Source organism: Halorhabdus sp. SVX81, from assembly GCF_029207715.1.
GTDB lineage: Archaea > Halobacteriota > Halobacteria > Halobacteriales > Haloarculaceae > Halorhabdus.
On sequence record NZ_CP104322.1, the window covers coordinates 2,252,501 to 2,473,962 of the forward strand.

232 protein-coding genes, 5 tRNA genes, 1 other RNA gene and 2 pseudogenes (1 of these 240 cut by a window edge) are annotated in these 221,462 nt (G+C 63.7%); 115 read left to right on the top strand and 125 right to left on the bottom strand.

The features are described from left to right. Positions 1-1,568, top strand: partial view of a ribonucleoside-diphosphate reductase subunit alpha gene (locus SVXhr_RS11210; RefSeq protein ID WP_275737283.1) — the 3' portion only. It extends 880 nt beyond the left edge of the window; only the last 1,568 of its 2,448 coding nucleotides appear in the window; the start codon falls outside the window, past its left edge; the stop codon is at positions 1,566-1,568. A gap of 36 nt (positions 1,569-1,604) precedes the next feature. Further along, the gene (locus SVXhr_RS11215) at positions 1,605-2,597 is read left to right on the top strand and encodes a ribonucleotide-diphosphate reductase subunit beta (RefSeq protein ID WP_275737284.1); all 993 of its coding nucleotides are present in this window, start codon (positions 1,605-1,607) and stop codon (positions 2,595-2,597) included. 89 nt (positions 2,598-2,686) lie between these two features. Here the strand turns inward: SVXhr_RS11215 and hypB are convergent, their stop codons facing one another. From hypB to SVXhr_RS11240, 5 genes are read right to left on the bottom strand one after another with little or no spacing between them, the layout of a single operon-like run. Beyond that, positions 2,687-3,541 (bottom strand): hydrogenase nickel incorporation protein HypB, encoded by an 855-nt coding sequence (gene hypB, locus SVXhr_RS11220; protein WP_275737285.1) that lies wholly within the window; start codon positions 3,539-3,541, stop codon positions 2,687-2,689. 21 nt (positions 3,542-3,562) lie between these two features. Then, a complete protein-coding gene (locus SVXhr_RS11225; RefSeq protein WP_275737286.1) occupies positions 3,563-3,985 on the bottom strand; it encodes a hydrogenase maturation nickel metallochaperone HypA in 423 nt (140 codons plus the stop codon). A gap of 1 nt (position 3,986) precedes the next feature. After that, positions 3,987-5,057, bottom strand: a complete 1,071-nt coding sequence (gene hypE, locus SVXhr_RS11230) for a hydrogenase expression/formation protein HypE (protein WP_275737287.1) — start codon at positions 5,055-5,057, stop codon at positions 3,987-3,989. Positions 5,058-5,066: 9 nt separating this feature from the next. Next, the gene (gene hypD, locus SVXhr_RS11235) at positions 5,067-6,188 is read right to left on the bottom strand and encodes a hydrogenase formation protein HypD (RefSeq protein ID WP_275737288.1); all 1,122 of its coding nucleotides are present in this window, start codon (positions 6,186-6,188) and stop codon (positions 5,067-5,069) included. Continuing rightward, on the bottom strand, positions 6,189-6,473 hold the full coding sequence (locus SVXhr_RS11240) for a HypC/HybG/HupF family hydrogenase formation chaperone (protein WP_275737289.1): 285 nt from the start codon (positions 6,471-6,473) through the stop codon (positions 6,189-6,191). Between the two features lie 304 nt (positions 6,474-6,777). Between SVXhr_RS11240 and SVXhr_RS11245 the strand changes: the two genes are divergently transcribed. Beyond that, the gene (locus SVXhr_RS11245) at positions 6,778-6,972 is read left to right on the top strand and encodes an HVO_2922 family protein (protein ID WP_275737290.1); all 195 of its coding nucleotides are present in this window, start codon (positions 6,778-6,780) and stop codon (positions 6,970-6,972) included. Positions 6,973-7,316: 344 nt separating this feature from the next. Beyond that, entirely contained in the window at positions 7,317-10,022 is a 2,706-nt protein-coding gene (locus tag SVXhr_RS11250) for a cation-transporting P-type ATPase (RefSeq protein ID WP_275737291.1), read from the top strand. Positions 10,023-10,179: 157 nt separating this feature from the next. Here the strand turns inward: SVXhr_RS11250 and SVXhr_RS11255 are convergent, their stop codons facing one another. Next, complete coding sequence (locus SVXhr_RS11255) at positions 10,180-11,355, bottom strand: inorganic phosphate transporter (RefSeq protein WP_275737292.1); 1,176 nt, start codon at positions 11,353-11,355, stop codon at positions 10,180-10,182. Positions 11,356-11,450: 95 nt separating this feature from the next. On the opposite strand from SVXhr_RS11255, the gene SVXhr_RS11260 reads away from it, so the two are divergent. Next, on the top strand, positions 11,451-11,870 hold the full coding sequence (locus tag SVXhr_RS11260; RefSeq protein WP_275737293.1) for a universal stress protein: 420 nt from the start codon (positions 11,451-11,453) through the stop codon (positions 11,868-11,870). Between the two features lie 87 nt (positions 11,871-11,957). On the opposite strand, the gene SVXhr_RS11265 is transcribed toward SVXhr_RS11260, so the two are convergent. Beyond that, positions 11,958-13,043: a hypothetical protein gene (locus SVXhr_RS11265; protein WP_275737294.1), complete on the bottom strand. Its 1,086-nt coding sequence runs from the start codon at positions 13,041-13,043 to the stop codon at positions 11,958-11,960. A 435-nt stretch (positions 13,044-13,478) separates the two neighbouring features. Next, positions 13,479-13,625, bottom strand: coding sequence for a hypothetical protein (locus tag SVXhr_RS11270; protein WP_275737295.1), 147 nt, complete (start codon positions 13,623-13,625; stop codon positions 13,479-13,481). A gap of 194 nt (positions 13,626-13,819) precedes the next feature. Between SVXhr_RS11270 and SVXhr_RS11275 the strand changes: the two genes are divergently transcribed. Then, a complete protein-coding gene (locus SVXhr_RS11275; RefSeq protein ID WP_275737296.1) occupies positions 13,820-13,972 on the top strand; it encodes a hypothetical protein in 153 nt (50 codons plus the stop codon). 391 nt (positions 13,973-14,363) lie between these two features. Here SVXhr_RS11275 and SVXhr_RS11280 read toward each other — a convergent pair whose 3' ends face one another. Next, positions 14,364-14,780 (bottom strand): type IV pilin, encoded by a 417-nt coding sequence (locus tag SVXhr_RS11280; RefSeq protein WP_275737297.1) that lies wholly within the window; start codon positions 14,778-14,780, stop codon positions 14,364-14,366. Positions 14,781-15,230: 450 nt separating this feature from the next. Continuing rightward, positions 15,231-15,446 carry a hypothetical protein gene (locus tag SVXhr_RS11285; protein WP_275737298.1) on the bottom strand — a complete coding sequence of 72 codons (216 nt, stop codon included), beginning with the start codon at positions 15,444-15,446 and terminating at the stop codon, positions 15,231-15,233. 449 nt (positions 15,447-15,895) lie between these two features. On the opposite strand from SVXhr_RS11285, the gene SVXhr_RS11290 reads away from it, so the two are divergent. Next, positions 15,896-16,756 (top strand): LuxR C-terminal-related transcriptional regulator, encoded by an 861-nt coding sequence (locus tag SVXhr_RS11290; RefSeq protein WP_275737299.1) that lies wholly within the window; start codon positions 15,896-15,898, stop codon positions 16,754-16,756. A gap of 30 nt (positions 16,757-16,786) precedes the next feature. Here SVXhr_RS11290 and SVXhr_RS11295 read toward each other — a convergent pair whose 3' ends face one another. The 7 genes from SVXhr_RS11295 to SVXhr_RS11325 all read right to left on the bottom strand — a co-directional run bounded on the left by SVXhr_RS11295 (position 16,787) and on the right by SVXhr_RS11325 (position 23,091). Then, positions 16,787-17,221, bottom strand: a complete 435-nt coding sequence (locus tag SVXhr_RS11295; RefSeq protein ID WP_275737300.1) for a hypothetical protein — start codon at positions 17,219-17,221, stop codon at positions 16,787-16,789. Between the two features lie 535 nt (positions 17,222-17,756). Continuing rightward, positions 17,757-17,827, bottom strand: a tRNA-Pro gene (locus SVXhr_RS11300). A gap of 52 nt (positions 17,828-17,879) precedes the next feature. Further along, complete coding sequence (locus SVXhr_RS11305; RefSeq protein ID WP_275737301.1) at positions 17,880-18,767, bottom strand: RNA-guided pseudouridylation complex pseudouridine synthase subunit Cbf5; 888 nt, start codon at positions 18,765-18,767, stop codon at positions 17,880-17,882. A gap of 1 nt (position 18,768) precedes the next feature. Then, positions 18,769-19,347 carry a (d)CMP kinase gene (gene cmk, locus SVXhr_RS11310; protein WP_275737302.1) on the bottom strand — a complete coding sequence of 193 codons (579 nt, stop codon included), beginning with the start codon at positions 19,345-19,347 and terminating at the stop codon, positions 18,769-18,771. An 80-nt stretch (positions 19,348-19,427) separates the two neighbouring features. Further along, positions 19,428-20,315, bottom strand: coding sequence for a DUF106 domain-containing protein (locus tag SVXhr_RS11315; protein ID WP_275737303.1), 888 nt, complete (start codon positions 20,313-20,315; stop codon positions 19,428-19,430). Positions 20,316-20,343: 28 nt separating this feature from the next. Beyond that, positions 20,344-20,997 (bottom strand): adenylate kinase, encoded by a 654-nt coding sequence (locus SVXhr_RS11320; protein WP_275737304.1) that lies wholly within the window; start codon positions 20,995-20,997, stop codon positions 20,344-20,346. 72 nt (positions 20,998-21,069) lie between these two features. Continuing rightward, positions 21,070-23,091 (bottom strand): ATP-binding protein, encoded by a 2,022-nt coding sequence (locus SVXhr_RS11325; protein WP_275737305.1) that lies wholly within the window; start codon positions 23,089-23,091, stop codon positions 21,070-21,072. A 180-nt stretch (positions 23,092-23,271) separates the two neighbouring features. On the opposite strand from SVXhr_RS11325, the gene hemE reads away from it, so the two are divergent. Then, complete coding sequence (gene hemE, locus SVXhr_RS11330; protein ID WP_275737306.1) at positions 23,272-24,279, top strand: uroporphyrinogen decarboxylase; 1,008 nt, start codon at positions 23,272-23,274, stop codon at positions 24,277-24,279. Between the two features lie 36 nt (positions 24,280-24,315). On the opposite strand, the gene SVXhr_RS11335 is transcribed toward hemE, so the two are convergent. Further along, complete coding sequence (locus SVXhr_RS11335; RefSeq protein WP_275737307.1) at positions 24,316-25,056, bottom strand: hypothetical protein; 741 nt, start codon at positions 25,054-25,056, stop codon at positions 24,316-24,318. 122 nt (positions 25,057-25,178) lie between these two features. On the opposite strand from SVXhr_RS11335, the gene SVXhr_RS11340 reads away from it, so the two are divergent. Next, positions 25,179-26,297 (top strand): hypothetical protein, encoded by a 1,119-nt coding sequence (locus SVXhr_RS11340; RefSeq protein ID WP_275737308.1) that lies wholly within the window; start codon positions 25,179-25,181, stop codon positions 26,295-26,297. A gap of 18 nt (positions 26,298-26,315) precedes the next feature. Here the strand turns inward: SVXhr_RS11340 and hemH are convergent, their stop codons facing one another. The 26 genes from hemH to SVXhr_RS11470 form a co-directional block, all read right to left on the bottom strand. Continuing rightward, positions 26,316-27,362: a ferrochelatase gene (gene hemH, locus SVXhr_RS11345; protein ID WP_275737309.1), complete on the bottom strand. Its 1,047-nt coding sequence runs from the start codon at positions 27,360-27,362 to the stop codon at positions 26,316-26,318. A 141-nt stretch (positions 27,363-27,503) separates the two neighbouring features. Then, complete coding sequence (secY, locus tag SVXhr_RS11350; protein ID WP_275737310.1) at positions 27,504-28,982, bottom strand: preprotein translocase subunit SecY; 1,479 nt, start codon at positions 28,980-28,982, stop codon at positions 27,504-27,506. Between the two features lie 3 nt (positions 28,983-28,985). Further along, a complete protein-coding gene (locus SVXhr_RS11355; RefSeq protein ID WP_275737311.1) occupies positions 28,986-29,471 on the bottom strand; it encodes an uL15m family ribosomal protein in 486 nt (161 codons plus the stop codon). Continuing rightward, positions 29,471-29,935, bottom strand: a complete 465-nt coding sequence (locus tag SVXhr_RS11360) for a 50S ribosomal protein L30 (protein ID WP_275737312.1) — start codon at positions 29,933-29,935, stop codon at positions 29,471-29,473. The genes SVXhr_RS11355 and SVXhr_RS11360 overlap by 1 nt, the downstream gene beginning before the upstream one ends. After that, the gene (locus SVXhr_RS11365) at positions 29,935-30,567 is read right to left on the bottom strand and encodes a 30S ribosomal protein S5 (RefSeq protein ID WP_275737313.1); all 633 of its coding nucleotides are present in this window, start codon (positions 30,565-30,567) and stop codon (positions 29,935-29,937) included. The genes SVXhr_RS11360 and SVXhr_RS11365 overlap by 1 nt, the downstream gene beginning before the upstream one ends. After that, positions 30,564-31,127: a 50S ribosomal protein L18 gene (locus SVXhr_RS11370; RefSeq protein ID WP_275737314.1), complete on the bottom strand. Its 564-nt coding sequence runs from the start codon at positions 31,125-31,127 to the stop codon at positions 30,564-30,566. The genes SVXhr_RS11365 and SVXhr_RS11370 overlap by 4 nt, the downstream gene beginning before the upstream one ends. After that, positions 31,128-31,577, bottom strand: a complete 450-nt coding sequence (locus SVXhr_RS11375; protein WP_275737315.1) for a 50S ribosomal protein L19e — start codon at positions 31,575-31,577, stop codon at positions 31,128-31,130. It lies immediately after the preceding gene. Then, positions 31,570-32,565, bottom strand: a complete 996-nt coding sequence (locus SVXhr_RS11380) for a 50S ribosomal protein L32e (RefSeq protein ID WP_275737316.1) — start codon at positions 32,563-32,565, stop codon at positions 31,570-31,572. The genes SVXhr_RS11375 and SVXhr_RS11380 overlap by 8 nt, the downstream gene beginning before the upstream one ends. Next, positions 32,565-33,101 (bottom strand): 50S ribosomal protein L6, encoded by a 537-nt coding sequence (locus tag SVXhr_RS11385; protein ID WP_275737317.1) that lies wholly within the window; start codon positions 33,099-33,101, stop codon positions 32,565-32,567. The genes SVXhr_RS11380 and SVXhr_RS11385 overlap by 1 nt, the downstream gene beginning before the upstream one ends. Before the next feature lie 2 nt (positions 33,102-33,103). After that, positions 33,104-33,496 carry a 30S ribosomal protein S8 gene (locus SVXhr_RS11390; protein WP_015790041.1) on the bottom strand — a complete coding sequence of 131 codons (393 nt, stop codon included), beginning with the start codon at positions 33,494-33,496 and terminating at the stop codon, positions 33,104-33,106. A 1-nt stretch (position 33,497) separates the two neighbouring features. Beyond that, entirely contained in the window at positions 33,498-33,692 is a 195-nt protein-coding gene (locus SVXhr_RS11395) for a 30S ribosomal protein S14 (RefSeq protein ID WP_275737318.1), read from the bottom strand. Then, on the bottom strand, positions 33,689-34,219 hold the full coding sequence (locus SVXhr_RS11400; protein ID WP_275737319.1) for a 50S ribosomal protein L5: 531 nt from the start codon (positions 34,217-34,219) through the stop codon (positions 33,689-33,691). Before SVXhr_RS11400 ends, SVXhr_RS11395 begins: the two co-directional genes overlap by 4 nt. Further along, the gene (locus SVXhr_RS11405) at positions 34,216-35,058 is read right to left on the bottom strand and encodes a 30S ribosomal protein S4e (protein WP_275737320.1); all 843 of its coding nucleotides are present in this window, start codon (positions 35,056-35,058) and stop codon (positions 34,216-34,218) included. The genes SVXhr_RS11400 and SVXhr_RS11405 overlap by 4 nt, the downstream gene beginning before the upstream one ends. Further along, entirely contained in the window at positions 35,055-35,414 is a 360-nt protein-coding gene (rplX, locus tag SVXhr_RS11410; protein WP_275737321.1) for a 50S ribosomal protein L24, read from the bottom strand. Before rplX ends, SVXhr_RS11405 begins: the two co-directional genes overlap by 4 nt. A 2-nt stretch (positions 35,415-35,416) precedes the next feature. Beyond that, positions 35,417-35,815: a 50S ribosomal protein L14 gene (locus SVXhr_RS11415; RefSeq protein ID WP_008526511.1), complete on the bottom strand. Its 399-nt coding sequence runs from the start codon at positions 35,813-35,815 to the stop codon at positions 35,417-35,419. Further along, entirely contained in the window at positions 35,815-36,141 is a 327-nt protein-coding gene (locus tag SVXhr_RS11420; RefSeq protein ID WP_275737322.1) for a 30S ribosomal protein S17, read from the bottom strand. Before SVXhr_RS11420 ends, SVXhr_RS11415 begins: the two co-directional genes overlap by 1 nt. Next, a complete protein-coding gene (locus SVXhr_RS11425; protein WP_275737323.1) occupies positions 36,132-36,443 on the bottom strand; it encodes a ribonuclease P protein component 1 in 312 nt (103 codons plus the stop codon). Before SVXhr_RS11425 ends, SVXhr_RS11420 begins: the two co-directional genes overlap by 10 nt. 2 nt (positions 36,444-36,445) lie before the next feature. Beyond that, positions 36,446-36,652: a 50S ribosomal protein L29 gene (rpmC, locus tag SVXhr_RS11430; RefSeq protein WP_275737324.1), complete on the bottom strand. Its 207-nt coding sequence runs from the start codon at positions 36,650-36,652 to the stop codon at positions 36,446-36,448. After that, positions 36,649-37,605 carry a 30S ribosomal protein S3 gene (locus SVXhr_RS11435; protein WP_275737325.1) on the bottom strand — a complete coding sequence of 319 codons (957 nt, stop codon included), beginning with the start codon at positions 37,603-37,605 and terminating at the stop codon, positions 36,649-36,651. The genes rpmC and SVXhr_RS11435 overlap by 4 nt, the downstream gene beginning before the upstream one ends. Further along, positions 37,605-38,111 carry a 50S ribosomal protein L22 gene (locus SVXhr_RS11440; RefSeq protein WP_275737326.1) on the bottom strand — a complete coding sequence of 169 codons (507 nt, stop codon included), beginning with the start codon at positions 38,109-38,111 and terminating at the stop codon, positions 37,605-37,607. Before SVXhr_RS11440 ends, SVXhr_RS11435 begins: the two co-directional genes overlap by 1 nt. A 3-nt stretch (positions 38,112-38,114) precedes the next feature. Beyond that, positions 38,115-38,540 carry a 30S ribosomal protein S19 gene (locus SVXhr_RS11445; RefSeq protein ID WP_275737327.1) on the bottom strand — a complete coding sequence of 142 codons (426 nt, stop codon included), beginning with the start codon at positions 38,538-38,540 and terminating at the stop codon, positions 38,115-38,117. Further along, a complete protein-coding gene (locus SVXhr_RS11450) occupies positions 38,537-39,265 on the bottom strand; it encodes a 50S ribosomal protein L2 (protein ID WP_275737328.1) in 729 nt (242 codons plus the stop codon). The genes SVXhr_RS11445 and SVXhr_RS11450 overlap by 4 nt, the downstream gene beginning before the upstream one ends. 2 nt (positions 39,266-39,267) lie before the next feature. After that, the gene (locus tag SVXhr_RS11455; protein WP_275737329.1) at positions 39,268-39,531 is read right to left on the bottom strand and encodes a 50S ribosomal protein L23; all 264 of its coding nucleotides are present in this window, start codon (positions 39,529-39,531) and stop codon (positions 39,268-39,270) included. Continuing rightward, positions 39,528-40,271 carry a 50S ribosomal protein L4 gene (rpl4p, locus tag SVXhr_RS11460; protein WP_275737330.1) on the bottom strand — a complete coding sequence of 248 codons (744 nt, stop codon included), beginning with the start codon at positions 40,269-40,271 and terminating at the stop codon, positions 39,528-39,530. Before rpl4p ends, SVXhr_RS11455 begins: the two co-directional genes overlap by 4 nt. A gap of 5 nt (positions 40,272-40,276) precedes the next feature. Continuing rightward, positions 40,277-41,293 carry a 50S ribosomal protein L3 gene (locus SVXhr_RS11465; RefSeq protein WP_275737331.1) on the bottom strand — a complete coding sequence of 339 codons (1,017 nt, stop codon included), beginning with the start codon at positions 41,291-41,293 and terminating at the stop codon, positions 40,277-40,279. 7 nt (positions 41,294-41,300) lie between these two features. After that, complete coding sequence (locus SVXhr_RS11470) at positions 41,301-42,206, bottom strand: RNA methyltransferase (protein ID WP_275737332.1); 906 nt, start codon at positions 42,204-42,206, stop codon at positions 41,301-41,303. A 202-nt stretch (positions 42,207-42,408) separates the two neighbouring features. Here SVXhr_RS11470 and SVXhr_RS11475 point away from each other — a divergent pair. Further along, positions 42,409-42,479 (top strand) — tRNA-Gly (locus tag SVXhr_RS11475). Positions 42,480-43,262: 783 nt separating this feature from the next. Here the strand turns inward: SVXhr_RS11475 and SVXhr_RS11480 are convergent. Continuing rightward, positions 43,263-43,712 carry a hypothetical protein gene (locus SVXhr_RS11480; RefSeq protein ID WP_275737333.1) on the bottom strand — a complete coding sequence of 150 codons (450 nt, stop codon included), beginning with the start codon at positions 43,710-43,712 and terminating at the stop codon, positions 43,263-43,265. A 630-nt stretch (positions 43,713-44,342) separates the two neighbouring features. Here SVXhr_RS11480 and SVXhr_RS11485 point away from each other — a divergent pair. The 4 genes from SVXhr_RS11485 (at position 44,343) to SVXhr_RS11500 (ending at position 46,680) form a co-directional block, all read left to right on the top strand. After that, complete coding sequence (locus tag SVXhr_RS11485; RefSeq protein WP_275737334.1) at positions 44,343-44,816, top strand: hypothetical protein; 474 nt, start codon at positions 44,343-44,345, stop codon at positions 44,814-44,816. Then, the gene (locus SVXhr_RS11490) at positions 44,813-45,181 is read left to right on the top strand and encodes a hypothetical protein (protein WP_275737335.1); all 369 of its coding nucleotides are present in this window, start codon (positions 44,813-44,815) and stop codon (positions 45,179-45,181) included. Before SVXhr_RS11485 ends, SVXhr_RS11490 begins: the two co-directional genes overlap by 4 nt. Positions 45,182-45,301: 120 nt before the next feature. Further along, positions 45,302-45,634 (top strand): hypothetical protein, encoded by a 333-nt coding sequence (locus SVXhr_RS11495; RefSeq protein ID WP_275737336.1) that lies wholly within the window; start codon positions 45,302-45,304, stop codon positions 45,632-45,634. 572 nt (positions 45,635-46,206) lie between these two features. Continuing rightward, positions 46,207-46,680: a peptidylprolyl isomerase gene (locus tag SVXhr_RS11500; RefSeq protein WP_275737337.1), complete on the top strand. Its 474-nt coding sequence runs from the start codon at positions 46,207-46,209 to the stop codon at positions 46,678-46,680. A 14-nt stretch (positions 46,681-46,694) separates the two neighbouring features. Here the strand turns inward: SVXhr_RS11500 and SVXhr_RS11505 are convergent, their stop codons facing one another. Beyond that, positions 46,695-46,973, bottom strand: a complete 279-nt coding sequence (locus tag SVXhr_RS11505) for a hypothetical protein (RefSeq protein WP_275737338.1) — start codon at positions 46,971-46,973, stop codon at positions 46,695-46,697. 181 nt (positions 46,974-47,154) lie between these two features. Next, positions 47,155-48,393, bottom strand: coding sequence for a mandelate racemase/muconate lactonizing enzyme family protein (locus SVXhr_RS11510; RefSeq protein ID WP_275737339.1), 1,239 nt, complete (start codon positions 48,391-48,393; stop codon positions 47,155-47,157). A 667-nt stretch (positions 48,394-49,060) separates the two neighbouring features. On the opposite strand from SVXhr_RS11510, the gene SVXhr_RS11515 reads away from it, so the two are divergent. Then, positions 49,061-50,164: a trypsin-like peptidase domain-containing protein gene (locus SVXhr_RS11515; RefSeq protein ID WP_275737340.1), complete on the top strand. Its 1,104-nt coding sequence runs from the start codon at positions 49,061-49,063 to the stop codon at positions 50,162-50,164. 26 nt (positions 50,165-50,190) lie between these two features. On the opposite strand, the gene kdgK1 is transcribed toward SVXhr_RS11515, so the two are convergent. Further along, positions 50,191-51,156 carry a bifunctional 2-dehydro-3-deoxygluconokinase/2-dehydro-3-deoxygalactonokinase gene (gene kdgK1, locus SVXhr_RS11520; RefSeq protein WP_275737341.1) on the bottom strand — a complete coding sequence of 322 codons (966 nt, stop codon included), beginning with the start codon at positions 51,154-51,156 and terminating at the stop codon, positions 50,191-50,193. A gap of 111 nt (positions 51,157-51,267) precedes the next feature. After that, complete coding sequence (locus SVXhr_RS11525) at positions 51,268-51,900, bottom strand: hypothetical protein (protein WP_275737342.1); 633 nt, start codon at positions 51,898-51,900, stop codon at positions 51,268-51,270. Between the two features lie 248 nt (positions 51,901-52,148). On the opposite strand from SVXhr_RS11525, the gene SVXhr_RS11530 reads away from it, so the two are divergent. The 3 genes from SVXhr_RS11530 (at position 52,149) to SVXhr_RS11540 (ending at position 53,428) form a co-directional block, all read left to right on the top strand. Continuing rightward, on the top strand, positions 52,149-52,532 hold the full coding sequence (locus tag SVXhr_RS11530; protein WP_275737343.1) for a hypothetical protein: 384 nt from the start codon (positions 52,149-52,151) through the stop codon (positions 52,530-52,532). 201 nt (positions 52,533-52,733) lie between these two features. Continuing rightward, positions 52,734-53,099 (top strand): helix-turn-helix domain-containing protein, encoded by a 366-nt coding sequence (locus SVXhr_RS11535; RefSeq protein ID WP_275737344.1) that lies wholly within the window; start codon positions 52,734-52,736, stop codon positions 53,097-53,099. A 71-nt stretch (positions 53,100-53,170) separates the two neighbouring features. After that, positions 53,171-53,428: a hypothetical protein gene (locus SVXhr_RS11540; RefSeq protein WP_275737345.1), complete on the top strand. Its 258-nt coding sequence runs from the start codon at positions 53,171-53,173 to the stop codon at positions 53,426-53,428. Between the two features lie 119 nt (positions 53,429-53,547). Here SVXhr_RS11540 and SVXhr_RS11545 read toward each other — a convergent pair whose 3' ends face one another. The 4 genes from SVXhr_RS11545 to SVXhr_RS11560 all read right to left on the bottom strand — a co-directional run bounded on the left by SVXhr_RS11545 (position 53,548) and on the right by SVXhr_RS11560 (position 58,952). Next, complete coding sequence (locus SVXhr_RS11545) at positions 53,548-54,426, bottom strand: hypothetical protein (protein ID WP_275737346.1); 879 nt, start codon at positions 54,424-54,426, stop codon at positions 53,548-53,550. Between the two features lie 101 nt (positions 54,427-54,527). Next, the gene (locus SVXhr_RS11550) at positions 54,528-55,448 is read right to left on the bottom strand and encodes a dihydrodipicolinate synthase family protein (protein ID WP_275737347.1); all 921 of its coding nucleotides are present in this window, start codon (positions 55,446-55,448) and stop codon (positions 54,528-54,530) included. A gap of 246 nt (positions 55,449-55,694) precedes the next feature. After that, the gene (locus SVXhr_RS11555) at positions 55,695-56,762 is read right to left on the bottom strand and encodes a phosphotransacetylase family protein (protein WP_275737348.1); all 1,068 of its coding nucleotides are present in this window, start codon (positions 56,760-56,762) and stop codon (positions 55,695-55,697) included. 96 nt (positions 56,763-56,858) lie between these two features. Then, on the bottom strand, positions 56,859-58,952 hold the full coding sequence (locus SVXhr_RS11560; RefSeq protein ID WP_275737349.1) for an acetate--CoA ligase family protein: 2,094 nt from the start codon (positions 58,950-58,952) through the stop codon (positions 56,859-56,861). Positions 58,953-59,199: 247 nt separating this feature from the next. Here SVXhr_RS11560 and SVXhr_RS11565 point away from each other — a divergent pair, with 247 nt between their 5' ends. The 6 genes from SVXhr_RS11565 to SVXhr_RS11590 all read left to right on the top strand — a co-directional run bounded on the left by SVXhr_RS11565 (position 59,200) and on the right by SVXhr_RS11590 (position 65,756). Next, entirely contained in the window at positions 59,200-59,745 is a 546-nt protein-coding gene (locus SVXhr_RS11565; protein WP_275737350.1) for a hypothetical protein, read from the top strand. A gap of 193 nt (positions 59,746-59,938) precedes the next feature. Continuing rightward, the gene (locus SVXhr_RS11570; RefSeq protein ID WP_275737351.1) at positions 59,939-61,120 is read left to right on the top strand and encodes a redox-regulated ATPase YchF; all 1,182 of its coding nucleotides are present in this window, start codon (positions 59,939-59,941) and stop codon (positions 61,118-61,120) included. Positions 61,121-61,132: 12 nt separating this feature from the next. After that, positions 61,133-61,531 (top strand): hypothetical protein, encoded by a 399-nt coding sequence (locus tag SVXhr_RS11575; RefSeq protein ID WP_275737352.1) that lies wholly within the window; start codon positions 61,133-61,135, stop codon positions 61,529-61,531. Between the two features lie 488 nt (positions 61,532-62,019). Beyond that, positions 62,020-63,099, top strand: coding sequence for a D-xylose 1-dehydrogenase Gfo6 (gene gfo6, locus SVXhr_RS11580; RefSeq protein ID WP_275737353.1), 1,080 nt, complete (start codon positions 62,020-62,022; stop codon positions 63,097-63,099). Positions 63,100-63,230: 131 nt separating this feature from the next. Next, positions 63,231-65,558, top strand: a complete 2,328-nt coding sequence (locus SVXhr_RS11585; RefSeq protein WP_275737354.1) for a DEAD/DEAH box helicase — start codon at positions 63,231-63,233, stop codon at positions 65,556-65,558. A 33-nt stretch (positions 65,559-65,591) separates the two neighbouring features. Then, entirely contained in the window at positions 65,592-65,756 is a 165-nt protein-coding gene (locus SVXhr_RS11590; RefSeq protein WP_275737355.1) for a hypothetical protein, read from the top strand. A gap of 336 nt (positions 65,757-66,092) precedes the next feature. On the opposite strand, the gene SVXhr_RS11595 is transcribed toward SVXhr_RS11590, so the two are convergent. Then, entirely contained in the window at positions 66,093-66,746 is a 654-nt protein-coding gene (locus SVXhr_RS11595) for a helix-turn-helix domain-containing protein (RefSeq protein ID WP_275737356.1), read from the bottom strand. Positions 66,747-66,992: 246 nt separating this feature from the next. Here SVXhr_RS11595 and SVXhr_RS11600 point away from each other — a divergent pair, with 246 nt between their 5' ends. The 6 genes from SVXhr_RS11600 (at position 66,993) to SVXhr_RS11625 (ending at position 75,099) form a co-directional block, all read left to right on the top strand. Continuing rightward, positions 66,993-67,184: a hypothetical protein gene (locus SVXhr_RS11600; protein ID WP_015790003.1), complete on the top strand. Its 192-nt coding sequence runs from the start codon at positions 66,993-66,995 to the stop codon at positions 67,182-67,184. A 125-nt stretch (positions 67,185-67,309) separates the two neighbouring features. Beyond that, positions 67,310-68,443 (top strand): PAS domain-containing sensor histidine kinase, encoded by a 1,134-nt coding sequence (locus SVXhr_RS11605; protein WP_275737357.1) that lies wholly within the window; start codon positions 67,310-67,312, stop codon positions 68,441-68,443. 63 nt (positions 68,444-68,506) lie between these two features. Next, on the top strand, positions 68,507-69,328 hold the full coding sequence (locus SVXhr_RS11610; RefSeq protein ID WP_275737358.1) for an SDR family oxidoreductase: 822 nt from the start codon (positions 68,507-68,509) through the stop codon (positions 69,326-69,328). A 386-nt stretch (positions 69,329-69,714) separates the two neighbouring features. Further along, complete coding sequence (locus tag SVXhr_RS11615) at positions 69,715-73,881, top strand: TaqI-like C-terminal specificity domain-containing protein (RefSeq protein ID WP_275737359.1); 4,167 nt, start codon at positions 69,715-69,717, stop codon at positions 73,879-73,881. Between the two features lie 194 nt (positions 73,882-74,075). Beyond that, positions 74,076-74,201, top strand: coding sequence for a hypothetical protein (locus SVXhr_RS11620; RefSeq protein ID WP_275737360.1), 126 nt, complete (start codon positions 74,076-74,078; stop codon positions 74,199-74,201). Positions 74,202-74,652: 451 nt separating this feature from the next. Next, positions 74,653-75,099: an SHOCT domain-containing protein gene (locus SVXhr_RS11625; RefSeq protein WP_275737361.1), complete on the top strand. Its 447-nt coding sequence runs from the start codon at positions 74,653-74,655 to the stop codon at positions 75,097-75,099. A 109-nt stretch (positions 75,100-75,208) separates the two neighbouring features. Here SVXhr_RS11625 and SVXhr_RS11630 read toward each other — a convergent pair. From SVXhr_RS11630 to SVXhr_RS11655, 6 genes and pseudogenes are all read right to left on the bottom strand, one after another. Then, positions 75,209-76,466, bottom strand: a pseudogene (locus SVXhr_RS11630) (transposase). Between the two features lie 296 nt (positions 76,467-76,762). Then, a tRNA-Ile gene (locus SVXhr_RS11635) sits at positions 76,763-76,836 on the bottom strand. Positions 76,837-76,916: 80 nt separating this feature from the next. Beyond that, positions 76,917-77,498, bottom strand: a complete 582-nt coding sequence (locus tag SVXhr_RS11640; protein WP_275737363.1) for an FxsA family protein — start codon at positions 77,496-77,498, stop codon at positions 76,917-76,919. Between the two features lie 57 nt (positions 77,499-77,555). Further along, positions 77,556-78,554 carry a GTP cyclohydrolase MptA gene (gene mptA / locus SVXhr_RS11645; protein WP_275737364.1) on the bottom strand — a complete coding sequence of 333 codons (999 nt, stop codon included), beginning with the start codon at positions 78,552-78,554 and terminating at the stop codon, positions 77,556-77,558. A 103-nt stretch (positions 78,555-78,657) separates the two neighbouring features. Further along, positions 78,658-79,674 carry an NAD(P)-dependent alcohol dehydrogenase gene (locus SVXhr_RS11650; RefSeq protein WP_275737365.1) on the bottom strand — a complete coding sequence of 339 codons (1,017 nt, stop codon included), beginning with the start codon at positions 79,672-79,674 and terminating at the stop codon, positions 78,658-78,660. A gap of 49 nt (positions 79,675-79,723) precedes the next feature. After that, positions 79,724-80,404 carry a class I SAM-dependent methyltransferase gene (locus SVXhr_RS11655; RefSeq protein ID WP_275737366.1) on the bottom strand — a complete coding sequence of 227 codons (681 nt, stop codon included), beginning with the start codon at positions 80,402-80,404 and terminating at the stop codon, positions 79,724-79,726. 138 nt (positions 80,405-80,542) lie between these two features. Between SVXhr_RS11655 and SVXhr_RS11660 the strand changes: the two genes are divergently transcribed. Together SVXhr_RS11660 and SVXhr_RS11665 are read left to right on the top strand one after the other, a co-directional pair. Beyond that, positions 80,543-81,598, top strand: coding sequence for an ATP-binding cassette domain-containing protein (locus SVXhr_RS11660; RefSeq protein ID WP_275737367.1), 1,056 nt, complete (start codon positions 80,543-80,545; stop codon positions 81,596-81,598). Continuing rightward, complete coding sequence (locus SVXhr_RS11665; RefSeq protein ID WP_275737368.1) at positions 81,595-82,365, top strand: ABC transporter permease; 771 nt, start codon at positions 81,595-81,597, stop codon at positions 82,363-82,365. Before SVXhr_RS11660 ends, SVXhr_RS11665 begins: the two co-directional genes overlap by 4 nt. On the opposite strand, the gene SVXhr_RS11670 is transcribed toward SVXhr_RS11665, so the two are convergent. From SVXhr_RS11670 to larB, 3 genes are all read right to left on the bottom strand, one after another. Then, a complete protein-coding gene (locus SVXhr_RS11670) occupies positions 82,357-82,629 on the bottom strand; it encodes a GIY-YIG nuclease family protein (RefSeq protein ID WP_275737369.1) in 273 nt (90 codons plus the stop codon). The two genes, SVXhr_RS11665 and SVXhr_RS11670, sit on opposite strands and share 9 nt — an antisense overlap. A 12-nt stretch (positions 82,630-82,641) precedes the next feature. After that, on the bottom strand, positions 82,642-82,791 hold the full coding sequence (locus SVXhr_RS11675; protein ID WP_275737370.1) for a hypothetical protein: 150 nt from the start codon (positions 82,789-82,791) through the stop codon (positions 82,642-82,644). Between the two features lie 66 nt (positions 82,792-82,857). Continuing rightward, the gene (gene larB / locus SVXhr_RS11680; protein WP_275737371.1) at positions 82,858-83,631 is read right to left on the bottom strand and encodes a nickel pincer cofactor biosynthesis protein LarB; all 774 of its coding nucleotides are present in this window, start codon (positions 83,629-83,631) and stop codon (positions 82,858-82,860) included. 193 nt (positions 83,632-83,824) lie between these two features. Here larB and SVXhr_RS11685 point away from each other — a divergent pair, with 193 nt between their 5' ends. Both SVXhr_RS11685 and glmM read left to right on the top strand, forming a co-directional pair. Next, complete coding sequence (locus tag SVXhr_RS11685) at positions 83,825-83,992, top strand: DNA-binding protein (RefSeq protein ID WP_008528199.1); 168 nt, start codon at positions 83,825-83,827, stop codon at positions 83,990-83,992. 110 nt (positions 83,993-84,102) lie between these two features. Further along, positions 84,103-85,407, top strand: a complete 1,305-nt coding sequence (glmM, locus tag SVXhr_RS11690; protein WP_275737372.1) for a phosphoglucosamine mutase — start codon at positions 84,103-84,105, stop codon at positions 85,405-85,407. Positions 85,408-85,711: 304 nt separating this feature from the next. Here glmM and SVXhr_RS11695 read toward each other — a convergent pair whose 3' ends face one another. The 3 genes from SVXhr_RS11695 to SVXhr_RS11705 all read right to left on the bottom strand — a co-directional run bounded on the left by SVXhr_RS11695 (position 85,712) and on the right by SVXhr_RS11705 (position 87,306). Next, positions 85,712-86,290, bottom strand: coding sequence for a hypothetical protein (locus SVXhr_RS11695; protein WP_275737373.1), 579 nt, complete (start codon positions 86,288-86,290; stop codon positions 85,712-85,714). Positions 86,291-86,341: 51 nt separating this feature from the next. Next, on the bottom strand, positions 86,342-86,764 hold the full coding sequence (locus tag SVXhr_RS11700) for a DUF2391 domain-containing protein (protein WP_275737374.1): 423 nt from the start codon (positions 86,762-86,764) through the stop codon (positions 86,342-86,344). A gap of 469 nt (positions 86,765-87,233) precedes the next feature. Further along, positions 87,234-87,306 (bottom strand) — tRNA-Asn (locus tag SVXhr_RS11705). 114 nt (positions 87,307-87,420) lie between these two features. Here SVXhr_RS11705 and cca point away from each other — a divergent pair. Next, positions 87,421-88,773 (top strand): CCA tRNA nucleotidyltransferase, encoded by a 1,353-nt coding sequence (gene cca / locus SVXhr_RS11710; RefSeq protein ID WP_275737375.1) that lies wholly within the window; start codon positions 87,421-87,423, stop codon positions 88,771-88,773. On the opposite strand, the gene SVXhr_RS11715 is transcribed toward cca, so the two are convergent. From SVXhr_RS11715 to SVXhr_RS11730, 4 genes are all read right to left on the bottom strand, one after another. Continuing rightward, the gene (locus tag SVXhr_RS11715; protein ID WP_275737376.1) at positions 88,752-89,762 is read right to left on the bottom strand and encodes a histone deacetylase; all 1,011 of its coding nucleotides are present in this window, start codon (positions 89,760-89,762) and stop codon (positions 88,752-88,754) included. The two genes, cca and SVXhr_RS11715, sit on opposite strands and share 22 nt — an antisense overlap. Continuing rightward, positions 89,759-90,199 carry a histone gene (locus SVXhr_RS11720; RefSeq protein ID WP_275737377.1) on the bottom strand — a complete coding sequence of 147 codons (441 nt, stop codon included), beginning with the start codon at positions 90,197-90,199 and terminating at the stop codon, positions 89,759-89,761. The genes SVXhr_RS11715 and SVXhr_RS11720 overlap by 4 nt, the downstream gene beginning before the upstream one ends. A gap of 54 nt (positions 90,200-90,253) precedes the next feature. Beyond that, on the bottom strand, positions 90,254-91,726 hold the full coding sequence (locus SVXhr_RS11725) for a single-stranded DNA binding protein (protein WP_275737378.1): 1,473 nt from the start codon (positions 91,724-91,726) through the stop codon (positions 90,254-90,256). 165 nt (positions 91,727-91,891) lie between these two features. Then, positions 91,892-92,617 (bottom strand): hypothetical protein, encoded by a 726-nt coding sequence (locus SVXhr_RS11730; RefSeq protein ID WP_275737379.1) that lies wholly within the window; start codon positions 92,615-92,617, stop codon positions 91,892-91,894. Between the two features lie 123 nt (positions 92,618-92,740). Between SVXhr_RS11730 and SVXhr_RS11735 the strand changes: the two genes are divergently transcribed. From SVXhr_RS11735 to SVXhr_RS11755, 5 genes are all read left to right on the top strand, one after another. Then, positions 92,741-92,813, top strand: a tRNA-Arg gene (locus tag SVXhr_RS11735). 648 nt (positions 92,814-93,461) lie between these two features. Further along, positions 93,462-93,896 carry a hypothetical protein gene (locus SVXhr_RS11740; protein ID WP_275737380.1) on the top strand — a complete coding sequence of 145 codons (435 nt, stop codon included), beginning with the start codon at positions 93,462-93,464 and terminating at the stop codon, positions 93,894-93,896. A 62-nt stretch (positions 93,897-93,958) separates the two neighbouring features. Continuing rightward, positions 93,959-94,453 carry a hypothetical protein gene (locus SVXhr_RS11745; RefSeq protein ID WP_275737381.1) on the top strand — a complete coding sequence of 165 codons (495 nt, stop codon included), beginning with the start codon at positions 93,959-93,961 and terminating at the stop codon, positions 94,451-94,453. 398 nt (positions 94,454-94,851) lie between these two features. Continuing rightward, positions 94,852-95,802 (top strand): glycoside hydrolase family 16 protein, encoded by a 951-nt coding sequence (locus SVXhr_RS11750; protein WP_275737382.1) that lies wholly within the window; start codon positions 94,852-94,854, stop codon positions 95,800-95,802. 421 nt (positions 95,803-96,223) lie between these two features. Beyond that, positions 96,224-96,865, top strand: coding sequence for a hypothetical protein (locus SVXhr_RS11755; RefSeq protein ID WP_275737383.1), 642 nt, complete (start codon positions 96,224-96,226; stop codon positions 96,863-96,865). 240 nt (positions 96,866-97,105) lie between these two features. On the opposite strand, the gene SVXhr_RS11760 is transcribed toward SVXhr_RS11755, so the two are convergent. The 3 genes from SVXhr_RS11760 to SVXhr_RS11770 all read right to left on the bottom strand — a co-directional run bounded on the left by SVXhr_RS11760 (position 97,106) and on the right by SVXhr_RS11770 (position 100,642). Beyond that, positions 97,106-97,651 carry a hypothetical protein gene (locus SVXhr_RS11760; RefSeq protein ID WP_275737384.1) on the bottom strand — a complete coding sequence of 182 codons (546 nt, stop codon included), beginning with the start codon at positions 97,649-97,651 and terminating at the stop codon, positions 97,106-97,108. Beyond that, a complete protein-coding gene (locus SVXhr_RS11765) occupies positions 97,648-98,991 on the bottom strand; it encodes a divalent metal cation transporter (RefSeq protein WP_275737385.1) in 1,344 nt (447 codons plus the stop codon). The genes SVXhr_RS11760 and SVXhr_RS11765 overlap by 4 nt, the downstream gene beginning before the upstream one ends. Before the next feature lie 97 nt (positions 98,992-99,088). Then, a complete protein-coding gene (locus SVXhr_RS11770; RefSeq protein WP_275737386.1) occupies positions 99,089-100,642 on the bottom strand; it encodes an alkaline phosphatase family protein in 1,554 nt (517 codons plus the stop codon). A 131-nt stretch (positions 100,643-100,773) separates the two neighbouring features. Here SVXhr_RS11770 and SVXhr_RS11775 point away from each other — a divergent pair, with 131 nt between their 5' ends. Genes SVXhr_RS11775 through SVXhr_RS11790 form a run of 4 tightly spaced genes read left to right on the top strand, consistent with a single transcriptional unit; the run spans position 100,774 to position 103,687 of the window. Then, on the top strand, positions 100,774-101,454 hold the full coding sequence (locus tag SVXhr_RS11775; protein ID WP_275737387.1) for a glycosyltransferase family 2 protein: 681 nt from the start codon (positions 100,774-100,776) through the stop codon (positions 101,452-101,454). Beyond that, positions 101,451-101,801 carry a DUF2304 domain-containing protein gene (locus tag SVXhr_RS11780; protein WP_275737388.1) on the top strand — a complete coding sequence of 117 codons (351 nt, stop codon included), beginning with the start codon at positions 101,451-101,453 and terminating at the stop codon, positions 101,799-101,801. Before SVXhr_RS11775 ends, SVXhr_RS11780 begins: the two co-directional genes overlap by 4 nt. Further along, entirely contained in the window at positions 101,794-102,651 is an 858-nt protein-coding gene (locus tag SVXhr_RS11785) for a polysaccharide deacetylase family protein (protein WP_275737389.1), read from the top strand. Before SVXhr_RS11780 ends, SVXhr_RS11785 begins: the two co-directional genes overlap by 8 nt. Before the next feature lies 1 nt (position 102,652). After that, complete coding sequence (locus tag SVXhr_RS11790) at positions 102,653-103,687, top strand: lysylphosphatidylglycerol synthase transmembrane domain-containing protein (protein ID WP_275737390.1); 1,035 nt, start codon at positions 102,653-102,655, stop codon at positions 103,685-103,687. Positions 103,688-103,706: 19 nt separating this feature from the next. Here the strand turns inward: SVXhr_RS11790 and SVXhr_RS11795 are convergent, their stop codons facing one another. Then, on the bottom strand, positions 103,707-105,467 hold the full coding sequence (locus SVXhr_RS11795) for a glycosyltransferase family 39 protein (protein ID WP_275737391.1): 1,761 nt from the start codon (positions 105,465-105,467) through the stop codon (positions 103,707-103,709). Between the two features lie 124 nt (positions 105,468-105,591). Here SVXhr_RS11795 and SVXhr_RS11800 point away from each other — a divergent pair, with 124 nt between their 5' ends. Beyond that, on the top strand, positions 105,592-106,206 hold the full coding sequence (locus SVXhr_RS11800; protein WP_275737392.1) for a DUF309 domain-containing protein: 615 nt from the start codon (positions 105,592-105,594) through the stop codon (positions 106,204-106,206). Positions 106,207-106,250: 44 nt separating this feature from the next. Here the strand turns inward: SVXhr_RS11800 and SVXhr_RS11805 are convergent, their stop codons facing one another. The 3 genes from SVXhr_RS11805 to purS all read right to left on the bottom strand — a co-directional run bounded on the left by SVXhr_RS11805 (position 106,251) and on the right by purS (position 107,717). Then, positions 106,251-106,670: a CBS domain-containing protein gene (locus tag SVXhr_RS11805; RefSeq protein ID WP_275737393.1), complete on the bottom strand. Its 420-nt coding sequence runs from the start codon at positions 106,668-106,670 to the stop codon at positions 106,251-106,253. A gap of 124 nt (positions 106,671-106,794) precedes the next feature. Further along, positions 106,795-107,469: a phosphoribosylformylglycinamidine synthase I gene (gene purQ / locus SVXhr_RS11810; protein ID WP_275737394.1), complete on the bottom strand. Its 675-nt coding sequence runs from the start codon at positions 107,467-107,469 to the stop codon at positions 106,795-106,797. Then, the gene (gene purS, locus SVXhr_RS11815) at positions 107,466-107,717 is read right to left on the bottom strand and encodes a phosphoribosylformylglycinamidine synthase subunit PurS (protein ID WP_275737395.1); all 252 of its coding nucleotides are present in this window, start codon (positions 107,715-107,717) and stop codon (positions 107,466-107,468) included. Before purS ends, purQ begins: the two co-directional genes overlap by 4 nt. A 269-nt stretch (positions 107,718-107,986) precedes the next feature. Here purS and SVXhr_RS11820 point away from each other — a divergent pair, with 269 nt between their 5' ends. Genes SVXhr_RS11820 through SVXhr_RS11845 form a run of 6 tightly spaced genes read left to right on the top strand, consistent with a single transcriptional unit; the run spans position 107,987 to position 111,889 of the window. After that, complete coding sequence (locus tag SVXhr_RS11820; protein WP_275737396.1) at positions 107,987-108,262, top strand: hypothetical protein; 276 nt, start codon at positions 107,987-107,989, stop codon at positions 108,260-108,262. Between the two features lie 5 nt (positions 108,263-108,267). Continuing rightward, on the top strand, positions 108,268-108,843 hold the full coding sequence (locus tag SVXhr_RS11825; protein WP_275737397.1) for an NADH-quinone oxidoreductase subunit B family protein: 576 nt from the start codon (positions 108,268-108,270) through the stop codon (positions 108,841-108,843). Next, complete coding sequence (locus tag SVXhr_RS11830) at positions 108,818-109,291, top strand: NADH-quinone oxidoreductase subunit C (RefSeq protein WP_275737398.1); 474 nt, start codon at positions 108,818-108,820, stop codon at positions 109,289-109,291. Before SVXhr_RS11825 ends, SVXhr_RS11830 begins: the two co-directional genes overlap by 26 nt. Then, on the top strand, positions 109,291-110,550 hold the full coding sequence (locus SVXhr_RS11835; protein ID WP_275737399.1) for a nickel-dependent hydrogenase large subunit: 1,260 nt from the start codon (positions 109,291-109,293) through the stop codon (positions 110,548-110,550). Before SVXhr_RS11830 ends, SVXhr_RS11835 begins: the two co-directional genes overlap by 1 nt. After that, positions 110,547-111,533 carry a complex I subunit 1 family protein gene (locus SVXhr_RS11840; protein WP_275737400.1) on the top strand — a complete coding sequence of 329 codons (987 nt, stop codon included), beginning with the start codon at positions 110,547-110,549 and terminating at the stop codon, positions 111,531-111,533. Before SVXhr_RS11835 ends, SVXhr_RS11840 begins: the two co-directional genes overlap by 4 nt. Then, complete coding sequence (locus SVXhr_RS11845) at positions 111,530-111,889, top strand: 4Fe-4S dicluster domain-containing protein (RefSeq protein ID WP_275737401.1); 360 nt, start codon at positions 111,530-111,532, stop codon at positions 111,887-111,889. The genes SVXhr_RS11840 and SVXhr_RS11845 overlap by 4 nt, the downstream gene beginning before the upstream one ends. 14 nt (positions 111,890-111,903) lie before the next feature. Here SVXhr_RS11845 and SVXhr_RS11850 read toward each other — a convergent pair whose 3' ends face one another. After that, positions 111,904-112,377 (bottom strand): hydrogenase maturation protease, encoded by a 474-nt coding sequence (locus tag SVXhr_RS11850; protein WP_275737402.1) that lies wholly within the window; start codon positions 112,375-112,377, stop codon positions 111,904-111,906. 269 nt (positions 112,378-112,646) lie between these two features. Here SVXhr_RS11850 and SVXhr_RS11855 point away from each other — a divergent pair, with 269 nt between their 5' ends. From SVXhr_RS11855 to SVXhr_RS11870, 4 genes are read left to right on the top strand one after another with little or no spacing between them, the layout of a single operon-like run. Continuing rightward, complete coding sequence (locus SVXhr_RS11855) at positions 112,647-114,137, top strand: proton-conducting transporter membrane subunit (protein ID WP_275737403.1); 1,491 nt, start codon at positions 112,647-112,649, stop codon at positions 114,135-114,137. Then, on the top strand, positions 114,134-114,682 hold the full coding sequence (locus SVXhr_RS11860) for an NADH-quinone oxidoreductase subunit J (protein ID WP_275737404.1): 549 nt from the start codon (positions 114,134-114,136) through the stop codon (positions 114,680-114,682). The genes SVXhr_RS11855 and SVXhr_RS11860 overlap by 4 nt, the downstream gene beginning before the upstream one ends. Continuing rightward, positions 114,679-114,963, top strand: coding sequence for an NADH-quinone oxidoreductase subunit K (locus SVXhr_RS11865; protein ID WP_275737405.1), 285 nt, complete (start codon positions 114,679-114,681; stop codon positions 114,961-114,963). Before SVXhr_RS11860 ends, SVXhr_RS11865 begins: the two co-directional genes overlap by 4 nt. After that, positions 114,957-116,837 (top strand): NADH-quinone oxidoreductase subunit L, encoded by a 1,881-nt coding sequence (locus tag SVXhr_RS11870; protein WP_275737406.1) that lies wholly within the window; start codon positions 114,957-114,959, stop codon positions 116,835-116,837. The genes SVXhr_RS11865 and SVXhr_RS11870 overlap by 7 nt, the downstream gene beginning before the upstream one ends. Positions 116,838-116,897: 60 nt before the next feature. Here the strand turns inward: SVXhr_RS11870 and SVXhr_RS11875 are convergent, their stop codons facing one another. Next, positions 116,898-118,427, bottom strand: coding sequence for a TerB family tellurite resistance protein (locus SVXhr_RS11875; RefSeq protein WP_275737407.1), 1,530 nt, complete (start codon positions 118,425-118,427; stop codon positions 116,898-116,900). Between the two features lie 229 nt (positions 118,428-118,656). On the opposite strand from SVXhr_RS11875, the gene SVXhr_RS11880 reads away from it, so the two are divergent. Further along, positions 118,657-119,622, top strand: a complete 966-nt coding sequence (locus SVXhr_RS11880) for a formyltetrahydrofolate deformylase (RefSeq protein WP_275737408.1) — start codon at positions 118,657-118,659, stop codon at positions 119,620-119,622. A 239-nt stretch (positions 119,623-119,861) separates the two neighbouring features. On the opposite strand, the gene SVXhr_RS11885 is transcribed toward SVXhr_RS11880, so the two are convergent. Together SVXhr_RS11885 and SVXhr_RS11890 are read right to left on the bottom strand one after the other, a co-directional pair. Next, positions 119,862-120,083, bottom strand: coding sequence for a hypothetical protein (locus tag SVXhr_RS11885; RefSeq protein WP_015789955.1), 222 nt, complete (start codon positions 120,081-120,083; stop codon positions 119,862-119,864). Between the two features lie 353 nt (positions 120,084-120,436). Beyond that, positions 120,437-121,465 (bottom strand): phosphoribosylaminoimidazolesuccinocarboxamide synthase, encoded by a 1,029-nt coding sequence (locus SVXhr_RS11890; RefSeq protein WP_275737409.1) that lies wholly within the window; start codon positions 121,463-121,465, stop codon positions 120,437-120,439. A gap of 126 nt (positions 121,466-121,591) precedes the next feature. On the opposite strand from SVXhr_RS11890, the gene SVXhr_RS11895 reads away from it, so the two are divergent. Then, positions 121,592-122,941, top strand: coding sequence for an ATP-binding protein (locus tag SVXhr_RS11895; protein ID WP_275737410.1), 1,350 nt, complete (start codon positions 121,592-121,594; stop codon positions 122,939-122,941). A 37-nt stretch (positions 122,942-122,978) separates the two neighbouring features. On the opposite strand, the gene SVXhr_RS11900 is transcribed toward SVXhr_RS11895, so the two are convergent. After that, a complete protein-coding gene (locus tag SVXhr_RS11900) occupies positions 122,979-123,785 on the bottom strand; it encodes an aldo/keto reductase (RefSeq protein WP_275737411.1) in 807 nt (268 codons plus the stop codon). Positions 123,786-123,919: 134 nt separating this feature from the next. On the opposite strand from SVXhr_RS11900, the gene SVXhr_RS11905 reads away from it, so the two are divergent. Both SVXhr_RS11905 and SVXhr_RS11910 read left to right on the top strand, forming a co-directional pair. Continuing rightward, entirely contained in the window at positions 123,920-124,798 is an 879-nt protein-coding gene (locus SVXhr_RS11905) for an MBL fold metallo-hydrolase (protein WP_275737412.1), read from the top strand. A 52-nt stretch (positions 124,799-124,850) separates the two neighbouring features. Beyond that, positions 124,851-125,063 (top strand): hypothetical protein, encoded by a 213-nt coding sequence (locus tag SVXhr_RS11910; RefSeq protein ID WP_275737413.1) that lies wholly within the window; start codon positions 124,851-124,853, stop codon positions 125,061-125,063. 15 nt (positions 125,064-125,078) lie between these two features. Here SVXhr_RS11910 and SVXhr_RS11915 read toward each other — a convergent pair whose 3' ends face one another. Next, the gene (locus SVXhr_RS11915) at positions 125,079-126,047 is read right to left on the bottom strand and encodes a DUF5787 family protein (RefSeq protein WP_275737414.1); all 969 of its coding nucleotides are present in this window, start codon (positions 126,045-126,047) and stop codon (positions 125,079-125,081) included. A 127-nt stretch (positions 126,048-126,174) separates the two neighbouring features. Here SVXhr_RS11915 and SVXhr_RS11920 point away from each other — a divergent pair, with 127 nt between their 5' ends. The 6 genes from SVXhr_RS11920 to SVXhr_RS11945 all read left to right on the top strand — a co-directional run bounded on the left by SVXhr_RS11920 (position 126,175) and on the right by SVXhr_RS11945 (position 129,846). Next, a complete protein-coding gene (locus tag SVXhr_RS11920; RefSeq protein ID WP_275737415.1) occupies positions 126,175-126,726 on the top strand; it encodes a mechanosensitive ion channel domain-containing protein in 552 nt (183 codons plus the stop codon). A gap of 130 nt (positions 126,727-126,856) precedes the next feature. After that, positions 126,857-128,092: a translation initiation factor IF-2 subunit gamma gene (locus SVXhr_RS11925; RefSeq protein WP_275737416.1), complete on the top strand. Its 1,236-nt coding sequence runs from the start codon at positions 126,857-126,859 to the stop codon at positions 128,090-128,092. Continuing rightward, positions 128,089-128,463, top strand: coding sequence for a PIN domain-containing protein (locus tag SVXhr_RS11930; protein ID WP_275737417.1), 375 nt, complete (start codon positions 128,089-128,091; stop codon positions 128,461-128,463). Before SVXhr_RS11925 ends, SVXhr_RS11930 begins: the two co-directional genes overlap by 4 nt. Before the next feature lies 1 nt (position 128,464). Continuing rightward, positions 128,465-129,034: a DNA-directed RNA polymerase gene (locus SVXhr_RS11935; protein WP_275737418.1), complete on the top strand. Its 570-nt coding sequence runs from the start codon at positions 128,465-128,467 to the stop codon at positions 129,032-129,034. Then, on the top strand, positions 129,031-129,231 hold the full coding sequence (spt4, locus tag SVXhr_RS11940) for a transcription elongation factor subunit Spt4 (protein WP_345799513.1): 201 nt from the start codon (positions 129,031-129,033) through the stop codon (positions 129,229-129,231). The genes SVXhr_RS11935 and spt4 overlap by 4 nt, the downstream gene beginning before the upstream one ends. A 3-nt stretch (positions 129,232-129,234) precedes the next feature. Continuing rightward, positions 129,235-129,846, top strand: a complete 612-nt coding sequence (locus tag SVXhr_RS11945; protein WP_275737420.1) for a GTP-dependent dephospho-CoA kinase family protein — start codon at positions 129,235-129,237, stop codon at positions 129,844-129,846. A 21-nt stretch (positions 129,847-129,867) separates the two neighbouring features. Here the strand turns inward: SVXhr_RS11945 and SVXhr_RS11950 are convergent, their stop codons facing one another. Beyond that, the gene (locus SVXhr_RS11950; protein WP_275737421.1) at positions 129,868-131,274 is read right to left on the bottom strand and encodes a PAS domain-containing sensor histidine kinase; all 1,407 of its coding nucleotides are present in this window, start codon (positions 131,272-131,274) and stop codon (positions 129,868-129,870) included. Between the two features lie 380 nt (positions 131,275-131,654). Between SVXhr_RS11950 and SVXhr_RS11955 the strand changes: the two genes are divergently transcribed. The 4 genes from SVXhr_RS11955 (at position 131,655) to SVXhr_RS11970 (ending at position 135,209) form a co-directional block, all read left to right on the top strand. Continuing rightward, positions 131,655-132,434 carry an electron transfer flavoprotein subunit beta/FixA family protein gene (locus SVXhr_RS11955; RefSeq protein ID WP_275737422.1) on the top strand — a complete coding sequence of 260 codons (780 nt, stop codon included), beginning with the start codon at positions 131,655-131,657 and terminating at the stop codon, positions 132,432-132,434. Continuing rightward, the gene (locus tag SVXhr_RS11960; RefSeq protein ID WP_275737423.1) at positions 132,435-133,478 is read left to right on the top strand and encodes an electron transfer flavoprotein subunit alpha/FixB family protein; all 1,044 of its coding nucleotides are present in this window, start codon (positions 132,435-132,437) and stop codon (positions 133,476-133,478) included. 68 nt (positions 133,479-133,546) lie between these two features. Further along, complete coding sequence (locus SVXhr_RS11965; protein WP_345799514.1) at positions 133,547-134,887, top strand: FAD-dependent oxidoreductase; 1,341 nt, start codon at positions 133,547-133,549, stop codon at positions 134,885-134,887. A gap of 4 nt (positions 134,888-134,891) precedes the next feature. Beyond that, positions 134,892-135,209: a 4Fe-4S dicluster domain-containing protein gene (locus SVXhr_RS11970; RefSeq protein ID WP_275737425.1), complete on the top strand. Its 318-nt coding sequence runs from the start codon at positions 134,892-134,894 to the stop codon at positions 135,207-135,209. 52 nt (positions 135,210-135,261) lie between these two features. On the opposite strand, the gene SVXhr_RS11975 is transcribed toward SVXhr_RS11970, so the two are convergent. Continuing rightward, positions 135,262-135,888, bottom strand: coding sequence for a hypothetical protein (locus tag SVXhr_RS11975; RefSeq protein WP_275737426.1), 627 nt, complete (start codon positions 135,886-135,888; stop codon positions 135,262-135,264). Positions 135,889-136,154: 266 nt separating this feature from the next. Between SVXhr_RS11975 and SVXhr_RS11980 the strand changes: the two genes are divergently transcribed. Continuing rightward, on the top strand, positions 136,155-137,012 hold the full coding sequence (locus tag SVXhr_RS11980) for a DUF6159 family protein (protein ID WP_275737427.1): 858 nt from the start codon (positions 136,155-136,157) through the stop codon (positions 137,010-137,012). A 41-nt stretch (positions 137,013-137,053) separates the two neighbouring features. Here SVXhr_RS11980 and SVXhr_RS11985 read toward each other — a convergent pair whose 3' ends face one another. From SVXhr_RS11985 to SVXhr_RS12010, 6 genes are all read right to left on the bottom strand, one after another. Continuing rightward, a complete protein-coding gene (locus tag SVXhr_RS11985; protein WP_275737428.1) occupies positions 137,054-137,911 on the bottom strand; it encodes a ZIP family metal transporter in 858 nt (285 codons plus the stop codon). A 124-nt stretch (positions 137,912-138,035) separates the two neighbouring features. Further along, entirely contained in the window at positions 138,036-138,962 is a 927-nt protein-coding gene (locus SVXhr_RS11990) for an ABC transporter ATP-binding protein (protein ID WP_275737429.1), read from the bottom strand. Beyond that, positions 138,962-140,116, bottom strand: a complete 1,155-nt coding sequence (locus tag SVXhr_RS11995; protein ID WP_275737430.1) for an iron ABC transporter permease — start codon at positions 140,114-140,116, stop codon at positions 138,962-138,964. The genes SVXhr_RS11990 and SVXhr_RS11995 overlap by 1 nt, the downstream gene beginning before the upstream one ends. A 2-nt stretch (positions 140,117-140,118) precedes the next feature. Then, positions 140,119-141,138, bottom strand: coding sequence for an NAD(P)/FAD-dependent oxidoreductase (locus tag SVXhr_RS12000; protein ID WP_275737431.1), 1,020 nt, complete (start codon positions 141,136-141,138; stop codon positions 140,119-140,121). 2 nt (positions 141,139-141,140) lie between these two features. Continuing rightward, positions 141,141-142,457 carry an ABC transporter substrate-binding protein gene (locus SVXhr_RS12005; protein WP_275737432.1) on the bottom strand — a complete coding sequence of 439 codons (1,317 nt, stop codon included), beginning with the start codon at positions 142,455-142,457 and terminating at the stop codon, positions 141,141-141,143. Position 142,458: 1 nt separating this feature from the next. Next, on the bottom strand, positions 142,459-143,676 hold the full coding sequence (locus SVXhr_RS12010; RefSeq protein ID WP_275737433.1) for an ABC transporter substrate-binding protein: 1,218 nt from the start codon (positions 143,674-143,676) through the stop codon (positions 142,459-142,461). Between the two features lie 266 nt (positions 143,677-143,942). Between SVXhr_RS12010 and SVXhr_RS12015 the strand changes: the two genes are divergently transcribed. Beyond that, the gene (locus SVXhr_RS12015; RefSeq protein WP_345799489.1) at positions 143,943-144,992 is read left to right on the top strand and encodes a zinc-binding dehydrogenase; all 1,050 of its coding nucleotides are present in this window, start codon (positions 143,943-143,945) and stop codon (positions 144,990-144,992) included. A 70-nt stretch (positions 144,993-145,062) separates the two neighbouring features. On the opposite strand, the gene SVXhr_RS12020 is transcribed toward SVXhr_RS12015, so the two are convergent. Together SVXhr_RS12020 and SVXhr_RS12025 are read right to left on the bottom strand one after the other, a co-directional pair. After that, the gene (locus tag SVXhr_RS12020) at positions 145,063-146,208 is read right to left on the bottom strand and encodes a PAS domain-containing sensor histidine kinase (RefSeq protein WP_275737435.1); all 1,146 of its coding nucleotides are present in this window, start codon (positions 146,206-146,208) and stop codon (positions 145,063-145,065) included. After that, positions 146,205-147,812: a methyl-accepting chemotaxis protein gene (locus SVXhr_RS12025; RefSeq protein ID WP_275737436.1), complete on the bottom strand. Its 1,608-nt coding sequence runs from the start codon at positions 147,810-147,812 to the stop codon at positions 146,205-146,207. Before SVXhr_RS12025 ends, SVXhr_RS12020 begins: the two co-directional genes overlap by 4 nt. A 230-nt stretch (positions 147,813-148,042) precedes the next feature. Between SVXhr_RS12025 and rnz the strand changes: the two genes are divergently transcribed. The 12 genes from rnz (at position 148,043) to SVXhr_RS12085 (ending at position 159,273) form a co-directional block, all read left to right on the top strand. Further along, a complete protein-coding gene (gene rnz, locus SVXhr_RS12030; protein ID WP_275737437.1) occupies positions 148,043-148,975 on the top strand; it encodes a ribonuclease Z in 933 nt (310 codons plus the stop codon). Positions 148,976-149,068: 93 nt separating this feature from the next. Then, the gene (locus SVXhr_RS12035) at positions 149,069-150,220 is read left to right on the top strand and encodes a HAMP domain-containing sensor histidine kinase (RefSeq protein WP_275737438.1); all 1,152 of its coding nucleotides are present in this window, start codon (positions 149,069-149,071) and stop codon (positions 150,218-150,220) included. A gap of 102 nt (positions 150,221-150,322) precedes the next feature. Further along, positions 150,323-150,712 (top strand): VOC family protein, encoded by a 390-nt coding sequence (locus tag SVXhr_RS12040; RefSeq protein WP_275737439.1) that lies wholly within the window; start codon positions 150,323-150,325, stop codon positions 150,710-150,712. Continuing rightward, on the top strand, positions 150,709-151,572 hold the full coding sequence (locus SVXhr_RS12045; protein ID WP_275737440.1) for a polysaccharide deacetylase family protein: 864 nt from the start codon (positions 150,709-150,711) through the stop codon (positions 151,570-151,572). The genes SVXhr_RS12040 and SVXhr_RS12045 overlap by 4 nt, the downstream gene beginning before the upstream one ends. A gap of 62 nt (positions 151,573-151,634) precedes the next feature. After that, positions 151,635-151,925: a DUF433 domain-containing protein gene (locus tag SVXhr_RS12050; protein WP_275737441.1), complete on the top strand. Its 291-nt coding sequence runs from the start codon at positions 151,635-151,637 to the stop codon at positions 151,923-151,925. Positions 151,926-151,928: 3 nt separating this feature from the next. Then, a complete protein-coding gene (locus tag SVXhr_RS12055) occupies positions 151,929-152,273 on the top strand; it encodes a DUF5615 family PIN-like protein (protein ID WP_275737442.1) in 345 nt (114 codons plus the stop codon). Positions 152,274-152,503: 230 nt separating this feature from the next. Beyond that, on the top strand, positions 152,504-154,483 hold the full coding sequence (locus tag SVXhr_RS12060; RefSeq protein WP_275737443.1) for a DUF460 domain-containing protein: 1,980 nt from the start codon (positions 152,504-152,506) through the stop codon (positions 154,481-154,483). 55 nt (positions 154,484-154,538) lie between these two features. After that, the gene (locus SVXhr_RS12065) at positions 154,539-155,174 is read left to right on the top strand and encodes an alpha/beta hydrolase (RefSeq protein WP_275737444.1); all 636 of its coding nucleotides are present in this window, start codon (positions 154,539-154,541) and stop codon (positions 155,172-155,174) included. A 79-nt stretch (positions 155,175-155,253) separates the two neighbouring features. Beyond that, the gene (locus SVXhr_RS12070) at positions 155,254-155,778 is read left to right on the top strand and encodes a hypothetical protein (RefSeq protein WP_275737445.1); all 525 of its coding nucleotides are present in this window, start codon (positions 155,254-155,256) and stop codon (positions 155,776-155,778) included. Between the two features lie 324 nt (positions 155,779-156,102). After that, positions 156,103-157,572 (top strand): tRNA guanosine(15) transglycosylase TgtA, encoded by a 1,470-nt coding sequence (gene tgtA / locus SVXhr_RS12075; RefSeq protein ID WP_275737446.1) that lies wholly within the window; start codon positions 156,103-156,105, stop codon positions 157,570-157,572. A gap of 106 nt (positions 157,573-157,678) precedes the next feature. Then, complete coding sequence (locus tag SVXhr_RS12080; RefSeq protein ID WP_275737447.1) at positions 157,679-158,626, top strand: helix-turn-helix domain-containing protein; 948 nt, start codon at positions 157,679-157,681, stop codon at positions 158,624-158,626. Between the two features lie 149 nt (positions 158,627-158,775). Next, on the top strand, positions 158,776-159,273 hold the full coding sequence (locus SVXhr_RS12085) for a flavin reductase family protein (RefSeq protein ID WP_275737448.1): 498 nt from the start codon (positions 158,776-158,778) through the stop codon (positions 159,271-159,273). A gap of 162 nt (positions 159,274-159,435) precedes the next feature. Here SVXhr_RS12085 and sod read toward each other — a convergent pair whose 3' ends face one another. After that, positions 159,436-160,038 (bottom strand): superoxide dismutase, encoded by a 603-nt coding sequence (gene sod / locus SVXhr_RS12090; protein ID WP_275740942.1) that lies wholly within the window; start codon positions 160,036-160,038, stop codon positions 159,436-159,438. 318 nt (positions 160,039-160,356) lie between these two features. Between sod and arcS the strand changes: the two genes are divergently transcribed. The 4 genes from arcS to SVXhr_RS12110 all read left to right on the top strand — a co-directional run bounded on the left by arcS (position 160,357) and on the right by SVXhr_RS12110 (position 164,084). Next, positions 160,357-162,105, top strand: coding sequence for an archaeosine synthase subunit alpha (arcS, locus tag SVXhr_RS12095; RefSeq protein ID WP_275737449.1), 1,749 nt, complete (start codon positions 160,357-160,359; stop codon positions 162,103-162,105). Then, on the top strand, positions 162,102-162,518 hold the full coding sequence (locus SVXhr_RS12100; protein ID WP_275737450.1) for a VanZ family protein: 417 nt from the start codon (positions 162,102-162,104) through the stop codon (positions 162,516-162,518). Before arcS ends, SVXhr_RS12100 begins: the two co-directional genes overlap by 4 nt. A gap of 73 nt (positions 162,519-162,591) precedes the next feature. Further along, complete coding sequence (locus SVXhr_RS12105) at positions 162,592-162,843, top strand: hypothetical protein (protein ID WP_275737451.1); 252 nt, start codon at positions 162,592-162,594, stop codon at positions 162,841-162,843. A gap of 164 nt (positions 162,844-163,007) precedes the next feature. Beyond that, entirely contained in the window at positions 163,008-164,084 is a 1,077-nt protein-coding gene (locus tag SVXhr_RS12110) for an archaeosine biosynthesis radical SAM protein RaSEA (protein WP_275737452.1), read from the top strand. 1 nt (position 164,085) lies between these two features. On the opposite strand, the gene SVXhr_RS12115 is transcribed toward SVXhr_RS12110, so the two are convergent. Next, positions 164,086-164,322 (bottom strand): hypothetical protein, encoded by a 237-nt coding sequence (locus tag SVXhr_RS12115; RefSeq protein WP_275737453.1) that lies wholly within the window; start codon positions 164,320-164,322, stop codon positions 164,086-164,088. A gap of 158 nt (positions 164,323-164,480) precedes the next feature. Between SVXhr_RS12115 and SVXhr_RS12120 the strand changes: the two genes are divergently transcribed. Next, positions 164,481-164,708, top strand: coding sequence for a hypothetical protein (locus SVXhr_RS12120; protein ID WP_275737454.1), 228 nt, complete (start codon positions 164,481-164,483; stop codon positions 164,706-164,708). A 43-nt stretch (positions 164,709-164,751) separates the two neighbouring features. Here SVXhr_RS12120 and SVXhr_RS12125 read toward each other — a convergent pair whose 3' ends face one another. After that, the gene (locus SVXhr_RS12125; RefSeq protein ID WP_275737455.1) at positions 164,752-165,759 is read right to left on the bottom strand and encodes a hypothetical protein; all 1,008 of its coding nucleotides are present in this window, start codon (positions 165,757-165,759) and stop codon (positions 164,752-164,754) included. Positions 165,760-165,888: 129 nt separating this feature from the next. On the opposite strand from SVXhr_RS12125, the gene SVXhr_RS12130 reads away from it, so the two are divergent. Next, positions 165,889-166,311, top strand: a complete 423-nt coding sequence (locus tag SVXhr_RS12130; RefSeq protein WP_275737456.1) for an HIT domain-containing protein — start codon at positions 165,889-165,891, stop codon at positions 166,309-166,311. Between the two features lie 69 nt (positions 166,312-166,380). Next, positions 166,381-167,253, top strand: coding sequence for a transcription initiation factor IIB family protein (locus tag SVXhr_RS12135; protein WP_275737457.1), 873 nt, complete (start codon positions 166,381-166,383; stop codon positions 167,251-167,253). 50 nt (positions 167,254-167,303) lie between these two features. Here SVXhr_RS12135 and SVXhr_RS12140 read toward each other — a convergent pair whose 3' ends face one another. The 5 genes from SVXhr_RS12140 to SVXhr_RS12160 form a co-directional block, all read right to left on the bottom strand. Beyond that, positions 167,304-171,542: an LAGLIDADG family homing endonuclease gene (locus SVXhr_RS12140; RefSeq protein WP_275737458.1), complete on the bottom strand. Its 4,239-nt coding sequence runs from the start codon at positions 171,540-171,542 to the stop codon at positions 167,304-167,306. Positions 171,543-171,644: 102 nt separating this feature from the next. Then, positions 171,645-172,922: a class III poly(R)-hydroxyalkanoic acid synthase subunit PhaC gene (gene phaC / locus SVXhr_RS12145; protein ID WP_275737459.1), complete on the bottom strand. Its 1,278-nt coding sequence runs from the start codon at positions 172,920-172,922 to the stop codon at positions 171,645-171,647. 5 nt (positions 172,923-172,927) lie between these two features. Beyond that, complete coding sequence (locus SVXhr_RS12150; RefSeq protein WP_275737460.1) at positions 172,928-173,476, bottom strand: poly(R)-hydroxyalkanoic acid synthase subunit PhaE; 549 nt, start codon at positions 173,474-173,476, stop codon at positions 172,928-172,930. A 42-nt stretch (positions 173,477-173,518) separates the two neighbouring features. Next, the gene (locus SVXhr_RS12155; RefSeq protein WP_275737461.1) at positions 173,519-174,070 is read right to left on the bottom strand and encodes a hypothetical protein; all 552 of its coding nucleotides are present in this window, start codon (positions 174,068-174,070) and stop codon (positions 173,519-173,521) included. Positions 174,071-174,072: 2 nt separating this feature from the next. Then, positions 174,073-174,363 (bottom strand): AbrB/MazE/SpoVT family DNA-binding domain-containing protein, encoded by a 291-nt coding sequence (locus SVXhr_RS12160; protein WP_275737462.1) that lies wholly within the window; start codon positions 174,361-174,363, stop codon positions 174,073-174,075. 539 nt (positions 174,364-174,902) lie between these two features. Here SVXhr_RS12160 and SVXhr_RS12165 point away from each other — a divergent pair. The 4 genes from SVXhr_RS12165 to SVXhr_RS12180 all read left to right on the top strand — a co-directional run bounded on the left by SVXhr_RS12165 (position 174,903) and on the right by SVXhr_RS12180 (position 178,363). Continuing rightward, a complete protein-coding gene (locus SVXhr_RS12165; protein ID WP_275737463.1) occupies positions 174,903-175,283 on the top strand; it encodes a hypothetical protein in 381 nt (126 codons plus the stop codon). After that, entirely contained in the window at positions 175,280-176,383 is a 1,104-nt protein-coding gene (locus SVXhr_RS12170; protein WP_275737464.1) for a hypothetical protein, read from the top strand. Before SVXhr_RS12165 ends, SVXhr_RS12170 begins: the two co-directional genes overlap by 4 nt. Then, positions 176,383-177,786 (top strand): glycosyltransferase family 2 protein, encoded by a 1,404-nt coding sequence (locus tag SVXhr_RS12175; protein WP_275737465.1) that lies wholly within the window; start codon positions 176,383-176,385, stop codon positions 177,784-177,786. Before SVXhr_RS12170 ends, SVXhr_RS12175 begins: the two co-directional genes overlap by 1 nt. Before the next feature lie 100 nt (positions 177,787-177,886). After that, positions 177,887-178,363 (top strand): MaoC family dehydratase, encoded by a 477-nt coding sequence (locus SVXhr_RS12180; protein ID WP_275737466.1) that lies wholly within the window; start codon positions 177,887-177,889, stop codon positions 178,361-178,363. 16 nt (positions 178,364-178,379) lie between these two features. Here SVXhr_RS12180 and cgi121 read toward each other — a convergent pair whose 3' ends face one another. After that, a complete protein-coding gene (gene cgi121 / locus SVXhr_RS12185) occupies positions 178,380-178,916 on the bottom strand; it encodes a KEOPS complex subunit Cgi121 (RefSeq protein ID WP_275737467.1) in 537 nt (178 codons plus the stop codon). Continuing rightward, entirely contained in the window at positions 178,916-181,414 is a 2,499-nt protein-coding gene (locus SVXhr_RS12190) for an ATP-dependent DNA helicase (RefSeq protein WP_275737468.1), read from the bottom strand. Before SVXhr_RS12190 ends, cgi121 begins: the two co-directional genes overlap by 1 nt. An 84-nt stretch (positions 181,415-181,498) precedes the next feature. Here SVXhr_RS12190 and SVXhr_RS12195 point away from each other — a divergent pair, with 84 nt between their 5' ends. Further along, positions 181,499-181,744: a ferredoxin gene (locus SVXhr_RS12195; RefSeq protein ID WP_275737469.1), complete on the top strand. Its 246-nt coding sequence runs from the start codon at positions 181,499-181,501 to the stop codon at positions 181,742-181,744. A 43-nt stretch (positions 181,745-181,787) separates the two neighbouring features. Continuing rightward, positions 181,788-181,961 carry a hypothetical protein gene (locus tag SVXhr_RS12200; protein ID WP_015789865.1) on the top strand — a complete coding sequence of 58 codons (174 nt, stop codon included), beginning with the start codon at positions 181,788-181,790 and terminating at the stop codon, positions 181,959-181,961. A gap of 26 nt (positions 181,962-181,987) precedes the next feature. Here the strand turns inward: SVXhr_RS12200 and SVXhr_RS12205 are convergent, their stop codons facing one another. The 5 genes from SVXhr_RS12205 to hisA all read right to left on the bottom strand — a co-directional run bounded on the left by SVXhr_RS12205 (position 181,988) and on the right by hisA (position 186,467). Then, complete coding sequence (locus tag SVXhr_RS12205; RefSeq protein ID WP_275737470.1) at positions 181,988-183,280, bottom strand: glucose-6-phosphate isomerase; 1,293 nt, start codon at positions 183,278-183,280, stop codon at positions 181,988-181,990. Between the two features lie 61 nt (positions 183,281-183,341). Then, positions 183,342-183,878, bottom strand: a complete 537-nt coding sequence (locus SVXhr_RS12210) for an amino acid-binding protein (RefSeq protein ID WP_275737471.1) — start codon at positions 183,876-183,878, stop codon at positions 183,342-183,344. Then, positions 183,875-184,462, bottom strand: coding sequence for an imidazoleglycerol-phosphate dehydratase HisB (hisB, locus tag SVXhr_RS12215; protein ID WP_275737472.1), 588 nt, complete (start codon positions 184,460-184,462; stop codon positions 183,875-183,877). Before hisB ends, SVXhr_RS12210 begins: the two co-directional genes overlap by 4 nt. Before the next feature lie 92 nt (positions 184,463-184,554). Continuing rightward, entirely contained in the window at positions 184,555-185,538 is a 984-nt protein-coding gene (locus SVXhr_RS12220; RefSeq protein ID WP_275737473.1) for a hypothetical protein, read from the bottom strand. Between the two features lie 206 nt (positions 185,539-185,744). Next, entirely contained in the window at positions 185,745-186,467 is a 723-nt protein-coding gene (gene hisA, locus SVXhr_RS12225) for a 1-(5-phosphoribosyl)-5-[(5-phosphoribosylamino)methylideneamino]imidazole-4-carboxamide isomerase (RefSeq protein ID WP_275737474.1), read from the bottom strand. A gap of 238 nt (positions 186,468-186,705) precedes the next feature. On the opposite strand from hisA, the gene SVXhr_RS12230 reads away from it, so the two are divergent. Together SVXhr_RS12230 and thsB are read left to right on the top strand one after the other, a co-directional pair. After that, positions 186,706-188,208 (top strand): globin-coupled sensor protein, encoded by a 1,503-nt coding sequence (locus tag SVXhr_RS12230; RefSeq protein ID WP_275737475.1) that lies wholly within the window; start codon positions 186,706-186,708, stop codon positions 188,206-188,208. A 217-nt stretch (positions 188,209-188,425) separates the two neighbouring features. Then, positions 188,426-190,105: a thermosome subunit beta gene (thsB, locus tag SVXhr_RS12235; RefSeq protein WP_345799490.1), complete on the top strand. Its 1,680-nt coding sequence runs from the start codon at positions 188,426-188,428 to the stop codon at positions 190,103-190,105. Between the two features lie 142 nt (positions 190,106-190,247). On the opposite strand, the gene SVXhr_RS12240 is transcribed toward thsB, so the two are convergent. After that, positions 190,248-190,475, bottom strand: coding sequence for a hypothetical protein (locus SVXhr_RS12240; RefSeq protein WP_275737476.1), 228 nt, complete (start codon positions 190,473-190,475; stop codon positions 190,248-190,250). Positions 190,476-190,818: 343 nt separating this feature from the next. On the opposite strand from SVXhr_RS12240, the gene SVXhr_RS12245 reads away from it, so the two are divergent. Further along, a complete protein-coding gene (locus tag SVXhr_RS12245) occupies positions 190,819-192,951 on the top strand; it encodes a hypothetical protein (RefSeq protein ID WP_275737477.1) in 2,133 nt (710 codons plus the stop codon). A gap of 193 nt (positions 192,952-193,144) precedes the next feature. On the opposite strand, the gene SVXhr_RS12250 is transcribed toward SVXhr_RS12245, so the two are convergent. Next, positions 193,145-194,284, bottom strand: coding sequence for a HEAT repeat domain-containing protein (locus SVXhr_RS12250; protein WP_275737478.1), 1,140 nt, complete (start codon positions 194,282-194,284; stop codon positions 193,145-193,147). Between the two features lie 221 nt (positions 194,285-194,505). Between SVXhr_RS12250 and SVXhr_RS12255 the strand changes: the two genes are divergently transcribed. The 10 genes from SVXhr_RS12255 to SVXhr_RS12300 all read left to right on the top strand — a co-directional run bounded on the left by SVXhr_RS12255 (position 194,506) and on the right by SVXhr_RS12300 (position 205,013). After that, positions 194,506-195,528 (top strand): ABC transporter permease, encoded by a 1,023-nt coding sequence (locus tag SVXhr_RS12255; protein ID WP_275737479.1) that lies wholly within the window; start codon positions 194,506-194,508, stop codon positions 195,526-195,528. Position 195,529: 1 nt separating this feature from the next. Next, positions 195,530-196,576: an ABC transporter permease gene (locus tag SVXhr_RS12260; RefSeq protein WP_275737480.1), complete on the top strand. Its 1,047-nt coding sequence runs from the start codon at positions 195,530-195,532 to the stop codon at positions 196,574-196,576. A 74-nt stretch (positions 196,577-196,650) separates the two neighbouring features. Continuing rightward, the gene (locus SVXhr_RS12265; RefSeq protein ID WP_275737481.1) at positions 196,651-197,757 is read left to right on the top strand and encodes an ABC transporter ATP-binding protein; all 1,107 of its coding nucleotides are present in this window, start codon (positions 196,651-196,653) and stop codon (positions 197,755-197,757) included. Position 197,758: 1 nt separating this feature from the next. Then, a complete protein-coding gene (locus tag SVXhr_RS12270; RefSeq protein WP_275737482.1) occupies positions 197,759-198,889 on the top strand; it encodes an ABC transporter ATP-binding protein in 1,131 nt (376 codons plus the stop codon). A 78-nt stretch (positions 198,890-198,967) separates the two neighbouring features. After that, positions 198,968-200,608 (top strand): thermosome subunit alpha, encoded by a 1,641-nt coding sequence (gene thsA, locus SVXhr_RS12275; protein ID WP_275737483.1) that lies wholly within the window; start codon positions 198,968-198,970, stop codon positions 200,606-200,608. 113 nt (positions 200,609-200,721) lie between these two features. Further along, the gene (locus SVXhr_RS12280; protein ID WP_275737484.1) at positions 200,722-201,003 is read left to right on the top strand and encodes a hypothetical protein; all 282 of its coding nucleotides are present in this window, start codon (positions 200,722-200,724) and stop codon (positions 201,001-201,003) included. Positions 201,004-201,118: 115 nt separating this feature from the next. Then, positions 201,119-203,482, top strand: a complete 2,364-nt coding sequence (locus SVXhr_RS12285) for a glycoside hydrolase family 2 TIM barrel-domain containing protein (RefSeq protein ID WP_275737485.1) — start codon at positions 201,119-201,121, stop codon at positions 203,480-203,482. 111 nt (positions 203,483-203,593) lie between these two features. Then, on the top strand, positions 203,594-204,235 hold the full coding sequence (locus tag SVXhr_RS12290; protein ID WP_275737486.1) for a thioredoxin family protein: 642 nt from the start codon (positions 203,594-203,596) through the stop codon (positions 204,233-204,235). Between the two features lie 66 nt (positions 204,236-204,301). Then, an RNA gene (gene rnpB / locus SVXhr_RS12295) (RNase P RNA component) lies at positions 204,302-204,763 on the top strand. Positions 204,764-204,854: 91 nt separating this feature from the next. Beyond that, on the top strand, positions 204,855-205,013 hold the full coding sequence (locus SVXhr_RS12300; RefSeq protein WP_015789847.1) for a hypothetical protein: 159 nt from the start codon (positions 204,855-204,857) through the stop codon (positions 205,011-205,013). A gap of 41 nt (positions 205,014-205,054) precedes the next feature. On the opposite strand, the gene SVXhr_RS12305 is transcribed toward SVXhr_RS12300, so the two are convergent. Both SVXhr_RS12305 and SVXhr_RS12310 read right to left on the bottom strand, forming a co-directional pair. Beyond that, positions 205,055-205,570 (bottom strand): redoxin domain-containing protein, encoded by a 516-nt coding sequence (locus SVXhr_RS12305; RefSeq protein WP_275737487.1) that lies wholly within the window; start codon positions 205,568-205,570, stop codon positions 205,055-205,057. A 1-nt stretch (position 205,571) separates the two neighbouring features. Further along, a complete protein-coding gene (locus tag SVXhr_RS12310; protein WP_015789845.1) occupies positions 205,572-205,856 on the bottom strand; it encodes a glutathione S-transferase N-terminal domain-containing protein in 285 nt (94 codons plus the stop codon). A gap of 559 nt (positions 205,857-206,415) precedes the next feature. On the opposite strand from SVXhr_RS12310, the gene SVXhr_RS12315 reads away from it, so the two are divergent. Continuing rightward, positions 206,416-207,537 (top strand): C4-dicarboxylate transporter, encoded by a 1,122-nt coding sequence (locus SVXhr_RS12315; RefSeq protein ID WP_275737488.1) that lies wholly within the window; start codon positions 206,416-206,418, stop codon positions 207,535-207,537. Between the two features lie 24 nt (positions 207,538-207,561). Here the strand turns inward: SVXhr_RS12315 and SVXhr_RS12320 are convergent, their stop codons facing one another. The 4 genes from SVXhr_RS12320 to SVXhr_RS12335 all read right to left on the bottom strand — a co-directional run bounded on the left by SVXhr_RS12320 (position 207,562) and on the right by SVXhr_RS12335 (position 211,113). Beyond that, positions 207,562-208,566 carry a putative sulfate exporter family transporter gene (locus tag SVXhr_RS12320; RefSeq protein WP_275737489.1) on the bottom strand — a complete coding sequence of 335 codons (1,005 nt, stop codon included), beginning with the start codon at positions 208,564-208,566 and terminating at the stop codon, positions 207,562-207,564. A gap of 378 nt (positions 208,567-208,944) precedes the next feature. Next, complete coding sequence (locus SVXhr_RS12325; RefSeq protein WP_275737490.1) at positions 208,945-209,619, bottom strand: peroxiredoxin; 675 nt, start codon at positions 209,617-209,619, stop codon at positions 208,945-208,947. 76 nt (positions 209,620-209,695) lie between these two features. Further along, on the bottom strand, positions 209,696-210,178 hold the full coding sequence (locus tag SVXhr_RS12330) for a hypothetical protein (protein WP_275737491.1): 483 nt from the start codon (positions 210,176-210,178) through the stop codon (positions 209,696-209,698). Between the two features lie 71 nt (positions 210,179-210,249). Next, the gene (locus SVXhr_RS12335) at positions 210,250-211,113 is read right to left on the bottom strand and encodes a ZIP family metal transporter (RefSeq protein WP_275737492.1); all 864 of its coding nucleotides are present in this window, start codon (positions 211,111-211,113) and stop codon (positions 210,250-210,252) included. Positions 211,114-211,423: 310 nt separating this feature from the next. Between SVXhr_RS12335 and SVXhr_RS12340 the strand changes: the two are divergent. Next, positions 211,424-211,609 (top strand): annotated as a pseudogene (locus SVXhr_RS12340) (NAD(P)/FAD-dependent oxidoreductase); the annotation flags it as partial. 38 nt (positions 211,610-211,647) lie between these two features. Here SVXhr_RS12340 and SVXhr_RS12345 read toward each other — a convergent pair. From SVXhr_RS12345 to SVXhr_RS12355, 3 genes are all read right to left on the bottom strand, one after another. Continuing rightward, a complete protein-coding gene (locus SVXhr_RS12345; protein ID WP_275737493.1) occupies positions 211,648-212,931 on the bottom strand; it encodes an FAD-dependent oxidoreductase in 1,284 nt (427 codons plus the stop codon). A gap of 277 nt (positions 212,932-213,208) precedes the next feature. After that, positions 213,209-213,352, bottom strand: coding sequence for a hypothetical protein (locus SVXhr_RS12350; RefSeq protein ID WP_275737494.1), 144 nt, complete (start codon positions 213,350-213,352; stop codon positions 213,209-213,211). A gap of 33 nt (positions 213,353-213,385) precedes the next feature. Beyond that, the gene (locus tag SVXhr_RS12355) at positions 213,386-213,718 is read right to left on the bottom strand and encodes a helix-turn-helix domain-containing protein (protein ID WP_275737495.1); all 333 of its coding nucleotides are present in this window, start codon (positions 213,716-213,718) and stop codon (positions 213,386-213,388) included. Positions 213,719-213,894: 176 nt separating this feature from the next. Here SVXhr_RS12355 and SVXhr_RS12360 point away from each other — a divergent pair, with 176 nt between their 5' ends. After that, positions 213,895-214,293 carry a helix-turn-helix domain-containing protein gene (locus tag SVXhr_RS12360; RefSeq protein ID WP_275737496.1) on the top strand — a complete coding sequence of 133 codons (399 nt, stop codon included), beginning with the start codon at positions 213,895-213,897 and terminating at the stop codon, positions 214,291-214,293. 34 nt (positions 214,294-214,327) lie between these two features. On the opposite strand, the gene SVXhr_RS12365 is transcribed toward SVXhr_RS12360, so the two are convergent. From SVXhr_RS12365 to SVXhr_RS12390, 6 genes are read right to left on the bottom strand one after another with little or no spacing between them, the layout of a single operon-like run. Beyond that, positions 214,328-215,110 carry an MBL fold metallo-hydrolase gene (locus tag SVXhr_RS12365; protein ID WP_275737497.1) on the bottom strand — a complete coding sequence of 261 codons (783 nt, stop codon included), beginning with the start codon at positions 215,108-215,110 and terminating at the stop codon, positions 214,328-214,330. Beyond that, entirely contained in the window at positions 215,107-215,556 is a 450-nt protein-coding gene (locus SVXhr_RS12370; RefSeq protein ID WP_275737498.1) for a NifB/NifX family molybdenum-iron cluster-binding protein, read from the bottom strand. Before SVXhr_RS12370 ends, SVXhr_RS12365 begins: the two co-directional genes overlap by 4 nt. Before the next feature lie 59 nt (positions 215,557-215,615). Next, a complete protein-coding gene (gene tsaA / locus SVXhr_RS12375; RefSeq protein WP_275737500.1) occupies positions 215,616-216,104 on the bottom strand; it encodes a tRNA (N6-threonylcarbamoyladenosine(37)-N6)-methyltransferase TrmO in 489 nt (162 codons plus the stop codon). Between the two features lie 16 nt (positions 216,105-216,120). Next, positions 216,121-216,945 (bottom strand): ABC transporter ATP-binding protein, encoded by an 825-nt coding sequence (locus SVXhr_RS12380; RefSeq protein WP_275737502.1) that lies wholly within the window; start codon positions 216,943-216,945, stop codon positions 216,121-216,123. Then, the gene (locus SVXhr_RS12385; protein ID WP_275737504.1) at positions 216,942-217,994 is read right to left on the bottom strand and encodes an iron ABC transporter permease; all 1,053 of its coding nucleotides are present in this window, start codon (positions 217,992-217,994) and stop codon (positions 216,942-216,944) included. Before SVXhr_RS12385 ends, SVXhr_RS12380 begins: the two co-directional genes overlap by 4 nt. Before the next feature lie 36 nt (positions 217,995-218,030). Then, a complete protein-coding gene (locus SVXhr_RS12390) occupies positions 218,031-219,131 on the bottom strand; it encodes an ABC transporter substrate-binding protein (RefSeq protein WP_275737506.1) in 1,101 nt (366 codons plus the stop codon). A gap of 112 nt (positions 219,132-219,243) precedes the next feature. Between SVXhr_RS12390 and SVXhr_RS12395 the strand changes: the two genes are divergently transcribed. The 3 genes from SVXhr_RS12395 (at position 219,244) to SVXhr_RS12405 (ending at position 221,440) form a co-directional block, all read left to right on the top strand. Continuing rightward, positions 219,244-220,686 (top strand): type IV pilin N-terminal domain-containing protein, encoded by a 1,443-nt coding sequence (locus SVXhr_RS12395; protein WP_275737508.1) that lies wholly within the window; start codon positions 219,244-219,246, stop codon positions 220,684-220,686. A 78-nt stretch (positions 220,687-220,764) separates the two neighbouring features. Beyond that, positions 220,765-221,052 (top strand): antitoxin VapB family protein, encoded by a 288-nt coding sequence (locus SVXhr_RS12400; protein WP_275737510.1) that lies wholly within the window; start codon positions 220,765-220,767, stop codon positions 221,050-221,052. Beyond that, complete coding sequence (locus SVXhr_RS12405; protein WP_275737512.1) at positions 221,039-221,440, top strand: PIN domain-containing protein; 402 nt, start codon at positions 221,039-221,041, stop codon at positions 221,438-221,440. Before SVXhr_RS12400 ends, SVXhr_RS12405 begins: the two co-directional genes overlap by 14 nt. The last annotated feature ends 22 nt before the right edge of the window (positions 221,441-221,462 follow it).

The window sequence follows — 221,462 nt, forward strand, 5'->3', positions numbered from 1 at the left end:
GCGGGGCCGCCTGTGCGTATCTGGCCATCTGGCACCTTGACTTCCCAGCGTTTGTGGATCTGAAACGCAACACCGGCGACGAACGCCGCCGGACGCCGGACATGAACACCGCCGCCTGGATTCCGGACCTCTTCATGGAGCGCGTCCAGGCCGGCGAGTCCTGGACGCTGTTCAGCCCCGACGAGGTGGGGGACCTCCACGAGGCCACGGGTCAAGAGTTCGCCGAGAAATATCGCGAGTACGAGCAGGCCGCCGAGAACGGCGAAATCGAGAACGTTGAGACTGTCGAGGCCGCCGAGTTGTGGCGCACCCTTCTGACGCGGCTGTTCGAGACCGGCCACCCGTGGGTGACGTTCAAGGACCCCTGCAACATCGGCTCGCCGCAGGACCACAAGGGGACCATCCGCTCTTCGAACCTCTGTACGGAAATCACGCTCAACACGAGCACCGACGAGCATGCGGTCTGCAACCTCGGGAGTGTCAACTTCGCGACGCACGTGCGAGACGGTGAACTCGATCGCGACTACCTCGAAGACACCGTCGAGACCGCGATGCGAATGCTCGACAACGTCGTCGACCTGTGTTTCTATCCGACCGACGAGGCCGAGGACTCGAACATGCGCCACCGTCCGGTCGGCCTCGGGACGATGGGCTTTCACGAAGCGCTAATGGAGATCGGTGTGCCGATGAACAGCGACGATGCCGTCGAGAAGGCCAACCGGTGGCAGGAGTTCGTCGCCTACCACGCGATCCAAACCTCCTCTGAGCTGGCCGCCGAACGCGGTGCCTATCCCTCCTTCGAGGGCTCGAAGTGGGATCGTGGTATTCTACCCCAGGACACCGTCGATCTGCTGGAGGACGAACGCGGCCGCGAGATCCCGACCGAGCGGACCGAGACCCTCGATTGGGACGCCGTCCGGGCATCGATCGCCGAACACGGCATGCGCAACTCCAACACGATGGCCATCGCGCCGACGGCGACCGTCTCGACGATCAACGGCACCACGGCCTCGATCGAGCCCCAGTACTCGAATCTGTACGTCAAATCCAACATGTCCGGGGACTTCACGATCGTCAACGACCACCTCGTTGCCGACCTCCGGGAGCGGGGCCTCTGGGACGACGAGATGCGCGACCGGATCAAGTACCACGACGGCTCGATCCAGGAGATCGAGGCAATCCCCGAGGACCTCCGGGAGTTGTATCGCGGGGCCTTCGAGATCGATCCCCGCCACCAGTTGCGGCTGACGGCCCACCGCCAGACGTGGATCGACCAGTCGGTTTCCCACAACGTCTTTTTCCCCTCGACGGACGGCACCCTGCTGGACGACATCTACACCACCGCCTGGGAACTCGGGCTGAAGACGACCTACTACCTCCGGACGCTCGGGGCCTCCCAGATCGAGAAGTCCACGCTGGATCTCTCGGAGTACGGCAAGACCCAGCATCGCGACGCGAGCGGCGATCCCGAGGACGGGACGACCCGATCGAACGAGACCGACCGCGACCAGGGCGGGCACAGCGACCTCGCCAGCGTCGAGGACCCCACCTGTGACGCCTGTCAGTGAATCGCCAGCGAAAAGTCCATCCCAGCCACACATCCCATGCCAATAATTGACACTGCCGCCGAGCACGACCCGAACAAGATCCTGCCGATCGACTACGACTGGGCCCGCGAATACTACGAGGCGGGCGTCAACAACAACTGGGTTCCCGAAGAGATCCCCATGCAGGACGACGTCGCCCAGTGGAACGGCGACGAACTGACCGACGCTGAACGCCAGCTGGTCGAGTGGAATCTGGGCTTCTTCTCGACGGCCGAATCACTCACCGCGAACAACCTCGTGCTGGCACTCTACGAGTACGTCACCGCCCCGGAGTGTCGCCAGTACCTCCTCCGGCAGGCCTACGAGGAGGCCATCCACACGGACACGTTCATCTACTGCTGTGACTCGCTTGGCTTCGAGCCGGAGTACCTCTACGGGATGTACGACCGCGTGCCCTCCATCGAGGAGAAAGACCAGTTCGTCGTCGATCTGACGCGCTCGATCGACGACCCCGAGTTCACGATCGACGGCGACGACGACGTGCGGGACCTCCTCCGGGATCTCGTGGGCTTCTACGTCATCATGGAAGGGATCTTCTTCTATGCGGGCTTCGCCATGATGCTCGGGCTCAAGCGGCAGAACAAGATGGTGGGCATCGGCCAGCAGTTCGAGTACATCATGCGCGATGAATCTCTCCACCTGGGATTCGGGGTCGACCTGATCGACCAGATCCGGACCGAGAACCCGGGCGTCTGGACCGACGAGTTCGATAGCGAGGTGATCGACCTCATCGAGGAGGCCGTCGAGTTGGAACAGATATACGCCCGCGAGGCCTGCCCCGAGGAGATCCTCGGCATGAGTGGCTCGCAGTTCGCGGAGTACGTCGAGTACATTGCCGACCGCCGACTCGATCAACTCGATCTGCCCGAACAGTACGGCACCGAGAATCCCTTCCCGTGGATGTCCGAGCAGGTCGACCTCAACAAGGAGAAGAACTTCTTCGAAACACAGGTCACCGAGTACCAGAGCGGTGGGTCACTGGAGTGGTGACGGCGGGACTCCCAACCCCTTGTCAGTCGTGCGTGTGAGCGTGGTCCTGTCCGTCCTCGTGTGAATGGTCGTGCTCGTGCGTCTGGCCGTCAGCGTGGGTTATGCTCGTGTGCGTGAGTGTGCCCGGTCCCGGCCACGTAGGCCTCGTGATCGCTCGCGTGGACGTGGCCCCGCTCATCGAGAAACGCAGCGAGTTCGTCTAGGCCGTCGCCGTGTTCGGCGCTGGTCCGGAACGTCGGCATCTCGGGGGCGATCTCGCTCACGTCGGATTCCATCAGGTCAAGATCAGCATTCACCGCTTCGGCGATGTCGACCTTGTTGATCACCGCGCCGTCACAGGCCTGAAAGAGGAGGGGATGCTTGCGCACCACGTCGTCGCCCTCCGTGGCGGAGACGACCAGCACCCGAGCCTGCGCGCCGAGCGGGAAGTCCGCCGGGCAGACCATGTTGCCGACGTTCTCGATGTACAGTGTATCCAGCGCGTCGAGGTCGAGGTCCTCCAGGGCACCCTCGACCAGCGAGGGGTCGAGGTGACACTCCTTGCCCGTGTTGACATTGGCGACGGAAACTCCGAGTTCCCGGAAGCGGGTGGCGTCGTCCTCGCCGGCTACGTCGCCGACAATGATGCCGATCTCCTCGTCGTCGGGCGCTCGCTCGATGAGGCGCTCGATGAGTCGGGTCTTGCCGCTGCCGGTCGCGCCGAGGAACTCCGCGACGAAGATCCCGTGGTCGTGAACCACGCGCTCGTGTAACTCGTCGGCCTGCTCGGCGAACTGCGCGAGGATGTCCGCCTCGGCGTCGTCGCCATGCTCGTGATCGTCGTCGCCGTGGCCCATCCGATGGGCCTGTAACGGCCCGAGCACGCCGGAATCGGACAGCAGGCGATCCAGCAGGCGGTCGATCGGCGTCGCGTCCGTGAGTGGGTGTCGTGACGTGTGATACATTGTATTGTCTTGTATACGCAGTCAATCGGTCGTGTTCGCGTCCGGCGAGTCGGCGGCGTCCCGATTGCTCTCGTCCGCTCCCTCCGGAAGTGTCACACTCATCAGCCGGCACTCGTTGCCGGCCTGGAGTTCGAGGCGGGCGTCACATTCGGGACAGGTCAGGTCCGGCGCGTACGCCAGCGCCCGGTCGATGTCCGCAGGCTCGCCGCTCCAGCCACAGGCACACTCGGCGTAGGGCGCGACGGTTTCGAGTTCGATGTCGAGGTCGCCGTCGGTGATCGTCGAATCGGCGGCCGCTTCGAGACAAGTCTCCAGCTGATCGGGGTTGACGTGGCTGGCGTCGCCGACCGAAACAGTGATACCCTCGAAGGTATCGGCTCCGTGGTCGGCCGCGGCTTCCCGGGCGGCGTCGAGCACCTGCGTCGCGATGGAGAACTCGTGCATGTCAACAGATTCTGGGGAGCTGTTCGCCTTCGGGCGGGGAGAGGTAGCGTCGACCGAAGCCGGTGTCCAAGACGACCTGGCCGGTGTGGTCCTCGACCACGTCGCCGATGATCGCGGCGTCCTCGCCCTTGGGATTGTCTCTGAGTGCGTTCAGTACGGCCTCGGCGTCCTCACTCGCGACCGCCATCACGACGACGCCCTCACAGGCCACGTCGAACGGTTCGATGCCGAGTACTTCGCCGGCCGAGGAAACCGGCCCCGAGACGGGGACGGATTGCTCCTCGACGTCGATGCCCACGTCTGCCTTGCTCGCCATCTCGTTGAGGACCGTCGCGAGGCCGCCACGAGTGGGGTCCTTCATCGCCGTCACCTCGCCGGCATCCATCGCCGCCCGGACGAGGTCGTTGACCGGCTGGACGTCGCTCTCAAGGTCGCCGCCGAAGTCGAACCCCTCGCGTTCCGAAAGCAGCGAGATGCCGTGGTCGCCGACCGTCCCCGAGACGATGAGCTTGTCGCCGACGGAGAGTCCGGCGTCCGGGACGTGGCCGCCCTTCGGGACGACGGCGACGCCAGTCGTGTTGATCGCGAGCGTGTCCATCTCGCCGCTGCCCATGACCTTCGTATCGCCGGTGGTGACCGTCGCGCCGGCCTCCTCGCAGGCTTCACGCATCGATTCAGTGACGCGCTCGACGGTCGTCTGTGGCGTGCCGGCCTCGATGATGAGGGAACTCGTCAGCGCCAGGGGCTCGGTCGCACCCATCATCGCCAGGTCGTTGACCGTCCCCGAGACCGCCAGCCGGCCGATGTCGCCCCCGCGGAAAAACAGCGGGGTGACGACGTGACTGTCCGTCGTGACGACCACCGAGTGGTCGTCGTCGATCGGCTGGACGCTGCCGTCGTCCAGTGCAGCAAGCCCGACATCCGCGTCAGTCTCGGCGAATCGGGAGACAGCCAGGCTCTCGATCAGCTCGGCCATCTGACTGCCGCCCGCGCCGTGGGCGTGAGTGATGACCTCGTCGTCACTGTTGTCCTCGCTCGACTCCGCCTCGCCGACGTCGTCTGTGTCGCTCATTCGATCACCTTAGAGGTCCGGCTGGCCGCCGTATTCGAGCCAGATCTTGCAGGTCCCCTCGCTGGAAACCATACACGCCCCGACGGGGTCCTGGGGCGTACACTCCTCGCCGAAGAGGTCACATTCGTCGGGATCGGCCTTCCCGGCCATGATATCCCCACAAATGCACTCCTCGGTGAGCGGGTCGGCCGCGCCCGGATCGACCGCGATGTCGAAGCGCTCGCGGGCGTCGAAATGGGCGTAGTCCTCTGAGAGGACCAGGTTCGCGTCGGGGATTTCGGCGATCCCGCGCCACTCGCCGCTCGTGGTGTCGAAGACCTCCCACATCGTCTCCTTGGCCGGAACGTTGCCCTCCCGTGAGACACACCGGGGATAGGCATTCTCCAGGCCGGCCTCGTCGTCGCGGATGAACTCCAGCAGGCGCGCGAGGGCGTACAGCACGTCGATCGGTTCGAAGCCGCCGACAACGGCCGGGGTGTCGTACTCCTCGACGAAGTCCTCGAAGAGCCCGTAGCCCGTGATCGTCGCGGCGTGGCCCGCCGCGAGGAAGCCGTCGACGTCGGTGTCAGGCATCTCTGCGACGACCTCCATCGCCGGCGGGACGTACTTGTGGGCCGAGAGGACCGAGAAGTTCTCGGGCGGGTCCGAGGTGAGCACGGCCGCCGTGGGTGCGGCGGTCGTCTCGAAGCCCGTCGCGAAGAAGATGACCTCACGATCCGGTTCCTCCTCGGCGATCTCGGCCGCTTCGCTGGCGCTGTAGACGACGCGAACGTCCGCGCCCTCGTCTCTGGCGTCGGCGAGGCTCTTCTCGGTCCCAGGCACGCGGAACATGTCACCGTAGGTGGCGACGATCTTCCCCTCCTCGGCCAGCGCGACGGCCTCGTCGACTTCCGGCATGTTGGTCACACAGACCGGACAGCCCGGCCCCATCCGGACCGTCAGATCCTCGGGGAGGATCGACCGCAGGCCGAACTTCGCGATGGCCTGCTCGTGGGAGCCACAGACGTGCATCACGTTGACCGGCTCGCCGATCTCGTCCATCAGCGCTTCGAGTTCGTCGGTCAGCTGTTCGGCCTTCTCCGGGTCCCGAAACTGGAGTTCGTCGTCCCCGCTTTCGGCGTTCGTCGCCATTTATCGGCCCTCGATCCCAAGCTGTTCGCCCTCGCCGGCACCGATCTCTTCGAGGGCTTCGTCCTCGTCGCCTTCGAGGAACGACTCGTAGATCTCCATGGTCTCTTCGACCTCCTCGTCGGGTATCTTCCGGATGGCGAAGCCGGCGTGGTTGAGGATGTGATCACCCACCTCGACCGCCTCGTCGACGACGTCGATCCGGACGGTCTTCTCGACGTCCCAGAACTCGGCGCGCGCTTCCTGTCCGTCTATTTCGATTATCTCTCCCGGGATTCCTAGACACATATGGTATCACCTGTTTCCGTTGTGTTCGCGCTTTCGGCATGGTTCCGTCGGAACCGGTCGATCCAGCCGCCCAGCGTCCGATCGTCTCACTCCCCGGTCGATGGGGGACTGCACCGGTATAGCTGGATCCTATACGAAAAGACAGGGTATCAGGCTACTTGAGGGTGCGCCCTGTTGTAGCCCGCTGAAAACTGCGATGATCATCGATTGGGGATTCGAGGAGTGGGGCTCCTCAGCGCTCGTCGGTACACGACTCCCGGAGCCCCTACTCTCTTGGCAATTGCCTGTGTAGGCGGAGACGAATATGCCAGCCCAAGCACGCTTTGAGTTGTTCCTCGATCGCGCTGAGGAGTGGCGATGGCGACTGGTCGCATCGAACGGCGAGATCATTGCAGACAGCGCCGAAGGCTACACCTCGAAACAGGGGGCCAAACGTGGAATCGAGAGTGTCAAACGGGTGGCTGGGGACGCGGCCGTCGTCGACACCGCCGGGGAGTGAGCCGCCTCGACCTGCGCTGTGTAGACCGCCGACAAGATATCGCTATACCCGTCGAATTCTTGATTTTGGGAGCGTCTCGCTGGGGAATCTCCGATATCTCGCCTGCGACGATCATCCCGGGGAAGAGCGCTCCTGGCTGTCGAATCACGCAGTCTCGGGTGAATTGTGTGGTTTATTACCCCAACCGCCATTGGTGTGGACGATTGCCGCATGTACGAGACGGGTCCACCGACGAACCGTGAATCGAGACGTGCCATTGTGCAGTCGACGCTCGATGCGTCGGCGGGCAAACGCAGACCGGTCGCCGTCACGAACCGCCCGGCGGCCGGGTCTTGGGAGGGACGATGAGCGATGAGAACCCGGAAGCAGGCTGGCACAGTCGCTCCGTCGAGGACACCCTCGACGCAATAGATTCCGACCCGGAGGGACTCAGCGAGGACGAAGCCAGTCGCCGGCGTGAGAAGTACGGCCCCAACGAGATCCGCGACGATGACGAGATCTCGCCGCTTGCGATCTTTATCGATCAGTTCCGGGACGTCCTTATCTACCTGCTGATATTCGCGATGCTGATCTCGCTGGGGGTCGGGTTGCTTCCCAACCATCCCCCGGAGTACGTCGACGCGGCGCTGATCGCGCTCATCCTGCTGGCCAACGGGATCTTCGGGTTCGTCCAGGATTACCAGGCCGAGAAGTCCATCGAGGCGCTGAAGGATCTCTCGACCCCTGACGCGACGGTTATCAGGGAGGGCGAACGCCACGTCGTCGACTCCGCCGAAGTCGTTCCGGGTGACGTAATCGTCATCGAAGGTGGCGACGCGATCCCCGCCGACGCGCGACTCATCGAGACGGCAAGCCTCGAAACCGACGAGTCGGCCCTGACAGGCGAGAGCGCCCAGGTCACGAAGGACACCGACCCCGTCGAAGCGGACGCGCCGATCGCCGAGCGCACCGGGATGGTGTACATGAACACCTCGGCCGTCCGCGGGCGGGGCCGGGCCGTCGTGACCGAGACCGGGATGAACACCGAGGTCGGGGCCATCGCCGAACAGCTCAGCGAGACCGAGGACACCCAGACGCCGTTCCAGGCGGAAGTCGACGAACTCGGCCGGACGATCGGGCTCGGGATCATGGCGATCATCGTTTTCGTCGGGATCATCCAGTTGCTGTTCACCAGCGCCGGGCCGATCGCGACGCTGCTGGTCGCGATCACGCTCGCCGTCGCCGCCGTGCCGGAAGGGCTTCCCGCGGTCGTGACGCTGACGCTCGCGCTGGGGTCCCGGCGGTTGCTCACGAAAAAGGCCCTCGTGCGTCGGCTGCCGGTCGTCGAGAGCCTCGGGTCGGTCGACGTCATCCTGACGGACAAGACCGGCACGCTGACAGAGGACGAGATGACCGTCCGGCGGATCTTCACGAACGGACGCGAATACGACGTGACCGGGACGGGGACGACACCGTCCGGCGAGTTCGAGCACGACGACGAGGCAGTCGACGCGGACGCGCTCGAACCCATCCTGCGCTGTGGGACCATCTGTAACAACGCCGAACGAGCGCCGGCCGAAGAAGACGAGGCCTTCTTCGGCGATCCGACCGAAGTCGCGCTCAAGGTCTCGGCGGAGAAAGCCGGCATCGACCCCGACATCGAGCACGTGCGGGAGGTCCCGTTCTCCTCGGCTCGCAAGCGGATGACCGTCGTCACCGACGACGGGACTGCCTACATGAAAGGCGCGCCCGAGGTCGTCCTCGAACGCTGCGACCGGATCCGTGAGGGCGGCGAGGTCGTCGAACTCACCGACGAGCGCCGCCAGGCGATCCTCGATCGCAACGGGGCCTTCGCGAGCGACGCCCTTCGCGTGCTGGGGTTCGCCGAGAAGTCCGGCGTCGATGCCGACGCCGAGGACGACGCAATCGAGTCCGGCATGGTCTTCCTTGGACTGCAGGGGATGATCGACCCCGCCCGCGAGGAGGTCCCCGACGCCGTCGCGGACTGTCGGGCGGCCGGGATCGATGTCGTGATGGTCACCGGCGACAACCGCGAGACGGCGATCGCGATCGGCAAGGAGATCGGCTTCGACCCGGAGGGGGCGATGACCGGCGCGGAGGTCGAGGCGCTTTCGGACGAAGAGCTGTCCGAGGCCGTCGAGGAGGTCGAGATCTTCGCACGAATGGCACCCGACCAGAAGGTCCGCGTTCTCGAAGCGGTGCTCGAAAACGACCACAACGTCGCGATGACCGGCGACGGCGTCAACGACGCGCCCGCCCTGAAGCGGGCCGACGTCGGCGTCTCGATGGGCGAACGTGGGACCGACGTCGCCCAGCAGTCAAGCGACATGGTCCTGCTCGACGACAACTTCGCGTCGATCCGGGACGCCGTCGCCGAGGGCCGGGGCGTCTTTGACAACATCCGGAAGTTCGTCAACTTCCTGCTGTCGGCCAACGCCGGCGAGGTGCTTGCGGTCTTTTTCGGCGTGTTGATCGGCACCGCACTGTTCCCCGATCAGTTCACCAGCGGGTCCGAGGCACTGATCCTCACGCCCGTGATGTTGCTGTGGATCAACCTCGTGACGGACGGCCTCCCGGCACTGGCGCTGGGGGTCGACCCCAAGACCGACGGGATCATGGAGCGGCCGCCACGCGGGGCCGACGAGCCGGTGATCAACCGCCATAGTCTGGTGTTGATCGTGGCCTTTGGCCTCATCTACGCGGTGATCGGCCTGCCGCTGTTCTTCCACGGCCTCTCGGTGAGCGAGGATCTCATCGTCGCCCAGACGCTGTTGTTTACCTTCATCGTCATCGGCGAGATCATCCAGGCCCAGATCCTGCGATGGCCCTACGGCCTGTCACTGTTCTCGAACAAGTGGCTGGTCGGGGCGCTCGCGAGTTCGATCGTCCTCCACCTGGGCGTGCTGTACACGCCCGTCAACTCGCTGTTCGGCGTGACGGCGATGACGGCGACCCATTGGCTCTGGATGGCCGCCGCGGTCGGCGCGTTCACCATCCTCGGGACGGCACTGGTACTGGGTCTCGACCGGATCTACGACGAAGACGCCTGAGCGCGATCGAACAGTTTTCCCCGCTGGGTCGGCTTCGAAAGCACACCCTGCGAGACGACATTGTTAGGGCACTATGAAGCGATCGTCGGGTTTCTCCGTCGCTGATTTGGGGAGGTGAGACGCGGTACTCGCATCGTGAAACGGCAGGAGCGACGAGTCAGACCGTCCCGGCGATCGGCAGGACGACGAACGTGGCGTAGGACATGGCCGTCGCGACCGTCGGGCCGATGATCCAGAAGGCGACGAACCGGACGACGACCGACGGATCGAACAGTTCACCGGGCTCCTGTAATTCCTCGCCCGATTCCTCACCGATGGCCGGCACGTCGTCGCCGGTTTCGGCCGCGAGAGCGTCGACGGAGGGCGTCGTATCGATATCCCCGCGGGCGAGTTCAGTCGCCGTCGCCGGGCGCGTCGCCCGCCCCCACCCGAGGCCGACGATCGTCATGACCGTCGACAGCGCCAGGCTGATCGGGATCCCCATCGCCGAGGCGACCGTGGTGATCGTCGCGCCGATGACCATCACGACCATCGCCGCCAGCAGGGGGAGGTCAGTGATCCCGTTGCCGACGGACTCCATCGTCCGCCGGGCGATAGTGAACGACCCGAGCCCGATCGTGGCCGTTCCGAGAATGACGGCCGGACCCGGCTCCAGCAGACCCCCACCGACCAGCGGCGCGACGGCGTTGGCCACGTTCGACGCGCCGGCACTGAAGGCCATGTAACACGCGATGAGAAGGACGACGATCGTACTCACGAACTCACGTGTCGTGGTTTCCGGCCCGAGTCGCGGCATCGGAACGAGGCCGGATCGCTCGACGGTGACGAGTGGCCCCTCGGACTGCTCGAGGGCGAAATACTGGTCGAGATACGGATAGACGTATCGGCCGACGATCGAGCCGAGCCAGAAGCCGACGACGGGGGCGATGAGCCACCAGACAGCGATCTCGCCCAGGACGGCCCAGTCGAGCGTTTGGGTCGCGAGGCCGAGACCGGCGATCGCGCCGACCGCCGTCATCGAGGTCGAAACGGGCACGCCGTAGAGATTCGCCACGAGCATCCCGAGCCCGATGAACGTGAGGACGACGATGCTGGCTTCGATCGAGAATGCGGCCTCCGGGACGATATCACCGCCCAGTGTCTCGATGACTTTCCGACCCACCGTCCAGCCGCCGAGGAAGACGAAGCCGGTCATCAGCGCCGCTGCGCCCGTTTTGCTGACGACGTTCGCGCCGACCGAAGGCCCCCAGGCCACGCCGGTCGAGGACCCGCCGATGTTGAATCCGACGAACCCCGCTGCCGCGAGTCCGACGAACAAGAGGAGAGAAATCATATGGAACTGTTCCCGCGTAAGCAGTGTATATGTTCTGGAACGGAGAGCGGAGATCGACGTTATAGTTTTATCACGCTGTCGACCGTATTGAGCGTATGATCTCCCGCGTTCTCGTCCCGATGGACGACTCCGAGATGGGCGAGAGAGCCCTCAGATACGCCCTCGAAGCCCATCCCGATGCCGAGGTGACGGTCCTCCACGTCGTCGGCGAGCCATCGCCGATGATGGGCCAGGCGGTCCGACTGGCGCTGGAAGACGACATCCAGGAGACCGCCGAGGAACTCGCCGAATCCCTGCTCGATCGCGCTCGCGAGATCGCCGCCGAGTACGACGCCGAGATCGAGACCCAGGTTGGCTGGGGGAACCCGGCGAAGGTGATCGTCGCCCGGGCCGAGAACTTCGATACCCTCGTCATCGGCAGCCACGGCGGATCGCTGGCCGAGCAACTGTTCGTGGGCAACATCGCCCAGAAAGTGTTCCGCCGGTCGCCCGTCCCCGTGACGACGGTTCGATGAGCCGCCGAAAGGGAAGTTTCCCAAGAGGACGGTCCAGCGTGCGTCCGGCAAGGATAGGTCCACACGGGGATACAGGCCCCACCCGAATCACTCCGGCGTGACGTCGAAAACGACCTCGAAGGCGACGGTCCGCTCTCCGTTCGTGGCCAGCCGAAGGTCGGCGTAGGCGTCGATCGATCGTTCGGCGAGATAGAGTTTCAACCCGCTCTTGCGCGTGACCGGCTCGAAGAGTGCCGCCTCGACTTCAGGCGGAAGGGTGGCCGGCGTAGCCGTAAACCGGACGACGACTCGACCATCGTCCGGCTCGCATTCGCAGTCGATCCGTCCACCCTCCTCGGTGACACTGCCAAGGGCTTCCAGCAGCAACGCGAGATCCTGCTCGACGGACTCGCCGGCCAGCACGTCGGGGCCCGCCTCAAGCGTGGCCACGGTGACGGCCGCGTCCACCGAAGCCAACCGGCTCGCCCGCTCGGTCACGTTACAGACGTTGGCGACCGGCGAGGGGTGATCGATCCCGGCTGCCGGGCCGAGCCGATCGACGTGCTCGGCGACTGTTTCGATCGTGCGAACGCGATCAGCGACCGTCTCGATGTTGGCGCTGGCGGTGTCAAGCTCGACGGCGTCCCCGTCCACAGTACTCCGGAGTTCGTCCAGCGCGAAATTGATGACTGTGACCGAGTTGTTGACGTAATGGCGAAAGACAGTCGTCAACTCACTCCAGCGTTCGCGTTCGTCCTCCAAGGCCGCAAGTCGTGATTCGGCACGGGTCGCCTCCTCGGCGCGGGTGAGCGCTCGCGCCTCGAAGGCCCCGACCGCGGCCCCGAGAGCCGAACCTATGCCGAGGGAAACTTGCACGATGTGGAGCAGTTCCTCCGCCGTGACCTGTTCCTGGGCGAGCGGCTGGGTGATGACGAACACTGCCAGCAGCGTCACGGCACCGATGGCAGTCAACACGAGGATGCGTCGGTTTCGGGCCGGGGAAAACGACTGGTCGGACAGCCAGTACCCGACGTACACCAGCCCGATACCCCCACCGCCGGCGACGGCGAGGTTGCTCGCGATGTGGAGGGTCGGGACGGTGTTGATCTCGTGGGTGAGAAAGTGGACCACGGCGAAGCTAACGAGACCCGCACCGCCGACTGCGAGGACGGCCGCTACCTGTCTCGTTTGCATTATCACTGAATGGTTCGTCCCGGCCAACAAAAAGACACACCACGGTTTTCTGCCGGACTGGACTCTGTATCGGACGCTTCCAGCTCCCGTACTCCATCTCAGAGGCGTTCGTACCCGTAGTAAGTCCCGGTCGTGATGCCGTTCGCCACGGGGCCGATGCTGAGGGTATCACCGGTATCCGCCAAGGCAACGAGGACGGTGAGCAGCACCATCAGCGTCCGATACGGAGGGGTTTGATGAGACCGCGCGACAGCCGCTGCTGTGGGGACCGCGTGACGATACTGGCCGCTGGCCGCTTGCGTCGGTCGAAGACACCCATGGCCCCGACATCAAAGCGGAGCCAACCGAAATGTTATGCAGAAGGCGTTCGCGTTGGGAAAGCCTGGCCGACGGAATCGGTCGCCGTTCCTCGCGCGACAGGAAGGCCGGTGGCCGTTACCGCGTCCGCTCGGACGGGTTCGCCAACATGCGACCGCCACAGACCGCACAGGCGACCGGGCGGCGGTCGGCTGTTGTTTCCCACCCGCATTTCGCACACTGGAACGTGTACGCCGGCTCCGCGGCATCGTCGTCAGTTCCCATTGTCCTCCTGTGTCTCTCTCGCGATGGAAACCGATTTCGGAAATTATTGCTGGGATACCGCCGGGGCCCGACACCTTGATCCGTGACTGTGGCTGGATTGGTCCGCGAGAGCAGTCACGTTCCAGTCGTCCATTTATAAACCGCGAAATATATCGAGGGAAACGCTATACTGGGTTCGTCCCCTACCTCTCCCCATGGACAGTGAGCGTGAAGAGTCGATCACGCCAGCGGGCAAGAAATCGGCCGTCACCGTGGAAGATCACCTCCGGAACGCACTCAACGCGACTGAGGACGAAAACGTCGAGTACCACATCCACACCGCGCTGGAGATGCTGACTGGCGATTGAGCGAGGGAGTGGATCGGTATCTGGAAGGGTGTGTGGGGGCGCTTCCACCGGAGACAGGAGGCCGGTCGTGGGTCGGGGCGACGATCCCGGGAGGTGATTGTGGGGGCCCCGCCGGTGTCGCATGCTCGGTCCCCGATCGTCCAGCGGGTGGTGGTTTTGGTTTCGTATCTGGCGAAAACGATGGCTATCGCCGTGGCACCACGACGCGATACTGGACGCCCACAGCGAGTGAGTGCTCGCCCGGAGTGCAACGCACGATAGCCGCCCGTCGACAGCGCCTACGGGCCGAAATGTGAACGCACGCGGCACAAACTATCGAGATATTCACATATGGCAAAAGTACGCAGTTGGGAGCGTGTGAAAGGAGGGGGGTTGGGGGTGCCGCGCTGGGTCACTTCGGTGTGGTACTCTTGACGATGTGCCGTTCGCCAGTGTCCGGGTTCTCCCACACGAGATGGATCGTCGTGCCACTGAATTCGTTGGTGACGTTACCAGGACCCGCGTAGCCGCTTGCGGAGATCCGGATCTTCGCGCCGGGCTTCAGTTCGCTCTGAAGGGAACTCCCGGTCGACGTCTTGAAGTCCGCCAACGCATACTCGGTCCCACCGATATCGACGACGAACTCGGAAACTGTGATCGCGGCACCGCCGTCATGCACCAGGGAGATTCGATCTTCCGTAATGGATCCGGGGGACGTGGTGTCCTGGGAATACATTTCCCAGTAGGTCTTGGGCGGACTATTCGAGTCCGCCCCCATGTTCAGCACGAACAGCCCGATGACCACAGCGAGAATGACGGTGATTCCCATCACGAGGACGACCTCAACTGACGATAGATCGCGATCTTCGCCCAAGAATAATTTTTTCAGTGTCATGAACACACTATATAGGACGGGAGAGTATATAATATAGACCAATCGTTCTCACCCGGTGAACACCGGTTTTAGACGGGTTACTGCCTACTCTCTCCGGACATCCCCTCATATATCGAATATATAGTCGGCCCGCGCCAAATTCGATCGCTGATTACCCAAGGAGGGGCTGGCGGCCGTTCGTGCTGGTTCCGTCGCTCGTTGGCTGCCTGGGATATCACTGCGCGCCGTCGGCCCGCTCGCTTGATACGATATTTCGACTTTCGATGGCCAGATACGCAAATTAGAAGGCATATCTCGGAGCGTAGTACCTGGGGCTTCCCTGAACGGCTCACAACCGCGATAAGCACTTGTCGAACCGTTCAAGACAGTTGAACAGACTACCGCTTATCTTTCCTGAAGGCCTTCGAAAAAGAGCGAGAGTATCCAGTAGCCTGTTCCAAGTGTAACGATCACACCGATAATACCGATCAGGTAATCCCCTACCAGAAGTTCCCTTGCCATCCCAATAGCAAATATACCAACTATTCCGAGAAGCAGTCCTAAGAGCCCACGGTGAAGTGATGACGCTAATTGTTCAGTCTTGGATTCTGGGGAGGGCATGTCAGTGTAAAATACTACACACGACTTGTTGAGTATTTCGGTGCTTGGTCAAAGCTTCAATGGGCAATACGCAGACCTCCAGAACGGGTATCTCACTACACAGGGGGCTAAATCAAGTCGCTCGCTCCGGGCGCTCCGCTCCCGATGGTCGCTCCGCTTCGATCGCCGTGCTCGTACGATCTCCGCCTTCCGGGTTCTCCTTGCTCAGTCCGGCTTGCCGGTCCGGGCTGCCGCGACCAGCTCTCGCTTACCCTTCCTCACCGTGAGGCTGCGCGGGCTGCCGGGCTTTCGTGCTGTTTCCGTCGCTCGTCGGCTGCCTGGGATATCACTGTGCGCGGCTTTCAGGTACTGCCTCCGGCGCTTCGCGCCGTCGGCCCGCTCGCTATAAACTCATGGAAAAAGATTAAGTGCTACCATATTGTAGCACATGATGTCGGTGGACAATAACTGTGTCTGACAAAATAAAACTCAGCAGCCCTGATTGGGAACGATACGAAGAAAAATGTCCAAACTGCGGTCAACATTTCAAAACGGAAGTTGATCCAGACGAGAGGCCAGTACTTCACAAAAACTTCGAAAATGGCGAATCAGACTTAGGAGAGTTTACCGAAGTTCAGTGTAACAGTTGTGGGCTTATCCTACAGCGTCATTATCCAAATGTCGATATTTCAGTACAAGACGACCCGCTAATAGAACCAGAAGAATGGGTCATTCGTGCACAAGTACTCAAGGAAGATACGGCACTAAAGAAACGCGAAGCACAAGTCCAGTCATTGAAAGAAAATGGAAAATCACACGAAGAAATCGGGAATTTTCTCGGAATTTCAGAAAGCACTGTCGGAGAATATTCTAGACGGATTAATGAAAGATTATCAAATGCGGAAGATACACTGAAAGAGATCGACCACTCGATCGACCTCAGCGGTGTACTTGAAGCAAATTTCGACGGGTTTGTAATTGGACCAATGTCTTCTTGGATGTGCGGAAATTGTGGAGATTCTTTGGAACATGGTGACGATATTTTGGTGGCTGCCGAATTCCTAAGTAGTGGTTGGGACACTTTCGCCACATATTGTACCGAATGTTCAATGGAGGATTTGAATCATAACGTACACGGAAACTCAGTTGATCTGTGGGAATATATAGAAAAGAACCGAAAGCATGGATTCACGTGCGCTATAGTTGAGGGGGAGATCAAACCGCTAGGCGATGCACATGTTGAAGACAAAATGAAGCTTCAATCAAAAAATTCCATGTGTCTATCGGATCCGAAAGTGAGAAAGTTATTGCCCGCGCTCAAAGATGGATGAATTGAATATATAATATTATTATCAATTTGATTAATCGAGAATAGGCTCTCCTAATTTATTAGTCGGATATTCTTCTTCTAACTCGTCAAGAAGTTGTTGTGGTGTTAGTCCGACACGATCCGCGTGCTTTTGTACTGCATCATTAGACGGGTCACGATGTTCTTCGGAAAGGGTTCGTAAAGTTTCGACAGCATGGCGGATCCGGTCATCTTTATCTAACTCTTTAGATAGGTCATTAAGGATCTCCATTTCTGATTCAACCTCGGTGAGATTTTCTTGGATGCTACTCAACCGTTGTTTTAGTGATTCTCTCTCGTTTTTTAATCGTCGCTTCCTAACAGCCATGGCTGCTGATGAAACATCTTGTTTGTTTCCGGTAAAGTATTCCATTAATAATTCTTCAATCAAGTCATGGAGTGACTCATCAAAAGCTTCCAAAACTTTGTCTAATTCTTCGGAAGTCATATACTCAATATGTATATCCTATACCATATTTCTTATTCTATCTGTTGCCAAATATCGACAACCGGCGGATCTTTCTCCCGATCGATCACGGGCAACTCGTCTGCATCCTGCGCCACGTCCTCGATAGCTTCGAGGTCGCGCGGACCGAGTGACTCGCTCGGCATGTCCCAGACAGCATACGCCGAGCGTAGCGAGGCGTTTCACTGCGAGCGAGCCGAAGGCTCGCGAGCAGATGTTTTTGGTCCAGCTTTTTGCAAGGAGGGTTCGCGGAGCGAACCCTCCGCAGTAAAAAGGTGGTTGTAGTGGGGCCACCGACAACTCGCTTCGCTCGTTGTCGAGCACTCAGTTTTCGTCGCTCGCGTTGCTCGCTCCGAAAACTGAGAACGCCGAGATTCGAACGAAGGAAGACGGTCCTGCGCTCGTCGTTTGGTCTCACTCCGTTCGACCCCACGACGAGTCGCGGGCTGCGACTTCCAGGCTCGAATCTCGCCGGATCCAGCAATTGCTGCTCACGTATTTGTTCGCAGCAAATGGATGGGGCCGCCGAGATTCGAACTCGGGTCCGACGCACCCCATGCGCCGAGGATACCGCTACCCTACGGTCCCGTGATTCGAAGAATGACTGAGCCGGAGTTAAGGCCTTCGTTTCGTCGCGGAGTTAGACGAGCACGCGTTCCAGTTCGACGACGGTCCCCTCGTCGGCGTCCGGGTCCCCCGCGAGGGTCCCCAGACACACCGCAGCGCCGTTGGGAATGTAGCAGGCGACGAGCGGTTCGGCGGCGGGATCGAGGTCGTCGTCGGCGTCGATGACGCCCGGGGCGTAGACGGGGGCACCCTCCGCCACGGATTCCGCGGCACTCGGGGCAATCGTGACCGACGGGAGATCAACCAGTGCGCGTTCGGCGGGCTGGACCACCTCCCGTAGTGGGTCGGGGTCGTCGTCCTCGCGCCACCACGCCAGGGCGTCGACGAAGTCGTGCATCGTCACCAGATCGCTATCGTCGAAGGGATCGGTCGCCATCCGGCGGAGATCGCCCATGTGCGCGCCGGTGCCCAGCGCCATCCCCATGTCGTGACAGAGTTTCCGGATGTAGGTGCCACTCTCACACCGGATCGAGATGAGTGCGCGGCGATCCTCGGCTTCGAGGACGTCCAGGCTATGGATCTTCCGGGAGCGCAGCCGACGGACGACGGCGCTTTTCTTCGGCGGTTTCTGGTAGAGTTCGCCCTCGAACTCGTCGGCGACGGCTTCGAGGGTGGCGGGGTCGGCCAGTCGTTCGTGGAGTTCGAGCACGGCGATGTACGCCTTGTCGCTATCGTCGAAGACCTGGGCCATGCGGGTGGCGTCGCCGAGCAACATCGGGAGACAGCCGGTGACCTTCGGGTCGAGCGTCCCGGCGTGGGCCGCCCGCTCGACGGTCGCAAGATCGCGCACCCAGGCGGCGACCTGGTGGGCAGAAGGACCGGGGGGCTTATCGAGGTTCAACACGCCGAAAGATAGGAGTTCGGCCGGCGATCGGTCCGCGGGTGGCCCTCGGAGTGTCATATTAGAAATCGTACTCGATGCCTTCGATGGGGGCTTTGCCCTCGTCGCCGTTGGCTTCGTAGGACTCGACGGCGTGGAGCACGACGCTCAACATCCCCTGGGGGCTCCATCGGGCGGTGTTGATCGCCAGGTCGTAGATAGAGAGGTCCTCGATGTCGATGTCGTAATACTCCCGATAGCGGTGGGCTTCACTTTCGGCGCGTTCACGAGTTTCAGTACGGGCCTGTTCGACCGGTTTGTTCTCCCGTTGGGAGATCCGTTCGGCACGAACGTCGAGTGGGGCATCGAGCCAGAGTTTGAGATCGGCGTACTCGCCGGCCATCCAGCCGGCAAGTCGGGATTCGAGCACCATATCCTCCCGATCGCGGGCGACATCTCGGAGTCGCCGATCCAGATCGCGATCGATCTCGTCGTCCTCTTCGGCCTGCTTGTTGAGTTCCAGCGGCGTCATGCCGCGTTCCTCGGCGAGCGAGCGGAAAATGTCGCCACCGCTGACGTGATCGTAGTCCAGTGCGTCAGCGAGGCTCACGGCGAGCGTACTCTTTCCGCTCCCGGCCGGCCCGGAGACGGTGATCAACATACCTGACGTGGGACAGTGAAGCTAAAAGAGGTTGCGTCTCGCCGGCGAGAAAGACCGAACTGTCCGGGTGGCCCTGGCAGTCACGTCGGCGATGTCTGGACGTTCAGGGCCTTGCGGATGATCTGGGTGAAACTGAGCGAGCAGATGAAATACCAGAACAGCCACGCCGGCCACGGACCGAGCGTCCCGGCACCCCAGCTCTCTTTCGCGCCGAAGAAGGGCATGACGATGGCGATCCCGTCGACCGAGAGCTTCGGAACCTGCCAGTACATCCACAGGAACACCGGGATTGTCAGCAGCATGATCCAGACCATCGGGCGGAACTGCTTGGTAAACGCCCCCAACTGATCGCTCATCATCTCCATCTGTTCCTGCTGGATGCGATCGAGTTCCTCCTGATCGTCGCGCTCCTTGGCAGCCTCACGGCGCTCTTTGAGCTCCTCCATCTTTTCCTGGTGCTGGCTCATCCCGCTCATGTCCATGAGGTTGTCCTGCAACAACGTCGACCACAGTCCCGTTAGCGTCGCCAGTACCAGAATTGTGAGATAGAACATCCCCTCGCCGCCGAGTACCGTTATGAGGTTCCCAAGCAGGAGGTCGAGCGTCCCGCCGACCACGTTCCGGACTGACGTCAGCGAGTAACCCAGAAACAGGGCGATGACGCCGACACCTGCGAGTTTGTCCCAGGTCGACCACCCGCCATCGTCGTCATCACTGTCGGGGTCAGCTGCTGCAAGGGCGTCGTGGACGCCGTCGGGATCGTCGATGACGAATCCGTCACCGTCGGCGTCGACGAGTAAGCCGGTCTCGATGAGGCGGCCCCACTGGCCGCTGGTCAACTCGTCACTAACGTCACCCCACGCAACGGTTCCCTGCTCTTCGGCCGTTGCCAGCACCGTCTCGATCGCTGCCTCCATGCTGGCGTCTTCGGCCACGAGCCGATCTATCTTCTCGCCTGTACGTGCCATTATATTCCCTCTTTGGACTGGGGGTAAATCAACGTTTTAGTTCGTCTTCGACAGCGGCCTCGAGGTCAGCCCAGACGGCATCGAGGGACTGTTCGCCGTCGATCTCGACGAACGCCTCGCGGTCGCTGTAGTACTCGATGACGGGTTCGGTGTTCTCGGCGAAGACCTCCAGTCGATTTCGAACGGCGTCTTCCTGATCGTCCTCCCGTTGGATCAACTCGCCGCCACAGTCGTCACAGACACCCGCATTTTCGGGCTGATCGAACTCGACGTGGTAGTTCTCGCCACAGTCCGAACAGACCCGGCGACCGGTGAGCCGATCGACGAGTGCCGACTCACTGACTGACAGCGAGGCGATCACGTCCAGGTCGGTCATCGATTCGAGTTCCTCGGCCTGCTCGAGGTTGCGGGGATACCCGTCCAGCACGAACCCGTCGGCGCTGGTCAACGCTTCCTCGACGATAGCGGTGACGACCTCGTCGGGGACGAGTTCGCCTCGGTCCATGTACTCGCCGGGCGTGTCGTACGCCAGGCCGAGGTCGGAGATGTCCATCTCCTTGTTCGACCGAAGCGCGTCACCGGTCGTGACATGTTCGACGTCGAACGCGGAGACGAGGTTTGAACTCTGCGTACCCTTGCCTGCGCCTGGTGGCCCCAGGAGCAAAATCTTCGGATTGCGCATAGTCGCCGGTTTGCGACGGGTGGTTAACTAAGTGACGTTCTCTCGCCACCCCACGTCGATCAACGGCCGTCACTACGCGCTGTCGAGTTCGTGGACCGTCACGTCCTCGAAGCGGGCTTCGGTCGTCAGGTCCTCAGAGTGGCTACAGACGGCAAGCCCCACGTAGTAGGGGGCGTCGAGTTCGATCGGCAACTGATCGAGTGGTTGCCACTCCTTGCCGTCCGTCGAGAACGATAACGTCACACCCCGCTCGTCCACCACGAGCTGATACCACTGGAAGGCATCGTAGGGCTCCTCGTACTGGGTACTCTCGGCGTTGGCGCCGGTACTGGTCCGCCAGAGCGTCTCGCTTCCGTAGTCACGGGTCGCCCCGATAAACGCGAGGGCATCGTCGTGGCCCAGCCCGTCACGGACCATCAGGCCGGCTTTGCTGTACTCGTGGACCCCCTCGAGGTCAGCCAGGCGGCCCTGGATGCGAACGGGCTCGGACGTCCTCGCGTGGACGAAATGGAACTCGTCGATATCCTGCCAGATATCCCGACCGTCGCCGACGACGGTCCAGACATCGGTTGGAGCATCGTACTCCGCCTTCCCGGGAAGGGAGACATCCCCGATGTCCTCGTTGGTCGTGAGCGAGATGGATGCGCCCGGCGTTGTCGTCGACGGTTCGATGATCGGACAGTCGGTGATCTCGAAGCGTGCACCACCCGCCTCGCTCTCGGTGACGTCCAACTCCCATCCCTGCTGTGCGACTGTCTCACTGACGATCGTGAGACCAGTCCCGCTCCCCTCCTCGGCCGTGGTGTAGCCCTCTTCGAAGATACGGTCGCGCTCCTCGGACGGGATGCCGGGGCCGTCATCAGCCACGAAGAACCCACGCCCCATCGTGCCGACCCGAACGGTCACCTCGGGACCGGCGTGATCGACAGCGTTTTTCAGCAGGTTTTCGACGAGCGGCCGGACGGTCTCGGTCTCGGCGACCACTTCTGTGCCGTCGGCCATGTCGATTTCGATCGTCGCCGAGTCCGGACTGTCGAGTTGCCAGACACTCTCGACGAGCGAGGGGAGTTCGGTCGTCGAGACACCGATGTCGAGTGCGTCGAGCACTTCCTCGGAGAAGGAGCTGTTGGCTCGATCGCCCCGCGAGAGCGAGCTCAGGTCGTCGATGATCTCACCGACGCGATCGGTAGCACGCTCGATCCGGTCGAGGGCTTCGGTCTCGCCCTCGCGGGCACGTTCCAGGGCGCCGACGATGATCTGCAGCGGGGTCCGAAGATCGTGTGAGACGTAACTCGCAAACTTGTCGAACCGGCGTCGCTCTTCCTCGAACCGTTTCTTGTACTGCATCCGTTTGGTGACGTCCTTGGCGTACCCAACCAGGCCGACGATCTCGCCGTTTTCCCGCCACGGGATCTTCGTCGACTCCGACCAGTAATCCCCTCCGGTCCCACTGAACTTTTCTAGCTTGTCGCGGATCGGCTCCCCCGTCTCGACAACGCGAACATCGTCGGCAAGCGCCGCCTCGGAAACCTCTCGCTGGTTGAAGATTTCCGGATCGGTCTTTCCCCTCGCCTCCTCCGGGTCGACCGTATACGGCACGTCGGCAAATCGGACATACCGTCCGTGGGTGTCCTTGGCGAACATCGACATCTTGCCTTCCGCGAGCAACGTCCGGAGAATGCTGCTGTTTGCTGCCTCGTTACGACGTCGCTCGTAGGTAGCGAGCGCGTCCTCGACTGTCTCACGAAGGGCGTCCTCACCGACCTCGATCGGCGTAAGTCGACAGCCACAGCGTTGGCTGACTGCAGCGGCAAGGGACTCATCGATGCCAGCGTAGACGACGATCGGCAAAACATCGTCGACGGCCCGTACAGCGTCGTAGAGCTCGACAAACGTCGACGCCTCGGCATCGAGTGCAAGGACGCAGCCGGCATCATCGCGAGCCGCAAGCGTCGACTCGATCTCGGATAGTCCATCCACCTTGACGACATCGTCCACACCCGCCCCAGCGAGTGCTGATCGGGCAGCATCGAGTTCGGCAGATGATCCACCCACGGTCAGCACCGTCGTCGGATCTGTAAGGAGACAACTCATCCGGTCTTGACGGACGGCTACGCAATGCAAGTAAATAATACCCCGGGCTTTTTGTTATCCGGCGTGGCGATCGGCGGCGAGCCACTGTCAGTCGTCCGAAAGCGGTATTCAGGACGAGCCGGTTGCCCCGTGAAACGACGAGGGAATGCTTAACCACGCACGCGATCAAATGCCCTGACGATGAACGATCTACTCCGCCGGGCGGCTCGCGGGGAGCGCACCGAGCGACCTCCGGTCTGGCTGATGCGACAGGCCGGTCGCCACCTCCCCGAGTATCGGGAGGTTCGTAAAGAATACGACTTCCTCGAAGCGGTCACCACACCGGAGATTGCCGCCAAGATTACACTCCAGCCATGGGATCGATACCGTCCCGACGGGGTGGTGATGTTCTCGGACATCCTGACGATCCTCGAACCACTCGGGTTCGACTATCACATCGAATCGGGGACGGGTCCGGTCGTCGAATCACCCATCGCCGACCCGGCTGACGTCCCGGAAACCTACGACGTGATCGAATCGACGCTTTCGTACGTCGGCGAGTTGCTCGACCGGCTCGATACGCGGGTCGGCAACGAAACCGGACTTATCGGCTTTGCCGGCGGTCCATTCACCCTCGCGTCATACGCCATTGCCGGCCATCCGACCCGGAATCACTATCCAGTCCGGCAGTTCAAGGCTCGCCATCCCGAGGCCTTCGCGGACCTTCTCTCGGTGTTTGCCGACGCCGTTCGGGAGTTTCTCCAGTACCAAATCGACCACGGCGCGGACGTCGTCCAGCTGTTTGACACCTACGCCGGCGTGTTGCCACCGGCGGCCTATCAGGCGTTCATCCAACCGCTTCATCGCGAGATCCTGACAGACATCGATGCCCCGACAATCCTCTTTGTCCGAAACATGGGCGGCCGTCTCGACCAGCTGGCGGCGACGGGCGCGGATGTGGTCAGTCTCGACTGGACGGTCGAGATGGCAACTGCTCGCGAACAGTTGGGAGATCGTCCTGTTCAGGGAAACCTCGATCCGTCCGTCCTCTTCGCCGGTCCGGAAACCGTCCGCAAGCGAACGCGTGAGGTGATCGAAGCGGCCGGGGATCAGGGCCACATTCTCAATCTCGGCCACGGTGTCCACCAGGACACACCGATCGAGAGCGTCGAGGCCTTCGTCGAGACGGCCAAGTCGATCGAGCGGTAAGTCCGTTCAGACGGACAGAACGAATCGTGAGTCCTACTAGGGGATTCGATCCACCGCCGATCGTAAATCCGCCGGTTCCGACCACGGAAAACAACGGCCATGGAGTTCGAACAACCGGAACTCGTTCAGGTGAACCCAGCTGTAGGACGCAACGTCCGAGTCACGTTGTTCGATGCTGTCGTTGATCTCATCAAGTGAGATAGCAATTCCGTTCGATCGAGCGTTTTCGACGACCGTTTCTAGTTCCGCTTGCACGCCATCATCGTCGAGGTCGGCGTTACCGGCAATCCGGTTAGCTGCCGCAAATGCGTCCGTCTTTGTTTCCAGTCGACGGTCGGTCATCCAGGCGTAGTCACGCGGGAACACGTAGGTATCCTCGAAGAACGGCGTCTCGCTGATCTTTCCGAGTTCAGTCACCTCGCCGCCGGCGTCCTGTTCGTAGACAGCTGCGATGGCATCGGCATAGGAGGCGATGATGTAAAACCGAATACGGAACACCGGCAGTCGTTCACTATCGATCTCACGCAAATCACCGAGAACAAACGCGTACGAACCGATTCGCTTGTTCAATTCGTTTTCGATCAAACGAAGCCGACGGATATACGGCGATCGAAAGCTGCCAAGAACGAGATACGAGGTTTCGGGCGTCTGCAGATGCGGAACTTCCTCGTTGGCGAACCCGAGGATTGCAGCCGTCTCCTCGGGTTCGAGTTCGATCCCATGGAGTGCCTCGTCGATGTGAGATTTGATCTCGGCGACATCCGGCGGGGCTGGCATCGATAACGTGTTCCTGTGACTATCATAAAGGCTCTTCGATTAGTTTGGTGAATGCCTGAATTACCAAACTAGTTCACCCAAACCATTAACTGTCAGCTGGGGCTACTAGCAAACGAGAAGAGATGAGTGACGCCACGAGGACGAACGCGAATGCTCCGTTCGAGGAACAGCGGGAGATGTACGAATTACTCTCCCAGGAGACGCGCCACCTCGTGTTGCAGTACGTCCTCGCACATCCCGATCATCTGCCGTCGCTGGCCGAACTCGCGTATCTGATACCGAAGAACAAGGCCGCGATCCGCGATCAAATCCATCGGTTGTGTGAGGAGGGGATCCTCTCGCGCTACGACCACCCACCCAACGAGGATTCGCGCGATCTGCCCTCGCAATTCTACGGGCTGACGACAGAGGGCGTCGAGATCCTCGAACAGTACAACTATCTCCGTGGACTGGGGATGGCCCGGGCGCTGTACGACAATACGCGCCTTTCCGAAAGGGCTCGGCGACACCGAGATGCACCGCGACCGGAGTTGCCCGAAGCTGTCGACCAGGCACTCCGAATCGACTCCACTGGGGAGTCCGGGGATTTCGAGCGACTGGAAGCGTACATCCGGGACCGGAACGCCCGTATGCCCAGCGTTGACGATCAGGTCGAGGTCGCGACGGCCCTTGCCCGGGACGATATTGGACCGAATCACGACGGGATCAAACGGGCCGAGATCGTCGAGCAGTTCGATATCGATCTGGATTTCCAACCGAATACGGTTCTGAAAAACCTCCTCGACATCGACATTCTGGAGGAACAGCGACCGCCTGGTCCGGACATTTTTGCGATCAGCGAACGGAAAGACGAAATTGTCAACGGGAACGTAACAGGGGAGGCGAAAGAAAGCCTCGAGGCACTCATCGAACACATCGACGACGAACTTCACGGCGTCGAACTCGACGACGGGGCAGCGGAGTGGTCTAGTCGTGACACGGACTCGACTGCACCGTCTGTAGCTCTCGCCGACGGCGCAGGACGGACTGTCCGAAGTATCCTCGCCACCACGTTCAACATCGACCCCGAACGCGTCGTCGAACACCTCCGTTCCGGCAATCCGGTGGAACGACTTAACACGGCCGTCGAGGCCATCGAAAGCTCGGAAGCAGTAACGAAGTCCGAAGAGTACGGACGCATCGTCTTCGTTTATCCGACCTATCGATATCGACTCAGTCAAACGGCCATGGAGCTACTGTAGGCACTACAGTTGAACTCGTCAGGAATCTAGTGGCGCGTTCAGACACATCGTCCCCGGTTCGTCCCGACACTGACACTGCCGAAGCTGGTAGACCGCAGGATCGAAATCAGCGATAAATGGCTCGACGAGATCCTCCAGCACGCCGACGAACCGTTCGTCATCGTGGGGGATGGGGACACGGTGGAACTCCAAGCCCGCCTCCTCGGCTTCCTCCCGCAATTCCACGTCGAGTTCCGAGAGCGTCTCGCTCTGTTCGTGCATGAAGCTGATCGGCTCGACGACGACACGCTCGGCATCGACGCCCTCGATGACGTCTTCGATTTCGGGTTCGGTCCACGGGATGCCCCGGTTCTCGTGGTTCTGATAGCCGAGTTCGTACTCGTCGATCCCGAGCAGTCCCGCAACGGTCTCGACGTATTCGGTGACGTAGATGTCGTAGCGACTGCCCTCTTCGAGGTAATGCTGTGGTGTGCCGTGGGCCGAGAACACGAGGGCCGTGTCGGGATCAGTCAGGTCGACGCCCCGCTCCTCGGCCAAGGCCTCAATCCGATCGGCTCGCAGGCGTGGATAGTCAGGATGGCGATGCCACCCCGACAGTTCCTGGAGCGCGTCGAAGTCGCGCTCGTCGGCGGCCGCACGGAGTTCCTCGAGAGCGTCGACGGTCGTCGAGGGACCACACAGCGGATAGATCGGGAGCCCGATGATCCGGTCGTGGCCGTCGGCGATGGCACTGTCGAGCGCCTCGTCGATGAACGGCTCGGTGAACTGCATTCCGATGTAGGTCTCGACCTCGCGGCCACGCTCGCGGAGTCGATCTTCCAGGGCCTGGGCCTGCTTGCGGGCCTGTTCGTTCAGCGGCGACCCGCCGATGGCCTCGTACTCCTCGATAAGCGGGCCGGCCCGGCGCTCGGCGAGTTCGCGGGACCGCTCGCGCGCCTCGGCCTCGGTCGTGTCGCCCTCGATCTCGCGGTTGTTGAAGAAGATGCGTTCGAGATACGAGACGACAGCCTCGCGTTCGGGCGTCGCTGGTTCGCCGAAGTTCAACAGCAGGATTCCGGTCGACATGATCCGTCCTAAGCGCTGGATCGGAAAAGAGGTTTGCCTGCCGGCGGCTTGGGCGATCGGTTGTCCGACCAGCTGTGACACTATGGACATCAAACCGAGAGAGAAGACAGAACCGTTTCGCAAAATCGATTTCCGAAAAGATCAGCCGAACATCTGGCGCATCATGGGGTGCATCTCCATGAGTTGCTCCTCGGCGATCTCCTCGTAGAGCTTGTAGGTGATACTCACCGTCAGCAGCAGGCCCGTCCCAGTGACGCCACCAACGGTACCCAGCATGTTTGCCATGACGGCGAGCAGGCCGACCAGGGCCCCGCCGATGACCGTCACCTGCGGGATGTACCGGCCCAGGACCTTCTCCAAGACGCCGGGGCTCTGGCGGAACCCGGGGATCTGCATCCCGGAGTTCTGGATCTGCTGGGCCGTGGCTTCAGGCCCCATGTCGGTGGTTTCGACCCAGAAGACAGCGAAGATAGCGCCGCCGATGATCATGAACGTCAGGTCGACGCCGATCCGGATCAGGATCTGCCAGACGTCCTGGGTGATCTGACCCCCGAAGACGAACCATGCCCATTCCTGGGGACTCTGGATCGGGGCAAGGTAGTAAAACAGCCCGCTCACCGCCTGCCCGTTTTCGTTGTAAGCTCCCAGCCAGGCAGGCAAGCCACCGAGCTGGGAGTTGAGCAGTCGACCCATGAACTGGATGTTCATCTGAAGCGCCCGGACGAGGATCATCGGCAGGACGCTCGCATAGATGAGCTTCACCGGGAAGCGACCACGTGCGCCCTTCACCCGAGCGTGGCTGAGTGGGATCTCGACGCGAACGGACTCGGCGTAGACGACGATCACGAAGATCGAAACCGTCGTGAGAATGGCGATGAGCCCGATGTAGTTCTGTCCGCTTGTATGGAACAGCAGTTGACTTATCCCACGAGCCGTCAGCGGTGACGGGATGTCGACGATCCCAAAGATCGCACCGGTCCAGTAGGGGATGAAGCCCCAGTTCCCGGAGATCTGTGGGATACTGATGAGGCCGCCGACGAGACTCTGACTGACGCCGGCGACGATGAACAGCCCGATCCCGCTGCCGACGCCCCATTTGCTGATCACCTCGTCCATGTAGAGGATGAGGACACCGCCGACGGCGATCTGGGCGAACATGAGCCACTTTACCGCCCCAGTGGGCAGTCCCATGACGGATTCGGCCGGCAGGAATTCCGCGGCAAACACCATCGGAAAGCCCGTCAGGACGATCATCACGAGCACCAGTACCTTCTGGAGGCCCTGATACAGGATCTGATCGCGCGGATTGTTCTGGGTGTCCAGCCCGAGCAGATCGGCACCGCCAAGCAGTTGCAGAACGATGCTCGCCGTGACGATCGGCCCGATCCCCAGTTGCATGATCGAGCCCTGCTGGGTGGCAAGGATCGATGAGAACCGACCGAACGCACTCGATCCCCCGGTGCCACTGAGCCCGTAGAGGTTGATGTTTCTCAGGAAGAAAAACAGGACCAGCACGCCGGCCGTCCAGCCCAGCTTCCGCTTGAAGGGGACGTGGCCCTCGGGGCGGGCGACCGACGGCATCCGCGTGAGTAGTGGTTCGGCGGTGTCCTTCCAGCTCATGTGTTACTCTGAGTCGGCGTCGGCGTCCTCTTTATCCTGTCGCTGTTCGCCGCGGTCGCTCAGCTCCGTGGTGCCGCCCGCGGCTTCGATCTTCTCGCGTGCCGCATCGGAGAAAGCGTCGGCGACGATGGTCAACTCGTTGCGGACCTGTCCGCCACCGAGCACCTTCACGACGTCGACCTCGTAGCCGTCCTCGACGACGTCACGGGCGTCGATCTCGTAGCCGCCATCGGTCTCCTCGGCGACCCCGTCGGCAGCCAGCAAGGCCGCATCCTCGTCGAGCGTCTTGACCTCGACCGTCGAGACGTCGTCCTGGGCCTTCTCCGGTCGCGTGAACCCGCTCTTGCCGATCGGCGGGTAGTTGTGCATCTCGTGTTTATCACGACCGGCCGCTCCGCGACCGCCGCGATGACCGGCACCGCGCCGGTTCTTGTGCGTGCCACCGCCGTGCGTTCGCGAGCCGCGCTGGCGTTTGCTCTTGTCTGTCATTATCGCATCGCCTCCAGCAGTGCGTCGATCTCTTCGGTCGAGTGATCGCCGAGTTGGCCACCCTCTTTGGTGGGGTGTTTGATGCCGTCGTGACCCTTCCGGGGCGGATGCAGACGTAGCGTCGGCGAGAGACCGGCTTCCTGCAGCGTCGTCTCCTCGTCTACGAGCGCCTCGGCAAGCGCCGAGACATCGTCGTAGTTGGTGTTCCAGCCGACCCAATCGTCGTCTACGTCTTCGCCGCCCTCGGCGGGCTCGGCCCGGCTTTCGAGGAGCAATTCGACCGTCTCCACGGACGGTTCGCCGTGGGCGACCACGTCGTGAACCTTCGTGATCATGCCCCGATAGGCGTCCGTCTCGGGGACGAGCGTGGCGTGGTTGACGCGCCCGAGGTTGAGCATCTCCAAGGTGTCGACGACATCGCCGCTGACGTCGACCTCGCCGCGGAGTTGGACGAGCGCTTCCATCACTCGATCACCTCGCGCTCCTCGAAGGCCCGCTCGGGGACGCGTGCCTCGGCCGTGTTCCGCAGGGCGTTGAACGTCGCCTTCGCGAAGTTGACCGTCGTTCGCGTGTTCCCGCTACTGCGCGTCCAGATGTCCTCGATGCCGGCGAGTTCGAGGACGTGCCGGACGGTCTCTCCGCCCGCCAGCCCCAGACCGCGCGGGGCGGGCTGGAGTTCGACCTCGACGCTGCCGGCCTTGCCCGTGGCGCGGAGCGCGACCGTGTGGGGTCGACCGCAGCCACACTCCCACGAGCCACACCCGCGGGAGACGTCGATGAGGTTCAGCTTGGCGACCTCGATGGCCTTCTGGATCGCGCCGCCGACCTGGTCGTCACGCCCCTCGGCGTAGCCGACGAGGCCGTCGCGGTTGCCCACGACGACGACACACCGGAACTTCACCCGGCGGCCAGAGTCGGTCATGCGCTGGACCATATTGATGTCCAGTACTTCGTCTTCGAGCCCGGGGACGAGCTGGTCGACGATCTCCGGTTCCTTCAGTGGCAGCCCGGCGTTCAGCGCGTCGCCCATCGAGTCGATCTCGCCGTCGGCGACCTGCTGGCCGAGCCGCGTTCGTGGTTCCCATCCGTCGCTCATAGTTCGATGTCACCTTCGAGTAGCGTCTCCCGCAGCTCTGTGAAGTGTGCGGGCAATTCTGTCGCGTCGAAATCCCTGCTGTAGAGATCCTCGTCGAGGGTCTCGGCGTACTCGGCGATGTGTTCGCCGCTGGTCCGTTCCCAGTCGGCGAGCACGTCGTCGTTGTGGGGGATCTCCAGGCCCGCGTCGATCGCGCCCTCCTGGATCGCGAATACTTTACTTCCTGGCGTCGGCGTGTTGAGTCCGATGTCCAGCACGGCCTCATCGTAGCCGTCCTCGATCGCCCGAAGCCCGGCGAGCAGGCCGGTGAGGTACGCGGCGGGCAGGTTGCCCGTCGGCGCCTCCCAGCCGTACTCGGCGAGGTCGTTCGATTCGGCGGCTGCAACTGTCTCGTCGCCGTTCGGCCCGGTCGTCACCAGCTGCGCCCTGGCCTGGCTGTTCGAGAGCCGCGCAACGAGGCGGGGCTTGCCGGATTTCAGCAGGCGCAACCGCTGATGGTAATCCGTCCGGGATTCGCGGCGCCGACGCATCGGCACCTTGTATCGTGGTCCTGTCGCCATTCACTGATCACCGTATTGGTCGTCGATATACCGATCCAGGTCACCGACGTCGTCGAATTCGCCGCCGCTGGCCTGGTCGTACAGTTCGCGGTACTCCGTCGGCGAGAGGTCGCCGGAATCACGGAGTTCGCGCAGGCGCTCGCGCTGTGCACGGATGCGCGAGACCCAGTCGTCCTTCTCGTTCTGTCGGGCACCCGCGGCACCCTTCCGGGACCCGTGTCCCTTCTGGTGGCCGTAGGCGCGTTTCTCGGCGCGCTCTCTGGCCTGACCCCGGGAGTTGCCCTGCGTTTCCTTCTCGCGGACGAGACCCTGGTCGATCAGGTCGCGAACGTCCTCGCGCGTGATCGCGTCGGCTATCTCGCCCTGGGCCTCGGGGTCGAACCAGACGCGGTTCTTCCCGATGTCGAGCACGTCAGCCGCAAGTCGCTTCTGTGCGCTCAGATCAGTCATCGTTCACCTCGACTTCGACGTAGGTGGGGTTGAGGACACGAATGCCCTCGCTCTCGGCTCGTTCCTCGATGCGCTCGCGTTTGCGCGCACCGACTTTCGAGGCGATCCGCACTGCCTGACTGTCGCCGTCCACGCCCTCGAGATCGTCGACGTTGTGGACGCGGACTTCCTCGAACCCGGACGGGTGGAGCCCGCGAATCGCGTTCGGGGTCCGGAATCCAGCCTCGACGGTGTCGCCCTTGCCCTTGATGCCGCGGCGCTGCTTCGAGAGGCCGCCCCGCGGGCGTCGCCAGGATGTCGAGACACGCTTTTTCTTGTGGTGGTCCTGCCGGTTGAACTGCGGCTTGCCCTCGCGTCGACGCTGGACGAGCAAGCGTGCTTGCTCGTCGCTCAACTCGGGCGTCTTTGCGGCGTGACCGCGTGCCTGCAGTTCGGTCTCGACTTCTTCCTCGGTTTCGGCCGCTTCGCCGGCTTCCTCGACCTCGGCCGTCTCGGCTGCCGAAACGTCGAGTTCGCCGACGTCCGCCTGAATCCGGGCGGCGAGGGCGTTACCGATGCCCTCGACCTCGGTCAGATCGGACTGCTCGGCACGGGCGACGTCCTCGACCGTCTCGAAGCCGGCGTCGCGAAGGTTCTCGGCCGTCCCCTCGCCGACGCCGCTGATGTCCGTCAGGCCCTCGTAGGACGAGGCGTCGTCCTCGTCTGCGTCGGCAGCGTCGTCGGAGGCGTCAGTATCTGCACCGTCAGCCGACGCCTCACTCTCTTCGACGTCGGCGTCTTCGACGTCTTCGTCGACCTCGACGTCGCCGACGTCAGCCTTGATGCGGGCGGCCAGCGCGTTGCCGATGCCCGTCACCTCAGTGAGAGCATCCTCGTCAGCTTCACGCAGGTCGTCGATCGTCTCGAAGCCGCTTTCCCGCAGGGCTCCGGCCGTCTCGTCGCCGATACCGCTGACCTCGTTCAGTTCCGTTGGTTCCTCGTCGGCCATCAGGCCTCACCTCGATTCGGCTTTTCCGTGATGTAGACGCCGTCCTGGAACACCCGGACGTCCTTGCCCGGGACACGGGTGAGTTGCTCGATGTCGGCCGCCGTCTGGCCGACGTCCTCGATACTTGGCCCGCGCAGCGTGAGCAGCTCCTCGTCGATCTCGACCTCGGTGTCCCCGTGGATCGGAGTCGTCCGCGGCGCTCGCTCGCCGAGGAAGTTCTCGATGACGATCTCTTCGCCCTCGGCACGCACCTGCATGGGGAAGTGAGAGTAGAAGACTTCCATCTCGTACTCCCAGCCCTCGGTGACGCCGTGGAACATGTTCTGCACGTGGCTCTCGAAGGTCCCGATCGTCGACATCGTCTTCGCATCGTCCTCGTCGGACTCGATGACGACGGCGTCGTCGGTCACCGCAACCGAGATGTCCGGATACCACAACCGGCGCGTGACGCTGCCTTCGGGTCCTTCGACGGTGAGCTCGAGATGGTCCATCTCGGCGCTCGCGTCTTCCGGTAGCTGTAGTTCTGTTCGTGGCATTGTCAGTAGACGTACGCGATCACCTGGCCACCGACGCCCGCCTCGCGGGCCTCGTAGTGGCTCATGATGCCGTGGCTGGTCGTGACGACGAGCGTCCCGTAGTCACGGGCGGGGAGGAACCGCTTCTCCCACTGCTCGAACTCGTCGGCTCCCACTGAATAGCGGGGCTTGACCGAGCCACATTCGTTGATCGCACCGCTCAATTCGACCTCGAACCGACCGGCCTTGCCGTCTTCAACGCGCTCGAAGCCGTCGATGTAGCCGCGATCGTACAGCACTTCGAGGACGCTGCCGGTCTCGTTCGAGGCGGGCTCGACTGTGTGTGTCAGCTGACCGACGCTCTCGGCGTTGTCGAGCCCCGAGAGCGCGGCGCTGAGTGGATCGTTACCCGTCATGTTATCGATACTTCCTGAATCCCATGTCGCGGGAGATCTCCCGGAAACACTGCCGGCAGAGCCAGATATCGTACTTGCCGATCAGGCCCTGCTCGCGTCCGCATCGCTGGCAGGCTTCGAGCTGGCCGGTCCGCTTTGCGGCCTGCTCGCCGGTCGCTTCCGCGCCCGCGTCGTTGTCTGTCTCACTCTCGCTCATGCGCTCACCTCCACGTCGAAGGTCGACTCGACGAACGCGATGGCGTCCGCGGGGTCGAGTCGATGGTTCGAGGGGATCGACCGGGAGGCCTTATCGCGCTTGGTCACGCGATAGCCCGGCCGCGTCAGGTTCACCGTCACGTCCAGCCCGTAGATCCCGATCGTCGGGTCGTACTCCTGGCTGGGGAAGTCGGTGTGTTCCTCGACGCCGAAGCTGAAGTTGCCGGTCTCGTCGAACTGATCCGCGTCGAGGTCGACCAGCGCAAGCGCCGTCTCGAGGAACTCCTCGGCGGCGTCGTCACGAAGCGTGACTTTCGTCCCGACCGGATCGCCCTGCCGGATCTCGAACTCGCCGACCGTCGCCTTCGCGGTCGTCCGCACCGGCTGTTGGCCGACGATCTCCTCTAGGATCTCCTCGGCGTCAGCGAGTTCCTGGCCACCCTGGCCGATACCCATGTGGACGACGACCTTCTCGACGGAAGGCTCACGCATGTCGTGGAAGTCAGCGTCACGACTCTCGGAGCTCATTCGTCGTCACCTCCGTCAGCTTCTTCGTCAGTCTCGTCGTCGGCCTCCGCAGCCTCGTCGTCTGCTTCGGCCGCGTCGTCTTCGTCCGCCTCATCCGCAGCTTCGTCAGCCTCGTCGGCTTCCTCGGTCTCCACGCCCTCGTCATCTGCAACGAAGTTCTCGTCGATGACGACGACGTACTCCTCGATCGTCTCGATGATCGAGCCGTCCTCACGTTCGATGCGGACGTTGTTCTCGGCGCTGCCGGGCGTGACCTGGATCTCCTCGATCGTCCCGATCTCGCCGGCGTGCTGACCGTCGACGGCCGTCACGAGTGCGCCCTCTTCGTATTCGAAGTGGGCGATGATCTCCTCGCTGTCGTTCTCGACGACGACCGAGTCGTTGCCCTCGTAGGGCGCGTCCTCGGAGACCAGCAGCGTCTCGCCGTCGTGCAGCGTGAGCTGCAGGTCGCCGCCGGGGACGAACTGTTTCTCGACGATCTTGCCCAGCTTCGACTGGGCCGAATCCTCGTCGATCGGCGTCAGCGCGAGCCGACCGCCCTCACCGGGGAAGACGCGGTAGAACTCCTCGCGTTCCGTGAAGGCGAGGATGTCGAACATCCCCACCGGGCGGGTCTCGTCGCTTTCGGGGTCGCCGTTGATCAGGACCTGGTCCTGATCGAGCGCGAAGCGAGCCTCCTTGCGGCTGTCGACGTACCCCAGCACGTCCCGAAGGACGATCAGCAGGGGCACGCCGGCCTCGCCGTGGGGGCCGGCGTCGGCCTTCACGGTGAAGGTCTCGGTCTTGCGCTCGATCGGCCAGCTGTTCGGTACCGAGAGTCGTTTCTGGTGGTTACTCATTGGCTATCCTCCGATTCGAGTCGTTGCTCGCGCACGTCGTCGGAGAGATCGAGGTCGATCACGCGGACGTTGCTCGCCTCGAGTCGCCGGGGCACTTCCTCGCCGTCGGCGGTCTCGAGGGTGACGTCCTCGACGCTGATCGTCGCGTCCCGGAGATCCACGTCGAGCACTTCGCCCTCCTCGCCGGCGAAGTCCCCGCGCATAACCTCGACCGTATCGCCCGCGTTGACGCGGACGCGGCGCTGGCCGTACTCCTCGCGGAGATCCTCGGTCAGCGTCGCGTGCACCTGATCGTGTCGCTCGTGCAGCGGCGCGTTCTCCGTCTGCGTGCGCTGTTTGGATGGTTGTTCACTCATGTCTAGACGATCATCGTTGCGGCCGAGGCGATGGAGCCGAAGCGTTCGGCCACCTCGCGGGCGATCGGCCCGCGGAGTTCGGTGCCCCGGGGATCCTCGTTCTCGTCGACGATGACGGCCGCGTTGTCCTCGAACTTCACGCGCGTGCCGTCGGGTCGCCGGATCGGCTTGCGCTGGCGGACGACGACCGCCTCCAGCACCTGCCGTCGCATCTCCGGGGTGCCCTTGGTCACCGAAACGGTGATCTTGTCGCCCAGGCCCGCCTTCGGATGGCGGTTCTTCGTGCCCGAGTAGCCGGCGACGCTGATTACCTTGAGTTCACGCGCGCCGGAGTTGTCGGCACACGTCACCAGCGAGCCCTTCTCCAAGCCCTGGGTGACGTCGGCGTTGAGGGCTTCCATCAGTCCGCACCTCCGTGTTTCGCGACCACTGCGTGGGATTTCGTCTTCGACAGTGGTCGGGTCTCTGCGATCGTGACCGTGTCGCCTTCCTCGACGTCCATGCACGGGGGTGCATGGGCCGGAATCCGGCTCCGCCGTTTCATGAGGCGGTCGTATTTCGGGACGGTTACGTCGTACTCTCGCTCGACGACGACGGTCTTCTGCATGTCGGTGGACGCGACTGTGCCTTCGAGCGTCTGCCCGCGCACCGAAAGGGTGCCGTGGAACGGGCAGTTCTCGTCGTCGCAGGTCGCGTCCGGTTGCTGTACGTTCAGTCCTAGCGCCATGTTGAGTCACCTCTGCGTTCGGTCCGTCTGGCCGGCGGGGCCACGAGTCGGTTGCCGTCGACAGTGACGACCAGCTCGCCGTCCGTGGCGGCCGGATCGTCACTCGACAACGTGAACTCGACGGTCGCCGTCGCCTTCGGGACCTGCCACGTCCGACCCCCTCGCTCGATCGACAGCGTCTTGGCCGTCTCGTCGACGACTGTGCCGTCGATCCCGACCAGGTCCGCGTTGGTCGCGGCGCTCACGCGGGCAGGTAGCCCGATGAGTTCGTGCCGCGCAAGGGTGTCGGGGGTGAGTGGCATCGTTATTCGTTTGCCGCGTCCTCAGCGTCGATCGTCTTGATCCGCGCGATCGCCTTCCGGATCTCCTTGATGCGGCCGGGGTTGTCCGGCGCACCACCCGTCGCCTGGACGGCGCGGGCGTTCAGCAGCTCCGTCTGGAGCTCCTCGAGTTCGCTCTCGCGTTCGGCGGCGGTCATGTCGCGGATCTCTTCGGGATGGAGGATCGTCATTCGGCCTCACCCTCCTCGTCTCCGTCGTCCGCGTCAGCTTCTTCTTCGTCCATCTCGTCGAGAAGCTCCTCGGCTTCCGCCTCGGTCTCCTCGTCGAGTTCCTCGTCGACGGACTCCTCGAGTTCGTCGAGTTCGTCCTCGACACCCGCGTCGTCCGGGACGTCGACGTCGTCGAACTCCTCGGCCTCGGCGGCCTCCTCGACGACCTCTTCGTCGGGGGCGTCCTCGGCCGCGTCGTCCGCGGCGTCGGCGGCGTCCGCATCAGCTGCCTCGGCAGCGTCGCCCTCCTCGGGCTCACCGGCCAGCAGCTCCTCGACGGAGCCCTCCTCGACGTCCTCGACGTAGTCCTCGACTTCGACATCCTCGTAGATCTCGAAGTCGTCGGGCAACTCGGCCTCGGGCGGGATGATCTTGACGTCCACCCCGATCGTGCCGAGCTTCATGACGGCGACGCCCTGGCCGTGATCGACGATGTCCTCGGCGGGTTCGCCGTTGTGCTTGATGTAGCCACGGTTGAACTTCTCCACGCGGGAGCGTGCGCCCGTGACCTTTCCGGAGAGGACGATCTCGGCACCCTTCGCGCCGGACTCCATGATCCGGTCGATCGTGGTGTGACCGGCCTTCCGGAAGTACCAGCCGCGTTCGAGGGCGTTGGCGAGTCGGTCGGCGACGATCCGGGCGTTGAGGTCGGGTTCCTCGACTTCCTGAACGTCGACCTGGGGATCTTCGAGCCCGAATTCCTCTTCGAGCGTGGTGGTGATCTTCCGGATGTTCTTCCCACCCTTGCCGATCACCATGCCGGGCTTTTCGGCCTTGAGGACGATCTGGGTCCCCATCGGCGTCTTGGCGACTTCCATGCCGCCGTAGCCGGCGCGACCGAGTTCGTCCTCGAAGAACTCGTCGATCTGGGTACGCTGGAGGCCGTCCTCGATGAACTGCAGTTCGTCCGCCATCAGGCATCACCCTCCTGCTCGCGGCTATCGCCGCTCGCACTGTCCGAGGCTGACGCCTCGCTGAGGATGAGTTCGACGTCGACTTCCGGCGTGTTCCACTCGTTGGCCCGCCCCATCGCGCGGGGCTGGCGGCCCTGCTGTTCGCCGACCTTGTGGGCGGCGACGTGGACGATCTCCATGGACTCGCCGTCCATCCCCGCGTATTCGGCGTTGCCGATCGCGTTTTCGAGCAGATCGATGAAGGCCTCGCTGGCCTTCTCCGGGTAGCGGCCGGCATCCCAACCCTCGATGTCGTTTCGATGGCCGACGCCCGAGTTGTGGGACTTGAAGGGGACCGATCGGTCGCCCTCGATGACGTCCTCTAGGTAGGCGACCGCCGCCTCGGCGGTCATGCCCTTGATCTCCCGGGCGATGGCCTTGCTGTGCTTGTGGCTCATCTGACGCTCCCGGAGCATCGCTTTCGCCGTGGTGTCCGGATCCGCGTCGACTGAGTAGCTGATTCCCATGGATTACTTGAGTGGCACGAACTTCGAGGAGCGGGTCGCCCCGATCCCGGCCTGTCCGTGCTCGACGCTCGTGCGCGTGAGCTGGAACTCGCCCAGATAGTGGCCGATCATCTCGGGCTCGACCTTCACGCGCTCGAAGCTCTGGCCGGTGTAGACCGCGAACGTGATCCCGACGAACTCGGGCAGGATCGGCATATCCCGCAGGTGCGTCCTGATCGGGTCGTTGGCCGTCTCCTCCTCGCCGGCGTCACGGGCCTCTTCGAGCAACTGTCGTTTCTCGTAGGACAGGCCGCGCTTGATACTTCGCCGCTGGCGTGCGGGCAGCAGTTCCGCGACTTCCTCGACGGACATGTCCTGCAACTCCTCGAGCGTGTGGCCACGATAGGTAAACTCGCCCTCGTGACCGATCTGGTAATCGTGTGAGCTCATTCGTCACCACCTCGGCCAGTCCGGCGCGAGGAAATGTCGCCAACCTTCCGTCCCGGCGGCGCGTTCCGCGAGATGGACTTGGGCTGGCCGGGGTGCTGGCGGCCACCGCCACCGAACGGGTGGTCGACCGCGTTCATCGCAACCCCACGAACCCGCGGGTACTTCGTCCCACGGGATTTCATCTTGTGGTATTTGTTGCCGGCCTTCACGAAGGGTTTCTCCGTCCGGCCACCGCCAGCGACCACGCCGATCGTCGCCCGGCAGTCCGGGTCGAGTCGGCGGACGTCGCCGCTTGGCAACTGGACGACCGTCACGTTACGGTCGTGGGCCATCAACTGCGCCGAAACGCCGCCAGCCCGGGCGAACTTCCCGCCGTCGCCGGGGTTGGCCTCGACGTTACAGATCTGGATGCCCTCCGGGATCTCCGCCAGCGGGAGCGTGTTCCCGGGCTCGATCGCCGCAGTGACGCCGACCTGGATCTCGTCGCCCACGCCGACGCCTTCCGGCGCGAGGACGAGGCGCTGATCGCCGTCCTCGAACTCGACGGCGGCGACGGGTGCGCTCCGGGCAGGGTCGTGTTCGATGTCCACGACCGTCCCCGAGATGACGTCGCCGTCGCGCGCTTCGGTGCTCCGGTGTGAGAGATCGGCCTTGTAGCGATGCGAGGGGGCCCGGAACGTCGGGGTCCCGCGACCGCGTCGTTGGCCTTGAATCCGTCGTCCCATGCTCAGAACACCCCAATTCGGGAGGCGACTTCCTCGGCATCGTCGTCAGCCGAGAGGGTCACCTCTGCCTTTTTGTTGCCGTTCATCGTTACCTGTGCGTTGACGTTCACGACACTCACGTCGAACTGCTGTTCGACGGCGTCGCGGATGTCGGCTTTCGTCGCATCGGTCTTGACGATGAACTGGAGCTTGTTCTGGAAGTCCATCTTGTCCATCGCCTTCTCGGTGACGTGGGGATGGTCGATCACGTCGATCGGATCGGTCATCGGTCGGCCACCTCCGCGAGTGCGCTCTCGGTCCAGAGGGTGAGTCGGCCGGCGTCGGTCCCCGGCGCGAGATCCTCGGCGTTGACCTCTCGGGCGGTAGTTACGTCCGCGCCCGCGAGGTTGCGAGCCGCCTTCGATGGCTCTTCGCTCGTGACAAAGAGGATCGACTTCGGCGTCCGGTACTTCCGGCCACGGGTCGTTCCCTGGCCGGCTCGGACCGTCCGATCGTCCGCGCGCTCGATGTCGGCATCGACGCCGAGCGCTTCGAGCACATCGACGACCGCCTGGGTCTTGACCAGGTCCTCGAAGTCATCGGAGACGACCAGCGGCAGGTCGGTCTCGTCGTCGAAGGCGTGTCCGCGCGCTTCGACCAGTTCGGCGTCCGCCGTCGCGGCGATCGCCGACCGGGTCGCGAGTTTGCGTTCCTTGTCGTTCAGTGCCGGTGCAGGGTCGGCCTCGGCCTTGGGCGGGTGGGCGGCCCGGCCGCCGACGGTCTGTGGGACGCGTCGGCTGCGGCCGTCCTGTTGGGGGACGTGGGCCTGGCCGCGACCACTGCCCTGTGACTCGGCGGGCGTCCGCAGGCCCGCGTACTCGTCTGCGCCGTAGTCCTGCTTTCGGTTAGCCTGGGCGGCAAGCACCGCGTTCTTGATGAGATCGGGCCGATGGGGCGTCTCGAAGACGTCCGGCAGCTCGATCTCGTCGTCGGCGTCGCCGTCCAGATCGTGTAGTGTTGCCTGCATTCATCTCACCCTTGATTGGATTCGGTGGAGACGTAGCGCACCTCGGGATCGAGGCGCGGCTGGTCGTTCGGCCGGACGGCCGGGCGCAGGCGAACCAGGCGCTCGTTCGGCCCGGGGATCGAGCCCTTGATCAGCGCGTAATTCCCCTCGACTTCGCCGTAGTTGACGAAGCCACCGTCGGGGGTGACGTCGTCCTCGTCGCCGAAGTCGATGAGGCGCTTGTTGAGTTCGGTGCGCTGGTGGTAGCCGGTCTGGCCCTGCTGGGGCACCGTCGAGCGCACACGGCTGGGATTCCACGGGCCCAGGTTGCCGATCCGGCGTCGCCAGCCCTGGCGGGCGTGTTTGCCCTTTCGCTTCTGGACACCCCAGCGCTTGACGGGGCCCTGGGTACCCTTGCCCTTGGTGACGCCCGCCACGTCGGCGTACTCGCCGGCGCGGAAGACGTCGGTCATGGCGTACTCGCCGCCGTCGGCCACGAGCTCGAGGCCGTGCTCGAGGCGATCGGCAAGCGAACCGCCGCCGACGCGAGTCTCCATCACGTCGGGTTTGTTCTTCGGGACGCTCGGCAGGTCGCCGGGAACGGTGTGCGTAATGAGGCGCACGTCCCCGAGTCGACCCGCATCGAGAGCGTCTCTGATCTGTGCCTCTGCGCCGTCGCGGTCCTGCTCTTCAGGGAGGTCGATGGCCCGGTCGAGATCCTCGTGGAACTCGTCGGTCCAGACCTCCGTGAGCGGTCGCAGGCCGTACGGCGTGTCTTCGTAGGCTCGCAGCGCCACTGCCCGCATCGGCGGGGTTTCGACGACAGTGACGGGCACGGTTTCCTCCATGCCCTCCCGCGGTGAATTGGGCTCGTCGTTGATGACAACGACGTGGCTCATGCCGGCCTTGTAGCCGGCAAAGCCCTGTACGCCCGGCTGGCCCTCATCGTCGGGCCAACTGTTGAACCGCGGCGTCTCACTGGTCGCCCGCGTGCGCGGACCGTAGCCCAGCGAGCCTTTGCGTGGTCTGCTTGGTTGTGGCATCGGATTCTCACTCCGTGAGTGTCAGGGGGCCGAGGGTGGCGAACATCGCTTCTTCGGTTCGCACGACCTCGCTTCCCTGGTTGGGAACCGTATTGAGCCAAAGGTCGAATCGGGGTCCGTCCGATCCTGATCCGGTGACCGCGTCTCTGATTCCGTCCCCGGTGTCGACGGCTGCCGCCAACTCGTCCACGGAGGACGGGTCGACAGCACCCGGTTCGACGCCGAGGATGGCCGGCAAGCCGCGCTCCGGCGCGCCAAAGGCGACTGTCATGTCGCCAGCCGACGCGATCGTCCCGACGAGTCGACCGAGTCGCTCGGTCGTGAGCGACTGGCCGTGGCGGGACGCGGCGATCCGCACGCCGGCGTCGGGCCGCGAGAGCGCAGCGTCAAGGTTCGCACGGTCGACCTGATAGCCCGGTGGGGGCTGATCGACGATCTTCGCGCGAACCGGTCGTCTCGAAGAGATCCTGACGGTGACGCGTTCCCCCTCCTTTATCGTCCGGTCGCCCGGAACGGCGAGGGAGATCGGGTGTTGCATGCCGCAATTGACCCGGACGCGCCCATCAGATCCGACCTCGGTCACGATTCCCTGTCTTAACGACCCCGAATCGTCCGATCCGGAGCCGGTCTGGGTCGCAACGCGGAGCGGCGGCAAGACGCCGACGCACTCCAGTTCGTCCCGCCTGTCCCAGGCCTCCTTTCGGAGGTATGGGGGCGTGGCGGCGTACCGCAGCACGGTTTCGACGAACCCGTCGCCCCATCTCCCCGCCCCGTCAGGGTCGGGGTAGACGGTGAGTCGATCGACCCGGAAGACGGTGGCCGCGCGGGCCACGTAGCCGATCTTCCGGGTCGCCTCACGTTTGTCCTCCGCCTCGCGGCAGAGCGACGACGGCACGAGTGCGTTGAGCGTCATGCCGTGACGCTTCCACGTCACGCCACTAGACTGTGCCGATTACTCGCGGGCGGCATCGTAAAAGGATGCCGCTTCCAACCGGTCGTGAGACGTTCTCGCAAGGGATCGCGCCCCACGCGAGTCGGTGACGCGACGGGGCGCTCCCGTCCACGAGATTCGGAAGCCTTATATTTCTCTCCGACCCCAGTTTGGAATGCACCGTGCGACGGTGGTGTAGTGGTATCACAGGACCCTGCCACGGTCCTAACCCGAGTTCAAATCTCGGCCGTCGCACTTCTTCAAACTCCAACGACACGGAGTTTCATCTCCGCGTAACCACGGAGTTTGCTGTGTGCGCAGCCGAGATTTGAGCACGCCAGTCGCAGCCCGCGCAGCGACCGAAGGGAGCGAGCAGGAACGTCTGGCACCTGTTCAAATCTCGGCCGTCGCACTTCTATCGAGCGCTAAACCGCGAGCGACCGCTGTGCGTGTCGCTCGCCTCAGCGCGAGGGTGAATGCGTCAATAGAGATTTGAATGAGAGAAGTCACAGCCCGGAACGGCCCGCAGGGCCGCATGCCCGGAATGTCTTCGCGTAGTTCAAATTCCGATCGACGGAGTCGATCGGCGTTCGCGAACGCGTAGCGTTCGCTCACTCTCGGCCGTCGCACTTCTTCAACTCAAATCCACAAGCGACGCGTTTTATCGCGTCGCAATGCCTGATGTTGTGTAGTGCATGAACCGAGATTTGAGCACGCCAGTCGGAGCCCGCGCAGCGACCGAAGGGAGCGAGCAGGAACGTCTGGCATCTGTTCAAATTCCGATCGACTCCGTCGATCGACGTTCACCTCGCTTCGCTCGGTGAACTCTCGGCCGTCGCACCTTCTCAGCTTTCTAACTTTCAAGCGACGCGTTTCATCGCATCTCGATGCCTAAGTGTGCAACTTTCCAAATGGGAATCCAACATTGAGATGAATCGTTTACGATAGTACGATACGACTAGGAAAGAATATCGATTGTCGGTATCCAGGCCGAGTGAACGGTGCAAAATTCGTCAGAGTCTCAAAAACAGTATTGCATTAGAGTTTCTGATCCATATACTGGCAGAATTCAGAGACAAAATAATGGACCTGCTGAGGATCGGCAGAATGAACGATCAGATACACCTCTTCAATAAAGCCGTCACCGACAGCCCGTGTTGTTGCCTGTATATCTTGAGGCACCGCTTCAACGGCTTCCGATATATTTTCAAGTGAGGTCAGGTGGTATTCTTTCCCCAGGTTTCCGAGCACATGAGGTCCATCAATTTCGAGTTTCAAGACAGTAACAGCATCGTCTAGTAAGTCCACGGTGATATGCTCGACGTGGCGAGGCCCGATTCGATACGAGCCTGAGCCCAGTTTCTGTCGAATGAGGTCTTCTCTCTGCTGACTGCTTTTGCCAGAGATGTGGTCCGATATTTTCTCGACGGCCTTGTCTGAGAGAGCTTTTGTAATGCTCCCAATAACTACGTTTGGATCCGGCGACATTTGATTTGAGAGTGAACCGGCCCATCTAATAATGTATCTACCACTCCTAACATTCGTCCGTCGCACTTCTACAATTTCAAACCGCGCGGAGGTACGTCTTCACGCCGGTTCTAAAAGGGGTTCGAAGAAGACACAGAAAAACCGTCGCGCCGCCTATTCAGAGTCCGTATCCGCAAGCATCCGTGCGGCAGTCCGTCGCAGACGGTCCGGATCGCCACCGGTGATCTCGGCGACTTCCTCGGGCGTCTCTGGCATTTCGTCAGCCATAGTCGTGTCAGTCTAGTGTGCATTGTGGTATAAGTTTCTAGGGACCGGTCCCGAAAGAGAGAACTCTTCAATCCACAAGCGACGCGTTTCATCGCGTCGCGATCCAGAACGCTGTGCGGTGCGGATGAGAGATTAATTTGGCCCGCTCTCCGACTACATTACATTCAGCTCAGAGCCTGCCATCACCGTCGTCTCCGAGTTCAAGATAATCAACACGGGTTGGACCTCGGTCAGACGTAGCCTTTCGACAGGAAGACTTGCGATCGTCAATTGACGAGCATATGGATAGATAAGTGAACTTTCTGCAAAATAGATAACACAAACTCCGGTAGTTATTTCATTCTTTGATGGGACATACATTATGTGTCAACTCTTAATTTGGAATACCCGCGTAAGGATGCAAAAAGCCTGGTTAAGCTCGCTTTTGAGAATACCCGAGGTATCAAGACGTACAACGACAACGGAATCAAAATTATCGGGAAAACAGGTGCCAGCTTCAGTAGCTACGGTGAAAAGGTGATCGTCGAGATCCCGGAAACACAAGCCGGTGATGGACAGACGATGATTTCGGTGCAATCTGAGAAGGAGGTCGGAATGAATATCACCGCAAATCCCGACAAGTACGAATCACGCTTCCTGAGTTCTCTTAACAGGCTCCGCGGACAACCTATTGAGGATCTCCTTGAACAGCACGGAGAAAAAGTAACGCAAGGAGGGTCAAAAGAGGTCAAGTCAGCAGATGATCAAGCCGATGGGACAAATATGCTGTATGTTGTTCTTGCTATTGTGTTTATTATGATGTTTTTCTTCATGTTCATGCCGCTACTAACACTATGAACAGAATTGGATTACTTGTTGGAGCGTTTGGTGTTCTCATACTCATCGCTGGGTTGGGAATGCCAGCAACGCAGACGAACACATCGACTACCTGTATTGATTCTCAATATGGCTACGGTGATGGATGTGTGCAAGCCGATTATACAACCCCGAATTTTGGCAGGGGAATATTCATCGCACTTGGGTTTGCACTCACCATCGGCGGTGGACTCGCCGCTACGATGCTGTCTGAATCGTCAGACAATGATCCGGGGGCGAACCAATCAGAGACTGGAAGGTCAAAGGAAGAATTTGACTCAAATACAGAGGCGGGACAAACCAGCTTAGAGTCCCGCATTGAACAGTATCAAGATGGGAATAACTAGTGAAGTATATGTGAAAATCATATTGCGATACGATACAGCAAAAGCACAACCCTACTAAATCGAGGACTCCTGTTTCGAAGTGACCCCAATGTTCATTCCCGAGCCACCGGAATATCCCGTATGAAACGACGACTCGCCATCGGGATGCTCACCGGCGCGTTCCTCGGCATCTTCTGCATCGTCGGCGTCGGCCTCCGGATCGGCTTCGCGGGCAACGAGCTGTTCCTGTTCTCGATGTGGTACAATCGGGTCGTGATGGGGCTCGTGATCGGGCTGGCGGGTGGCCTCCAGGTCGTCGATTCGAAATACAACGTCTACGTCAGAGGATTGCTGTTGGGACTCGTCGTGAGCGCGGCGGTCACCTTCACCAGCGAGTTCCGCGACCTCCCGAGTTTCGCCGCCGGCGTTGCCTACGGCGTGATCATCGACTGGGTCGCAACTCGGTATAGCTGATCGGGTGGTGGAGTGAGCGCGTCCCCTATTTCAGTCAACACGGTCTTGTTTGGAAGCAATATTTCTGACGTTAGAGTGCTTCTCTCTTCGGATTAGTAGAAAGCCCTCGGCCCGCTCGCCCACTCTCAGCCAGATATCCTCGCTGCGCTCGGATAGGGCCCGCTGAGACGCATGCGACCTGGGCGGTCGGTGTACACCGACCGCCTTATAAGGTGGCGGCGAAGCCACCACGCTGCCCTCGCCCTTTCAATCCACCAGGAATTCGGTCACATAGCTGATCTACGCACATTATTCGCCTGGTGGATCGAAAGGACGAACCCGTGTCGCGCGTCGCTGAGTGACCTCTATTCGAGCGAGTATGGCGAGCGAGAATATGTCACTCAACGGCCGCGAGCGGGTGAGGGCTTTCTACCGCTTCTCGATAGCGGTCGTGAACGGTGTGAGATCAAGCGTCAAACCAAGGCCGCCAACACAGAAAGCCCCCGTCGAATCCAGCCACACAGGCCACCAACCACCACAGCGCCACGTGCCGCGATGCAAGGACGTATCCCCGTGTCGCTCCTTTCATACCCATGACGATAGCTACAGGCGATTCAGTCAGCATCGAGTATACAGGACGGCTCGAGGACGGGACCGTCTTCGACACCTCCCGAGAGTCAGTCGCCGAGGAGACCGAACTGGCCGACGAGCAGCCAGAGCGGGAGTTCACGCCGCTGACGGTCGAAGTCGGCGCGGGGCAGGTCATCGACGGGCTGGAGGACGCACTCATCGGCATGGAGCCGGGCGATACGCCGACCGTGAAAATCCCGCCGGAGAAAGGCTACGGCGAGTGGTCCGAGGAGCGCGTCCGGACGTTCGATCCGGCCGAACTCAGCCAGCAACTCGGTGACGAGCAGCCCGAGGAGGGGATGTTCCTCCAGACCCAGGACGGCAATCTCGCCGAAATTACCGAGGTAACGGACGAGGTCATCCGCGTCGACTTCAATCCGCAACTCGCGGGCGAGACCCTGGAGTTCGACATCGAAGTCGTCTCGGTCGCGAACTGAAGCGGTCGATCCACTCAGTAGAGATACTGGTCAGCTTTCTTTGCGGTGAGCGAGAAGTCGGCTGTCGGATCTTTCGAGGGCTCTGAGAAGAACGGATCGTCCGGATCGTGTTTTCTATGACGATTCACGTACTCCCTCACGGCTTTCCGAAGTGCGTCTTGGAGGGACAGATCGTTCTCTGTTGCCACCCGTCGCAACCGTTCGTATTCGCCCTCTTCGAGTCGTGTCTGAACGACAACCGAGGCTTCGTCGTTCGACATAGTTCGTAAAAGTATATTTACAGGATCAAGCATTTAGCTCTCTCGGATACGACCACTTACAGAAGTATTCTCTTCCTGAACTCTCATGGACTCCGTTCCTCGAAAGCGGTTCCCTTCGTCGAACGAGTCGAATCGGAGATTCGCCGGTTCGATCCGGTCAGGCCGGATCGAACGCCGACAGACTCACTTCGTTCGTCTGTCGAGCCCGACGAAGCTACACTTCGTCGAACACCGTCTCGCCCTCGACCTTGTGCGCCTCGACCGCGTCGAGGTCGAGCGTCAGGCCAAGCCCGGGCTTCTCGGGGATCGCCATCGAACCGTCCTCGATGAGGCCGTCTTCCTCGACCAGGTCTGCCCACCAGCCGAGTTCGTAGGAGTGGTACTCGACGGCGAGTGCGTTCGGAATCGCCGCGCCGACCTGCGCGGAGGCCATGGTCGCGATCGGCGAGCCGACGTTGTGCATCGCGACGGGGATGTAGTAGGTGTCGGCCAGGTCGGCGATCTTCCGGGTTTCGCGCATCCCGCCGACGCGCGGGACGTCTGGCGCGATGATGTCGACGGCCTGCTCCTCCAGCAGGCGGCGTTGGCCGTGCTTGCGGTAGACGTTCTCGCCGACGGCGATCGGCGTCGTCGTGGACTGTGTGACCTCCCGCTGGACGTCGTGGTTCTCCGGCGGGACAGGGTCTTCCAGCCACCAGACGTCGTAGTCCTCGATCTCCTCGGCGAGGCGCTTGGCGCTGCCGCCGGTGTACGTCCAGTGGCAGTCGAAGGCGACCTCGGCGCGCTCGCCGACGCGTTCGGTCGTCGCCCGGACGATCTCGGCCTTGTGCTTGATCTCGGGTTGGCTGAGGTGGCGGTTGGCCGAGTCCTTCTCGTGGCCGCTTGGCACGTCCAGATCGAATTTGATCGCGTCGTAGCCCAACTCCTCGACGACGCGCTCGGCCTCGTCGGCACAGGCCTGTGGGTCAGCCTCGTCCTCGGTGTGCAGATCACAGTAGACCCGGACGTCGTCGCGGTACTTCCCGCCCAGGAGTTGGTAGGCAGGGATATCCAGAATCTTCCCGGCGAGGTCGTGCAGCGCGATCTCGACACCGGAGATGGCGTGGAGCCACACACCGGCGATCGAGCCCTCGCCGGAGGTCTTCTGGACCATGTGCTCGTAGAGGCGATCGATATCGAGCGGGTTCTCGCCGACGAGGAAGGGCTTCAGGCGCTCGACGAGTTCCGGGACGCCCGCGCCCCAGTAGGCCTCGCCCGTGCCGACGACGCCCGCGTCGGTGTAGACCCGCACGAGCGTCCAGGGGTAGTTGCCGTCGACCATCGTCGTCTGGACGTCGGTGATCTCGACATCGCGCGGGCCGCGGTCGGCGGTGACGCCCATCGTCTCCGAAGAGAGGTCCCGCATCGTGTACTCGGCGTTCGGGTCGCTGAGCTGCGTGTAATCGATCGGCATGGCGGATTTTCGACAGTCGGGCGGTTAATCCTTTTCAAGCCCGGACTGTATGGCGCTTCGCCCGGGGGTCGCGGATAGCAAACCCGAGCGACAGCAACCCCCCGTTCGGGTTATCGTGTTTCGTCTAGCAGGGATCGCGGCTGGGAACAGCCAGAAAGCCCCGAGGCGGTCGGCTCGGTGCGCCGGCTGCGCGCTTTGCTCGGTCGCGTGCTCCCTCGCTGTCACCGGAAATCTTTGATTTCCGAGATGAGCGTTGGACTACGTCCAACGAACCTGCGAGCGGGCCTGCGGCCCGCGAGCAGATCACGAGAGAGCTCCGCTCTCTCGGACGACAGTGCTTGCCCGTGCGCGCCGTCGCCGAGCGCGAGGCCGGCGAGCCGGCCTCGAATGGTCGCGGCGGTTGCGCCGCCGCGCACGCCTCGCCCCTTTCAGTCCCACCCGTAGCCGGTTGGGCAGCCAGCATGGGCGGGACTGAAAGGGGCCGATCGCTCGACCTGGCCCGGACGAAGCAAGGACCGCAGGCGATAAGCCGAGGACCGCAGCGAGTCCCGGACGGTCGAGCGAGCGGGGGCTTTCTGGATGTACCTAACCGCGACTCGCGTAACGACATACCACCGTTCGGGCGACCGAACATTCACAAGCGAGTGAACCGTACACGTGAACAGAGATGACCCCAGAGACATCTACACGGCGGCGGTTTCTGGCGCTCGGCGGGACGGCACTCGCGTCCGCGATCGCGGGGTGTTCGACGTCGCTGTCGGCACCCGAGTCGTCACCGGAGGAGTCGTCGTCGCCCTCCGCCGCCGGGGAGTCTCCCGAGACGGACACAGCCGGGAGTCCCTATACGCGGGTGTATCGAGACACCATCCCCTCGGTCACGACCGTCCAGACGACGGCGGGCCAGGGGACCGGGTTCCAGTACGACGAGGGGCACGTCGTCACGAACGCCCACGTCGTCGGGACGGCGAGTGAGGCGCAGGTCCGCTTCCACGACGGGACGTGGGCGAGTGGCCCGGTGGTCGGGACGGATCCACACAGCGACCTCGCCGTGATCGAACCCGGGACAGTGCCCGATGCCTCGCAGCCACTCCCGTTCAGCGACCAGCCGCCGACCATCGGTCAGGAGGTCGTCGTCATCGGCAACCCGTACAATCTCGACGGGTCGGTCACGTCGGGGATCGTCAGCGGCACCGACCGGTTGATCCCCTCGCCGGCGGGCTATCAGATTCCGGACGCGATCCAGACCGACGCGGCGGTAAACCCGGGCAACAGCGGCGGCCCGCTGATGGATCTCGACGGTTCCGTGGTGGGCGTCGTGAATTCGAAGCAGGGCGACAGCATCGCCTTCGGGATCTCGGCTGCGCTGACGCAGCGCGTGGTCCCGGCACTCATCGACACCGGGAGCTACGAGCACGCCTACATGGGCGTCTCCCTGGAGACGATGGCCCCGGCGGTCGCGGCGGCGAACGACCTCGACGATCCCCAGGGTCTGCTGGTCGTCCAGACCGTTCGTGGTGGCCCGGCTGACAGCGTCCTCCAGCCCAGTAGTATCGAGTACGTCAATGGACGCCAGGTCCCCGTCGGCGGTGACGTCATCCGCGCCATCGGGGGGACGCCGATGGAGACCTTCGAGGACCTCGCGAGCTATCTGGCGCTGGAAACCCGGCCCGGCGATACCATCGAGGTCGCGATCCTGCGGGACGGTGACGAGCGAACCGTCGAGGTGACGCTCGATGCCCGGCCGGACCGCTCGACGTCACCCCTCCGGTGAGAAAACGACTGCCACGGGCGGTTCGCTCACCGCGAGATTTCCTCGACGTCACCGTCGAGGATCGATTCGACCATCTCGGGCCGGATCGTCGCGGCGTCGCCGCCGATCGTCCGCTTGAGCGCCGCGGTCGCCGCCGCCTGTTCGAGCGCGACCGGGATCGGCTCCTCGGTCAGCCACGCCGCGAGGAACCCGCCGACGAAGGCGTCGCCGGTCCCGATCGCGTCGACCGTCTCGGTCTCGAAGACCGGCTGGTGGGCGCTCCGTTCGCCGTCGAAGGCGAGCGCCCCTTCCTCGCCCGTCGTCACGACGACGAGGTCGAGGTCGTAGTCGGCGTGCAGGTCGGCGGCGACGGTCTCGGCGTCGCCGTCGTATTCGAGTACTGCCTCCGCATCGCGATGGGCGACGAACAGCACGTCGACGTCGGGCAGGAGATCGGTGAGCGTCTCCCGGGCCGATTCTGGGTCCCAGAGGTTCGACCGGTAGTTGACGTCGAAAACTGTCGTCGCCCCGGAATCCTTGGCCGTCGACAGGACCTCCTTTGTGGTCTCGACCAGCGTCTCCGAGAGTGCCGGCGTGATGCCGGAGACGTGGACGGCGTCGGCCTCGGTGAAGGGGTCCGTGGGAAGTTCGTCGAAGGTCGCCGTCGTGATCGACGAGCCGGCCCGGTCGTAGATGACCTGCGAGCCGCGGGGAGCCGCGCCCGCTTCGAGGTAGTAGGTCCCGAGTCGGGCGTCGTCACTCTCGTCCCAGACGACGGCCGGGTCGACGTCGTGGGTCCGGTAGGCGGTGGTTACTTTCTCGCCGACGGGGGTCGCCGGGAGTTTCGAGACCCACGTCGCGTCGAGGCCCAGCCGCTGGGCGGCGACGGCGACGTTGCCCTCCGCGCCGCCGACGTGGACGTCGAGCGTGTCGGTGGTCTCGATCGGCTCGGCGGTCGGCGTCGCCAGTCGCAGGAGTGATTCCCCGAATGCGGTGAGTCGTGGCGGAGTCATGGTGAGAGATGGACGGGACGCGGGCTTAAAACGGATGGATTCGATCGATCATAGAATCGCGGTTCTTGTTTGGACGCGTGATGCGAGAGGGACGGAATCGGTGAGAACGCCTCATTTTGCAGTAGCTTCGTTCCGATGGAACAGGCTCACCAATGCCCCAATAATACAGACACTCCCCAGGGCATATCCGGTGATTTTCACGAGTGCAAATGGATCTGGAACACGTTGTGTTTCAACGGGCTGAACCAAGATGTACTGGTCGTCCTGTCTGACCACTGTGGCGTTCACATGCTTTGATACCGTTTGCTGGCCGTCGAGTACCGTCCGAATGACTGGGTTTGTCTCCGCTGGTCTGACAGCCACGTCCTTGGCAACAGTCTCCGCTGAGACTCTCGCCGCCCGCAGTTGAAATGTGCTATCAGTTATGGATGCGTGGATGCGGTAATAGTGATCATGGAAATCGTCCGCCAGATATCGGACATCGAGAAGATTGATCACCTCCAGTTCGAGAGTCGATTTTGGGCGTGTGAGCGTCTCGTTTCTCGCATCTCGGACGAGATCAATTTGACTCCCGGTTCCGTACGGTACACTTGGGACCTTGTAGAGACGTTCAACAGTCTCATCATTTGTGAGATCAAGCTCCGTTACTGAATATGAGTGCTGTGTGTCGGGGCCCGGACCATTACCGACAACTGGATGTATAACCAGCAGCACTCCGAGAACCAAGCCAGCGAGTTCTTTCATGGAGGGCATATCCGGACACTGTCTCCCGAATGTCATTAATCCCATCGCATCAATCACGTGAGGAGTGGTGCTCCCGAAATCAGCGGGGTTAGACCACCGGATATCGGTGTATTCTACAGCGGATAAACAAGGCCCATACAGCTAAATACGGCTCAATCGCGTGGATGATCGGTCGTGAGGCCGCAGGGACAGTCAGTCGTGGCATATATACTCCCCGGGCAGGTCAGTCACTGTAGGGAGTACCTACGATGGAACGTCACGACACGAAACTCGAAGACGAGGCGCTGTTGATCGAGTGGGACGACGAGTGGGTCGAGATCGGTCCCCTCGACGCGGTACTCGATCTCTTCGACGGGGAGACCTACGAGATCGAGTACGACGACGCCCAGTCGAAGGTCCCGTGGCTCGAAAGCGACCTTGAGGACAACACGCTGTCCTTCGACGTCGTCGAGACCGTGACGGACATGGACTTCGACGACGAGTTCACCGAGGAGGTCGTCGAAGCGCCACTCGATTCCGAGGGCAACCAGGGCCACCCGCTCCGGACCGAGACCTTCGTCGCGAAGATGATCGAGATCTGGGAGGCCCAGGGTGCGAGCGGCGAAGGCGAGGCACTGGGCTCCGGGGAGTGATCCAGCGAACGGACGTCGAAAGCAGTGTTTTCTCGAGCAGTGTGACGCCGTCGGATCAGACCGAATCGGGTTCGATCGCCGCCGTCGCGTCGAGGTCCTCGATGCGTTACCATCCGGTCAGTTCGGCTGGCGCTTGAAGCGGCCAATCACTCGACCCATATCATTATTACTCTCGATGACGTGTATTTACGTACGGTTACAATGCCCGTCGATTTCAAGAATTATCACCCAACCGATCTCCCGGAGGAGGACACCAACGGGCGTCTAATACTGGAATATCTCGCGAGCAATCCCGACCTCGGCTTTCGTCCGAGCGAGCTCGCCGAGGAACTCGACATCCCGCACGGGAGCGTCGGGACGACGCTTCGCCGGCTCGAAGACCGCGGACTCGTCCGTCACAAGGGCGAGTACTGGGCCATCAACGTCGAGGCGTACGACGCCCAGACCGCCAGCGAGATCGGCCTCCAGGCCGTCGCAGAACAGTTCGAGGGCGACTACTACGACCGGAACGACGATTGGGACGCAGACCTCCCCGATCTCGACGCCGAAGAGACAGTCGACGAGTGATGTATCGACGGGGAACCATTGTCGTCGCGTCAGACCCATTCGGAGACACGCCTCACCGACCGTATCTGATCGTGAGCGACGAGACCCATCCCTTCGCCGGGGAACAATACATCGCGATCGGAATCTCGACAAAGCAATACGACGAGTCGATTCCCATCGCAGACGAAATCGTGGAAGGCGCTCTGGATCGCGAGTCGTTCGTCGCTCCGTGGGCAGTCGTATCCCTGCGTGAGACGAACGTCGAACGAGCAGTCGCTCGGGTTGGGGCTGCAGTCACTGAAACAGCAGTACGGCAAATGGCTGGCTTTGCTGGCTACCGGACGGAATGAGACTCGTCACAAAATCCGCATTCCAGCACTGTCCGAGCCACTGAGAGCATTTTGAACCGACGCAAAGGTCACGATTTCCCAGAAAAGTCCGTCTGTCGTGTCGAATCACCCCCTGCCGATCAGATCGCGTCGGGTTCGATCGGCGCCGTCGCGTCCAGCTCATCGACACCGTCTTCGAGCGTCCACGTCTCGACGTGGGTGACGGTCTCGCCGGGCTGGACAGTCTGAATCGGGGCGAGGGATTCGAGTTCCGTCACGTAGTCGTCCGTGTAGACCTCGGTGTCGCTGCCCAGATCGGGGTAGGTCGCCTCGGGATCGTGGGCGAAATCCTTCCGGAAGGCGTGGCCGTCGTTGAGATAGGCGAGCCAGCCGTCGCCGGCCGCGGTCCCGATCTTGGTCTCGCCAGCGCCGTCGGGATCCTGCTCGAGGTAGAGATACTCCTCGCCGAAGGAGAGGCGGTCGTCGGCCAGGGTCGCGTAGGGCCACAGCTGGATCGAGCGATCGGGCAACAGCGATTCGGGATCGGCCTGGGGGGTGAAGGGAATGACAGCCGTTCCGTTGCCCTTCATCACCGTCAGTGCCCAGGGGGCGAACTCGACCGGCCACTGGCCGGCGTTGGTGAGTTCGTGGGTCACCTCGACGGACGCGCCCGTCTCGGCCATCCGGACGGTCATGGCCTTGGCGACGTTGTCCTCGCCCGGCGACTTTTCGAGTCGGACCCCATCGTCGAGGAGATCGACCGCGACCGGGTCCAGATCCGGGGTGTAGGTTCGCTCGCGGTCTTCGGGGGCATGCCAGAGGCGATGACCGCCCAGTAGCGGCCACTCGTCGCGGACCTCCTCGAAGAGATGGAACTCGTTGGGGCCGTCGACGAACCCGAACTCGGTGATCCGCGGGCCGATAGTTGTCGGCGCGAGCAACTCGATCGTGCCGTTGTCGACGGCGACGGCGTCGTCCCAGCGGTCGTGCGTAACGCGTTCGACGGTTACCTGACTCATGTGATCTCGACGTGTATGGTCCCACGACGGATCCATAATAGTTCTGATAGAGTCCGGGGACTGAGGTCCCAGGACGCCAGCCGACCGCCGGGCCGCTCGCCCTACAGCAACCCGATCGACGCCAGTTCCTCGACGAACGCCGCGGTCTCGGCATCGTCCATCGTCCGCAGGGGATCCCGAAGCGGCCCGGGGTCGAATCCAACATCGCGTTCGGCCAGCGCCGTCTTGACGCCGGCCATGTACGGCCCGCGATCGAACGCGTTCACGACGTCGCGGACGGTCTCCTGAAGCGCCTGGGCACGGGCCGCGTCGCCGTCGTCGAACGCCTCGTAGAGTTCGACGACCAGTTCCGGGAACGCGTTCGAGACCGAGCTCACGACCCCGGAACACCCGAGTTCGAGACCAGCATACAGGAGTGCGTTGTGTCCGGCGAGTACCGTCAGGTCGGGGTTGTCCGCCAGCACCTGTCCGAGCCACGGGACGTCGCCGCTGGTATCCTTCAATCCAGCCACGCCGTCGATGTCGGCGATGTCAGCCATCGCGTCCGTCGAGAGGTGATTGCCAGTCAGCGGCGGGATGTGATAGACGTACACCGGGCGATCGACCGCGTCGGCGATCCGCCGATAGTGGTCGACGGCCGCCTCGGCCGCAAGCGGGAAATAGAACGGCGTGACGACGACCAGGCCGTCCGCGCCGGCCGCGACCGCGCGTTCGGCGTGCCGGACCGTCTCCCGGGTGCCCGGCGCACCGACGCCGGCGATGACGGGCACCTCGTCACCGACAGCGTCGACGACCGCTTCGACGACCCGCTCGCGTTCGCCCGCCGAAAGCAGCGGGAATTCGCCGTTAGTGCCCAGCGGGAACACGGCGTGGGCACCGTGTTCGACGACGAACTCGGCGTGGGCCGCCGTCGCGGCCTCGTTTACCGTCTCGTCGTCATGAAACGCCGTGATCGTCGGTGGGATGACGCCGTGGAGATCGAGTGGGTCCGCCGGTCCCGAGGATGGAGCGTGCGTCGGCATGTACGCGGATTCCGGAGGTCCGATAATAAGGCCTGGGATGGAACGCAGTCGGTCGGCGACGGGAGAGTAGCGACTGGTCGGTCGAGTTCTCGCCAAAGGGTAACGGGGGGGAACCCCGCGTGTGACACTACGGAGCCGTCTGGCTCCGGTTGTGCGTATGGTCTACATCACTATAAGCGCACAGGACGTTATCAGGGATGGAAACAAACGGCAAATGGCGCCGGAGATCGACTATAGCGCCCGGTTTCACTCGTCAGTGCCGATGAGGGCGTCGATGTCGGCGTGGTCGTCAAGCAGCGTCCGCATCCGGTCGACGGTAGCCGCACTGCGGGTCGGGCCGGTCTGGAGGAGGTCCTCGGTGCGGTCGATCACCATACGCGTGTCCGACTGGAGCAACAGGAGCGGGACACCTTCCTCTTCGGCCCGACCGATGATGGCGCTTGACGGCCGGAAGCCGCCGCCGAGGATGATCGCTTTGATCCCCGAGGCGTCCAGGGCGGCGGTGACGATCTCCGGGCGGTCACCGCTGGTGATCATTACGGCGTTTTGCATCCGGCGGAACTGGGTGAGCGCACTTTCAGCGGACATCGCGCCCACAGTAAAGCGCTCGACGAACAGATCGGTCCCGGCATCGGAAGTCAGGACCTCCGCGCCGAGTCGCTCGGCCAGGTCGTCGACGGTGAGTCCGGCGAGTTCCTGGACCCGCGGGACGACGCCCAGCACGGGGATGTCGTGGTTCTCGAGGAACGGGACGACGTCCGTGGTTAGCTGATCGAACGCCGCGTCGGGGACGGCGTTGAACAGGACGCCGGCCAGCGAATCCCCGAGCGTCTCGGCGGCGGCGAGGATGTCGTCGACGTCCTCCGGTTCGTCGTATCTCGACAGCAGGACGACCTTGGCATCGATCATCTCGGCGATGTCGGCGTCCGTCAGGTCGACGATGCCGCCGGTGGTGAGTCGGTCGGTTCCCTCAAGGACCATCATGTCCCGTTCACCGGCCATCTTCTCGTAGTTCTCGAGCACACGATCCCGGAGTTCCTCGGGTTGCTCACGACCCTGGATGGCCTCCTGGACGAAGGTCGGCGTGTAGACGATCGGCTCGAGTTCGTGCATCTCCGAATCGAGCCCGAGCAGTTCCCGAGCCAGCATCGGATCCTCGTCACGGGTCTTGCCCGTCGCACTCTGGAGACGGGTCCCCTTGGGTTTCATGTAGCCGACGCTGTGACCAGCCGCGTCCGCGAGTTTCGCGATCGCGAGCGTAACTGCGGTCTTGCCGGTCGCTTCTTCGGTCGAGGTGACCAGGATCGGGTCCATGTCAATGCCTTTCGTAGGGCACCGATTTTAAAGTTCCTCCTAGTCGAGGACCTTGCCACTACTTCGAAAGAAAAGCGATCCCCCGATGGGAGGCGGTTACAGCGCTTCCTGGTCGACGGTCGCCCGGATGTCGACCGCTACGACGCCGTCTGGCGTCGCGACCAGCGGGTTGATATCGAGTTCGAGGATCGCGGGGAAGTCAGTGACGAGTTTCGAGATGCGCTGGATCGTCTCGACGACACCGGCCTCGTCCACCGGTTCGCGACCACGCGCACCGCGAAGCAGCGGCGCGGAGTCGATCTCGTCGATCATCTCCTCGGCCTCGGGTTCGGAAACGGGCGCGACCCGGAAGGTGGCGTCTTCGAGCACTTCCACGAAGATGCCGCCGAGCCCGAACATCACCAGCGGGCCGAACTGCGGGTCGCGATTGATCCCGACGATGGTTTCGGTCCCCGCGTCGAGGTCGGCCATCTCCTGGACCTGGACGCCGAGGATGGTCGCGTCGGGCTGGTAGTTTCGCGCGCGGGCGATCAGATCATCGTAGGTGCTTGCGACCTCGTCGTCCGGGACGGCGACCTCGACGCCGCCGATGTCGGACTTGTGCAGGATGTCCGGGCTGACGATCTTCATCACGACGTCGCCGTCGATTTCCTTTGCGGCTTCGACGGCTGCGTTCTTATCCGAGACGATGGCCCCGTCCGGTGTCGGGATGCCGTAGGCCTCGAGCAGCTCCATAGCCTCGACGCCGAGCTTGTTGGTGTCCCGTTCCTTCGTACGTTCGAGGATCTCGCGAGCGCGCTCGCGATCGACATCGAATGCTTTGGGCTCGGCGTACTCGTGTTGCTGGATCTCGGCGTACTCACGGAGCGCATCGAGGCTGTTGACGCCGCGAGCGGGGTCGAAGTACGACGGGATCCCGGCCTCGCCGAGCATCTCGGCGGGCACTTCGGCCGTCTCGCCGCCCATGAGACTTGCGGCCATCGGGACGCCGTACTCCTCGTGTTTCTCGATCATGACCTCCGCAAGGTTCTCGAAGTCGATCGACTGCGGCGAGGAGACGACGATGACCGAGCCGACGTTCGGGTCGTCGAGGACGATGTCCAGCGCCTGTTCGTAGGTTTCCGCGGAGGCGTCACCGAGGACGTCGACGGGGTTGAAGATGTTGGCCTCCGACGGCATCGCTTCCTCGAGCTGTTCGAGTGACTCATCGGTGAACGACGCCATCTCCAGGCCCGAGTCGCCGATCGCGTCGGTCGCCATGACACCGGGGCCGCCGGCGTTGGTGACGATGGCGATGTCGTTGCTCTCGGGCATCGGCTGGTCGCCGAGGATGGTTGCGTAGTCGAACAGTTCCTGGACGCTGTTGGCCCGGATGACGCCGGCCTGTTCGAGGCCCGCCTCGTATGCGCGTTCGCTCCCGGCGATGGCTCCCGTGTGGGAGGCCGCGGCCGAGGCCCCGGCTTCCGTCCGCCCGGACTTGACGGCGACGATCGGTGTGTCTTTGGTGACTTCGCGGGCGGTATCGATGAACTCCCGGCCGTTCTCGATGTCCTCGAGATACCCGAGAATGACGTCGGTATCGGGATCGTCCCCCCAGTAGTCGATGAACGACCCTTCGTCGAGGACAGCTTTGTTGCCAAGCGAGACGATGTCGTTGAACCCGACGTTGTGATCGCCGGCCCAGTCGAGGACCGCCGAGATGAACGCGCCGGACTGGCTCATAAAGGAGATGTTGCCCGGGATGGCCGATTTCTCGGTGAACGTCGCGTTCATCCCGACCGACGTCGAGATGACGCCCAGGCAGTTCGGCCCGACGAGGTTGATGTCGTACTCCTCGGCGATCTCCTTCATCTCGTGCTCGCGCTCGACGCCCTCGCTGCCGGACTCGCCGAAGCCGGCGGTAATCACGGCGGCGTCCCGGATGCCGGCCTCGCCCGCCTGACGAAGCACGTCGTTGACGATTCCCGGCGGGACGACGACGATCGCCAGTTCGACGCCATCGATCTGTGTGAGGTCGTCATAACAGTCGAGGCCGAACACTTCCTCGGAACTCGGGTTGACCGGCACGACGTCACCCTCGTATCCGTCGAGGAGATTCTCCATGATAGCACGCCCGACGGCGCCATCGCTTTCGGTCGCTCCGACGACAGCTACCCGTTCCGGCGCAAATAACGTATCTAACTGGCCCATCGTATCTTCTCAGAGTTGGGTATCGCGGGGGAAATATTTACCTGAATCGTCGCCGTCTGTGAGTGAGTGACGTGGGAATACATCGCCTAGAGGGGGTCCTACGCCCCGGAATTGCGGGTCCCGCCCAGCCAGTATATCATGGTCATTTGTGATCGGGGGTCGACGACTCGGCCCCGACGGCCGTCGTCACGCGGGATCGGCGGTGACAGCTCGCACATTTATGTGACTGACTCCCCAACCGAGTGGTATGTCAAGTCAGTCCGATCGGGCGGGTCTCCCCCAGCTCTTGAGGGAACTCACGAGGTCGCTTTCGGCCCTCCAGCGTGATCTCAAGGCCGAGCGGCGGGGCCGAGGTCGGGGGCTCGACCGGCTGCTTCGGTTCACGGCCGACGTGACCATCCCCGCAGCCATTCTGGTACTTGAGACGAACATCAGAACGCTTCGGCTGTTACAGCGAACGCTCCGGATGGTCGAGGATTCCGAGACGGACGGAGACACAGGGGCCACTGCGAGCGAGGATGTCGCGTCCGTCGGCCGGTCGGTCGTCGATCGGCTCGACGAGGCCCTCGAAGACGTCCAGTCAGCCGTCGAGGACTCGAATCTCGACGACCGGACGCGACAACACCTCTCGGAAGCCCGGACGCTCAACCAGCAACTCGAAGACCGCCTCCAGGAGCGCTCCGAGAGCGAAGCAAACCCGGAGGCGAGCGTCGACGTCGAGGCCGAACTCCAGTCGATCAAAGACGAACACGACGACACGAACGGTAACGGGTCCGATCCAGAGGGTGAGTGAAGATCCGCTTCTGAGACCATCGAACGCATCGCGTTCGAAGGGCCGTATCGAGACAGTCCCCGGGCGACCCACTCGACAGCGCGGCGAGGCGGACCGATCGGACCGCGAACCGCCCCGCGACGTTCAGTGTCAGTCGCTACCCACCCAACGGCAGACCGAAAGTGGGAAAGTCCCGAGTGGGGTAGCCAGTAGCATGCTCTCGCTCGCACTTGCCGGGAAGCCAAACGCCGGCAAGTCGACGTTCTACACGGCGGCGACGATGGCCGACGTGGACGTCGCCAACTACCCGTTCACGACGATCGACGCCAACCGCGGGGTGAGTCACGCCCGGACACAGTGTCCGTGTCTCGATCTCGACGAACGGTGTGGTAACGATCGCTGTCACGACGGCAAGCGATACGTCCCCGTGGAACTGCTGGACGTCGCGGGGCTGGTCCCGGGCGCCCACGAGGGGCGCGGCCTCGGCAACCAGTTCCTGGACGAACTGACCGACGCCGACGCGATCCTCCACGTCGTCGACGCCTCGGGAGCGACCGACGAGGAGGGCGAACCCGTCGAAATCGGCGAACACGATCCCGTCGAGGATCTGGACTTCATCGAAGAAGAGATGGATCTGTGGCTCGCCAGCATCATCGAGCGCAACTGGGAGACGGTCGAGCGCCGCTCCCGGTCGCCGGATTTCGACATCGACGAGGCGCTCTCGGAGTTTCTGACTGGGGTCGGCGCGACGGAACTCGACGTGGCCCGGACGCTCCGCGAACTGGAGTACCCTGAAGATCCCCTGGCCTGGACCGACGAGCATCGTGAATCGCTGGCGAGCGAGATCCGGGCGCGAACCAAGCCGATCATCGTCATCGCGAACAAGGCTGACGTCGCCCCGCCGGAGAACATCCAGGCGCTCAAGGAGCGCAACGAGGCGACGATCCCGGTCACCGCCGACGGCGAGCTCGCGCTCCGGCGGGCCGTCGAGGCGGACATCGTCGAATACGATCCCGGTGATCCGGACTTCGAGATCACCGGCGAGATCAGCGACGACCAGGAAGCCGGACTCGAACGGATCCGCGACGTGATGGAGTCTCACGGCGGGACGGGCGTCCAGAAGGCGCTGGACACGGCTGTCTACGAAGTGCTCGATCAACTAACGGCCTATCCGGTCCAGGACGAAACCCACTGGACCGACGGCCAGGGCAACGTCCTGCCCGACGCCCATCTCCTGTCGGACGGCTCGACACCTCGGGACCTGGCCTACGCGGTCCACTCGGACATCGGGGAGGGCTATCTCCACGCCGTCGACGCCCGCGAAAAGCGCCGGATCAGCGACGATACCGAACTCGAAGAGGGCGACGTGATCAAGATCGTCTCGACCGCGAAGTGAGCGGTGATTCCGATGGACGTGACGACAGTCCCGCTGACGGCGGTCCGACCCAGTCAGTGTTATCTCAACGCCGAGAAGGTCGCCGCCGTCGCCGAGCGGGTCGACGGCGAGGTGTTCGATCCGGGGCCGCTGCCCGTCTATAATTTCGATGGCGAGCACTACCTGACCGACGGGCACACCCGGGCGTTTGTCGCGCATCTGACTGGGCGCGAACGTTTGGGCGTCACCTACGACGTGAACCTCGCCGCTGACGCGTCGCTTCCCGTCTACCGCGAGTGCATCGAGTGGTGCAACCGGGACGGAATAGAGACGATCACGGACCTCACGGGGCGGGTCGTCGGTCCCGGGACGTATCAAGCGGAGTGGATCGAGCCCTGTCAGGCGATTGCAGCGCGGATCGAAGCGGAGTGAGCGAGACACGCCCGACCCACATCAAGACGAGCCACAGAAACGCGCCCGAAGCGACCCGCGATCCGATCGCCGAGGACGGCGGTGAATGATTTTTGCGGGACGGCGGTGTACGGAGCCGAATCGACCGGTTCGGTATATGTACGTTTGGCGTCAACTGCTGACCTTGAGACTGTCCACTGGGTTTACATGCCACCGATGCGTGATTCGTACCGGGTCGACGACGTGACCCCGTCATCGACCCGGACGGTCACGCCTCGATCGTCTGTGTGATGCTCACGTCCCACCGTGGCTCGCCCGCCGCGGTGAATCCGGACGAATGTCGTCGTCCGATGCCATCAATTGCCGCCCGCCGGGTCCCCCAACCCGGTACGTTCTCACTTCGGGCGTGTGTCTGTACGGAAAGCCGACGCCTCCCGGAAGACTGTCTAACGACGACGGGTCCGTCGTCCAACGACAGCGTATTTGCTCGGCCGGCCTGAACAGGGGATATGGATCTCACGGAGCACGTTTCGGATTTCGCGCGCCGCGACTGGGAGCGTTACGACGGGGAAGAGACCGTCCGATTCGCGCTGATCGGGGCCGGCTGGTTCACCCGCGAGTGGGCGCTGCCCGGCATCGAGCGAGCCGACCACACCGAGGCGACGGTCGTGGTCGACGTCGATCGCGAGCGGGCGGAGGGACTCGCCGCCGAGCACGGCCTGACCGCGCTCACCCCCGAAGCGTTCCACGACGGCGTCGCCGAGTCCGAATACGACGCCGTCTACGTCTGTACGCCGAACGCGACCCATCTGGAGTACGTCGAAACCGCGGCGGCGTTCGGCAAGGACGTGCTCTGTGAGAAACCGATGGAAGCCAGTGTCGACCGGGCAGCCGAACTCGTCGAAGCAACTCGGGAAGCCGGCGTCTCGCTGATGGTCGGCTACCGGATGCACCTCGATCCGGTCGTCCGCCGCTCGAAGGAACTCATCGAGGCGGGCGCGATCGGCGACGTTGTGCAAGTCCACTCCAATATGTCCCAGCGGATGGTCGCCGAGTTGGAGGGTGATGCGAGCGAGCAGTGGCGACTCGACCCCGACCTCGCGGGCGGCGGCGCGATGATGGACATCGGGATCTACCCGCTGAACACGACGCGGTTCCTGCTCGACGCTGATCCGGAGCGGGTCTCCGCCGAGACCGGTTCGACCCACGGGGCGTTCGCCGACGTCGAGGAGCGCGTCGCCGTCCGGGCGACGTTCGAGGGTGGGGTGCCCGTCGTCTTCACTGCCAATCACAACGCCTACCACGACAGCTTCCTCCGGGTGACCGGGACGGCGGGCCAGGTCATCATCGATCCCGCCTATTTCGAGCGTGAGCCCCGCGACATGGAGGTCAGGCTCGACGGCGAGCGCCACGCCATCGACGTGACGGACGTCCACCAGCTCGAGGAGGAATTCGCGTACTTCGCCGACTGCGTGCTGGCCGGTCGCGAGCCCGCACCCGATGGCGAGCACGGACTGGTGGACATGCGGGCGATCGACGCGATCTACGAATCCGCCGAGATCGGCGAGACGGTACGCGTCGAGACATAACGGTTCGATCAAGACGGACCGGCACGTATCGGTCGGTATGTCTGCTTATTTGAAGCCGAAACGGGAGGAATACAATACGCACCCGTGATCACGAGCACAACCGTTAGGACGACGGAACCACAAGCGAGCGCGTGGACGACCTCCTCGCCTGGCTTCGTGAGCGCCCGTACTACGAGGGACAGATCGTCGACGAGCGACGCTTCCCCGGCCGCGAGGCGACCTACGGCGACCTCGACGTGCCCGATCGCCTCGCCTCGGCGCTCGAAGACGAGGGTGTCGATCGATTTTATCGCCATCAGGCCGACGCGATCGCGGCCGTCCGCGGCGGCGAGAACGTGGTGCTGGCGACGCCGACCGCCAGCGGGAAGAGCCTCGCCTACACCGTCCCCGCGTTCGAGCGGGCGATGGACCACGTGGGGACGACGCTGTATATCGCGCCGCAGGTCGCACTCATCAACGACCAGGCCGAGACGCTCTCGGATCTCGCTCATGGACTGGGCTTCGGGTCGCGGGTGACTGTCGATCGCTACACCGGCCGACTCTCCCAGTCCGAGAAGGAGACCGTCCGCGAGCGCCAGCCGACGGTGCTGCTCACGACGCCGGACATGCTCCACTACGGGATCATGCCCCACGCCCACCGGCTGTGGGACTGGTTCTTCGAGCGCTTAGAGACGATCGTTATCGACGAGGTCCACGCCTACCGCGGCGTCTTCGGCAGTCACGTTTCGCTGGTCTTGCGGCGGCTGAACAGGCTGGCCGAGCGGTTCGATGCCGATCCACAGTACGTCTGCTGTTCGGCCACCATCGGCAACCCGGTCGGCCACGCTGCGACGGTGACCAACCAACCCGAACCCTCGTTTCGGCTGCTCACCGAGGACGACAGCGCGACCGGCCCGCGGCAATGGGTGGTCTGGAACCCGCCCGAGAAACGGGGTGGCGGGGGCCACGGACAGCGTCGGTCCCACCACGTCGAGGCCAAGCGGCTGTTCGCCGATCTGGTCCAGCGCGGGTTACAGACGGCCGTGTTTACGGGTTCCCGGCAGGTGGCCGAGCGCTACGCGACCGAGAGCGAGCGGGAGCTCCGCGAGCGCGGCGAGGGGGAACTGGCGACGAAAATCGGGGCCTATCAGGCCGCGCTGACGAGCGACCGCCGCCGGGAACTGGAGGCGGGCCTGCACGACGGGTCCATCCGGGGCGTCTGGACGACGAGCGCACTCGAACTCGGGGTGGACGTCGGCGGGTTGGACGCCGTCATTCTTGATGGGTACCCGGGCACGCGCATGGAGACCTTCCAGCGGGCGGGGCGGGCGGGCCGGGGCGAGGATCCAGCGCTGGTCGCGCTGGTGACCGGCGAGGACCAGCTCGACCAGTACGTCGCCCGCCATCCCGAGGCGCTGTTCGACCGCGAGCCCGAGCAGGCGCTGACCAACCCCGCAAACGACCAGATCCTCCCGGATCACGTCCGATCGGCCGCCCGCGAGAACTGGCTGTCGCCGGGCGACGATCGCCACTTCGGCGAGACGTTCCCGGATGTCGTGGCCGACCTCGAATCTCGGGGCGACCTGGAGCGCCGGACGACCGACGCCGGGACGCGGTGGCTCTACGACGGCGGCGGCAGTCCAGCCCACGAAACCAGCCTGCGGAGCGCCGACGACCGGGAGATCAAACTGCGCGAACGTGGCTCGAACGACGTGATCGCATCGCTGCCCTTCGGCGACGCCCTGCGGGACGCCCATCCGGGGGCGATCTACCACCACCAGGGGACGAAATACGAAGTTGTGGACCTCGATCTGGATCACGACGTGGCGACGCTGGACCGGACGTACGCCGATCAATACACGCGTGTCCTCCACGAGAAGACGATCACCGTCGAGGACGACCTTCGGGAGAGGCCCTTCCCCGGTCGGGAGGACGTTCCCGTTCGCTTCGCGGATGTGACCATGCGCAAGCAGATCACGGGCTTCGAGCGCCACGACGCCCGCTCGGGCGAGGCGATCAGCCGGGAGTCCCTTGACGTTCCCGAGACGAGCTTGCGGACCCGGGCGCTGTACTACGCCCTGCCGCCGGATCTGGAGGGGAATCTGCGGGCGAACGGCGACTTCCCGGGCGGAATTCACGCCGCCGAGCACGCCATGATCGCGACGATGCCACTCTCCTTTCTGTGTGATCGACGCGACATTGGGGGCCTGTCGACGCCCCATCACCCCCACACCGACCGGAGTACGATCTTCATCTACGACGGCTATCCGGGGGGCGTCGGGATCGCGGAAGCCGGCTACGAATCGATCGGTGACCTGGCGGCGACGACGCGGGAACTCGTGGCGGACTGTGACTGTGAGGACGGGTGTCCGGCCTGTGTCCAGTCACCCCACTGCGGGAACGCGAACGACCCGCTCGACAAGGATCTCTCGATCGAACTGCTGGACGCGCTGATCGGGAAGCAGGGTTCGACAGACTAAGGTTCCAAGTAACTGGCTACCGTATGGATCCATATGTCGACCGGCAACGCCAGAAAAGACGTCGAGTGCCGTTGCACGCGGTGTCAGTACAACAATAACGGAAGCTGTGGCTACCAGGGGCGCATCCTGATCAACCAGAACGGCGAGTGTGAAGTCATGGAAACGGGCTTCGGTGGCGATCGCGGGCCGTTCGGGTAGTCGAAACGAATCGGCGCTGTCCAGTTTCCGATCCGAGCCTGGCTGGGACTATCACGTTCATCGAATCGGTGATCGATCGACTACGCCAGCTTGGCATATAAAAAAGGACTTTGATCACCATGCAATAGTTGTTTTATTGAGGGGATAGACGTGTAGATGCTGGAGAATACATTCGGCACCGGCATCCGATTGCCCCCACCCGGATGCCAGGGCTGAATTCAATTCCGGACGACGTACCCCACCATTCCACGGCATCCCCTCACAGGGTCTACCGCTGTCATCCGTCGTCGGGATCTCCGTCTCCAGCGTTTCAACTCTCAGGTACCAGCGACCCGATCACTCGTTGTCAAGTGTCAACAATGTATTCGTGACGAGTGTTGAGATTCCCCGGCGGAGTCGCTCGGTGGCAGCCTGGTCCGAGATGTCGAACTCCGCGGCGAGTTCCTTCGTCGAGATGGTTCGTGGGAGCGAATAGTAGCCTGCCTCGACCGCGTACGTAAGCGTCTCCCGCTGGACCGGGGTCAGCCCGTACCACGGCCCTGCGTCAGGTTTCGTCGGATTGTAAATCTTCTCGACGGACACCGGGATGTCCTCCTCGATGTAGTACTCCTGAAACGTAGAGAGCGCATCGTGAGTGGGAAATCGAAGCTCGATCCGCCATCGATCGGCGGTCCCGGTCGCATCGAGCAAGGCCGCCCCGATATCGGTAAGTCGATCAAACAGCGATCCGTCGGGCGGCTCCCACTCGAGTGCGTACAGCGTCTCCTCGTCGTGTGTATTGACCGGCGTAATATCACGGACGGATTCGTGTTCCCGAACCGAATTCTCGAAGGACCGCCGCGCGCCGTCGGAGATCCGAACGAACGGGGTCGGCTTCCCCCCGAGGGGGACCATCGTTTCGAGTGTGACCTGTGTGGCACCTTCGACGCGGAGGATCTGCCCCAACTCGAATGCCTCCGAGGGGATTGTGAGCTCGACGATGACACTCATGGGATATTCGCGTCTTCACTGGCAATACCGTTAAAGGCTCCCCGGTAGCGACGTGCTCGCCGACGTTCGGGCATGATGCACCATGCTTTTCGGTAGCCCTATCCCTCCGGAGCATCTACGGGATGGTACAGAGATGACAGTTGGGCTGGCGAGATCCGCCAGTCAGGCGACGATCCATCGTGACGACCGGTCGCGGCGTCGCCGACCCCAAACGGTCGGCGGTTTGCTGTCTTCTGTCCACCGATCATGAACCCCGATCTTCCCGACGACGAACTCACGAATTCCGAGGACTTCGAGCGGACGCTCGGGCGGGTACTGCTCTCGGCACTCGCCGGCGATGTCGACCCGCGCGGATCCTGGGTGTACCGAACTGACGGGGCCGGCCCTGATCTAGAGGTCATGGTCGTCGAACTCGAAGGGCAAAGCGGGAGCGACTAGACGGTCCGATTGTCGGACAGCCGATCGGGCGCACATGATTTCTGCCAGAGTTGACAGCCAATCTGTCTTTACTGCCATGGTGTGCCACCTGCTGTCTTCTTGCAATCGGGCATCGGATCAAACGTATGGGAAAGACGCCGGTGAGCCATGAACGGGCCGGGCCGAGCGATGACTTGGCACCAGTCGCCCAGCGCCTCGTCGAGAGTATCGACTCACATGCCATATTCATGTTAGACAGCGACGGTGCGATCACGGAATGGCCGCCACCGGCGACAGCAATGTACGGCTACGACGCGGAAAGGGTACTCGGCGAAGACGTGAGTAGCCTGTTCACTGACGGTGACGGGACTGAAGCCGGCGATCCGCCGGACGGCTTCCTCGATGACGCGACCGAAGGGACCGTCGAGGTCGAGCACTGGCACGAACGCGCCGACGAATCGGTGTTCTGGGGAACGCTGACGCTATCGCCGCTTTCGGGCGATGAAGGGTTCGCAGCCATCAGTCACGACGAGACGACGGCAAAGGAGTACGAGCGGATGCTCGAACGCCAGAACGACCGTCTCAAGGAGTTCACGGACATCCTCGCTCACGATCTCCGGAATCCCCTTTCTGTCATCGACGGAAACCTGGCACTCTACGAGGAGACCGGCGACGACGCCCACATCGAGACGATCAAGGAGACGACGGACCGGATGGCCCGCCTCGTCGAAGACTTGCTCCGGGTGGCCCGACAGGGAGATGTCGTCACGGACCCGGAACCGACCGACATCGGCGAAGTGGTCGAGAAGGCCAGACCGGTCGTCGACACCACCACCGGCGGGACGGTCGTCTATCAGGAGGTCCCGACGGTGAGTGGCGACGCGGACAGGCTCTGTCAGCTGTTCGAGAACCTCTTCCGGAACGCCGTGGAACACAGTTCCACGAGCTCTGACTCGCAAGCTCGTCAGAACGCAGTCGAACACGGCTCGGCGAGCCCGGACACCCACGCCGGGGGAGGAACACCGGGCAATAGCGGGACGGTGACGATCACCGTCGGACCGCTCGAAACCGGGTTCTACGTCGAGGACGACGGTCCCGGGATTCCGGACGAACAAAAAGAAGACGTCTTCGACCACGGGTTCACGACGAGTGGCGACGGCAGCGGCTACGGACTCTCGGTCGTCCGGACGATTGTCAACGCACATGGATGGGACATCCTGGTCACGGACGGGGACTGCGGTGCGCGCTTCGAGATCACCGGCATCGACTTTCTGGATTGACCGGGACGCGACGAGCATCGACCGTGGTTGTTTAAGGTCCGCCCGTCCGCACCGGGAGACGTAATGACTGTACCCAACGACTACGACGTCGAGGGCGAGGTGTGTGTGATCACCGGCGGGGCAGGCGTGCTGTGTTCGGAAATGGCGATCGCGCTCGGTGAACAGGGCGCGACGGTCGTCGTACTCGACATCGATAGCGAGGGACTCGCCGAGGTCGCCGCGGCGCTTGAGGATGTCGACGCCGAGTACATGACACTGGAGGCGTCGGTGCTCGACCGGGCGGAACTGGAGGCGGCCGCCGAGACAATCGTCGACGAATACGGCCGGATCGACGTGCTCATCAACGGCGCAGGGGGCAACAGCCCCGAGGCGACCACGGACGAGGAGACGGACTTCTTCGGCCTCGACGCCGCGGGCGTCGAGAACGTCTTCGACCTCAACTTCCTGGGGACGTTCCTGGCATCCCAGGCCTTCGGCGAGTACATGGCCGAGCAGGGCGAGGGCCACATCCTCAACGTCTCCTCGATGAACGCCTTCACGCCGCTGACGAAGATCCCCGCCTATTCGGGGGCGAAGGCCGCCGTCTCGAACTTCACGGAGTGGCTGGCGGTCGACATGGCCCAGAATCACTCGCCAGACATCCGGGTCAATGCGATCGCGCCCGGCTTCCTGCTGACCGAGCAAAACCGCTATCTGTTGCTCGACGACGACGGTGAGCTGACCGACCGCGGCCAGCAGATCATCGACCACACGCCCCAGGATCGCTTTGGCGACCCCGAGGACCTGCTCTCGACCGTGCTCTGGCTGATCGCGCCCGGCTCGGAGTTCGTCACCGGGGCCGTCATCCCCATCGACGGCGGCTTTGCGGCGTTCAGCGGTGTGTAGTCGATCGGGGGTCAGGGAGTGATGTTTAGTTTAGCTGGAAGCAGTGCAGAGAGCCAGAAAGCCCCGGCCAGCTACACTCGGGGGCCTCGCTGCGGTCCTCAGTCACTTCGTTCCCTGCGGTCCTTGCGTCAGCCGCCGTCGTGTAGCTGGCCGCCCCTTTCAGTCCCACCCGTAGCCGGTTATTCAGCCGACATGGGCGGGACTGAAAGGGGCCGCGTTCGCAGCGAACCTCGACGACGCAAGCACCTACCGGAGCGCAGCGAGTCGCGGGAGCTGCGAACGCGGGGGCTTTCTGGCTGTTCGCAACCGAATCCGCGTGACTAAACACTACCGGCCAGGCCTCCGTCATCTATTTGTGGTTGCCAGGGACCACTATCACCCATTCAATGAGTCAGGCGACCCTGTCCGACCGGCCGTACGTCAACTCGGCCCTGTTTTCGAGTCACTATCTGGACGAGCGCGTGACCGAGCGCGAGGAGTGGGACTGCGACGAGGCGGCACGCGAGGCGATGGAGCAGCTTCAGTCACTCTACGATCTCGAGGGGGGCGTCGTCGACGGGTACGGCGAGGACGCCCTCGTCGACAACTGGATCGACGGGGTGCTCGACGTGCTCGGGTTCGGGACACAGAAGGAGGTTACCCTGCCGGACGGTGACGGCTACGTCGACGAGTTGCTGTTCGGCAGTTCGGCCGAGCGTCGCGAGGCCGCGAAGGTGAACCTCGACACGGAGGACACGACAGACCTCTTCACGCGCGGGGTCGGACTGGTCGAAGCCAAGCAGTGGGACGCCGATTTCACCGCGGAGTTCAGCGAGCGCCGGCCCTACCGCAACGCCTCCCACCAGATCAAACACTATCTGGAAAAGACGCCGGCGAACATCCAGTGGGGCGTCCTGACGAACGGCCGGAAGTGGCGACTCTACGGGACCAAGGACTACGAGACACAGACCTACTTCGAGGTCGACCTGCCCGAGCTCCTCGAATCGGGCGATCTGGAGGCGTTCAAGTACTTCTACGTCTTCTTCCGGCCGGACGCGTTCCGGGAAACCGCCGGGACGACGTTCCTCGACGAGGTGCGCTCGGAGAGTGAGACTGCCTCCCAGGAACTCGGTGAGGACCTGCAGGACAACGTCTTCACCGCGTTGCGAGTCCTCGGGCGTGGGTTCGTCGAATCGAACGACATGGCCATCGATCCCGACGACGAGGCGGCGCTTGCCGAACTCAAAGAGCAATCGCTCGTGTTGCTCTACCGGCTGATGTTCGTCCTCTACGCCGAGGCGCGGGAGCTGATCCACCCCGAGGAGCCGTCGACCCAGGACGAATACGAGGAGAACTTCAGTCTGGACGCGCTGCGCATGGAGATTCACGAGGAGATCGGCGAGGTCGACGAGGGCTTCGAGTCGGCGTTCAGCGAGCACTCGACGACGATGTGGACTCGACTCGAGGACCTCTTCTCGCTGATCGACGAGGGCGAGGCGGACCTCGGGATCCCGGCGTACAACGGCGGGTTGTTCGACCACGACCAGCACGCGTTCCTGACGGACCACGAGGTGAGCAACCGGTATCTCGCGGAGGTGATCTACCGGCTGTCGACGACGGAGAACGACGACGGGCGGTACGTGCTGGCGGACTACGCCGACCTGGACACGCGCCACCTCGGCAGCGTCTACGAGGGCCTGCTCGAGCACCACTTCCGGATCGCGCCCGAGCAGTACGCAGCGGTCGCCGAAGACGGCGGGCAGGTCTGGAAGCCGGCCGGCGAGGTGACGGTCGCCGACGCGGTGGAGACGGTCCTCGAGGGTGGGCTGTACGTCGTCAACGACGAGGGCGAGCGCAAGGCGACGGGGGCGTACTACACGCCAGACTACGTGGTGACGTACATCGTCGAGGAGACGATCGGCCCCCTCGTGGCGGAGATTCACGAGGACCTGCAATCCCAGGGGTTCGAGCGCGGGACCCAGGAGTACATCGGGCCGTTCATCCGGCGGGTGACGGATCTGCAGATCCTCGATCCGGCGATGGGGAGCGGGCACTTCCTGACGCGGGCGACGGAGTACCTCGCCAACGAGGTGATGGTGGAGGTCCGGGAGGTCGAATCGGCGATGGGCGTCGCCATCGACGAACAGCAGATGCGCCGGGACATCGCCAAGGAGTGCATCTACGGCGTGGACATCAACGGGATGGCCGTCGAACTCGCGAAGCTGTCGATGTGGCTGGAGACGCTGGCGACCGACCAGCCATTGGCTTTTCTCGATCACCACCTCAAGGCCGGGAACTCCCTGGTTGGCTCGGACGTGACGGACGTGCTCAGCGAGGACGACGAGGAGGACGATAGCGGGCAGTTGACGCTGACGCAGGCCTTCGGTCGCGTGCGTCGGGACACCCTGGATCACGTGATGGACCTGATGGCGGACCTGCTGGCGATGGACAACGAGACCCTGGAGGACGTTCACTCGATGGAGGACCTCTACGAGCAGATCCAGGACGACCCCCTCTACCGGCGGCTGTTCGAGTTGACGAACGTCCACACCGCCGAGCAGTTCGGGGTGGACGTGCCCGAGGACGCCTACGAGCAGATGGCCGACGCCATCGAGGACGAAAGCGAGTGGGCCGCGATTCAGGGGGAAGACTGGTTCGAGGACGCCCAGGCGCTGGCCGACGAGCAGACGTTCTTCCACTGGGAACTGGAGTACCCCGGCGTGTTCTTCGACGAAGACGGCGAAGAGCGTGAAGATGCCGGGTTCGATGCGGTGATCGGGAATCCGCCGTATGTAAATATTATGATGGTTCCTGATTCGAGTGTTGATTATTTCAGTGAGACGTTTGATACCGCATTCCGACGATTTGACTTGTATATTCTATTCTCAGAGCAAGCCAGTGACTTATGTCGGGAAAGCGGATATTACTCATATATAATACCAGATAAGTCGCTTACTGAGTCTTATGCGAAAATATGGCGCAAACATGTGCTTGAACGGGGGGAAATAGAAAGAATACTTGATCTCCGCAATAGAAATGTGTTTGAGGACGCTACGAACTCACCAATCGTATTCATTGCAGTATCATCTGGCGAGGTTGGGAATATAGTCATAGAAGATTATAAATACGGCAATCCAGAACAGAGAACTAGTTTCCCACTGTCGGAATTTCTCACCCTGCCAGAATCACAAATTCGAATTGATTGGTCGCGAAATACACCACAGATATTGGAGAGTATTCGATCAGACTCATTCACATTATCAAGACTCTTCTATGCCAGTTGGGGGGCACAACCTGGAAATGCAAGCAGGTTTGTGTTTGAAGAGTACCCGGAGGAAATTTCTGGAGAAGTTAAGAGGCTCATAAAGGGCAAAGATATAGACAGATACTCCATTACGTACAATGACAGATATTTATGGTATGACATGGATGAGCTACATCGACCGGCATTTCCAGAGTTGTTTGAGAGCGATAAAATATGCTTACGAAAGGTCTCTGGGTCAAATGGATTAATCGCGGCTCTTGATGAGAACGAATATTATACAGAAGATTCTGTCATCAATCTCATACGGAAGTCATCATTAGTTCGTGCAGACGAAGATATATTAAGTGCACGTGGGGTCGAAGTTGTGGAAGAAAATCGACCGCCGGATAATGGTGGGCCATCAAAGGTGTTTGATAGAGACACGACAATATATAAAGACGATTTAGAACTATCACAAAATGTTGAGTTGCAACCAGTCTTAGGGATTATCAATTCATCGCTTATACATTATTACTATTTACAAGCGGTTAGTGGAAAACTCAACGTATTCCCAGAACATGTTCGCAAGCTGCCACTGATATACGATCCAGATGTTTATGAGCAAATCGGAGAGGAGGTGTCAAATATAAACACCCTCATATCAAAATTACAATCATTCAATCTCAGACTCCTCGACCACCTCGGTTCCTATGCCGACGGCCCGACCCTCGCGGACGTGGGCCTCACCCAGCCGCCGGAGGGCGCGGCCGAGTCCATTCTCACCCAGACCACCGAGGAGCGCCCGAACCTCCGCGTTGGCGAGGCCACGGTCGTCCGGGAGTCGCCCACGGCGGTCGAGATCCGCCTCACAGCGCGGTACAAACCAGAGGACAGCGAGACGCGACCGGCGGGAGCGTCTCGTTCAGATCGAACGGGCGAAGCCCGTGAGAACGCCCACGAGACCGACCAGTGGGGCTACACCGAGACCGAGCCGTTGCCGGCGTTGCGGATTTCGGACCTCACCGAGGCCGAGGCGGACCTGCTCGAGCACTTCGTGCCCGTCGCCGTCGACGAGGCCGGTGGGTTCGCGGACTTCCGCGAGACCGCCACGAAGACGAACTCGCTTGTCGATCGCCTGCGGAAGCTGACGCTGCCCGCCGTCGATGACGTGCAGGCGGGGTTAGAGAGCTACGTCGAGACGAAGGAACGCGCCGAGGAGCTGGAGGCGAAGATCGAGCGCACCGACGACCTGATCGACGAAATCGTCTACGAGTTGTACGGGTTGACCGACGAGGAAATCGAAATAGTGGAAGAGGCGGTTGGGGAGTAAGGGCGCGAGCGAGAAGCGAAGCGACGAGCGAGCGGTTTTTTGGTCCAGCTTTTTTGGTCGAGTGGTGTGCGAGCGTAGCGAGCACACCCGAGGCGAAAAAAGGTGGTGGTGTAGCGTTTGCGGAGCGGAGTAAAGTTCTTACCGCCGAAAATGTGGCGTAAGTATCATTAGAAGGCACTACGTCGAATCGTCCAATGTGTGAGACAGCCAGCGAGAAAGGGGATGAGATGGTTCAGGAGACTATCGACCAGGCTGTCGAAAACGTGAAAGCGCTCGACTTTGCGACGTTGGAAGAGGTCACAGAAGCGTTCCATCGGTAGGGATTTGGGCGAAAGATCTGAGCCAGTGGATGCAAACAGCCTGAAAGCCCCCGGCGTCTCGGCTTCCGGGACTCGCTGCGCTCCTCACTTCGTTGCGGTGCTTGTGTCGTCCAGGTACGCCGAGACGCCGGCCCCTTTCATTCCTTCCCGTGTCGGCTGGCCAACCGGACAGTCTGGGTGGGACTGAAAGGGGCGGCTCGCTGGAGGAAGGCGGCCGACGCAAGCACTGGACCGAGCGAAGCGAGGGAAGCGCGCAGCGAGGCCCTCCGACTCCAGCGAGCCGGGGCTTTCAATTTCGTACTTCAATTCAATCGTTCTCTGTTTTACTATGACCCCTCGCTGCCCCCAAATCGAACGACTCGGGGCTTTCACGCTGTTCACGGCCCAAATAGAAGCGGCTCTGCACACGCCTGCCCAAAACCCCAATGAATTATGCAGTCCCCCTCACAACATGGAATCAGTCCGGATGTCGGAACGCATACAGAACTTCGTCGCGGACGAACTCTGGCTGGCGATCGGTGCGCTCACGCTGCCGGCCATGATGCTGTTCGACACCATCGGGCCGGCGGTCCTCGCCGAAGTATCGCTGATCGTCGGCTGGTTCCTGCTCGCGCCCCTGTTTCTCTTCTGGGGAGAGGACATCGCAGCCGTGGTCTTTTCGAGCGACGAAGCCGAAGGGTCGACGAATGCCCAGGAAGACGCGATCGAGAAACTCAAGCGACGGTACGCGGCGGGCGAGATCGACGAGCGGGAGTTCGAACAGCGCCTCGATCGGCTGGTCGCGACGGAGGAAGGAGGCCCGGCGGAGGTCGGCGACCTGACGGCTGGCGACCGGACCAGTGATCCACTCGAGACGAATTCTCTCGAGAGTGCCAAGCGAGAGCGCGAGCTGGAGTGAACGGAACGGATTACCGATAGACAGTGAACCACGCGAAGACAGCGGTCTCGCTATTTTACTCGCGACAGAGTAAGCCAACGCGGATATCAACTCTCCCACTCGAGGCCGGTCAGCCTGACTCCTTGGCCAATTGAGCGTGGAAGTTGTCCGTGAACTCGACCTCAGCCCCGTGCAGGGGAGGGGGTGAATCCCCCGTTCGGTGTCACAGTTCCGGACTTCAGGGCGAGTTGACTGTCGCCCGTCCGCCGAGACGACTGTTGGCCCCGACGGACATACCGCATGCCGATGGTTTTCGCAGCGTTGTAGTCGGCATTCGCTTCGGATCCGCACTGCTGACATCGAAACATGCTCCGTGATGGACGGTTTTCGTCCGCCGTGAAGCCACACTCGACGCATCGTTTCGACGTATACGCTGGCTCCACCTGTTTCACCACGATACCGCGGGCCTCAGCTTTGTATGCAACCTGTTCGTAGAGCGTCCGAAACGCCCATCGATGCCCCCACGACGCGCCAGTTCGCTCGCGTATATCGGTCAGATCTTCGAACGCGATCACGTCACAGCCATACTGACGCGCTTCGTCGACAATTGTGTTTGAGGCGTGATGGAGAACGTCACGGACGTATCGACGTTGGCCGCGACTCATTTCCTCGATCGTCCGGTGGGCGCTTCGCGTCCCAGTCTGTTGGAGGCTACCGCGGACCTCCTCGAATCGTTCGAGGTCGTGTGTCAACTCCCGTCCGTTGATGAAAGTGGCAGTGCTGGTGACGGCCAGGTTCTCGATACCGAGGTCGACCCCGAGGACCGTCCCGTCCTCGGCGGTGTCCCGTTCGGTCTCAGTCCGATGTCGGCGAAAGCCGAGATGCAGGAAGAACTCGCCATCGCGGGCGGTGAGCGTGCTTTCGGTAACACTCCATGCGTCAGCATCGAGATACTGACGCTGATAGCCGTTGTCCGCGGCAGGAAGGACGAGCGAACACCGCACTCGGTCTTGGACCGTGGAAAGTGAGACTGTATCGTCGTCGAACACCGTCATCGTTCGTGCGTCGAACGTCACCGTCGGCGCGGAGAACGTCGGTTTGCTGGCCTGTTGGCCCTTGGACTGCCGCTCGATACAGCCGGTGATGGCTTCTGCGGCCTGGTGGGTTGCAAGAACCGCGTGTTGACTCCCGAGATCGGTCTGCTCACGTAACGAATCGTACGCGAGAGACTGCACATCTCCCTTGGTATTGGCCGTTTCCCACGCCATGTCCGTGGCGATCTGACAACCGCGTTTCCACTCGGTGATGGTCTCTTCAAGCAGTTCGCGTTGCTCGTCGTCCACCGCGAGGCGAGTGATCGCAGTCCGACGCACGTACTCGTCCGCCACGGGATCGGTGGCCGCGGTCTGGTATTTAAAGTGTAGGGAAAATAGCGACGATACTCGATGGTCACCATCGCTTTCCGTCAGAAATATAGTAGATTTTCTATATTTTTTATTGATATTTTCTGAGTAAATTCTCGAAAAATGGGCCAAACCTGATTTGAACCGGAGCAAGACGTTCCGGGGACGCTCACTCCGTTCACGTCCCGGGCTGCGACTTGCAGGGTTCAAATCCGCTCGGATCAACGAGTTCGCGCTCACAGGCTCGTCGCTACGCTCCTCGCATTATTCGCGCAGAATAGTGGGCCAAACCGGATTTGAACCGGTAGCCTCCCGGTTATCAGCCGAGCGCTCAACCTGATTGAGCTATTGGCCCAGGTGAGCGCATCAAGGCGTACCGGAGGCCTACCATTAAGCGTTTCTTTTCGCTCCCGTCGTCACCCTCGTGGCTGGCGATCACTCGGGCCGATCGTCCCCGTCCTCAACGTCGTCGAGGTCCTGGGCCTCACCGATGTCGCGGACTCCATCGTCCGTCGCGCCGCCGATACCCCCGATCCCGCCGGGCCCACCGAATCCACCGGGACCGCCGGAATCACCGCCGACAGGGCCGTCCCCGTCGTCGTTCGGGAACCCGCCGACGTAGACCGAGCCAGTGGCGAACCCGCCGGTCTTCTTTTCGAGGTAGGGCGTGACGACCCACTTCTTCAGTGCGAGGCGGACTGGATATCTGGTCGGCGGGATCACGAGGACGAAGCCGATCACGTCTGTCACCAGCCCGGGAGTCAACAGGAGCGCGCCGGCGATCAACAGGAGCGCGCCGTCGAGCAACTCGTCGGTCGGCGGGTCGCCCTGGAGGACCTTCCGCTGGATCTTCGCGATCGTGTGACGGCCCTCCGCACGGACGAGCAACATGCCGATGAGTCCCGTCAACACCACGAGCAACACTGTCGGGACGGCACCCAGCTCACCGGCAACCACGACTAGCATCACCATGTCGACGAGAGGTATCAACAGCAGGAGCGCGATGATCCGGAGCATGCCGCCCCCTACCGGGCGGGGCCTCAAAACCCTTTTCGAGCGAGTGCGACTGCCGGATTACCGGTCGCCGGAGCCGTTCGTCCGCCGGTCGACGTTGCCAGTCTCCGGATCGGGATTCCCGCCGCTCGCGTCACCGTTGACCTCGTCGATGAGATCGGCGAAGCGGGCGACGCGCTCGGCGTGAGCGTTGTGCTGGTGGATCGACTCGTCGTTGGACTGTTCCATCCGAATGACAGCATCCGCGGGCAAGTCGGGGAACGTCTCGACGACGCCCTCGGCCAGCGACCGGACGCAGTCCTCGACGAACTTGGCGTCGCTGTGGGCCTCGTAGGTCATGTGGTCCTCGTCGGGTCGCTTCGCGAGGTTGTAGATGTGGGCGCTCATCGCGTCGCGGGCGACTTCGATGACGTCCCGGAGGTCGACATCCGGCGAACCGTCGCTCTCGATGGTGAGGGTGGCGTGGCCGCGCTGGGAGTGGCCGGCCTGGGGGACTTCATCGAGGAATGTGTCGATAGTCTCTCGATCGACGTCGAGGTCGTTCAGCGTCTGGCGGGCCCGTGACTCACTCATTCCCTGTGAACAGGGACAGACCGTCATGCCGGTGACACGCGCGCCGAGTTCCTCCCGAGTCCCCTCGTCGGTCGCGGTCGCGGAGGCGATGATGTCGGCAGTGCTCTGGGTCGGGCGGTCGCTTTCGGGCGTGCGCTCACGGGTGACGTACTCGGCCTCCATGCGCACCTCGGCGCGGTCGGTGTAGTCGTGTTTCCCGAGGAGGCGCTCGGCGGCGTCACCACAGACGTCCTCGACGCGATAGCCGGTGTTGTCGACGGCGGCTTCGAGCGTCTCGTCGATGACCTCCATGTTGCGACTCATGTCCGCCCCCTTTCGCCAGGTGGGGAGGTCGACGAAGACGTCGAACGTCGCCATCAGGACGATCGGTCGTCGGTCCTCGCGGTCGATCTCGACGAGTTTCTCGACACCGGTGACGCCGACGCGGTTGAGTCCGACGGCGACCTCCGGACTGTTCGCCTGCACGTCCGGGAGTTGCTTGCTCATTCGGGTCGTCGTAGGGCTGAATCCCGGTTAGGGCTTTCGAAAGGGGTGGTGCTGGCCGCACTTCAAACGTAACGAAAACCACGAGACTGAAGTCGGAAATCACTCACTCGAGGTCGACGACGACTTTCCCCTGATGGTCACCACGATCGACGTACCGATAGGCATCCCGGACCGCGTCGAACGCGAACACCCGATCGATAACGGGGTCCATCTCGGCCGTCTCCATGGCGGCGAGCATGCGGTCGAACATCGCGCGACTTCCCACGCCAGTGACACCCTCGACGTCGACGGCTTTCCCCAGGATCGGCCCCGGGTGGACCAGTCCGTCCTGGCCGGCGAGGACGCCGATGAGGTGGACGTGCCCGCCGAAACCGACGGCCACCAGGGACTGTTCGAGCGTGCCCGGGCCGCCGACCTCGACGACGTGGTCGACGCCGCCGGTTGCCTCGGCGACGGCTTCGCCCCACTCGGGGGTCGACTCGTAGTTGATCGTCACGTCGGCACCGAGGTCGCGGGCCCGGTCGAGTTTCGCGTCGCTGGAGGAGGTGACGACGGTGCGTGCGCCGTGCATCGTCGCGAACTGGAGCGCGAACGTCGAGACGCCGCCGGTTCCCAGCGCGAGGACCGTCTCGTCGGCACTGAGCCCGCCATCCTCGATCAGCGCTCGCCACGCCGTCAGCCCCGCACACGAGAGTGCGGCACCGCCCGTATACGAGAGATACTCCGGGAGGCGCGGCAGGCTCTCGGCGGGGAACGTGGCGTACTCGGCGAGGGCGCCGTCGACGTTCCCGCCCGTCGTCCGCCGGGTCTTCTCGGGAGTCGCGGGGCCGTCGATCCAGTCGGGGGCAAACGGCGTCGCGACGCGATCACCTTCCGAGAGGCGCTCGACCCCCTCGCCGACCGCGACGACCTCACCGGCCCCGTCGGAGAACGGGACGACCGGGAGACTCGCGCCGGGATACGCGAGGTCGGCGTTGGCGATCGCCAGATCGCGGTAGTTCAGCGACGCCGCGTGGATCCGGACGAGCGCTTCATCGGCGGCCGGGGTCGGCCGGTCGCGATCGACCTGCACGACACCCTCGTAGTCGGTATCGGGTTCAGTGACTTCGTAGGCTCGCATCGGTCTCCGGAAGAAGGGGAGGTTCGTACTTGAGTCCTGTGCCGGGGATTCAGGGGACGACGCCGACGGTCAGCAGGGTGCCGTGCTCGCGGAAGTGCTCGACCATCGCCTCGCGGGTCTTCCAGTCCTCGGTCGGAAACTCCGCGGCGGGCGGGATCTCGACCTCCTCGTCGGGGATCGCCTCCTGTTCGGCGACGTGAAACCCGGCCTCACGGAACGCCTCGCGGTACTCAGCCCGCGACCACCGGGTCATGGCGACGTCGACGTACTCGTCCCATTCGGCGGTGTGGGGGTTGTCGGCCACGTAGTCGACCGCACAGTAGAAGGTCCCGCCCGGGCGCAGGACGCGCCGGAGTTCCCGAAGGGCCTCAACGGGATCGGGGGCGTAGTAGATGGCCTCCATCGAGAAGGCGTGATCGACGCTGTCGGTCCCAAAGGGGAGATGTTGAAAGTCACCCACCAGGAACCCGACGGCCGCGTCGTCGGTGTACTCGCGGGCGTTTTTCGCCATTTGAGGCGAGCGGTCGAGCCCGTAGGCGCGCCCGGCCCCGCCGGCCGCCCGGAGCGCGCGGGCGGCGTAGCCGCTGCCACAGCCGAGATCGAGCACCACGTCGCCGTCCTCGACCGGCATCCGACCGAGCGCGTGTTTGGCCGTGTGCCAGTGTCGTTGTTCCATCCCGCGATCCTTCCCTGCCTCGGCCCACTCATCGAAGGCGTCGCCGACGCTCATACGCACACTCGAAGCGCGATCGGCAAAACCCGTTCGTCTCGCGTCCTGATCGAGGCCGGGACGTGTGGCCTTTCCCGGCCGTCCGTCGATGGGTATTTGGTGATTGAACGTTTACTCAACGGCGGACACACGACCCATATGGACACCATTCAGGTCCAGGATTTACGCAAGGAGTTCGAGTCGGTCACGGCCGTCGACGGCGTGTCCTTCGCCGTCGAGGACGGCGAGGTGTTCGGGCTGCTCGGCCCCAACGGGGCAGGCAAGACCACGCTCATCAACATGCTGGTGACGTTGCTGGCCCCGACCGGCGGCACGGCGACAGTCGCCGGACACGACGTCCACACTGAGCGAAACGCCGTCCGGGATAACCTCGGGATCGTCTTTCAGGAGCCGGCGCTCGACGAGGAGCTGACCGGCGCGGAGAACCTGGCATTTCACGGCAGACTCTACGGGATGGACGCCGCGACGCGTCGCAAGCGGATCGACGAGGTGCTTGGCCTGGTCGGCCTCGACGCGGAGCGCGACGACCCGGTCGGGACCTACTCGGGAGGCATGAAGCGCCGGCTCGAAATCGGCCGCGGACTGCTCCACCGACCGACGGTCCTGTTTCTCGACGAGCCGACCGTCGGGCTCGACGCCCGGACGCGCCGGGACACCTGGGAGTACATTCAGAGACTCAACGAGGAATCGGGCGTCTCGATCGTGATGACGACGCACTACATCGAAGAGGCCGAGAACCTGTGTGATCGCGTCGCCATCGTCGACGACGGCGAGATCGTGGCGATCGACACGCCGGGGACACTCAAGGACGATCTCGGCGGTGACGTCGTGACGATGGACGTCACCGGGCCGGTCGACCAGCTTCTGGGCGAGCTCGGCACCCGCGGGTGGGTCGAAGACGCGACCCGGTCCGACGACAGCGTCCGCGTCGTCCTCGAACGTGGCGAGACTCGAATCGCCGACCTCGTCCGGATCGCCGACGACGCCGGGGTCACGATCGACGCGATCGAACACCACGAGACGAGCCTGGAGGCGGTCTTCCTTGCGCTCACCGGGAACACCATCGCGGACGCCGAGGGCAACACCACCCAGGGCGCGGATCCCACACTCGGGGACGGGGCCGATGGGCAACGGGTGACCGACCCCGCCGACATGCCCAACCAAGAACCAGTGCGGACGGAGAGTGACCGATGAACCGCATCGACCCGCGGAGCATCTACGCGCTGTGGCTGCGGGATGTCAAGCGCTTTCTCCGGACGCCCTCGCGGATCATCGGCTCGATCGCGCTGCCGCTGCTGTTTTTGCTGTTCCTGGGCACGGGCTTTAGCGGCGCGGCGATTCCCGGCCTTCCCGAAGACGTCGACTATCTTCAGTTCCTCGTCCCGGGGATGGTCGGCTTTACGATGCTGTTCGGGGCCTCCTTCGCCGGGATGTCGATCCTCTCGGATCAGGAGGTCGGCTTCTTGAAGGAGATCCTCGTCGCGCCGGTGAGCCGGACGTCGATCGTTCTCGGGCGGATCGCCGGCGGGTCGACCACCGCGCTCGTCCAGGCGGTTCTCATCCTCGTGCTCGCGATCCCGCTGGGCTTCCGGCCAGTCAGCCTGCTCTCGTTGCCGCTGGCCGCCGCCTTTCTCGTCGGGATCGCAATCACGTTCGTCGGCTTCGGCATCGCGCTGGCCTCCCAGTTCAGCGACACCGAGGGGTTCGGACTCATCGTCAACTTCGTCATCTTCCCGCTGTTTTTCCTCTCGGGTGCGATGTTCCCGATCGACAGCCTCCCCGAGGTGATCCAACCGCTGGCGTACCTCAACCCGCTGACCTACGGCGTCGACGGCCTCCGGGCGGTGCTGGTGGGGACCGCCGCGCGATCCGTCGCGATCGACGCCGGTGCCCTCCTCGTCTCTTCGGTCGTGATGGTGCAACTCGGCGCGGCGCTGTTCGAACGCGTCGAGTCAGTCTGAGTCGTGCGCGGTGTCGACGAGTGTCTCCTTGTCAGTACGCGACAGTTGCTTGATCTCGTATTCGCGTGACATCGCGGCCGATTTCGAGTCGAACCCCTCCAGGTGAACAAGTTCGACCGGCGTTCGGCCACGAGTGTACTTCGCCCCCTCGCCGTCGTTGTGTTCGGCGACGCGGCGCTCCGGGTCGGTCGTGTACCCCGTATAAAAGCTTCCGTCCGCACACGAAAGGACGTAGACGTAGTGGTCGGGGTCGGATCGCGTCATCCGTCGACGCCCTCACAGTTCTGGCGCGCGTTCCCTGGCAGTCTCGGCGATGCCGGCCGTCGATGAACACGCGGGACAGGCGCGCAATCGGCCGTCCGCGTCCGCGAACACCCGTTCGAACTGATCGGAGACGTGTGCGCCACAGTGATCGCACTCGGGCATGGGTGACTGTCGGGGATGGTGACCGACGAGGTATGTAAGTCATCCACAAGCATGAACAGTGGGGTCTCAGGCGCGCTTGCCGCGAGCGTCGTCGAGTTGCCGAGCGATCAGGCCGGCCTGGGCTCCAGCGGTGAACCCGGCGTCGACGTTGACGGTCGTGAGTGCGGTACAGGACTGGAGCATCCCGAGGGCGGCCGCCTCGCCGTCGCCACCCTGGCCGTAGCCCGTCGAAACCGGGAGGCCGATCACCGGGACGTCGACCAGCCCGGCGACGACGGTCGGCAACGCACCCTCCCGGCCGGCGGCGACGATGACCACGTCGTGGGCCCGGATGTCCTCGAGACGGTCGAGCAGGCGGGCGATGCCGGCGACGCCGACGTCGTCGATCCGACCCACGCGGGCCCCCATCTCGCCGACGATGGCGGCCGCCTCGCCGGCCGGAACGGCGTCGGAGGTCCCGGCGGTGACGATCCCGACGTCGGCGTCGAGTCGCGGCGGTTCGAAGTCGGGGCCACGAGCGACGACCACGTTCGAACGCTCGCGCCAGCGCATCGTCGCGTCGGGGTGGTCCTCGGCGAGTCGACGACGGACTGCACCAGCCTGTTCGGACGTGACGCGTGTCACGATGGCCCGACCGGTCGTCTCGACGGCCGTCGACGCGAGTGCGGCGACCTCGGCGGGCGTCTTGCCGTCGCCGAGAATCGCCTCGGGGACGCCGCCCCGCGATTCTCGAGCTGCGTCGAATCGCCCGCCGTCGTTGCTCGCGTACCCGCGGAGTTCGGCCTCCGCCGCCTCGACACTCGTCTCGCCGGCCGCGAGGGCCTCGAGGATCTCTCGCATGGGTCCGACTCCGGGCCCGAGGCACTCTTAGGCATCGATTCCGCCTGCGCGCGAACTGAAAAAAGGTTTGACATTTTTGGCGGAGAGATTCGTGTATCTGACCCCCGAACGCGGTCTCAAACCCCGCCGAACCGTCCCGAGAGCGGGTAGAATTGGGAACGCTTATAAATGATCCTGTGAAACAAAGCCCTGTATGGCAGACCTAATCGTCAAAGCCGCCGTCAAGGAAGAGCTCGATGACATGAACGTTGCCTCGGACTTCTACGCTGCCCTCGACGACGAGGTCGAGGAGCTGCTCGCCGACGCAGCGCGACGTGCCGAGGAGAACGACCGCAAGACCGTCCAGCCGCGCGACCTGTAAGGTCGTCGCATTCGCGGTTTTCGTTTTCCGTGCCGAATGTCGGTAGTAGTCGCTGATGTCCGACGAGTACTGACGGACTCTTTTAGTGGCCACCCGACGATAAGTGTGACATGTTCGGAACGAGCGGTATCCGTGGGCCAGTCGGCGAGGACGTGACAGCCGATCTGGCGCTTTCGGTGGGGCGAGCACTCGGTATCGACGCCGACCGCGTCGTCGTCGGTCGGGATCCGCGTGAGAGCGGCGAGTTGCTGCTGGACGCAGTAACGGCCGGATTGCGTGAATCAGGCACCGACGTGATCGACCTCGGCGTGGCGGCGACGCCGACCGTCGCGCGCGCCGTTCGTGGCGAGGATGGCGACGCCGGCGTCGTGATCACGGCCAGCCACAACCCGCCAGCGGACAACGGCATCAAGCTCTGGCAGCCGACGACCCAGGCGTTCGATACGGCTCGACAGAACACTGTCGCCGACCGGATCGAGTCCGAGGCGTTCGATCTCGTCGCGTGGGACGATCTGGGAACGCGACATCGACGAGACGGCGCGGACGCCCACGTCGAGGCGATCCTCGACGCTGTCTCCGTCACCTCGCCGCCGGACGCCGTCGTCGATCTCGGCAACGGTGCCGGCGCGGTCAGCGTCGAGGCCCTCACCCAGATGGGGTGTGACGTCGAGACGCTCAACGCCCAGCCGGACGGGGCCTTCCCGGGCCGACCCAGCGAACCGACAGCTGAGAACTGTGAGTCCCTGACGGCGCTGGCTCGGGAGACTGGGCGACTCGGGATCGCCCACGACGGTGACGCCGATCGGCTGCGCGCCGTCACGGAAGACGGCGAGTTCCTCAGCGGGGATACCCTGCTGGCGATTCTGGCGCGCGACGCGGCTGCCCCCGGCGAGACGGTCGCCGCCCCGGTCAACACCAGCCTGGCCGTCGACGATTACCTCGCGGCCGACGACATCGACGTCGTTCGCACACGGGTCGGTGACGTCTCCGTGGCCGAGCGGGCCAGCGAGCCCGGCGTCGCGTTCGGCGGCGAACCCAGCGGCGCGTGGATCTGGCCCGCCCAGGCACTGTGTCCCGATGGCCCGCTCGCGGCCGCAAAACTGGTCGAGCTCGCGGCCGAGCGCCCGCTCGCCGATCGCGTTGACGACATCGAGGCGTACCCGATCCACCGGGACAGCGTCTCAGTGACGGAAAAAGGCAGAGTGATGGACCGCGTCCGGGAACGCGTCCACGACGACTACGACGACGTCACCACGCTTGATGGCGTCCGTGTGGATCTGGGGGACGCGTGGTTCCTGCTCAGAGCGAGTGGGACACAGCCCCTCATCCGTATCACGGCCGAAGCGCGTGACCCGGAGCGCGCCAGCAGTGTCTTCGAAGAGGCGCGGGAGATCGTCACCCGAACCCAGGGATGAGGGCACTGGGGGGACAGCGGGAACGCGGAACACGGACAGGAGGGCTTATCCGCGCCGGGTCGACCGCGCCTCCCGCACGTCGGCTCCGTCACGGATCTTGTCCTCGCACTGCGGACAGACCCGGGGCTGATCAACTCCGTTCGGCGTAAAAACGCGTGCGTATGCGGCGGTTACGAACGCACCGCAGTTCTGGCAATGCGGCATACGTGCACTTGTTTCTCACTCGGACCCTTAACTGTTGGTGGTGTGATAAAAGTTACCAACCCTCACGATTTATCGTACTTTTCAATCGTTTTATCGCTACTCAAAACGATGCAGTGGTCGATCCGTCCGATTCCAGTTCGATGACGCCGTCGAACAGCGACCGGAACCTGTCGAGTCGATCTTCGTCGTGGACGCCGCGTGCGAGATGGAACAGTCCAACCGCGTCGTGCTCCCCGAGCAGTTCGAGCAATCGGTCGATAGCTGCCTCAGTCTGCTGTTCGTCAGCGTAGTACAGCATCTCTGTCAGGGAATCGACACTGATGCGTCGCTTGCCGTCGTGATTCGACAGAAACTCCCGTGTCTCCGCGACGATCCCGTCGAAGTCATCGGGCGCAGAGACGTATCGGACGTCGTCGCTCCGGCGGCGCGTGTACCCGCGCTCGACCGAAAGCGCGTCGAGGATCGTCGCCGTCGACTCGTCGACCTCGTAGTGTTCGATCTTCTGGGACACCTCGCGGGCAGTGGTCCGCGTCGAAACGACCAGGAAGTGATCGGTGTCGGTCGAGAGGAAATCAGTGTCGACGCGGTCGGTTTCTCCAGTGCTCGGGTGAATCAACAGAATGCCCGTCCCGCCCGGGACGGTCTCCGGCGCGCCGTCGATCGCCAGGGTGTAGTCCATCTCTGGCCGTTCTGGGGGCGGGGATCGCCTTAAGGATGCTGTTCCCCGCGATTAGAACACGCTGTCGGCAGTCGCCGCCCCGACGACGCTGAAGATCGCGCCGACGCTGACCACCCGAAGTGTGATCTCGAATTGTTCGAACAGAGACTCCCCTTGAAGGAACGACGCGGGCGCGTTAAGCAGGATCGCCAGCAGCGCCACCGAACCGAAAGCCACTGAGATAAGCGAGAGAAACCGAAGCGGCAGCCCGGCGACCTCCGCTTCCGAATCCGGGTCGCGGTCGTCGTCGGCCTGATAGAGCGCACCATAGCCAATCACGGCGACGAGGACGGCCGTCGCCAGGGCGTGGACCCGCGTCATTCCCCGGGCCAACGTCCAGACCTCCTCGGTCACGACGAACGGCCCCGCCAACAGGAACCCACCCACGATCTGCTGGGCTGTGTCTGCCAGTTTGTATCGCGGCGGTCCGACCATAGCTACGTGCACACGCCGTCCCGAGTTGAATCCGTCGCTCTCCGGAAGCCTGCCGCCAGGACTCGAACCGATGCAAGACGTTCCGGGTTACTCGCTGACGCTCACTGCGCGAGCTGCGACTTCCGTGTTCGACTCTGGGGTACGCCGTCCTTGACGATAGCTATCGCTCGGCGATGAAACGCCTCGCAGAATCGTCAAGAGACGCCGTCCCGAGAACTGCGTAGCAGTTCTCGGGCCGGAAAATCGCTTCGCGATTTTACGCCGCCGTCAGAGCAAGCTCTGACGTGCCGTGAATTTCACAGAAATTCACGCCGCCGCCAGGACTCGAACCGATGCAAGACGGTCTTGCTCGTTCGCTGCGCTCACTGCGCGAGCTGCGACTTCCGTATTCGAGTCCTGGCTGATCTCGTATTCACCGGCGACGATGCTCGGAGCAGACGCTCCTCGCGAGTTGTCGCCGGTAGAAGTACGCCGCCGCCAGGACTCGAACCTGGGACAACCACGTTAACAGCGTGGTGCTCTACCATCTGAGCTACGGCGGCAGACACTCCAGGGTAATCGGAGTTATTTGATAGGGCTTTCGCTTTCGTCCGGTCGCCGGGTGGCGGTCGCGACGCATCGATACGCTTTCCCGTTCCTGCCGGTACGGTTTCTGTATGTCTGAGGAGCTTACGGGCGTTCTCCAGGCGGTTCGACAGCGCGTCGAACCGACCGACGCCGAGCGGGAACGCCTCGACCGGGCGGCAACGGAGGTGATCGACCGGGCCGAAGCGGCGCTCGAGGAGCAGGGCATCGACGGCGACGTCATGCTCGTCGGCTCCACCGCCCGAAACACCTGGATCGCCGGCGACCGCGACGTCGACGTCTTCGTCCGATTCCCACCCGACACTGAGCGCCAACGGCTCGAATCGGTCGGCCTCGAAATCGGCCACGCAGTCCTCCCTGACGACCACGAGGAATACGCCGAACACCCCTACGTCGTCGGGGAAGTCGACGGCTACGACGTCGATCTGGTCCCCTGCTACGACGTCGAGGATGCGACTGCGATCCAGTCAGCCGTGGATCGCACGCCGTTTCACACCGAATATCTCCGGACCCGCCTCGACGACGACCTCGCCGACGATGTCCGGCTCTGTAAAGCCTTTCTCAAGGGAATCGGCGTCTACGGGAGTGACCTCCGGACCCGCGGATTCTCGGGCTATCTGACCGAACTGCTGGTGCTGGAACACGACGGCTTCCGATCGCTGATCGAGGCCGCGGCCGAATGGCACCCGCCCGTCCGCTTCGATCCGGAAACGCACGGGACCGCCACGTTCGACGACGAACTCGTGGTCATCGACCCGACTGATCCCGAGCGCAACGTCGCCGCGGCGCTGTCGACGGCGAACCTCGCCCGCTTTCAGCACTACGCCCGGGAGCTACTCGCCGAGCCACGTGGGTCACTGTTCGACCCATCCGAACCGGAACCGCTCGATCCGGTAGCAGTCCGGGCAGCCTTCGACGAGCGCGGGACCACACCCGTCGCACTCACGTTCGAAACGCCGGCTCTCGTCGAGGACGATCTCTACCCCCAACTCGAGAAGTCACTCGATGGGGTCGGCGGACTGCTCGATCGTCACGGCTTCGACGTGTTGCGATCGGCTGCCTTCGCCGACGAACGGGCCGTGCTCCTGTTTGAACTCGAAGTCGCCCAGCGACCGGCGATCGAGCGCCACGTCGGCCCACCGGTCCACGTTCGCGAGCACGCCGATGGCTTCTACGAGAAATACGCCGACACGGACGTCTACGGACCGTTCGTGAGCGACGATCGCTACGTCGTCGAGCGCGAGCGGGCCTACCGGACCGCGGCCGAGTTACTCGAAAGCGACGCGCTGTTCGATGTCGCACTCGGGACGGATGTCGAGAGTGCTCTCAAGACAGACCATACGGTGCTGATTGGGCCAGCCGTCGGCACACTCGCCGAGACTTTCGGGCGGGAACTCGCCGGCTATCTCGATCCGAAGCCCTGATACACCAGCGAGTCGAGGACGTTCTGTCCCCCGTCGGTCGGCACTGCCTCGATCGACTCAGCCTCCGCACCATTGAGGACCTCGTGAATCTCCCGAACGCCGGCCGAGAGCGTTTCGAGCCCGTAGCCGCCTTCGAGAACGAACGCCAGACCAGCGCCGATGCGATCGGTGAGGTCGCGAAGTCGCCCGGCGAGAGCGCCGAATCCGACAGTCGAGACCAGCATCCGGGAGATCGGATCGTTCTCGTGGGCGTCGAAGCCGGCACTGGCAATGAGAAGGTCGGGATCGAACCCCTCGAACTCGGGAGCGACGACCTCGTCGTGGACGGCGAGGTAGTCGGCGTCGCCACACCCTGAGGGGAACGGGACGTTGAGCGTCCGGCCGCGCCCGGCGTCGGCCCCGGTTTCGCCAACGTCGCCCGTACCGGGATACAGTCCCTCCTCGTGGAACGATGCGTAGTAGACATCGCTGCGATCGTAGAAGATGTCCTGGGTCCCGTTGCCGTGGTGGACATCCCAGTCGAGGATTGCCACGCGGTCGACGTCCTCGCGGTTCAGAGCGTGCTCGGCCGCGACGGCGGCATTGTTCAGAAAACAGAAGCCCATCGCATCGTCTTCGACCGCGTGATGGCCCGGCGGCCGACCGAGCGAAAACGGAGTTTGGGCCCCATCGGCACCGTCCACTGCCTCGTCTGCAGCCCATGCGGCCAGCGTGGCGCTCGCCACCGCCGCGTCCCAGGTCGCCTCGACGGCGACGGTGTCGGCGTCCCAGTTGCCGCCACCGTTGGCACAGAACTGACGGACGTTTTCGAGATACTCGTGGTCGTGAACAGCCCAGACGGCGTCGCGAGGAATGTCAGTTGCCGGAACGTATTCGACGTTGTCCGAATCAGCGAGGGTCCGTTTGATCGCGCGCAGTCGGTCGGGACTCTCCGGATGCCGACTGCCGGTGTCGTGTTCGAGGCAGATTTCGCGGTAACCAAACTTCATTCAACGTAGTGTGTCAGTTGGGCGTAGAGTTCAACGTCCTCCGCCTTAATCGTTCGGCGGCCGGCGTGCTCGGCGAGCAGCGCCGCCGCGGCCGCGACATCGTCGGCCTCGCGCTCCAGGATCGAGGCCAGCGCGATACGTGCATCCATCGCGACCCGATACCGATCATCGATATCGAGGCGTGCGATGCGGTCGACCGGCGCGATCGGCAGTTCGAGTGCGTCCTTCTCCGGGACACCCTCGACGCCGAAATCGGTCGCCATCAGCGTCTTCCGTCCGTCGGCGTTGGCCGCCGCGGCGGCGTCGACGGACAGCGCCGCCCCCCGCGACTGGATGCGGCGGGTGAGGGCTTCGGTCGCTTCGGCGCTCACCCGCAGTCCGCCGGCGTTTCGCCGGATGATCGAATCGATAGGGGCAAACGGTAGCTCGACGCTCATACGCCACAAGCGGGCGGTTTCCGTCTTAAGCGTTTCCTCACGCCGCCGACGGATCTAGAACAGTTCCTCGGCGTCGATCTCGCCATCGCGTCGTTGCCCCCGAATCGTAACTTCCTCGCCGAGCCGGACTGACTCGCCGGTGTCGACGGTGACGGTCTCCTCGCCATCGTCGAGGATCACCGGATCGCCCGTCTGGACGACAGTGCCCGTGAACTCGACTGCTTCGGCGTCCCCGCCGACATCACCCGTCGCATCTTCGTCCGCTGGTTCGCGCTCGCCTGCCTCGTCATCCGCTGTCTTCCCGCCAGCCCCGTCATCGGCGAACGCCGACAGTCCGGTCGATCCGCCGGCGTCCCCACTGGCACTGTCGTCGCCCTCGCCCGTATCGTCCGCGTCGGGCGTCGTCGCCATCGACGCGCCGTCTTCGAGGACGACGACCGTCGAGCCCCATCCGGCCGAGGCTTCGAGGTCGTCCTGCCAGCCGTCCTGAATATCCACATCGGCACAGACGACCTCGTCGCCCGGTGCGAGGTCGCGGTCGGCTTTCTCGCCCCACAGCGCCACCCGGATATCGCCGGTATCGTCCTGGATCCGGATGTTCTTGACTTGCCCCTCCGAGCCGTCGTCGCGGTCGAACGTCCGCGTGGGGTCCGTCGAGCGGACGACCCCGCCGATGTCGACCGTCTCCTCCAACTCGACATCGTCGATCGGCGTCGTCTCCGGCGCGTACTCGACGTCTCCGTCCTCGAGCTCGTCGATCGCCCCCTCCTCGCCGACGTGGACCTCCAGATCGCCGTCGCGTTCCCGAACGTAGCCGTCGACGACTTCGACCGTCGTACCGGCGTCGATCTCCTCGACCCGGTCTGCGCGCTCGTCCCACAGCGTCACCCGCACGCGGCCGGTCTCGTCGCCGATAGCGAGGTTCGCGACCCGCCCCTCCGACCCGTCGTCACGCTCGAAGGTCCTGACCGGCTCGGTGTCGAGGACGACGCCCGCAACGTCGACGTTCGACTGGCCCATGGTGAGCGCGTCGATGGTCTCGCCGTCACCGGGTTCGACGTCGATCGACGCGTCGTGATCGTGTTCGGCCTGGTCGACGCTGACCTCGAGGCCGTTGTAGCCCTCCTGTGGCCGCCCTTTCACCCGGAGCACGTCGCCGACTTCGACCTCACCCTCGTCGACGGCGACGGCCTCCCCGTCCCAGAACGTCAGCCGAAGGCTCCCGGTCTCGTCGGCCGCCTCGACGTTGATGACGCGGCCGTCCTCGTCCGCCCCGTCGCGCTCGAAGGTCCGTAATTCGCCGATCGAGAGCACCTTCGCCAGAAATCGGACCTCCTCCATGCCGGCCTGGACGTCGGCGACGGTCTGGGCCTCGTTCTCGGTGAGTTCGTGGGCGATCAACATCGCCGCCGTTTCCTCGTCGGCCAGTCCCCCCATCTGTTCGACCTTCTCCTCGACGGCGTCCCGGAAGTCGTCCTCGGAGACATCGGCGTCGAGATCCGCGTATACGTCCTCTATCGCGCCCATCTGTCTACCGAGACCAGGGTTGCGCCGCGTTTAAGCGTTGTCGTCGGCGCTTCGATGGACTGCCCTCGGTCGATTCCCATCCCCGTTCGGACACGATCATAGCCGGGATTGGTCGCCCCCTCTCTTAAAAAGGTGCGGTGAGAGAGCAGTCACAGGGAGGGGCCGTCACTCTTCGGGTGGCGTCGCGCTCGCGGAGCCGTAGGTGGCACTCATACCGAAGCGGTCGCCGTGACTGACCGCAACCTCGGATGGAATGTCGTCCTCGAAGGAAAAAGTCGCCTCGTAGGGGATGTCCACGAGACACTGGCCGCCGACCCCGCCGTCCTCGCACTCCTCGCGGTCGACAGCGTCGACGGACACGGCAAGTCGTTCGGCGTCGGTGTCGTGGGAGACATCACCCAGCTGGGCGCGCTTACAGAGGTCGCTCCCACGGCGGACGCCCTCGACGACGATCCGACCCTCGTCGGGCTGGAATTCGACGTCGGCGTCGTCCTCGCCCTGGCCACATTTGGGTGCGTGTGAGGTGAACTGGAAGGTGACGCCGTTCATCTCGCCACCGGCGCTCCAAGCCTGTTCGGCCGATCCCGAGTCGGGCGTCGAAATCTCGTCCTCGTCGGGTGTCGACGTCCGGGACTCCCCGTTCGATCCAGTTGTCTCGTCTCCCTCCTCCGGCGTCGCGGTGGGGTCGTCGCCGGATTCGCCGCCCTGGTCGTCGGTGGTGTTCGCGGGGGAATCAGTGGGCGAGGGAGTCCCGTCGGGATCTTCGCTCGGCTCGTCGGTCGGCGAATCGGTGTCGTCGGGGTTGTCGGTGCTCGCACCGCCGAGACAGCCGGCGAGGAGACCGATCGCACCGGTCGATGCGCCGATCTGGAGGAATCTGCGTCGGTTCATGTTCGTATGGAAGGACGAATGGGAAAAGGGCCTTCCGTAGGGTCAAACGAACGTTTGTTCCGTCCGGCGGATGGGTCGGTGAATCGTAACCCCTTTATTTGCAACCGCGGTAGAGAGAGTCGAGTCCGGGTAGGGTAGTGGACTATCCTCTTGGCTTGCGGAGCCAGGGACCGGAGTTCAAATCTCCGTCCGGACGTTCACTCTTCGCGAGTGCTTCGCATTGCTCAGCACTCGCTCCGTGTTCACGCCCGGACGTGCCCCACGCTCGCTTCGCTCGCGTGGGACTCCGTCCGGACGCTACATTTTGCGGCGCTACGTCGCGAGCGAAGCGAGCGACCAGCGCCGCTTATGCGTCTAAGGCGGAGATTTGAGCAGGGAAGTCGCAGCCCGGGAAGCGACCGTCGGGAGCGACCCGGAACGTCTTCACGAGTTCAAATCTCCGTCCGGACGTTCACTCTTCGCGAGTGCTTCGCATTGCTCAGCACTCGCTCTGTGTTCACGCCCGGACGTGCCCCACGCTCGCTGCGCTCGCGTGGGACTCCGTCCGGACGCTTCTCTTCAGCGCAAGACCGTGAGCGTAGCGAACGGTCCGCGCTGAAGGAAGCGACAACGGAGATTTGAGCAGCGAGTGGGTGGTGAGCGAGCGTAGCGAGCGAACGGGAACGAGTGAGTTCAAATCTCCGGTCGAATGAAGTTCAGCCGTGCTCAACGCTCATTCCATACGCGCTGAACTCTTTACGGACGAATACGGTTCATATTCGGGATTCTTCATATAATTTAGGACAGGCAAGATATCTACCGAAATGATGGATGGCTTTTTGATGCATTACGTCCATATTTCTTCATGGACCGGCGTGAGTGTCTGGGTGTGATTGGAGCGATTGGTTCACTAAGCATTGCGGGTTGTAGCGAGGAATTAGACAACATTGTCGGAGGACATGATATTGAAGAAGTGAAAGAGAATGCTCGATCACCGAGATGGGAAGAGCTATACAGAAATAATAGTGATTGGGTAGGAGAACCAATTCATTATGCAGACATCCGAATTTCCGATGTTAGTAACACTGATGGAGGATTTGAAATGATTATAAAGCACCCAGACAAAGATGGATTTTCAGGAGCAGAATATCTATATTGTCGTTGGAATGGCGATCCTTTCCAAGAAGGAGACAATGTGGACATTTGGGGAGTTGTTGAAGGCCTTCACACGTACAATTCACTAACCGGTGAGCAAACTGTTCCTGAAATTGATATAGTTGATATTCAATTGTCAAATTAATACAAGATATACTGTCGTAGATTCCGGAGTTTTTTGGTAAACAGAATTTATTATGTATTAGGATGACGAATCAAGATTGGGCAAAACTACTCAAGTATCTTTATGAAAACCAGGGTCTGGTCTATGTGACGGAACATTTGACGGATGAGAATGAGTTGATAAATGAGAGATTCTTTGATGAATTGCGGGACAAGATAGAATTTTCAGAGGAAATGCAAAGTGATGCAGTCTTTGCCTCGATGCTTTCTCATCTTGAGAGGATTGAAGTAATTTCTTGGGAACAGGAGGGTACAAGCTCCACGCTAATTTTAGAATCTAAGGGATTTGATATAGCACATGAGAGAGAAATCAATAAGGGCCAACAAGAACTAAACGCAAGCCTCGTGATCTTAACAATCGGAATATTCATTGCAACATTAATGCAGGCGGCTTCAAGCATCGTATCGCTTGAAGGGACTGAAAGACTCACGATGCTGATATTTGGAGTTGTCACTCTCTTATTATTACTGTGGGCACTATATCGTTCGAAAAACGAGGGCATATTTGAACTACCTTAGCTAGACCGTTTTCTTGAGAATTAGTATTAACCCCCCTATCGAATGATTTCCCTGCCCGTCAAATTCTGCTCTTGCTTGTAGTGAGATACTCCTCTATCAGCGGTTTCATCCATGACGGAGATTTGAGCAGACGAGGAACGCGAAGCGAAGCGAGCATTTCTCGGCGAGTTCAAATCTCCGGTCGAACGAAGTTCGACCGTGCCCAACGCTCGCTTCGCTCACGGCGTTGCCGTTCGCGTTTCCGAGACGCTCCCTTCGGTCGCGTCTCGCTTCGCTCGCGCCGAACTCCGTCCGGACGCGTTTGTTCCCGGAGTTATTTGTAAAACGGCGTGGAAGATCATGAACGCACAATGGGTGAGCACTCAGCGTCGTCGGATTCGGACGGTGGAGACAGCCGGGTGAGAACCGCACGGGAGCGACCTCGGCGAGCAGTCGATCGGCGGACGGTCCTCGGGGCGATGGGGAGTGCGATCACCGTCGGTGCGGCCGGCTGCAGCGCGCTCGACGGGGGATCGTCCCCGACTGACACTGCCGATTCCGCGACGCCGACTGACGGGAGTGATGCCCCGACGTCGCCCGAAGCCGAAAGTACGGAACCGAATGGAGATTCCTGGGATCTGTCATGGAGCGACGAGTTCGACGGCGAGGAGATCGACGAGGCGGTCTGGAACTTCGAGACGGGAAACGGACACCCGGACGTGCCGGGCTGGGGCAACGAGGAGCCACAGTATTACCAGCGCGAGAACGCGTGGCTCGAGGACGACCATCTCGTCATCGAGGCCAGGGAGGAACACGTCGAAGACGACTACGGCGAGTACGACTACACGTCCAGCCGTTTGAACACGCAGGGCGCTGTGGCAACGAAGTACGGCCGCGTCGACGTCCGGGCACGGCTTCCACGCGGCCAGGGCATCTGGCCACGAATCTGGATGGTGGGGTCGGACGTTGCCTTCGCAGGCTGGCCCGATTGTGGCGAGATAGACATCCTGGAATTCCGCGGTGACAAACCCGAAACCGTTCGCGGGTTCGCCCAGGGTCCCGGCTACACGGGTGCCGACCGTCTCACGGACAGCTACACCGTCGAGGAGGGGGCGTTAACCGACTCCACGCACGTGTTCTCGATCCGCTGGCAGTCCGACCGGATCGAGTGGTACGTCGACGAAACCCAGTATCACACGGTGAGTCGCGAGACGGTCGAAGACGCCGGCAACGAGTGGGTCTTCGACACCCCCATGTACTTCGTCCTCGCCTTCGCCTGTGGCGGCGACCCGGCGGGCTACCCCGACGAGACCACACCGTTTCCACAGCGGCTGGAGGTCGATTACGTCCGCCACTACGAACGGGTGTGATGACACGGCGACCGTGTCGAGGCGGCGCGCCGTCGCGAGCGACCAGCGCCGCTTATGCGTCAATCAGGAGATTTGCTATGCCGAATCGCAACAGCCGAACGAAGTGGGGGCGACCGTCTCGGCAAATCTAAATCTCGCGGGCCGAACTCCGTTCTGCCGTGCTCAGATATGCGATGTTTCTCTGACCTCGTTTCAGAGAGCTCTCGATAGTCATTTCATCCATGAGTATACGATCAGATAATCCGTATGCCATCAGATGACTGAATGTATGGAACGCGTTTGTAGCGACCGCCTAGTATTGAGCGACGATCGAAACGAGAATGGGTTCCGCCTGGCAAATTCAGGTGCGAACAAATATACAACTGGGACATTTTGTATATACTAACACATGGATAAAATGAAATCCACCAGACGTAAATTATTGGCAGGAATTTCGACGGGGATCACGCTATCGATTGCTGGCTGTGGTTCAGAAGAGCCCGAAACGGAGGGAGGTGACATCCAAGATTCGGATGGGGACGGTGTGATCGACAGCGAGGATTACGCACCCAGAGACCCTGACGTCCAGAGAGAATCGGACGTTCAATCAGGGGACAGTCCGACGACGGGCGGTGAAGAAGACGTCGAATCACCCGGGAATTCGACTCCATCTCAGACACAATCACCCGCGGACGTAACGTATCCCTCTCATTCGGGGGTACACACTATTTCCGCCCGGGACAATTTTTGGGCGTGGGAGTTCTCGGTCAACGCGGAGTTCATCTTGGAGTACAGGGCGATCAATCAACTTGATGAGAACTATGATTTCGATGTTCTCCTGTATACGGCCACGGACTTCGAAGAGTACCGTGCGATCGCTAACGAAGTCACGGAGGGTGTTCGACCGGAGTACCTCGATGGGTCCGCACCCGGCGTCGAGTCCGGTGTTGAAGCGACTGACATCCAGTTACCGGCGGGTACATATTATCTCGTTATCGATAATACCGATTTGAGTGATGCGGGTGACTGGGGTACTGAAGAGACACGGCGTGTCAAACTCGAAGCGACGACGAAGTCAGTTTGAGCAGCCCGTGCCCCAAATTCCGCCTTCGAGTCCCGCGCACCTGGACTCTTCCCCATAGCTTTGCAGCCGCTCCATCTTATATGTCGTAGTTTCACCACATACGGGGAGTGTGATCTCGATATTCCAGCCAGCAGCATACCAAACCGCGGCAGCGACACGCTTCGGGCGTTCCGCTATCTGATCGAATGAGCGATACGGACAGTCTTTCGGAGGGCCGGAGATGGGGCGTCAGCGACGGAGTCAGGACAGGTCGATCGTCCGGTCCACGCTCTCACGGAGGGACAGTAGCACCTCGCGCTCGCGTCGGGACACCGGATTTTCAGTCCCGAGTTCGTCGCTGTCGAGGGCGTTGAGGACGGCACAGCGGGCGCGCTCGCAGTAGTCAGTCAGCAGCGCGGGATCGTTCGTCTCGTGCTGGAAGGGGATGGTCGCATCGTTGACGAACACCGCCCGCGGATCAGGCGCGTTCTCGAACAGTGTCTTGGCTCCCTCGGCGTTCTCCCGGGCCAGTGTGACAGCCTCCGCAGCCGAATCGGACGCCGCCCGGGGTGCGTGGGCGTCCAGGACGCCGTGCCAAACACCGTCAGGAATCTTGACGAAGCGGTCCAGCCGACCGCCGAGGATCCGCCCGTCGCGCTCGACTTCCGGCGCGAACTCCAGGACGACGACGCCGTCGGTGCCGTGGCGGTCGAGCCAGTCACCCAGCGCCCGTGCCGTGGTTGCCGTCTTGCCGACCTGTGAGGGGCCGACCAGCAGCGTCGATCCCGACAGCGAGATGTCGGTCATGGGACAGTGCCGGCGACCCGTTCCTGAAAGAACTTCACGAGCAACCCGAGAGTCGCGATCGAAAGGACCACGCCGAAGGAAAGCACCGCGGCGGTGAGGACGTCAACATTCCCGGCGGTCGCTTCACGGAAGAACTCGATGGTGGCCGTTTCACGGAGGAAGTTCGCCGCGAGTCCGCCGGTGACGGCGAGCAGGGCGAGTCCGGCAACGTTCGCGGCGGGGGAATTCACCCGCGGGACCGCCCCGGAGTTCAGCAGGTACAGCACGACGGCGATCGCAAAGGGCGTCCCGACGGTACCGATCGCGAGGACGAGCACCAGTTGCCCGAGTACCTCGCCGCCGATGAACGCGCCGGGGGCCGACAGCAGGGCGAAGGCGGCGAGCAGTCCACGGTAGCGCGAGTCCTCGACAGTCGTCCCCCAGCCGAGTTTGTCCGCCAGCAGGAACGGCGGGACGATGGTGTTACCGCCGAGCGTCGAGACGGCCGCGCCGCCGAGGCCGAGCAGGAACAGCACCTCGGCGCGCTCGCCGACCAGCGGGCCCAGCGCCTCGGCCGCGCCGACGGTCGAGAGGTTCGGGTCCGAGAGGACACTCGCCGTCACGAGGAAGATCGCCACGCTGTAGATGCCAAAGGCCACGAGCATCGAGATCCCGACGTCGAAGGTCGCCAGATCGTACTCGTCGGCCGTCCACTCGCGGGCACGCATCGTGTAGGAGTGCATCGTGATGAGCGTGATGTGGACCGCGCCGCCCAGCACGCCGGCGGCCACGGCCGCGCTGCCGCCGGGGACCGACGGGACGAGTCCGCGCGCCGCCGCGGCGGGGTCGATCGGCACGACGAAGACGCTCGCGACGAACGCAAGCACGACGGCGCTGACCAGCACCTTCGCGAAGAGTTCGACGAAGCGGTAGCCACTCCCAGCCAATCCGACGGCGAGGATCACCGCCCAGATGATCCCCCAGATCCCGGCATCCAGCCCGGTGATCGTCGCCGAGACGGATGCGACGGTGTTCATGATCACCAACTGGGCGACGCCGGCGGCGATCACCGCGTCGAGAACCAGGATCCACGCCCAGGAAGTCCCGAGGTGGTCCTCGACGACGCCGACGATCCCGCGCTCGGTCAGCAGGCCGAGTCGCATCGCGAGGTACTGCGCGAACGCACCGGCGAATGCAGAGAGCACGACCACCCACAGCAGATCGTAGCCGTATCCCGCGCCGGCGGCGATCAGACTCGCCATCGTCGCCGGCCCGGCAGCGATCGCCCCAGCAACCCATGACGGCCCCATCTCCCGGAGATGGGATCTGACAGTGCCACTCGCGTCTCTCGATGTTGCCATAATCGAGTGATACCACTAGGTGGTTATAACCGTAGCGGCTTCCGTATCGAGAGACAACAGCGGAACAGATCGGTCTACAGAACTGTGAACTCGGCCCTCACTCCATGTAACCGAGTTGCTGGAGGCGGTCGGCGACTTCCTCGCCGGCCTCACCGCGTCCCCCCTCGTCGATCCGGATCGGATCACGCCGGCCCCAGTCGGGATCGCCGGCGACGATCGGCAGCACCTCGCCAGTCATGTCGTGGGGGACGTCACACCCGGCCGCGACCAGCAGCGTCGGGGCCATGTCGAGAATGCTGATCCGGTCGAGTTGCCCGCTGGCCGTGAAGTCCGGGCCGTTCGCGAGGAAGATGCCGTGGCGGGTGTTCTCGGCCGCCCAGCGATCCGGGCCGGCCGTGATCTCGCCGCCGCCGACGCCGTCGTTGACGTGGACGCCGGGGCGCATGTCGAGGACGATCTCCGGACCTTCTTCGACGTATGGTCCCGAATAGACGTCTTCACCCCGATAGACGCCGTCGAACAGCGGTCCCTCGCTGTCCTCGACTGTTTTGAGGTCGGCCATCAACGACTCGCGGACCGATGCGTCGTCGAAGTCGGGGTTGAGATAGATCGGGCCCTGCCCGCTCGCGACTGCCTTCGTCCGGTCGAGGTCGATCGCTTCGAGCTTGCGATCGCGCTTGAGTCCCGCCTGTTGGGGCACGAGTGCCTGGAGGCGTTCGGGAACGACCGTGGCGAGCACGTCGACGATCCCGAGGCGCTTGGCCACGCCGAGGGCGGTCTCACGGTCGAGGCCGATCCGCCGCAGGGTATCGTCGATCGTCGCCGTGCGGGCCTGATAGCCATTCTCGGCAAGCCACTCGTTGACGTAGAACTCCGTCGTGGTGGGGGCGCTGCCGTGGTCTGACATGAGGACGACGTTGAGGTCGTCGATGTCCGCCAGGCGACCGAGGTACTCGTCGACGAGTTGCCACGCCCGATGGGTCGGTTCCGCGTCCCAGAAGAAGTGATGGAGGACGTTGAGATAGAACAGCGTGACGTGGACGAAATCGCGCTCGCGCTCCTCGAGCAGCCACAGCGTGACCTCGAAACGCATCTCCAGAACGTCGAGGATCGCCTCGACCTCGGCCCCACGTTCGTCGTTGCCGGAGAGCAGGGGGTCCGGGTGGACCTGGTAGTCGAAGCGCGATTCGATCTCGGATTCGAGTTCCGGCGGGTGGGTGTAGCCGCCGGAGATCGAGCGGTACTCGCCCTCGACGGCGTCGGGACCGCCGGCGACGATCGACGCGCCGTCGATCTCTCGTGGCGGGTACATCGTCGGCATGTTGACGACACCCGTCGATTGGCCGTCAGCCGCGAGATAGTCCCAGAGTTCGGCGGTGTGGTAGTCGCTGCCGTCGGCGACGGTGATCTCGCCGGCCGCGAGGTCGACGTGCTCGAACCAGAAGACGCCGAACCCGCCAGGGTCCTTTCCCGCGGAGTAGCACTTCCAGTTCGGGAAGGTCACGGGCGGAAGACAGCTCTCGGTCTCGGCCCACGAGCCCGAATCCCGGAGGGCGGCGAGGTTCGGGAGGTCGCCGGCCGCGATCCAGGGGTCGAGCAGCCGCCAGCTCGCGCCGTCGAGCCCCACGACGACGGTCCGGGTGCCGGTCATTGTCTGCCGGGACGCGGGCGACTCACTAGTGGGTTTCGAACGGGACGCCTGAGTGATGCGTTGCGAGCGAGACGCCCAAGCGATGCACCGGGAACGATACGCCTAAGTGATCGCACGGAGGCGATCCTACCGTGCGAACGGTCGCCGTCATCCCCGCGTACAACGAACGTGAGACGATCGAGTCTGTCGTCGACGGGACGAGTCGTCACGTCGAGGAGGTCGTCGTAGTCGACGACGGTTCGACGGACGGGACACCCCAGCTCGCCCGGCAAGTGGGTGCGACGGTGATCGAACACGTCTACAACACGGGCGTCGGTGGCGCAGTCCGGACGGGCTACCGGTACGCCATCCGGAACGACTTCGACTTCGTCGTGCAGGTCGATGCGGACGGCCAGCACGACCCCGAAGAGATTCCACGGCTGCTCTCGGTGGCCGAGGACGCGGACATGGTGATCGGCAGCCGGTATCTCAACGAGAGTTTCCAGGAGTATTCGTGGCTCCGAGACCTCGGGATCCGGTCGTTTACGGCGGTCGTCAACGTCCTGGGCGGCGTCAACGTCACGGACGTCACGAGCGGGTTCCGCGTCTATCGTGTCACCGCCTTGGAACGGTTGTTGCATCGCTCGGACAAACACTGGGCGGTCGAACAGACCCTGGAGGCCGCCAGACGCGAGATGGACATCCGGGAGGTCTCGATCGCGATGCCGACCCGGGAGACGGGGTCCTCGCAGTTCACAGTCGAGACCTTTGCACTCTACCCGCTGCGCATGACCGACGCCATCCTCCGGGTCCTGCTCTTTCGAGATTCATGACCTATAGCCTCGTCAACGTCCTCGCCGTGCTCGTGGGAGTCGCCTTCCTCTGGAACGCCTATCGCCTCGTCGATCGCGGCCGGGAGGATCTTGCCATCCTCGCACTGTCGCTCGTCCTGGGCGGTGGGTTGATCTTCGTCGCGGCCTTCCCGAACACCTTCGAGGTCGTCGCGACGGTACTGGGTCTCGAATGGAAGGCCCGGGCGATGCTGGTGCTCTCGAACCTGACACTGTTCGTGGTCGTGACGTATCTGTTCGATCGCCTCGGCCGGCTCGCGGAGCGCGTCTCGACGCTCAACGAGGAGCTGAGCCTGCTCCGGGCCGAACTCGACGAGCGCGATGACTGACCGGCGGGCGGTCCTCTCGATCGACGTGGAACTGTTCTCCCAGACGCCCGCGTACCGTAACGCCAACGGCTCCGCTGAGAGAGCGGGAATCGGTCTCGACGGTCTTTCGTTCCTCAGGGACGCACTTGCCGAACACGACGCGCGATCGACGGGCTTCATCGTCAGCGAACTCGCCGACTCCCATCCCGGGGCGATCCGGGCGTTCGCCGACGCCGGCCACGAAATCGGTTCACATACGCATACCCATCGGCTGCTGTCAGCTCTCGACTCGGCAACGCAGCGCGAGGAGATCGAGCGTTCACGGAAGATGCTGATCGAAACGACCGGCCGGAATGTCCATGGCTTTCGCGCCCCCGCGTTCGATCTGGCCGACGATCACTTCGAAGTGCTCGCGCAAGCGGGCTACACCTACGATTCGAGTATCGTTTCGAGTCGGGCGATCCCGGGCTGGTACGGCGGCGAGTACGACGTCCATCGACCGACGCCGGCCACGGGGATCGACGCCGACGCACCCGCGGATATGCGGGAACTACCGGTCAGCGTCATGCCCGGGCTGCGGCTGCCACTGACCGGGACCTGGCTCCGGTTTTTCGGCCCGCGATATACGATCCTGGGAATGCGATGGCTGGCCCGCCGGGGAATCACGCCGATCCTGTACGTCCACCCCTGGGAGTGCGTGGAGTTGCCCGACGTCGAGGGCGTCCCCTCGCGAGTATACTGGCACACCGGGGCGTGGATGCGCCGGGCCATCGAGCGGATTCTGTCGAGCGACTTCCGGTTCGTTTCGGCCCGTGAGGTTGTGGAGAGTGGGACAGGCGAAGATGGACCCAAAACCGACGGTGGTGAGTGATGTGACCGAAAGTCAACTCCGCGACATGGCCGTCACGCTCGCGCAGTACGTGATTGCGCTCGTCGCTCTCGCGTGGGCGGCCTCACAGACTGATCCCGCCGAAGCGGCGTCGTTGCTCGCCGGCCTCGACGCGCTCACGGTGCTGGCGCTGCTCGCTGTGACCGTCCTCGGGCTGCTCGCGCGTTTCGACACGTGGGCGGCGACGCTTGCCCCGATCCAGCCGACCGACCGCCGGACGGCCGGGCGCGTCGACCTGATCGTCAATTTTGTCAACCAGCTCCTCCCGTCGCGGTTGACGGGCCGACTCGCCGCGCCGTTCGTCCTCCGGAGCAAGCTAGGGATCTCCTACGCCGACGCGACCGCCGTCTCCGGCGTCCACACGGCACTGTACGCAGTGCTGTACGGGGCGGTCGCGACCGTCGGGCTCGCCTTGGCCATCGGGCGCCTCTCGATCGGTCTCGCTACCGTCCTCGCGCTCTCGATCGCGCTCTATCTGCTGGCCGGGGCGGTCGTCCTCGCCGCCGGGACGAACCTCGAACGGCTGGACTGGGTGTTCGGCGGCGTGACGCGCTTGCTCGGCTATCTCCCGAAGGTCGGCGATCGACTCGCTGCCCAGGCCGAAGACGCAGTCTCGTTCACGGCCGACGCGACGGTCGCGTTCCGGAGGATCGCCCTCGATCCGGGCGTCTGGGTCCGGTACACCGCTGGCTGGGTCGTGGCGATGGTGCTCGCACCCGGCGCGCGTGTCCTGTTGCTGTTGGCCGGCTTCGGCGTCGCCTTCGAACCCGCCGCGCTCGTCCCACTCTACCTCGTGATGGCCTACAGCGTGACGCTGTTGCCGCTGACGCCCGGCGGGTTCGGCGTGACAGAAGCGACGACGACGGCGGTCTTCGTCGCGCTCGGCGTCCCGAGTGCGGCGATCGTCCCCGTCGTCTTCGTTGACCGCTTCCTCGGCGTCTACCTCCCGGCGCTCGCCGGGTGGTATCCCGCCCTCGGGATCGATCGGGCGTCGCTCCGGAGTGGCGAAGAAGGGTGACGCGGTCGGGGACCGGCACTCAGAACGGTGGCCCACGGTCCGACCGACACTCGCCAGTCGACTGGAGGATCACCGTGAACTGATTGGGCTGGAGTTCCTGTTCGTCGCCGTGCTGATCGACCTGCGGGACGATGCCGTATGGAAGCAGTTCGAGCAGTGACCCGGGCGTCGGTCGCTGTGGGACGTACGCGGGCGGTCGCGACCCGAACTCCGTGACGATCTCGTAACTGTAGTTACCGTCGAGTAGCCCCCGGATGTACGCCTGTCGCCGTGGCGAGTTCCGGAGATAGGTGTCGTCGAGATACACCAGGTCGCGATAGGTCAGCATGATGTACTCGGGACAGGCGGTGAACTCGCCTTCCCGGTAGGTCACGGTCGCACCGTGCGGGACAGCGGTGTCCTGGAAGTGCCACCGATAGGACTCGATCGTCTCGTTGTCCCCGACGCGGTCGTCCATCCATGCGGCAGCCTGGTCGCGTGGCATGTCGGCATACCCCGCGACGCCGACGCCGGCGTAGACGCCTGAGGAGATCACCAGGCCGACCGTGAGGACGCGGGCGACAGTTTGCCGACGGTCGCGCAGCCGGACGAGCCAGGTTGCGACGAGGATCGCGAGCAACGGGAACGTCGGCAGGAGGTGGTGGACGCGGAAGTCGTGCCAGGGGACGTACAGCACCAGGAATCCGCCGATCCCAGCCAGGACGAGCAATGTCCCCGCGTTCGCGCGGCGGCGACCGGCGCGGACGAGGGCGGCGACGACGCCAGCGACACTCGCGGCGAACAGCGGGAGGCCGAGGCCACTGAAGTAGCCACGGGCGAACCACCACCACACCGGCGCAGTCGGTCCGTGTGGGCTTCCCGGGCGGCTGATGGAGTGACCGCCGATCCGGCTGAGTACCGGCTCGAAGGCACCGACGAGCGTCGTCGGGAGCCCGACCACGATGGCGAGCAAGCCAAGCGCCCCACCGATCCCGATCAATCGCGGACGGTACAGCGATGCCGGCCAGTCGTCACTCCCGCGGGCACGAAGCAGGTGGGCGACCACGATCAACCCGATCACGGGGGCGGTCGTGAGTTTGAACGCCATCGCGACGCCGCCGGTCGCGCTCGCGCCGTAGAACGTCCACGTCTCCCCCGATCTGACGTACCAGATCAGCAGATAGAGGGCGATCAACAGGAAAAACAGCGCCGGCATATCCTCGCCGCCCTCGTGGGCGATCGTGAGAAACCCGAAGGTCAACGTCAACAAAAGCGCCGCGAGCCGGCCGGTCGACCGGTCGGCGATCGTCGTGGCGATCCGGTAGGTGAGATAGACCGAGCCGATCGCAAAGGCGACATTGAACAGCCGGATCAGCCCGATGTAGCCGGTCCAGAACCACGCCGGAATCCCGTCCCAGGTCGGGAAGTGACCGAAGTCCCAGCTGATCTGGACGGGGCCCATGATCGCATCGAGGGTGCCGGTCAGGACTGCAACGGCAATCATCGGAATGAGGGCCAGTCCGAACAGGTAAAACGTCGCCCCGAACGGGACCCGACCCCACGCGACGCCCTCCTTGAGTCCCTCGTAGCTCGGATCGGCGACGACCGACCGGAAGGCGACGAGAGGATCGAGCGCCCGGCTCCACTCGTCTCTGGTAGCGACGTTCGGGAGCCGGTGCCAGAACCAAAAGCCCGACAGCACCGCCGCCAGGACGAGCACGGCAGGGAGATACGGGTCCGTCCGAAGGTCGTCGAGGACGCGGGCTTTCGCCCGGCCGAACAGTGCGCGAACGGGGACCATCTACCGCAAATTTCCCCGATGCGTGCAAAAATCTGTCTGACTCGGGCAGCCGGGAGGGCTGCCATCCGTCGGGCACGGGACTACAGACAGAGGCGTTTTGTCGGAGCAGGTCCGAACGAACCGCATGGACGCCGCTTTGCGGGCCGGGATCGCGCTCTACAACGCCGGGTACTATCGGATCACCCACGATGCCTGGGAAGCACCGTGGATCGGGATGGGAGGCCGCCAGGAACCCAAGGACTTCCTCCAGGGACTCATCCAGTTCACCGTCGCCATTCACCACGCGACCGTCGACAACGAATCCGGCGCGCGGAAACTCGCCGGCCGCGCACAGACGTATCTGGAGGGGTATCCGGAGGAGTATCAGGGCGTGAACCTCGTCCCCGTGCGGGCGTACCTCGCTGCACTCGAAGCCGACCCCGCTCACGTCGAGGACACCGACCCGCCGACGATGACCCACCACGGCGAGGGGGTCGAGCTGACCGATCTGGACTTCGAAGAGACGACGCTAGCTGCCGACGCGATCGCCGAGGTCGAGGGCGACGAGAACCTGCTGGACGCAGCGATCGAGTACGCCGAAGCCGACCTTGAGGCCGGCGACGAGGGCAGTCAGTTCGTTACGTTCGTCTTCGATTACGTCCGGAGACCGGACGATCGGGCGATCATCCGGCAACGACTGAGCGAACACGTCGACCGGCGGGAAAGTCGGGAAGCGGACGTCGAGGGACTGTTCGAGTGAGGTAAGTCACCGCCGGAAAAATCGAGCCGCCCGCCACCGGCGCGTCAGTACGCCGGCCGCTGGGCGCGGATGGTCGAGGCGAGTTGCTGTTCCTCGTCGGCGATGAGTTCTGTCAGGTCGTCCGCAGTAATGATTCCGGAGAGTTCCGCCCCGTCGATGACCGGCAGTCGACGGACGCCGCTCTCGCTCATCAGGTTCGTCGCCTCGTAGAACCCGGCGTCTGCCTCGATCGTCTCGAGGTCCTCCGTCATGACGTCCGCGGCCGTCGTTTCAGTCCGGTCGCGTTGCTTGCCGAGCACACGGATGGCAAGATCACGGTCCGTGACGATTCCGACCGGTGTGTCGTCGTCGGTGATGACGACGCTGCCGACGTCTTCGGCATCCATCCGACCGGCGAGTTCGGTGACCGGCGTCTCCGGCTGTGCTGTGACTACGTCGCTTCGGGCGAGGTCTGTTACTGGCATGTGGGCACCCCGTTAGATGTTCAGCCGGCACCAACATAATAGTTCATTATATTTTTCGGAGGGAAAGACTGCGGAGAGAGACGAATCAGCGCCTTAGAACCTCCCGAAGACGAGCGGAAACCGATCAGGCGAACCCGGAAAGGACGCCGCGCCCGTCTGTCCCGCCGATGTCGGCGAGGGCCATCCGTTCGGGATGGGGCATCATGACGGCGACGTGATCGGACTCGCCGGTGACGCCCGCGACGGCGTGTTTCGAACCGTTGGGGTTGGCCTCGGGCGAGACATTCCCCTCGGCGTCACAGTACCGGAACAGAATCCGATCCTCGGACTCCAGGGCGTCGAGGCGATCGTCGCTGATCTCGAAGCGCCCCTCGCCGTGGGCGATCGGTAGCTCGATGACTTCGCCTTCCTCGTACTGACTCGTCCAGGGCGTCTCGCTATTCTCGACGCGGAGGTGGACGTGCTCACACTGGAAGCGGGCGCTCTCGTTGGTGGTGAACGCGCCAGGGGTGAGCGAGGCCTCACACCCGATCTGGGCTCCGTTGCAGATCCCCAGCACGGGCGTGCCATCGTCGGCGGCCGCCCGAACCTCGGCCATGATCGGCGAGTGGGCGGCCATCGCGCCCGCCCGGAGGAAGTCGCCATACGAGAACCCGCCGGGGAGGACGATCCCTTCGGCATCGTCCGGCAGGTCATCCTCGTGCCAGACGAGTTCGGCCGCGACGCCGACGGACTCCAGGGCCTGGACGGTGTCTCGATCGCAGTTGCTCCCGCCGAACTGAATGACGGCGACGGTCATTGGTCCTCGATCGCAACCTCGTAGTCGTGGATGGTCGGATTCGCGAGCAGGCGCTCGGCCATCGCCTCGACGCGGTCTCTGGCCGCCTCGCTGTCGGCTGCCTCCAGATCGATCTCGAAGCGGTCGGCCGCCCGGAGGGCCTCGAGCTCGAAGCCGAGCCGTTCGAGCGCCTCCCGGGTCGTCTCCGCCTCGGGATCGAGCACCCCCTGCTTGAGCTTGACGGTCACGGTCGCGGTATAGGTACTCATCGGGTGAAACGCGGATGTCATCCGCGAAAACTCTTGTGACTCACGTCAGCCGGGGTCTACCACAACAGAATCACATACATATTGTGATATGATCGGACGTGCCTGCTCTTCCTTCCCGATTTTTCACGACGGAAACCAAATATCTACAATCGAGACAAGCTTTATTGGCTAGAATATCGTATTTTTAACCCGAAATGGTGATTGATATCCTTCTCGCACCACCGCTCGCATTTGCTATCTTTCTTCTTATAGGTCTGGGTATTGATGATGTGGGTGACCGGATCGCATCCGACCGCGAGAAGACGGACGATGAGTTTCGGACGGCGTGGGCCAGCGGTGAGGAACCGCCGAGCAGCCAGGGACAGCCGCGATATCGGCTCTATCACGTCGGGATCGGCTTTACGATCATTCACGTTGCCGTCTTGCTCGTCGCCACGATCCCGCTTGACGCGAACGGGGCGTTGCTGGGCGTGCCGCTGCTCGCTGTCGTCGGGTTGGCGCTGTTTGCGATCGTCGAAGCGGGTCGACCACAACCAGGGAGATAACACACATGGGACGGATCACCGACTGGGCGCGGAACCGATCGCCGTGGATACTCCACCTGAACTGCGGGAGTTGCAACGGCTGTGACATCGAGACGCTGGACGCGCTGATGCCCAGATACGACATCGAGCGCTTCGGCATCCAGCAGAAGGACACGCCCCGGCACGCCGACATCCTCGTCGCCACGGGGCCGGTGACCAAGCAGATGGCTCCCCGGCTGGAGCGCATCTACGAGCAGATGCCCGAGCCGAAGCTGGTCATCGCAGCCGGGTCGTGTGCCGCGACTGGCGGCGTCTTCCAGGACTGTTACAACTGCCACGAGGGCATCGACGACGTGATTCCCGTCGATATGTACATCCCCGGGTGTCCGATCTCGCCCGAGACGCTGATCGACGGGATCGTCACACTGCTAGAAGAGGCTGGCCAGGAGGCCAAAGCCGAACGCCTCGCCGAGAACAAACCCGAGATCGTCGAAGAAAGCAACCGTATCGACGGGACTGTTCCGACTGAAACGACAGACCAGCAAGCAACTGACCCGGAGACACAGGAGGGATCGGATGACGCCGAGCCAGCTGAAGCGTAGGCTCGACGACGAACTGTCCAGCCTCATCGCCGCCTCGACGGCACACGGCGACGGTCGCCTGGAGTTCGCCCTCGCAGACCGCAGCGACCTGGTCGATGCAGTCACGACGCTGCAGGAACTGGGCATCACCCACCTCGTCACGATCACCGGCGTCGACGCCGGCGACGAGATCGAGGTGCTGTATCACTTCCTGCGGTACGGCGAGTACGACGACGGCAATCTGGGTGAGGGCGTCGAACTCACGATCCGAGCGACCGTCCCGAAGGACGATCCCACGATCGCGACGCTCACCGACATCCTCCCTGGCGCGACGCTGTACGAGCGTGAACTCATGGACATGCTCGGCGTCGAGGTCACAGGCCATCCGAACCCGGAAAAACTCCTGCTGGCCGACGACTTCGACGGCGGGCCGCCGCTGCGGGCCGAGAACCTGGAGGTGAGCGACTGATGTCCGAAGACGTCTCAGGCACGGAAATTCCGGTCGGTCCCCAGCACCCCTCGCTGAAGGAACCTGCGAACTTCACGCTGACCGTCGACGGCGAGGTCATCACCGGGGCGGATCTCAAACTGTCGTACAACCACCGCGGGATCGAACAGGCCGTCCTCTCGAAAAGCTACCTGGAGAACATCTATCTGCTCGAACGCATCTGTGGCATCTGTTCACACGCCCATACGTCTTCGTTTGTGATCGGCGTCGAGGACCTCCTCGATCTCGATGTCCCCCGGCGGGCGAACTACATCCGGACGCTGATCGGCGAACTCGAGCGCATCCACAGCCACATGCTCTGGCTGGGGGTCGCGGGCCACGAGATCGGCTTCGACACCCTCTGGCAGTACGCCTGGCGCGACCGTGAGATCGTCCTGGACCTCCTCGAGGAGATCACGGGCAACCGGATCCACTACTCGATCAACACGATCGGCGGCGTCCGCCAGGATCTCACCGACGAGCAACGCGAGACCGTCCTGACGAAGATGGACGAACTCGAGGAGCGGATCGACTTCTACCTCGAGACGGTCCCCAACGAGGAGACGGTTCGGATGCGGTGTGAAGACGTCGGCACCGTCTCGACCGAACTCGCCCGCGAGTACTGTGCGGCCGGGCCGGTCGGGCGCGCCTCGGGACTCCCTGTCGACGTTCGCAAGGACGCCCCCTACGCCGCCTACGACGAGCTGGACTTCGACGTCATCACGGAGACGGCGGGGGACCTGCTGGCACGCACGACGGTTCGGATCCGCGAGATCGCCGAGAGCATCTCGATCATCCGCCAGGCCGCCGCGGATATTCCAGACGGGGATCTCAAGGCCAGCCCGAAGCCGGTCCAGGCGCTGCTGGCACAGATCCCCGAGGGCGACGTCGTCAGCCGCTACGAGGCTCCGCGTGGCGAACTCATCTACTACATTCGGGCCGATGGCACTGACACGCCCGAGCGCGTCCACATCCGGGTGCCGACGCTCGCCAACTGGCCGACCGTCGTCGAAGCCTTACGCGGGAGTTACATCGCCGACACGCCGATCGTCGTCGCCGGGATCGACCCCTGTATCTCCTGTACCTCCCGGATCGGCGTCGAGACCGACGGCAGCCACGGCGGCGAGGACTCGTTCAACCTCGAGGAATTGCGTGAGTACGGCATGGAATGGTACGACAAACGCGCCGACGGCGGATCGGTGACGGGCGACCGACAATTCGACCAGGGTGACCGACCGTGAGCCTCGAGATCGACCTCGCGACCGGGTTGCTCTACCTGCTGGTGTTCCCCGGCTTTGCGTTCCTGTTCACCTACGCGCTGGCCGCCGAGTACGTCGACCGGAAGCTCTACGCCCGCCTGCAGAACCGCGTGGGGCCGCCGCCGCTGCAGCCGCTGGCGGACTTCCTGAAGCTACTGGCCAAGGAGTCGGCCGTGCCCGAGAACGCGACCGAACGGATCTACCGGGCCGCGCCACTGACGGGGCTGGCCGGCGTGTTGACCGCGATGCTGTACATCCCTGTTTGGAGCGAGGCGGCGGCGATGTCCTTCGAGGGCGACCTGGTCGTCGTCCTCTTCTTGCTCTCGTTGCCGTCGTTCTCGCTGTTCTTCGGCGGCTGGTACTCCGGGAACGTCTTCAGCCAGGTCGGGACCACCCGGACGATCACGCAGCTGTTCGGCTACGAGATCCCGTTCTTCCTCGCGTGTTTCGCGCCGGCGGTCGCCGCGGGGACGCTCGAACTGTCGAGCATCGTCGCGTTCGTCGGGTCGAACCCGCTGCACATGCTCGTCTTCGCCCCGGCGTTCGTCATCGGATTGCTGTCGCTGCAGGCCAAACTCGAACGCATCCCCTTCGACGCGCCGGAGGCCGAGTCCGAACTCGCGACCGGGGCGCTGGCCGAGTACTCGGGTCGGAAGCTCGCGCTGTTCCGACTCACGAAGGACGTCGAACTCGTCGTCGGCGCGGCACTGCTGTCGGCGCTGTTCCTCGGCGGTCCCTACCCGGCCGGATCGATCGAGGGGATCGCCGGGGCCGCGCTCGGGATCGCGGTCTTCCTCGTGAAGACGCTCGCGATCGTGGCCATCCTCTCGATACTCAGGGGCGTGCTCGCGCGCCTCCGGATCGAACAGGTCGTCGACGTGTTCTATCGGTGGCTCGTCCCGATCGGGCTCGTCCAGATCGGACTCGTACTGGCTGTCGGACTGTACGCGGAGGGACTCCTATGAGCTTCCCAGGCAAACTCCTCCCCGAGGCGTTGAAGACCCTCGGGAAAGACCGGGCGACAGTATCGTATCCGAAGAACAAGCGCACGCTCCCGGACCGCTTCCGGGGCGCCGTCGAGTTCGATCCCGACCCCTGTACCGGATGTGGGATGTGTGAACGCCACTGTGCGGCCGACGCGATCGTCGTCGGGACCGACGACGACGGCAACGTCACCTGGGCGTACGACGTGGCCAAATGCATGTTCTGCGGGCAATGTGAGGAGTCGTGTCCGACCGACGCGATCGTGATGGGCAAGGACTTCGAGCTCGCGGACGGAGACCGGGAGTCCTTCACGGAATCCTACACCTTCGAACGGTGACGGGTGGCACCCGTCTACTGAGTAGCGCCGAGCGCATCGCTCAATTCCGCCACCAGATCGTCGAGTCGCTGCTGGACCGCCGACGACAGGTCCGTCCCGAATTCGATCCGGGCCGGCTCGACGCCAAATAACGCCACGTCGGCGTCCATCTCGCGAGTGAGAAAGGTTTCCAACATCGCCGGGGTTGACTTATGCGACGAAAAGGACTCGCCACCGAGGTCGTCGGACTCGATCCACTTTGAGTCGCCGGGGTCGCCGCCGAAAGCGATAGCGTCGACCAGGACGATCCAATCGGGTTCGAACCGACGGATCACGCCCGTCTGATTCTCGGGCGCGACGCCCCCCTCGATCACGCGGAGTCGGTCGGCCCCGATCCCGTCGAGTCGACGGACAACTTCGAGGCCGACCGCGTCGTCGCCGCGGAGTTCCGAACCCATGCCGACGAGAGCGACGCGATCGGCGGCGTCGATTTGCGGTGGCGTCGTCACAGGTCCAGACAGGACGCCAACCGTCTAAAGCGACTCGTTCAGGATGGACGTTGGTCTCCGGGATGCAGGCGATCGGCGAGCCGATCACGGTCGGGAGCAAAAATGTACGATTCAGCCCCTGGCATCCGAATTAAGTCGAATGATTCAAGAAGTATTCGCCGGAAAACCCACGGTATGTCTGTGATTGCGCGAACGCGACCCGTTCGTCCGGTCCGATACGCGAACGGGGCGAGCGGTGTGCATCGAAAACGCTCGCCGGGAGGACAACCGTGAGCGAGACGGCGCTTGCGGTAGTCCCACTGGTCGCCCTGTTCGCGGGCATCTTCGCGACGTACCTGGTCGGGCGAGTCAATCACGACCGGACGACCGAGGCGACTGGCATCGTCGCGGTCGCGTCGCTGCTCGTCGCGCTCGGGGCGACCTGGACGCTGTGGACGGCGTCGCTTCCAGTCGCATACGCGCTCGGCGGGTCCGGGGTGGGCATCCAGGTCACGGCGCTCAGCATCTTCCTGTCGGTCGTGGCGTGCCTGCTCGGGCTGGCCGTCGCGGTCTATGCGATGGCCGGGACGGACGACGAGGGGGCGACCGAACTCTACTATCCACTCGTGCTGGCGGCGGTCGCCGGCGTCGTCGGCATCGGGGTTTCGGCGGATCTGTTCTCGCTGTACGTCTTCTTCGAGATGATGGCCGTGTCGACCTACGCGCTGGTCCCCTTCGCTGTCTCCCGGGCGAGTGCCGTCGAAGCCGGCTTCAAGTACGTCGTGTTGAACACAGTCGGCTCGCTGCTGGCCATTTTCGGTGTGTCGCTGGTGTATGCCGAGACCGGCGGCACGCTCGCCTTTGGCGGGGTCGCCGAGGCGCTCGCTGGCACAACGGAGGTCGCAACGGCCGCTGTGCTCTTTCTGGTCGTCGGCTTCGGCGTGAAGGCCGCGATCGTGCCGTTGCACACGTGGGTGCCGGACGCCTACGCCGAGTCGCCCGCCAGTGCGAGCGCGTTGCTCGCCGGCCTGGCGACGCCGGCCGCCGCCGTGGCGATGGTGAAGGCGCTGTCGGTGTTCCCGGGCACGGTCCCGGTCGGCTTGCTGCTGGTCGTCTTCGGCGCGATCACGATGACCGTCGGGAACTTCCTCGCGCTGGGCCAGCGCGACCTCAAGCGGCTGCTCGCCTATTCGTCGATCCCCCACGTCGGCTACGTCGTCTTCGGGTTCGGGATCGGCTTCCACGGCGGATTCGGCGTCGCCGTCGACGGTGCGCTCTTTCACGTCCTCGCCAACGCCCTCATGAAGGGCGGAGCCTTCCTCGCTGTCGGTGCGATCGGCTACCGGCTCGCGAGCGGGGACGTGGCGAATCCGCGCCACCTCGACGATCTCGCCGGGATCGGCTACCGGATGCCGGTCGCCGCTGGCGCGATCGCGGTGGCGGTGCTGGCACTCGCCGGCGTCCCGCCGCTGGCGGGCTTCTGGGGCAAACTCCTCATCGTGGTCGGTGGCGCGGAGGTGTCCGGCTGGCTCGGCGTCGCCCTCGCCTTGCTCGTGATCGGCAACTCCTTCCTTTCGCTGGGATACTACCTGCCGGTTCTCCGGAGTCTCTTCGCCAGCCCGGACGATGCCGTGGGTTCGGCCGCTCGGACGCCGACGCTGCTCGCGTTCCCGATTCTGGCTTTGACTGCCGGAACAATTCTGCTCGGGATCGTTCCCTCGGTCGGGTTCGACCTGGTCGGGCCGGCGACAGAGGTGCTGCTCTCGGGGGTGACACCATGACAGCGCTGACGGCGGCGGCGCTCGTGGCGACGGTCGGCCTCGCGCTCTCCGCGGTCGCCGCCCGGGACTTCCTCGTCTCGATCCTCTCGCTGTCGGGCGCAAGCGTCGCGCTTGCGGTGTACTTCTATCTGGCCGGTGCGCCGATCGCGGCCGTCTTCGAGGCGGTCGTGGCCGCCGGGCTGGTGACGGTTCTCTTTTTGTTGATGATCAGCCTGACCGACGCCGAGACCGCCACGCTGATCGAGGGACGAAAGCTTCCGGTCGTCGGACTCGCGCTCGGTGCGCTCCTCGGTGTCGGCCTGGTGGTCTGGGGCTGGCTCGGCGGGCTCTCGATCGGCGGCGGGAGCGAGATCGGACTCGCAGAGGCCCTGTGGGCCGAGCGCTCGATCGATCTGCTCGCGGTGACCGTCCTGCTGTTCGTGGGCGTGCTCGGGATCGTCCGACTGACGGCCGAGCGTTTCGACGCGACCGACGAACCCATCACGGGCGATCGGGGGCCGACCGACGCGGACGAAGCGTCAGGGAACACGGAGGGAAAATCATGACTGCACTCGCCTACGGCGCGGCGATCACACTCCTGGTAATCGGCCTCGCGGCCGTCCTGAGCGGGGCCAACGCGGTGAAGACGCTGATCGGGATCGAACTCGCCTCGAAGGGCGTCCTCGTGAACTTCGTCGCGACCGATCCGGCCGGCAGCCAGGGGATCGTGATCCTGTTGATCCTGATCGACGCCATCGTCGTCGCCGTCCTGCTTGGCCTGGTCGTCGCGGTGTATCGCCAGCACGGAACCCTTGATCTCGACGAACTCGGGAGGTTGACATGGTAACGAACCGACAGACACTGCTCGCATCGACGCCCGGCGTGCTCGTCGCCGGCGCACTCGCCCTGGCGGTCGCGCTGATGGGTCCCAATCTCGAGACGCCCGCTATGCTGGCGCTCGGGGCCATCGCGCTGCCGTTCGTCGGCGCGGCGCTGTTGCCGTACGTCGCCGTCGCCGGCGATCGGACCCGGAACGCCGTTGCGGTGGGTGTCGGCATCGTCACCGCTCTCCTGACGCTTGCGTTGATCCCGCGCGCACTCTCCGGGGACCCGTCGGTCGTCCACTACGACCTGGCGTGGGTGCCAGCCGTCGACGTCTCCTTTGGCCTGTACCTGGACGTCCTCGGCGTCATGATGGCGACCATCGCGGGCGTCGTCGGCGCGCTCGCATTGGTGTTTTCGACGCGATTCATGGAACGCGAGGGGGGACTCACGCGCTACTACGCGCTGACCCTGCTGTTCGTCGGCGGGATGATCGGCTTCGCGCTGACTGACAGCCTCGTCGCGCTGTACGTCTTCTGGGAGGTCCTCGGGCTGTGTTCGTTTGGCCTCATCGCCTTCTGGCTCGAGGACGATGCATCCTTCGCGGCGGGCGTGAAAGCCTTCGTCACGACCCGTTTCGGCGACATCGGCCTGCTGGCCGGGATCGCCACCCTGTACGTCGGCGGCGGGACGTTCTCGATCCGCGAACTCGTCGGGCAGGCCGCGAGCGGCGCACTGCCGGAGTGGACGCTCGCGGCGGCCGGCGGACTCTTCATCGTCGCCGCAGTGGGCAAGTCCGCACAGTTCCCCTTACACGTCTGGCTGCCCGACGCGATGGAGGCCCCGACGACCAGCACGGCGCTGATCCACGCCGCGTGCATGGTCAACGCCGGGCTGTATCTCCTCCTCCGGACGCGACCCATCTTCGACGGGCTGGCGTGGTGGACGACCGCCGTGCTTGCCATCGGGACGGTCACAGCCTTCCTCGCGGCGGTGCTCGCGACCGTCGAGAACGACTTCAAGCGCGCGCTGGCGTACTGTACGATCAGCCAGCTCGGGTACGTCACCGCGGCCATCGGGCTGGCCGGCGGCGTCCTGCCGGCGACCGCGCACGTCCTGAGTCACTCGATCTTCAAGGCGCTGCTCTTTCTCGCTGCGGGGTCGGTCATCTTCGCGCTGGGCGGCACCGTCCACAAGCACGTCGACATGTACGAGTTCCGCGGCGTGGGGAACCGCCGGCAGATGCCGATAACCAACGTCGCCTTCCTGGTGGGGATTCTCGGGTTGATCGGCGTCCCTGGATTCAACGGCTTCTGGAGCAAGGAGTACATCTTCGCCACGGCGATGGACGGGAGTCCGATCGAGATGGCGGCCTTCGTCGTGCTCGCGATAACGGCCGTATTGACGGTCGTCTACTCGTTGCGGATCTACTACCTGATGTTCCTCGGCGAACCGAGCGAGACCGTCACCGAATCGCCACTGGCGATGACTGGCCCGCTTTCGATCCTGGCTGGCCTCACGCTCACCTCGTGGCTCGCGATCGGCCCGCTCTCGGAGGCCCTGAAGACGTACTTCCCCGGCGCTGACGTTCACGGCTATACGATCATGGAATTCGTCGAGCACACGCTCACCGTCCAGACACTGGCGCTGACCGCCGGGATACTCGGACTCGGCTATCTCGGCTTCCACTTCCGGCAGTCGATCAACGACGCCGCCCCCGAGAGCCTGCTGTCGGTGCTCGCACTGGGCTACGGCTTCGACGCCGTCTACGAGCGATGCGTCGCGGCCTACCGCTGGTGGTGTGCCCGGACTCGGGTCATCCAGACTGGCGACCTCAACTACAACGTCGTCGGCGTCGTCGTGGCGCTGGTGATCGGCGGGGTCGTGCTGGCAATGTGATCTGATTTCGCTCTTTCCGTCGCACTCGTTGATCGAAGACGGACCAGTCTTTTACGGACATTACGAGACATCCTCGACGTACTCACCGATGCCGCCAGTCATCGCGATCTCTGCGGGATCGAGATCGACGTCGAGTTCGTTTGCCAGTGTCTGGAACTGTCGCTTCTCGTCAGTGCCGATTTCACCCTTTGCGGCCGCGACCTGGGCTGCCAGCGCGAGAACTGCCTCCCTGGCCGGCCGCGTTAACAGTGCCGATAGCCCGTCGGTAGCGGCCTCAAGCGAGCCATCCCGCTCGGCTGCCGACTGGATCCGGGACTCGATCTCGTCGGCATCGTACTCGGGGAAGGTATCGAGGACGGTATCCCGAATCACGGCTGCCTCGGATTGCGAGGGAGTCCCGTCGGCCAGCATGACTCGGCAACCGACCTCGATCAATGCATCGACGAGCAGCTCGTCGCCAGTGTTTTCTTCAGGATCGAAATCCGCCCGATCGGTGAGCCAGTCCCGGGGGAGACCGGACTCGGCCAGCGCGGTCGCGAGCGCGTCAGTCGGCCCGCGGTTGTACAGGCTCCGACCGAGATTCCAGACGATCAAGAACGGGTTGACCAGAATCGTCGTGATACTCCACCAGCCCGTGACCATCGTCTTGGCCGCCGTCCGGCGAAGCCGACTCGACACGCAATCGTGACAGCCAATCACACGGATGGTCCGCGAGCGGTATAGCAACACCATCCCGGTGAGTTGGTACGCTCGGGTCCCCTCCTCGATGGGGCGTTCGCCGCAGTGTGGGCACGGGATGTTCACGGCCACGGCGTCGTCGGGAGCGGTGACATCCTCGGTCTGGGCCGGATGCTCGGCGTCGTACTTCGAAACAGTGCCACAGGCGTGACACCGTTCGTGACCTGGGTCCCCGATTGCGCCACACGACTGACAGCGGATTCCATAGTTCCCCTCGTACGGTTCGTCGCCGAACAATCGACGGAGACGTTCGGGCCACAGCGGCGGGACGCGACGGGAAGACTGTACGTAGTAGGGCTGGCAGATGTACGAACCAATACCGAACAGGATCGGAAACATCGCCACGAGGGCCACCCCCTCCGTCGAATCCAGGAAGCGACTGATCACGTCGGTGCCGACAGCCGCCAGATAGAGGAAGTAAAACCCGATGGCTGCAAGGACCGGAACGGCACCTGTCGCGGGGACCAGCGCCGTCCGGGGGAACCGCCAGGCGATGGTGGCCAGGCCGACACCGAGTCCGGCACCGACGGCAATACCAGCCAGCGGCGACCAGATCAATCCCAGGAAAACCCCGACGCCGAGACCGAAGCCCCCGGCCGTGACGAGTGAGCCACCTCTCGGATGATATCGGGCCGCAGCGACTCCCCCGACCGTACCGACGAGCCCACTGGCTACCACTCCGTATCCCGATGCGGCGACGACGCCAAGGAGCGACCCGCCGGCGAAACCGGCGAGGCCAGCCATCACTGTCCGGTAGTTGTAGAACGCGACGTACCCGAGCGCGATAGCGGAACAAATGGCAATTGTCAGACCGATCGTCCCGAGGGCGGCCAGGATCTCAATAACGAGCATAAACTGTTAAATCAGATGTCTCCGTAGTAAATATTATGATCTCGTTACAATATCAGCTGGACTGTTCGGGAATCGATCAGTGTCTTCAGTTCTGAGCGTCTCGGCCGAGTTCCGAACACTCCTGGATACGACAGACATCGCGACCACCGCCGGTCAGCCGGAAAGCGCACCCTTTTTGCTCGCGTGGGCGCCATAGCGTGACAATGATCGCCAGCACGCGACTCGCGAGGTGGTGGCCGTGACCCGTGAGTTCACCGAGATTACTGTGGTCGGCGACGACGAGACGGGGCTGATCGCGAACGTCACGTCGTTGCTGTTCGAGCGCGGTGTCAACATCGAGGATCTGGATCAGGCGGTCCGGGAGGGCGTCTTCCGGATGACCACGATGGTCGACACCAGCGAGATGATCGTCACCGAGGAAACGCTCCGGAACGATCTCCAGGATCTCGCGGCGGAACTCGACGTCGACATTACGGTCCGGTTCCCGAAAGATAGAGAGACCCAGAGCATCGCCGTCCTCGTCACGAAGGAAAGTCACTGTCTGGAGGCGATCTTCGAGGCCTGGGCGAGCGGCAATCTGGGCGCGGACGTCGAGGTCGTCATCGGCAATCATCCCGACCTCCAGCCCCTCGCCGAGAAATACGAGGTGCCCTTCCACGACATCGGCGACGAGAAGGGCACGCCCGACGAGGACGAACTGCTGGACTTGCTTGCGGAGTACGACACTGACCTGATCGTCCTCGCGCGGTACATGCGCATCCTCAGCCCGGACGTCGTCTTCCGATACGAGAACCGAATCATCAACGTCCACCCGTCGCTGCTGCCCTCCTTCCCCGGTGCCTCGGCGTACATGCAGGCCATCGAGGAGGGCGTCCGGATCGCGGGCGTCACCGCACACTACGTGACGACTGACCTCGATCAGGGGCCGGTCATCACCCAGCGGGTGTTCAACGTCCCGCCGGAGGCCACCGAAGAGGAACTCCAGGAGATCGGCCAGCCCCTGGAGGCCGAGGCGCTACTCGAGGCGATCGACCTCCATCTCAACGACGAGATCTACGTCCACCGCGGCCGGACTCGGCTCCGGGAGCCGGAGGAGACCGACGCCCAGCTCGGCGCGCCCGAGCAACTCGACGATCTCAATCCCGACCGGCCGATCGATGGGCTGGGCGAGATCGTCAGCGAGCCCTCGGAATGAACGAACGGTGAGCGAAGCGAGCCGTGAGTAGCGAGGGCGACCGCAGCGAGCCCTCGGAATGAACGAACGGTGAGCGAAGCGAGCCGTGAGTAGCGAGGGCGACCGCAGCGAGCCCTCGGAATGAACGAACGGTGAGCGAAGTGGCCCGTGAGTAGCGAGGGCGACGTGAAAAACACGAGACAGCCGACTGCGATGACTGTCCGGGAGCAAAACCGAAGAAGGCGGAGCGGATGTTCGCGTTACTCGAGGCCGAGGTCGGCCAGCGAGTGCGTGTGCTGCCATGCACCGGCGACAGCGTCCACGTCGAAGGTGAGAACGCCGTCAGTGAGTTCGAGCCGGACGGACTCGTCGTCGATCTCCGTGTCGTGGAGGTGGAGCTCAAGCGGCTGACCGAAGTCCGCGACTGCAACCATCAGTTCACCGTTCGCTTCGAGTTTTTCCTGGAGTTCATCAGCGTCCATGATTCGTTTTAGAGGTACGGGAAACAGGCCCAAAAAGATTGCCATACGTCGGATTGAGCGCCGCCAGACGCCGAAGATTCGTAGAAATTTTCGTGGTATTTGTTTTTGGCTCGCCTAAAAAGAGGCAGAATCGGCTCCTTCTGGAAGGGCTAAACCCCGCTGGTGCTGTAGCTGACATAGTCATGCAAGTAACGCACTACGACACGTGCCAGGAGTGTGGCAGTGACCTCGAATCCCCGACGAGCTACCGGCGTCACGCCTACTGTTCGGGCTGTCAGAACTAGGAGGGCATCGATACCGCTGGCGCTGCCGGCAATGAATTACGGCTGTGAACCAGCTGAGAGCGTCCCCGCCTAGAGACTTCGGGCCGCGTCGATCGCGTCGTCGATGGAGGGAGCCTCGAAAACTGCCTGGTCAAGATACGCGTTCGTGCCGGCACAGTAGAGATCACGCGCGACGTCGATCACGTGCTGGTCGAGTGGTTCTGGCTGGTGATCACACAGCGACTTCCAGTCGGCGATCCCCGCCTCGCTCGCCCGCGTTTTGGCTTCGCCGACGGCCTCGACCCATGCTGACTGCGTCCGCTTGTGGTACTGCCGGATGACCTCCTTGCTTACCTCCTGGCCGTCGTAGGAAAAGCGATTCTCGTCGAAGGTTCCCACCACGTCAGCGACGCGGATCTCACCCTCGTAGTAGAGACACTCGATCTTGCCGTCCTCGTGGACGAAGCCCGCCTCCCCCGCCTGGCGATTGAGCAGGTCGTTGACCTCGCGGGCGACCGATTCGAGGTCGGCGACGTTCGCACGGCCGGCGATCCGGTCGGCCTCCGCACGGGAGAGATACCGGTCTTGCTCCTCGTACTTCGTCGAGAACTCGACGACGGGTTCCGGTAACTCGACGGGTTCCTCGGGCCAGGACTCCCAATCGAGGCCGTGGTCTTCGGGTTCGGATCGCTTTCGCAGGCTCGACCCAACGGGGACGGTATTGCGAAAGACGATTTCGAGGGGGATCAGGTAGTTCTCGCCCGCCCCGTCGTGATAGACGTCGTAGTCGTAGCCGTCGCCGTCGTGGGGCAGATCGGGCACCTGCGTCAACTCGATGGCCATTTCGCGAGGTTGCTCGCCCACGTCGATCGCCGTCTCGACAGACATCGTCTCACCGTCGACGACGACACCCTCGTAGTGGGTGGGGATTCCGTCGTCCTCCAGGGCCTCGAAGTTGGCTGCGCCCATCGTACACAGCGCGGCCCCCTTCCCGGGAATCTCGTCGGGCATCTTCCCCCAGTCGAACACCGAGTAGTCGTCGGTGAAGACGAACGCGCCCCGACCAAGGTCGGTCGCGGTCGGCTCGTCGTCGATCCGGAATTCCTTGACGCTGGTCATTGAGTCGGCGTTTCGGGCCGGCGACCTTAGAGGTTGCACATTACGACAAAAGCGGCTGTGGCCGACCGACGAACGCCTGGCCGTCTTCGAGTGGCTTATGTCGCTTGCGCTACAAAGTTCCCGGAGATGAGCGAACCGGAACGCGACGTCGTGGAGTTTGTCCTCACGACGGACGTCTACTCCGAGCGAGAGGATCTCGAACCGGACGATCTGCCGTCGATCTATCGGACCGTCTTCTGGGAAAACGGCACGATCGAGCGGCCACTCGTCCCGACCGTCGAGGCCACCAGTGAAGCGGCCGACGTCGAGGATCCCTGGGACACCGTCTCGGGACTGATGTTTACCAGTCACGACGACTTCTCCGAGGAGATCAAACTCACCGACCGTGACATGGCCAAAGAGTGGCTACAGAAGCGAATCGAGCCCGACGAACTCCTCGAAAACCCGACGCTGGCGTCGATCTTCGAGGACGAATTCGACGAGGTCAGCTACGAGAAGGCCCGCGAACAGGTCAGGCCGGCCCGCGCCGATCGGGCCTGGATCGACAGCCTGCTCGACGAGTACTTCGAGGACGAGGAGGAAGAGGAGATGCTCGACCTCGTGGACATCCGCGCCCCCGAGGAGGTCGACATGCGCTTGGACGATCTCGTGCTCACCGAGGACCAGGAGGGCGAGATCAACAAACTCGTCAAGGCCATCGAGCACCGCGATTACCTCGCGCGGATCGGCCTCCGGGAGATCGGCAAGCTCCTGTTCGTCGGGCCGCCGGGGACCGGCAAGACCAGCGTCGCCCGGGCCTTGGCCCACGAACTCGACCTGCCCTTTGTCGAGGTCAAGCTGTCGATGATCACCTCCCAGTACCTGGGCGAGACGGCCAAGAACGTCGAGAAGACCTTCGAGGTCGCCAGGCGGCTCTCGCCGTGTATCCTCTTCATGGACGAGTTCGACTTCGTCGCCAAGACCCGCGCCAGCGACGAGCACGCCGCGATCAAGCGCGCCGTGAACACCTTGCTGAAGTCGATCGACGAGATCAGCCTCATCCAGGACGACGTCCTGTTGATCGGCGCGACCAACCACCCCGATCAGCTCGACGCGGCGGCCTGGCGGCGCTTCGACGAGATCGTCAACTTCCCCAAGCCAGACACGGGGATGCGCGCCGACATCCTGCAGGTCGTCACTCGCGACATGGAGATCGACGACTACGATCCGGGAGAACTCGCCGGGATGACCGAGGGGCTGACCGGCAGCGACCTCCGGCTTGTCCTCCGAGAAGCCGTCCTGAACGCGCTGACCGAGGAGCGGACCACGCTCACACAGGAGGACCTCGTCAACGCCGTCGCCAACTTCGAGGAGCGCGACAATCTCAAGAACCTCGATATGATCGAAGGCGATCACGACGCGCTGGTCGCGGGCGGGACGCCGAGTGCGGACGGCGGAGAGGACCACGGTCACGACCACAGCCACTCGGACGACTGAGAGTGCAGGCGGTCGTGACGGAGTCGCTTCCAATACCCTACTGATTCCAGGGGGCGAAATCGGGGTCGATGACGCGGTGTTCCCGATCGATGGCATCGATCGCCGCGATATCTTCGTCGTCGAGAGACAACTCGACGGCTTCAAGATTGGCCGCCAGATGCTCGCGGCTGCTGGCTTTCGGGATCGGGACGACGTTCTCCTTCGCATCGAGCCACGCGAGGCTGACCGCGGCCGGGGAGACGCCGTGTTTCTCGGCGATCTCACGGATCGTCGGGTCCTCGAACACTTCGCCCTGGGCGAGCGGCGAGTACGCGACCAGCCAGTGGTCGTGCTCGCGGGCGTCCTCCCGAAGGCGGTCCTGCTGGAGCAGCGGGTGACACTCGACCTGGTGGGCAGTGATCGGGACGTCCAGAATCTCCCGGGCCTCCTCGAGCAACTCCGGCGTGAAATTCGACAAGCCAATATTCTTGATCGTGCCTTCGTCGTGGAGTTGTTCGAGGGCAGCGAGCGTCTCTTCGGCGTCGTAGGTGTGGGTCGGCCAGTGGACGTACAGGAGATCGAGAAAGTCGGTTTCGAGTCGATCGAGACTCGCCTTCGTCGACGTGAGAACATCCTCGCGGGCGAGATTCTCGGGATCGACCTTGGTCGCGAGGAAGACGGCATCGCGATCGACCGACGAAGTGGCGATCCCCTCGCCGACGTACTGTTCGTTGTCGTATCCCTGGGCCGTATCGACGTGACGATATCCGACGTCAAGCGCCGTCAGGACGTTCTCGACCCACTGCTCGCGGTTTTCGTCCGAGTAGGTGCCGAGACCGGGGACGGGCACTGTGGCAGGTGGCATCGGCCTGAATTGGCGGCGTGTCGTCTTCGGTCTGGCGGTCGCGACGGGGACAGCGTGTCGCCGACGGTCCAACCGGCGAGCGTTGCCCACCGGGACCGTCACATCCTTAGCCGACCGCCGCTACGCTCCCGTCGATGGAAGTCACGCTGCTCGGGACCGGCGATACGACCGGGACGCCGACGGTCGGGTGTGGGTGTGACGTCTGTGAGCAGGCGCGCGATCCTGATGACGCCCTCCGTGAGCAGTTGCGCGACCGCGGCGTCGAGGTCGGCGATCGTGGCGTCGAGCGGACCCGCTTTTCGGTCCACGTCCGCAACGAGCGCACCGACGAGACGCTGCTGATCGACGCGAGTCCCGACTTCCGGACCCAGTTCCTCCGGGAAGACCTCGACGCTCCCGACGCCGCGGTGATCTCCCACGTCCACTTCGACCACCTCGACGGGCTGGGCAACTTCTATCGCCTGACGCGGGACATGCCAGTCTACGCAGCCGGCGAGGTTGACCCCGCGACCGGGCAAAGCGTCGCCCAGAGCGTCCGCGAGCGCTACGACTACCTCGACGTGATCGACGTCAAGGCTCGCGATCCATTCGAACCGTTCCGGGTCGCCGGCCTCGACGTCACGCTCGTGCCCGTCGATCACCCGCCGCTTGCGTGTTACGGCCTCGTAGTCGAGGATCCCGTGACGGGCACGAAGCTCTCGCTGTCGGGCGATACGAGTTACGAGGTTCCCCAAGAGAGCCGGGACACCCTCGCCGGGGCCGACCTGTTGCTCGTCGACGGCATCCTCCCGGCCGACCGGTGTGACACCCACCCGGCCGGCGGGTCACACCACGACGACGAGGGCGTGCCGATGACCTACGGGAGCAAGCACATGACCATCGAGGGGGCTCAGCGCTTGAGCGAGGAACTCGACGCCGGCGAGTTGCGGATCGTCCACCTCTCGCACTACCTGCCGGTCGAGACGGCCTTCGATCAGCCGCTTGCAGTCGACGGCGAGCGGTTCGTGCTGTGAGAAGGAGTCCGCCGACGCCCAACAACTATGTGCTGGCGGGCGAAGGGCCCGCATGGACCTCGATCCGGCGTCGTTGAGTGATGTTCCGGCGGAGAACCCAGCCGTTGCAGTCACGATCAGTGCCGTCGTCGCCACTGTCGTCTACCTCGCGATCCAACTGGTGATGGATGGGTCGATCAACCCCGTCGAAACAGCGGCGTTCGTCATCGTTTTCACCGGGGTCTACGCCGCATTCCTGTACCTGCGACGGGAGATCCAGGAGTAGGCCAGGAGCGAAGCCCTACTCGAAGCGATCGAGGCCGGCCTGTCGACGCTGTCGGCCAGCCGGATCGTGGACCCAGGGCGACTGCAAATCGCGGACGGCCTCGACATCGACCGCCGGCGGATCGGCGGACTCGTAGCCCGGGCAGGACTCCCCGCAGTCCTCGACAGGGTTGACGATCCGGTCGTGATAGGCGCAGTACGGCACCGCGGCGGCCGTCTCGGCACCGTCGGGATCACACCGGGTACACGCCGGCCAGGCGAAGGTCCGCCAGCCCTTGCCGTAAGCCCGTTCGGCGAGCCGCCGGCGAGCCCGGGCCTTCACCGCGGGATCGACCGGCCGCACGGCGGCCTGGCCGGCCTCGCGTTCGATCACTTCAAGGCCCCACTCGTCGGTCGGCAGCGATGTCGGCTCCCGCAGCACCTCACGCTCGCCGGTCTCGGGGTCGAACCGCCAGATCCCGACTTCATCGGGAAGGCGATTGCGGTGTGCGCCGGTGACGTGGGAGGCCGTCGCCAGAATGACTTCGTCGAAGAGGCCGAGCGAAACGTCGATCCGGAGTTGGGTCTGGAGGTCGCCCGGCCGGTCGAGGTCGGGCTTGTTCTCGATGCCGACCAGACGGTCGAACCACGCGTCGGGATAGCGAGCGACCTGCCGGACGTACCGATCACCCGATCGGCGCTCGGACTCGAAGAAGCCGGCGTCGACTGCGCGGTCGGCGATCCGGTGGCGCTCGTCGGGCCGGCGGTCGGGAAAGACGTCCCGGAGCGGCCTGGCCTGGCCGGGGCCGACCGGCGATTCGATGGCCGCCGGCGGGATGGTCTCGTCGGTGATCGCGGCTCGCTGGTCGAACCCGGGACCCGGATCGACGGCCACGATATCCGCGATACGCCGGCCGTGGACGTGCGCACCGAGCTGACGGGCGAGCAGCCGCTCGCTGTCCTCCAAAGCCCCACACAGCGCGAGTTCGAAGCCGTACTCCCGCACGGGTGACTTTCGGGTGGCGAGGCACAAGAGCGTCCCGGCCGGCGAGGCGGGACGGGGCTGGCGGTGGTGTGCCAGCCAGCTATCACCGGGCAGTAGCGTTTTACCGCCCGACGCCGATCCGCGTCACATGGCCACAGTACTCGCGGTCGGGGTGATCGAGACAATGATCGAATCGTTCCAGGCGGACGTCGTCGGCGCGATCCCACGGGCGCTCTCCGGACTGGTGTTTCTCACGGTCGCGTATGTCGGGATCAAACTCGTCACGACAGTCGTCCGGTCGGTCCTCGAACGGGTGTATCCCACCGATCAGCGTCTCATCGTCGACTTTCTCCTGCTCGTCGTGGGGACGTTTCTGTGGTTCGGGGCCGGCCTGGCGCTGTTGAACGTCCTCGGCCTGGGGAACGTCGCGGCGAGTCTCGGGACTGCCGCCGGCTTCATCGGGCTGGGCGTCTCGTATGCGCTCTCGAACATGATCGCCGACACTGTCGCCGGCGTCTACCTGTTCAAGGACCCGGACTTCAACAAGGGCGACACCGTGACGACCGCCTCGACGACGGGGACTGTCACGGACATCGGCCTCCGGAAGAGTCGGCTCCGGACCGACGACGGGTTGGTCGTCCTCGCCAACCGCAACGTCGAGTCCGGTTGGACGTGCCGATCCGGTCCGGACGAGGAGTAAGGGGCCGCCATCGGGCGCTTCGTGACGGCGATTTCGAAGTGACGAATTTCCCGCTGCGCCGGACCAGCGGGCCGAGAACAGTACCTTTATGACTGCCAGGCGGGAAAGATCGGTCACGATTACTCTGGAGATGACAGGAAACAACGGACACCCGGAGGTGAACATCGGACTCGTCGGGCACGTCGACCACGGGAAGACGACGCTCGTCGAGGCTCTCAGCGGGGAGTGGACGGATCAGCACTCTGAGGAGATGAAACGCGGGATTTCGATCCGGCTGGGATACGCCGACGCGACGTTCCGGCGCTGTCCGGAGTGTGAGGACTCCGCGGCGTACACCGTCGCCGAGGAGTGTCCCGAACACGACGTCGAGACCGACGTCCTGCGGACGGTCTCGTTCGTCGATGCGCCCGGCCACGAGACGCTGATGGCGACGATGCTCGCCGGCGCGGCCATCATGGACGGGGCCGTCCTGGTCATCTCGGCGACCGAAGACGTCCCCCAGGCACAGACCGAGGAGCACCTGATGGCGCTTGACATCATCGGGATCGACAACATCGTCGTCGCCCAGAACAAGGTCGATCTGGTCGACGCCGACCAAGCGCGACGGAACTACGAGCAGATTCAGGACTTCATCGAAGGCACCGTCGCCGAGGACGCGCCGATCGTCCCGATCAGTGCGGGCCAGAACGTCAACATGGACCTGCTCATCGAGGCCGTCGAGGAGGAGATCCCGACGGAGGACCGGGATCTCGATGCCGATGCCGAGATGCTCGTCGCCCGGAGTTTCGACATCAATCGCCCGGGGACGACCTGGGACTCGCTGTCGGGCGGCGTGCTGGGCGGGAGTCTCGCCCAGGGCAGCCTCGAAGGTGACGACGAGATCGAACTCCGACCTGGTCGAGAAGTCGAGGAGGGCGGCCAGACGGAGTGGCGACCCGTCAAGACGACGGTCCGGTCGCTGCAGGCCGGCGGCGAGGGCGTCGATGAGGTGACGCCCGGCGGGCTATTGGGCGTCGGAACCGGACTCGATCCCTCGCTGACGAAGGGTGACGCGCTGGCGGGACAGATCGCCGGCCCGCCCGGCACGCTCCCCCCAGTCCAGGAGGAGTTCACGATGGACATCCAGTTGCTCGACCGGATCGTCGCCGAGGACACCGACGAGGTCGAGGAGATCTCGACGGGCGAGCCGCTCATGCTCACGATCGGGACGGCGACGACCGTCGGGTCGGTCACGAGTGCCCGCGACGGCGAGGCCGAAGTGGCGCTGAAACGGCCGGTGTGTGCCCGCGAAGGGGCGAAGATCGCGATCAATCGCCGGATCGGCGCACGCTGGCGGCTGATCGGCGTCGGGACGCTCCGTGAATGACTGCGGTGCTTGATACCAACGCACTGATGATGCCGGTCGAATGTAACGTCCGCGTCTTCGAGGAACTCGATCGGGTGATCGGCGAGACGGACCTGGTCGTCCCCGAGGCGGTCGTGGCGGAACTCGATCGGTTGTCCGACGGTGGCGGCGAGGAGGCGACGGCGGCGAGCGTCGGTCGCGACCTCGTCGAGCGGTGTCGGGTCGTCGATCACGACGCGACCAATGCCGACGATGCGGTGCTGGAACTCGCCCGCGAATTAGAGGCTTACGCGGTCACCAACGACGGGCCGCTCCGCGAGGCTCTCCTCGCTGCGGACGTTCCAGTAATTGGTTTAAGGGGCCGGAACAAACTCGCGATCACTCAACCATAACATGTACAAACGGGTTCGATTGCGCGACACGGTCGAGGTACCGCCCGAGCATCTGGCAGACGTGACGCCGGGGCTCGTGAAACGACTGCTACAGGAGAAACTCGAAGGCCGCATGGACGAGGATGTCGGCAGCATCGTCAGCGTCACCGAGGTCCACGACATCGGCGAGGGGGCGGTCGTCCCCAACGAGCCCGGCGTCTACTACGTGGCCGAGTTCGACGCCCTCACCTTCGATCCCCAGATGCAGGAGGTCGTCGACGGCGAGGTCGTCGAGGTCGTCAACTTCGGCGCGTTCGTCGGGATCGGCCCGGTCGACGGACTCCTCCACGTCTCTCAGATCTCCGACGAGTACCTGGCCTACGATGGCGAAAACCAGCAACTCGCCTCCCGGGATTCAAACCGGACGCTCACGGTCGGGGACTCGGTGCGCGCCCGGATCGTCACCAAGTCCATCGACGAGCGCAACCCCCGGGATTCGAAGATCGGCCTGACGGCCAAGCAGGTCGGCCTGGGCAAACACGGCTGGCTCGACGAGGAGCGCAAGGCACGCGCGGAGACGGGTGAGAGCTGATGGCCGATCGGTACGTCTGCCGGGAGTGTCATCGGGTGCAGGACAACCCGGAGGCCGACGTCTGCCAGGGCTGTGGGTCGAGTTCGCTCACCGAAGACTGGGCCGGCTACGTCATCATCACCCACCCCGAGGAGAGCGAGATCGCCGCGGAGATGGAAGTCACCGAACCCGGCAAGTACGCGCTGAAGGTTCGATAGACCGTGTCGGAGGAGCCATCGACGCCGCCTGCGGGCGAGTCGGCCGACCTGGAGGGAGAGATCGTTCTCTCCCTGCCCGAGTCCCAACGAAGTGCGCTGAAAGACCCCTTTGGCCCCGTTTTCACGGACGCCGAGTCGTTGCTGGCGCAGGCGGGCGACCCCCTGATCGCGGTCGGTGACATCGTCACCTATCATCTGCTCGAGGCGGGCCGACCGCCGGACGTGTCACTGATCGACGAGCGAACCGAACGGAGTGCCGTCGATGCCGAGATCAGAGAGCGGATCGTCGGCTGTGATCCAGGCGAGGACTGGTACGACCACCGGATTCACATCGAGAACCCGCCCGGAACGTTGACCGCTGGCCTGCTTGAAGCACTGGTCGAGGCACTCAGCCGCGAGAAACCGTCGACCATCGTCGTTGTCGACGGCGAAGAGGATCTCGCGACAGTGCCGGCAATGGTGCTCACCCCGCCCGGTGGAAGCGTCGTCTATGGCCAGCCGGGCGAGGGCATGGTCCACGTCGCCGTCGACGCGGAGATGGCCGACCGTGCGCGGTCGATCCTCTCGCGGATGGACGGCGATCACGACCGGGCGCTGGAGTTACTCGGCGTCTAGACCGGACACGGGGACCGACGACTAGGCCTCGAAGTGCCTGACGCCGTGAAACTCGAAGCGTGCGCCCCCGTCCTCGTTGTCAGTGAGTTCGATCGTCCAGTTGTGGGCGTCGGCAATGGTCGCGATGAGCGCCAGTCCAAGCGTCGAGGTATCCGACCCCGAAAGGCCCGGCTGAAAGACCGCCTCGTGCTGGTCGGCCGGGATGCCGATGCCGTCGTCGGCCACAAAGAACCCCTCGTCGTCGGACAGCGCACCGACCGTGATCGTGATGTCGTCGGTTCCGTCACGGCCGTGTTCGATCGCGTTTGCAAACAGGTGATCGAGCAACAGCCGAAGTCGACCGGGATCGACGTAGATCCTCGCGTCGGTCGATACCTGGAGTGTCGCACCGTCGCATTCGTGGTTCGCCCAGACGTCCCGGGCGATTTCAGCGAGGGGGACGTGATCGAGATCCGTCGCGGGTTCGCCCTGCCGCATCACGGTGATGATGTCGGCGACGAGAGCGTCGATACGATCGAGTGCGCGCTCGACGGCGGCGAACTGATCGGTCTCGTCGGTTTCCCGGGCGACCTCCAGCCGGCCCATCGCCACCGAAAGCGGGTTCCTGATGTCGTGACTCACCATCGTCGCGAGGCGTCTGAGCCGCTCGTTTTGTCGCTGTAATTGGCGTTCGTACTGCTTGCGCTCGGTGATGTCCTGGGTCACGCCGACGGTTCCGACGATCGCCCCGTTCCGGTCGTACCAGGGGACTTTCGTCGACATGACGGTCGTTCCGACGCCGTGCTCCCCATATGACGCCTGGACGCGCTGCTCGACGGACTCACCGGTCTCGATGACGGCCTGTTGGTCCTCGGTACTCTCGGCGGCGAGCCCAGACGAGTACAGGTCGAAGTCAGTCTTCCCGACGATGTCGTCCGGATGGTGGTGACGCTTTCCCTCCGGGTTCTCGATGTACGGCGGGCCGATCATGTCGAGCAACGCATCGCTGACAGCGACGTGGCGACCCTTGCGGTCCTTGACGTACACCGACATCGGGACGTTCGCGAGCAGCGAGTCGAGTATCGACTGCTCACGGCGAGTCGTGACGTGTTCGTCCACGAGGGATGCGAGTTCCGAAAGCAACTCGACGCGGTCGACGTCCGGCGGCACCGTGAACTGACTCGTCGCCCCGTCGGGAGCCACCGCATCCAGCGCCGGCAGTTGCCCGACGGTGACGACGATGATCGGGACCGAGCCGACGCGATCCTGGATCTCGTCGATCCACCTGCTGACATCGGTGTCCGTGTCTGTTTCGACGACGACACAGTCGACCGAAACCCCATCGGCTGCCGCCGAGCGAACAGTCTCCCAGGACCGGAGGACGAACGGGCGGTCGGACCCGTTCCACCGCTCTACCAGTGTCTCGGCAGCCGGCCCACGATAACCCACGACTGGCGCGTCGTTCAGCACCGACGTAGCGGATGACAGGACACCACCACCTGATTACCAACTGTAGTGTAGGTCCCTGTTTAACCCTTCTGGCAGGATTGCGTGGGTCGGGGGCTGATATTGTGACATGGGAACGACCGGCGACACGAAAGTGACCCAAATATACGGGGATATCGGTTCAAGGATGCATCACGAAAACATGAATAAAAAAGTCCGTGATGCATTCCGGGCTTGTCGATAAAGAAGTCGTGATGCATCACGAGATCGGTCACAGGCCGTTTTCACGCGCTGGGAATAGCGCTGTCATTTACTATCGTTAGGATCCCTTCTCCCGGTGTGAACCGAATCGCAATCCCACTATATAGGGGGTCAAAGCAGAGATGACCGACGGCTGGAACATCGTCGTCTGCGTCAAGCAAGTGCCTGATGCCGCGGAGGTTTCGATCGATCCCGACACGGGGATCCTCAACCGAGCGGACGCGGAGGCAGTGATGAACGCGCCGGACTACAACGCCGTCGAGGCGGCCCTGGAGGTCCGTGACGAAGTCGGCGGCACGGTCACGGCCCTCACGATGGGGCCGGCAAGTGCCCACGAAGTCCTTCGTGGGGCTGTCGCGATGGGTGCCGACGACGCCGTGTTGCTGACCGATCGGGCCTTCGGCGGCAGCGACACCTGGCCGACGAGCCTCGCACTGGCCCGGGCAGCCGAGGAGCTCGATGCCGACGTCGTCTTCGGCGGCGAGGAAACCACCGACTCCTCGACCGGGCAGGTCCCGCCGGGGATCGCCGCCCACAACGACTGGGCCCAACTCACCTACGTCGAGGACCTCGAACCCCGCCCCGACGAGGACCAGCTGGTCGCGAAACGCGACGTCGAGGGCGGCTACGAGCGAGTCGCCGCCGATCTTCCGGTGGTCGTCGCCATGGAGTTCGGCGAGAACCAGCCCCGGACGGCGGGGCTCCACCGGAAGATCTACGCCGAGACCGACTTCGAGCCGGTCGAGTGGTCAGCCGCCGATATCGACGTCGAAGACGAGGTGGGCCTGGCCGTCTCGCCGACGCAGGTCGGCGGGATGGCGACCGCCGAGCCGGTCCCGCGCGAACAGGAAAAGGTCGACGACGTCGAAGAGATCGCCGACCGCATCGCGGAGGTGCTCTAAATGGCCGCTGGAGCGAACGCCGATACGGCTGCCGAGGTCGACGCCCACAGCGACGTCTGGGTGTTCGTCGAACAGCACGACGGCGAGGTCGCGAAGGTCGCCTGGGAGTTGCTCGCGAAGGGGCGGGAGCTCGCTGACCAGAAGGACGAGGACCTGGTCGCGCTCGTCATGGGCGAGGACATTCGCGAGACGGACATCCCACAGCAGGCGATCGCCCGCGGCGCGGACCGCGTCCTGATCGCCGACGATCCGATCTTCGAACCCTATCGCGCTGATCCCTACGGCGAGCAGTTCCGTCACCTCGTCGAGCAGCGCAAGCCGGACATCGCGCTGATCGGCGGGACCCACACCGGCCGGGACTTCGCCGGTCGGGTCGCCGTGCCGACTCATGCCGGCCTGACCGCCGACACGACGGAGTTGGAGATCACCGACGAGCGCTACGAGATGCGCCGCCCCGCCTTCGGCGGGGACGCCCTGGCGACGATCATCTGCCCGAACCACCGTCCACAGATGTCCACCGTTCGCCCCGGCGTCTTCGACACGCCCGAGCCCGACGAAAGCCGGGAAGGGGAGGTCGAGGACGTCGAGACCGTCGTCGGCGAGGACGAAACCCTCACCGAAGTGCTCGAACGCGAGGTCGGCGACGTGGCCGACATCACGGACGCCGAAGTCGTCGTCGCCGGCGGGATGGGGCTGGAGGGGGATTTCGATCCCCTCTGGGAACTTGCGGACCTGCTCGGCGGCGAGGTCGCCGCGACGCGGGAGGCCGTCGAGGAGGGCTGGATCGAACCCGCCCGCCAGGTCGGCCAGACCGGCAAGACCGTCCGGCCGAGACTCTACATCGCCGTCGGGATCTCGGGAGCCATCCAGCACGTTGAGGGGATGGACGACTCCGAAACGGTGATCGCCATCAACAACGACGGCAACGCGCCGATCTTCGAGAACGCCGATTACGGCATCGTCGCCGACTACGCCGAGGTGCTGCCCCAACTTATCGACCTGCTCCGTGAGCGACTCGACGACACACCGGAGGTGTCAGCATGAGTACCGACGCACAATCCGGCGAGGACGCCGGCGTTGAACCCGAACCCAAGGAGAGCGAGGGGCCGCCGATGCCCCAGCCGACGAGCGAGACACCCAACTACGACGGCGAGTTCGACGCCATCGTCGTCGGCGCGGGACTCGCGGGGAGTGCCGCCGCGCTGACGATGGCCGAGGAGGGCCTGGACGTGATCATGCTGGAGCGGGGAAACTCCCCCGGGACGAAAAACGTCTTCGGCGGGATCATGTTCACCCCGCGCATCCGCGAGCTGACGGACTTCGAGGACGCGCCCAAAGAACGGTTCGTCGCCGAGAAGACCTTCTCGATGCTTAGCGAGGAGGGTGACGCCACCGAGGTCTCGATGCAGCCGGCGGCCTGGAAGGAGCAGCCACACAACGACTCCTGGATGGTCCTCCGGGGTGACTTCGACGAGTGGTTCGCCGAGCAGGCCGTCGAGGCCGGCGCGACGCTGCTCACCGAGACGACCGTCACTGATCTCGTTCGCGAGGACGGCACCATCGCGGGCGTCGAGACCGATCGCCCGGACGGACGGCTGCACGCGCCGACGGTCGTCCTCGCCGAGGGGGCTAACTCGCTGGTCAGCGAGGGGGCCGGCCTGGCCAAGCCCCAGGAGCGCAAGGACATCGCCGTCTCCGCGAAGGAGGTCCGAAAATACGACCGCGAGACCATCGAGGATCGCTTCCACCTCACCGACGAGGAGGGCGCGGCGATGCACTACTTCGGCGACGGCGCGGTCGGCGACGCCGTCGGCGGCGGGTTCATCTACACGAACAAGCGCACGCTCGCCATCGGCGTCGTCTACTCGATCGAGGACGCGGTCCACGACGAGCGCACCCCCGACGACGTGCTCGACGACTTCAAATCCCACCCGGCGGTCGCGCCACTGGTGAAAGGCGGCCGGATGGTTGAGTATTCCGCTCACGCGATTCCCGAGGGTGGCCCCGACGCGATGCCCGACCTCGTCCACGACGGGGCCGTGATCACCGGCGACGCCGCCGGATTGGTGCTAAACAACGGCCTGCACCTCGAAGGGACGAACATGGCCGTCGAGAGCGGGTATCACGCCGGAAAAGCGGTCGCCGATGCAGTGGCGTCCGGCCGGACCGATGCCGCGGCCCTCGCCGACTACGAGGACGACCTCACCGACTCGTGGGTGATGGACAACCTGAACCACTACGGGTGGTTCCTCGACGCGGCGGCCGAGGACAAGGAGTTCTTATTCGACGATCTGCCGCGGGCCATCGCCGACGCCGAGACCGACTACTTCCGGATGAACGACGAACCGAAGACCCGCCACACGAAATCCGCCCGCAAGCGCCTCGTCGGCGCGATGGGCGGGTACCTCGGCGCGGCGAAGAAAGCCTGGAAATACCGCAAGATGTTCATCTAGACCAATGAGTGCACAACCCGGAACCCCCGACGTCGAACAGCCATCGATCGAAGACCGCCTCTACACCGTCAAGTACGAGGACCCCGGCGAGTCCCACCTCGACGTGGAACTGGCCGGCATCTGCGAGGAGAAGTGCGTCACCCAGGACTGCGTCTCGGTCTGTCCCGCCAACGTCTGGCGGATGGAGGGTGACGACGGCGTCCCGACCATCGCCTACGAGAACTGCCTGGAATGTGGCAGTTGCCGGTGGGCCTGCTCACATGGCAACGTCGTCTGGGAGTACCCAGAGAACGGCAGCGGCGTCTCCTACAAGTTCGGGTAGGAGCAATCGTTTCAATTCCGGAATGATCGGTGAGAGGGTTCGCTACTGTGGACTACTCAGCATTACCGATGGTTATCCACTCCCACTCCCATGGATCCTGCCACTTGGTGGACCCGATATGACCGGCATAGCAGGCAATCGTATGGAACCCATACTTGATCTGTAAATAGGTCGTGACCTCGTCTTGTGTTGGGTTCCCGCGACCCCATCCATCATTCCCGGCAAAGGTATCGATCTCCATTACTTCAGGCGTCGCCATTCGATGCAGTAATTCGCTGTAATGTTCTTTCCGAAGTTCCTCGATATCGATCCAGTCGACGAGTCGAGTTTCCTCGTCAATACTATCCTCGTACTCCCATCTATCGTGCTCTCTATCGCCCTGTTTTACCTTCTCAACAGGTTTGAGCGAATCTGTATATTTGTACAATGTGGCCCAAGACCGAGAGACTGTATCGTTGTGATCGTATCGGGCAACCCGAGAGATCCCGGGATGGGTCTCACATATCTCGGTGAAGCATTCATCTTCCACCGTGGGCCTGGCCGAAATAGGAGCGACGAGATTTCCCTGCCAGACGACAGCACTCTCGGCATCTAAAATCGGCTGCAAAGACCGGAGGATTGTTTCTGGAGACACCTCCGCATTTCGTAACTCAAACGTTGCAGTCCGATAGTTACTCATTTGGCTCGGACAATGGCGCAACGCTACATATATCATTCCCACCTGATGTATGGTTTATAAAATCAAGCAGGCAATGAAACAGTGAAATCAAGCTACGTCTGGCGATTTACTACGGCCAACAGTGACTATTTACCGAGAATATCCGGCCTGCCATCCACGGTGGGTTATGTGGGAAGTGTCAGACTCACTCCCACCGTGAACGGCGGGATTCTCTCCTCGAAGATAGATAGTTTCATACGACCGACGCGTGAGGAGTCGCCTGAACGATGGGACTCTTCAAACGCATTTCGATCGGGTTCGGACTGGCACGGCGCAGTGGTCGGGTATTGCGGGCACACCCGAATCTGCTTGCGTTCCCGCTGCTGGGTGGGCTCGCCGGCTTGGCGTTCGTCATGACGGTCTTCGGTGGGTTGTTCGTGGCCGATCTCGGATCGGGGGTAGTCATGTACGCCACGCTGTTCGTCGTCTACGTCATCGAGACGTTCATCGCCTCCTTCTTCACGGCGGCGCTGGTCGCCGCGACGCGAGAGACCTTCCGGGGAGAGGAGCCCACGGTCCGGGCAAGTCTGGCCATCGCTTGGGAGAAGCGCTGGCAACTGCTGGCGTGGTCGGTCATCGCGGCGGTCGTCGGGGTGATCATCCGGGGAATCGAAGAGTCGAGTGAGATCGGCGGGACGATCCTGGCAGCGGTGTTTAGTTTCGCCTGGGGCGTCATGACGTACTTCATCGTCCCCGTGATCGTCTTCGAGGAGCCCTCGATCACGGGCATGTTCAAGCAGAGCGGCCGGACGATCAAGCGCACGTGGGGCGAATCCCTCGGGACGCTCTCGGCGATCAGTATCGTCACCGTCCTGCTCGTCCTCGGCGGGTTGGGGGTGGCGGTTGTGACGTTCCTGACAGTCGGCAGCACGGGCCTCCCGGGACTTTTGGCGACAGTCGTGATCGGCGGCGGGGCGGTCCTGCTGGCATTCCTCGTCGGCCAGGCACTGACGGGCGTCGCCAAGACGGCGCTGTACGTCTACGCGACCGAAGAGGAGGCTCCGGAGTTCTTCGAGGATATGGACTTCAGTCAACTTGGCGGCGGGAGTCAACGCTCGGCCGGGATGGCCGGCGGTCGGATCTGAGCGACGACGCGCAGGGACACACGGCACCGCCGGGGTCCATATCACCCCAGCGCCACGTCCAGATACAACATCACGAGCACGCCGGCCATCGTCCCGAGCGTCGCGACGCGTTCGTTGCCACGAGTGTGAGTCTCGGGAACGATCTCGTCGCTGATGACGAACAACATCGCACCCGCCGCAAAGCCCATCGCGTAGGGAAGGAGAGGGGCAACGACAGTCACGGCGAGTGCGCCGAGAACGGCCAGCGGAATCTCGACGACGCCCGCTCGGATCCCGGCGACGGCGGCGTAGAGTCGCCGATCGAGACCGGCGTTGATGGCGGCGATCGAGACGGCGAGTCCTTCGGGGATATTCTGGATTCCGATCGCCAGCATGAGCGCCAGGGCAGCGCCGACGTCACCCGAGCCGAACCCGACGCCGACGGCGAGCCCCTCGGGAATGTTGTGCAGCGTGATCGCGAGGATGAACAGCACGACGCTCGCGACCCGTGGATCGTCGATCGGAAGCTGCTCGGACTGGCCGGCCGCGTCCGCCCGCTTGCGGCCCGTCAACAGGATGTGGGCGTGGGGGACCAGGGCGTCACCGCGATCCAGCACGAGGACGCCCAGTGCGATCCCGATCAGGACCGGGAGCGGCCGGAGCAACCCGTCGGCGGCGACACCCGGCACCAGGATCTCGGTCGCGTCGATGCCCGGGACGATCAGGCTGGTGAACGCCGCGGCCATCATCACGCCGGCGGCGAATCCCAGCGCGCCGTCCAGGGCACGTTCGCTCGGATCGCGCCAGACCAGGACGAGCGACGCGCCAAACAGGTTGAGCGCCGCGATGACGACACCGCCGATCAGCGCCTGGACGAGCCGGTTCTCGCCCACGAGATCGACGAAGAGACCAGTCACCATCGCCGATCGTTCCCAGGAGTGATCATCGTGTTAGCACTCGTCGGGTCGATATTTGAACCTTGTCCGTCGAGCGGACGTCGCTCCCAGAGAAGCCCGGACGCGGACAGTTTCGTCGATTCTGCAATCAGCCGTCACCGTCGTGCAGCGCCCGGAGCGGCGTCACCCGTGGACCGCTCTCGGTCACCGTGACCCGTGCCTCGACGCCGAACACCTCGGCCAGCAACCCCTCAGTGATCACCGCCTCGGGGGGGCCGCGATCGTAGACCGCCCCGTCCCGCAACGCGACGACGTGATCGGCGTACCGGGCCGCCTGCTCGATGTCGTGAAGCACGATCCCGACCGTGACCTCCCGCTCGTCGCGGAGTCGCTCGACGATCCCCATCACCTCCAGCTGGTGGTGCATATCCAGAAACGTCGTCGGCTCGTCAAGCAGGAGAACGTCGGTCCCCTGGGCCAGCGCCATCGCGATCCAGACGAGTTGTTGCTGGCCGCCGCTGAGGCTGCCGACCTCGCGGTCACGCAGGTGGCCGACCCCCGCCAGGTCGATCGCCTCGTCGATCGCTTCCCTGTCAGCCTCCGTGAGCGACTCGAAGAACCCCCGGTGTGGATACCGCCCGTGCCCCACCAGGTCCGCAACCGAGAGGCTGTCGGGTGCGACGTTCTCCTGAGACAGCAGTCCGAGCTTGCGGGCGAGTTCCTTCGCCTCCAGCGTGTGGACGTCCGTCCCATCGAGCAGAACGGTCCCGTCGTCGATGGAGAGCTGGTCGGCGAGGCCGGAAAGCAGCGTACTCTTGCCGCTGCCGTTCGGGCCGATCAGCGCCGTCACCTGCCCGGGCGGGAGTCTGATCGTCACGTCGTTGATCACTGGCTCTTCGCTCCCGGGATAGCCGGCGACGACGTCCTTGCCGAGGAACTCGCTGGCGTCGGGGGAAGGGTCGCCGTGATCAGCGTCGTTCTCACCGGTGGCGTCCCCGGCAATTTCGCCGGTGGTTCCGGAGGGTGGCTGTATCGCCTGGCTTCCGCCATCCGTCTGTGGTGTGTCTTCGTCCATCAGATCTCACCCATCGATTCCTGTCTGCGCATCAGATACAGAAAATACGGCCCGCCGACGAGCCCGGTCACGATCCCGACAGGGATCTGGACCGGCAGGGCGAGTCTGGCCCCGACATCGGCGGCGACCATCAGCGCCGGGCCGACGAACAGACAGCCGATCATCAGCTTCCGGTAGTCGCTACCGACGATGTTGCGCACCATGTGCGGGACGATCAACCCGACGAACCCAACGATACCCGCGACGGCGATGCTTCCGGCGGCCGCGAGGACGGCCACGCCCGAGAGCGCAAAGCGGACGCGTTCGACGCGCATGCCCAGCGAACTTGCGGTCCGCTCGCCGAGCAGGAGGACGTTCAGCTGTCGAGCACTGAGGACGGCAAGTACCAGCGCCAGCACCGACCATGGCAGGACCATCCGGACCTGCTCCCACTCAGTGCCAGTCAGCGAGCCAGTGATCCACGCGATCGCCGACTGGACGATCCCGAGATCGTCAGCGAAGAAGAACATGGCCCGCTGGAGGCTGCCAAAGACCGTGCTGACGATCACGCCCGCAAGCACCAGCCGGACCGGCGAGGTGCCGTTCTTCCAGGCGATGGCATAGACGATCACGAACGCGAGGACGCCCCCGACCGCGGCGAACACCGGCAACAGCATCGACGTGCTAACCGACAACTCGGCGACGATAAGGGGGACGACGATCGTCACACCCGGGATCGCCACGAGCGTCAGGAGGATCGCGAGCCCGGCTCCCGAGGAGACCCCAAGGATGAACGGACTCGCGAGTTCGTTGCGGGTCACGGCCTGGAAGATCGCCCCCGAGACGGCCAGATTCATCCCGACGAAGACGGCGACGATCACCCGCGGGATCCGCATGTTCCAGACGATCAGGCTCTGGTTCGAGAGTTCGGGCAACTCGCCGCCCAGCAGGAACCCCTGCCAGGCCTGCAGGCTGAACAGCACGTTCGGATCCGAGACGGCCGCCCAGGCCTCCCCCCAGGTCATCGCGAAGTCCCCGTAGCGGATCTGGACGAACCCGGCGACCAGCACCACGACGACGCTCGCGAGACAGAGCGAAAGCAATGCGCTGTCGACGCGATCGAGCCACCCCAAGCGCGAGGCGACCCGGTCGCGCGTCGTCGGTTCGCCCGCCATGGTCAGGTGTCCACCTCCAGGGTGTCCCGGTCGGCCGCGATCTCCGCGGCGCGTTCGAGGACGAGTTCGTCCTCGAGGTGCTCGAGCAACCGCCGCTGGCCGCGGTCGGCCGTCGATTCGATCTCCGCCTCGGAGCGATACGCCGCGAGTCGACGGTCGATCTCCCGTTCGCGGAGTGCGACGTAGCGGCGGCGATCCACCTCGCGATCGGCGGGCCACCGGTCGGCGAACACCCCTCGCCAGGTCTCGCGCTCGCCCCACTTGTCTTCGCGCGATGACTCGGGGCGGACCCAGTCGTAGTAGGGGGCGAGCGCGGGCGGGTACCCCTGATCGCGGCGGACGGCCTCGACGACTTCGATCCCGACACGCGCGCCGCGACCGGCGGCCACGATCGCCTGTCGATCCGCCGCTCTCGAAGGCGAGGCGATATATAGGCCGTCGACGGGTGTCCCGCCGTCACGATCGGGATACGAGCGGTCGAGTCTGGTCCGGCCGTCGGCCCCGTCGAGCGTCTCGAAGGCGTCGTCTTCCAGAACAGGCCGGAGATATTCCCCGCCGTAGCGTGTCGCCGCGACGACCCGGTCGGCGGTGTGGGTGTTTCCAGCCGCCGTCTCGACGACGAATCCGGAGTCATCCGAGCGGTGTTCGACACGTTCGTCCGGGCGATCGATCCGTTCGACCAGTTCCGGGACGACGTCACAGCCGGCTTCGGTGGCGTGGTCCTCGAACAGTGTCGACAGTGTCTCCACGCCGATGCTGACCGGGAATCCGGGGTAGTTCTCGACGACGGCGCACTGCTGGAGGGATGAGCGCCCGCGGTCGCAGACGAGCGTGTCCAGCCCGTACCGGGCCGTGAACACGCCGGCCGAACAGCCGGCAGGGCCGCCGCCGACGACGATCACGTCGTAGTCCGTGGCCGCCGTGCCACCTTCTCCGGCGTGACCGGCGCTCGTCGTGTTCGCGTGCCCGCGCCCGTCGCGTTCGGTACTCGTCGCGTGACTCGATTCCTCGTGGTCGGTCATCGCTATCGGTCTCCGGTGATCGTCCCAGCGACGCGATCGTGATCGAACAGCTGTTCGTCGGCCGAGAGGTCCGGATACGGACCGGACTCGTAACGTGGCCACGCACCGAACTGCTCGGGATAGAGCTGTTTTGCGCCCATCTCCAGTTGGAAGAGATTCATGAGGGGGCCCTGATGTCTCCCACCCTGGGCGTAGATCCGGTCGTTCTGGACGGCGCTAACCGCACTGGCGACGGGATCCTCGGCGAGGGCCTCCCGGATCGCAGGCATGTCGTGGTCGTCGACGATCCCGCCGAGGATCACGAGGACATCCGGATCGGCTTCGAGCAGTTCCTCGTAGTCGATCTGGGTGCCGCTGCCGACGGCGTCGTCGTCGGCGAAGGCATCGACCGCGCCGAGCGGCCGGGTATGGGCAGCGTGATAGCCCGGGCCGTTCACGTCGTAGACCCACATCGTGTCGTTGCTCGTCGAGGGGAGGACCATCGTGACCGTCGGCCGCTCCGATTCCGGCGGGAGTCCGTCCCGAATCGTCGCCACCAGCGACTCGTGCTCGCGTCGAAGGGCCTCGTAGCGCTCTTGTTCCCGAAGGACCGAGGCAACGTGCCCGAAGGTCTCCCAGAGCGTGTAATACTCGTAGCTGTCGGCGTAGGCTTCGGGTGGTGTGGCGTGTTCGGCGCTGAACTTGTTGCCGAACCACGGCGCGACGCGTTCTGCGACCTCCTCGACATCCGCGCGCTCCCACTTGCCCATCGTGACCACGTGAGCGGGATCGGCGAGGTGAACGTCGCTGTCGAGGTCGTAGAGTTTCTCCTTGCTCGGGTTCCAGGAGTCATAGCAGTCGCTCCAGTCGACGGAGACGCCATCGAGTGGCGCGGTGATGGCGTCCATCAGCGAGTTCGTGTACTCGACGGCGTAGACGGCGTTGACATCGTCGCCCCGACCGAGGGCCAGCGCCATCTCAGCGTAGGGATTCATGATCGTGAAGATGTCCTCGGGGGTCTCCTCGAAGGGCACTTCTCCCATGGGGGCCATCGAGACAGAATATCCGCCTGCATCTTCGTCACCGTCCTGCTGGTCCGTCTGTGTCGCGGTTTCGTCGGTCGGTGTCGTCGATTCGGTCGGCGTGGCGGTCGCCGTCGGATCTACCTGGCTGTCGGTCCCCGTGGGTGTCTCCCCTGCCGGTGTCTCGGTCCCGTCCCCGTCACCCAGACAGCCGGCCAGCAAGCCACTGCCCAGAAGCGCCGTTCCGCTGGCGAGCCACGCGCGTCGAGTCAGTCCGGCGTCCCCATCTTCGTCCGCCGGGAATCGGTCGTCGGACATTTCAGAACTCCCCATTGACGACATCGGCAACGCGTTCACGGTCGAACAGTTCCGCCTCGACGCCGTAGAGGTGGCGGGCGGTCCGCTCGGTCAGGACCATGTTCGTGATCGGCCCCTGGTAGAGCCCGCCGGCACGGTAGACATCGCCGTTGTCGACGGCGGTGAGTGCGCTCGCCGTCGCGTGCTCCTCCAGGGAGGCGACCACAGTGTCCTCGAACGCGGATTCCGAGAGATCCTCGTATCCACGTAGGAGGAGGACTTCGGGGTCGACATCGAGCAGGGTTTCGAGATCGATCGCCGCGCGACTCCCGTGGAAGTCCTTGATGTCGGTGCTCGCCAGGGCGTCCCTGACCTTGAGGTCGTGGAGGTGCTTGAACCCGGTACCCTCGCCGATGACGTAGGGGTAGAACTCCACGGGCTGGTCGCCGACGCCCCAGAGGACGGCGACTTCCGGGCGCTCGCCCTGACCGGGGACAACCGGCGCGAGGTTGGACTGAAAGTCGTCGTGGATCGCCTCGAAAGCCTCGAAGTACTCGGTGCGCTGGAAGACCTGCGCCAGCTTCTCGAAGGCCTCATAGAGCGTGTAGTAACGGTAGTCGGAATGCCAGGGATAATGCTGGGCGTAAATACAGTTGCCAAAGAAGGGGCCGACGTCGCGTTCGATCGCGGCGATGTCCTCGTCGTCCCACCCGCTGAAGCGGTTCATCAGGAAATTCGGGTCGATGATGTGGACGTCGGCATCGAGGGCGTAGAACCGTTCCTGGCTGACGCTGTCCTGGTAGAGTGAGACCATCTCGCTCTTGTCGACCGAGACGCCCGGAATCGCGTCGTAGTAGTCGGTGTGATATCGGTTCGTCAGCCAGACGGCCTTCGGGGGTTCCAGGCCAAGCGCGATTCCCATGTCCGCCCAGCTGCCGTTGTTCGCGACCCAGGTCTCAGGGACCCCCTCGAAAGAGACCTCGCCGACCGGTACGAGCGAGACGGAATACGACTCGGACGGCGACTCACTGGCAGCAGGCGTGTCCGTTGCCGTGGTGTCAGTCTCCGTTGGCGTGTCTGTCGGTGTTTGGGTCGCCGTGTTTGTCGGCGTAGCACCTTCAGAAGTATCGTCGTTCGTGCCCAGACAACCGGCGAGCAGACCACCGGCGATCGCCGCGCCACTGTACTGCAACAAACGTCGTCGAGTCGGCGTTCGGTCTCCGTCGTGTTCGGGCTGCATATGAATTAGGGCAGCCTAAAAACATAAGACACTTTCGAAAATTTTGGCTCGCCTAAAACCCGAGTGAATGATCAGTACAGACGATCACAACGGCTATCACTGTCCAATCCAGGTGACGCGAAAACGGGGAACTGCGTGGCCACTGAGCCCCCCTACCGGCTGATTCGACGAGATCGGGGCCACTGATCGATGGCTGGACGTAACTGGCATCGCTCCGCCCAGCCATAGATTGATTAGCTATCCCTTCTAATCGATCATGAGGAAGCATGAAAGCATTTGTTATGAGCGAAATCGGCGAGACGGCGATCATCGAGAAGGAACGGCCCGAACCCGGTCCCCGGGACGCGATCCTCGAACCCACGGAAGGACTGATCTGTACCTCCGATTGCCACACGGTCCACGGTGCGATCGGCGAGCGTGAGGATCTGACACTCGGTCACGAGGTGGTCGGCGTCGTCGACGAGGTCGGCAGCGAGGTCGAGCACTTCGAGGCAGGCGACCGCGTCGCCGTCGGCGCGATCACGCCCGACTGGAACTCCCTGGCCGCCCAGGACGGCCATCCTTCCCAATCGAACCAGGCACTCGGCGGGTGGAAGTTCGCCAACGTCAAGGACGGCACCTTCGCCGAGTACGTCCACATCAACGACGCCGACGGGAACATGGCGAAAATCCCCGAGGGCGTCAGCGATCACGAGGCGGCCTACGTCGCGGACATGCTTTCGACTGGCTTTGCGGGCGCAGAGCGCGGCGACATCCCGATGGGCGGGACCGTCGCTGTCTTCGCCCAGGGCCCCGTCGGCCTCATGGCGACGAAAGGGGCCGAACTGCAGGGTGCCGGGCGGATCATCGCTGTCGAGACCGTGCCCGAGCGCAAGGAACTCGCCCGCGAGTACGGCGCGACCGACATCGTCGACTTCGGCGAGGTCGACGCCGCCGAGGAGATCATGGACCTGACCGACGGCGAGGGCGTCGACGTCGCCATCGAGGCCCTGGGAGCCGACGAGACATTCCAGGACTGTATCAAAGTCACCAAGCCCGGCGGCACGGTCTCGAACGTCGGGTATCACGGCGACGGCGAGTTCCGCCACATCCCGCGGGCGGAATGGGGCGTCGGCATGAGCGAGATCGACATCGTCAACGACCTCTGTCCGGGCGGTCGCCTGCGCATCCAGCGCCTGCTGCGCTTGCTCGACCAGGGCAAGGTCGACCCGACGAAGATGACCACCCACGAGTTCGAGTTCGACGATATTCAGGAGGCCTTCGAGATGATGGAGACGAAGGAAGACGGGATGATCAAGCCGCTGATCCACTTCTAGGCCGGTTCGACGGCCTTCGTCGTGGGGATCACCCGTCCGAGATCGTTCAATTTCGGCGTCGTGAATCACGTCACTCGGCATCGGGGAGGATGACCGACACTGTGGTTCGATCACCCCGTCGTTCGTAGCCGAGTTCGCCGCCGTAGCTTTCGACCAGCCATTTCGCCAGCCACAGCCCCAGTCCGCTGCTGTGTGAAAGCTGGGAGATCGGCCGGTCGTCGAAGACGGCCGCCCGGGCGAACTCAGGAATACCCGGTCCGTGGTCGGTGATCGTCGCAACGGCCTGCTCGCCGTCATCGTGGGCCGCGATCCGGATGGTCGAGCGTGATTCGGACCGTGGGCGCGTGACAGTCGGCGGTGTGGGATTGTGCTCAACGGCATCCTGACGAGCCTGCGAGTCAGGGGTCGTGGAACCGTGTTCCACGGCGTCCTCCGGAGCCTGCGACGGAGGGCTTGTCGAGCCATGCTCGACAGCGTTTTCGACGAGCGCGTCGAGCGCCTCGAAGAGACGGCGATCGCCAGTGACGGGGAGTGTCTCGGGGAGATCCGTCTCGAAGGCAACCGCCTCCGCTGACGCGGCGTGTCGATCGACGACGTTCCGGAGTGTGCTCGCCAGGTCGACTGTGGATCGGTCGGGCGACCCGTCGCCGAGGATGTCCCTGACGCGTCCCGCCGCCGCGCTCAACTCCTCCAGATCGTCGGCGGCGGCCCGGATGCGCGTGAGGTGGGCTCGCAGATCGTCGTCCTCGATCACATCGAGAAGCGCATCCGTCGACAGCAGGATCTGTGAGAGATCGTTCCGGAGGTTGTGTCGGAGGACCCGATGGAGGACCTCGTGATGGCGCTGCTGGCGGTTTCGGTCGGTGATATCGGTGTAAATCGCCAAGCCGTGACTGCCCCCCTCGTGCTCGAAGGGGACGCCGCGGTACCGAAACTCCCGCAGGCCGTCGGCGGTCTGGCGGGTGACCGTCGCCCAGTTGGCCTCGCCCTCGGCAGTCCGCTGATCGAAGGTCGCGGCCTCGCCCGTTCGGTGGGTTGGAACGATGAAGTCGTTGAGCGACTCGCCGACGATCGTCGCGCGGTCGTACCCGAAGGTTTCGACGAATCCGGGATTGACCGTCCGGACGACGGGGACGTTCTCGACCATCTCGATCTCGGCGACGGCGTCCTCCGTGAGTTCGAACAGGAGCCCGTATCGATCGGGCGCGTCGGTCATGCGCTCGGGGGCGTCGTATCATTCGTTCGGGGCACGACCGCGACCGATCCCGGGCGATCACCGGTCCGGAGCGCACCCCGAACCGGCGTGTCGGCGGTGGGATCGGTGTCGACGGTCAGGACGCGACGATCGCCGGACGCGTCGAGGGTGAACGCCTGATCGGCGGCCCCGACGTAAAACGAGGCGACCGACGCCGCCACAGCCCCGCGATCGACGACGTTGAGGACCGTGTCGGTGGCCTCGAAGATCCCCTCGTCGTTCTCGAAGCGGGCCGCGCGGGCGGCCTCCTCGCCCAGTGTCGCGATCTCGCCGGCGATGTTACCGACGATCAGCAGTGGCTGCTCGCGCCGCCGGTCGGTCTCGCGGTTGACCGCGCCGAGCGACCGGGCCCCAAGATCGAAGACGTTCGTGTCGGACTGCCAGGTGTCGAACGCATCGAGAACGAACAGCCGATCGTTCGCCAATGTCGCCGAAAGGGAGAGGTCCCGATGGGCGAGCGCACCATCGAGCGTCTCACGATCGAGCCCGGGCGGCGGCGTCACCGAGACGGCGTTGCCGGTGGCGACCGCCCCGGCGACGAGCCCCGCGATCAGGTCGGCGATCGCCACATCCGAATACTGGAGGACGACCTGCCCGCCCTCGATCAGCCCGCCAGTGAGATCGTCGAGTCCGTCGAGCCCCGTCGAGATACGCGCGTGGTCCCGGTCGGTCGTGACGCCCGAAAGCGCATCGCCGACTTCCCCGAGCATCGTCGTCTGTTCGGCCCGGCTCTCCCGGATCGAGGAAATATTGCCCCGGATCGACTGTGCACGGTCGGCGACGTCTTCGGCCGTCGTCGCGATCTGCTCGCTGGAGGCGGCCAGATCGTCAGTCGCCGTCGAAACGGACTGGACATCCTGGGCGGTCCGGTCGACGGAATCCGAGACAGCCTCGAAGCGCTCGACGGCGGTCCGAACCGACGAGACCCCGGTCTCGATCTCCTCGACAGTCGTTTCCAGGGCGTCGACGGTCTCGTCCGTCGCAGTTCGCACTTCAGTCAGGCTCGTTTCGATGGCGTCGGCCTGCTCGCGTGATTCCGCGGCCAGGCCCTTGATCTCCTCGGCGACGACGGCGAACCCGTCCGCCGAGTCGTCGTCGGCGCGTGCGGCCTCGATCGAGGCGTTCAGCGCCAGCATGTTCGTCTGCTCGGCGACGTCGTCGATGCCGGCGACTGCCTCCTCGATGGCCGCGATGCGATCCTCGAGCCGGCGCACCTTCGCGGCCAGGTCCGAGCTGGTCTCCCGGACGCTCCGCACGACAGCCATCGCTTCCGTGGCAGCGTCGTGTCCCTCAGCGGCACGCTCACGAGCGTCGGAACTCTGTCGGGCAACCTCGTCTGCGGTCGCCGCGACTTCCTCGATGGTCGCACTCAGCTCCGAGACCGCCTCGACAGTGCTCGCCGCCTCCTCGGCCTGTGTGGCGGCGCTCTCGTCGATCGAGGAGAGTTGCTCGTCGACATCGGCCGACGTGGCTCGAAGCACCTCGATCGCCCCCTGGGCCGTCGCGATCGGGCGGTCGTTCGTCCGGTCCGATCCGTCGGTCGTGCTGTCCGCCGTCCCCCTCATGCAAACCCCTCGTCCAGTTCGGTTCTCGTTCCGTTCGGTTCGTCCAACTGAGACATCGTTACAGCACACATTCGCACACTGAATCGGGACGAACCGGGAATAGTTGAAACTGCGCGGGCGCGTCAAATCTTGCCCGGCCGGCCGGGGAAACTCCACAGGTCGACAGTTTCCGACCGGCCGACCGGGTCGTTCCGAAGGGCGTTTATCCCTCGCCCGGCGACCGGAAGACAATGCGCGTGACGTTTCTCGGGACGAGCGGCGCGGTGCCGACGACCGAACGCAACCCTTCGGGAGTGATGGTCCGCCGGGAGGGCGAGCGACTGCTCTTTGACTGCGGCGAGGGGACCCAGCGCCAGATGATGCATTTCGGGACGGGCTTCGACGTTGCGCACATCTTCGTCTCGCACATGCACGGCGATCACGTGCTGGGCATCCCCGGCTTGTTGCAGACGATGGACTTCAACGACCGCGAGGACCCGCTGGCGATCCACGCGCCACACGGGACCCGGTCTCGGCTGGAGGAGCTTATCTCGGCGACCGGCGATCGGCCGTCCTATCCCCTCCGAATTACCCAGAACGGCCCAGGTGACGTGGTGCTCGACGCCGAGGGCTACGAGGTCCGCACGATCGAGACCGAACACCGGACCCAGTCGCTCGGCTTCGCACTGGTCGAAGACGACCGGACGGGACGTTTCGACCGGGAAACGGCCGAGAACGAACTCGGGATCGAGCCCGGACCGAAGTACTCGAAACTCCACGCGGGGGAGCCAGTCGAACACGACGGGCGAACGATCCAGCCCGAGGAGGTCGTCGGCCCGCCGCGGCCGGGTCGGACGGTCGTCTACAGCGGCGATACTCGCCCCGTCGAGGCGGTCCGCCGAGCCAGCGAGGACGCCGACCTGTTGATCCACGACGCGACCTTCGCCGACGACCGGGCCGAGCGCGCCCGGGGGACCGGCCACTCGACGGCGCGGGAAGCCGGATCGCTGGCAGCCGAAGCCGGCGCGAAGCGACTCGCGCTGACGCACATCTCGACGCGATACGCCGGACAGGCCGACCGACTCGAAGCGGAGGCCCGCGAGGCGTTCGGCGACGCCGCCTTCGTCGCAAGTGACGGCCAGGCGGTCGATGTCCCGTACCCGGATGACACACGAGACGAGTGACATCCCGGACAATGTCCGAGACGGGGAGTAAGATGTTCACACGGTCTCACGGATCACAGAACAATTACACCACCGTATCCACAGACTAGGGCAATGGCAAAACAGCGGGCCGACGCCGCCGTCGCGAGGGCGCTCGGTTCGATCTCGCCGTGGGGCGTTCGCCTCGCCTGTGGTGGCGTTATCGCGGCGGCAGGACTGGCGGGCATTCTCGTCCCGCTGGTCCGTCTGTTCGCCACGCCCGGCGGTGTTTCCGGTCCGGTCGTGGGTGTGCTCGTCCCGGCCGTGTTCGGTCTTGTCGTTCTCGCCAGTGGCTACTGGCTCGGGGGGAGCGACCTCGACGGATCGCTGGCTGCTGCGGTCATGGTATGGTGGTTCCTGGGGACTGCCTTCGGTGCGTTCACGGCACTCGGCCTCGTCGGCTATCAGATGGCGGCGGGCCTCGGTGTGGCCGACGCGGCGATCGTGCTCAGCGGGATCGCCTCTATCGGCGGCGTCGGTGGCCTGCTCGTCGGTCACTACGACGCCCGGAGTCAGCGTCGCCGACGCGAACTCGAACGCGAACACGAGCGGCTCGCCGACGAACGCCAGAAGCTCGCGCTCCTCAACCGGATCGTCCGCCACGACATCGGCAACGACCTCCAGATCATCAGCGGCATGAGCAGCCACCTCGAAGCGTACGTCGATCCCGATGGCCGTGAGCATCTCGATCGGGTACAGCGGACCACGGAAGAGGCCATCCAGTTGACCGAACAGGTTCGGGCGTTCGTGGCGTCGCTCGACGAGAACGAACCTTCCGAACGCCGCCGAATCTCCCTCAAGCGCGTGCTTGACACCCAGATCGAAAACACCCGGGAAGTCTACCGGGAAGCGACAGTCACCCTTGCGGGCGAGGTTCCGGACGTCGCGATCCACGCCGACGAACTCCTCTCGACGCTCTTTCACAATCTGCTCTCGAACGCAGTCGAACACAACGACCGGGACAGTCCGTCCGTCGAACTGTCGGTCGAACGCGACGCCGAAACGGTCGCCGTCTCGGTGGCCGACGACGGCCCGGGCATCCCCACCCAGGAGCGTGAGCGCCTCCAGGCCGTCGACACCAGTCCGGATCCAGCAGGCGAGTCAGGGCTCGGGTTGTACATCGTCGGCATGCTCGTCGATCGCTACGGCGGGACGATCTCGATCGACGACCGGGAGTCCCGTGGGACAGTTGTCACGGTCAACCTGCCGATCGCCGACGCCGAATAGCACCCCTCGACATCACGCTCGGGACGCCGACGGCAAGTTGCCAGCCCCCGACGCGAACCGACACCCGTTACTGTCATCTGTGCCGGCGTGGAATGAAACGGCATGGAGCTTTCACACGTCGCGATATGGGTGACCGACCTCGACCGATCCCTCGACTTCTACGAGGCACTCGGTTTCGAGCGATCGTGGTCGTTCACCGCAGACGGCGTCGAGAACGTCTACGTTAGCGGTGACGGTGGCGAACTCCAGTTGCGTCACGATCCCGACCGGACGACGCCGATCGCACCGACGCGGGCCGACACCGACCACGTCGCGCTGGGTGTCGAGGACGAAGCTGCTGTCGAGGCGGCTGTCGAGCGGAGCCGCGACGCTGGCGGCTCGGTCATCGACGGCCCACACGTCGTCGAACCGGCCGACGCCTACGCCGCCTTCGTCGAAGACCCCGACGGCTACACCCTCGAGTTCGTCACATCGCTGGAGGGAGACCAATGACTGATCCGCGCCTCGCGCTCGTCTTCGACGACGGGTATCGCAGCGACTTCGACATGCTTCGACCGGCACTCGCGGACCTCGACGCCCCCATGACGCTGGCGATCGTCCCCGGGTGGCTCGGCGGCGAGGACCACATCACAGCCGACGAACTCGCGACGCTCGCCGCCGAGGGCCACGAGGTCCTCTCACACGGCCGCCGTCACCGCTACCTGGGAACCCATCGGGTAACGGCCGACGCGTCGGCTGGCGACCGTCGAGTTACCCTGGACAACCACGTCTTCCCCGATGACGACCACGGCGTCTACGTCGGCGACACCTACGAGATCACCAATGGCGAAGACGCCGAAACGCTGACCCTTGCCGAGAAATTGGGCACCGACGACGAACCGATCATGGAATTCGAGACGGCGATTTCGGGCGATTACACCGCCGGCGAAGCGGTCGTCCGCCCGACGATGGCGACCATCGAGGACGAGATCGTCGGCGTCCGCGAGGCGTTCGACGACCTGGGCTTCGATCCGACGGGCTTCGTCTTCCCGTATGACGCCACTGACCCGCGAGCTTGGGACGTCGCGAGCGAGGAATACGACACCATCGCGAACGCCGGAGTCAGGTCGCTGCCGAACCCAGCAGGGACGCTTCCGACGAACTGGCGGCGGTACTACCTCCAGACGAGCCATCAGACCCGGCCGGAACTCACGGCGTACCTCGATACGCTCGCCGAGCAGGGCGGCGTGGGGATTCTCGCGGGCCACAGCGACTGGGAGTCCGTCCCCGAGGAACGCGTGATCTGGACCGTCGAGGCCGCCCGCGAGCGTGGGATCGAAGTGACGACGCTCCACGAGGCAGCCGAGCGCTAAACGAAGCACTACCGTCTCACTTCGGCGAGGTTTCAAGACCCAGGAGCGCCTATTCCTCTGTAATGGCGACCCAGCAGTATCGAATCGTTTCCGCCGAGGACTCGGAGATCCACGGGGAGCCCCACATCGAGGGGAGCCGCGTTACTGTCCGAGATGTACACGCACGCGTCGAACAGCGCGGACTCGCCCCCGAACGAGTCGCCGAGCGGTACAACCTGGACATCGCAGACGTCTACGAGGCACTCGCGTATTATCACACCAATCCCGAGGAGATGCGACGGGTCGAGAAACGCCACGACCGAGCCGCCGCCGAGGCCAGAGAACGGTCGTCGCTCACGCCACCCGACAGCTGACCGATGGCGTATCGGCTCATCCTCGACGAGAACGTCGAGCACGAGGTGGCCCATCGGCTCGAGAACTACGGCCACGACGTCGAGCACGTCGATTTCGTACCCGAGCTCGGGAAGGGGACTGCCGACCAGCCGATCGCGCGGTATTCACTCGACACCGATCGCGTGATCGTGACGTACGACGACGACTTCGTCCTCGAGGTGGACGAAGGCCAGTATCGGGCGGTGTTGTATTTCGACGACGCGGCGCTGTCCGTCGAGCAGGTCTCGGACATCATCCACACTGTTTCTCGGAACTACCCACAGGAAGCGTTGCAGGGCCTCGAGTACGTCGGCGAAGAATGGCTCTGAGCGACGGCCCAGTCACCTCTCAGCGCGAATGGAATACGCTCCGTCCGTGAAAACCGTCTCTGTATATTTGACTCAGCCTGCCCGAGTCGCGCCCTGTGTCTCCCATGAGAGGACTGACTGTTGCAGATCTTGCGAAATCAACGTGCCTCGTTCCCGACAATCGGCATCATGAGGAAATTTTGCGCCGGCGGCGTCATGGGTTTATACTGCTGAGACACCTAGGTGCCACCGTGCAACGGACGGCTGCCCTGGACGACGTGATCTTCGGCGTGGACGTCCAGAGCGGGGACGTGCGGGGGGATGCGCCCTCCTACGCGCTGGTCATCTTCGACGGCGAGAGCATCGACCGGGACGTGGTGAGCCGCCGGAAACTCCGGCGACTCATCGACGACCGCGAGCCGGCGATCGTCGCCACGGACAACATGTACGAACTCGCCGCGGACAAGGACGCACTCGTCCACTTCCTCCGGGAGTTACCCGATGGAACACGTCTCGTGCAGGTGACCGGCGACGAACAGCCCGAACCGCTCTCCCGTGTCGCCTCCCGCCACGGTGTGGCCTACGGCAAGGACCCGATGAAGGAGGCCGAGGCGGCCGCCCGACTCGCGGCCGGCAACGTCGGCTACGCGGTGTCGGCGTTCTCCGAAACGACCGAGGTGAAGGTCTCCCGCGGCCGCTCGACCGGCGGCGGTGGGGGCTGGAGCGAGGACCGCTTCACCCGGCGGATTCACGGTTCGGTCAAGAAGCTCGCCCGCGAGGTCGAACGCGAACTCGAGGCCGCGAATCTCGAATACGACCGCGATGTAACCGAGAAGTACGGCGGCTTCTCGAACGCGGTCTTCGAGGTCGAGGCCCCACCGGAAGACATCCCCGTCTCGCGGGAACGGTCGGGCGACACCAGGATCGAGATCGAGCGCGAGCGCTTAGAGGGCATCGAGTTCGAGCCCCTGGCCCACCGGCGCGATCACGTCGTCGTCGGCGTCGACCCGGGGACGACCACCGCGGTCGCCGTCGTCGGACTCGACGGCGAGGTCCTTGAGGTCCACTCGACCCGGACCGCGGACACCGCCGCAGTCATCGAGTGGATCATCGAACGCGGGCGACCGATCGTCGTCGCCGCGGACGTCACGCCGATGCCCGAGACCGTCGAGAAACTCCGCCGGAGTTTCGACGCCGCCGCCTGGACGCCCGACAGCGACCTCCCCGTCGACGAGAAACTCCACCGAACCCGCGAAGCGGCCACCGACAACGACCACGAGCGCGACGCGCTGGCGGCCGCCCTCGAAGCCTACGACGATCACGCGGACCAGTTCGAGCGAGTCGCCGCGAAAGTCCCACCGCGCGAAGAGGTCGGCCCCGTGCTGGCTCGCGTGGTCGCCGGCGAGGAATCAGTCGAGAGCGTGCTGGACGATCTCGCGGACGAGGAGAGCGAACCCGCCGAAACCACCGAACACACGCCACGCGACCTCACCGCCGAGGAGAAACAGATCAAGCGGCTCCAGGACCGGGTCGACCGACTCGAGTCCCACGTCGCGGATCTCAACGAGACGATCGAAACGAAAGACGAGACGATCAGCGACCTCCGGGACAAACTCGAATCGGCCCGCAGCGAGCAGCGGGCGGAGACCCGCAAACGGCGGGAAGTGACCCGCCTCGAACGCGAGAACGACCGGCTCGAACGCGAACTACAGAGCGAGCGTGAGCGAGTCGAGGACCTGGAGGGCAAGCTCGAACGGCTGAAAGCGCTCTGGAAGCTCGACCACTCCAATTTCGCCGAGGTCGAGGAGACCAAGGAGGGGCTCGTCCCCGTGAAGGTCGTCGAGAAGTTCACGACCGCGGCGATCGAGGACGCCGACGACCGCTTCGGACTCGCGGAGGGAGACATCATCCTCTTCCGAGACGCGACGGGCGCGGGCCGCTCGACGGCCGAGCGACTGGCTGATCTCGACCCGAAGCTCGTCCTCCGAACGGGTGGTCTCTCGGACGTCTCCGACGAAGTGCTCTTCGAGGAGGACGTCCCGGTCGCGCCGGCCGACAGCGTCACCGTCCAGGAAGTGGACGAACTCGCCGTCGCCCGCGAGCGCGAAGTCGAGGCCGCTATCGAGGAGTGGCGCGAGTACGCGAGCGACCGCGAGAAGGCCCGGACCGCGGAGATGGTCGACGCGCTGATCAGCGAACACCGGGCGTCGGGCCACGGCGGCAGCGTGTGAAGGTGTCGTCCGGGCGAACGTTTTTGTCCCCCGAAGTCCCGGTCGATATCGAGAGATGTCCCAGGACGTCACGCTGGCAGTCGGCGACAGCACGTATCCCGGACGACTGAACACGCCCGAGGAGCCTTCAGATCGCGGGATACTGATCGTTCCCGGCGCGGGACACGGGCCGTTCGGCGACGTGTTCCTCCGTTTTGCCCGGAGAGCAGCCGAGGACGGACACTACGTTGCCCGATTCGAGACGTGGATATCCCCCAACGACCTGGAGGCTAAAACCGACGAAGACTTCCGGGCGGAACTGGCGGCCGGCGTCGAGTTCCTTCGTTCGCGGGGCTGTTCGACGATCACGGTCGTCGCCAAGAGTTTCGGCGGCCGAGTGGCTCTAGAGCACCTGCCGGACGGCGTCGATCGGCTGGTACTGTGGGCTCCCGCAGTCCTGGCCGAAAACGCCGAGAACGTCCCCGAAGACGCCTGGGATCACCTGCCAGCCGTGACTCCCGGCGAATTCGGCGTCGACGTTCCGACTCGGATCCTCCAGGGTGACGACGACGGCATCCCCGTCGACAGTGCCGAGCGGATCGCCGAAGGATTGCCAGACGGCGAACTCGTGGTCCTCCCCGACGAGGATCACTCGTTTTTGCGTAACTATACACGCGTCATCGAGGAGACGGTAGCGTTCTTGCCGGAGTGACGGCAGTCGGCGGCGAGTCACCGGGATCCGTCTGTCTTCGGGGTGAGAATATTTGTGTCTCAGAACACGAGGATATCTCATGGAACAATTCGTCGCCGAGAACCTCGATCGGTACGGAGACACCCAGGGTGTCCTGCCCGAGCGGCTGGACGCAATCGGCGAGCAGTACCGCCAGCAGGGCCACCTGACCCGCGATCAGCTATACGAACTGGCCTACGAGACCGCGACCCGGAGCGCCTATCACGTCGAGTCCAATCCAGAGGACCGGTGCATCGAGGTGACCCGTAACGTCCGAACAGTCGAGGGGGACTTCTCACAGGTGCAGTTGCTTTCGGGCCTCTCGGGATTCAAGGCCCCGGTCGCCTCGGCCGTCCTGACGGCGCTGGATCCCGAGCGCCACGCCGTGGTGGACACCCGCGTCTGGGCCGCCCTGGAACGGCTGGACTTCCTCGAGGGCCGCAAGGAGAACTTCGACGCCGCCGACTACGTGACGATGATCGAACCGATCCGCGAAATCGCCGACGAGACAGGGAATTCACCGGCAGACGTCGGCTACGCGCTGTTCGCCTACGACGACCACGTCCGGGAGGGCACACTTCACTGACTGTCCGTCGTGAAGACTCGAATAAGCGCGCTGAATCGAACGGCGTCGGACCTTACTCAGGGCGGGGTTCCTCGGGAGTCGATTCGCCGCCACGTAGTTTGGCGGCGACGACGGCGATGGTTGCAAACAGTACAGCACCGACAGCGAGTTTCTTTTTCGAACGCATACTCGGCCGTTGGTCGCTATGGGATATAAACCGACGACCAGAGCTTCCGAGCCAGCAGTACGGGGGATCAAGGACGGTGGTGCCGACGAGTTGTCCGCCAGTCGGTCGCTGTGATCACCAAACGGAATTCTTAGGCCCGCCGATCACCCAGGACGGCTATGCGCGATCACTTCGAACTCCAGGCGTACGACGCCATGGGACGGCTCGGCGAGTTGACCGTCCCGCGAGCGGACGTCACCGTCGAGACGCCCGCACTGCTGCCGGTCATCAACCCCCACCACGAGACGATCGATCCCGGACGGCTGGCGGAGTTCGGAGCCGAGATCCTGATCACGAACAGCTACGTCATCTACGGGAGCGACGAGGTCCGAGAGCCGGCGCTTGAAGATGGGCTCCACGACCTGCTGGATTTCGACGGCGCGATCATGACCGACTCGGGATCGTTCCAGCTCGCCGAGTACGGCGAGATCGACGTCAATACGACTGAGATCCTCGAATTCCAGCGTGAGATCGGATCGGACATCGCGACGCCGGTGGACATCCCGACACCGCCCGACGCCGACCGCGAGCAGGTCGGCCGGGAGATGGAGACGACACAGGCTCGACTCGAAACGGCCGCCGACTTCGACGCCGGGGAGATGCTCCTCAACGCACCAGTCCAGGGGGCGACCTACCCCGATCTTCGGGAGCAGGCCGCTCGGGACGCGTACGCGACGGGGCTCGATGTCTTTCCGATCGGCGCGGTCGTCCCGCTGTTGAACGATTACCGGTACGCCGAGATAGTCGACGCCGTTGCCGGGGCCAAGCGCGGCCTGGGCGAGGACGCCCCGGTCCACCTCTTCGGCGCGGGCCATCCCATGATGTTCGCCCTCGCCGTCGCGGCCGGCTGTGATCTGTTCGACTCGGCCGCTTACGCGCTGTACGCCCGCGACGGCCGATATCTCACCGTCCGTGGGACCGAACACCTCGACGAACTCGAACACTTCCCGTGTGAATGCCCCGTCTGCTCGACCCGAACTCCCGCGGAGTTGCGCGACCGGCCGACTCACGAGCGCACCAAGCTGCTGGCCGAGCACAACCTCCACGTGTCCTTCGGCGAGATGCGCCGCATCAAGGGGGCGATCCGGCAGGGGAATCTGCTGGAACTTGTCGAGACCCGCGCTCGCGCCCACCCGACGATGCTCGACGGCTACCGGGCACTGCTCGACCACGTCGAACAGCTCGAAGCAACCGATCCCGCCTCGAAGGACGCCTTCTTCTACCTCTCGGGGGAGAGCGCCGACCGCCCGGAGGTCCGGCGACATCACGATCGACTCGCGCGGCTGTCACCGCCCGGGGAACTCGTGCTCGCGGCCGATCCCGACGCTCATGCTGGATCGGACGCCGATGTCTGGGCGGTCGAACCACCGTTCGGGCCGGTCCCGCGCGGCCTCGATCAGACGTACCCGCTCACGGCCGAACTACCCGACCGGCTCGACGACCGGGCCTACCGGGCCGCTGCTCGTGGCGTGAATCGTCTCGCCGAGACGAGTGACGCCGCGATCACGCTGATCGACGACGGCTGGCCGGCGAGCGCACTCGACCTCGTCGCCGAGGGCGTGGACATCGACACGACAGTCGAAGAGTGACAGACGCTTACCGGATCGCTCCGCTGGATCGACTGCCGGCATCGCCGAACCCGGTAAGGTCTGACAGCACCCGTGCGTTTTCCCGTCGGGTCGCCGTTTCGCCAGTATGAGTCAGTTCGACCGGACCAAAGAGTCCGGCAACGAATCGGGGGCAGGGACCGAGACCGGTCCGGGACCGGCCCGAACCGAATCGCGGATTCCGCCGGCGGAGGTCTTCTCCATTCTGGGCAACGACACGCGGGTGGCCATCCTCCGGGCCATGCTGGAACTGGGCGCGGACGAGCAGCCGGTCAGCTTCACGGCCATCTTCGAGCAGGTCGACATCGCCGACAGCGCCAACTTCAGCTACCACCTCGAGAAGTTGACGGGTCATTTCGTCGCCCAGCGCGAGGACGGCTACGTGTTCCGGTATCCTGGCCGGAAGGTCGTGAGTTCGATCTTCACCGGGACGCTGACCGAGCGCGCTCAACTGGGCTTTTTCCCCGTCGATGGGTCCTGTTATGCCTGTGATGGATCGCTGCACGGGTGGTACGTCGACGACGAACTCACCATCGGCTGTATCGACTGTGGGACGATTCAAGTTAGCTACCCCTTCCCCGCCGGCGGCCTCGACGACCGCACGACCGAAGACGTCCTGGAAGCTTTCCAGCACTACGTCCGTCACCACTACTGTCTGGCCGCCGACGGCGTCTGTCCGGAATGTACCGGCTCGATCGAGTCGGATCTCGTGGCCGACCCCGACGAGGACGACCTGGAGGTCGCCGTCGAACACGTCTGTCAACGCTGCGGGTACCGCCTGGAGTCAACCGTCGGTATCACGCTGCTCGATGTCGCCGACGTCCTGGTGTTTTTCTCCGAGCGCGGGGTCGATCTGAACGCGACGCCGTTCTGGCACTTCGACTGGTGCGTCAGTGACAAGCGAACGGAGATCGTCGACGACGAGCCGCTCCGTGTTCGGCTGACTCTCCCCTGTGCAGGCGACGAACTCCGCGTCCTGCTCGACGAAACCGTCTCCGTGATCGACACTGCAGTCGTCGAACGTCTCCCGGAGTAAGCCGGCTCAACAAAGTATCAAAAAATAAACTGTAGTTGGGTGGAGGAAGGGCTCATACCGGTCGAGTCCGTAGTCGTGGATATGACGCAGTCACTGACTGGACGGATGGCATCGACGACCCAGGCGAGCGGACGGAGTAATCGGTAACGATGGTCGACGCCGAGCAGTTCCGGGCCGTCCTCGGGCAGTTCGCGACCGGCGTGACCGTCGTGACGCTGCCGGGCGACCCGCCCCACGGCATCACCGTCAGCGCCTTCGCCAGTCTGTCGATGGACCCGCCGCTCGTGTTGATCTCGCTCGACCACGACACCGACGCCCACCGGCGACTCGCCGACGGGGACGACGACGGGTTCGCCGTCAACATCCTCGCCCGCGACCAACGCGAGGTCGGCGAGTTCTTCGCGGGGATGACCGACGACGGCGACCCCCTCGCCGAAGCGACCGACGCGCCGGCCACGGGTGCGCCCGTCTTCGACGACGACCTCGCGTTCGTCGACTGTTCGGTGTACGATAGCTTCGAGGCGGGCGATCACACGGTCTACGTCGGGAAGGTCGAAGCGGCCGAGTTGTTGAACCCCGAGGCCGACCCGCTCACGTATCACCGCGGCGAGTGGGGCACGATTCCGGCGCCGGCGGACAACGCCTGACTACCCAGCGAAGCCACTTTTCGAAAGCGAGCGACGCCAGCCCACCGCGAGCCACGACTATCTCGACCGTCGCCGTAGTCGGGTGAGTCACGGCCGCGGCGTTGCATCCTGTCTTTCGCGAAAAAATGCCCACTGCAGTGTGTTCGAGACGACGTCGCGTATCTACTCGAACAGTTCGACGGCCTGCTCGAAGCGCGCGGCGGGTTCCTCCCAGTCGACGACCTCGAAGAAGTTCTCGACAAACTCGCCGCGGGCGGGGCCGTAGTCGTGGTAGTAGGAGTGCTCCCAGACGTCCAGCGCCAGGACGGGGTGGCTGCCCCAGAGTGCGCCCTGGTCGTGTTTGTCGACGACGACGTTGCGAAGCTGGTTGCTGAACGAATCGTAGACCAAAAGCGCCCAGCCGCCGGCCCCGCTGGCGGCGGCCTCGAACTCGCCCTTCCAGGCGTCATAGGAGCCGAAGTCCTCCTCGATTCGCTCGCGGAGGTCGCCCGCGGGTTCGTCGCCACCCTCCGGGCTCATCGACTGCCAGAAGATGTCGTGCAGGACGTGGCCGGAGCCGTTGTGCGTGACGTTGCGGATCGCGCCGGCCGAGGAGTCGAACTCACCGGCCTCGCGGTTCTCGGCGAGGGTCTCCTCGGCGGCGTTCCAGCCGTTGACGTAGCCCTGATGGTGGGTGTCGTGATGCCAGCGCAGTACCTGTTCGGAGATGTGCGGTTCCAGTGCGTCGTAGTCGTACGGTAGCGGCGGTAGCTCGTAGTCGCTCATGTTACGCATTTCCGAGTAATGCGTGGGACGGATATGAACGTTCTCTGTAGCGGATTTTAGAAGGATACCTGATATTCAAATTTCGGCCCTTAGACGGTTATTGGCGGATATAGGCCATCGATACGAAATACCCATACTTGTTTTGATTGTTTTCACTTGCCGCAACGGAATGCCGGATATGGTCGAATCAGATCAGATATCGTATATATAACGTATCGTCGGGCTGAGACAGACGGTTGAGGGGGCGGCGGATCGGTTTCGGACTGAGAGCGTTCGGGACTGGAAAGATAGTTGTGAGCGCGTCTCCGAATGGGTTCCATGACCGAGTATTTCGAAGTGATCGACCGGGACGGGGCCGCCAGGATCGGCGACCTCAGGCTGGCCGCGTCGATCACCACGCCGGCGCTGATCGACGACGTGCTCGTCGACGCCGGTGACCTCTGGACGGAAGATCGCCAGGTCCCCGATGGCAGCGACGACGAGTTGACGGTCCTGCCCCACCGCGGGTTCCCGGCCGGGACGCCCGAGGAAGTTCAGACGGCCTTCGACCCCGCCGTCCCGGACGTCGAGTATCCCAGCGCCGCCGTCGTCTCCGCGGAGACGGCCGCCGATCACGGCACCGACGCGTACGTCCTCGCCGGCGGGGCCGGCCTGGTCGGCCACAGCGAGGCGTTCGTCGACGCAGTTGTCGAGACTCGCGAGTCGATCCCGCCGGATGCCGGCCTCTACCTTCCGGGCGTCGCCACGCCCGGCAACGTCGCGACGCTGGCCTACGCTGGAGTCGACCTCTTCGACCGCGATCGAGCCGTGATCCGCGGGACGCAGGGGTGGTATCTCACTCGCGACGGCGAGTATCGACTCGCCGACCTCGAGGAACTCCCGTGTTCGTGTCCAGCGTGTCAGCAGGACGCTGCGGATTTCGACCGCGAAGACTGCGTGGAGCACAACACGAACGTCCTCGACGCCGAGCTCCGGACCGTCCGCAACCGCATCCGTGATGGGGAACTTCGGGACTACATCGAGGGCCAGGCCCGCCACGAGCAGTGGCTGACCGCGGCGATGCGTCGGCTGGACGACGAGTACGACTACCTCGAAGGGCGGACGCCGCTACTCCGAAAGGCCGAGATCACGGCGTCGACCGACGACACGCTTCGGCGGGTCGAGATCCAGCGCTTCGCCGAGCGCGTTACCGACCGCTATCGCAACCGCTTCGACGCGCCGCTGGTGCTCGTGCCCTGCTCGGCGACGAAACCATACAGCGACTCTCAGAGCCACGGCCAGTTCCGCGAGGCGATCAACTACCGCGGGCACGTCGCCTCGATGACCTCGCCGATCGGCGTCGTCCCCCAGGAACTCGAACTCACCTACCCGGCTCAGCACTACGACACCGTCGTCACCGGGCGGTGGTCCGAGACGGAGATCGAATTCGTCGCCAGCGTGCTCGAAGCCTACCTCGCCGCCAACGACTACCCGCGCGTGATCGCCCACGTTCCCGAGGACTACCGGGCGATCACCGAGCGCGTCGAGGACCGGCTGGATCGCGAATTCGAGTACACCGTCGCCGATCACCCCACGACTGACGAATCGCTCGCGAACCTCTCGGAGGCCCTCTCGGGCGAGCAAAAGTATCGCAAGCGCGAGCGCCAGCACAACGTCATTCGGGCAATCGCCGACTACCAGTTCGGCGCGGGCGCTGGCGACGAACTCTTCGGGGACTTCAGCGTCGAGAGTCGCTATCCGAAGCTCCGGGTTCGAGACGACGACGGCGAGCAACTCGCCGCGATGGTGCCCGAGTACGGCGTCCTCGCGCTGACGCTGGCCGGCGCTCGTCAGTGGGTCGACGCTGACGTCCCCACGAAGCGCGTCGAGATCGACGACTTCGTCCCGCACGGCAGCGTCCTCGCGCCGGGGATCATCGACGCTGACGAGTCGATCCGCGTCGGCGACGAGGTGGTCTTCGAGGGTCCCTCGGCGTTCGCGATCGGCCGGGCGAACATGAGCGGGCCGGAGATGGTCGCCAGTTCGCGCGGTATCGCCAGCGAGGTCCGCCACGTCGAAGAGAAATGAGCGCGGGGGCCCGGCCGGTCGATCGACCGCTACGGTGGCTGATCGTCATCGTCGTCGCGGCGATCCTCTTCGTCGCGGCGGTCGTGGAGCCTTCGTCGGATATCGCCCGATCGGGACCGTTCGGCCTGCTCACGCAGGCGACCTGGCTGCACGTCTTCGGCTACGCCTTCTTCAGCCTGACGCTGGTGTACGCACTGCTGGATACGCCCGACGGCCCGACGCTCCATCCGGCAGTCGTCCCCGTCATCGTCGTCGCCTACGGCACCCTGCTCGAACTCGTTCAGCTGTTTATTTCCTACCGGTCGTTTGCCGTCGGAGACATCTTCGCGGACGCGGTCGGGGCCGTCGTGGTGGTCGCCGTGTGGGCCTACGGCCGGGCCGCGCTGTCGGCACTCGGGTTTCGGCGATCGTGAGCGGATATTCGAGAAAAGTTCAATGTACCCGAACTCGAACGATGGGTAGACGCGCTCGGCGTCGAGGACGAGTATGACCGACTCGAGTGAGCCACTGGCCGAGAAACACGAGCGCAACCGCGAGCAGCGCCGCGCGGAGATTGAGCGATGGGTGGCCTACATCCAGGAGAATCCACCGGACCTCTGGGGCCCACAACTCAATTCGCTCATCGAGTCCCAGCTGGAGGCGGCACGCGAGTCGGGGGTCTCCGCGGAGCAGCGCGAACGGGTCGAACAGGCCGGTCGGGAATGGGCGGAAGAAGAGCGCGAGACGCGAACAGAGTGAGCGTCTCGTCTTGCTCGAACGGGGAACGAAGTGACCCGTGAGAGTCGCGGGACCGAAACTGGCGAGGGCATTCAGTGCAGTATCACTCTCGGTAGATCCGTATCTGAACACTACCGCCGGTCGTCCCGCAGGGGCTTTAGGCACTGACCGGCTATCCTGCAGTAATGAGCCAGCCGAGTCCGGACGTCTACGAGCAGGGACGGGGCATGGATGCCCACAACAAAGTGATGCGGGAGATCCGGTCCCGTAACGACGCTTCTTACGAACCCGACGAACCCACCCGGGTCTGGATCGACCGTGACAACACGCCCGACGGCGTCGTCGATTCGCTGACCATCGTCCTCAACACCGGCGGGTGTCGGTGGGCCCGGGCCGGCGGCTGCACGATGTGTGGCTACGTCGCCGAGAGTGTCGACGGCGGCACGGTCGCCCATGAGGACCTCATGGCACAGATCGACGCCGCCCTGGAACAGGAGCGCGAAACCCACGACGGTACCTGCCGGCAGGTCAAGATCTACACCTCAGGGAGTTTCCTCGACGAGCGCGAGGTACCCGCCGAAACCCGCCAGGCTATCGCCGAGCGCTTCGGCGACCGTGATCGGATCGTCGTCGAATCGCTCCCGGACTTCGTCGATCGGGAGAAGATCGCCGACTTCCGGGAGCAGGGCCTGGAAACCGACGTGGCGATCGGTCTGGAGACGGCGACCGACCGAGTCCGCCACGACTGCGTCAACAAGTACTTCGACTTCGCCGACTTCGAGGATGCCTGCACGGAGGCCGTCGCCGCCGACGCCGGCGTGAAGGCCTACCTGCTGATGAAGCCGCCGTTCCTCAGCGAGAGCGAGGCCATCGAGGACATGATCGCTTCTGTCGAGCGATGTGGGGCCGTCGAGGGGTGTCACACCGTCTCGATGAACCCGACGAACGTCCAGCGCTATACCATGGTCGAGCAGCTATACTTCGACGGTGGCTACCGCCCGCCGTGGCTCTGGAGTGTCGCCGAGGTCCTCCGGGAAACGGTCGAGGAAGACGTCACCGTCGTTTCGGACCCCGTCGGCCACGGCAGCGATCGCGGGCCCCACAACTGCGGGGAGTGTGACGAGCACGTCCAGACGGCGATCAAGGACTTCAACCTCCGGCAGGACCCGAGCGTGTTCACGCAGGTCGAGTGTGAGTGTGAGCGGACCTGGGAAGCCGTCCGCGAGCGCGAGAAGAGCTATTCGTTGCCGCTGGCGCAGTGAGTCAGGTCGAGTCGTCGGTGACGGCCATGATCCGCGGCAGCGCTTCGTCCCGGATCAGTTTCGCACCCGCGATCAAGAGGAGCGCGCCGACGACGATCTCCCAGACGCCGACCATCTGCTGGCCGGCGGTGAGGTTTTCGAACCCGGCGGATTCCGCGATAAATCCCACGAGCGTCAGCACGCCGGCCAAAAGCGCCATCGCGACGCCAGTGAGTTGCTCGACTACAACATCTAACATACACCCTCCTACGAGAACCGGCGATTATGACTCTTTTCGTTCCGTCGTCGGGCCGAGGACGTGCTCGCCAGCCTGCTGATGCGTCGAGCGACCATCGTGTCCGATCCGGGAGACGCGTGACGAAATCGTTATATTTTCTCCCGAGATATGCGACGAAGATGGCACCTACTCGGAATATAAACTATGCATCGTGGACGAAAAACAGCTTTCTCCTCGGCGTTGCCCTCCTGTCGATCGGCGCGTTGGGCCACATCGTCGGTCCAGCACTCGTCGGTCAGTTAGAGGGGTGGGTATCGACGCTGCTGCTTGACCTGGAAATCCTCGGCGTGTTGATCGGCCTGATCGCGCCGCTCATGTTCGGCATCGTGCTCCCGCTGACGGAGTAGCGGCCTGGCTCACGGCGACGGTCGAGACAAAAATCAGCCCAGCTCAGAAGAACGCGGCCGCTTCCGTGGCGTAGTCCTCTGGCGGCACGTCGACGACGCTCTCGTCGTGGAGCGTGGCGAAGAACGGTGAGTCCGACCAGTAATATTGCTCGAAGACCGCCCGGGCGACCAGGTCGATCACCGGCGGGTTCGCCGGATCGCCGTCCTGGAGCGTGATCGCGAGGTTGAAGCTGTTGTGGCCGGCCGACCCGTAGTACTGGAGGCCGTTGACGATCCCGGCCGCCAGGTCCTCAACGACCGGATCGGTCGGATCGGGGACGTCCACGCCCGGCGCGACGCCGCGGACGTGGCGGTGGTGTTTGGGCGCGTACGGCGCGACCCACTCGACGGCGCCGGTCGAGCCGATGTATCGGTCGGTCTCGGTCGTCTCCGAGACCGCGTCCTCCCAGTAGGAGGCGTCGTGTTCCTCGCGGTAGGCGCGGGCCGCCTGGGCGCGGTCGGCCTGGAGGTTCGTCCCGCACTCGTCGACCAACGTCTGCATGTGGGGATGGATGATGCTGCTGCCGGCCGGCCGCAGGAAGTTCATGTTGATCGAGGCGTACTCGTCGGCGGCGTCGGACTCGAAGGCGGTGGTGACGAACTCCAGGGCAGCCGCCAGCCCGTCGGTGAACTGCTCGACGGTGAACTCGTCGATCGGGACGTAATGATCCTCGGTCAGGACGACCACGTTGGAGTGGTCGCCGTAGGGGTTGAGGTTGGGGAACGAGGTCGCCTCGCCCCACTCGCCGCGGTCGAACCCGACCCAGTCAGGATAGGTCGGCGTCGCCTCTGTGACCATGTCGGGACAGAAAAAACACCCTTCGCTGTCCCCGACGACGGCATCGATGTCGGGGTCGCCCTCCGGCCGGACGAAGTTCTCCGAGACGATCCGTGACTGGCGTCCTGTGAGCGGATCTTCGCGGATCTCGGTCTCGACTGAGACCTCCTCGAAGTCCTCCAGCGGACTGTGGAACCACGTCGTCTGTGTAGCGGGGTCGAAGTCGAACGTCATCGATTCTGACTATACGGAGAGCGCTAAAAAAGCTACCCGCAGCGCGTCCGGGCCACGCGTTGTAACCGGACGCGACGAGTTACAGCCAGGACCCGGCGGTTTTTGGGACGGGCGGTCGTTCACTCGGATATGCCAGACTGCGTGTTCTGTGCAATCATCGACGGCGAACTGCCGAGTCACACCGTCCACGAGACCGACGACGCCCTTGGGTTTCTGGACGCCAACCCGCTCGCGAAGGGACATACGCTCGTGGTTCCCAAGGACCACCACGAGCGACTCGATGACCTCCCCTCCGAGACGGCGACGGGGTTCTACGGGGCAGTTCACGAGGTCGTCCCGGCCGTCGAGGCGGCCCTCGACGCACCGGCGACGACCGTTGCCGTCAACAACGGCGAGTCCGCGGGACAGGAAGTCCCCCACGTTCACGCCCACGTCGTCCCGCGCTTTCCGGACGACGACGCCGGGCCGATCCACGCACTCTTCGACGATCGCCCACACCGTTCAGCTGCCGAGCAATCGGACCTCGCTACCGTGATTGCCGCCGAGATCTGACTTTCGGCAACCTCAGTTTACAGTAATATCAATAGATTAATTACGTTGAGTTGTCTTTTCATAGTTGCTGTGCACGCTCCAGGCACATCGGGGGAATGCCCGGAATGTTCGGGGGAACTGATGCGTGACGGTCGTGAAGCGATCTGCCAGGACTGCGGGCTGGTCGTCTCGGAAGTGCGGGTCGACCATGGACCGGAATGGCGATCGTTCGATGACGACTCGACCGACCGACGACGGACCGGACCGCCGATCTCGCGGTCGCGTCACGATCACGGGTTGTCAACCCGGATCGGGCGTGATCGTGGCGCACCGCCGCGACGCCGACGCCGGATCGCGCGGTTGCGCCGCCAACATCGTCGGTCCCAGACGTCTTCGAAGGCCGAGCGGAACCTGATGTACGGCATCATGGAGATCCGCCGGCTCGTCGGCCGGTTGTCACTGTCTCGAAACTTCCGTGACGAGGCGTGCGTCCTGTTCGAAACAGCCCAGGGGGACGGGCTGTTGCACGGGCGCTCTATCGAGGGGATGGCTGCCGCCGCGGTGTACGCCGTGTGTCGCATCGCCGGCGTCTCGCGGACGATCGAAGAGATCACGACGGTCGCCCATGCGAGCGAAAGCGAACTCACAGTGGCCTACGCTGCCATCAACCGCGAACTGGGGCTGGAAACCGGGCCGATCGATCCCCGGGAATACCTGCCCCGGTTCGCCAGTCGGCTCGACCTCCACGTCGACATCGAGCGTCGGGCTCGTGAACTCGCGGCGTTCGTCTCCGAGGAGAATCTGGCCGGCGGCCGTGCGCCGAGCGGGGTGGCAGCAGCGTGTCTATATACGGCGGCCTGTGAGCGGAACATCGACGTCACGCAACGCGAGGTTGCGGATGTCGCCGGGGTGGCACCCGCAACACTCAGGTCGACGTATCAGGACGTGCACAGCAACGCCTAACGCGCACAAGCGGCGGAGAACGGGGGAGTAGAAACCGGTCGTAGAGACGATCAGGTCGTCCGGAGATGGTCGGTACGGGGTTCGTACACCTCGCCTTGCTGTTTGAGTTTCTCGATCTCGTGTTCGGCCTTTGAGGCCTCCATCCCGACCTCCTCGGCGCGCTCGATCACCACGTCGACGGGTGCGCCCTCGTCGTACTCTTCCTCGATATCGGCGATGATCCCGCGGATGTTCTTGATCCGATCGCGCTGGGATTTGGAGGTGCCCGTCTCGACCACGTCAGCGTCAAGTTCGCCCGTCTCGGGATCGATCCCGATGTCCTCCAGCGACGAGCGGACGATCCCGATGACGCGTTCGGCGTCTTCCTCCTCGACGGTATCCGAGAGTCGCACCCTGGCGCTTGCCTCGGCGAGCCGCACTAGCGCCTCCAGTTTCCGGGCCGTCACGGGCACCGGCGCGTCCTCGCCCGAGCCCTTCGTCCGCAACTCGACGTAGAAGTCCCGGATCGCGGCTTTGGCCTCCTCGGTCATCGTCGGGAAGCAGTCCCGCTTGGCGAAGGCGACGTACTTCCGGAGGAGTTCGGGGTCGATCTCCGGGGCGACCGTGTCGGTGACGTTCGCGACCTCCTCGGCGCTGTAGTCCGAGGTACTGTTTTGCTCCCGGTGGGTGTTGAGTTCACCCGCGTAGTTCGTCCGGAGGATGTGCTCGGCCAGTTCGGCGTCCGCCTCCTCGTCGGGCTCGTCGGTGACGGTGAAGATGAGGTCGAACCGGGAGATCAGCGCCGGCTCCAGGTCGATCTGCTCGCCGATGGGCTCGTACTGATCGAAGCGGCCGTACTTGGGGTTTGCCGCCCCGAGCAACGAACAGCGGGACTTGAGTGTTGCATTTATTCCAGCCTTGGATATGCTAATACTTTGTTGTTCGAGGGCTTCATGCATAGCCGAACGGTCTTCGGAATTATGAACGACCATTCCGTTGGCGAGGAAATTGTGGGTGCCTTCCACAGTTAGGTCGTACACTGAATCGTAGTCGTGGTCCGGGACGCTCTCGACGTGTTCGACCGTTCGAAGCCCGATATCGCCGAGTCCGGATGCCGCCGGGCCAAGGCGATCGGATGAGGTGTCGATTTGGGCTGTTCCACCGTCAGTTGCCATCGTTGCGCCTTCTGGGACGTATACTTGATCGCCGGGTTGCAGTTCTTCGGCAGGTGTCTCGACTCTCCCGCTGTCCTGTTCGATGAAGAACGGATGATCCGGCGTGACAGTCACTGCTTCGCCGGTCGAAAGCGTCACCTCGTAGAGTGTCTCGGGTGCGTCATACTCGTGGATGGCCGTCACCGGGCGTTTCGTCAGCGTATTATCGTCGGTCATCGTCCACACGTCGAGATCGACATCCCGTATCGTGCGCCCGTTCGGGAGTTCCTCGATTGATCCCGCTTTGGCAGCCTCGCTGGCCAGTTTGCGGATTCGTCGTTGTCCATCACCCGCCTGCACGAGAGTATCCCCAGTAACGCACCGCATTTTGTCTAACTCGTCCACTGCCGCGATCCCGCGATCGGCCAGCACCAGTGCGCCGGCCTCGAGCGTCCACTGCTGGCCGTCGCCGAAGTCGTCCCTCACAGCCGCAGCAGTAAGCCCAGCACTGGACGACCCCTTCCCCGAGGTGAAAACTGACCGCGGTGCGATGTGGCGAATGTACTGGAGGATCTGGGAGTTGTGCGAGACGACACCGTTGGAAACGTAGCTGTGGGTCCCCTCGACTTCGAGGTCGTACACCCACTCATCGTCGGGTTCGACCGTTTCGATCGAGGAGATGCGATCCCAGCGAACGTCGTTCGTCGCGAGATCACCCAATCGGTCGACAGTGGATTCGACGGCGAGCGCCTCCTGGAGTCGGTCGCAGACGACCCCGCTGGCGGCGACCGTCTCACCGCCGTCGGGTGCAACCTCGTTGCGCTCGTAGTAGCTGATCGCTGTCTGGGTAACGTCCATCCCGTCGGCGAGCGATTGCTGTGAGATCCCGAGTTCGTCCCGCAGTTCGACGATCGTCTCCCAGTCCTCGCCAGCCAGCCCGTCGCGCTGGTCTTTCAGCCACGCGAGTCGCTCCTCGAACGCATCGACGACGGCGCGGAGCGATTCGCGACTCGGGTTTCGGTCGCCGCGCTCGTAATGCTGGTAGGTGGTTCTGGGAACGCCGCAATCTGTTTGTGTGAGCGCGAGAGCTTCACGGACTTCACGTAGCGTTTCCGAAAGGCCTGGAATGACGTCTGTATTCGTGTTCGATGGTGTGTCTGTGAACGCACGTGACGCCGTTGCTTTTCGGTCGGTAACAAATCCGATTCGATCCACGTACGTGCGGAAATCAGTCCCACTGATCCGAAGACGGTAACTTCCGTTCTGTCGGGATTCGAGATGTGCGTTGATGCCGAACGCGAGAAGGAGCGCTTGGACACCGTCTAGCAGTTCCCGACTCATTGAGGCGACAGCGATTTCACGCTCCTTCGGTGAGACGGTCCCTTCGCTGTCGACGTATGCGCGCAAGAACGCCCGCTTGTTTTCGAGAGATGCACGGAAGAGAGGATCCGGAACGCGCTGTTCGGCGGATCGTTCGTGGATAGCCGGTTCGAGTTCGTGGAGGAAATCGACGAACTCAACGGATGAACATGTGACGATATCGACGGAATCACGGGTGTGATGTGCACGTCTCGTGGTCCGCAACCCCAACGACTCACAACAGGCAGACACGTCCTCGAGGATTTCTTCGTCGGCATTCGTGACGACGACCGATCCGTTAGATTCGCTATCAGTCACGTGTCCTTCCGCGATTATGTACCCGAGTAAGCGCGAAAGACGTGGTGTGATCTCGGACGGTGTCTCGAGGTGATTCGCCAGATCTCGATCGACCGTATAATGTGATATCGATAGTCGATCGTCTCCACTCTCAGCTAACCGACGAGGGGCCGCAAGAAAGTCCCCCTCAGCCAACGTTTCTGCCGTGCGGGGTTCGAGACCGAGGCCAGATTGGACAAACAATGGATGAGACGGCGTCACGGTTACTTCACGACCGCTTCGACTTCGAATAGTGTACAACTTCTCGGGGGCCTCCCGCTTCCAAACCTTGGTTACTCGCTTTCGCGTGACTGTTCCATCGTGTCCGAGCGTTTGTACCTGGAAGTCAGTCGTATCGTACCATCCATCGTCAACAGGAACAGGATCGTCGAGATTCGATTCGACGATGTCTCCCAATGCTCGCCGTGTCCCATCGGCCAGTGTCACATTAGTGTCATATTTCTGGCACTTACCTGTACCAGGGTCCCCGATTAGAAGCACGTGGAGATCGCCCCGAATCCGAGACTCGTCAGGCAGATGTTTTGTCACGCCAGAGAAGAGTTGGAGCGCGATCGCGAGTTTCTCCTGGTCGTAGCCGTAGATCGAGGGGGCGATGGAGTCGGTCATCTGCTCGTAGATGTCCCGCTCCTCAGAGAGGGCGACGATCTCCTTTTTGTCGTCCTCGTCGATGTCCATCTCCTCGAACTCCTCGTCCTCGATCTCGACGCTGACGCCGTTCATGTAGACGTCGAACATGGCCGACTTCTCGCGGTCGTTGCCACGCTGATCGAGTTTGAGCACGCCGGTCACCCGGACGTGATCGCCCGCGGTGACGTTGCCGGTGATGTCATCCTCGATGTTGACGTCGATGTTCTGTGGCGTCTCCCCGCCGCGCAGCCCCTCCGGGGATTCCTGCACCCGGAGCTTCTGGGCGTCGATGAACTCCGATTGATCAAAGTTGATCCGGAAGGGGCCCTGGCGTTCACAGCCCTGACACTCGTGTGGTTCCTGGAAGTCGCCGGTCGATTGGGGGATGCGAGTGAGCGTGCCACAGCGCTGGCATTCGAAGGCGGCGTCGGTGATCTTGGGTCTGACCTCGGTGGCCTTCCGGATGATGCCCTGGATGCTGACGAGTTGGCCGCGGTGGTCGGCTCGAATATCCCGGATATCCGTCGACTCCGGGAGGTTGGTCATCCGGACGTGAGCCTGGCCGAGCTTCACGTCGATCGGCAGGTCAAAGAGTCGGAGGGCTTCCTCGGCGTACTCCTGGAGCTGGTCGGGTTTGTTGCGGTAGTCCTCCGCCAGGTCGGGGTCGAACCGATAGAGATCCTGGTAGTCGACGAACAGCGACTTCTGGTCGTTGGGGTATTTCTGGGCGAGCTCGCCGATCTCGTTGCGGTAGTAATCGCGATAGAACTCCTCGAAGAGATCGATGAACTCCGTGTTCTCCGCGCGAGCCATTATAGTAGCCACTGTTGAGCGCACTGCCCCAAGAAGGTTCGCAAACCAGGGTGGAAGTGGACGGACGGCAAAAACAAAACGCCGGCGGCGACCGACGCGTCCTCACTCGATGGCTTCGAACCAGTCCTCGACGCGGCCCGGCGGGGCCTCGGCGAGCTCGGCGACGGTCTCGGGATCCGAGGCGGCCAGGTCCTCGACGGTCTCGATGCCGGCCGCCCGGAGGCGCTCGGCGTAGGTCGGGCCGATCCCGTCGACGGTCTCGACGTCGGGCGAGCCGCGGGACCGGTCGCTGAACCACTCGGCGACCTGGGGCCAGACATCCTCGTGAGTGCTCGAGGAGACGGCCATGCCGACGTGGCCCGTCGAGTACTCGATGATCTCGGTGTCCTCGCTGGGGATGACGTCGTTGAACGGCTTGCTCGCCGTCGGCGGGACGAGATGGTCGTACTCGCCGACGATCTGCAGGACCGGCATGTCGATGTTGTCGATGTCGACGTGCTGGTCACCCAGATAGAGTTCGTTCTCGTAGAGCTTGTTACCCTGGTAGATGTCCTCGAGGAACTGGGCGTAGGTCGCGCCGGCGACGTCGACGCCCTCATCGAGCCACCGTTCCATCCGTGCGAAGTTCTTCACGAAATCCTCGTTGTCGAGGTTCTCGACGAAGCGGACGTACTTGGTGACGTAGTTGTCGATCGGATCCATCAGGGCAAAGCCCTCGTCTAAGAACTCCGAGGGGACGTTCCCGAACGTCTCGATGACCTGCCGGGGATCGTAGTACGCCTCGGCACCCCACTGTTCGAGGACGCCGCCCGACTCCTCGAAGTGCAGTCCGGTGGCCATCAGTCCGAGAGCATTGATTTTCTCGGGATGGAGGGCGCTGTACATTACGCTCATCGTCCCGCCCATGCAGTACCCGAGGATGTTGATCGCGTCCTGGCCCGAGCGCTCCCGAACCGTGTCGACGCAGTTGTCGATGTAGCGCTCGACGTAATCCTCCAGGGTAAGGTGCTGATCGAGCCGCGAGGGCTCGTTCCAGTCGATGAGATAGACGTCGTGGCCCCCTTCCAGCAACCGACGGACGACCGAGCGGTCGGGCTGGAGATCGAGGATATAGGGCTTGTTGATCAGCGCGTAGACGATCAAGATCGGAACGTCCTCGCGTTCGTCCTCCGGAACGTCGATGCCTGCCGCCTCGGGATCGTAGTGGAGGAGTTCGAGTTTGTTCTCCTCGTAGACGACGTCGGCAGGTGTGGTGCCGACCTCGACGTCGGCCATCGTTTCGAGACGGTCGTCGAGCACCTCGGCGGTCTCGCCGGCTGCAGTCATCTCCTCGAGCGCCCGGCGCTGGACGTCCATCGCGGCACTCATTGGGTCTGGCATGTCGATCACTCCTCTACGGCCTCGAGAACACGGTCGAGTTTCTCCTCGACCGCGTGCTGACGGCGTTCGAGTTCGACCAGCCGTTCGCCGACTTCCTCGACGTCCCCGCGGGTCGGAAAGCCAAGGTCCGCGATGGCCTCCTGGCTGAGGTCGTCGGCCTCCTGGCGCATCTCGAGCATGGACTGGATGAGTTGGCCGTTGGCGGCAGCAAACGCGCTCGTGCCCATGATCTCCTTTGCGGCCTCGTTGGCCGAGGATAGCCAGATATCACGGAACTCGGTGGGATCGACGTCCTCGCCCTGAGCCGCGTCGGCCGACCGTTCGAACATCCGTTCGGCGGCGTCCATCCACACCTCCGCCGCCTGGTTGTACCCCTCCATGCCCTCGGTGAGTTCGTCGTCTTCCATCACCGAATCCGACAGAGTTTCCGACCAGGACTCGACGAACGCCGCCTGGGCCTGCATGTTCTGCTCGACCGATTCGGCGACGGCCTCGTTCATCTCCTCGACCATCTCACTGTACTCCGCGCCGATGTCCGCGTTCTTATCGCTCATGGTTTATCACGTGTGCGCTGGTAAGAAAAAACTACGTCCCTCTCAGGCGTCGACGGCCTCGGCGGCCTGTTCCTGGACGTCCTGAATCTGCTCGCTGACTTCCTCGACTTGTTCCTGGAGGTCCGCTACCTGATCGGCCATCCCCTCGACGGCTTCGACCGACTGCGTCTCTAAGTCCTCGTGGGCCTCGATCAGCATCGAGATCTGATCGTCGAGGGCGGACAGCGAATCGGCGGTCATCTCGTCGTAGGCCTCGGCACCCTCACCGAGTTCCTCCTCGACGGCGTCGAAGGCCTCGGCGTGGTTCTCAAGCAGGAATTCGAACTGCTCGTCGACGGTCGAGCGCAGTTCCTCGACGGCCGGCTCGACGCCGGGGACGCTCGATTCGATCGCATCGAGGTACGTGTGGACGGCCGTCTGGCTCAGTTCGACGCCGCGACGCTGGACGGACTCCTGACTCTCGAAACTCCCCATGACGGCTTCGTTCATCCGCTGCTGGAGGGAGACGGTCTGTTCGAGGGCCTTCTGGCTCTGTTCGATGGTTGCGCGCTGTGCTTCGAAGACGGTCGTTACGGGCGTGGTGTAGTCTGCCATTGTTAGTCACTCCGGTTGCGTTTGACCGGGAGGACGACGGCCTGGACGATGTCGCCTTCTTCGATGTCCAGCGCCTCGCGCTCGGCATCGGGGATGGAAAGCCGACCGCCGCTCTGCACACGGGTCTTGAACGTCGCCAACTTACTCATCGTCCCGATCTGGTTCATGTCCAGTCCGGTCGCGCCCCCACCAGTCATCTGGCGAAGTAGCTCCTGCTGTTGTTCGAGCGCCTTCTCGCTCGCTTCCGTGAACATCGTCGGCGGCCATGGGAAGCCGTCGTCCTCGTCTGTCATCGGTCAACTGTAGATAGTCCTTTCAGATACTTAAGCTTTCCTCTCAATACCATTGAAAACCATTAGATGGCAGCGAACGCACGACTCGTCCAATAGTGCAGTTGCCACCGGGGGCGATCGGCCGATCACAGTCCTACGGCCCACCACATCCGGAGTGATACACCGATCGAAGACATCGCCATCCCGGCCCACGCTCCGGAGGCGATCGACCGATGGGGCTGTAATGGCGGGAATATACATATCTATAGTATATTCAAAATGTATATAATCGTGAACTACTTGGCATTGGATTTCGTTACTGGAAATGGAATTGATACTATGGTGGGTACGAGCCCTGTGTCCTTGGTGGAGGGGACAACCGATTACAGATCCGTCTCGTGGGCAAAACGGAGCGAAGCAACGCGTCTGCCGTTGGACCGGCCCGGTCAGCACACCCGACCGATCAGACCTGCAGACGTAGGCAGGCCCGACAGGGAGGACGTGTCTGACCCGGACGGACCAGCACAGACTGGAACCCATTGGGGTTTCCCACGAGAGCAATGGTTGATGCGCTGATCGTTGAGGACGACGAGACGACCCGGTCGGTCCTGGCCGAGCGGCTAGCATCCGACGGCTTCAAAGCAGTTGCCAGACCGTTCGCCAGTGAGTGTCGCCAGTTCATCGCGAACAACGGCCCGCCGGAGGTGTTCGTCATCGATGCCGTCCTCCCGCGGGCGGATGGCGTCGCGTTCGGACGAGAACTCGCTGACGGGTACTCCGGGACCGTTGGGGTGTTTCTGTTCAACTATCGTAGCCGGGTCGATCTGAGCCTGTCAGGACAGGACGCGACTCTCCTGGCAGTGTCTGAGCGCCCGGGACTGGAAGTCTTTCCATCGGTCGACCCGGAGCGGATCGCCCAGCGAATGTGGAGGTACGTATGATCGAAGGAGCCGTTGCGGACGCATATCGGCTGTTCGCTGTCCTATCGGCTGCCGGGTTGGTGACGACGGGGACCCTTCTCGTAGCGATCTCGGTGACCCGTCATTACCGGGATCGCTACGTCGAATCCGTGATCGGGGACCTCCGGCCGGAAATCGTCGCGCGGGCCACAAGCGACGATCCTGAGTGGGTGCCGTGGATTACCGAGCTCTCGTTTGTCGAGCGATACGTCCTTCGCAGGGAGACCCGAAAGCAACTGGAGAGCGTCTCAGGGGCCTACCGGGAAAATATTTCGACCCTCGCTGTCGCACTCGATATCGACACTCGAGCCCGCCGACAGCTTGCCTCCGATAATGAAACGCACCGACATCGCGGACTCGTCACGCTGTTGTTGCTCGACGCCAGGCTTGATGTCGATCGTGGCATAGCCACTGCCGAGACCCAGTATGAGCGGGCGATAATCGCAAGACATATGCAGGATTCCGGCGATCGGTCCCGTGCGGTTGAACTCCTGGTAGAGCCGGGAGAACCACTTCCCGGGTTCGCATTGTACACACTATATCGCATCGTCCGTCAGAACCCCGCGACCCTCATCCGTGAGACACCGGCCTGGAAATCATGGGACACCACGCTGGTCGTCCAACTGCTCTCGATCCTGCGTCGCGTCGAGTGGGTTGAGACACCGGAAGTCACGTCGTGGCTCCGGGTATGTCTGAGCGCCGATTCGCCGGCGATCCGGGCTGGGGCCGTCAACGCGTTGGAACCGTACATCTCAGCCACCGGAAGCGTCCCACCCCGTCTCGATATAGACAGTGTGCTCCTCGATCCCTCGATACGGGTCCGTGCTGCGGCGTTTCGTCAGCTGTCCGACGTCGATGATCTCCGGACCCAGGAGTTGATTCGTTCGATCGCGGATCGCGAACCGAGCAAAATCGGACGACACGTCGTGGCCACGGAGCTCGATCGAAACCACCCCGAGACGGACATCCAACCGCCCCGATGGTCGATCAACTGGCGGGCACCCTGGGATCTCGAATGGGAGAACCAGCCGCTTCTCGCGCCCGAGGAGGGCGAGGCAGAACGGCGGGAGGTCCGAATCTAATGTGGCTGCTCGATACGTTTCTGCCGGTGATCGGCATCACGTTTTTGGTGGTGATCTGTGGGTCGTATCTGCTCATCCATCTGGCGGCAGTGATTCGAATGCGAAAGCAAGTAACTGGTCGGGCCTGGGAACCGGTCTATGACGTGCTCGAGGATCCACTGGTCCCCGATATCGCCGTCTTCGTTCCGGCGTACAACGAAGAAACCGTGATCGTCGAGAGTGTGCGGTCGTTCCTGAATCTGAACTACCCGAACTTCGAGATCGTCGTCGTCAACGACGGCTCGACTGATGGGACACTTGCGGTACTCGACGAGGAGTTCTCGCTGACGGAGTTGGAGGTTCCACCGATGCTGTCGGATGCACCCTGTGAACCAGTCCACGGCGTCTACCAGTCGAACGCCGTCGAGAATTTGCGCGTCGTCGACAAGGAAAACGGCGGAAAGGGCGACGCCCACAACGCGGGTATCTGGCTCACGGACAGCGAATTGTTCTGTATCGTCGACGCCGATACGATCATCCAGCCGACCTGCCTTGCGAACATGGTCCGGCCGTTCCTCGAACATCCGGACGAAATGGTTGCGGTGGGTGGCCCCATCCGCGTCGCCAACGGGTCGACCATCGACGAGGGACTGATGACACGACCGAAACTGCCCTCGAACCTGCTTGCGGGCCTCCAGCAGGTCGAGTACATCCGTGCGTTCTATTCCGGTCGCCTCGGCCTCGATCAACTCCGGAGCCTCATTCTTATCTCGGGCGCATTCGGACTGTTCCGGACCGATCTGGTCCGTGAGATGGGTGGCTACGATGAGGACTCGATCGTCGAGGACATCGAGTTCACAGTTCGATTACACCGCCACCTGATCGATCGGGATCGCCCCTATCGTGTTGGCTACCTGCTTCACCCGCTCGTCTATACACAAGTGCCTGAGGACATCGCCACACTGGCGAACCAGCGCCGCCGCTGGTTCCGTGGGCTCGTTGAGACGATGGTCAAACATTACGACGCCATGTTCGATCGGCAGTACGGCCGGATCGGCATGTTCGCGCTCCCGTTTTTCTGTATCGGTGAGGGGATCGGGCGGATCCTCGAAGCGATCGGATACCTGCTGTTGCCAGTGATGTTGGCCGTCGGTGTAGTCTCGCTGAAACCCATTTTGTTCGTGTTCGTCGGCACGATGTTTTTCGGTGTGTTGTTGACGTGGATCAGCATCTTCACCGAAGTCTGGAGTTCGGGACAGTACGGCCATCCCCGACAGGTGCTCAAGCTCATGGGCCTCGCCGTGGTGGAGTTCATCGGCTATCGCCAGTGGCGAACGTTCGTGGCCGTCCAGGGACTGTTCGAATATGTCCGCGGCGAGAACTCGTGGGGTGAAATGGAACGGTCCACCCTGAACACCGATTGAGGGCTCGCTTCACGGATCGATACATACGGCGGTGACCTCCCACGCCGATTCTGTCGATTACCCCACAGTTTTGTATCAGGCCATCGAAACACCAGGCGAAATGAGCGATACACCGGACACAGCACTCGAAGGCGGTACCGATCTCCCCGAATGGGAGTGGAGTCGAACCGTCGAAAACAGCGACGCCGTCGGCGTCGGCGATACCGTCACCTTCAGCAAAGAGATCACCGACGACGACGTCACCAGTTTCGCCAGGGCCAGCGGCGACACCAACCCGCTCCACCTCGAGGACGAGTACGCGGCCGAAACGCGGTTCGGCGGCCGGATCGCCCACGGCATGCTGGTCGGGGGCCTCATCAGCGCTGCACTGGCGCGGTTCCCGGGCACCGTGGTCTACCTCTCCCAGGAGTTCGAATTCAAAGGCCCCGTGGGGATCGGCGACCGGGCGACCGCCGAAGTCGAAGTCGTCGACACCCTTGATGGCGGGCGGTATCGACTGTCGACGCAGGTCCTCGTTGCGGACGAAGTAGTCATCGACGGCGAGGCTGTCGTGTTGATCGACGAGGAACCCGCCTGAGGGGAGCAGTCCGGGGCTACTTCTCGACCACCAGCATCGCAACACGTTCACACACGAGATCCGACAGCGTCGCGTCGGTCGCGGCCCGTTCAGCGTCGGTGATGTCGAAGAAATCGGCGATCAGTTCTGGGTCAGAGAGTCCAAGCGTCTCGGCCGACCCAATACATTCCATCGCCTCGACGACCGTGCGGGCGGCCCGTTCGCGTTCGGTCACGCTGTCGCCACCGCCCGCACTCTGCCGGCCACCCACGGCGTGACAGACGACGACCGCCGGCTGCTCACCGCGGGAGACGCCCATGGTCAGGGCGTCCTGGATCTGGCGGCGACCGGCCGCGTACAGCAGGATCTCAACGCCGGGATCGCGGGCGATCATCTCATCTCGCGCGTGTGCGCGATCGGCCAGTTCGCAGGCCCGTCTGAGGTGCTCGCGACCGGCGACGTATCGCGCGTCGAACGCCTGGACCGCCACGCCGTGCTCGTTGCCGATCGCATCGAGTCGATCGAGAAACGCGTCCAGCTCGTCGATCCGAAGCGTCCCTTCGATTACCTCCATCAGAAGTCACCCAGGCTTGACTGATCGGCAGCGTCGTCCTCGTCACCGTCCCGTTCGGCGGTGCCAGCGCCGTTGGCGGCTGTCTCGCCGTCGCCGCCCCCCGCCGGCGAGGGGGTCCCGTCCGGTTCGACCGGCGTCACCCCATCCATCGATGGATCGCGGTGGCCGGCGTTTGCCAGAATGTTCTCGGCGGTCTTCTCCCGGCCACGCAACGCTCCCAACACGACCCCCTTCTCGGCCTCCCGGAGATCCTCGCGGGACTCGATGCCGGCGGCGAACAGTCGGCGGGCGCGCTTGCGACCCACGCCGCGGACGCCCGCGAGGTCGACGAGTTCCGCCCGGACGCCGTGTTCGACGCGCACGCGAGCTTCCCTGATCGCCGGCGTCACGTCCAGGCCAACCTCGCCGGCCAGCCGCTCGGCGGCGTTGAGCAGCCAGGACGCCGTCTCGACCTTCCCACGGATGTCGCCCGGCCCGACGCCGTAGCGCTCGGTGATGGTTCCCTCCTCGACCTCGTCGGCCCAGTCTTCGAGGAGTCGGGCGGTCTTCAGCGCCGACAGCCAGTCCTCGAAGCGACCCTCCTCGAACTCGCTGGGCATCGCGCCGAGGAACTCCGCTTCGCGCTCGTAGGCCTCCATGGAATACTCCTCCTCGTCGCCCGACCGAAGGTAGAGTTCGTACATGTCCGGCGTCCGGGAGACGAGGTGGTACAGTCCCATCGCCGTCGGCTGGGGGGTGTCGTCAGTGTCGTCGGACTCACCGATGTCGTCGCCCGCGTCCGACACCAGTTCGCTGGCCGGCTCGAAGCCCGGCGGCTCGTCGTCCCGCTCCCCGTCGTGGGGTGATCGAGTCGATCGCTCCCCGGCCGTCCGCTCGAACTCGCGCAAGCCGTCGAGCATCTCCGCCGCGCTCATCGGGTCGAGGTAGAGTCGCGAGACAGTCTGGCCGATGGATGTGGCCCGAAGGGTGCCGTCCCCGTCGTCTTCGCGCGTGAGGAAGTCGTTGGCCTCGAGGTAGGCGATCACCTCGTCGACGACCGTCTCCAGGCGGCCGCCCTCGGTCGTCTGGCTGGCATAGAGCGTGGCTTCGAGGAAGTCCAGCAGCCCCGCGCGGGAGTTTGCGAACCCCGAAGCCACCGTCGAGAGGATGTGCGTCCGGAGTGCGGGTTCGGCGGCGAGTTTCGACTGGACGGGTTCGGGGTCGGCCCAGACGTAGCGCTCGAACAATTCGTCGAGTTCGTCGTGGCTGCTCGCGAGCAGGAGGGCCTCCCCGTACGGATCCAGCCCGGGTCGGCCCGCCCGGCCCATCATCTGGTGGACCTCCAGCACGGAGAGCGGCTGCATCCCGCCCGCAGTCCCGTCGTAGCGCCGCCAGTCCCGGACGACGACGCGCCGGGAGGGGGTGTTGACGCCCGCCGCAAGCGTCGGGGTCGCCGAAATGACCTTCACGAGACGCTCCTGGAAGGCGTCCTCGACGAGCGAACGATGTTCCCGGGAGAGCCCGGCGTGATGGAAGGCCGCGCCACCCTCGACGGCGTCGGCCAGATCGTCGCTGGTCTCGGTGTCGCTGACATCGCGGATCTCCGCCGCGATCTCGGCGAGTCGCTCGCGTTCCTCGCCATCGAGGTGCGGTTCGGTCGTCGACGCGAGCCGGCGGGCCGCGGCCTCGGCGTTCCGCCGTGAGTTGACGAACACCAGCGTCGAGCCGTCGTCCTCCAGCGTGTCCCGCACGATGGCCGCCGTCTGCTTCTCGCTGTTCCGGACGGAGAGGAGCTTCTGGTTGCCGTCTTCGAGATGGAGCGCCTGCCCGTAGTGGACGCCTTTTTTCAGGTCGATGGGCCGCCAGGTCGAGTCGACGAGTTCGGCGTCGAGCCACTCGGCGAGCGCGTCGGCGTTGCCGATGGTCGCCGACAGCGCCACCGTCTGGAGATCCGGGTTGCGCTTTCGAAGTTTGGCGAGCGTGACCTCCAGGGTCGGGCCGCGCTCGCCGTCGTCGACGAGGTGGACCTCGTCGGCCACGACGCAGTCGAGGTCGTCGATCCATGGCGCATCGTTTCGCACGAGGGAATCGACCTTCTCGCTGGTGGCGACCACGACGTCTTTATCGGCGAGCCACCCGCCGTCGCTCTCGTAGTTGCCCGTCGAGACGCCCACCTCCAGGCCGTAGGCCTCGAACTGTTCGAACTCGGTGCGTTTCTCGCTGGCGAGCGCCCGGAGCGGCACGATGTAGAGCGCGGTGCCGTCAGTTTCCGCCGCGTGGTCTACACCTTCGTCGTCGTCCGCTTCATCGCCTTCCCCGTCCGTGATCGCCGAGAACATCGCGAGTTCGGCGATGAGAGTCTTGCCACTGGCCGTGGGCACGCTCGCGACGAGGTTCGCCCCGTCGGTGACGCCACCTTCGACGGCCTCGGCCTGTGGTGGATACAACTCCTCGATGCCCTCCGCCTGCAGGTGCTCGGGCAACCACGCGGGTACCCCCGGAATGTCCGCAACGTCCATTGGGCATGTTTTGGGTCGGCCCCCGGTTTAAGGGTTCGTTCGTCGGCGGAGAGTCTTATGTATGGCCGGCCCCGAGGGAGGCCCATGCGCATTGCATTCGATCGGGAGACTTGCATCGGGATGTTCCAGTGCGTCGTCGAGTACGATGCCTTCGAACGGGACGAGGACGCCGGGAAAGCCGTGCTCGTCGATGGCGAGGAGACGGACGATGGCATGGTGACACTCGACGTGGCGGCGGACGAGGAACTCGACGCGAAGTTCGCCGCCCGGACGTGCCCGGTCGACGCGATCACGGTCTACGACGACGAGGGCGAGCAGTTGGTGCCGTGAGTTTGTAGAAAGCTATATTTTGTCGTGTCCGCTGACAACTCGTATGGCACCGACTGTTCCAATCATAGCGGAGACGAACGAGAAGCTCGAACAGTTGCAGGCCGAAATCGAGCGCGAGACGGGCCACAGCGTGTCGAAAAATGAACTCCTCGATCGGATGGTCGATCGGGCGTTCGAGTCGAAATCCGACCTGATCGAGTCGTTTCGAGCGGAATAATCGAGTCTGCAGCGGCCTGAACGCCCTCACTCGATCGTCAGCTCGGTCTTCTCGGCGACCTCGTCGGCTTCCTCGAAGTCGCCGCCGCCGAGCAGGCCGCGGGTGGCCTTCTTGCCCCATTCGACGGCCGGTTGGACGAATGCATCGACATTGTAGAGTTCGCCCGCGAGGATCGTCGCCGCCTCCATGCTGTAGAGCAACTCGCCGATCGCCGCCTCGTCGACGCGGTCGATCTCGATGCGGACGTTCGGCAGTCCCGCATTCGCGAGGCTGGCCTCGGTAGCCTCGAACTCGGCGTCGATAAGTTCGCCCAGCGTCGACCCGCCGAGATACGAGAGCCCCGCCAGGTCTGTCTCGGGGATCGTCGTGTCCGCCCGCTCCGTTGGCCGGATGAACGTGACCATCTTGTCGTGGGGGCCGGCCCGGTAGAGCTGGAGCTGGGAGTGCTGGTCGGTCGCGCCAAGCGCCCGGACGGGCGTCTGGCCGACGCCGTCCTTGCCGACGCTCTCGGCCCACAGCTGTGAGTACCATTCGGCGTAGGTTTCCAGGGATTCGGCGTAGGGCAACTGGACGTTGATCCCGGCTCCGCGCTGGTCGAGGGCGTAGTTGACCGCGCCGTAGGCGTAGGCGGGCGAGTCGAACAGCGACGGGCCGAGCGCGTCGTCGGCGTCACGGGCACCGTCGAGGATCGCCTCGATGTCGTGGCCCTGCAGTGCGGCTGCCGCGAGTCCGACCGTCGAGAGCACCGAAAAGCGGCCGGGAACGCCGTCAGGAACGGGAAGCGACGGCAGGTCGTGTTTCTCGGCGAGATCCCGGAGGTTGCCCTCCGGTCCGGTCGTGACCCAGGTTCGTTCGGTCCAGTCGACCCCTGCGTCTTCCATCGCCTCGCGCACGACGAGGAAGTTCGACAGCGTCTCGGCGGTCATTCCGGATTTGGAGACGACGTTGAGTGCCGTCTTCGAGAGGTCAATGTCGTCGAGATGATCGGCGACCCACTTCGGATCGACGTTGTCGAGATAGTAGGCGTCGACGTCGCTGTCGAGAGCGGCCGAGATCGTCGCCGCGCCCAGCGCGCTGCCGCCGATCCCGACGTTGATCAGCGTCTCACAGTCCGCGAAGGGCTCGACCGCTTCCTGGATCGCATCGACGTCGACGTTGTCGGGCTGGTTCAGCGTCGCGTAGCCGTGTTCGTCGTTCGCTCGGCCGTCCTCGATGCGGGCGTGGGCCGCGGCGACGCGATCGTCGAGTCGTTCGAGTGCTTCACGGGGAATCCCCGGCGTGGCGACCTCGGCGAGTGCGTTTCCGATGTCTACCTGCATACGAACGTCATCCAGTGGCTCCCACCTACCTTTGTCGATCAACGCTGGCGGAGCGGCTCGACTACTGCAATTCGATCTTGTGGACGAACGCCAGTTCGCGGATCTCGTTGAGCAGGTCACCCGGCACGGCGTCGTCAGTGATGACGTAGAGTCGCGGCTGGTCGGTGAACTCCGGGTCCTCGGTGATGACCTGCCGGATGGAGATGTCCCGGTCGGCGAGGAGTTCGGTCACGGTCGCGACGATGCCCGACTCCTCGGCCTCGCGGACGGCGACGGTCATCACCGCCAGATCCAGCACCGGCGCGAGATCCATCAGGCTCGGGATCGCCGAGATGTTCTGGAAGATCCGCCGCAACTGTGGGTCCTCCAGGATGGCATCAGTCGTCGCGTCGACGACCCGGCGGTCGACATCCACCTCGCGGGCGATACCCGTGTTCGGGATCTCGATCCCACCCGAGACGACCCGACCGTCGTCGTTGACCGAGAACCCGCGTTCGAGCAACAGCCGGATGACCCGCTGCTGGCTCGGGCTGTCCTCGAACTTTTCCATGATCGCTTCGAAGGAGGCCGATTCGTCCGTGGCCGATTCGTCAGTCATAACTGGCCTTTCGTCGAGGGAGCGTCGGCGCGCCGCTCGTCGATCCGCGTCGCGTCATCGAGTGCCCGGGCCAACCCTTTGAACAGCGCCTCGACCTCGTGGTGGGCGTTTTCGCCCTCGACGCTCGCGTGCAGGGTGAGGCCGGCGTTCATCGCGAGCGAGCGCAGGAAGTGCTTCGCCATGACACTGGTGAACTCCCCGACAGTGGCCTGGGAGAATTCACCCTCGAACTCGAAGTAAGGGCGGCCACTCACGTCCACGACGACGGTCGCGACGGCCTCGTCTAAGGGGACCCGCCGGTCGGCGAAGCGGTCGATCCCGCGTTTCTCGCCCAGCGCCTCGGTGAACGCTTCGCCGAGCGTGATCGCGACGTCCTCGACGGTGTGGTGGTCGTCGACAGCGAGATCGCCGTCACATCGGACGGTCAGATCGAACAGGCCGTGCGTGGCGAACGCATCGAGCATGTGGTCGAAGAAGCCGATCCCCGTCTCGACGGTCGACTCCCCGTCGCCGTCGAGATCGAGCGTCACCTCGATGTCGGTCTCGCCCGTCTCGCGGGTGACTGCGGCGGTCCGGTCGGTCATGGGTCGATACACACCCCCCTCGTATTTGGTGATTGTGCCTTCGAAGAGCGGGATCTCGGGAACCGGATCATGCACCGCGGAACGGCGTGTCCCTAGGTGGTGGATTGTTCGCTCCCGGTCGCAAACGAGAACGGGAGAAAGGCGATCGTGGCGTATCGGAGCACGTCCGTGTCAGTGTCGCCCGTGATCGTCACCGTGGCTCCGTCGGCGGCAACCGTCGGTTCGGGGACGTTCAACAGGGTTTCCTGCGCCCATTCCGTCACCGCCTCCTCGTCGACTACGGCCGCGTCCTCGAAGACGAGAACCGCTTCGATCGACGCTGTTTCCCCGGTGAAATCGTAGCCGAACCCCTCGGCGACCTGTCCCTCGATGGTTTCGTCCTCGACGTCCGTCCGCTCGTGGCGGTCGTGCTTGGTCGCCGAGAGGAACGTCGCATCGGCGAGTGTAGTCACGATCGATTCGATCGCCGGTGTGACAGCGACGTATCGCTGTACGTTGTCGCGTCGGGTGTCGACGATCGTGCGAACGACTGGGTCGAACCCGCAGACGAGCCAGCCGTCACCGGCCGCATACGACAGGTCGCCGTCGCTGAATACGACGACCTCGCCGTCGTCGTTGCGCCGGAATTCATCGCCGACGGCGTCGACGACATCGCCCTGATCGAAGTCGCCGACCGTGATCGAGGCCACGAGTCGCCCGAGGTGATCGACGCCCCGTGGAACCGCATTTATTTCGGGAGTTCCAAGGAAGACGATATCGTCAACCGCCCCGTACTCGATTCCGAACTCCGAGTGCGACACGCCGTGTCGGGCCGGGATTTCGACGTCGAACTGGGAACGGGCGTCTTCGGATAGCGACTCTACCTCGGAACGGAGGGCTGCGGCGTCGACGCTCCAGACGGTATACTCGTTGTCCCGGAGCGTTGGGCCGTACTCGCTCACTGCCGTCGCTTGCGGTACGAACCGCTCCACAGGATGGGGGTCCACACCGCCCGTTCCGGGGATAGCTGTACACCCGGCGAGCGCTGCAGTCAGCACCGTCCCTGAACCGAGAACGAAACCACGTCGATCGACCATACCGACGACGTAATCTGGCGGAGTAATATGTTTTACCGTCGTAAGGAAATCCCGGGTGAGACAGTGCTACTTCCCTGACCGCACGGTGTCGCTCCCCGAACCCGTCCCGGGTCGAGATCAAGCGCCGGACGACGGGGATGGATGAGGGAACACCGATTCCGGTGGCGACCGGGAAGTACATGACAAGTCAGGTACCCGTCGCCGGCTCACTCGACGGCGGCGATCGCCTCTTGCAGTGTGAACGCGCCCTCGTAAAGTGCGCTGCCGACGACGACTGCCGCCGCGCCAGCGTCTTTCAGATCGCGAACGTCGTCGATGGTCGCCACGCCGCCGCTGGCGATCACGGGGATGTCGACGGCCTCGACGACGCGTTCGACGGGCCCGGTCCGGACACCTGCCAGTTGCCCCTCGACGTCGACATCCGTGAAGAGGATGCCCACCGCGCCCAACTCGGCGTACCTGCCGGCGGCTTTCGCCGGGTCGAGACCGGTCGACTCGGTCCACCCCGAGACGACGACCTCGCCGTCGCTGGCATCCAGGCTGACGAGCACGCTGTCCGGATGGGTCTCGCTGATCTCGGCGACGATCTCGGGATCCTCGACGGCGGCCGTCCCGAGGATGACGCGATCGACGCCCGCATCGAGGAGAGCCCGGGCGTCCTCGGCCGTGCGAATGCCGCCGCCGAGTTGGAGGTCGACATCGACGGCTGCCCGGATCGCCGCGATGGCGTCGGCGTTGGCGCGTTCGCCCTCGAACGCACCGTCGAGATCGATCAGGTGCAGGGTTTCCGCGCCCGCCCCGACCCACCGTTCGGCCGCGCTGACGGGGTCGCCGTACGTCTTGCCAGTCCCGCGCTCGCCGCCGACGAGCTGGACGACCTGCCCCTCCTGCATGTCGACTGCCGGGATGACCGTAAAGTCCGGGAACATGCGCCTGGATCGGCCGGCACGGGGGGAAAACGTATCGATCGAAGCCGCCCTGACCCACCATGAGAACTTCCAAAAGGTATGAAAAGTACATCTATATAGCCCTCCCTTTTTGAAATCATATTTGAAACTGGGAGGACGCCGATTAATAGGCCCCAGAAGATAACAAGCCCAAAGTGAAACAGTCGTTCCCCCGAACACCGACGTGAGGGGTCGACGTGTTCCACTGACAGTGAGACCCATGCCACCGACAGATGACGACGTGATCGATGCACAGCGACGGGGTCGGGTCGATGGCTCGACCCTCACCGACGAGATCGGGATCGACGGAGAGGAGATTACCTGGCGAAAGGGCTTCACCCAGTTCGACGAGAAAGACGCGAGGCGACTGGCCGACATGGAGGCGGAGTTCGATGAGCTCGCCGACGAGCTCGCCGGGGAGTTCTACGATCACCTCCAGGAGTTCGGTGACGCCGTCGACGTGATGGGGCGCTCCAGCAAGGGCATCGAGGCACTCAAACGGACCCAGTCGGCGTACCTCCGGGCGCTAGGGGACGGCGAGTACGGCCAGGACTACTTCGACCGGCGGGCACGAATCGGCAAACTCCACGACATGCTCGATATGGGGCCGCGATTCTATCTCGGGGCCTACGTCATCTACTACCAGGGCATCATGGAGATGATCGCCGACGACGTCAAATCCGAACTCGCCGGGCAAGGGGAGTCTGCCGGCAACGACACGGACGAACTGAGCCCCGAAGAGGCGGTCGACGCGGTCGTCGAACGGTCGCTCTCGGCGCTGAAGTTGCTCAACCTCGACCAGCAGGTGGCGATGGACACCTACATTCACGCCTACAACCAGCGCGTCGAGGCGGAACTCGACCGTCGACGGACAGTCGCCAGCGAGGTCGAGACGGCAGTCGACGAAACACAGGCGGCGGCCGACGATCTCGCAGACAGCGCGGGGCAGATCAGTTCGATCGCCGACGAACAGGTCGACAGCGTCAGCGAGGTGTCGGGCGAGGTCTCGAACATGAGTGCGACGATCGAGGAGATCGCGGCGACAGCCGACGACGTCGATGCCACCAGTGCCGAGGCCGAACGCCTCGCTGAAGACGGACGGGACGCAGCCACCGAGGCGATCGACGTCATGCAGGCGGTCGACGACTCTGCGGCGGACGTCGCCGAAGACGTCGACCGCCTGCAGGATCGCGTCGGCGAGATCGACGAAGTCGTCGAGGTCATCAACGACATCGCCGAGCAGACGAACATCCTCGCGTTGAACGCCTCGATCGAGGCCGCCCGTGCCGGCGAGGCCGGCGACGGCTTCGCCGTCGTGGCCGACGAGGTCAAGAGTCTTGCCGGGGAGTCCCAGGAACACGCGGGCGAGATCGAGGAGATGGTCGCGGCGATTCAGGACGACACCGACGAGACCGTCGAGAGTCTCGCAGAGACGACCGAACAGGTCCAGGACGGTATCGCCCGCGTCGAGGCCGCCATGGAGAACCTAGAGGACATCGTCGAGGCCGTCACTGAGACGTCCCGTGGCATCCAGGAAGTCGCCGAAGCGACCGACGACCAGGCCGCAAGCACCGAGGAAGTCGCCTCGATGGTCGACGAACTCGTCGGCCAGGCCGAGACGATCGCCGAGGAGGTCAACGACATTGCGGCCGCAAACCAGGAGCAATCCGCCAACGTCCGCCAGATCCGTGAATCGATCCGGGAATTGAACCGGGAATCGTAACCGGACGGGCGCTCGTTCACACCTCGATTTCTCATATAAGTATATTTGCCCCAGTCTCTGGAGGCGTGTACCCCGAACTGTGCAATTCCGGCATCTAATCGCCGCTGTAGCCATTATAGTGCATTTCATTGGTTTCGTGATTGCGTTGTCGTCGGTCCACGAGTCGATCGAAACCCGCACACTTATATAGAACCACAGACAAACATGCTACCGACTTATGAGCCAGCGCATGCAGGGACAGCCGATGATCGTCCTCGGCGAGGATGCGGATCGCCTCAAGGACGAAGACGCCCAGAGCCACAACATCTCGGCCGCCCGCGCGGTCGCCGAGTCGGTCCGCTCGACGCTCGGACCGAAGGGGATGGACAAGATGCTGGTGTCCTCGATCGGGGACGTCACCGTCACGAACGACGGCGTGACGATCCTCGAGGAGATGGACATCGAGAACCCGACGGCGAAGATGATCGTCGAGGTCGCCCAGACCCAGGAGGACGAGGCCGGCGACGGCACGACGACGGCCGTCTCGCTCGCGGGCGAGCTCCTGAAAAACGCCGAGGAGTTGCTCGAACAGGACATCCACCCGACGTCGATCATCCGCGGGTACGACATGGCGGCAACGCAGGCCCGCGACGAGATCGACGACATCGCGGTCCCGGTCGAGCCCGGAGACGAGGAGATGCTCAAAAGCGTCGCGGCGACGAGCATGACCGGCAAGGGCGCGGAACTCAATCTCGATCTCCTCTCGGATCTGGTCGTCGAGACGGCCCAGGCCGTCGCCGTCGATGCCGAAGACGGCTCGACGGTCGTCGACCTGGAGTTCGTCGACATCAAAGCCAAACCCGGCCGACCGGTTGCTGATTCCCAGCTCGTCAATGGCGGAACCATCGACACGGATCCCGACCACGAGGACATGCCGGAAGAAGCCGAAGACGCCGACATTCTGCTGCTCGATGCACCCTTTACGGTCAACGAGATGGAGAACGACGCCCAGCTCAGCGTCGACGATCCCGAGCAGCTCCAGGAGTTCATCGAGCAGGAAGAACAACAGCTTCGGGAGAAGGTCGATGCGGTCGTCGATGCCGGTGTCGACGTCGTGCTCTCGAAGAAGTCGATCGACGAGATGGCCCAGCACCTGCTCGCGCGGGAGGGGATCCTCTCGATCAGCCAGATCAAGCGCAGCGACATCGAGTTCCTGAGCGAAGTCCTGGGGACCCAGCTCCACTCGGACCTGGACTTCGAGACGCTCTCGGACCAGGATCTCGCGACGGGCGACATCACGCGTGACCCCGAAGACGGCTGGTATATCGTCGAAAGTGACGACAGCCACGGTGTGACGCTGGTGGTCCGCGGGTCGACCGAGCACGTCAGTGACGAACTCGAACGCGGCATCACCGACGCGCTCGACGTCGTCGCGGCGACGATCTCCGACGGCCGGGTACTGGCCGGCGGCGGGGCGACCGAGGTCGAACTCGCCGGCCGACTCCGGGAGTACGCCGACGGCGTCAGCGGTCGCGAACAGCTCGCCGTCGAGGCCTTCGCCGACGCCTTCGACCTCATCCCGCGCGTGCTCGCGGAGAACGCCGGACTCGACTCGATCGACACGCTCGTCGAACTCCGGGCGGCCCACGAGAATGGCGACGGCCACGCCGGGCTGGACGTCTTCGACGGCGATGTCGTCGATACGTTCGAGGCAGGCGTCGTCGAACCGGCCCACGCGAAGTCCCAGGCGGTCTCCAGTGCGGTCGAGGCCGCGAACCTCGTGCTCAAGATCGACGACATCATCTCGGCCACCGCGCTGGGTGAGGACTACGAGGACGAACAGGAAGGCCAGGGCGGCGGCATGGGCGGTATGGGCGGCGGCATGGGCGGTATGGGCGGCATGGGCGGCATGATGTAAGCGGGGTTCCGTCCTGCCGTCGACGAACAGCGGCTGATCGACATCCTTTTCGAGGTCGCCGAAACCAGGCACCGAGCCGCGGCGAAGAACGTGTGGATATCGGATGGTTCAGACCGGCCCGTTGAGAGTGACGCCACCGCGATCAGAAATTCCGTTTGCAGTATAGAATCGCGACGCCGCTGAGAAGCGCAAACGTCCCGAGACCGAACGCGTTGAGCGCAGAAACGACGTAGACGGCCGAGGTCGGATCCAAAATAAACAGGTATGGGACCATGAGCAACAGAAAGAACAGCGAAAACGCAAAGATATAGAAAAACTGCATCCGGCGATCACAGATCTCAACCATGAACATCGATGGCCCGTCCGTCATGATTCATCCTCCCACTCGAAGTCGGTCTGGCCCGTGGACATGCGTATGAGTCTCGCCTTCGGTTGAAAAAACGTTTCCCCTTGGCGTCCGTGGTATATCTGTTCGCACACGCACACGCGAGAACACCGTTGGGAGATGCGTACCCATCTGCTACAAGTTCTTTTTCTTACAAATTATACGTATTACATTACGCTGAGAGAGGATCGGCTTCGAGACGCTCCGATAAGAAACAGTTCTGGACCGAATGACCCCACATCACGTTCCCCCGTGGTTTCGTTATTAGAATATCGGAGTGAAATTATAATGGAAAGCTTTATTAATGTCTGATTGAGAATATCGTACCATGCGGAGACCCAATAATCCGCTGGATGAACTGTCCAGACGCCAATATGTTCAAGCGATCGTCGCGGCCAGCGTCGCCGGTGTCGCTGGGTGTGGCGACGACGGGAGCGGCAACAATACCGGGGAAGAGAACGGCAACGGGGGCACCGACGAAGGCGGGGAAGAGCCCGTCAGCCAGACGTTCAACGTCGTCGACAACAACGTCCTCGAGCAGGCCAACATGAGTACCTGGCAGACGGGAGACGCCTCTACCGGGAAAAACTGGATGACGGAACTCTCATCCGCCCGGACCCAGGAGATCGACATCATCATCGACGGCCACACGTACTCGATGCCCCACGTCGACGGGCTCGAAGAGGTCGAGATCCCGGCGATGATCACGGATTACACCGCGGAACCGCCGTACGACATGTACAACACGTACAACCAGGACCTCTACTACTGGGACGAGGAGACGCCCATCGACGCCGAGGCCCGGGTTGAACACGACTACGTCTACTACGGGTACGACGGGCTGATCTTCAACGCTGACGAGGCGTTCAAGTCCGAGGCCGTCGAGCAGTTCCGACATCACTTCTGGTACAATGATGGCACGCGGCGGCTGGAGCCACGCAACTCCAACGCGCCGACGGGCGAATCCGAACTCCCGGACGACGGTACCAACGCCTACGTCATGCAGAGCGACACCGTCGAAGGTGTCGCCCAGACCGAGGCGATGCCGATGCACCCGTCGTTCACGACGCCGTACGCCGAGAAGTACGCGGACACGGCAAATCAGGAAGCGATGACCGAGGTCACCAACGAACTCGAGGGTGACAGTATCTCCGTGGGACGATACGCCGACGAGGGCTGGGGGGGCGGTCCCTACAAGATCGAGTCCAGCGACGACGTCAGCGGGACTGAAGTCCTGATGAAGCTTCGTGAGGACCACCCCAACGACCACATCAACATCCCCGAACTCCGGATCCAGTTCGCGACCGAGGACCGCGCACAGATCGTTCGCTCACGTGGACAGGTCGACCTCGAAAACGGCGTCCTGCCGGAGTCGACGGGGTCGATCAACCGTCAGTCCGTGCCGGACCACATCCAGGAGATCTCCCGGTGGCTCCAGGTCGGCGGGGACAACCTCATCTTCAACTTCAACAACAAGCACCTCGGTCGCCTGTGGGTCCGACGTGCGGCCGTCGCCGCGATCGACTGGAACCAGGTCGGGGCCAACGGCTGGGGGCCCGAAGTCTCGGAAACCAACCCCCACCACACCGGACTGCTCGAGACCGTCAGCGAGGGGAACTTCGATGACGAATTCCTCGACAGTCTCTACACCTACCCGATCGAAGCCGATCAAGAACTGGCCGCCGAGTGGATGCGGAAGGCCGGCTACGAGAAACAGTCCGGGTCCTGGGTCGGACCGGACGGCGACAGTCCGGACTGGGACCTGACGTTCAACTCCGGTGAATCCTCCTGGATCGGTGGCGTCCAGACCGTCATGGCGAACCTCGAGGACTTCGGCCTTGGCGTCACGCTCGACGGGCAAGCCTGGGACACCTACACCGATCGACTCTCGCCGCCGGACTACGATTACGACATCGCGCTGCAGTGGGCGAACTTCCAGACGATCACCGGTGCCTACGACTACAACGGCGCGTGGTGGTCGAACCCGCTGCTCTCGGGCAGTCCCGACACGGCTCCGTACTTCGATATACAAGACGAAAACGAGGTCGACGGGCTGGGCCGGCCTGTCCAGGAGGTCCCGCTCCCGTCGGAAGTCGGCTCGATCGAGGCACCGGATGGCTCCTTCAAGGTGCCCGACAGCATTCCGGGCGGCGCGGACACCTACGACATGAAGACCGTGACCGAGAACCTACGCGAGCCCGGGATCGACATCGAGGAGGTGCGCAACCGGGCGAAAGTCGCCGCACGGTACTTCAACTACTACCTCCCGAACTTCGTCTTCCACTCCTACTACAACGGAGTCTACGGCGACGTTCGCGGGTTCAACTTCCCGCCACACGATCACGAGATGTGGGGCCACACCAAGGAGTACGGGTCACGCAACTACAGCGTGATCGCCGGGATGCCCCAGCTCAAGTACGACACGAACTTCCCCGATCCGCCCGCGGATCACAAGGAATAACGCTCGAAACGGTCTCACCGGTTCGCTGATTTCCGATCGCGTTCGGTTTTTTCTTCGCGTTCGACGTCAGGAGGTGCTCCTATCGCTTTGGTCCGGTCGCCTCACGCTACGTCCACAGAGAACCAGCACGTCGACACCGTCGAGGACGACCGACCTCGATTGCCGTCGACGACACGAGAGGGGGACGAGTCGATCACCGGTCGGCGAGCGCATCCGCCGCGGCTTCCCGGACGAAGGAGACGTCGTCCTCGGAAAGCGCCTCTAATTCCGCCCGAACGTCGGCGATCGCATCGGGATCCCGATCGGCGGCCAGCGCCAGCAGCGATGCGGCACTGGCCCGGACCGGTGGTGAATCGTGGTCGAGCAGATCGGCGATCGCCTCGACGTGATCGAGCGCGGCCGACGCGACGGAATCGCTCGCGACGGGACTGATAGCCGTAAGCGCCTGCGATGCGCTGGCCCGGACCATCGGCACATCGTCGAGGCAGTCGGCGATCGCCTCGACGTGTGCATCGACTGCGCCGGGGTCGTCCTCAGCGAGGGGAACCAACACGTCGAGGGCGACCTGGCGAACCTGGGGGTCGGGATCCGCAAGCAGGGCCAGGAGGTCGTCGACGGCGGGTCGAACCACGTCTGGGTCGACAGTCGCGATCCCGAAGACGGCATGCCCGGCGGCCTGTCGCTCGCTACGTTGCCGTTCGCGGGCTCGCTCGGCCATGTCGTCGACGCGCGAACCACGGTCGGGTGCCTGTCGCCGGACTGTGGCATCGATCCCGACGTCGACATCGCCCGCCGATAGCAGGATCTCAACGAGCCGGTCGGCCGCCGGCACGACTGCCTCGGGCCGTTCCATCGAGACGACAGCCAGAAACCGGACCGCATGAGCCCGGACGTGATCGGTGTCGGCGTCGAGGAACGCCAGGACGTCCTCGACGTACGCCTCACAGGCAGCAGGGTCAGTGCGGGCCGCTTCGACGAGGGCTTCGAGGGCGTTCCATCGGACGATCGGATACGAATCACTGAGAAGGTCAACAAGAACGTCGGCCGCCGCCAGGACCGGGTCGCCCGAGAGCGACTCCGCGTAGATCGCACTCGCCCCGGCCCGGACCTCACGGTCGGGGTCTTCGAGCAACGCGGCGATCCGGTCGACGCGGGCGGTCAGGACTGACGGATCCCGGCGGGCGAGTATTTTGAGGCCGTCGAGGCCGTACCGACGGAGTGTCGGATCGTCAGCCCCGAGCATGGTATCGAACTCGGATGCGTCCGCAGGATCCGGGTCCGAGCGGGTCTCCCGAAGGAGCGTCGTGGCATGCTCACGTCGATCGTCGGTCATTACCACATAGCTCGACTGCCGGCCCAGTAAACGCTGTCGCTCGCGTCGACGGAACATCCGGGGGACGACCGTGCCGAACCGGACCGTCGGCCGGGACCACCCGCGAACTACCGGAAACCTTTTCGTCCATATGGTAATTTATATGCCACGAATTGGACACAGTAAAAAGGAGTCGATGACGGAAAATATAATAGGTGGAATTCACCATATACGTGCATAGCATGGGTTACTACACACGTCGTATCGCACAGGCGGTAATAACGCTGATCGCCGGGACGTTCATCACGTACGCGTTATACCGGATGATGCCCGGGAGCCCCCTTGATTCGATCATGGCGGACCTCATTCAACAGCGGATCGGACAGGGGCGGCCGCCGGATCCATCGGAGATCGCCGCGCAGGCCGAACGGATGACGGGAATCAATCCCGATTCGGGGATCATCGAAGGGTTCCTCGGGTACACCTCCGACATCGTCCTGAACCAGAACTTCGGGGAGTCTATCTACTACAACCAGCCGGTCTTTGACATCCTCTTCCGGGCGATGCCGTGGTCGGTGTTCATCAGCGTCTACGGCCTCCTGCTCGGATACACAGCCACTATCGTCATCGGTGCGGTCATGGCGTGGTACGAGGGAACCAAGATCGACTCGGGACTCGTCGCGTACGTCCTGGCGATGAACTCGATTCCCTACTACGTCGTCGCGGTCGTGATGCTCGTCTTCCTGGGGTACCAGTGGGAACTTCTCCCGAAAGGTGGGAAATACCCGCCGACTGCCGAACCAGGGTTCAACGTGGAGTTCATGATCGGACTGGTCCGGTACGGTGCGATGCCCATCCTCTCTAGTTTCGTGGTCGGCTTCGCATCCGGGTCGCTCAACATGCGGGGGAACGCGGTCCGGGTCATGGGGTCGGACTTCATCCGGTCGGCGAAGATCCGGGGGATCAGCGTCAACCGGATCCTGACGCGGTATCTCACGCGGAACGCCATCCTGCCGATCTACACCGGCATGATGATGGGGATCGCGAGACTGTTCAGTTCGAACGTCATCACCGAACGGATCTTCCAGTACATCGGGCTGGGATACTACACGTTCGAGGCGCTGGAACGACAGGACTACCCGCTGATGATGGGGGCGTTCCTGTTTTTCACGTTCATCACCATCCTCGGGATCCTGTTTGCCGACCTGACGTACGGGCTGATCGACCCACGAGCAGGAACCGGTTCCACACGGGAGAGTTTCTAACATGACTGACAACGAAACGGAGATGCGGACGGACGGTGGGACGGCAGAAGAGATGATCTTCGGGACGGGCGAGGATCTAGAGGCGGCCCGGATGTCGACCCGGGAGCGTCTCAGACGGTTTGTCGACCGGTACATCCTCGCTCCGCTCCGGATCGGGTGGAGTGACTGGCGGACCCGCGTCGGCGGGCTCGGCATCCTGTTTTACATCCTGATGGGGACGGTCGGTGTCGTGCTCGTCAAAGAGCCAGAACTCAACGAGGGGCCGCGGAAGCTGCCCGCGTTCATCGACTGGTCGGTGCCGCTGGGGACCAACTCCAACGGTGAGGGGATATTCGGCCTCATCGTCCACGCGACGCCCGCAATGTTGAAGATGGCGACGGGTGGTGCACTCACGACAGTACTGGCCGGCGTCATCATCGGTTTCATCGGCGGGTACAAAGGCGGCATCGTCGATCGGATCATGATGACCATCACCGACATCCAGGCCGTCCTGCCCGGCCTGCCGCTGATCATCGTGCTGTCGGGAATCTTCGCAGATTCGATGCGGGACCCCTTCGTCGTGGGGGTCGTCCTCGCCATCGACACCTGGCCCGGACTGGCGCGTGCGATCCGGTCACAGGTGCTGACGCTGCGTGAGGAGGATTACGTCGAGGCAGGCCGGTCACTGGGGCTTTCCTCGTCGACGATCATCAGACAGGACCTGTTCCCGCAACTCGCCCCATACATTCTGGTGAATATGGCGGGCGCAGCGACACGGGTCCTCAAGGCCTCGGTCGCGCTGTATTTCCTGAGTATCCTTCCGGTCTCGACGCTCAACTGGGGCGTCATCATGAACAATGCCTACGACCAGGGACAGGCAGTCTCACAGATCGGGGCCGCGGGCCACTGGTTGTTCTTCCCCGCCGTTGCCCTCTCGGGGATGACGTTCGTGTTCGTGCTGTTCGCACAGGGGCTCGACCGGGTGTTCAACCCGCGACTCCGTGCCCGCCACGCACAGACCACGCCAGACGAGGATGACGAGCCACAGGCCAGCGGTGAGGTGATGTAGGTGCTGGAAATACCGGCACACACGATCGAGCGAATGGTACTGGAGCAGCCCAACGAGAGCCGGAGGTGCTAAGCATGGCAACCGAAGAACAGACGCAGTACGGACGGCAGGCATCGGCCGGGGATATCATCCTCGAGGTCGAGGACGCGACCGTGCGCTTCGACCTGGAACGCGGACAGTCGACAGTGCTGGATCACGCCAGCCTCGACATCCGCCGCAACGAGATCATCGGCATCGTCGGCGAGAGTGGCAGCGGCAAATCGATGTTCGCCGCCTCGCTGCTCGACGTCGTCGAGGATCCCGGGCTGTTGACCGGGGACATTACCTACTACCCGGAGAACCCGGAGACGCTCCCGCGGGGGATCACCACCGACGCGAACGGCGCGGTCGACATCCTCGAGTTGAACGACGAGCAGAAACGGCGCTACCGGTGGGAGGAGGCCGCGATGGTCTTCCAGGGCGCGATGAGTTCGTTCAACCCCACGATGAAGATCGGGGACCACTTCAAGGAGACTATCCGCGCACACGACGCCGATTTGGACGAGCGAATGACCCACGCCCGGGACCTCTTCGATGCCTTGCACCTCGATGCGGATCGGGTGCTTGGCGCCTATCCACACGAACTCTCGGGTGGGATGAAACAGCGGGCGCTGATCGCGCTCAGCCTCGTCCTCGAACCGGAAATGCTGGTGATGGACGAGCCGACCGCGGCCCTGGACATGCTGATGCAGCGGTCGATCATCGCAATGTTGCGGGAACTCCAGGAGGAGTTCGAGCTGACGATCCTGTTTATCACCCACGACCTGCCGCTGGTGGCCGGACTTGCCGATCGACTCGCCGTGCTGTACGCCTTCGAGTTCGTCGAGGTCGGCACGGCGTATAAGGTCCTCAAGAACGCCTCTCATCCCTACACGAGGGCGCTGCTCAGATCGCTGCCGAGCATCGACTCGGTCGTCGAGGAGATGCAACCGATCGAGGGGTCGGCCCCCGACCCGGTGAGTATCCCGTCGGGGTGTCGATATCACCCGCGGTGTCCGATCGCCGACGAGCAGTGTACGGTCGAGGACCCGGAGCTGATGGACGTCGAGGACGAACAGGTAGCTGCGTGCTTCTATCCGGAGGAGTCACGGGAAACGATCACGTACAATCTACACGCAGGCGTCTTAGAGGAGGATATGTAACATGAGCGAAACTGAATCAGACGAACCACTGCTCTCGATGGACGACGTCGAGGTCCATTTCAAGCCCGGCGGCATCATCCGGAGCGCACTCTCCGAGGAGATCGTTCGAGCCGTCGACGGCATCTCCCTGGACATCGAGGAGGACGACATCATCGCGCTGGTCGGCGAAAGTGGCTGTGGAAAGACGACACTCGGCAAAGCCGCGATCGGCCTCCAGCGACCGACGGGCGGGTCAATCAAGTACCGCGGCCAGGACATCTGGGACGCGAAGGATCGGGCCGACGACGTGAAGATCCCGAAGGATACGATCCAGCAGGCGCTCCAGATCATCCATCAGGACCCCGCGAGCGCGCTCAACTCCTCGCGACGGGTGCGTGCGTCGCTGGCTGACCCACTCAAGAAGTGGCGCAAGGAGCTCGGGCCCGACGAGCGACTCGAGACGATCTATCACTACCTCGAATACGTCGGGATGACGCCGGTCGAGGACTACGCCGAACGGTTCCCCCACCAGCTGTCGGGTGGCGAACAGCAGCGGGTCGTCCTCGGGCGGGCGCTGTTGACGAATCCCGACCTCGTGCTTGCGGACGAGGCGGTCTCGGCGCTGGACGTCTCCCTGCGCGTCGAGATGATGGACCTGCTGCTCGAACTCCAGGAGATGTTCGGGACCTCCTTCGTGTTCGTCTCCCACGACCTGGCGAACGCCCGCTATCTCACGAAGAAGTCAGACGGCCGTATCGCCGTGATGTACCTCGGGGACATCGTCGAGATCGGCGGCCCCGACGAACTCATCGAGAACCCGACCCACCCCTACACGAAGGTGTTGCGGTGGTCGACGCCGCCGGCCGATCCGGACGTGGCCAGCGAGACCATGCACATGCAGCCGCCGGTTCGCCGGATCGACATTCCCGATCCGTCCGACCCGCCGGAGGGCTGTAAGTTCCACACCAGGTGTGAGCACGCTCGTGAGGTCTGCAAAAAGCAGGAACCGGACATGTACGACGCTGACGGCACCGAGACGAAGTGCTTCCGGGCGCTGGACAACCACGAGTACTGGCAAAGCGAGGAACTCACGGACCGCGAGGAACTCGGCTTCACCTCGAGCCTCGAAGACGAAGAGCCTGCGGACGACTAGAGCCCACCCGCCTTTTTTGTCGCCGTATTTGTGGACGAAAAAACAGATTTATAGCCGTCGAGTGGCCTCCTAGACAATATGGCACAACAGGCTGGCGACCCGACGCTTTCGGTGCTCTCGGATGAGTCCCAGCGCATCGACGGCCGGGACGCGCGTTCGATGAACCTGACGGCGGCCCAGGCGATGGGCGAGGCCGTTCGGACGACACTCGGCCCGATGGGAATGGACAAGATGCTCGTCGATTCGACGGGCGACACCGTCGTCACGAACGACGGCGTGACGATCTTAGACGAGATGGAAGTCGAGCACCCGGCGGCCGACATGGTCGTCGAAGTCGCCCAAAGTCAGGAGCAGGCGGTCGGTGACGGGACGACCTCGGCCGTGATCCTCACGAGCGCACTGCTCCAGGCTGCCGAGGAGCTACTCGACAACGATGTCCACCCGACAACGGTCGCCGCCGGGTTCGAGCAGGCAGGCGAGCACGTCGAGGACGTCCTCGATGACGTGGCGATGGACCTCGACGTCGACGACACGGATGTCCTCGAAGCGATCGCGTCGACGGCGATGACCGGCAAGGGGGCCGAATCCGAAAAGGACCACCTCACGTCGCTCGTCGTCGAGGCGATCCGGACGGCCGTCCGGGAGGACGGCACAGTCGATCGTGACGCGATCACGATCAAGCCCTTCGCGGGCGGCAACCTCGCGGACTCCCGGCTGGTCGAGGGCGTCACGATCGACAAGAACCCCGCCAACGACGCGATGCCGAGTGACTTCGAAGACGCCAACGTCCTCATCTACGAGGGGGCGATCGAGACACCGGAACTCGAGACGTCCACCGAGACCACCGTCTCGAATTTCGACGACGTCACGGAGTACGTCGAACGGGAGCGGGAGGCACTTCAGGAGGACGTCGATCGCGTTCTCGATACCGGTGTGGACGTGCTGTTGACCGAAGGCGGGATCGACGATCCGGCCCAGGAGCTGCTCGCCGAGGCAGGCGTCATGGCGCTGCGCCGGGTCGACGACGAGGACCGACGCCGACTCGCCGAGGCGACGGATGCCTCGCGGGTCTCCGATCTCGAAACCGCGACAGCTGCGGATCTGGGCGAGGCCGGCACGGTCGGCCAGGAGCGGATCAGGATGCCGCTGTGGCGTGGCGACGCCCGACCCGAGCGGATCACTTCCTTCACCGACGTCGACAGCGTGGCTGGAACGATCGTCCTCCGGGGTGGGACCGACCACGTCGTCGACGAGGTCGAACGTGCCCTCGAGGATAGCCTCGACGTGCTCGCGGCGGCCATCGAGGACGGCGAGATCCTTCCGGGTGCCGGGGCCGTCGAAATCGAACTCGCCCTCGCACTCGAAGACGCAGCCGACGGGATCGGTGGGCGCGAGCAACTCGCCGTCGAGGCGTTCGCCGACGCGCTCGACATTTCGCCACGGACGCTCGCGGAGAACGCCGGCCACTCCCCGATCGACGCGCTGGTCGACCTCCGGGCGCGCCACCACGATGGCGACAGCACCGCCGGGGTCGACGCCGAGACCGGTGCACTCATCGACGCAGTCGAACACGGCGTCGTCGAACCCCGTCGCGTGAAGGCAACGGCGATCGACGCCGCGATCGAGGCGGCACGGATGATTCTCCGGATCGACGACGTCGTCTCCGCCGGCGACCTCTCGACCAGCGGCGACGACGATGGCGGCGCACCCGGAATGTAGCGCCCTCAAGGAACCACTCGATGCTGTCGTCGACTTGCGGTTTCGACGCCGACCCGTGTGCGGATCGGCTGGACTCCACAAGATACAAATACCCGATTACGTATGTTTGAACTATGGTAGAGATTCGGGCACTCAATTCGGCCAGGCAGGAAGCGAGCGGGATCCAGATGGTACTGTTGGCCGTCTGGTACTGGACGAGCAGTCACGTTTCGCTGACGGTTGCCATCTTCGGGGCACTGTTCATGGTGTTCGGTGCGTTGGTCCTCCAGGGAGTCAACAACGTCCTCGCCGGCATGTTCGGCGTGTGGGGCTTTTCGTTTATCCTCCTGGGACTGTTTTTCGACATCCTCCTTCGGTTCATCGCTGCCTGGCAGAAACGGCAGGCGTCGGCCTGACGGACAGGTTCCGAAACCCCACGGATCGGTTTTCTCGGCCGCTGATTGTCGCCCAGTTCGCTGTTCGCTGAACGGTCACCACGCTTAACTCGGTCGTTTTCGTACCCCGAACGGTATGACCGGCCACCCGGGACCGACCGAACAGTACCGACGGATCCGCCGGCTCGAAACGGGTTGGCGATTCCACCAGGGCGAGATCGACGGGGCGGCCGCCCCCGATTTCGACGACGCCGAGTGGCGATCCGTCGACGTGCCACACGACTGGAGCATCGAGGGGCCCTTCGACCCGGACAACCCGGCTGGATCGGCCGGGGCGTTTCTGCCCGGGGGCGTCGGGTGGTACCGTCGCTCGCTCCCGAGCGACGTCGAGGGCGAGACCGTCTACCTCCGCTTTGACGGCATCTATCGAGACAGCGACGTCTATCTCAATGGCGAGCACGTCGGCAACCGGCCGAACGGATACACGAGTTTCAATCACGACGTCAGCGGGGTCGAGAGTAGCGAGACACTCGCCGTCCGGGTCGACAATACCGACCTCCCGAACTGCCGGTGGTACTCCGGCTCGGGCATTTACCGGCACGTCCACCTGATCGAGACCGCACCACTCCACGTGGTCCCCTGGGGCACAGACGTCCGCACGCCGGCCGTGACGGAGCGTCGTGCGCGAGTGGACGTCCACACCACGGTCGCCAACGACGCCGAGGAGGCGGCCGTCTGTACGCTCTCGACGACGGTCTACGACCCGTCGGGCAAGGTCGTCGCCGAGGCCGCGACCGAGCAGCGACTCGCCGCCGGACAGCAACACACGTTCGAGCAGGAACTCGCCGTCGCGGATCCCGAGTTGTGGTCGCCGGAGACGCCCGAACGGTATCACGTCCGAAGTGTCGTCCACCGCCAGGACCCGGACGGGACAGCGGAGACGGCGGGCGAACCGGTCGACGACTACGTGACGCCCTTCGGAATCCGGACAGTCACGTTCTCGGCCGACGAGGGGTTGTTGCTCAACGGCGAGTCGATGACCCTCAAGGGAGTCAACCTCCATCACACTGCGGGCGCGCTCGGGGCCGCCGTGCCCGAGCGCGCGCTCGAACGCCGACTCGAAACCCTCGCCGAGATGGGAGCGAACGCCATCCGGACCGCCCACAATCCGCCCCAGCCCGAACTCCTGGATCTCTGTGACCGCATGGGCTTTCTGGTCATCGACGAAGCGTTCGACAAGTGGCGTCACGAGAAGACCGGGAAATTCTTCGAGGAGTGGTGGCGCGAGGACCTCGAAGCGATGATCCGCCGGGACCGCAACCACCCGTCGGTGATCGCCTGGAGCGTCGGCAACGAAAGCTACGACCACGGCGACCCGGAGATGCTCGACGATCTGGAAATGCTGGTCGAGGCAGCCAACGACCTCGATCCGACGCGGCCGGCGACCTACGGCAGCCCGGCCTGGGGCGACGGGCGCGAGGGGATCCTCGAGAACGCCGAAGCGGTCGCCGAGCGGGTCGATCTCTTCTCGGGCAACTACATGGAACACCACTACGACGACCTCCGCGAGCGGGGCGTCGACGCGCCGATCGTCGGTTCGGAGTGCCGGCCGTTCTTCCGTGGGTCGGGCGACGATCCGCTGGCGTTCGTCCCGGAGAATCCGTGGTTCGACGTCGCCGAGCGCGACGATGTCGTCGGGCAGTTCATCTGGAGCGGCTTCGACTATCTCGGAGAGGCGCGCGAGTGGCCGAGCAAGGGCTGGCCGACCGGCTTGATCGACACCTGTGGCGTCCCCAAGCCGCCCGCGGCCTTCCACCGAAGTGTCTGGAGTGACGAGCCGATGGTCGAGATCGCCGCCTTCGATCCAGACCGGGAGCGCGCGCCGGCCCGCCCGGCCTGGTCGTGGCCGGCCCTCTCGGCGCACTGGACGTTCCCCGACCGCGAGGACTCCCGCGGGTTCGTCCACGTGGTGACGTTCACCAACGCCGAGACGGTGACGCTCTATCAGAACGACGAGCGCCTCGGCGTCCAGCACCTCGCGGACAACCCCGACCACATGATCGAGTGGTACGTCCCCTACGAGCCGGGGACGCTTCGGGCCGTCGCCGAGACCGACGGCGAGGTCGTCGCGACCCACGAGCTCCAGACGGCCGGCGAGCCCGCGCGGGTCGACCTCGATCCCGACCGCGAGGCTATCACGGCTGACGGGCAAGATCTGGTGTACGTCGACGCCCGAATCGTCGACGACGAGGGGGTCGTCGTGCCGCGGGCCGACCACGAGATCGAATTCTCGGTCAACGGCGCTGGCAATCTCGCCGGTGTCGACAACGGCGATCTGGCGAGCAACGAGTCCTACACCGACTCCCGGCGGTCGGCCTACCACGGAACGGCGCTGGCGATCGGCCAGGCCGGGCGTGAATCCGGCGAGGTGACGATCACGGCCGACGTCGAGGGCCTCGAGGGCGACAAGGTGACGATCCCGGTTCAGGCCCCGGAGTGAGCGTCTCTGTCTTCCGGACCGATCCGAATCCGTTCGGTCCGTCCATATTGATTGCGTGGTATTGTGTATATCGCAAAATATAATTGCGCTGTAGCTGCTAGCGAAGGTACGATGTCAATACTCGACGACGACGATAGATCGGAAGTCTCGGAGCTACTCGAAGACATGGACGAGCCGATCGACATCCACGTCTTCACCCAAGAGGATTGTGAGTACTGTGAAGAGACGGTGGCACTGGTCGAGGACGTTGTCGATCTCAGTGACGCGGTCGAGATGGGCGTCCACGACATGGACGACCCGCTGGCGAGCGACCTCGGCGCTGATCGCTACGAGGGCGGCCCCGTGACGGTCATCACCCGTGAGGATATCGATGGCGTCCGGTACTTCGGGATCCCCTCGGGTCAGGAGTTCAGTTCGTTCCTCCAGGACATGATCACGGTCTCGACCGGCGAGCCGGATATCGACGAGAGCGTCCTCGAAGAGATCGCCGAAATCGACGACCCGGTCGAGATCACCGTCTTCGTGACGCCGACCTGCCCGCATTGCCCGAAGGCAGTCCAGACGGCGCACAACTTCGCCGTGGCCAACGAGAACATCACGGCCAACTCCGTCGAGTCCCAGGAGTTCATGGAGCTCTCCGAAGAGTTCGGCGTCCGGGGCGTCCCTCAGATCAACGTCAACGGGACCGACGGCGAGTTCACGGGTGCGCTCCCGCCCCAGCAGTTCCTCCAGGAAGTCAAGGGAGCCCTCTAGGCCGCCCAACCAACAGCCGGTCGACCGATCGAACCCCTTAATCCCCCTGCCGGCCTATCTTCGGGTGGCAGCGGGAGCCCGGCTCCCGTGCCCGGGACGTGCGTTCCGACCTCGTCGGAACGCTGCTTACGGGCATGAGGAAAGTCCCCCCACCGTCCGGGCAGGCGACCGGGCGCAAGCCCGGGGCGGGAGACCGCCGGCGCTGGAACAGAAACGAGACCACTCGCCCCGACCGATGAGGTGTGTGACCCCTGAGTGACAAAGTGCGGTCGATCCCCGCCGCAAGGCGGCCGGTCGGCCGGGCGAACAAACGACGGGAAGCCCAACCCACCGAGGGCGCGTCGCGACGTGGAACCCTACGGGCCCCACGCTCGCGACGAACTGGGCGCGCCATCCGGCGCGTCGACGGGCGAGAACGGATGGAACGGCGAATCCTCGCCGGTGCAAGTCCGCGTGACTGGTAGCCCGGACACGACGCGGACGCGTAGCCGAATGCCGACAACAGAAGGGGGCTTACTCCCCGCAGCCACCGTTTCTACCTCGTGAGTGTCCACGCTGACCTGCGAGGATTGCTTCCGTGACCCACTCGTTTATCCGAGAGCCACCGCTACGGTCGCGTATGCCCGAAACACTCGAAGTCGCCTGCGAGAACGACGATTGCGAACTCGACATGGTCGAACTCCACTACACCTACGACATGCCTGAGGACGTCACCGTCGCGGACTTCCAATGTCCCTACTGCGGGGAGACGGAACCACTCCGCAAGATTGAGGTCTGACGGCGAAAACGAGCGGTCACCGTCTGTGTGTCGCTCGCCGCTCAGAGATCCTCGATCGCCGCCGCGATCGCGTCGTAGTCCGGGAACTCCGGCCATTCCGCCGCGACCCACGCGTATTCGACAGTCCGGTCTCCGTCGATGAGGAACGCGGCCGGTCGGGGCTCGCTGACGCCCGCCATTCCGTCGAGATCGTGGACGATGCCGTAGGTCTCGGCAACACCATTCTGTGGGTCGCTGAACAGCCGATAGGGCAGGGCCGCCTCCGCGATGAAGTCCTTGTGCTCGTAGGGCGAGGAGATCGAGAGCCCGACGACGGTCAGGTCGTCGTCGCTGCCCCACCCGCGGTCGGTGATCTCGTTCCAGATGTACGTCGCCGGGAAACTCCCGTCCATCGGGAAGAAGACGAGCAGGACGGGACCGTCGGCCGTGAGATCAGACAGCGCGACGTCCTCCCAGTACTCGTCGGTGACCAGCGGGCGCTCGAAGTCCGGGGCCGCTTCGCCGGGCTGGGGATGCTCGGCCGGGCCGAGGTCGACGACGTCGAAGGGCAACTCCATGTCAGGCCTCCCCGTAGGTCCGATCGAGGTACTGGACGATGCGCTCGCTCTCGCTCATGGTCACACCGGTGCGTTCGTCGATGATAACCGGGACCGCACGCTGGCCGCTGACCCGCTTGACGGCGTTGCGCTCGGAGTGCAGCGGTTCGACGAAGCGTGATTGATAGTCCAGGTCGTATTCCGAGAGCGTCCGCGCAACGCGCTCACAGAACGGACAGGCCTGGAGTCGGTACAGGGTGATGGTCGCGTCGCCTTCCTCGGACGCGTCGGTTGTGGACTCGCTCATGGGGATCTGATTCCACTTGGAGCGAACGACGGGTAAACACTGTGCTGGCTGCAGTTTTCGAGGACGGTACGAAACGCCGCCATCAACCGGGTGGTGTTTTATTAAACAGGTCGCGGTTGCGAACAGCCAGAAAGGGGCGAGTGGCTCCGGGAAGACGGCCGACGCTAGGCGCGAGGCGGCAGAGCCGCCTCGGCCCGTGCGAACGGGCGCTGCGCGCCCGTGAGCAGACACCGCAACGCAGTGAGGAGCGTGGTTCGAGACGGACTTCGTCCGTCTCGTCATCCCGGAAATCTTCGATTTTCGCAGGCCGCCAGGATCCGGCTGGAAAGCCAGCAGAAACACACTCTTTGCTCGGTGCTTATCTGAACACTGCCGTGCAGTGGGCACAAGCACTTATACCCGACTTGTCGCCTCCGGAAGAGACGATTCAACCGTTCGACGATACCCGCACCGTCGTTGCTCGTGCCGGTGTCTTTCGTTCCTGATTGTTTGTAGCTGATTTACTGATCGGAATCCTTATCCGTATTATTGGGTAGTATTTGGATGAATACACAAGACTATGAGCGCATCGACGACACGGACCGGACGGACGGAGTCGCGGCTGGCCGGTATCCCGGAGTACTTTGGACCGCAGTGGTTCGGTTCGACGATGGGGACCGGTGCCTTGGGTGTGGCCCTGGCGCTGGTCGCTGCCGAGTACTCGCTCGGGCCGGTCGCCACGCTTGCACAGTTTTTCGTCGTGTTGACGGCCATTCTGACGGTCGTCTTCACCATCCCCTGGGTACTCCGAATCGTGACCCACCCGGATCAGGTCCGGACGGATCTGTCACATCCGATCCGGAGTCAGTTCTTCCCGACGATGCCGATTACGCTGATCGTTCTCGGTGTTGGCATTGCTCGGACGATGCAGGGTGTTCTTCCGGCCCCTGTTCTCGAATCAGTGCTGGTCGGGCTGTTCGCGACTGGCAGTATCGGTATCTTCGGGTTCGGACTCCTGTTGGTCACGATCATGTTTGCCAATGATAATATCGGCTCCCACCACGGTGTGTTCGCGTGGTATATCCCCCCAGTTTCGCATCTCGTGATCCCGCTGTTGGGGTTCTGGCTGGTCGAAAACTACTACGCCGGGAGTGCACTCGGCCAGTTCATCTTCGTCGTCTCATTGATGGCGCTCGGCGTCGGGAGCTTCATGTTCATTTTCTTCGGCTCGATCATCCTCCATCGCTACGCCTACGAGTCGTTGCCGGAGGAGAAACTCGCGCCGACGTTCGTGATCGGGCTCGCGCCGACGGCCGTCCTGGTCATTGCCATCGGACGGTTCATCCGTGCCCTCCAGGCGGGCGTCGGATTCGACCTCGCCGTCGAGCCCATCGTCGCGAGCATGAAACTGCTCGCGATCGTTCTCTGGGGCTTTTCAGCCTGGTGGTTCCTGTTGACGGTTGCGGTCCTGGCATATTACGTCAGCCGTCGCGATCATCCGTTTTTCTTCACCTGGTGGGCCTACACGTTCCCGACTGGTGCCTTTGCGATCTCGGCGGGTGTGATGGGCCACCTCCTTGAGGTTGCGGCCTTTGAAGCGATCCTGGCCGGTGTCACCGGGCTGCTCGTGATCGTCTGGACCGTCACGGCCCTTTTCACCACCCGGATGATCCTCCGTGGGCACGCCTTCACACCGGAGTGACATCCTTCGTGCCCGCCATAACGATCAACCGAACAGCAGCATCGACGCGAGCAAGGAGAGCAAGCTCACGACGAGCAGCGACGAGAAGACGACCAACACAGGTTTGATCCCGACCGACCGCATCTTCCGGAGGTCGATCTCCATCCCGAGACCGACGAACGCCACGAGGAACAACCCCTGGTAGCCCGACGTGAGGAGTGCAACGTCGTCCGAAGAAAGCAACCCGAGACTCGCGATTCCTGCCATCGCGAGAAAGCCGATGACGAACTTGGGAAACTCCTCCCAGAGATATCGCCAACTGGCACCGCCGGCCTGTCCGGTATCGCGTTGTCGGGCATAATACACCGCATAGAGGACGGCGACGACCCCGATGAAGACGTTCCGGCCGAGTTTCGTCACGGTGGCCCACTCTCCGGCCTGTGGCGAATAGGCGAAACCGGCTGCGACGACGGGCCCCGTCGAAACCATACTGACTCCGGCCCAGGTGCCAAAGACGATGTCCGGTAACTCGAGGCGGCGACCGATGATCGGATAGACCGCCAGCGTGGCGGCATCGAACAGCAGAATCGTCGCGACGGCGTAGGCGATCTGCTCGCTTTTCGCGCGGACGCTACCGGAGACGGCGACGATGGCTGAAACCCCACACACGGCGTACCCGGCCGCCAACAGCGACCCCAACCGCTCGTTGATCCGGAAGACATTGCGTGCGATCGCCTCACCGATCACAAGGCTGATCGTCAGAAATCCGACGACGAACACCAGCAGTGCCGGCCCGACGCTGAACAGCTGTCCGATCGCGATCCGTGCGCCCATGAGGACGATACCGGTTTCCAGCCAGAGCTTGTGCGTTGCGATGCCGCTTTTCGCCCAGGCCGGCGTGCCGACCGTATTGGCGAGGAGTGCACCGAGCCCAACCGCCACGATCAATTCATTGATCGGCACGACTGTCCCCGCAAGCAACTGTGCGAGCCCACCGCCGAGTGCGAGCAACACTATGCCGGGAATCACCCGAGCGACTGGTCGTCTCATCGTCTACTACACATTGTGTTCACTCTATTATGTTACAAGTCGGCTAGAAAACGATGACAAAAGTGACGACAACCATACCCAATAAAACGGCTTTCCAGCCCCGTTCAAGCGATTTCCACCCTCTGCTGAGTTGGCCGAACTGTGGACGCCGGACAAAATCGGATTCACTCATGCTGACAACAGCCTATAGAAGCGTCATAGATACCGGAAATATTTATATAATTGGTTCGGCAAACCCTGCTAAAAATACTGATAAATCGGCTTCGTCACGCCGGAACGACACGCCGAAACGGCGGCGGCCGGACCCGTCTTCGGGAACGTCGAGAACTGGTTCGACGGGGCTGAGTAGAGTGCGTCGCGCTGGAGATGCCTGCGAGGCTACTGCTCGGAGAGGGTAAACCACCAGTCGTACTGCTCGTAGCCCTCGTCGCCGGCCTCGCTCTCGCGCTGTTCGACTGCCTCCCGACTCCCTGGCGGCGGCAGGAGGACGCGATCGCCGAAGCGCTCGTTCTCGGGCCAGTTTGCCGGCGTAGCCACGCCCTCGTCGTCGCTCTTCTGGAGGGCGTCCAGCGACCGCAAGATCTCGTCGATGTTGCGGCCGATCTCCTCGGGGTAGTACAGCACCTGTCGGACGATGCCTTCCGGATCGACGATGAAGACGGCCCGGACCGTACTCGTGCCGGCATCGGACTGGATCATACCGAGTTGTTCGCCGACCCGGCCGCTCTCGTCGGCGATGATCGGGAAGCCGATCTCGACACCGATCTCGTCTTCGATCCAGTCGACCCACTTGAGGTGGGAGTGGACGCGATCGACCGAGAGGCCGATCAGATTGGCATCGCGTTGCTCGAACTCCTCGCGTCGGTCCTCGAACGCGACAAATTCGGACGTACAGACAGGCGTGAAGTCGCCCGGATGGCTGAAGAGCACGACCCACTCGCCCGCGTAATCGTCAGGGAGGTCGATCTCCCCGTGCGTCGTCTCGACTGCGAGGTGGGGGAACTCATCGCCAATCAACGGGATACCGCTCGCGTCGTCTGTCTCGGATTCCATTGCATTATCTTGTACTGGCTTCACAATATTAAAAACTTCGCTTCGCTTTCAGAAGGATATTTTGCTGAAGTACAAATCATTGCTTACTACCTGTCGAATTCGCCATCTCGATTGTGGCTCCCCGGACGATGGAGGCGGCGACCATCGTGGCGAACAACACCAAGGCGAATCGCCACCCGGAGTATGTGAGGAACGCAGGCAACACTGGGAGTTCGATCGCACGGTTGTACCGGAAGACGGCGATCACTTCGTCCGAGAGACCACGGTCGCGCAGGTCGGCGAGAAGCGCATTCCAGGCGTAGGCGGGGCCGTGGCTGCGTGTTCCAGCTACGGTCGCGACGAGATAGCCGGTCGGCCGTGTGCCGACTCGACAGCCACGGCGATCGAATCGCGGGCGAGCAAGACGTGGCTGAGCGCGAGCGCAACCCGGATGACCACGAGAACAGGGGCGATTCGACCCAGGGTGGTACCACTTTTCGCGAGGGCCGCGCTCGGAAGGACTCTTCGACGCACGTCGCCCGGCCGCACGGAGCTGGTTGGCCCAGGTCCCGTCGCTCATCGTCTGGCCTCGCTCTTACCCCGCTGCTCGTCCGTCCAGTGGGCGGTTCCGGAAACGAGTCACTGCCGCGTTCACCCCATCGCGAGCGCTTGCCATAGAAGGAAAATCGCCCCCGCGCCCGAAAGCGTGCTCGCCACGGCGTACTGCCGAACTCGGTGGATATTTCGCGAGCACTGGATCGTCCCATGACCGCTGGAATCGGCATGTGAGCCGACATGGGAACACTCCGGCAGCATGTCGATCGCGACGTGAGCGAACACACCCGTCGAAACCCCATAGAACACTGCCTGGACAACAGCCGAGAGGTCCGGCGTCAGAATCGACAGCGGGATCGCCGCGATCGCGACTGCCGAGGCGGGGACGATCATCACGATCCGCGAGATGCCGGACTGTTTGAGTGCTTCCGACCCAGTGAAGCCGGCCGGGAACTTGTGAGCGAGAATGCCAAAGCCAAACAGCGCCGAGAGATCAGGTAGGGAGCCGTAGACGACGCCCATGATCGACCCTGCCGCGAGGGCGTGTAACGTGAGTTCACTCACGGCGGCGTTCAACGGAAGGTCGTAGTGACTGAGGAGGTGGCCGAGTTCGTGGCCGGCGTACCCCAGGAGGTATCCCAGCGCGATGGCGAATCCGCCGTACTGCGGGTGGCGACCGATGGCTTTCGGTGCGAGCAGTGCTGCGGCGCTCGCGAGCATCGCGCCGCTGGCGAGGCCGTAGGCCCAGACCTGTCGTTCCGGCGTACTGAAATCCACAAATAGACTGATCGTCACGCCCGCGACCATCGCAAGGAAGCCGAAAGCGACGACGAAAACGAGCGTCGTGCGTTCGGTCATGCTCCCGGCCGCCAGCACGCCGGCGAAGATGATCGCAGTGACAGCGCTGACGCCCAGTGCATTGCGATCCCGTCGTGTTTGCCCGGTGTTCGTTCCTGTCATGGTGTGTCTGTCTCGGTCGAACCGTCTCTTGGTCGGTGGTTCGGCAAGTCACTAATAACTCAGAATCAGATCTTAATAAGAATTACTATCCATATCTGATTTTTTGCTAATCTGCCCTTGGTCGCCGACCCGGACTTTGTCGGGAAGTTCCGTAGCGACGTCGAGGGGCCGCACGAGCGTGTATGGCCTACAACGACGGGTGTCTCGGTGGCGTGAAGTCCGGTGGAGAACTGGGTGTTTGACCAACCCGGCCGTCAGTCGTGACGTGGATCTCCAGGTCGATCCCGTCCGACAGACGCGGGCGTTCGCGGTCGTCGGCGACGCCAACGGTCGCGAGCCGATCCTCCACGTTTCGAAACACCAGGCCGCGACCGCCGCCGAGAACGTCCTGGCCCATCGCGACGGGGACGCGCTCGAGATCTACCAGCCCGTCCACCATCACGTCATGTTCTCCGAGCTGGGACGGCTCCCGTTCGTCCGGGTCGGTCACGTCGAAGCAGTAACGGCCCGGATTCTTTTCGAAAAAGCCCTGTTTCAGTCGGAAGCGATCGGCGACGGGGCGGTGACGTCCGCGAGCCCGTCGAACGTCGGCGCGAGGAGTTCGGCCGCCCGGTTCTGGACTCGCCGGCCGGTCGCCGTGAGTTCCTTCAGCGGCTGGAGCACGGAGAGGTCCCCGATCAGGACGCCGCCGACGAGCATACCGTCCCGGAAGGCCAGCCGTCGCCACTCCGTCTCGCCGTATTTGCGTTCGCGGTAGGTCTCCCCGAGGCCCGGGTGGCCAAACGAGGCCATCGGGAACGAGAAGTGTGTCACTGTATAGGAGGGGACGAACTCGAAGTGCTCGCCGGCCCCGGCGGGGGCGAGCATGTTCTCGGCCGCGTGTTCGCCCTGTGCGGCGGCGCTGCCCCACGAGCCGTTCTTGACCGGCCGACCGAGCCGTCGGTCGTGGTACTGTGCGACGTCACCCGCCGCGTAGACGTCGGGGTCGTCCGTCTGGAGACGACCGTCGACGACGACGCCGTCCTCGACTGTAATCGGCGTCTCTTCGAGGAACGCGGTGTTGGACTCGGTCCCGATGGCGACGCCGACGCAGTCGCTGTCGTAGACGTCACCCTCGGAGTCGACCGTCGCGACGACGTGGCCGTCGTCGTCGGTCTCGAAGTGATCGACGGTGGTCTCGAGGACGGGCGTGACCCCGCGTTCCTCGAGGGCGTCGTGGACGATTGCAGCGCCGGTCTCGGACATCGCTCGCGAGAACCACCGGTCCTCGCGGATCAGGTAGCTCGCGTCGACGTCCTGGGCGGCCGCGATCGCGGCGTAGTCGATGCCAAGCAGGCCGCCGCCGACGATCGTCCCGGTCTCGGCGGCCGCCGCCTTCTCCCGAATCCGGCGTGCGTCCTCGATCGTCCAGAACGACGTCACGCCCTCGGCGTCGGCGTTGGGCACGGGCAGCGACCGCGGCGTCCCGCCCGTCGCCACGAGGAGTTTGTCGTAGTGGTAGCGCTCGCCCCCCGCAGTCACGACCGCGTTGTCGTCGGTTTCGATCGTGCTCACGCGCGTATCGAGTTCGAGGTCGATGTCGCGCTCGTCGTACCACGCCTGGTCGTGGATCTGGACTGTCTCCTCGGGGACGGTCCCCTTGGCGTACTCCTTGATGAGAATGCGGTTGTACAGCGGCTCGCTCTCGGCGGTCAGGACGGTGATCGAAGCGTCGTCGGTCTGCTCGGCCAGGACGTCGGCCGCGGAACTCCCGGCGACGCCGTCGCCGATGACGACGTAGCTGTCGTCGCGATCCTCTCGAGTGAAATGTGATGTCATGGTGGGTGTGTGGAAGGCGGTGTGATGCGTGCCGGCGATCCGGCAGTGTTGTCTGATACATACATGACTAAGGGTTGAATGCACATAAATCTAGGCGTAATAAATAACATGAAGGTTGAGTAATAATGTATATTGGTGACAGAATATCCGGTCGATATGGTCTCTAGTGTACAATAGTTCGGATTTCAGTCGGCGAGCCTGGATTGTTCGCTGCTCGGTCGCCACGCTATTCGTCGCGGATCGCAGTATTGTGTGGATAGAGCGAACAGGTGGCTTTTCAATCCCCGTCGGCGGCGACTGCCGGCGCGCTCGCGACGATGCTGCCCTCGGAGACGCCGACGTCCGCTGCGACGACGTCACATTTCAGCATAAACAGGACGTAGATCGGTGCGTCGATCTCGAAGTCATGGAGTTCGGCCACGAACGTGACCGAGCGTCTCGCCGCACGTGACGCTTACTCGGGGACTGCGAGCTGGTCGTCGTGTTCGAGTCGGTCGATCAGTACGTCGCGCATCAGTTCCATGCTCGTCGCGACTCGCTCGTCGCTCAGCGTGTAGTAGCTGTGGACGCCGTCGTTGCGCTTTGTCACCACTCCCTGATCGCGCATCAACTTTAGATGCCGTGAGACGGTTGATTGTGGGATCCCGGTCGCCTCTTGGAGTTCGGTGACTGTTCGTTCGCTGTCGTCCTTGAGCAGATCGAGCAGTTTGAGTCGCTTCGCGTTAGAGAATACCGTACAGAGATCCGCTTGCTGCTCGTACAGCGAATCTTCCGTGTGCTCGATCATCGGTGACCCGCCTACGCCCGTGAGACTGATACGTGTTTCTCCCCGCTGAATCGATCGCCGAGCGCTACTTGCCCATCTCTCTGTGACGGCGGTTTGTGCTGGGCCCCGTCCACACTCTTTATATCCGAATATTCGGAAAACCAAATACTAAGTGTGAGAAGGAAATAGTGTCGGTGATGGCACAGACATTCCAGGAGATAGTGGTCACCGAGGCGACTGCGGATCGGGCGCTCGAACGCATCTTCGGGCTGAACACATCCGAACAGGCCGTCTATCGGGCGTTGCTCGCAGCGGCGGAGCCACTGAGTGCCGAAGCACTCGCTGCGGAACTGGACTGTGCGCTCGCGACTGCCTACCGGTATCTCGAGACGCTGGAGGAACACAAACTTATCACTGAGGTCACAACCCGGACAGGCACCCAGCAACCGGCTGTCTACGAGGCCGTCGGTCCTGATCGAGTGGCAGAGCGCATGGAGGACTGTCTCGAGCGCGCCTATCAACGGTTCTCGGCGGAAATCGACTCTGTTGTCCTGGATGCTGAAGACTGTCCGCCCCTGGACTTCCCCACCGTCTGAGGCTTCCGTTCTCCGACGAAATCAGACCGACAGCTTACAGTTCGATTTGTGAGCCGACGCCGATGCGACGGTAGTCCTCGCCGAAGGCGTCTTCGAGCGCTCGCTCGGCCACGTGACCAGTACAGTGCGTCGGCGCGATCCGCTCGATCCGACCGTCGAGCCACTCCACGATAGCTTCGATCGTCTCGGGGTCGGGCGACCGGAGATGAGTCCCACCCACGACCGTCCGGACAGGGTCCTCAAGCACAGCCTCGGCATGGGCGATCGTGTTCCGGAGGCCAGCGTGACAGCATCCGAGGACGAGATTGATGCCGTCTTCACCCTCGACCGCCAGCGCCTGGTCGTCCCGGACCGGGTCCTCGACGCGCTGGCCGCCCTCGTCGACTCGTTCTCCCGTTCTACTATCGGGGTACTCCCGCGGGATCTCCCCGAGCGCGACGATTCCGTCCGCCACTTCAATTGGGTCTGTGTGGGTGGTGATCTCGGCGTGGGTTTCGAGCCATTCGCGGGTGTAGGGGAGTCCGATCGACTCCTCGCCATGGTATTTCGCCTCGAAGGCGTCGGGGTGGACGTAGATCTCCCTGAGTTCTTCGACGAACGCCGGCAGTCCCTTCGTGTGATCGTAGTGGCCGTGGCTCAGTACCGCCGTCTCGAAGGGGCCGACACCGAGCTTGCGGGCGTTTGCGGCGGCGATTCCCGACTGTCCGGCGTCGAACAGGCGGTCGCCGACCGCCGCCGAGAACCCCCACTCGGCGCGGATCCCTTTCGGCCGCGAGCCGCTGACTCTGTTGTCCGCCAGTATCGTGACGGTGGTCATACGTCGTGGTGGTCGTCTCCGTCGTGGCCGTGATCGCCGTCGCTGTGGCTGTGACCGCCACCGCCGTGTCCGTGCCCGCCGTCCTCGTCGTGATGGCCACCGCCTTCGTGGTCACATCCGTCGTCGTCCGGCCCGACCGGTGTCAACTCGCCGTCCCGGAGTGCCTCGATGGCGTCCCCGACCGTTCCGTCGGCGTCACAGTAGACGTCGATCCCCAACGCGTCGAAGCGCTCGGCGGCCTTCCCGCCGAGATTGCCACAGATCAGCGTCTCCGCGCCCGTCTCGGCGACGACGCTCGGCGGGGAACGGTTGCCGCCGTGGTGGTGGCTGTCGTTGTCGACGACGTCGACTGTCTCCGCGTCGGGGTCGTACACCGCGAAGGCGGGTGCGCGACCGAAGTGCTTTGATACTGGTGCGTCGAGACCGTCACCGTCGGTGATCGGCATGCAGATTGTCATGTGTTGTTGGTTCGAATTGCTGGTGTCGCGATGGTTCGTCGTTTGATTCACTGTTCGTCTCCGCCGACCTCCCGCGCCCGTCCATCACGGTCGGCGCTGGGACCCTCGATTCGGCCACCGTGATTCTCGCGGCGGTCGGCCACATGGTCGGGTCGATCGAAGTTGGGCGCGTATGGCTTGATGTCGAGCACCGGCGTCCCGTCGATGGCGTCGAGTCCGTGAACCCGCAATTCCCGACCCTCGCGGTCGAGTAACTCGACCGTCGTCGTCCCGATCGGGCTCGGGCGATTCGGACTCCGGCAGGCGAAGATCCCGCGTTCGGTTCCGTAGCGTCGCGGCCCCCGAAGGCTCGGCTCCCCGGATTCGTGGAGGTACCACAGGACAGTGACGTAGTCGTTGTCCGCGATGCGGTACAGCCCCTCGGTGTATTCTTCGTCGATGACGATGGTACTCTCGTGATCGGCCATCTCCTCGGGACCGACAGGTGTCTCGAAATCGTTGCGTACCGTGCCGATCTGTGTCACTTCGAATGTCATGGTCAGGTGATCGGTTTCAGTCGTCGGTCGATGCTGGCTGGCGCTGTCGGGCAGACTGTTCCGCAGTGTGGGTTTTCTTGGCCGGCGCTTCGGGCACGATCAACTGCCGGTCGCGGTGCCCGCGGACGGACGCCTCGACGCCGTAGACCGTCCGGATCGTCTCGGGTGTCAGGACATCGGGCGGCCCGACGGCGTGGATCTCGCCGTCTGCGAGCAGCGCGATCCGGTCGCAGTACCGGGCGGCGAGGTTGAGGTCGTGAATCGCGACGATGCCGGCCACTTCGCTGGCTCGAATGTGCTCGACGACGAGGTCCATCACCTCTAACTGGTGGCGGAGGTCCAGCGCACTCGTCGGCTCGTCCAGCAGCGTGACCGACGGATCGCCGACCAGTGCCCGCCCGAGACGGACTTTCTGGCGCTGGCCACCGCTGAGCTCGCTGACCTGGCGATCGGCGAGATCCCCGATGTCGAGCCGATCGAGAACGCCCGCCGTTGCCTCTCGGTCGCGTGCGCTCGGCGACCACCCACCGTGGGGTCGTCGGCCCTGCATCACGGTCTCGAAGACGGTCGCCGGGAACGCACCCGACTCGGCCTGCGGGACGTAACTGCACCGTCTGGCGCGCTCGTCGCTGGTCAGTTTCGCCACTGGATCGCCGTCGATCCGTACTGTTCCCGCGTCCGGCTCCAGAATGCCGTTGAGACACTGCAACAGCGTGCTCTTGCCCGAACCGTTCGGGCCAAGGAGTCCGAGCAGTTCACCCGACTCGACCGAGAGATCAACGGCCGAGAGGACCGGCTCGGCGTCGTAGCTGAACCGCAGGTCTGCGATCGTGAGTGTCACCAGTAGTCCCTCCCCTCGATCACGAGGTAAATGAACAGGGGCGCGCCCAGAAACGAGGTCAGGATCGAGACTGGCAGGACGACCGGCGCGACGATCGTCCGGGCAACGGTGTCGGCGACGACCAGCAGCGTCGCGCCGACCAGCGCCGAGGCCCCGAGCAGATATCGCTCGTTGCCGCCGATCACCATTCGGACGAGGTGCGGGGCGACCAACCCGACGAACCCGATGATACCGACGAAGGAAATGATGGTTGCGGTCACGACCGAGGCCAGCGCCATCCCGCGGATCCGCACCGATTCGACGTCGACGCCAAGGCTGGTCGCGGTTTCGGTCCCGGCGTCGAGAACGTCGTAGTTCCAGGCGTTGCGGAGGAAATAGGCGAACCCGGGCACGACGACGGCGGCCATCAGCCCGACCTGGGGCCAGCTCGCCCGGCCCACGTCGCCGAAGGTCCAGTAGACGATGGTCGCGACCTCGGTGTCGCTGGCGAAGTACTGGATCGTCGTCATCCCGGCGGTGAACAGCGACCCGAGCGCGACGCCGGTCAGGATCATCGTCTCGGGGGTCGCCCGGCGGTAGGTCACCAACAGGAGGATGACGCCGGTCGAGACCATCGCCGCGAGAAAGGCCGCGATCGTCGTCAGATAGGGCCCCAAAGAGCCGACTTTGGAGAGGCCATCCGCGCCGGTCCCGATCAGGACGATCGAGGCGGCTGCGCCGAAGGCAGCAGCCTGGGAGATTCCCAGTGTGTACGGCGCACCCAGCGGGTTCCGGAGGACGGTTTGCATCGCCGCGCCCGCGATCGCCAGCCCGCCGCCGGCGACGATCGCCGTGAGCACGCGGGGCACTCGGACGTTCCAGACGATCGAACGCGCGAGATCGCTCTTACCGCCAACCAGGGCACTGCAGACGTCCACGAGTGGGAGCGAGACTGAGCCGATCGCGAGTCCGGCAAGTGACGCGATCACCAGCAACCCCACTGAGACACCGAGAAACCCGAGTCGCCGGGCGGTCGATTCGCGGTGGGCCGCCAGGGCTGGTTCAGTCACGTCAGATCACCGTTCCATCGATCCCGTTGCATCACGTCAGATCACCGTCTCGTAGGCCGGGTACGCTTCGAGGAGCGATTCGTACAGTGGTGCGCCGAGCATCGTCTCGAAGATCGTCTCGACGGTCGATTCGAAATCCACGTCGCCGAAGCGATCCGGGTACAGCGTCTGCCCGACGAAGTAGGCATTGGCCAGGATCGACCCGTAGTTGTGATGGTAACTCGCGTGGGGGAGGATCGTATAGATATCGCCATCTATCGCCGCCGAGAGGTCCTGATACGCCGGGTTGGCTTCGAGATCCTCGACGGCGAGCCCGAGATTGTCGGCGGCGACGAACATCGGCGCGGGGTCCCATGCCAGCAGTTGCTCCTCGCTCACCTGGACCGAGGCGGCGTCGGTGTCGATCTCGCCGGCGACGTTTTCGACCCCAGCGAACCGAAATGGCGGGAATCGCTTGCGAGTCGTCTTGATCCCGTGGCTCCCCTTGTAACTGATCGCGCCGACGTAGGCCTGCTCGGCCTCGCTGTCGGCCAGATCGGCCGTCCGGTCGGTCAGATCGGCGACCGTCTCTTCGACGAACGTGATCACTGCCTCGGCGCGATCGGCTTTGTCGAGGATCTCGCCGAGGAGCCGCCAGGTGTCGAACATCGTCTCGCGGGCCGCGGTGTCGACGATATCGACGATTTCGAGGCCAACTACTGGCGTCTCGGTCTGACTCTGTAGCGTCTCGGCTCTCGATGGATCGCCGTAGTAGCAGATCACGTCCGGGTCAACCGCAAGGATCGCTTCCGGGTTACCGCCGGCGTTCGGCCCAGCCGAGCCGATAACTGGCCGCTCCTGGAGGCCCGGATTCGCCAGGTTGTACGGGGCCGACAGCATCGACTCGGTCTCGTCCTCGACGCCAACGACACGATCGGTCGCATCGAGATAGGCGAGTTGCCTGAGTGCGCCCGGGCCGACGCCGACGATATCCTCGACCGTCCCGGGGACGGCCACCGTCCGGCCGTACCCATCGGTAATTTCGTTTGCGTCAGCCTGCGTGCCAGTGCCCGATGCTCCCAATCCGCCCGTACAGCCTGCCAGCCCCACCAACGAACCGGCACCGATCGTCTGAAGCACGCCTCGTCGTGTCACCATTGCCTGTCGAAGCGGTAATCGATGCCGGAATAATACTCTTTCGGATTTTAGTAATACTCGCGGTGGCTGGCGCTACCCAATTACTTTTTACACTGCTGGGGTAGGTTCCCCCATGGGGTCCGGTGTCTCGGAAACGCCGTCGTCGTCCGATACTTCCCGCGGGCCGCGCCGCCGAGGCGCTGATTCTTGCTCGCGTCGGCCAGATGACCTTCGGGAAGACCGTGCGGTAACGCCCGTCGTATCCAACGTTCTGCTGGTCGCGATCGCGATCATTCTGGGCGTGACCGTGTCCGTGTTCGCACTCGGGATCGTCGAGCAGGTCGGGCAATCCCCGCCGACGGCCGCTTTCGAGACCGATTACACCGCGGACAACGGACTGGTCCTCCAGCACAGGGGTGGCGATGTCCTCGATGTCGGGGGACTGTCGGTTCAGGTCGGCGACCGGTCGTACCCGGTGACGGATTACGTATCGAGCCAGCGCCTGAACGCAGGCACCGACATCGGCCCGCTGTATCCTGCTGACGCCGCGGAGGCTCGTCTCGTCTGGGAGCAAGATGATTCCTCGTCGATCGTCTACACCGCAATGCCGCCCAGGGAAGGCACCGTTCCGTCGTATCTCCGCTTCGACACAGCGACCGTCCAGTCCTACGGCAGTGGCCAGGACTACGACGGCGAGTTCACCTCCACGACGGGCGCGCGAGAAGCAGTCCTGACAAACAATACCTGGAAGGTGGTCGAGTTCGATCACAACGTCACCGACCAGACCGTGCTGGAGTTCGACTTCCGGTCGAGCACCGAGGGCGAGATCCACGGGATCGGCCTTGAGAACGACGCAAGCATCTCCGACGACCGGATCTTCAAGCTGTTCGGAAACCAGTCCTGGGGCATCGAGTACGACGAAGTGGACTACGCGACGACGGACGGGTGGGTTCACTACGAGATCCCCGTCGGCCAACTCTACGGGCCGTCCCAGTATGGGCAAGCCGACTTTCTCGCGCTCGTCAACGACATTGACGACACGGACATCGCGACCGACTCGCAGTTCCGGAACATCCGGGCCTACGACGCCCCCGACCTCGGTTCGTCGATCCAGTTCGAATTCACGGTTGAGGGCACCACCACGACCGAACCCGTACAAAGTTACGGGTCTCAGGACAAGGACTATGGTGTCGCAGTGAGCGACGACAACGCCACGCTGACGCTTTCGAACAACACGTGGGCCTCCGTCCCGATCGACAAGAATGTCACCGCGGACACCGTCCTCACTGTGGAGTTCAACGCCACGAGCAAAGGAGAAATCCACGGCATCGGCCTCGAAACCGGAGATTCAGAGGCTGAATCGCGGTTCGTGCGCTTCTACGGAAATCAGTCGTGGGCGCAAGCGGCTACCCCGTATTACTCGGATGGCGACGGCTGGGTTACCTACGAAATCGATGCTTCCTCGCTCGTGTCCGTCGGCACGGACGTCTCCCACCTTGTGTTCGTCAACGACGACGATAGCGACGTCGGCGGCGTCTCCCGCTTCCGGAACGTCACGATCTACGAAGATCCTTAGCCACCAAATTTTGTTCCGGTTGTGTGGCACTCCGATCCGGCCGACAATTCTTTGTGTATGTGTACACAAACACAAAACATGGGAACGAAAACGATCGGTGTCAAGGACGACACCTACGAGCGGTTGAAAGGCCGCAAACGGGACGACGAGAGCTTCACGGACCTCGTCGAGCGACTGCTTGAGGAGACGACGGCCGATTGGCGGGCGGGGTTCGGGACGCTCGACGAGGACGCAGCGGATGCACTCGAGGAGACAGTCCAGGAATCCCGCGATCGGACGAGTGCGGGACTCGCGGCGCGCCAGCGGACGGCGATCGAAGAGTTAGCCGACGCCAGTGAGCCGGAGGACTCGGATGAAACTGCTTGATACGACCTTTCTGATCCACTACTGGGGTGGCAGGGAGGCAACGAAAACGCATCTCGAGGCGCACGAGGATGCCGAGTTCATTACCACGACGCTCAATCTCAAGGAAATCGCTGTGGGGTTGTCTCTCCAGGGGAACCTCGATCGCCACCAGCTTCTTTCGACGTTCGAGTGGGTGGAAATCGTCCCGTTCCAAATTGACCATGCCGTCGTCGCTGGCGAACTGGAGGCCGCCCTCCAGCGGGACGACGCGATCAATCAGGACAAGATCAACGCGCTGGCTGGCGATCTGCTGATCGCCGCCGTCGCGAAAGACACTGGAGCCACCGTTGCGACGGAGAACGTCACGGACTTCGAGCTGTTCGACGGCGTCTCGGTTGAAGGGTACTGAATTTCGGAGACACGAACTGAGG

What these genes read in the sequence shown, in the direction of transcription:
- SVXhr_RS11795 (WP_275737391.1), bottom strand. Translation starts at nt 105,467, where the DNA reads ATGGTCCCCGTTCGCGCACTGTTCGGCCGGGCGAAAGCCCGCGTCCTC.
- SVXhr_RS11465 (WP_275737331.1), bottom strand. Translation starts at nt 41,293, where the DNA reads ATGCCACAACCAAGCAGACCACGCAAAGGCTCGCTGGGCTACGGTCCG.
- SVXhr_RS12000 (WP_275737431.1), bottom strand. Translation starts at nt 141,138, where the DNA reads ATGACCGACCACGAGGAATCGAGTCACGCGACGAGTACCGAACGCGAC.
- SVXhr_RS11320 (WP_275737304.1), bottom strand. Translation starts at nt 20,997, where the DNA reads ATGCGCAATCCGAAGATTTTGCTCCTGGGGCCACCAGGCGCAGGCAAG.
- SVXhr_RS12035 (WP_275737438.1), top strand. Translation starts at nt 149,069, where the DNA reads ATGGCAAAACAGCGGGCCGACGCCGCCGTCGCGAGGGCGCTCGGTTCG.
- SVXhr_RS11560 (WP_275737349.1), bottom strand. Translation starts at nt 58,952, where the DNA reads ATGGGCCAGTTAGATACGTTATTTGCGCCGGAACGGGTAGCTGTCGTC.
- SVXhr_RS11875 (WP_275737407.1), bottom strand. Translation starts at nt 118,427, where the DNA reads ATGCTCGTTATTGAGATCCTGGCCGCCCTCGGGACGATCGGTCTGACA.
- SVXhr_RS11605 (WP_275737357.1), top strand. Translation starts at nt 67,310, where the DNA reads ATGGGAAAGACGCCGGTGAGCCATGAACGGGCCGGGCCGAGCGATGAC.
- cmk (WP_275737302.1), bottom strand. Translation starts at nt 19,347, where the DNA reads ATGTTGATCACCGTCTCCGGGCCGGCCGGGAGCGGAAAGAGTACGCTC.
- SVXhr_RS11935 (WP_275737418.1), top strand. Translation starts at nt 128,465, where the DNA reads ATGTACAAACGGGTTCGATTGCGCGACACGGTCGAGGTACCGCCCGAG.
- SVXhr_RS12175 (WP_275737465.1), top strand. Translation starts at nt 176,383, where the DNA reads ATGTGGCTGCTCGATACGTTTCTGCCGGTGATCGGCATCACGTTTTTG.
- SVXhr_RS12070 (WP_275737445.1), top strand. Translation starts at nt 155,254, where the DNA reads ATGGAACAATTCGTCGCCGAGAACCTCGATCGGTACGGAGACACCCAG.
- SVXhr_RS11295 (WP_275737300.1), bottom strand. Translation starts at nt 17,221, where the DNA reads ATGACTTCCGAAGAATTAGACAAAGTTTTGGAAGCTTTTGATGAGTCA.
- SVXhr_RS11980 (WP_275737427.1), top strand. Translation starts at nt 136,155, where the DNA reads ATGGGACTCTTCAAACGCATTTCGATCGGGTTCGGACTGGCACGGCGC.
- SVXhr_RS11650 (WP_275737365.1), bottom strand. Translation starts at nt 79,674, where the DNA reads ATGCGAGCCTACGAAGTCACTGAACCCGATACCGACTACGAGGGTGTC.
- SVXhr_RS11440 (WP_275737326.1), bottom strand. Translation starts at nt 38,111, where the DNA reads ATGGGAATCAGCTACTCAGTCGACGCGGATCCGGACACCACGGCGAAA.
- SVXhr_RS11970 (WP_275737425.1), top strand. Translation starts at nt 134,892, where the DNA reads ATGAGTGCACAACCCGGAACCCCCGACGTCGAACAGCCATCGATCGAA.
- SVXhr_RS12015 (WP_345799489.1), top strand. Translation starts at nt 143,943, where the DNA reads ATGAAAGCATTTGTTATGAGCGAAATCGGCGAGACGGCGATCATCGAG.
- SVXhr_RS11250 (WP_275737291.1), top strand. Translation starts at nt 7,317, where the DNA reads ATGAGCGATGAGAACCCGGAAGCAGGCTGGCACAGTCGCTCCGTCGAG.
- hypE (WP_275737287.1), bottom strand. Translation starts at nt 5,057, where the DNA reads ATGAGCGACACAGACGACGTCGGCGAGGCGGAGTCGAGCGAGGACAAC.
- SVXhr_RS11835 (WP_275737399.1), top strand. Translation starts at nt 109,291, where the DNA reads ATGTCCGAAGACGTCTCAGGCACGGAAATTCCGGTCGGTCCCCAGCAC.
- SVXhr_RS12335 (WP_275737492.1), bottom strand. Translation starts at nt 211,113, where the DNA reads ATGACAGGAACGAACACCGGGCAAACACGACGGGATCGCAATGCACTG.
- SVXhr_RS12105 (WP_275737451.1), top strand. Translation starts at nt 162,592, where the DNA reads ATGACCGACTCGAGTGAGCCACTGGCCGAGAAACACGAGCGCAACCGC.
- SVXhr_RS12315 (WP_275737488.1), top strand. Translation starts at nt 206,416, where the DNA reads ATGAGCGCATCGACGACACGGACCGGACGGACGGAGTCGCGGCTGGCC.
- SVXhr_RS12130 (WP_275737456.1), top strand. Translation starts at nt 165,889, where the DNA reads ATGCCAGACTGCGTGTTCTGTGCAATCATCGACGGCGAACTGCCGAGT.
- SVXhr_RS11400 (WP_275737319.1), bottom strand. Translation starts at nt 34,219, where the DNA reads ATGAGCTCCGAGAGTCGTGACGCTGACTTCCACGACATGCGTGAGCCT.
- SVXhr_RS12010 (WP_275737433.1), bottom strand. Translation starts at nt 143,676, where the DNA reads ATGCAGCCCGAACACGACGGAGACCGAACGCCGACTCGACGACGTTTG.
- SVXhr_RS11240 (WP_275737289.1), bottom strand. Translation starts at nt 6,473, where the DNA reads ATGTGTCTAGGAATCCCGGGAGAGATAATCGAAATAGACGGACAGGAA.
- SVXhr_RS11435 (WP_275737325.1), bottom strand. Translation starts at nt 37,605, where the DNA reads ATGGCGGACGAACTGCAGTTCATCGAGGACGGCCTCCAGCGTACCCAG.
- SVXhr_RS12305 (WP_275737487.1), bottom strand. Translation starts at nt 205,570, where the DNA reads ATGGAGTTGCCCTTCGACGTCGTCGACCTCGGCCCGGCCGAGCATCCC.
- thsB (WP_345799490.1), top strand. Translation starts at nt 188,426, where the DNA reads ATGAGCCAGCGCATGCAGGGACAGCCGATGATCGTCCTCGGCGAGGAT.
- SVXhr_RS11965 (WP_345799514.1), top strand. Translation starts at nt 133,547, where the DNA reads ATGCCCCAGCCGACGAGCGAGACACCCAACTACGACGGCGAGTTCGAC.
- SVXhr_RS11625 (WP_275737361.1), top strand. Translation starts at nt 74,653, where the DNA reads ATGGAATCAGTCCGGATGTCGGAACGCATACAGAACTTCGTCGCGGAC.
- SVXhr_RS11425 (WP_275737323.1), bottom strand. Translation starts at nt 36,443, where the DNA reads ATGCCACTCACCCCCGACACCCTTGCGCGGCACGAACTCATCGGGCTA.
- SVXhr_RS11660 (WP_275737367.1), top strand. Translation starts at nt 80,543, where the DNA reads ATGGACACCATTCAGGTCCAGGATTTACGCAAGGAGTTCGAGTCGGTC.
- phaC (WP_275737459.1), bottom strand. Translation starts at nt 172,922, where the DNA reads ATGCCAGACCCAATGAGTGCCGCGATGGACGTCCAGCGCCGGGCGCTC.
- SVXhr_RS11615 (WP_275737359.1), top strand. Translation starts at nt 69,715, where the DNA reads ATGAGTCAGGCGACCCTGTCCGACCGGCCGTACGTCAACTCGGCCCTG.
- SVXhr_RS11685 (WP_008528199.1), top strand. Translation starts at nt 83,825, where the DNA reads ATGGCAGACCTAATCGTCAAAGCCGCCGTCAAGGAAGAGCTCGATGAC.
- SVXhr_RS11490 (WP_275737335.1), top strand. Translation starts at nt 44,813, where the DNA reads ATGAACAGAATTGGATTACTTGTTGGAGCGTTTGGTGTTCTCATACTC.
- SVXhr_RS11905 (WP_275737412.1), top strand. Translation starts at nt 123,920, where the DNA reads ATGGAAGTCACGCTGCTCGGGACCGGCGATACGACCGGGACGCCGACG.
- SVXhr_RS12360 (WP_275737496.1), top strand. Translation starts at nt 213,895, where the DNA reads ATGGCACAGACATTCCAGGAGATAGTGGTCACCGAGGCGACTGCGGAT.
- SVXhr_RS12325 (WP_275737490.1), bottom strand. Translation starts at nt 209,619, where the DNA reads ATGGAATCCGAGACAGACGACGCGAGCGGTATCCCGTTGATTGGCGAT.
- SVXhr_RS12025 (WP_275737436.1), bottom strand. Translation starts at nt 147,812, where the DNA reads ATGAGGGGGACGGCGGACAGCACGACCGACGGATCGGACCGGACGAAC.
- SVXhr_RS12190 (WP_275737468.1), bottom strand. Translation starts at nt 181,414, where the DNA reads ATGGACGTTGCGGACATTCCGGGGGTACCCGCGTGGTTGCCCGAGCAC.
- SVXhr_RS11890 (WP_275737409.1), bottom strand. Translation starts at nt 121,465, where the DNA reads ATGACCAGCGTCAAGGAATTCCGGATCGACGACGAGCCGACCGCGACC.
- SVXhr_RS11925 (WP_275737416.1), top strand. Translation starts at nt 126,857, where the DNA reads ATGACAGGAAACAACGGACACCCGGAGGTGAACATCGGACTCGTCGGG.
- SVXhr_RS11610 (WP_275737358.1), top strand. Translation starts at nt 68,507, where the DNA reads ATGACTGTACCCAACGACTACGACGTCGAGGGCGAGGTGTGTGTGATC.
- SVXhr_RS11550 (WP_275737347.1), bottom strand. Translation starts at nt 55,448, where the DNA reads ATGCCGACGCACGCTCCATCCTCGGGACCGGCGGACCCACTCGATCTC.
- SVXhr_RS12065 (WP_275737444.1), top strand. Translation starts at nt 154,539, where the DNA reads ATGTCCCAGGACGTCACGCTGGCAGTCGGCGACAGCACGTATCCCGGA.
- SVXhr_RS12255 (WP_275737479.1), top strand. Translation starts at nt 194,506, where the DNA reads ATGGGTTACTACACACGTCGTATCGCACAGGCGGTAATAACGCTGATC.
- SVXhr_RS12355 (WP_275737495.1), bottom strand. Translation starts at nt 213,718, where the DNA reads ATGATCGAGCACACGGAAGATTCGCTGTACGAGCAGCAAGCGGATCTC.
- SVXhr_RS12150 (WP_275737460.1), bottom strand. Translation starts at nt 173,476, where the DNA reads ATGAGCGATAAGAACGCGGACATCGGCGCGGAGTACAGTGAGATGGTC.
- SVXhr_RS11975 (WP_275737426.1), bottom strand. Translation starts at nt 135,888, where the DNA reads ATGAGTAACTATCGGACTGCAACGTTTGAGTTACGAAATGCGGAGGTG.
- SVXhr_RS12195 (WP_275737469.1), top strand. Translation starts at nt 181,499, where the DNA reads ATGCGCATTGCATTCGATCGGGAGACTTGCATCGGGATGTTCCAGTGC.
- hypB (WP_275737285.1), bottom strand. Translation starts at nt 3,541, where the DNA reads ATGTATCACACGTCACGACACCCACTCACGGACGCGACGCCGATCGAC.
- SVXhr_RS11920 (WP_275737415.1), top strand. Translation starts at nt 126,175, where the DNA reads ATGGCCACAGTACTCGCGGTCGGGGTGATCGAGACAATGATCGAATCG.
- secY (WP_275737310.1), bottom strand. Translation starts at nt 28,982, where the DNA reads ATGAGCTGGAAGGACACCGCCGAACCACTACTCACGCGGATGCCGTCG.
- SVXhr_RS11225 (WP_275737286.1), bottom strand. Translation starts at nt 3,985, where the DNA reads ATGCACGAGTTCTCCATCGCGACGCAGGTGCTCGACGCCGCCCGGGAA.
- larB (WP_275737371.1), bottom strand. Translation starts at nt 83,631, where the DNA reads ATGCGAGAGATCCTCGAGGCCCTCGCGGCCGGCGAGACGAGTGTCGAG.
- hisB (WP_275737472.1), bottom strand. Translation starts at nt 184,462, where the DNA reads ATGACCGACCGGACCGCCGCAGTCACCCGCGAGACGGGCGAGACCGAC.
- SVXhr_RS12285 (WP_275737485.1), top strand. Translation starts at nt 201,119, where the DNA reads ATGACCGGCCACCCGGGACCGACCGAACAGTACCGACGGATCCGCCGG.
- SVXhr_RS12045 (WP_275737440.1), top strand. Translation starts at nt 150,709, where the DNA reads ATGACTGATCCGCGCCTCGCGCTCGTCTTCGACGACGGGTATCGCAGC.
- SVXhr_RS11480 (WP_275737333.1), bottom strand. Translation starts at nt 43,712, where the DNA reads ATGTCGCCGGATCCAAACGTAGTTATTGGGAGCATTACAAAAGCTCTC.
- SVXhr_RS11375 (WP_275737315.1), bottom strand. Translation starts at nt 31,577, where the DNA reads ATGACTGATCTGAGCGCACAGAAGCGACTTGCGGCTGACGTGCTCGAC.
- SVXhr_RS11370 (WP_275737314.1), bottom strand. Translation starts at nt 31,127, where the DNA reads ATGGCGACAGGACCACGATACAAGGTGCCGATGCGTCGGCGCCGCGAA.
- SVXhr_RS12110 (WP_275737452.1), top strand. Translation starts at nt 163,008, where the DNA reads ATGAGCCAGCCGAGTCCGGACGTCTACGAGCAGGGACGGGGCATGGAT.
- SVXhr_RS12020 (WP_275737435.1), bottom strand. Translation starts at nt 146,208, where the DNA reads ATGACCGACGCGCCCGATCGATACGGGCTCCTGTTCGAACTCACGGAG.
- purS (WP_275737395.1), bottom strand. Translation starts at nt 107,717, where the DNA reads ATGAGTACCTATACCGCGACCGTGACCGTCAAGCTCAAGCAGGGGGTG.
- SVXhr_RS12270 (WP_275737482.1), top strand. Translation starts at nt 197,759, where the DNA reads ATGAGCGAAACTGAATCAGACGAACCACTGCTCTCGATGGACGACGTC.
- SVXhr_RS11385 (WP_275737317.1), bottom strand. Translation starts at nt 33,101, where the DNA reads ATGCCACGAACAGAACTACAGCTACCGGAAGACGCGAGCGCCGAGATG.
- SVXhr_RS11495 (WP_275737336.1), top strand. Translation starts at nt 45,302, where the DNA reads ATGAAACGACGACTCGCCATCGGGATGCTCACCGGCGCGTTCCTCGGC.
- SVXhr_RS12260 (WP_275737480.1), top strand. Translation starts at nt 195,530, where the DNA reads ATGACTGACAACGAAACGGAGATGCGGACGGACGGTGGGACGGCAGAA.
- SVXhr_RS12345 (WP_275737493.1), bottom strand. Translation starts at nt 212,931, where the DNA reads ATGACATCACATTTCACTCGAGAGGATCGCGACGACAGCTACGTCGTC.
- SVXhr_RS12040 (WP_275737439.1), top strand. Translation starts at nt 150,323, where the DNA reads ATGGAGCTTTCACACGTCGCGATATGGGTGACCGACCTCGACCGATCC.
- SVXhr_RS12200 (WP_015789865.1), top strand. Translation starts at nt 181,788, where the DNA reads ATGGCACCGACTGTTCCAATCATAGCGGAGACGAACGAGAAGCTCGAA.
- SVXhr_RS12180 (WP_275737466.1), top strand. Translation starts at nt 177,887, where the DNA reads ATGAGCGATACACCGGACACAGCACTCGAAGGCGGTACCGATCTCCCC.
- SVXhr_RS11825 (WP_275737397.1), top strand. Translation starts at nt 108,268, where the DNA reads ATGGGACGGATCACCGACTGGGCGCGGAACCGATCGCCGTGGATACTC.
- SVXhr_RS11575 (WP_275737352.1), top strand. Translation starts at nt 61,133, where the DNA reads ATGGACGTGACGACAGTCCCGCTGACGGCGGTCCGACCCAGTCAGTGT.
- rpmC (WP_275737324.1), bottom strand. Translation starts at nt 36,652, where the DNA reads ATGACGATCCTCCATCCCGAAGAGATCCGCGACATGACCGCCGCCGAA.
- SVXhr_RS11270 (WP_275737295.1), bottom strand. Translation starts at nt 13,625, where the DNA reads ATGGGAACTGACGACGATGCCGCGGAGCCGGCGTACACGTTCCAGTGT.
- SVXhr_RS11565 (WP_275737350.1), top strand. Translation starts at nt 59,200, where the DNA reads ATGTCAAGTCAGTCCGATCGGGCGGGTCTCCCCCAGCTCTTGAGGGAA.
- SVXhr_RS11990 (WP_275737429.1), bottom strand. Translation starts at nt 138,962, where the DNA reads ATGGACGAAGACACACCACAGACGGATGGCGGAAGCCAGGCGATACAG.
- SVXhr_RS11285 (WP_275737298.1), bottom strand. Translation starts at nt 15,446, where the DNA reads ATGCCCTCCCCAGAATCCAAGACTGAACAATTAGCGTCATCACTTCAC.
- SVXhr_RS12170 (WP_275737464.1), top strand. Translation starts at nt 175,280, where the DNA reads ATGATCGAAGGAGCCGTTGCGGACGCATATCGGCTGTTCGCTGTCCTA.
- SVXhr_RS11255 (WP_275737292.1), bottom strand. Translation starts at nt 11,355, where the DNA reads ATGATTTCTCTCCTCTTGTTCGTCGGACTCGCGGCAGCGGGGTTCGTC.
- SVXhr_RS12055 (WP_275737442.1), top strand. Translation starts at nt 151,929, where the DNA reads ATGGCGTATCGGCTCATCCTCGACGAGAACGTCGAGCACGAGGTGGCC.
- SVXhr_RS12085 (WP_275737448.1), top strand. Translation starts at nt 158,776, where the DNA reads ATGGTCGACGCCGAGCAGTTCCGGGCCGTCCTCGGGCAGTTCGCGACC.
- SVXhr_RS11640 (WP_275737363.1), bottom strand. Translation starts at nt 77,498, where the DNA reads ATGCTCCGGATCATCGCGCTCCTGCTGTTGATACCTCTCGTCGACATG.
- SVXhr_RS11445 (WP_275737327.1), bottom strand. Translation starts at nt 38,540, where the DNA reads ATGAGCTCACACGATTACCAGATCGGTCACGAGGGCGAGTTTACCTAT.
- SVXhr_RS12280 (WP_275737484.1), top strand. Translation starts at nt 200,722, where the DNA reads ATGGTAGAGATTCGGGCACTCAATTCGGCCAGGCAGGAAGCGAGCGGG.
- SVXhr_RS11760 (WP_275737384.1), bottom strand. Translation starts at nt 97,651, where the DNA reads ATGACCGACATCTCGCTGTCGGGATCGACGCTGCTGGTCGGCCCCTCA.
- SVXhr_RS12370 (WP_275737498.1), bottom strand. Translation starts at nt 215,556, where the DNA reads ATGCCGATCACCGACGGTGACGGTCTCGACGCACCAGTATCAAAGCAC.
- SVXhr_RS12405 (WP_275737512.1), top strand. Translation starts at nt 221,039, where the DNA reads ATGAAACTGCTTGATACGACCTTTCTGATCCACTACTGGGGTGGCAGG.
- SVXhr_RS11555 (WP_275737348.1), bottom strand. Translation starts at nt 56,762, where the DNA reads ATGGACCCGATCCTGGTCACCTCGACCGAAGAAGCGACCGGCAAGACC.
- SVXhr_RS12205 (WP_275737470.1), bottom strand. Translation starts at nt 183,280, where the DNA reads ATGCAGGTAGACATCGGAAACGCACTCGCCGAGGTCGCCACGCCGGGG.
- rpl4p (WP_275737330.1), bottom strand. Translation starts at nt 40,271, where the DNA reads ATGCAGGCAACACTACACGATCTGGACGGCGACGCCGACGACGAGATC.
- SVXhr_RS11280 (WP_275737297.1), bottom strand. Translation starts at nt 14,780, where the DNA reads ATGGGAATCACCGTCATTCTCGCTGTGGTCATCGGGCTGTTCGTGCTG.
- SVXhr_RS12320 (WP_275737489.1), bottom strand. Translation starts at nt 208,566, where the DNA reads ATGAGACGACCAGTCGCTCGGGTGATTCCCGGCATAGTGTTGCTCGCA.
- SVXhr_RS12240 (WP_275737476.1), bottom strand. Translation starts at nt 190,475, where the DNA reads ATGACGGACGGGCCATCGATGTTCATGGTTGAGATCTGTGATCGCCGG.
- SVXhr_RS11745 (WP_275737381.1), top strand. Translation starts at nt 93,959, where the DNA reads ATGACGAATCAAGATTGGGCAAAACTACTCAAGTATCTTTATGAAAAC.
- SVXhr_RS11885 (WP_015789955.1), bottom strand. Translation starts at nt 120,083, where the DNA reads ATGGACGCTGATGAACTCCAGGAAAAACTCGAAGCGAACGGTGAACTG.
- SVXhr_RS11700 (WP_275737374.1), bottom strand. Translation starts at nt 86,764, where the DNA reads ATGGTCGGACCGCCGCGATACAAACTGGCAGACACAGCCCAGCAGATC.
- SVXhr_RS11985 (WP_275737428.1), bottom strand. Translation starts at nt 137,911, where the DNA reads ATGGTGACTGGTCTCTTCGTCGATCTCGTGGGCGAGAACCGGCTCGTC.
- SVXhr_RS12230 (WP_275737475.1), top strand. Translation starts at nt 186,706, where the DNA reads ATGCCACCGACAGATGACGACGTGATCGATGCACAGCGACGGGGTCGG.
- SVXhr_RS11505 (WP_275737338.1), bottom strand. Translation starts at nt 46,973, where the DNA reads ATGCTTGATCCTGTAAATATACTTTTACGAACTATGTCGAACGACGAA.
- SVXhr_RS11365 (WP_275737313.1), bottom strand. Translation starts at nt 30,567, where the DNA reads ATGAGCGACGGATGGGAACCACGAACGCGGCTCGGCCAGCAGGTCGCC.
- SVXhr_RS11780 (WP_275737388.1), top strand. Translation starts at nt 101,451, where the DNA reads ATGACCTATAGCCTCGTCAACGTCCTCGCCGTGCTCGTGGGAGTCGCC.
- SVXhr_RS12220 (WP_275737473.1), bottom strand. Translation starts at nt 185,538, where the DNA reads ATGGTCGATCGACGTGGTTTCGTTCTCGGTTCAGGGACGGTGCTGACT.
- SVXhr_RS12125 (WP_275737455.1), bottom strand. Translation starts at nt 165,759, where the DNA reads ATGACGTTCGACTTCGACCCCGCTACACAGACGACGTGGTTCCACAGT.
- SVXhr_RS11995 (WP_275737430.1), bottom strand. Translation starts at nt 140,116, where the DNA reads ATGGCGGGCGAACCGACGACGCGCGACCGGGTCGCCTCGCGCTTGGGG.
- SVXhr_RS11215 (WP_275737284.1), top strand. Translation starts at nt 1,605, where the DNA reads ATGCCAATAATTGACACTGCCGCCGAGCACGACCCGAACAAGATCCTG.
- SVXhr_RS11395 (WP_275737318.1), bottom strand. Translation starts at nt 33,692, where the DNA reads ATGAGCGAGAGTGAGACAGACAACGACGCGGGCGCGGAAGCGACCGGC.
- SVXhr_RS11265 (WP_275737294.1), bottom strand. Translation starts at nt 13,043, where the DNA reads ATGCAAACGAGACAGGTAGCGGCCGTCCTCGCAGTCGGCGGTGCGGGT.
- SVXhr_RS12120 (WP_275737454.1), top strand. Translation starts at nt 164,481, where the DNA reads ATGGCACCTACTCGGAATATAAACTATGCATCGTGGACGAAAAACAGC.
- SVXhr_RS11830 (WP_275737398.1), top strand. Translation starts at nt 108,818, where the DNA reads ATGACGCCGAGCCAGCTGAAGCGTAGGCTCGACGACGAACTGTCCAGC.
- SVXhr_RS11955 (WP_275737422.1), top strand. Translation starts at nt 131,655, where the DNA reads ATGACCGACGGCTGGAACATCGTCGTCTGCGTCAAGCAAGTGCCTGAT.
- SVXhr_RS11595 (WP_275737356.1), bottom strand. Translation starts at nt 66,746, where the DNA reads ATGAGTGTCATCGTCGAGCTCACAATCCCCTCGGAGGCATTCGAGTTG.
- glmM (WP_275737372.1), top strand. Translation starts at nt 84,103, where the DNA reads ATGTTCGGAACGAGCGGTATCCGTGGGCCAGTCGGCGAGGACGTGACA.
- SVXhr_RS11720 (WP_275737377.1), bottom strand. Translation starts at nt 90,199, where the DNA reads ATGAGCGTCGAGCTACCGTTTGCCCCTATCGATTCGATCATCCGGCGA.
- SVXhr_RS12115 (WP_275737453.1), bottom strand. Translation starts at nt 164,322, where the DNA reads ATGTTAGATGTTGTAGTCGAGCAACTCACTGGCGTCGCGATGGCGCTT.
- tsaA (WP_275737500.1), bottom strand. Translation starts at nt 216,104, where the DNA reads ATGACATTCGAAGTGACACAGATCGGCACGGTACGCAACGATTTCGAG.
- SVXhr_RS12330 (WP_275737491.1), bottom strand. Translation starts at nt 210,178, where the DNA reads ATGAGCGACGGGACCTGGGCCAACCAGCTCCGTGCGGCCGGGCGACGT.
- SVXhr_RS11530 (WP_275737343.1), top strand. Translation starts at nt 52,149, where the DNA reads ATGGAACGTCACGACACGAAACTCGAAGACGAGGCGCTGTTGATCGAG.
- SVXhr_RS11730 (WP_275737379.1), bottom strand. Translation starts at nt 92,617, where the DNA reads ATGAACCGACGCAGATTCCTCCAGATCGGCGCATCGACCGGTGCGATC.
- SVXhr_RS11665 (WP_275737368.1), top strand. Translation starts at nt 81,595, where the DNA reads ATGAACCGCATCGACCCGCGGAGCATCTACGCGCTGTGGCTGCGGGAT.
- SVXhr_RS12005 (WP_275737432.1), bottom strand. Translation starts at nt 142,457, where the DNA reads ATGTCCGACGACCGATTCCCGGCGGACGAAGATGGGGACGCCGGACTG.
- arcS (WP_275737449.1), top strand. Translation starts at nt 160,357, where the DNA reads ATGACCGAGTATTTCGAAGTGATCGACCGGGACGGGGCCGCCAGGATC.
- tgtA (WP_275737446.1), top strand. Translation starts at nt 156,103, where the DNA reads ATGCGCGATCACTTCGAACTCCAGGCGTACGACGCCATGGGACGGCTC.
- purQ (WP_275737394.1), bottom strand. Translation starts at nt 107,469, where the DNA reads ATGACCGTCGCCGTCATTCAGTTCGGCGGGAGCAACTGCGATCGAGAC.
- SVXhr_RS12390 (WP_275737506.1), bottom strand. Translation starts at nt 219,131, where the DNA reads ATGGTGACACGACGAGGCGTGCTTCAGACGATCGGTGCCGGTTCGTTG.
- SVXhr_RS11305 (WP_275737301.1), bottom strand. Translation starts at nt 18,767, where the DNA reads ATGACACTCCGAGGGCCACCCGCGGACCGATCGCCGGCCGAACTCCTA.
- SVXhr_RS11725 (WP_275737378.1), bottom strand. Translation starts at nt 91,726, where the DNA reads ATGGGCGCGATAGAGGACGTATACGCGGATCTCGACGCCGATGTCTCC.
- SVXhr_RS11785 (WP_275737389.1), top strand. Translation starts at nt 101,794, where the DNA reads ATGACTGACCGGCGGGCGGTCCTCTCGATCGACGTGGAACTGTTCTCC.
- rplX (WP_275737321.1), bottom strand. Translation starts at nt 35,414, where the DNA reads ATGAGTGAACAACCATCCAAACAGCGCACGCAGACGGAGAACGCGCCG.
- hemH (WP_275737309.1), bottom strand. Translation starts at nt 27,362, where the DNA reads ATGTCGACCGGAATCCTGCTGTTGAACTTCGGCGAACCAGCGACGCCC.
- SVXhr_RS11930 (WP_275737417.1), top strand. Translation starts at nt 128,089, where the DNA reads ATGACTGCGGTGCTTGATACCAACGCACTGATGATGCCGGTCGAATGT.
- SVXhr_RS12265 (WP_275737481.1), top strand. Translation starts at nt 196,651, where the DNA reads ATGGCAACCGAAGAACAGACGCAGTACGGACGGCAGGCATCGGCCGGG.
- SVXhr_RS11340 (WP_275737308.1), top strand. Translation starts at nt 25,179, where the DNA reads ATGAGTGACGCCACGAGGACGAACGCGAATGCTCCGTTCGAGGAACAG.
- SVXhr_RS11325 (WP_275737305.1), bottom strand. Translation starts at nt 23,091, where the DNA reads ATGAGTTGTCTCCTTACAGATCCGACGACGGTGCTGACCGTGGGTGGA.
- hypD (WP_275737288.1), bottom strand. Translation starts at nt 6,188, where the DNA reads ATGGCGACGAACGCCGAAAGCGGGGACGACGAACTCCAGTTTCGGGAC.
- SVXhr_RS11590 (WP_275737355.1), top strand. Translation starts at nt 65,592, where the DNA reads ATGTCGACCGGCAACGCCAGAAAAGACGTCGAGTGCCGTTGCACGCGG.
- rnz (WP_275737437.1), top strand. Translation starts at nt 148,043, where the DNA reads ATGCGCGTGACGTTTCTCGGGACGAGCGGCGCGGTGCCGACGACCGAA.
- SVXhr_RS11865 (WP_275737405.1), top strand. Translation starts at nt 114,679, where the DNA reads ATGACTGCACTCGCCTACGGCGCGGCGATCACACTCCTGGTAATCGGC.
- SVXhr_RS11910 (WP_275737413.1), top strand. Translation starts at nt 124,851, where the DNA reads ATGGACCTCGATCCGGCGTCGTTGAGTGATGTTCCGGCGGAGAACCCA.
- SVXhr_RS11545 (WP_275737346.1), bottom strand. Translation starts at nt 54,426, where the DNA reads ATGAGTCAGGTAACCGTCGAACGCGTTACGCACGACCGCTGGGACGAC.
- SVXhr_RS11380 (WP_275737316.1), bottom strand. Translation starts at nt 32,565, where the DNA reads ATGGCCGACGAGGAACCAACGGAACTGAACGAGGTCAGCGGTATCGGC.
- SVXhr_RS12165 (WP_275737463.1), top strand. Translation starts at nt 174,903, where the DNA reads ATGGTTGATGCGCTGATCGTTGAGGACGACGAGACGACCCGGTCGGTC.
- sod (WP_275740942.1), bottom strand. Translation starts at nt 160,038, where the DNA reads ATGAGCGACTACGAGCTACCGCCGCTACCGTACGACTACGACGCACTG.
- SVXhr_RS11245 (WP_275737290.1), top strand. Translation starts at nt 6,778, where the DNA reads ATGCCAGCCCAAGCACGCTTTGAGTTGTTCCTCGATCGCGCTGAGGAG.
- SVXhr_RS11800 (WP_275737392.1), top strand. Translation starts at nt 105,592, where the DNA reads ATGGACGCCGCTTTGCGGGCCGGGATCGCGCTCTACAACGCCGGGTAC.
- cgi121 (WP_275737467.1), bottom strand. Translation starts at nt 178,916, where the DNA reads ATGGAGGTAATCGAAGGGACGCTTCGGATCGACGAGCTGGACGCGTTT.
- SVXhr_RS12100 (WP_275737450.1), top strand. Translation starts at nt 162,102, where the DNA reads ATGAGCGCGGGGGCCCGGCCGGTCGATCGACCGCTACGGTGGCTGATC.
- SVXhr_RS11860 (WP_275737404.1), top strand. Translation starts at nt 114,134, where the DNA reads ATGACAGCGCTGACGGCGGCGGCGCTCGTGGCGACGGTCGGCCTCGCG.
- SVXhr_RS11765 (WP_275737385.1), bottom strand. Translation starts at nt 98,991, where the DNA reads ATGGCAACATCGAGAGACGCGAGTGGCACTGTCAGATCCCATCTCCGG.
- SVXhr_RS12365 (WP_275737497.1), bottom strand. Translation starts at nt 215,110, where the DNA reads ATGACCACCGTCACGATACTGGCGGACAACAGAGTCAGCGGCTCGCGG.
- hemE (WP_275737306.1), top strand. Translation starts at nt 23,272, where the DNA reads ATGAACGATCTACTCCGCCGGGCGGCTCGCGGGGAGCGCACCGAGCGA.
- SVXhr_RS11390 (WP_015790041.1), bottom strand. Translation starts at nt 33,496, where the DNA reads ATGACGGGTAACGATCCACTCAGCGCCGCGCTCTCGGGGCTCGACAAC.
- SVXhr_RS11715 (WP_275737376.1), bottom strand. Translation starts at nt 89,762, where the DNA reads ATGAAGTTTGGTTACCGCGAAATCTGCCTCGAACACGACACCGGCAGT.
- SVXhr_RS11260 (WP_275737293.1), top strand. Translation starts at nt 11,451, where the DNA reads ATGATCTCCCGCGTTCTCGTCCCGATGGACGACTCCGAGATGGGCGAG.
- SVXhr_RS11315 (WP_275737303.1), bottom strand. Translation starts at nt 20,315, where the DNA reads ATGGCACGTACAGGCGAGAAGATAGATCGGCTCGTGGCCGAAGACGCC.
- SVXhr_RS11450 (WP_275737328.1), bottom strand. Translation starts at nt 39,265, where the DNA reads ATGGGACGACGGATTCAAGGCCAACGACGCGGTCGCGGGACCCCGACG.
- SVXhr_RS11470 (WP_275737332.1), bottom strand. Translation starts at nt 42,206, where the DNA reads ATGACGCTCAACGCACTCGTGCCGTCGTCGCTCTGCCGCGAGGCGGAG.
- SVXhr_RS11670 (WP_275737369.1), bottom strand. Translation starts at nt 82,629, where the DNA reads ATGACGCGATCCGACCCCGACCACTACGTCTACGTCCTTTCGTGTGCG.
- SVXhr_RS11695 (WP_275737373.1), bottom strand. Translation starts at nt 86,290, where the DNA reads ATGGACTACACCCTGGCGATCGACGGCGCGCCGGAGACCGTCCCGGGC.
- mptA (WP_275737364.1), bottom strand. Translation starts at nt 78,554, where the DNA reads ATGAGCAAGCAACTCCCGGACGTGCAGGCGAACAGTCCGGAGGTCGCC.
- SVXhr_RS11805 (WP_275737393.1), bottom strand. Translation starts at nt 106,670, where the DNA reads ATGCCAGTAACAGACCTCGCCCGAAGCGACGTAGTCACAGCACAGCCG.
- SVXhr_RS11960 (WP_275737423.1), top strand. Translation starts at nt 132,435, where the DNA reads ATGGCCGCTGGAGCGAACGCCGATACGGCTGCCGAGGTCGACGCCCAC.
- SVXhr_RS11360 (WP_275737312.1), bottom strand. Translation starts at nt 29,935, where the DNA reads ATGGAAGCGCTCGTCCAACTCCGCGGCGAGGTCGACGTCAGCGGCGAT.
- SVXhr_RS11675 (WP_275737370.1), bottom strand. Translation starts at nt 82,791, where the DNA reads ATGCCCGAGTGCGATCACTGTGGCGCACACGTCTCCGATCAGTTCGAA.
- SVXhr_RS11415 (WP_008526511.1), bottom strand. Translation starts at nt 35,815, where the DNA reads ATGGAAGCCCTCAACGCCGACGTCACCCAGGGCTTGGAGAAGGGCTCG.
- SVXhr_RS11525 (WP_275737342.1), bottom strand. Translation starts at nt 51,900, where the DNA reads ATGAAAGAACTCGCTGGCTTGGTTCTCGGAGTGCTGCTGGTTATACAT.
- SVXhr_RS11515 (WP_275737340.1), top strand. Translation starts at nt 49,061, where the DNA reads ATGACCCCAGAGACATCTACACGGCGGCGGTTTCTGGCGCTCGGCGGG.
- kdgK1 (WP_275737341.1), bottom strand. Translation starts at nt 51,156, where the DNA reads ATGACTCCGCCACGACTCACCGCATTCGGGGAATCACTCCTGCGACTG.
- SVXhr_RS12395 (WP_275737508.1), top strand. Translation starts at nt 219,244, where the DNA reads ATGGGGTCCGGTGTCTCGGAAACGCCGTCGTCGTCCGATACTTCCCGC.
- SVXhr_RS11355 (WP_275737311.1), bottom strand. Translation starts at nt 29,471, where the DNA reads ATGACAGACAAGAGCAAACGCCAGCGCGGCTCGCGAACGCACGGCGGT.
- SVXhr_RS11500 (WP_275737337.1), top strand. Translation starts at nt 46,207, where the DNA reads ATGACGATAGCTACAGGCGATTCAGTCAGCATCGAGTATACAGGACGG.
- SVXhr_RS12210 (WP_275737471.1), bottom strand. Translation starts at nt 183,878, where the DNA reads ATGACTGACGAATCGGCCACGGACGAATCGGCCTCCTTCGAAGCGATC.
- SVXhr_RS11900 (WP_275737411.1), bottom strand. Translation starts at nt 123,785, where the DNA reads ATGCCACCTGCCACAGTGCCCGTCCCCGGTCTCGGCACCTACTCGGAC.
- SVXhr_RS11740 (WP_275737380.1), top strand. Translation starts at nt 93,462, where the DNA reads ATGGACCGGCGTGAGTGTCTGGGTGTGATTGGAGCGATTGGTTCACTA.
- SVXhr_RS11275 (WP_275737296.1), top strand. Translation starts at nt 13,820, where the DNA reads ATGGACAGTGAGCGTGAAGAGTCGATCACGCCAGCGGGCAAGAAATCG.
- SVXhr_RS12300 (WP_015789847.1), top strand. Translation starts at nt 204,855, where the DNA reads ATGCCCGAAACACTCGAAGTCGCCTGCGAGAACGACGATTGCGAACTC.
- SVXhr_RS11895 (WP_275737410.1), top strand. Translation starts at nt 121,592, where the DNA reads ATGAGCGAACCGGAACGCGACGTCGTGGAGTTTGTCCTCACGACGGAC.
- SVXhr_RS12250 (WP_275737478.1), bottom strand. Translation starts at nt 194,284, where the DNA reads ATGACCGACGATCGACGTGAGCATGCCACGACGCTCCTTCGGGAGACC.
- SVXhr_RS11405 (WP_275737320.1), bottom strand. Translation starts at nt 35,058, where the DNA reads ATGAGTAACCACCAGAAACGACTCTCGGTACCGAACAGCTGGCCGATC.
- SVXhr_RS11600 (WP_015790003.1), top strand. Translation starts at nt 66,993, where the DNA reads ATGAACCCCGATCTTCCCGACGACGAACTCACGAATTCCGAGGACTTC.
- SVXhr_RS11570 (WP_275737351.1), top strand. Translation starts at nt 59,939, where the DNA reads ATGCTCTCGCTCGCACTTGCCGGGAAGCCAAACGCCGGCAAGTCGACG.
- SVXhr_RS11845 (WP_275737401.1), top strand. Translation starts at nt 111,530, where the DNA reads ATGAGCTTCCCAGGCAAACTCCTCCCCGAGGCGTTGAAGACCCTCGGG.
- SVXhr_RS12400 (WP_275737510.1), top strand. Translation starts at nt 220,765, where the DNA reads ATGGGAACGAAAACGATCGGTGTCAAGGACGACACCTACGAGCGGTTG.
- thsA (WP_275737483.1), top strand. Translation starts at nt 198,968, where the DNA reads ATGGCACAACAGGCTGGCGACCCGACGCTTTCGGTGCTCTCGGATGAG.
- SVXhr_RS11770 (WP_275737386.1), bottom strand. Translation starts at nt 100,642, where the DNA reads ATGACCGGCACCCGGACCGTCGTCGTGGGGCTCGACGGCGCGAGCTGG.
- SVXhr_RS11620 (WP_275737360.1), top strand. Translation starts at nt 74,076, where the DNA reads ATGTGTGAGACAGCCAGCGAGAAAGGGGATGAGATGGTTCAGGAGACT.
- SVXhr_RS12160 (WP_275737462.1), bottom strand. Translation starts at nt 174,363, where the DNA reads ATGACAGACGAGGACGACGGCTTCCCATGGCCGCCGACGATGTTCACG.
- SVXhr_RS11655 (WP_275737366.1), bottom strand. Translation starts at nt 80,404, where the DNA reads ATGAGCGTCGGCGACGCCTTCGATGAGTGGGCCGAGGCAGGGAAGGAT.
- SVXhr_RS12050 (WP_275737441.1), top strand. Translation starts at nt 151,635, where the DNA reads ATGGCGACCCAGCAGTATCGAATCGTTTCCGCCGAGGACTCGGAGATC.
- SVXhr_RS11870 (WP_275737406.1), top strand. Translation starts at nt 114,957, where the DNA reads ATGGTAACGAACCGACAGACACTGCTCGCATCGACGCCCGGCGTGCTC.
- SVXhr_RS11510 (WP_275737339.1), bottom strand. Translation starts at nt 48,393, where the DNA reads ATGCCGATCGATTACACGCAGCTCAGCGACCCGAACGCCGAGTACACG.
- SVXhr_RS11535 (WP_275737344.1), top strand. Translation starts at nt 52,734, where the DNA reads ATGCCCGTCGATTTCAAGAATTATCACCCAACCGATCTCCCGGAGGAG.
- SVXhr_RS12290 (WP_275737486.1), top strand. Translation starts at nt 203,594, where the DNA reads ATGTCAATACTCGACGACGACGATAGATCGGAAGTCTCGGAGCTACTC.
- SVXhr_RS12310 (WP_015789845.1), bottom strand. Translation starts at nt 205,856, where the DNA reads ATGAGCGAGTCCACAACCGACGCGTCCGAGGAAGGCGACGCGACCATC.
- SVXhr_RS11455 (WP_275737329.1), bottom strand. Translation starts at nt 39,531, where the DNA reads ATGACCGATCCGATCGACGTGATCGACCATCCCCACGTCACCGAGAAG.
- SVXhr_RS11335 (WP_275737307.1), bottom strand. Translation starts at nt 25,056, where the DNA reads ATGCCAGCCCCGCCGGATGTCGCCGAGATCAAATCTCACATCGACGAG.
- SVXhr_RS12245 (WP_275737477.1), top strand. Translation starts at nt 190,819, where the DNA reads ATGCGGAGACCCAATAATCCGCTGGATGAACTGTCCAGACGCCAATAT.
- cca (WP_275737375.1), top strand. Translation starts at nt 87,421, where the DNA reads ATGTCTGAGGAGCTTACGGGCGTTCTCCAGGCGGTTCGACAGCGCGTC.
- SVXhr_RS12155 (WP_275737461.1), bottom strand. Translation starts at nt 174,070, where the DNA reads ATGGCAGACTACACCACGCCCGTAACGACCGTCTTCGAAGCACAGCGC.
- SVXhr_RS12080 (WP_275737447.1), top strand. Translation starts at nt 157,679, where the DNA reads ATGAGTCAGTTCGACCGGACCAAAGAGTCCGGCAACGAATCGGGGGCA.
- SVXhr_RS11420 (WP_275737322.1), bottom strand. Translation starts at nt 36,141, where the DNA reads ATGGCGCTAGGACTGAACGTACAGCAACCGGACGCGACCTGCGACGAC.
- gfo6 (WP_275737353.1), top strand. Translation starts at nt 62,020, where the DNA reads ATGGATCTCACGGAGCACGTTTCGGATTTCGCGCGCCGCGACTGGGAG.
- SVXhr_RS12140 (WP_275737458.1), bottom strand. Translation starts at nt 171,542, where the DNA reads ATGGCTCGCGCGGAGAACACGGAGTTCATCGATCTCTTCGAGGAGTTC.
- hisA (WP_275737474.1), bottom strand. Translation starts at nt 186,467, where the DNA reads ATGTTCCCGGACTTTACGGTCATCCCGGCAGTCGACATGCAGGAGGGG.